The following is a 229554-nucleotide window of genomic DNA, read 5'->3' on the forward strand; positions in this document are numbered from 1 at the left end:
GAGGTTGATAGGTCTGGTGTGGAAGCGTGGCGACACGTGGAGCTGACAGATACTAATCGGTCGAGGGCTTATCCTTAAACATGAAACGTTTGGAAACGTCGTATCTAGTTTTGAGAGAACAACCTCTCAAACTTAATAAAATCATGGTTAACGTCATGGTTAGGTCTAGTGATGATGGCGAAGAGGTCACACCCGTTCCCATACCGAACACGGAAGTTAAGCTCTTCAGCGCCGATGGTAGTTGGGGGTCTCCCCCTGTTAGAGTAGGACGTCGCTAGGCAATGAGGAAGATGGATGAAGATCCATCTTCTTTTTTTGTGTTAAAAAGAAAGAATCAAAGGGATTTTGAAGCAATGAAGGGTGCTCTAGATGAAGGGTGCTCTAGCAGCATCATTTATATGAAAAATTCCATTTATGAGCCTTCCCCAGGATTTATGATCCTTCAAAATTTTTTATGGTCCTTGAGCTAAATTTATGAGCCTTCGCACATTCCTAATTACCATTCACCATTGTTCTATCCAGCCCATTTGTCGAAAAGTCTATAAAAAAATTTACAACTTGAAAAGCAAAAATTACAGCTTATAAATTTAAATTACGGCCTATAAATCAAAATTACAGCTTAGAAAATAAAATTACAGCTTAAAATACATTTTCACCCCAAAAATCCCACTAGCATCAACCCTTAACATATACCATCCAACATACTAATCACATACTCTCGATTCAATCCTTACTAAAAAAGTTATATTTCCTTGATGGTATATAAATGGTAAAATAATACAATGTAATTAAAGTTTTAAAAGAGGAGAATTAACGTGGAAATTATAATCATTATACTTTTTATTATTTTTTCTATTTTGTATTTCCTTTCAATGCGATCTATGTCGATTTTAGAAAAAGAACGAAGGGTAGATAAAGAAAAAAATCTTACTCCGTGCCTATAGAAATTGTTATCATGCTGTTTTATGGATATTTATAATAACGATTACAGCAGATGCATTTTTTCAAGTAGATCCGAATTATCATTTATTATTTTATTTAACCTTCGTATCCGTGATGTTCATTTCTAATTTCACTGTATTATTCATCACACAAAAATTTAAGTCTTCCCAAAAGACCAACCAGGCATAATCTGCACTGGCTGGTTTCTTCTTTTTATAATTAAGGTATATCCATGGTATGGAGTAATTGGCCAAAGAGATAGGGAATTTTCATAGCTGTTATGTTTAGGAATTGATTAATAAAAGGCAGCTCTTGTGAAGTATATGTGTGGAACAGTTCACTCCACCATTCTGTATCGTAACGGCTAATCATACTTAAGTTATAGAGAAGAACATAATGAACCATCAATTCATTGAGAACGGGCATCTGCAACAAATCACGATCAATAGGAAAGTAATATGTATCTTCAGCAAAGTGATAATTGAGTGGAAAACAATTGAATGGATGCAGCTGTTCTTTTATTAAAATTCGATAATTATTTGCATCAATCAATTCTATTTTCATATTTGAGGAGAACATACCATTCATGTATTCCTCAAACCGATCAGCCGACATATGCAGTAAGTCAGCAGCTTCAGCCGATAATGAAAAGATATCGTTGGATTCTTTTTTCAATTTAATCTGATAAAATCCACCTGTCATTTGTTTGTACAAAGGCACTAGTTCAGGCAGAGTTTTAAGCAGAGGATTCATCATGAACTTCTCGCCTTCGATGTGTTTCATGTGAAACATTTTTTCGCAAAAGTGATTGAACAGACCTGTTTTTTGTACTTTCACCTCATCATTAAAAAATTCATAGCTCCTTTTTTTCCTCTTTCTCGTAGATAATCCATGAGCCAATACGGAACTCGAATCCGGATATTCAGGATCCTTGCATAATATACAAGCCTTCATCAATTGAGTCATTCCGTAAAATAGAAGCACAGGCTTAAGTTCTGCAGGAGCTTGATCTGCTAGCGTGTAGTATTTTTTTCCGTGTTCAATATAGTAAATAAATCCATAAGTATTATCAAAGCTCTTTCCGTTGCTATCCTGCAAATTTAATTTTTCATATTGTTTTGCTAGAAATTGCTGCGTTTTTTGAGAGGAAAAGAACATATCAAACAAAGACCATACATCTTGCCTCATTACCACGGGTTATTTTCCTCCTGTAATTTAAATTATTTGAAAAATCGAACATATCTTGTATTCCTTGACACTAGTTTACCCAGTTGATAATCTACAAATAATATTTTTCTGGATTAAAAATTTGAAGGGGTGGGTTCGGCATGTGGCAAGATAAATTTGCTAAAGAAGGATTAACGTTTGATGATGTGTTATTAATTCCTGCAAAATCTTCAGTTCTTCCTAATGAGGTTTCCATTAAAACAAGGTTATCTGATTCTGTGCAATTAAATATTCCGATTATAAGTGCAGGAATGGATACTGTTACTGAATCAAACATGGCGATTGCAATGGCACGTCAAGGCGGCCTTGGGATTATTCATAAGAATATGTCGATTGAAGAACAGGCTGAACAAGTCGACCGTGTAAAACGTTCTGAGAGTGGTGTAATCACAAATCCATTCTATTTAACGCCAGAACACCAAGTTTTTGATGCGGAGCACTTAATGGGTAAATATCGTATTAGCGGTGTACCGATTGTAGATGCTGATAAAAAGCTGGTAGGTATACTTACAAACCGTGACTTACGTTTCGTTCAGGATTATTCCATTAAGATCTCAGATGTAATGACGAAGGAGAACTTAGTAACAGCTCCTGTAGGTACTACTTTAAAAGAAGCAGAGAAAACTCTTCAGCAATATAAAATTGAAAAACTTCCTCTAGTTGATGAAGATGGTACGCTTCAAGGTTTGATCACAATCAAGGATATTGAGAAAGTTATCGAATTCCCTAACTCTGCAAAAGATTCTCAAGGACGTCTCTTGGTAGGTGCTGCAGTCGGAGTTACAAAAGATGCACTGCTGCGTGTTGAGAAGCTGGTTGAAGCGGGTGTGGATGCGATCGTTATTGATACAGCACACGGGCATTCAGAAGGTGTTTTGCAAAAAGTAAATGAAGTAAGAGCTGCTTATCCGGATTTAACGATCATAGCAGGAAACGTAGCAACTGCAGAAGCAACACGTGACCTTATTGAAGCAGGAGCAAGCGTTGTAAAAGTAGGAATCGGTCCTGGTTCCATCTGTACGACTCGTGTTGTTGCAGGTGTAGGTGTTCCGCAAGTTACAGCTGTTTACGATTGTGCTACTGAAGCGAAAAAATACGGTGTACCGATCATAGCGGACGGGGGCATCAAATATTCAGGGGATATCGTTAAAGCTTTAGCTGCAGGCGGACATGCAGTAATGCTTGGAAGCATGCTTGCTGGAGTATCAGAGAGTCCAGGAGAGCGTGAAATCTTCCAAGGGCGCCAGTTTAAGGTTTATCGCGGAATGGGTTCTGTTGGCGCGATGGAACGCGGCAGCAGTGATCGATATTTCCAGGAAAATAATAAAAAGCTTGTTCCAGAAGGAATCGAGGGACGCGTGCCGTACAAAGGCCCTCTTGCAGATACCGTCTATCAGCTAATTGGAGGTATTCGTTCAGGAATGGGGTATTGCGGAACAGCTACGATCGATGAACTTCAAAACGACTCCCGTTTTGTTAAAATTACAGGGGCTGGACTTCGCGAGAGTCATCCGCATCAAGTACAAATTACTAAAGAAGCACCAAATTATTCGGTCTAAAGGCACATTTTTAGGACAGAGGGCTAACCTCTGTCTATTTTTTTGAAAAGGTGTATGTTACAATAATTTTTGTGTGTAAATGGGTTTGGAGGTGCAGTTTTTGAACAGCAAGATAAAGCAACTTTTAGTGTTAACATTGATTTTTTCGTTTTTTGCAACGAGTTTATTAGGATTTTCTAATTCAGCAAGTGCAGCACCGTCTTTAGATGTGAAAGCTGAGGCTGCTATATTGGTAGATGGTGATACAGGGAAAATATTATATCAGAAAAACGTTGATATGATGCTTCCTCCAGCAAGTATGACCAAAATGATGACCGAATACTTATTGTTAGAATCAATTAAGAAAAATAAAATTTCATGGGATCAAAAAACGCGTATCACTGAACACGCACATAAGATCTCACAAAATCGAGGACTGTCTAACGTACCATTAAGAGTAGACGAGCAATACACAGTTCGTGAATTATATGAAGCAATGGCTATTTACTCTGCTAACGGAGCAACGATTGCGTTAGCAGAATTAATTTCTGGTTCTGAAGCTGAATTCGTTAAAAAAATGAATGCTAAAGCAAAAGAATTAGGCTTAAAAGATTATCATTTTGTAAACTCCACTGGTTTGAACAACAAAGATTTAATGGGTCAGCACGCAGCTGGAGATGCAAATGAAGAGAATATGATGAGTGCCCGTTCAACGGCAATTCTTGCTTTCCGTCTGATCAATGATTATCCGGAAGTCCTTGAAACAGCAAGTATCCCTGTAAAAAATTTCCGTGACGGCACGGACGATGAAATTGAGATGGATAACTGGAACTGGATGCTTCCTGAACTTGTTTATGGATATGAAGGTGTAGACGGTTTGAAAACAGGATCTACGGATCTTGCTGGTTTTGCATTTACAGGTACGATTAAAAAAGGTGATACACGTCTTTTATCAGTTGTTATGAAAACCAACAGCTATAAAGCACGTTTTGATGAAACGAAAAAACTATTCGACTACGGGTTTGATAACTTCGAAAAAGCAGAGATTTTACCTGGTAATTATCAGATGAAAGATCAAAAAACTCTTCCTGTCGTAAAAGGGAAAGAGAAAGAAGTTAAAGTTTCAACGAAAGAGCCACTTTCTCTTGTTATTAAACGAGGAGAAAAAGAGAACTACAAACCTAAATTTGTAGTTGATAAGAAAAAAATCAATAAAGACGGTGAATTAACTGCCCCTGTTAAAAAGGGAGATGTTGTTGGCCACCTCAAAATCGAGTACAAAGGTAAAGGCGAAGATTACGGTTACCTGCTTGATGGAGATACAAAAGGAAAGACAGAAGTTGCAGCAGCAAAATCTGTTGAAAAAGCAAACTGGTTAGTTCTTGCGTTAAGAGGTGTAGGAAGCTTCTTTGGCGGAATCTGGTCCGGAACTGTGGACATGATTAAAGGTTTGTTTTAATTTCATAATATTTACAAGCTCTTCAGTGAATACTGAGGAGCTTTTTTTCTGAAAATAGAGAGTCTTGCGCTTTTCATGAATTACGATAAAATAGATGAGGATACTAGTTTTATTTTAAAAGAACCGAGTAGATCGGTTCTACCACATATAATCAGGGGGTAGTGTAGCATGTTGAAAACAGGTACTGAACGTGTAAAAAGAGGAATGGCAGAAATGCAAAAAGGCGGCGTCATTATGGACGTTATAAACGCTGAGCAAGCACGTATTGCTGAAGAAGCTGGTGCAGTAGCAGTAATGGCATTAGAACGTGTTCCTTCAGATATTCGTGCAGCAGGCGGGGTAGCCCGAATGGCTGATCCAACAATCGTAGAAGAAGTTTTAAATGCTGTATCTATTCCTGTGATGGCAAAGGCGCGTATCGGACATATCGTTGAAGCACGCGTGCTTGAAGCTATGGGTGTTGACTATATCGACGAGAGTGAAGTGTTAACACCTGCAGATGAAGTTTTCCACTTGTTAAAGAGTGACTACACTGTACCTTTCGTATGCGGTGCACGTGACCTTGGAGAAGCATCACGCCGTATTGGTGAAGGTGCATCAATGCTTCGTACAAAAGGTGAGCCTGGAACAGGAAACATCGTTGAAGCAGTTCGTCACATGAGAATGATTCAAGGACAAATCCGCAAAGTTGTAGCTATGAGCGAGGACGAGCTTATGACTGAAGCAAAGAACTTAGGTGCTCCATTTGAAGTTCTACTTCAGATCAAAAAAGCAGGCAAGCTTCCTGTAGTTAACTTTGCAGCGGGCGGTATCGCTACACCAGCAGATGCAGCACTTATGATGCAGCTTGGTGCAGACGGTGTATTCGTAGGATCTGGAATCTTCAAATCTGAGAATCCAGAAAAATTTGCTCGCGCGATCGTTGAAGCAACTACTCATTATCAAGATTACAAATTAATCGCTGAACTTTCTAAAGGTCTGGGCACTCCTATGAAAGGTATTGAAATTTCTACACTGGCTCAAGGTGAGCGCATGCAGGAGCGAGGCTGGTAATTACATGCTGAAAATCGGAATACTTGCTTTACAAGGAGCAGTACAGGAGCATGTTAAAGCGATAGAAGCTTCTGGAGCTCAAGCTATAGCAGTTAAACGTGTAGAAGAGCTTGAGGATCTTGATGGCTTGGTTATGCCAGGCGGCGAAAGTACAGCGATGAGACGATTGATCGATAAATATCTATTCCTTGAACCGTTAAAGGAATTTGCCAAAAATAAACCTATTTTTGGTACTTGTGCAGGATTAATTTTAATGGCAAAAAGAATTCAGGGTCAGGACACAGCTCATCTGGAGCTGATCGACATGACAGTTGAACGCAACGCGTTTGGCCGCCAAGTAGACAGCTTTGAAGCTGATCTTATGATTCACGGAGTCGGTGAAGATTTTACAGGCGTATTCATCCGAGCACCGTTCATCGTAGAAGTAGGTCCTGAAGTTGAAATTCTTTCAAAGCATAACGACCGAATCGTTGCAGCTAAACAAGGTCATTTCTTATGTGCAGCTTTCCATCCGGAATTGACGGACGACTACCGTTTACATCAGTATTTTGTAAAAATGGTGCAATCCAACAAAGAAGTAGTTGCATAAAATAGAAAAATACTGTACATTACTATAAAATCATCATAAAAAATCAATGACAGGAACTAGTAGCAAAAATGACTTTGTATAGAGAGTCGGTGGCTGGTGAAAACCGATCAAAGCGTTTTGTGAATCCATCCTCGAGTGAAGAGCCGAAGGTAAGTAAGCTTTTCCGGTGAAGAACCGTTACATTTAAACGAGCCGGCAATAGGAATAATTCTATTGCAATCAGGGTGGCAACGCGGGTTAACTCTCGTCCCTGTTTCTAATGTGATCATTAGGAGCAGGGGCGGGAGTTTTTTGATTTTTTATAACGAATAAAGGAGGAAATAAGTATGTTGGATTTAAAATTTGTCCGTGCTAATTTTGAAGAAGTGAAACAAAAACTTTCTGCTAGAGGGGAAGACCTTTCTGGTTTGGATCAGTTTGAAGCACTTGATCAGCGCCGCCGTGAGTTAATCGGTGAAACGGAGACTTTAAAGTCTAAGCGTAATGAGGTATCTAAACAGGTAGCAGAATTTAAGCGTGAGAAAAAAGAAGCTGACCATCTTATTACTGAGATGCGTGAAGTAGGAGATAAAATTAAGACGATTGATGATGAACTTCGTCAAGTAGAAGAAGATCTTCACGGAATTATGCTGACGCTGCCTAACATACCTCATGAGAGTGTCCCTGTTGGAGAAACAGAAGATGATAACGTACCCGTTCGACACTGGGGTGATGTGCCAGAGTTTTCTTTTGATGCAAAAGCACACTGGGATATCGCAACTGACTTGAACATTGTTGATTTTGAACGAGGAGCAAAGGTTACAGGAAGCCGATTTGCTTTTTATAAAGGTCTTGGGGCACGTTTAGAGCGTGCACTGATCAACTTCATGATGGACCTTCATGAAGACGAACACGGGTATACAGAGGTTCTGCCTCCATACATGGTTAATCGTCAAAGCATGACAGGAACTGGACAGCTTCCTAAGTTTGAAGAAGACGCATTTAAGATTCGTGAAGAGGATTATTTCTTAATTCCAACATCAGAAGTACCTGTAACAAATATGCACCGTGAAGAAATTCTAACGGGTGAGGAGCTTCCAATTACGTATGCAGCATACAGCGCATGCTTCCGTTCTGAAGCGGGGTCTGCTGGACGTGACACACGAGGATTGATCCGTCAGCATCAGTTTAATAAAGTAGAGCTTGTACGCTTTGTTAAGCCGGAAGATTCTTACGATGAGCTTGAAAAGCTGACAGGCCATGCAGAAAAAGTACTGCAGCTTCTAAATCTTCCATACCGTGTACTAAGCATGTGTACGGCTGACCTTGGATTTACAGCTGCTAAAAAGTACGATATCGAAGTATACCTTCCAAGCTACGGTGAATACCGCGAGATCTCTTCTTGCTCTAACTTTGAAGATTTCCAAGCGCGCCGTGCTCAAATTCGTTTCCGCAGAGAAGCGAAAGGCAAGCCTGAGTTTGTTCATACATTAAACGGATCTGGTTTAGCAATCGGACGAACAGTAGCAGCAATTTTAGAGAACTATCAGCAAGAAGATGGAACGGTTATCATTCCAGAAGTACTTCGTCCATATATGGGCAATAAAGAGGTAATCAAGTAAACCAAATAGGGCTATCCAAAGTAAGTTTAACTTACTTTGGACAGCCCTAATTTTTATTTTACGGATGACTTTAACATTGGGTGAGACGCCTCGCAAAAATCTGTTGCCTGGTGCGGAAATCCACAACTTCTAATAGCGACAAAGTTTGCGAAAAAAGATTTTATTTTTTTATAAAATTACGTTGACACTATATTTACTCACATGTTATTATAGTTCTTGTCAGTCACACGGAGGTATACCCAAGTCCGGCTGAAGGGATCGGTCTTGAAAACCGACAGGGGTTTAACGACCCGCGGGGGTTCGAATCCCTCTACCTCCTCCATATACATATTTCAACCTCATCTGAGCTTATCAGGTGAGGTTTTTTGTTGTTTTTATTCATGGCTATTTTCTAAAGGATTGTTGCTTTTGGCTTTTTCTATTTTCATCATTTGCAAGTTGATTGGAGCTCAAGGTGCGTGCCTACCACCTGAGAAGCTTCTCGCTAGGTATGCGACGAGGAAGCCACATCGGTAGCATTTACTTGTAGACGCAGGAGCAAGGATACTTCCATGAAGCGGTCAGGTGGAGACTCCTAATGGCGCAAAGCGGCAGGATGCTCACCGCACGCCCCCTGGAAAGCGAGCAGCCTGGAGCGGAAAATCAACTACTTTCAATGGCAACTTAATTAACTATAAAATAATTTTTCCTTATCCTATAAGGAATGTAAGCGCTAACAATTTAAAGTATTAAAAAATATTATTGACAGAACTTTTCGACAGGTAGTAATATGTCAATTATAACTTAATCAAATAATCAACACTTATTAAGAGAGACTGAGGGATCAGGCCCAATGACGTCCGGCAACCTCCATTATGGAACGGTGCTACTTCCTGCAGAATGATTCATTCATTCTGGAAGATAAGTCGATGTATGTCTATTCGCCCTCTTCCATTGAATGAAGAGGGCTTTTTATATTGAAGGAGGACAGAAATATGATTGAAGTGCGTGATGTAACGAAAATATATTCCGCTAAAGGAAAAGACATTGTTGGAGTCAAGAATGTTTCACTCACGATAGAAAAGGGTGAGATATTCGGAATTGTCGGCTACAGCGGTGCTGGCAAAAGCTCTCTCCTCCGCTGCTTAAATTTACTAGAGAAGCCAACATCAGGCGAAATTTTAATCGACGGTGTCTCCATTACGAAATTATCTAAAAAAGAACTACGGGAAGAGCGGCTTAAAATAGGGATGATCTTTCAGCATTTTTATCTTATTAGTGCAAAAACCGTTTATGAAAATATCGCGTTTGCGTTAAAAGCTGCTGGAAAAAAGAAAGATGAAATTAATCATAAGACTCTTGAGCTCTTACAGATGGTAGGGTTAGAAAATCAAAAGGATCAGTATCCGGCTCAACTGAGCGGCGGTCAAAAGCAGCGGGTCGGAATTGCACGGGCACTAGCCAACGATCCGAAAGTTTTGCTTTGTGATGAAGCTACTTCAGCTCTTGATCCCAACACGACAAAAGCTATTCTTTTACTTCTGCAATCCATCAATAAAAAGCTTGGCATCACAATTGTCCTAATCACACATGAGATGGAAGTCGTAAAAGAGATTTGTCACCGGATGGCAGTGATGCAGGATGGAGAAATCATCGAGACGGGTGATGTTTATAATTTATTTGCACATCCGGAGAAAGAGTTAACGAAAACGTTTATAAGCAGTGTCATACAGATGAATCTTCCGGAACCGCTATTAAAAGGGCGTAAAGGAGTGGTGATTAAAATTCATTTTAAAGGCGCGATTGCAGAAGAAGCAGTCGTCTCTGAACTCTTCCAAAACTTTAAGGTAAAAGGAAATATTCTTCACGGAAAGATTGAATACATCCAGGAAACGCCGCTCGGGATTTTTATTATGGAACTGATAGGGGAAGAGGCAGAAGTTAAGCGTGCCATAGCTTACATTAAAGACCGAATCGAAAATTTAGAGGTGGTGAAACAAGTTGCTTGATTCTTTGTACAGCATCCTGCCAGATTTGAATAAAGCATTTTTTGAGACATTGTATATGGTCGCGATCTCTTTAGGTGTTTCTCTGATCGTCGGCCTTCCATTAGGAGTAGCCCTGTTTGTTACAGACAAAGGATTATTGTTTGAAAACGTCTGGATTAAACAAATTGCAGGTATTTTAGTTAATCTGATCCGATCAGTACCTTTTATCATTCTTCTCGTAGCTCTGCTGCCTTTAACTCAGCTGATTACGGGTACGACGATCGGTCCAACTGCAGCGTCAGTATCATTGTCTGTAGCCGCTATTCCATTCTTCGCACGTCTAGTCGAAACCTCATTAAGGGAGATCGATAAAGGTGTGATTGAAGCGGCGGTTGCCGTAGGAGCAACGCCATGGATGATCATCCGAGAAGTGCTGCTTCCTGAAGCGAAACCTGGAATCGTTCAAGCGATTACGGTCACAGCAATAAGTTTATTAGGCTACTCTGCAATGGCAGGTATTGTAGGTGGCGGAGGAATCGGTGACTTTGCGATTCGATTCGGCTATTACAGATACGACAACACAATAATGTTTACAACGGTTGTTCTGCTGATTGTCATTGTGCAGCTTATGCAGGTTATTGGTGACGGAGTAGCTCGAGCGGTAAATAAAAGATAAAAAAGGGGATTCAACATGAAAAAAATAATACTTACACTATTCACTGCAATTGCTGTACTGGTTTTAGCTGCTTGCTCTTCCACATCAGGGGCATCAAAAGATAAAGAAGTTACCCTTGGAGCAACTGCTGGTCCTTACACAGATATGGTAAACAAAGCGATAAAACCCTCTTTAGAGAAAAAAGGCTATAAAGTAAAGGTTGTTGAATTCAGCGATTATATCCAGCCAAACTTAGCGCTTTCTAAAGGTGACCTCGATGCAAACCTTTTTCAGCACAAAGTGTATATGGAAAATTTCGCAAAAGAAAAGAATCTTAAGCTTTCTGAAGTTGTAATTGTTCCTACTGCCCCAATGGGACTGTATTCTAATAAGTTTAAATCGATAGAAGAGATAAAAGAAGGAAGCACGCTTGCGATTCCTAATGATCCTGTGAACTTAGCACGTACGTTAATCATGCTTGAAGATGCTGAACTTATTACGATAAAAGAAAACATCAATCAGCTGACCGCGTCCGAAAAAGATATTAAAGACAATCCGAAAAACTTAAACTTTAAACCGTTAGAGGCAGCCCAGCTTCCGCGTGCCGTACAAAGTGCGGATGTTGCTGCGGTGCCAGGAAACTTTGCACTCGCTGCAAAAATGGATCTCCTGGACGCGCTTCAGCTTGAAAATATGCCTGATACGTATCGGAATCGTGTAGTTGTGAATACAAAAGATCTTGAATCGGCATTTGCAAAAGATATAAAAGAAGTAGTGGAATCCAAAGAATTTGAAGAAGTAATCGATAAAGAGTTCAAAGGCTTCGGCAAGCCTGAATGGATGAAAAAATAATTTTTCGTAGAAGTGGTTGATTTCCACTCCAGGGTATTCGCTTTCCGCGGGGCGTGCGCTGAGCCTCCTTGGTGCTATGCACCATTAGGAGTCTCACCTGTCCCGCTGATCCCGCAGGAGTCTCGCACCTTGCGCTCCAATCAACTTGTCACTGATGAACATTCAAACATCAATCCTTTAGAATAGAGCCAAAGATAAACAAAAGCCCCAGCTCAAATCATATTGAGCAAGGGGCTTTTTACCTTATAAACGAACTTCTCTTTTCGCTTCGATTTTTTGTGCAATTTTCCCTACGATATGATCGATCGATTCAGGGTTTTCTCGAAGGTCATAGTCGTTAATGTTTACACGGAGTACCGGACATGAGTTAAAAGATGCGATCCACTTTTCATAGCGGTCGTACATTTCTTCCCAATACGATACAGGCGTCTCCTGCTCCATCTTGCGTCCTCGCTTTTGAATACGAGCTAAAATGTCATCTAAAGAACCTTCCAGATAAATCAAACAATCCGGCTGAGGGAAGTAAGGTGTCATCACCATTGCTTCAAAAAGGTGGGTATATGTATCATAGTCTACCTCGGACATATTCCCTTTATCATAATGCATGCGGGCAAAAATGCCTGTATCTTCATAGATGGAACGATCCTGAACGAATCCACCGCCATAATCAAACATTCTTTTTTGTTCTTTAAATCGTTCAGCTAAAAAGAAAATTTGCAGATGGAAGCTCCATCGTTTGAAATCATGATAGAAATTTTCTAAGTATGGATTGTTGTCGACCTTTTCCATTGATGTGCGGAAATTTAATTTATTTGCAAGAGCGTTGGTCAATGTTGATTTACCTGCACCAACCATACCTGCTACTGTAATTACAGCATCATTTGGAATGCCGTATTGGATGAGCTTGTTCATTTTGCAACTTCTCCTTTTTTCAAAGTTGCATCTATTAAGGATAAGATTTTCTCTTTATCCGTTTCATACGCAACAAAATCTAACTCGTCTCCATTGAAAGTCAGCACCGGAATTTCAGGATGCTGTCTTTTAAAGGCGGACATGAATGTATCATAGTCAGCAGCAAGCTGTTCTAAGTATGCAGGCTCCATGTTTTGTTCAATAAACCGCCCGCGCTTTCTAACGCGTTCTAACAAAGTATCGAGGCTGGCATTTAAGTATATGATCATGTTCGGTACAGGCATATCTTCTGTTAAGATATCAAAGCACTGCATGTATTTATTGTAATGACGGTCTTTTAGCGTACGACCGGCAAAGATTCTGTTCTTAAAAATATGATAATCGGAAACGACAGGTATTTGTTTCGCTAAATATTGATCTTGAATATCTTCAAGCTGTTTATACCTGTTGCATAGAAAGAACATCTCGGTTTGAAAACTCCACTCATCGATATCGTCGTAAAATTTTCCGAGAAAAGGATTCTCTTCTACAATTTCCTCTAATAATTGAAATTCAAAGTGCTCAGCAATGGCTTTTGCCAATGATGTTTTCCCTACGCCAATCGGCCCTTCAACCGCGATAAAGGGGGTTGAACTCATCTTCCTTTTCCTCCCTTTCTGTTAACAAAACGAAAAATTACAGACAAAGAATATTGTAGCACACGTTTGGAAAAGGTGGATAGATTATCGGTAAAATTAATCGATAATCACAACTTCTTAATAGATTTTTCTTTGTTTGCTTTTATTAGCTTGCTCGATTATTGCAGTTAGATCTAATTCTTCACTAAGACTTATATCGGCATCAAGTGTTTTTTTCATTAATATTAACGCTCTTTCATTGTCTTCTTCTATATTAGATGCTGTACAATCAGATGGTGCATATATATCGAATCCGCGCATATAGGCGTCATTGGCTGTAAAGAGGACACAGATATTACCTGCAACTCCGCAAATAATCAGTGTTAGGACGTTAAGATCGTTTAATAAAGTGGATAAAGGCGTTGAAAAGAATCCAGAGTGCTTTGGTTTTATTACGAAATAGTCGTCATCGTCTGGCTGCAGCTTTTTTACGAACTCCCCGCCATCTTGTTGCATGCAGTACTCGACGAGTTTTTGTTTATCGGACTGCCATTGTCCGAAATTATCATTTACATAAATAACAGGTATCCCTTCTTTTTTTGCCCGTTTTTTTAGTTTTGATATTTTTTCTGCGATAGGAGCAGATGTTTTTAATAATAGAGGAGCTTCAGGAAAATTAAAGTCATTAATTACGTCAATAATAAGCATGGCGACAGGGATCTTGTTTTCATTCTGAGTCATAGATGTCCCTCTCCTTTATTTTTTATATATGTTCTTTTATAAAAGATTGTTGCTATAAATTAATTTCTTACTTTTCTTCATTGTTAAGTTGATTGGAGCGTAAGGTGCGAGACTCCTCGAAAATGAAAAGTCACATTTTCTTCGTGCGATGTTACGCTGTCGAAGCCTTCCTTGTCCTGCGGGACAAGCGGTCAGGTGAGACCCCGCAGGCGCATGTGCCGAGGAGGCTCACCGCCCGCCCCGCGGAAAGCGAGCATCCTGAAGCGGAAATCAACAACTTACAGAAGCAACAAAGATTGCGATAACAGTTTTATAAAATGATTCCTTTCTTTATTATTTACAAAACCTCTTGTATAATCTCTTAAAACTAAAACTTTGGAGCGGAACGAAAATGGAGATATTAGAAAAAGATGAGTATTTTATGGAACTTGCATTAAAAGAAGCGGAGAAAGCGGCTGAAATCGGTGAAGTCCCGATCGGTGCTGTATTAGTAAAAGGTGAAGAGATTATTTCAAGGGCTCACAATTTGCGCGAAGTCGAACAAAGAGCCATCGCCCATGCGGAATTATTAGCGATCGATAAAGCTTGTAAAGAAATTGGCGCCTGGAGACTCGAAGGGATGACGCTATATGTTACGCTGGAACCTTGTGCGATGTGTTCAGGTGCTATCGTTCTCTCGAGAGTGAACAGAGTCGTATACGGAGCAAAAGATCCAAAAGGGGGCTGTGCGGGTACATTGATGAACCTTTTACAAGAAGACCGCTTTAACCATCAATGTGAAGTAGTATCGGGTGTAAAAGAAGAAGCATGCCGAGAAATCCTTTCAACCTTTTTTAAAAACCTCCGAGATCGCAAAAGGAAAGAAAAGGAAGAGCGGAAGAGAGAGCTTTAAGGCTTGTACGGTTGATTTTTAATGACAGGCATAGTATACTAAATCTTGCACATTTGATTGTGCATCTAACAATGTTATACACTTTGTCGCGCTAGATGGGGAGGTAGCGGTGCCCTGTACTCGCAATCCGCTGTAGCGAGGTTGAATTCCTCTCCTCGGTTAGTTCAACGTATGGCCGACGGACGTAAGTGGTGTTGATGTCCGGGTCCTGCGCAACGGAGACCCATGAACCCTGTCAGGTCCGGAAGGAAGCAGCAGTAAGTGGATCACTTCGTGTGCCGTGGGGCAACCTGGACTGAGCTAACTGCGTCTGTACGCATAGGTTGACTATTCCAAAGAGAGGTGCGCGGCATTCTAATATATAAACAATAACTCATCCTTGTCTCAGGGGTGAGTTTTTTGTAATGTTTCAGTATAATAAAGAGAGAATGAAGTGATTTTAGGGAGGCAAAGGGATGAGTTATCAGGCACTCTACCGTGTATGGAGACCGCAAAGCTTTGAAGATGTGGTCGGGCAGGAACACATTACGAAAACGATTCAAAACGCCTTGATGCAGGACAAGCTTTCCCATGCCTACCTGTTTTCAGGACCACGAGGAACGGGAAAAACAAGCGCAGCCAAGATTATTGCTAAAGCCGTTAACTGCGAGCGTGCTCCAGTGTCCGAGCCTTGCAATGAATGTGATGCATGCAGAGGCATAACGAACGGAACCATTTCTGATGTACTTGAAATCGATGCAGCTTCAAACACAGGCGTTGATGATATTCGTGACATACGGGATAAGGTTAAGTTTGCTCCTTCATCGGTAACGTACAAAGTCTATATTATTGATGAAGTACATATGTTATCCACTGGGGCGTTTAATGCTTTATTAAAAACGCTGGAAGAACCGCCAAGTCATGTTATTTTTATTTTAGCAACGACAGAGCCGCATAAAATCCCAGCTACGATTGTTTCAAGGTGCCAGCGCTTTGATTTTAAGCGGATTTCATCTCAGTCTATTATCGGACGGATGAAAAAGGTCGTCGACGCAAACGGGACAGAAGTCGAAGAAGAAGCATTGCAATTACTGGCTCGTGCTGCTGAAGGCGGTATGCGTGACGCATTAAGTCTGTTAGACCAGGCAATCTCCTACAGCGATGAGAAGGTACGGGTAGAGGACGTTCTATCTGTAACAGGATCAGCTTCCCAAAAGCATCTTTCAGATATGGCAGAAGCATTTTTAGAAAAAGATGTCTCCAAAGCTCTCACGATTTCATCAGATCTTTTACAAGAAGGAAAGGATCCTGTCCGTTTCTTAGGAGATCTGATCTATTACTATAGAGACATGCTTCTGTATAAAGCGGCGCCTCAGCTTGAAGAGCTATTGGAGCGTGTTTCGACAGATGAGTCGTTTGAACATCTAGCCTCATCGACTGAAACAGAAAGTATCTATTCGATCATCAGTCAATTGAACCAGGCTCAGCAAGAGATGAAATGGACCAATCATCCTAAAATCTTTTTAGAAACTACGTTCATTAAAATATGTTATCAAAAACAAGCAGGTGGTTTGGCACAGGCGGAGTATCCTTCTGTTGAACCTCTTTTGCAAAGAATTGAACAGCTTGAGCAGGAACTATCTAAGATGAAGCAAGGCGGATGGGCTCAAAGCGGCTCTAGTTCTTCCGAGCAGGAAACACCTAAAGAAAAAAGGGTTATTCGAACACAAGGCGGAGCATCCCATGGTCAAGTAAAAGAGATGCTGAAAAAAGCAAAAAAACCAAACCTCGTGCAATTAAAAGGCATGTGGGACGAAATTTTAGATAAGATCCGCTCGGAAAAAGTAAGCGCCTATGCACTGCTGTCTGGAGCAGAACCAGTAGCATGTTCAGATCAATTATTCCTGCTATCATTTCAGCACGAAATTCACAGGCAGATGGCTTCACAAGATAACAACAGAAGCTATGTTGAAGGGGCAGTTTATAGTACAATAGGAAAGAACCTGTCCATGCTGTCCATTTTGGATCCGGAATGGCAGAAACTAAAAGCTGAATTCATTAAAGAGCAACAGCAAGGCCAGCCGTCTGCTGAAGAGCAGAAAACAAAAGATGATCCACTTATTACAGAAGCGATCAAATTGGTTGGCGATGATTTAATTGAGATAAAAGAAGAAGAGAACGAATAAGGAGGAGTTTTAAGATGAAAGGCAACATGAACAATATGATGAAACAAATGCAAAAAATGCAGCGTGATATGGCAAAGGCTCAAGAGGAGTTAAAAGATAAAGTAATCGAAGGTACTGCTGGCGGCGGAATGGTTACTGTTAAAGCTAACGGCCATAAAGAGATCGTTGATATTGTGATTAAAGAGGAAGTTGTAGACCCGGATGATATTGAAATGCTTCAAGACCTTGTGTTAGCGGCTACGAACGATGCACTTAAGAAAGTAGACGAAATGGTTTCACAAGACATGGGCAAATTCACTAAAGGGCTAAACATTCCTGGTTTATTCTAGGAGTTATTCATGTATTATCCTGAACCGATATCAAAACTGATTGAAAGCTTTATGAAATTGCCGGGCATCGGACCGAAAACGGCGGTTCGCCTGGCATTTTTCGTATTGGATATGAAAGAAGATGACGTTCTCGACTTTGGCCGTGCGCTGGTCAATGCAAAACGGCAGCTAATCTATTGTTCCAATTGTTTTCATATTACTGACCGTGATCCTTGTATGATCTGCGATGATTCTAGCAGAGACCGTTCGACTATTTGTGTCGTACATGATTCAAAAGACGTTATCGCAATGGAAAAAATGAAAGAATTCCGAGGTCTTTATCACGTTCTTCACGGAGCGATCTCTCCTATGGATGGTATTGGTCCTGAAGACATAAAAATCGCTGAGCTCTTAAAACGTTTGACTGACGAAGGAGTTCAGGAGATTATTATGGCGACGGATCCAAATATTGAAGGAGAAGCAACGGCTATGTATATGGCACGGCTTCTAAAACCCACAGGTATTAAAATTACCCGTATCGCTCATGGACTCCCAGTTGGCGGGGACTTAGAATACGCGGACGAAGTTACACTATCCAAAGCGCTTGAAGGCAGAAGAGAAATCTAACTAAAGGGGTTTGCTACATGTTTTTTTCCCGTAAAGGGCGCTTGAAGCGGTCCGGAGATCAACAGTTGCTCCAAAGTCTTGATGAATTAAAAATAGAATGGATGCATCAGAAAGAAATGGTGGAACGCAGTGTCGAACCATCAGAAGAAGTGATTTTTAAACTTCAATTAGCAGAATCTAAATATTTCTTCTTATTAAAAGAAGCTAAAAAAAGAAATGTAACGACCAGCAGATTAAAATAACTGCTGGTCTTTTTTATGGACAACTCCCATACAATGACTAGTAAATAAAACTGGATGTATGTATAGGAGGTTTAAACAGTGGAGCCTATTACTGTAATCGCAATACTTGGAACTATCATATTCGTTCTCTTGCTCGCCGGTGCTCCAATGCGCCCTTTAAGGTGGCTTGGATTTGGAATCACACGTTTTTGTATTGGGGCTTTGCTTCTTTTCCTATTAAATGCGATCGGCAATTCCTACGATATACACATTCCCATCAATATGTTCACAGCACTAATATCAGGAATAGCAGGCCTGCCAGGATTAGCATCACTAGTCGCGATCGAGTTTTTCATTTTAGGATAGAATTCGTCATAAAAGGTAATGCCGTTGATCGGTCCAGAGGCTGGGACACAAGCCTTCTGGGCTTTTTTTATTAAAAACAAAAATAATTTCAAAATAGCTATTGACCCTGCTTGTGAAGCGTGATATATTATTAAAGTCGCCAAAACGAGCGGCGCACTAAACGAGTTTTACAACAAGTTCTTTGAAAACTGAACAAAAGCAAAGGTAAGGAATTAAGAATTAATTCCGTCAGTTTTAAAACTAGAGCAAGTCAAACACTTTTATGGAGAGTTTGATCCTGGCTCAGGATGAACGCTGGCGGCGTGCCTAATACATGCAAGTCGAGCGAATGAAGAGGAGCTTGCTCCTCTGATTTAGCGGCGGACGGGTGAGTAACACGTGGGTAATCTGCCTGTAAGACGGGGATAACTCCGGGAAACCGGGGCTAATACCGGATAATAAGAAGAAACGCATGTTTCTTTTTTGAAAGTCGGTTTCGGCTGACACTTACAGATGAGCCCGCGGCGCATTAGCTAGTTGGTGAGGTAACGGCTCACCAAGGCGACGATGCGTAGCCGACCTGAGAGGGTGATCGGCCACACTGGGACTGAGACACGGCCCAGACTCCTACGGGAGGCAGCAGTAGGGAATCTTCGGCAATGGGCGAAAGCCTGACCGAGCAACGCCGCGTGAGCGATGAAGGCCTTCGGGTCGTAAAGCTCTGTTGTTAGAGAAGAACAAGTACGAGAGTAACTGCTCGTACCTTGACGGTACCTAACCAGAAAGCCACGGCTAACTACGTGCCAGCAGCCGCGGTAATACGTAGGTGGCAAGCGTTATCCGGAATTATTGGGCGTAAAGCGCGCGCAGGCGGTCTCTTAAGTCTGATGTGAAAGCCCACGGCTCAACCGTGGAGGGTCATTGGAAACTGGGAGACTTGAGTGCAGGAGAGAAAAGTGGAATTCCACGTGTAGCGGTGAAATGCGTAGAGATGTGGAGGAACACCAGTGGCGAAGGCGGCTTTTTGGCCTGTAACTGACGCTGAGGCGCGAAAGCGTGGGGAGCAAACAGGATTAGATACCCTGGTAGTCCACGCCGTAAACGATGAGTGCTAGGTGTTGGGGGGTTCCACCCTCAGTGCTGAAGTTAACACATTAAGCACTCCGCCTGGGGAGTACGACCGCAAGGTTGAAACTCAAAGGAATTGACGGGGGCCCGCACAAGCAGTGGAGCATGTGGTTTAATTCGAAGCAACGCGAAGAACCTTACCAGGTCTTGACATCCTCTGATCACTCTAGAGATAGAGCTTTCCCCTTCGGGGGACAGAGTGACAGGTGGTGCATGGTTGTCGTCAGCTCGTGTCGTGAGATGTTGGGTTAAGTCCCGCAACGAGCGCAACCCTTGACCTTAGTTGCCAGCATTCAGTTGGGCACTCTAAGGTGACTGCCGGTGACAAACCGGAGGAAGGTGGGGATGACGTCAAATCATCATGCCCCTTATGACCTGGGCTACACACGTGCTACAATGGATGGTACAAAGGGTTGCGAAGCCGCGAGGCCAAGCCAATCCCAAAAAGCCATTCTCAGTTCGGATTGTAGGCTGCAACTCGCCTACATGAAGCCGGAATTGCTAGTAATCGCGGATCAGCATGCCGCGGTGAATACGTTCCCGGGCCTTGTACACACCGCCCGTCACACCACGAGAGTTTGTAACACCCGAAGTCGGTGGGGTAACCCTTTTGGGAGCCAGCCGCCGAAGGTGGGACAGATGATTGGGGTGAAGTCGTAACAAGGTAGCCGTATCGGAAGGTGCGGCTGGATCACCTCCTTTCTATGGAGATTATGAAACAGCTTCGACTGTTTCGTAAGTACACCTTTTGCCTTTTGTTCAGTTTTGAGAGAACTCTCTCTCAACTAAATAACACTTTTCTAAGATTTTTTATGAAAGGGTTATTTTATATGTTCTTTGAAAACTAGATATCGACATCCAAACAAAGTAATGCAAGGCAGATAGATTATTTATCTGCGCCAAAGCAAGAATCTTTGATGTGTAAACATCATATAAGGTTAAGCTAGAAAGGGCGCACGGTGGATGCCTTGGCACTAGGAGCCGAAGAAGGACGGGACGAACACCGATATGCCTCGGGGAGCTGTAAGTAAGCACTGATCCGGGGATTTCCGAATGGGGGAACCCACCATCCGTAATGGGATGGTATCCATATCTGAATACATAGGGTATGAGAAGGCAGACCCGGGGAACTGAAACATCTAAGTACCCGGAGGAAGAGAAAGCAAATGCGATTTCCTGAGTAGCGGCGAGCGAAACGGAAACAGCCCAAACCAGAGGGCTTGCCCTCTGGGGTTGTAGGACACTCTACATGGAGTTACAAAGGAACGAAGTAGGTGAAGCGGTCTGGAAAGGCCCGCCAAAGAAGGTAACAGCCCTGTAGCTGAAACTTCGTTCCCTCCTGAGTGGATCCTGAGTACGGCGGGACACGTGAAAACCCGTCGGAATCCGGGAGGACCATCTCCCAAGGCTAAATACTCCCTAGTGACCGATAGTGAACCAGTACCGTGAGGGAAAGGTGAAAAGCACCCCGGAAGGGGAGTGAAAGAGATCCTGAAACCGTGTGCCTACAAGTAGTCGGAGCCCATTAACGGGTGACGGCGTGCCTTTTGTAGAATGAACCGGCGAGTTACGATCCCGTGCAAGGTTAAGTTGAATAGACGGAGCCGCAGCGAAAGCGAGTCTGAATAGGGCGACATAGTACGTGGTCGTAGACCCGAAACCGTGTGATCTACCCATGTCCAGGGTGAAGTTCAGGTAACACTGAATGGAGGCCCGAACCCACGCACGTTGAAAAGTGCGGGGATGAGGTGTGGGTAGGGGTGAAATGCCAATCGAACACGGAGATAGCTGGTTCTCCCCGAAATAGCTTTAGGGCTAGCCTCGCGGCAAGATTCCTGGAGGTAGAGCACTGATTGGACTAGGGGCCCCCACAGGGTTACCGAATTCAGTCAAACTCCGAATGCCAGAGAATTATCCGCGGGAGTCAGACTGCGAGTGATAAGATCCGTAGTCAAAAGGGAAACAGCCCAGACCATCAGCTAAGGTCCCAAAGTATACGTTAAGTGGCAAAGGATGTGGAGTTGCCCAGACAACCAGGATGTTGGCTTAGAAGCAGCCACCATTTAAAGAGTGCGTAATAGCTCACTGGTCGAGTGACTCTGCGCCGAAAATGTAACGGGGCTAAACGTATCACCGAAGCTATGGCTTGTACCTTTAGGTACAGGGGTAGGGGAGCGTTCGAAGTGCAGTGAAGTCAGACCGGAAGGACTGGTGGAGCGCTTTGAAGTGAGAATGCCGGTATGAGTAGCGAAAGACAAGTGAGAATCTTGTCCATCGAAAGCCTAAGGTTTCCTGAGGAAGGCTCGTCCGCTCAGGGTTAGTCGGGGCCTAAGCCGAGGCTGAAAAGCGTAGGCGATGGATAACAGGTTGATATTCCTGTACCACCTCCTTTCCGTTTGAACAATGGGGGGACGCAGTAAGGTAGGGTGAGCGCACTGATGGAATAGTGCGTCTAAGCAGTTAGGCTGTTGGATAGGCAAATCCGTCCAACGTGAAGGCTGAGCTGTGATGGCGAGGGAAATTTTAGTACCGAAGTCCCTGATCCTACACTGCCAAGAAAAGCCTCTAGTGAGGAAAGAGGTGCCCGTACCGCAAACCGACACAGGTAGGCGAGGAGAGAATCCTAAGATGATCGGGAGAACTCTCGTTAAGGAACTCGGCAAAATGACCCCGTAACTTCGGGAGAAGGGGTGCTCTGATAGGGTTTATCGCCCGAGAGAGCCGCAGTGAATAGATCCAAGCGACTGTTTAGCAAAAACACAGGTCTCTGCGAAACCGCAAGGTGAAGTATAGGGGCTGACACCTGCCCGGTGCTGGAAGGTTAAGAGGAGGGGTTATCCCTTACGGGAGAAGCTCTGAATTGAAGCCCCAGTAAACGGCGGCCGTAACTATAACGGTCCTAAGGTAGCGAAATTCCTTGTCGGGTAAGTTCCGACCCGCACGAAAGGTGTAACGACTTGGATACTGTCTCAACGAGAGACCCGGTGAAATTATAGTACCTGTGAAGATGCAGGTTACCCGCGACAGGACGGAAAGACCCCATGGAGCTTTACTGCAGCTTGATATTGGATTTTGGTACAGCTTGTACAGGATAGGTAGGAGCCTGAGAAGCCGGAGCGCCAGCTTCGGTGGAGGCGTCGGTGGGATACTACCCTGGCTGTATTGAAATTCTAACCTTGAACCGTGATCCGGTTCGGAGACAGTGTCAGGCGGGCAGTTTGACTGGGGCGGTCGCCTCCTAAACAGTAACGGAGGCGCCCAAAGGTTCCCTCAGAATGGTTGGAAATCATTCGCAGAGTGTAAAGGCACAAGGGAGCTTGACTGCGAGACCTACAAGTCGAGCAGGGACGAAAGTCGGGCTTAGTGATCCGGTGGTTCCGCATGGAAGGGCCATCGCTCAACGGATAAAAGCTACCCTGGGGATAACAGGCTTATCTCCCCCAAGAGTCCACATCGACGGGGAGGTTTGGCACCTCGATGTCGGCTCATCGCATCCTGGGGCTGAAGTAGGTCCCAAGGGTTGGGCTGTTCGCCCATTAAAGCGGTACGCGAGCTGGGTTCAGAACGTCGTGAGACAGTTCGGTCCCTATCCGTCGCGGGCGCAGGAAATTTGAGAGGAGCTGTCCTTAGTACGAGAGGACCGGGATGGACACACCGCTGGTGTACCAGTTGTTCCGCCAGGGGCATAGCTGGGTAGCTACGTGTGGACGGGATAAGTGCTGAAAGCATCTAAGCATGAAGCCCCCCTCAAGATGAGATTTCCCATCACGTTAAGTGAGTAAGACCCCTTAGAGATGATGAGGTTGATAGGTCTGGTGTGGAAGCGTGGCGACACGTGGAGCTGACAGATACTAATCGGTCGAGGGCTTATCCTTAATATTGTATGAAACGTTTGGAAACGTCGTATCTAGTTTTGAGAGAACAACCTCTCAAACTTAATAAAATCATGGTTAACGTCATGGTTAGGTCTAGTGATGATGGCGAAGAGGTCACACCCGTTCCCATACCGAACACGGAAGTTAAGCTCTTCAGCGCCGATGGTAGTTGGGGGTCTCCCCCTGTTAGAGTAGGACGTCGCTAGGCAATGAGGAAGATGGATGAAGATCCATCTTCTTTTTTTGTGTTAAAAAGAAAGAAAACAACAGCTTTTTTATAGAAAATCCATGCTGGTTACATAAAAGAAGTAAAGTTGAGGCGGGAAACGACTAGTAGATGAGGTTCAAAAACAGTAATCGAACCGTTACAAGTCTTCAACAACCACTTATAAGTCTTCAAATAAATTTATAGGTCTTCAAATTTTTTTATAAAAAATTTTTAAGTCTCTATCTTAAATCGGAGAATATCAGCGGTGAAGAAAATAGCTGATCGACCTCACTGTTGTCGAAAAGTCTATAAATGAAAAATTACAACTTAAAAAGTAATAATTACAGCTTATAAATTTAAATTACAGTCTATAAATCCAAATTACAGCTTAGAAAATAAAATTAAAGCTTAAAACAACAACCCCATAAAACCACCTATTCTGTACACCGATCAAAAATTCAAATCAACTAAAATCTAACCACTGTCCCCAATCTCCATTTAAAATGCTTTAACTCTTAAAAGCAGCACATCGAACTGTTTTAAATCCTGATGCAGCGGGGATTTAAGGAAACATGAGGACGCATACTCGGTTTATTTTACCGAATTGAATAAAGACAGACACAACGAGAGCCAGAGTCTCATACATTTTAAAAGAACATTTAAATAATCTGAAAAAACGTATATGAATAAACAATTCTGGCAACAATGGCATTATGGAGGTGGAAGAATGAAAAACACACGACAGTACGGGGAAACGTGTATGGTTTGTGAGGAGCAAAAGGATCGGGGATTACACATTCTTCATCAATTTATTTGCCGGGAATGTGAGCAGAAAATCCTTACTGCTAAAACAAATGATGACTATTATAAACATTACTTGTCACAATTGAGAAAATTAAAATTAGTAAATGCGTCTTCATAAAAACAGGCTGATTAAACAGTCTGTTTTTTTATGGGATAAATTCTTTGCGCATGAAACATGTGATAGAATGGAGATATACCAAAAGACGAGAAACGTTTAAAAATTAAAGGGTTTTTAACTATGAAACATGCACCGCTATATGAGGCGTTAATTAAACATACAAAGAATAATAAGTGGTCTTTTCATGTTCCTGGACACAAAAATGGTCATATCTTTGAAAAGACTGCAAAACCTTTTTTTCAGCCTGTCTTGTCCTTAGATGCCACAGAATTGACAGGGCTTGATGATCTGCATCATCCAGAAGGAGCAATCCTCGAAGCGCAAGAGTTGCTCTCCTCATTTTATAACGTAAAGAGAAGTTATTTTCTTATTGGGGGAAGTACTTCTGGGAATCTCGCTATGATTCTTTCTTCATTTATTCAGGGTGATATCGTTCTTGTTCAGAGGAACTGCCATAAATCAGTTCTGAATGGACTTGAACTAGCAGGTGCGGAACCCGTATTTTTATCACCAGAAATGGATGAAGACGGAGGATTTCCCTTAGGTGTCAGCCTCGATACTGTAAAGGCAGCTATAAGAAGCTATCCTGAGTTTAAAGGAATTATTTTAACAAATCCTACTTACTACGGCATGCAGCAGGGTATAGAAGATATAGCAGAAGTAATCCACGCTCATAACGGCATCGTTTTGGTCGATGAAGCACATGGAGCACATTTTGGACTTAAAAATATGCCATATAGTGCGATACATAGAGGAGCAGACATTGTTGTGCAATCCGCACATAAAACACTACCTGCTTTAACGATGGGTGCTTTTTTACATGTGAACAGTGATCAAGTTGATGAGTATCGTTTATCGCAAGCTCTTCAGATGGTTCAATCTTCTTCCCCTTCTTATCTGATTATGGCTTCACTGGATTTAAGCCGTCTGTATATGGAGAACTTGTCAGAGGCGGATTTAGATAATATTATTCTTCAAGCTGATGAGTTTAGAGTGTTTATCAATTCGCTGCATCATCTTCATACTGTTAAAACTCCTTCAGGTTATGTTTCAGATCCTCTCAAGATAACTGTTCAGTCAGATAAAGATATATCAGGGTTTGAACTGCAGCATCTTTTTGAAGAAGAAGGTTTGTTTACAGAGCTTGCCGATGACCGGAATGTATTGCTTATTTTGCCCCTCGGAACAATCAATGGGCTTACTGAGCTTAAGGAAGTTTTTTATAAAATTTCGGAAAAACTTTCTTTATATAAAAATAGAACAGAAACGATTCAAACGGTATCGCTATTTCCTACGGTCAGTACGTTAGGACTTTCCTATAGTGACATGAAGCGATTGTCCGTCAAACATGTTCAAATTGAGGATGCTGAAGGATATGCGGCAGCTGAAGCAGTAATTCCGTATCCTCCAGGTATTCCTTTGATTGCAAAGGGAGAAAAAATTACATCAGAATCCATCCGTCATTATTTATTCCTTAAGGAGAAGGGTGCTCGATTTCAAGGAATCAGTGAGCAGAATAAGATGCATGTATTTGATATAAGTAAGGAGCAGTAATTGTGAAAGGCTTATTTATTACGCTAGAGGGTCCAGACGGATCAGGCAAAACAACTCAGGTTGCAAAAATTGCTGAATACTTAACACAAAATAAAATTGACTTCATTCAAACACGCGAACCAGGCGGTACTAGAATCAGTGATAAGATCCGCTCGCTTATTTTAAATCCAGAACATAAAGAAATGCACGACCTAACAGAAGTTCTTCTTTATGCTGCATCAAGGGCACAGCATGTTCATGAGAAAATTCTGCCTGCCCTTGAAGAAGGCAAGGTTGTATTATGTGACCGTTTTGTTGATGCCTCACTCGCATATCAAGGATTTGGGCTCGGTGTCGGAGAAGAGCCGGTACTGCAGGTAAACAGCATTGCAACGAGCGGACTCGTTCCTGACCGCAGTTATTTTATCGATGTCTCTCCAGAAGTTGGACGAGAGCGAATGAAAGCGAGATACGGAACGGCCAGCCTCGACCGGATCGAGCAAAAAGATCTTTCTTATCATGAAAGGGTAAGAGAAGGATTTCAGCATATTTTTGCTAATCAGGAGAAACGAATTCATCGGGTTAACGGTGAACAGGATCCTAAGACGGTGTTTGCAGAGATCGTAAAGGATTTGGATAAGCTTTTAGCGAATCATAAGGAAAAGTAAAAGGAGGCATTTACCATGAAAATGATTATAGCCGTTGTTCAAGATAAAGACAGCAACCGACTGCAGGATGCGCTTGTTGAAAAGAATTACCGTGCCACAAAACTCGCAACAACGGGCGGATTTCTTAAAGCCGGAAATACAACGTTTATGATTGGTGTGGAAGATGCTCAGATAGATGAAGTAATGGATATTATCCGAGAGAACTGCAAAAGTCGTAATCAGATGGTTGCACCAGTTTCTCCGATGGGCGGAAACGCGGATGCTTATGTACCATATCCTGTTGAAGTAGAAGTTGGCGGTGCAACGGTATTCGTACTGCCAGTTGAAAGCTTCCAGCAATTTTAATAAATTTAAGCTTCAAAATTGAGGGGTTATTATGAAAATCGGACAGGACATAAGACCAGTTCTTGATACAAAGCAGAATGAGGGGAAAATGGGAAAGAAAACATCCCTTTCATTTGGAGAGACGGTATCCAAGCAGAGTGAGAAACTTCACTCTGAACAGCTGACAAGGCTGTTAGGTGATATCGAGACACAAGGAAAAAGACTGCTGCAGTCCCAAACTGTACGAGATCTGCAGCTTTATAAAAATTTGGTTCAGCGCTTCGTAAAAGAAGCCGTTAATTTCGGTATGCAGTTAAAACAGAACAAAAGCTGGAATGAGCAAGGGCGATCACGGACACTCAAACTTGTTAAAGAAATTGATGAACAGCTGATCCAAATTACAGAAGCAGTATTAAGCCAGGAAAAAGACTCTATATCCTTATTAGATAAGATAGGTGAAATAAAAGGATTATTAGTTAATTTATATACGTAGCAGGTGAAATGTATGATGAGCTGGGAAATAAGCAGCAAGACGCAGCCCCGTGTTGTGAAACTTTTAAAAAACAGTATAAAAAAGCAGCGCCTTGCTCATGCATATATTTTTGAAGGAGCACACGGAACAGGCAAAATGGCAGTTGCAACGGCGTTAGCTAAAACCTTTCTATGCAGAAATACTGAAGATGGGAATCCGTGCGAGAACTGCACCAACTGCAAAAGAATCACATCAGGCAATCATCCGGATGTACATATCATCTCACCCGACGGACAGTCGATAAAGATTGACCAGATCAGGGGACTGCAGAAGGAATTTGCATACAGCGGAATGGAGTCTTCTAAAAAGGTTTATATTTTGGAGCACGCTGATAAGATGACCGTTCAGGCAGCAAATAGTCTGCTGAAGTTTTTAGAAGAGCCGGGTTCAGATACGATTGCTATTTTATTAACAGAACAGGTACATAGCTTACTTGATACCATCCGTTCGCGTGCACAGACTCTTTCTTTCTCGCCCCTTGCTCCTGAAGGGATTTTACAGAAGCTGTTAGAGGAGGAAATACCGAAGCCGATTGCAGCTTTGGCCTCTTCACTTACATCAGATTATGCAGAAGCACTCGAAATTTGTAGGGAAGAGTGGTTTGCACAAGCAAGAGCCAAAGTGATACAATTGACGGAGGAACTGCGGCTGCGGCCTGATTATTGTCTTGTTGTTCTGCAAGACCAATATTTAAGCTTTTTTAAAGAGAAAGAACAGCTGCGTTTAGCTTTAAACTTACTTTTGATCTGGTATCGGGATCTTTTATCTATACATTTATCACAGTCGGAAAAAGTCGTGTTTTTCGACCAGCTTCAAGCATTAGAGCAGCAGGCGCTTCAAACGTCTCAAAAGAAAACAGGAGAAGCTCTGCAAGCTATACTGACTGCTCAAGCTAGACTAAGGAGCAACGTCAGCCCCCTTATGGTGATGGAGCAGTTGGTTTTACGATTACGGGAGGGATAAAACCTTGTATGAGGTAGTGGGCATCCGCTTTAAGAAAGCGGGTAAAGTATATTATTTCGACCCCGGCGACCTTGAAGTGAAGAAAGACGCGTTCGTTATTGTGGAAACAGCGCGTGGAATAGAATATGGCAAGGTAGTTATCGATAAGAAACTAGTCGGGGAGAACGATGTAGTTCTTCCTTTAAAAAAAGTCGTTCGGCTCGCGACACAGAAAGATATTTTATCTGTGGATGAAAATAAAGCAGCCGCTAAGGAAGCGTTTCAAAGCTGTGAGGAAAAAATCATTGAACACCAGCTGGACATGAAGCTGGTCGATGTTGAATATACGTTTGACAGAAATAAAATCATTTTTTATTTTACAGCAGACGGAAGGATAGATTTCCGTGAACTTGTTAAAGATCTTGCTTCTATTTTTAGGACAAGAATAGAACTAAGACAGATCGGTGTCAGAGATGAAGCGAAAATGCTCGGGGGAATTGGACCATGCGGCCGTATGCTTTGCTGTTCAACTTTCTTAGGAGATTTTGAACCCGTTTCAATCAAAATGGCAAAAGATCAGAACCTTTCATTAAACCCAGCTAAGATTTCAGGATTATGCGGACGTTTAATGTGCTGTCTGAAGTACGAAAATGACTATTACGAAGAAGCTAAAGAAGAAATGCCTGATGTTGGTGAAGAAATTATGACCCCTCATGGTGTTGGTCGCGTTGTCGGCTTGAACTTGCTTGAAAAGCTCATTCAAGTAAACATTCCTTCAATGGAAAGAACGACAGAGTTTACATTGGACGAGTTGGCAGAAGGCAAGAAAGAGGAATTATTCAGTCAGGCCACAGAGTAAAAGAGGTGGAATTCGTGGAAAAGAAGACTATATTTTCCCGCGTGGTGCAAATGGAAGAACAAATCACGGAGTTGTCACAGCAACTAGAAGATTTCAAGACCCATTTGGCTGCATTAATTGAAGAAAACCACCATCTCGTGATGGAAAATGAAAATCTTCGAAACAAGCTGAACTCTGAGGGGACACGAGTTTCTGCTAAAAAATCTCCATCTTCTAAAGCGAAAAAAGAGCCTACCGCCGATATCGGTGAGGGCTATGATAATCTGGCACGTCTCTACCAAGAAGGATTCCACATTTGCAACCTTCATTATGGCAGCGTACGTTCAGAGGGAGATTGTTTGTTTTGTCTTTCATTTTTAAATAAGAAATAAACGCCTTTCCTGAGGGGAAGGCTTCTTTTTATATGGGTGATTTTGTGGCTAAACAGCTAGTAGAAGAGGTTGATTTCCGCTCCAGGTGCTCGCTTTCCGCGGGGCGTGCGGTGAGCCTCCCTATCGCTTCGCGCTGGCGGGGTCTCACCTGTCCCGCTGATCCCGCAGGAGTCTCGCACCTTCCGCTCCAATCAACTTGTCAACGAAGGTTATTCACTAAAACTTCAAAAACAACAAACTTACAGTAAAAAAGCCTTTTTTAAAAGAAAGAGAGGGAATATCCTATGACTGAGCTTCTGCCTGATGAAAGAATTGATTACTTAGTCCATGAAGACTTAAAAATAATCCAAAGTCCCTCTGTATTCTCGTTTTCACTGGATGCGGTTCTGTTAAGCCGATTTGCTTGGGTTCCGATCCAAAAAGGGAAAATTATAGATTTGTGCAGCGGCAACGGTGCAGTAGCTCTTTTACTGAGCAAAAGGTCCAAAGCCCGCATTACAGGTGTTGAAATCCAGGAAAGACTATACAGTATGGCAAATAGAAGTGTTCTTCTCAACAATCTAGATGATCAGGTAAATATGGATCTCGCGGATATAAAGGAGGCACCTGCTAAATACGGTCATGGCACATTTGATGCGTTAACGTGCAATCCCCCGTATTTTGCTTCAGTCCATGAAGAAGATTTCAATCAGAATGAACATCTCGCAATTGCACGCCATGAAATTCATTGTTCCTTAGAAGATGTGATTCGTGTTAGCAGCCAGCTTGTAAAGCAAGGCGGAAAGGTGGCGATGGTACATCGTCCGAACCGTCTCATGGAGATCTTAGCATTTATGCGCCAGTATAAGCTTGAACCTAAAAAACTGCAGCTGATTTATCCAAAAGCCGGAAGTGAAGCTAACATGCTTTTAATAGAAGGAATGAAAAACGGAAAGCCTGACCTGCATATACTTCCGCCACTTACGGTATATGGAGAGAATGGTGAATATACGGCTGAGCTTAAAAGGATGTTCTACGGTGAACATGAGCAATAATCATTTTGTGTATATTTTGGAGTGTGGTGACGGAACTTACTATACAGGCTATACAAATGAGATCAGTCAGCGGCTGCGTAAACATGAAGAAGGAAAAGGTGCTAAGTATACAAGAGGAAGAGGACCTCTTAAGCTTGTATTCCAGCAGTCTTTTTCTACGAAACAAGAAGCAATGCGCTTGGAATTTGCCATAAAGAAACTGAACAGAGCCGCAAAAGAGAGAATAATAAAAGAGGGAAGTGTTTCATATGTGGCAGCAAAAGAGCTACCATGACGAGCGCGGGACTGGTGCATTATATCTGGTACCCACGCCGATTGGAAACTTAGAAGATATGACGTTCCGTGCTGTTCGCACATTAAAAGAGGCTGATATGATAGCAGCAGAAGATACGCGGCAAACAAAGAAGTTATGCAACTATTTTGAAATTAGTGCACCATTGACGAGTTATCATGATCATAATAAAATGCAGAGCGGACAAAAGCTTATAGAAGCATTAAAAGAAGGAAAGCAAATCGCATTAGTTACTGATGCTGGGATGCCAGGGATTTCAGATCCTGGGTATGAGCTAGTCGTCCAATGTGTAGAAGAAAAAATACCTGTCATACCCCTGCCTGGAGCCAATGCTGCTTTGCCTGCACTAGTTGCTTCCGGATTAAATACGGAACTTTTCACATTTTATGGTTTTCTTCCTCGGGGGAAAAAAGAAAAGAAAGCTGAATTAGAAAGATTAAAGCCCTTTCCATCGACGCTATTATTTTATGAAGCACCTCATCGTCTAAAAGAAACGCTTCAGGCTATGAATGGAATATTTGAAAACCGGAAAATTGCGGTGGTCCGGGAGTTAACAAAGAAATATGAAGAAATTATCCGCGGTACACTTACTGAAGTTACTGATTACATAAGTCAGGGAGATGCTGAGATCAGGGGAGAATTTTGCTTAGTCGTCGAGGGAAGCGGGAATGCAGAATTCGAGAGTGAAACAGCTGAGCAATGGTGGGAGTCTCTTTCGGTGACTGAACATGTGGATCATTATGTAGATCAAGGTGAGAAGCCAAAAGAAGCGATTAAGTTAGCAGCTGTTGACCGGAATGTTCCGAAGCGTTCCGTTTATCAGGAATATCATGGCCTATAATTTCAATACAAAGGGAAAGAGCCTTCTAAATGAAGGCTCTTATTGTTTATGTTCTTATTTTGATGTTTGAAGCTGCTTTTGAAGCTCATCCATAACTTCTTTAGCACCTTCACGGCTAAGAATGATTTTTCCGCCTGCTACAGTGTAGTTATCATCTGAAACTTCCCCAGTTACTGCACAAGTCATGTTTGGCTTGTATTTCTTAAGGATGATGCGGTCGTCATCAACGTAGATTTCTAAAGCATCTTTCTCTGCAATTCCTAAAGTACGGCGCAGTTCGATCGGAATAACCACACGTCCTAGTTCATCAACCTTACGTACAATTCCTGTAGATTTCATAATAAAATCTCTCCTCCCGAATATATAAAAAAATTTCCCTATCTATTTTAATCGTCAGAATTCGACAAAATCCTACGAGAACATCTTACCAAGATTTCCAATTGTCGTCAATAGTTTTGACTTAAACATTTTTATTTCTCTTACCAATTGAATTCTCTAGTATATACCCGTTTTATAATACTTTTGAAACCGGTAAATGGAAGATATATTCATATATTGTCATAAAAAATTCAAATAAGTGTAAAAGATGAAAAAAATTAACTGGAAATAAGGCTTAGATTAATCGTCAAATTTCGACAAAACTAACAATGAAAAAATACTATCCATGTTCTCCTTTTAAACCTTTAGCTCCTATACCTTGACACACTTTCAATGCATTAGGTATATTTTGAAGGAAGAAAAGAGAATAATGAAAGTATTTACATAGAAATCTTTCGCTTGCTTTTTTACTTTTATGTCCTAGAGTAAACAGTTTTTTATAGTTTTTGTAAAAAAGATACATTTTCCGGAACAGTTAAATGTTCCCTATAACTTAAAAAGACGAACAGTCCCTAAATGGAGGGGCTTTTTTCCTTATTACAGAATACTTTGAGGAGGCGGTATTAGTGGCAAAACCAACATTTTATATTACAACACCAATTTATTATCCAAGTGGAAAGCTTCACATCGGCCATGCGTATACAACGACAGCAGGGGATGCGATGGCAAGGTACAAGCGTTTAAAAGGATTCGATGTTATGTACCTTACTGGATCTGATGAGCATGGGGAGAAGATTCAAAAGAAAGCAAACGAACAAGGTCTTCATCCGCAAAAGTATGTAGACGGAATTGTTGCTGATATTAAAGCCCTTTGGAAAAAGATGGACATTTCTTATGATGACTACATCCGTACAACTGATGACCGTCATAAAAAATCTGTCGAAAAAATCTTTCAGCAGCTTCTCGATCAGGATGATATTTACTTAAGTGAATATGAAGGCTGGTATTGTACGGATTGTGAATCTTTTTTTACAGAACGCCAGCTTGAAGACGGCAAGTGTCCTGATTGCGGACGTGAAGTGAAAAAGGTAAAAGAAGAAAGTTACTTCTTCCGCATGAGCAAATATGCAGACCGTTTGCTTGCTTATTATGAAGAGAACCCATCTTTTATCTATCCTGAGTCGCGAAAGCGTGAAATGATTAATAACTTTATTAAGCCAGGCTTAGAGGATCTTGCGGTTTCCCGTACATCCTTTGACTGGGGCGTAAAAGTTCCAGGAAATCCAAAGCATGTTATCTACGTATGGATCGATGCACTTTCTAACTATATAACGGCACTTGGGTATGGCAGTGATAACGATGAGAAGTATCAAAAATACTGGCCGGCAGATGTTCATTTAATGAGTAAAGAAATTGTACGGTTCCATACGATTTATTGGCCGATCATGCTTATGGCTTTAGGGCTTCCTTTACCGAAGCAAGTTATTGCCCATGGCTGGCTTTTGATGAAGGACGGAAAGATGTCCAAATCTAAAGGAAATGTAGTGGATCCAAATGTACTGATCGACCGCTATGGTCTAGATCCACTGCGTTATTACTTGCTTCGTGAAGTGCCGTTTGGCTCTGATGGCGTGTTTACACCTGAAAGCTTTGTAGACAGAGTAAATGCAGATCTCGCAAATGACTTAGGAAATCTTTTAAACCGTACGATTGCCATGATCGGTAAATACTTTGACGGCAAGATTCCAGCTTATGAAGGCCGTATTACAGAGTTTGATGGAACCCTTGAAGATTTTGCGATGGAAACAGTTAGAAAAACAGAAGAAGCGATGGAGAACCTTGAGTTTTCAATCGCGCTTTCAACCATTTGGCAGCTTGTCAGCCGTACAAATAAATACATTGACGAAACGCAGCCATGGGTGCTAGCGAAAGATGAAGCAAAACAAGGTGAACTTGCAAGTGTTATGTATCACCTGGCAGAGTCAATCCGCATCGTATCTGTTCTGATTCAGCCGTTCATGACAGAAACTCCAGCGAAAATCTGGAGCCAGCTTGGTTTGAATGACTCTAAACTGACAGACTGGGATTCTTTAAAGGAGTTTGGCACCATTCCGGCAGATACTTCAGTTGTAAAAGGGGATCCAATCTTCCCTCGACTTGAAACAGAAGTTGAAGTACAGTTCATTAAAGATTCTATGGGAAGCACTTCTGCACCGGCAGAAGTGCCAAAAGAAGAAGTAAAGCAAGAAGCCCCATCTGCAGCCGATCAAAAACTTGAGATCTCCATCGATGACTTCATGAAGGTAGATTTAAGGGTTGCAACGGTAATAGCAGCTGAACCAGTAAAAAAAGCTGATAAACTGTTAAAGCTTCAATTGGATCTGGGATACGAAAAACGCCAAGTCGTTTCTGGCATTGCCCAGTATTATAAGCCGGACGATCTTGTTGGACAAAAAGTGATTTGCGTAACAAACCTTAAACCTGTGAAATTGCGCGGAGAACTTTCAGAGGGAATGATTTTAGCAGGTTCTTCTGATGGTCAATTAACATTGGCGACAGTTGATCAATCACTTCCAAATGGTTCAAAAGTTAAATAATGAGAAAAAGCGGGGAGGATATCCCTGCTTTTTTAGTGCTTAAGATAGAGGAAACACTTGTAAATCTTTAATATAAATAGGTCTTAATACCCACAATGTAATTATATTGTAATGCTACTGTTACCCGAATGAATGGAAAATGTGATAAGATTTGTAAAGTTGAAAGGATTGTACACTATGTTTGATACACACGCACATCTGAATGCAGCACAATTTGAAGAAGACCGTCAGGAGGTTATCCAGCGGGCTTTAGATGAAGGAGTTCAGCACATCGTGGTTGTGGGCTTTGACCGGGAAACGATCAAAGGCGCTATGGATCTCGCTGAAGAATATGACTTCATTTATGCTTGCGTAGGCTGGCATCCAGTCGATGCAATCGACATGACGGAAGAAGATTTGGCCTGGATTGAAGAACTTGCAGCGCATCCAAAAGTTGTCGCTCTTGGCGAAATGGGATTGGATTATCATTGGGATAAGTCGCCTGCAGATGTTCAGAAAGAAGTATTCAGACGCCAAATACGCCTTGCGAAAAAAGTGAAGCTCCCCATCGTTATTCATAACCGGGAAGCGACACAAGACGTTGTTGACATCCTTAGGGAAGAAGAAGCCCATGAAGTTGGCGGCATTATGCATTGCTACAGCGGAAGTATAGAGGTTGCCCGTCAATGTATGGAAATGAATTTCTACATAAGTTTTGGTGGACCAGTAACATTTAAGAATGCAAAAAAGGTTAAGGAAGTTGCGAAAGATATTCCGATGGACCGGCTATTAATTGAAACTGATTGTCCTTATCTTAGTCCTCATCCATTAAGAGGCAAAAGAAACGAACCATCTTATGTAAAGTATGTAGCAGAATCTTTATCAGATATAAAAGATCTTCCACTTGAAGACATCATTAAGAAAACTTCCGACAATGCATTTCGAATTTTTAACATATCCCGCTAGGATATGCTGTCGGAAACAAACGAAGCATGAAGAATATCGCGTTAATCTTTCAAGAAATGACAAAAGGGACAGGAAAATTGTCAAACGTTTTTTCTTCCCTTTTTCCTTCTTATCCGTTTTAATTAGCCTTGGGTCAATTAATGACGAAAAAGGAGGGATTTGACAGAGAGAAAAAAGATATTTATAATGCAGTCCTTGTAGGGGAGGAAATTGGATGTATAAGAATATTACAGCTTTGTTCTCAAGTTTTACGAGAAAGAAACTTTATCTTTCTTTAGCCGCTCTTCTCGTTTTAGCGGTAACTACTGGATTCGTAGGTTATGAAACTACGAAAGCAGAAGTAACACTAATGCTTGACGGAAAGAAAAGCCAAGTTAAAACACATGCTAGCACAGTAAGAGAACTTCTAAGCGAACAAAATATAAAACCTAACCAGCATGATGTTGTAAAGCCTGGGCTATCAGCAAAGGTCGAAGACAACATGAAGGTTGACTATTTGAAGGCTAAGGAAATTGTCCTTACCGTAAATGGCAAAGACAAAAAGGTATGGACGACAGCAAAGACTGTTGAACAATTCGTAAAAGAACAGCAGTTATCGCTGAAAGAGCATGATGTCATTAAGCCAAATCTATCTGCTGGTATTCAAGATCAAGGCAAGATTAAGATCGAATCAGCATTTCCGGTAAAGCTTGTTGTAGGCGGAAAAGCACAGCAAGTCTGGACCACTTCGACTACCGTCGCTGACCTTTTGAAGCAACAAAAGGTATCATTAGGTGAAATAGACCGAGTATCACCTGCCAAAACAGAAAAAATCACTGGCAAAACGCAGGTTGAAGTCATCAGAGTAGAAAAGGTCACCGATGTAGTGGAAGAAGAAACACCATTTGCTACTGTTAACCGTAAAGACAGCGGATTAACACAAGGCAAAGAGCGTGTCGTGCAAGATGGCAAGAAAGGCAAGCTAGAAAAACGCTACGAAGTTGTTATGGAAAATGGTAAAGAGGTTTCCAGAAAACTTGTTGGCGAAAAAACGTTAAGCGACAGCAAAGATAAGATTGTTGCTATCGGTACAAAAGCAAAACCGCAGCCTGTAGTATCCCGTAGCAAAGCTTCGAGTAATTCTGGCGGCAGAGAGCTTATTGTTACAAGTACAGCTTATACTGCTAACTGTTCAGGATGTTCTGGGATCACAGCTTCAGGTTACAATTTAAAAGCTAATCCGAATGCGAAAGTAATCGCAGTCGACCCGAATGTTATACCTCTTGGCACAAAAGTATATGTTGAAGGGTATGGATATGCCATTGCATCAGATACTGGAGGAGCTATAAAGGGTAACAAGATTGATGTGTTCTTTTCTTCTCAATCACGGGCAGAGGCTTGGGGAAGAAAAACAGTTAAGATTCGCATCATAAACTAATTTGATTTAACAAAGCATGGGGATGATTCCCTGTGCTTTTTTTGCGCATAGAACCGAAGCGCTCAGAAGTAAGGCTAGTCAATCCTAGACTTTCTTGACGCCTGGGGTATACTAGTAAAAGATGTTTTTTCGTTCAAATTATTAGACGCTGCAATGCCTAAAAAGGTTTCACCGTTTTGGAGGAAATCATGAAAAAAATAAAAGAAATTATTATTGTTGAAGGAAAGAGCGATACACTCGCTATAAAACGTTCAGTTGAAGCGGATACGATTGAGACAAATGGTTCAGAAATAAGTATAGATACTTTAAATCGGATCAAGAGGGCGCATGACATCAGGGGGATTATCGTATTTACAGATCCTGATTTTCCTGGAAAGAGAATTCGGCAGATCATATCTGAGTTTGTTCCGGGTTGTAAGCACGCGTACTTAGCAAAACAAGATGCCATTGCCAAAGGTGATAAAGGTGTAGGTGTAGAGCATGCATCTACAGAAGCTATTATTGAAGCTCTTTCACATGTGAGAGAAGAAATGATGGAATCAGAAGAAAGAGAATTAATAGCATGGGAAGATTTAATAGCGGCTGGTTTAACAGGAAGAGCAGATTCGAAAAAAAGGCGTGAAATAATTGGTGCAGAGCTCCGTTTAGGATATATGAATGCGAAACAATTATATAAACGTTTAAATATGTTTCGCATCACTCAAGAAGAATTTCAGAAAGCTTTACAGGTGCTTTACAGAAATGAGGAGGATTAGAAAGTAATGAGAAAAGATATCTCAACCCCGCAATCTACAAAAGCCATACTTGAAAAACATGGTTTTACATTTAAGAAAAGTTTGGGGCAAAATTTTTTAATTGATCGAAACATACTTAATAATATTGTTAATGCTGCTGATTTAACGGAGGATTCAGGAGTTATTGAGATTGGCCCTGGAATCGGTGCTTTGACAGAGTTTATCGCAAGAGCTTCAAAGAAAGCCGTTGCTTTTGAGATCGATCAGAGGCTGCTGCCGATTTTAAAAGAAACGCTGGCTCCATACCCGCATGTAGAAGTTATTCATTCTGATGTGTTAAAAGCCGATATTCACCAAGTGATCAGAGAGCATTTTGAAGAAGGACAAGACTTAATGGTAGTTGCAAACCTGCCCTATTATGTGACAACACCAATCATTATGAAGCTTCTTCAAGATAAACTTCCTATTCGCGGTATCGTTTGTATGATCCAGAAAGAGGTAGCCGACCGCCTGGCTGCATCTCCGGGTACAAAAGATTATAATTCCCTTTCTATAGCCATTCAATATTATGCGACAGCTGAGACGATGATTAAAGTGCCTAAGACAGTTTTTGTTCCAGCGCCTAATGTGGATTCGTCTGTTATTAAACTTACGATTCGCAAAGAACCTGCAGTAAACGTAAAAGATGAAGAGTTCTTTTTTGAGGTAGTCAGATCTTCTTTTGCTCAAAGAAGGAAGACGCTATGGAACAACCTGACAAGCCAGCTTGTTTCAAAAGAAAAGAAAGATGAACTCCTATCTATATTAGAGAAGTTAGATATCGATCCTAAACGCCGAGGAGAAACACTGACAATCGAAGAATTCGGCAAATTGGCAGATTCTCTTTTACCGCTTGTAAAATAAACCTCATTTTTCCCCCTATCCTCTCATACTCTTATAAAAGGAACATTGGGAGCAGTGGAGCTTGTTACTCCAAATAGGGGGAGTAAAATGAAACTAGAGATTGGATCAATTGTAACCAGGAACTCTTACAAACGGGATTTACTTTTTCGTATTGTAGGATTTAGTGAAGATCGTACCATTGCGGAACTCGCAGGAGAGGAGCTCAGACTCTGGGCTGATGCTCCAGTGGACGATTTATTTGTCGTGGACGACAAGCAAATGTCTGAACACCGGCAAGTAGTTAAGGAAAAGGAAGAATCCTCTTTTAAACTATTCAGACAGGATTACTATCTGCTAAGACAAAAAAGGGAATACCTTTCAACAAACGGCTATCAATATGATCAATCCTATTTTGAACTGCCCGGAAGAGTGCTCCATATTGACGGCGATCCCTTATATTTAAATAAATGTTTGGAGCTTTATAAAAAGCTCGGTGTACCTGTTTATGGCATTCATATGAAAGAAACCGAGATGCCTGAAAAAGTTCCAGCACTTGTGGATGAAGTAAGACCAGACATTCTTGTTATCACAGGTCATGATGCTTACATGAAATCAAAAGGCGATGTAACAGATGTCAATGCTTATCGACATACGAAATATTTCATCAGAACGGTCCGTGAAGTAAGAAGGAAGTATACGAACTTAGATCATCTGATGATCTTTGCCGGTGCTTGCCAGTCTCACTTTGAATCGCTGATTAAAGTTGGCTCTAACTTTGCAAGTTCTCCTGCCCGGATAAACATTCATGCACTCGATCCTGTCTATATCGTTTCAAAGATTAGTTTAACGTCATTTATGGACCGTGTGAATGTAATGGATGTTTTGAGGAACACGTTAACTGGAAAAGAAGGATTAGGCGGTGTAGAGACGAGAGGGTTTCTCCGGACAGGGATGCCCATCAAAACAAAGCCGTAAAATAGAACTCCGGACTGCCGGAGTTTTTTTATTTTCAGCTGATTTAAGGCGATATTCTAAAAAAAAGGGGTCTTTTCTATAAGATTGTTGTTTTTGGGTTATTTTTGTGAAGATCCTTCATTGTCCAGTTGATTGGAGCGTAAGGTGCGAGACTCCTGCGTGCCAACCACCTGAATATACTTCTTGCAAGGCATGCGACGAGGAACACGCCGCGTCAAGATTTGCTTGTAGACGCAGGAGCACACAAACTTCTTTGAAGGTGAGACCCCGCAGGCGCATTTCTCGCCGAGAAGGCTCAGCGCACACCCCGCGGAAAGCGAGCATTCTGGAGCGGAAACCAACCACTTTCAAGAGCAACAAAGTTTGCAAAAACAGCCAAAATAAAAGATTATTTGTATCATTTACTCATTTTATACATATCTTCCCGAAAAAAAGACATACTAAAAAAAGCAAAAAAAGGATATTTGGTCATTGACATGAAAATGCTTTGCTTGCTATAATGAAAATTTTAATTTGACAAAAAAGCACGATTTGTGTTATAATTTGTCTAAGTGAGGTGGAGCCTAAAATGGGTAAAACAATAGTGGACATTAGACGCTCTTTAGAGTCCAACGTGGGTAGAAGACTTTCTTTACGTGCAAATGGCGGTCGACGTAAAACGATCGAACGTTTAGGAACACTAGAAGAAACATACCCAGCAGTTTTTATTATCAAATTAGATCAGGACACCAACGCTTTTGAACGTGTTTCTTATAGTTACGCGGATGTACTCACAGAAACAGTAGAACTTACATTCTTAGAAGATACACAAGCAGCAATCGGGCAGTAAGAACTCTTTACTGCTATTTTTTTTACCCTATGGGGCTGGATTTAAACATACATAAATGAAATACAGGAAGAATTAACCCCTTTTGGAGATACTATAACGTATCGCATATGAAAGGGGTTTTCATCATTATGGGAAGAAGTAAGCATGGAATGATGTCTGAAGGATTAAAGACTGAAATTGCAAAGGAGCTTGGTTTTTACGATAAAGTTCAGCGCGATGGATGGGGCGGTATTTCTTCAAAAGATGCAGGAAATATGGTGAAGCGCGCACTTGAATTAGCAGAGCAAAGAAAAAACTAAGAAAATATGCGATATAACGAAGCCGGAGGTGTTAAGTCTCCGGTTTTCCGCTATCCTGAGAGAAACGATTTTAACTATATTTAAGTGTTCATACTGTGTTACTATTAAAAATATCAAAATTGTGTAAGATTTTTAGGCAGGGATAAAGATGATTAATAATAAAGTATCCATTAAAGCACCGGCAAAAATCAATCTGTCTCTTGATGCATTGCGAAAAAGAGAAGATGGCTTTCATGAAGTAGCCATGGTCATGACCACGGTTGATTTAGCTGACCGGATCGAACTGACTTTATTAGAAAAAGACGAAATTAGAATAGAAAGCTCAGGCGGCTTCGTGCCTTTGGATGAACGGAACTTGGCATATCAGGCCGCTTTGCTTCTTAAGAAGACGTACGGAATTAAACAAGGTGTTTTTATACATATTTCAAAACATATTCCTGTCGCTGCTGGTCTTGCCGGAGGAAGCAGTGACGCTGCAGCAGCATTAAAAGGGCTGAATCAGCTTTGGAACTTAGGATTGTCACTGGACGAACTCGCAGAACTCGGAGCAAAGATCGGGTCAGATGTTTCGTTTTGTGTGTACGGAGGAACCGCACTGGCAACAGGGCGCGGTGAAAAAATTCACCACATTTCCTCCCCGCCTCCTTGCTGGGTACTTCTAGCTAAACCTCCAATCGGTGTTTCGACAGGTGAAGTATATCGGAACTTGAATCTTTCAGGGATCAAACATCCTGATGTAGAAGGTATGGTTAAGGCAATCGAAGATAAAGACTATGACCAGATCTGCAGCCTCCTTGGCAACGTGTTAGAGACTGTGACCCTTAAAATGTACCCTGAAGTAAAACATATTAAGGAACAGATGATGAAACTTGGAGCAGATGCCGTTTTAATGAGTGGAAGCGGGCCGACAGTGTTTGGGCTATTTCAGCATGAATCAAGGCTTCAGCGGGTTTATAACGGTTTAAGAGGTTTTTGCAATGAAGTTTACGCAGTAAGACTATTAGGGGAATGATTGATAAAATCCGTATAAAAATGTTATATTAACTTCAAACATTCGGTTTTGGAGGAAAATATGAAATTAAAAAGAAGCGGAAGAATGGTGGATTTGACAGCCTACCTACTTCATCATCCCCATCAGCTTATTCCTTTATCTTATTTTGTAGAACGCTATGAATCGGCTAAATCATCTATTAGTGAAGACCTTGCTATCATTAAGGAACATTTTGAACAGCACGGATTAGGACAAGTTCAGACCGTTCCAGGGGCAGCAGGCGGTGTGAAATACATCCCAGGCATCGATCAGGCAGAAGCGGAAGCAACAGTTGAAGAACTTGTTCAGCTTCTGGAAGATCCAAGCCGTATATTGCCCGGAGGCTATCTGTACGTTACTGATGTGATCGGTAATCCAAGGCTGGTTAATCAGATCGGACGTTTGTTTGCTTCTATCTTCTCTAAACGAAAAATAGATGTTGTTATGACGATCGCAACGAAAGGTATACCGCTTGCTTATGCGGTGGCTACACATTTGAACGTTCCTGTAGTGGTTGTTAGGAGCAACAGCAGAGTTACTGAAGGGTCCACCGTCAGTATCAATTATGTTTCCGGCTCAACAAAACGCATTCAAACGATGGCCCTTGCAAGACGAAGCATCAAACAAGGATCCCGTGTATTGATCATCGATGATTTTATGAAGGCTGGCGGAACGATTAAAGGCATGATCAGTTTAATAGAAGAGTTTCAGGCACATATCGAAGGAATTGGCGTACTTGTGGAAGCGCAGGAAGTATCCGAGCGCCTTGTAGATGATTATGTTTCGATCGCACGTCTTTCTCAAGTAAACGAAAAAGAAAACCGTATTGAAGTAGAAAAAGGCAATTATTCTCTAAACGGAGGTCATTCATAATGAAAAAGGTTCATACTACAGAGGCTCCAGCAGCAATCGGGCCGTACTCCCAAGGAATCGTCTACAACAATTTGTTTTTCAGTTCAGGCCAGATTCCATTGACAAAAGAAGGCGAAATGGTCGATGGAGATGTTAAAGAACAGACACATCAAGTATTTCACAACTTAAAAGCGGTTTTAAATGAAGCAGGCTCATCTCTTGAGCAGGTAATCAAAGCTACTGTTTTTATTAAAGATATGAATGAATTTGCGGACATTAATGAAGTTTATGGCCAATATTTTTCGGAACATAAGCCAGCACGCTCTTGTGTGGAAGTAGCACGTCTTCCTAAAGATGCTAAAGTTGAAATAGAAGTTATCGCACTTACGAAATAAGCTCCAGAAGGGGCTTATTTTTTTTTGAAGGAGCGGCAAGAAAGAAATAATCGGTTTTTAGGCTGTAATTCTTCGTTTATGGACTTTTCGACAAAACGAGCCGGATAAAGAAACCGACAGCCATCTCCTTATTTTCACTTATGCACACTTATACCGTACAAACACCTGAAATCACTGCTATAATGGCATTTTTATAAATTTTTTAAAAATTTTTATTTTTCAAAGAAGGATTTTGTAAAATGTTGAAGAATTGTAGTATTACGTTCTTATTATTGGAAAAAGGTGGTGTTTGTGAATGGAAGTGACTGACGTAAGATTACGCCGTGTAAATACAGAAGGCCGTATGAAAGCGATTGCCTCCATTACAATCGATCATGAATTTGTTATTCATGATATCAGAGTAATTGATGGCAATAATGGAATGTTCGTAGCTATGCCAAGCAAACGAACACCAGATGGGGAATTCCGTGATATCGCACATCCGATTACTTCAAGTACTCGGGAAAAAATTCAAAATGCGGTATTAACAGAATATCACCGTATGGGAGAAATGGAGTCTGCTTTGGAAGAAGCAGGAGCTTCTTAATATCCTAATAAGAATCGAGAGCCTGGTCGCAAATGATTAGGTTCTTTTTATTTGCCTATTTTTATAATAATCTGAACCTTTCACAAAAAATAAGCGTATTTCCTCCATTTTTTTCTCTATTTATATCAAACCATTGACAATCCCTTGTCACTTCTTGAAATGCCCCCGCGTTTAAGATATATTCGTAATGGTATATTAAGAATTAGGAAAATGGATGGAGGTTCACTATGACAAATCGCTATGCGGTCATTCTTGCTGCGGGTCAAGGAACAAGGATGAAATCCAAATTATATAAAGTATTACATCCTGTATGTGGTAAGCCAATGGTTCAACATGTTGTTGACCAGATCAGCTCACTTCAAATGAAGCAAATGGTGGCTGTAGTTGGCCATGGCGCAGAAAAGGTTCAGGAACAACTGGGCGATCACATTCAGTATGTCCTTCAAGAAGAGCAGCTTGGAACTGCGCATGCTGTTATGCAGGCAGAAGAGGTTCTAGCTAACGAAGAAGGCGTTACGCTTGTGGTGTGTGGTGACACTCCGCTTATTACATCTGAAACAATGGAAAGGCTTATTGCTGAACATGAAACACTTGGGGCAAAAGCTACTATCCTAACAGCGCAGGCAGATGATCCAACAGGCTATGGCCGTATCATTCGCAACAGTGAAGGTACGGTTGAAAGAAATGTTGAGCATAAGGATGCATCTGAGGAAGAGCGCAAAGTTACGGAGATTAATACAGGAACATACTGTTTTGATAATAAAGCGTTGTTTGAAGCTTTAAAGAAAGTAAGCAATGACAATGTACAGGGCGAATATTATTTGCCTGACGTAATTGAGATCTTGAAAAAAGCCGGTGAGGTTGTAGCGGCTTATCAAACTCCTGATTTTAATGAAACTCTGGGTGTAAATGATCGAGTTGCCCTTTCCAAAGCGGAGAGCTTTATGAAAAAGAGAATTAATGAGCGTCATATGAGAAATGGGGTTACATTAATCGATCCAGAACAAACGTATATTTCTGATGATGCAGAAATCGGGAGTGATACAGTTATCTACCCTGGAACTGTTATTTTAGGAAACACCAAGATTGGTGAAGAGAATATCATTGGTCCTCAATCTGAAATAAAAGACAGTGTAGTAGGAAGCGGAAACACAATCCGCCAGTCTGTCATCCACGACAGTGTAGTGGGTAATGAAACAGCAATTGGACCTTTTGCTCACATTCGTCCTAAGTCTGTTCTTGAGAATAATGTGAAGATCGGAAACTTTGTCGAAATTAAGAAATCTGTTATGAGCACGGGAAGCAAAGCTTCACATTTAAGTTACATTGGAGATGCCGAAATTGGCAAAGATGTTAACTTGGGCTGTGGATCTATTACTGTGAATTATGATGGTAAGAATAAGTTCCTGACAAAAGTTGAAGATGGTGCATTCATCGGCTGTAATTCCAACTTAGTAGCGCCTGTTACAGTTGGGAAAAACGCTTATGTTGCAGCAGGTTCTACCATTACTAATGATGTCCCGGCTGAGTCGCTGTCCATCGCAAGATCGCGCCAGACCGTTAAAGAAAACTACGTTCGAAAGCTTAACGAAAAACAAAACCAATAATTATTAAGAGTGGGGAAGGATGAAGCCATCAATGAGTACGTATGTAGATCCTACATTAAAAGTTTTCACTTTAAATTCCAATAAGGAACTTTCAAAAGAGATTGCAGAGCATATTGGAATTGAACTTGGAGAAAGTTCAGTAACAAAATTCAGTGACGGGGAAATTCAAATCAACATTGAAGAAAGCATCCGCGGGTGTGAAGTATATGTTATTCAATCCACTAGCGACCCTGTTAACCAGCATTTAATGGAACTTTTAATTATGATTGATGCTTTAAAACGTGCATCTGCTAAAACGATTAATGTCGTTATTCCTTACTATGGCTATGCACGCCAAGACCGAAAAGCACGTGCACGTGAGCCTATTACTGCAAAGCTTGTTGCAAACTTGCTTGAAACAGCAGGAGCTACTCGTGTAATTGCAATCGATCTTCATGCAACTCAAATTCAAGGCTTTTTCGACATTCCTGTAGACCAGCTGCTTGGTGTGCCGATTCTTGCTAACTATTTCTCAAATAAAAACTTAGATGACATCGTTATCGTATCACCAGATCATGGCGGTGTTACAAGAGCTCGTAAAATGGCTGACCGTCTTAAAGCTCCAATCGCCATCATTGATAAGCGACGCCCTCGTCCGAATGTTTCAGAAGTAATGAACATCGTAGGTAACATTGAAGGCAAAACAGCTATCTTAATCGATGACATTATTGATACAGCGGGTACGATTACTTTGGCTGCTAATGCACTTATGGAAAACGGAGCGAAAGAAGTGTATGCATGCTGTACGCATCCAGTACTTTCAGGGCCAGCTATGGACCGAATCCAAAACTCTTCAATTAAAGAACTAGTTGTGACAAACACAATCGTTCTTCCTGAAGAGAAGAAAATCGACAAAATTACACAGCTTTCAGTAGCACCGCTATTAGGTGAAGCGATCATCCGTGTTCACGAACAGCTTTCAGTTTCTAAATTGTTTGACTAAGTTCTTTTCTGGATTTTTGAATGACTTTCTGAAGTCTTCGTTGACTAGTTGATTGAAGCGTAAGATGCGAGACTCCTCGAAAATGAAAATCACATTTTCTTCGTGCGATGGAACGCTGTCGAAGTCTTCCTTGTCCTGCGGGATCAGCGTGCCATCTACCTGGGTATCCTTCTCGCAAGGCATGCGACGAGGAACATCCTTCGTCAGAATTTACTTGTAGACGCAGGAGCAAACCAACTCCTTTGAATGTGAGACTCCTAAAGGTGCAAGGCGACGAGTGGGCTCACCGCACGCCCCGCGGAAAGCGAGCATCTGAAGCGGAAATCGACCCTTTCTAATTGAGAGAATAAACTTCACGTTTTAAAATCTTTCACTTCGGGTAATCCTTTTAAGAGACTCGAAATAGGAAAGGTGGATCTCAATATGGCAACGAATCTAACAGTCGAAAAACGAAATACTGAAAAACGTTCATTTTTGACGGAGTTACGAAATAAAGGACATGTTCCCGCAAACCTTTATGGTTACGGAACGGAGTCTGTTGCACTGTCCGTTGATGAACCTGAATTTGTTAAAGCTTATAGAGAAGTAGGTAAAAACGGCGTACTCAAACTTAAAGTGGATGGAAAAGATTATTCTGTCATGGTACAGGAAATGCAAATACACCCTTTAAAGAATGCAGTTACTCACATTGATTTTATTGCGATTGATCTAAATAAAGAAACTGAAGCTGAGGTGCCAGTTGTACTGACAGGCGATTCTGCTGGTGTTAAGGAAGGCGGAATTCTGCAGCGTGTACATGCAACTGTAAACGTAAAAGCACTTCCTTCTGACTTTCCAGAGCAATTGGAAGCTTCTGTTGAACACTTAAACATTGGTGATTCCTTATACGTTAAGGACTTGCCGACTGGCAGCAAATACGAAATTCTTCATGAAGAAGATGAAGTGATAGCAAGTGTAACACCGCCTAAGCTTCAGGATGAAGAAACTGACCCAGAAACAGAAGAAGCGGATGAAGCTGGAGATGCTCCAGAGTCTTCTGAATCTGTAGCTGACGATAGCCAGGAAGGTCAGGGAGAGGAAAAGTAAGACGAATAGATGTATATAAAACGCAGCAGCCGCTGCGTTTTTATTCTGTTTATAAGAATTGATGTATAATGGTCGTATGACATTTTAAAGGTTAGGTGAACCAAAAGTGAAATTGTTTATAGGACTCGGGAATCCTGGATCAAGATTTGATGGAACCCGACATAACATTGGGTTTGAAGTAATCGACAGACTTTCCGATTCTCTGAACATTCAAATGCAGCAAACAAAATTTAAGGGAATATACGGAACTGCAAACATTGGCGGGGAAAAAATCTTTTTACTTAAACCGCTGACGTATATGAATTTGTCTGGTGAATGTATTGGCCCTTTTATGGATTATTTTCAGATACCTGTTGAGGACATTCTTGTGATTTATGACGACCTCGATACTCAGCCAGGTAAACTAAGACTTAGAACAAAAGGCAGTGCCGGCGGTCATAATGGAATTAAGTCTATGATAGCTCATCTTGGAACACAGGAATTTAAGCGGATCCGTTTCGGTATAGGACGTCCACCAAATCAGCAGCCTGTTCCTGATTTTGTACTTAACCGTTTTTCAAAAGAAGAACAGCCTGATGTGGAGAATGGGATTGAACGTGCACTTAAAGCAAGCGAAGCTTTTATTGATACATCATTTGATAAGGTGATGAATAAGTTTAACGGGTAAAGAATAGATTACTCATGTTCCGCTCATAATGGTTAGTAGAATGCTAACCGAAAGGGGAACTTATATGGCTATTCATTACCGGTGCAGGCATTGTAAAACACATGTTGGCACCATTGATCACCATACTGTGAACGCAGCGAATCTTGGATTTGAAACACTTACTGCAGAAGAACGGCAGGAATTGCTCTCCTATAAAGAGAATGGAGATATAGAAGTAACGACTACTTGTGAAGATTGTCAGGATACATTAGAACGCTATCCTGAATTTCATACACTGAAATCTTTTATTCAATAAGGTATTGCTTTGGCCGCAGGCTATGATGCGGACCAAAGCCTTTTTCTGTTTACATATCATAGTGTACAGCTATGAACGGCGTTTGAGAGGGGGAGAAAGATTGCTCGGATTAAAGAGATATTTTAGTCAGGGAGAAGATTTTGATTCTATTTTAAATGGTATAAATGCTGGACTGAAAGAACAATTAGTTGCGGGCCTTTCAGGTTCTGCACGGACAATGCTGATCAGCAGCCTGCATGAAAAAACGGGTAAACCTCAATTGGTTATCACACATAATTTGTTTCAGGCCCAAAAGTTATATGAAGATTTAACTTCTCTTTTACCTGAAGATGAAGTTTATTTATATCCGGTTAATGACTTAATCTCTTCAGAAATGGCGATTTCCAGTCCAGAATTAAAAAGTCAGCGTATCGAAGCTTTAAATTATTTAAGTAAGTCCGCTTCAGGTGTCATCATTACACCGATTGCAGGATTAAGAAGATATTTGCCGCCCATTGAAATTTGGAAGCAGGCAGGTCTGTCTTTTCGAATGGGAGAGGAGATCGATCCTGATCAAATTTTGAATAAGCTTGTTGCTATGGGGTATGAAAGAACTTCTATGGTTCAAACCCCTGGTGAATTTAGTGTGCGCGGGGGAATTATTGATATTTTCCCTTTAACCGTTAAGAACCCTGTTCGTATTGAACTGTTTGATACAGAGATCGATTCTATAAGGTTCTTTGAAGCAGAAACACAGCGTTCAAAAGATAAAGTACAAGAGATTTCAATTGCTCCTGCAGAAGAACTCATTTTGTTTGATGAGCATTATGAACAAGCAGCTGAACGGATTGATGCGAGGCTGGCAGATACACTAAAAAATATTAAAGATGATTCACTAAAAGAGATGCTTGTTGAAAATATAAGCTATGAAACAGGACGTTTAAGAGAACATCAACAGTTTCAAAGCATGTATAAATACGCTTCTTTGTTTTATGATAATCCGGCAAGTCTTTTGGATTATGTTTCTCCTGACTGCTTAATCATTATGGATGAGATCGGACGAATCCAGGAAACGAGCCAGCAGCTTGATAAGGAAGAAGCAGAGTGGCAGACAGCTCTATTGGAACATGGTGAGCTTGTACGAGGTCTCACGATATCACCAGACACAAATGCACTCCTCGGAGACAAAAAGAGTTTCCCGATTATTTATCTATCTCTTTTCTTAAGGCATGTTCCTCATACTCAGCCGCAGAACATACTAAATGTAGAATGCAAAAGTATGCAGAACTTCCATGGACAGATGAATGTGTTAAAAGGAGAAATGGATCGCTGGAAGAAGCTTGGTTTTGCGATTGTTTTTGTGGCGCTTAACAAAGAACGTGCAAACCGCCTGGAAAGAGTTCTGGCTGACTATGAGATGGATGCTGGAATAATAGATGACGATAAAGATATTCGCCCGAAAACAAGCCAGATATTGCTTGGAGACCTTGCGAGTGGCTTTGAATCAACAAAGCAAAAGCTTGTTGTCATAACAGAAGAGGAAGTTTTCACGAAAAAAGCGAAGCGTCCTGCCCGGAAGCAGCGGATGACAAATGCTGAACGTATAAAAAGCTACTCGGAGTTAAAAGTTGGGGACTATGTTGTTCACGTTAACCACGGGATCGGAAAATATTTAGGTATCGAAACGCTCGAGATCAAAGGTGTGCATAAGGATTATCTGCACATTAAGTACTCTGGCAATGACACGCTTTACGTACCTGTTGATCAGATCGATCAAGTACAAAAGTATGTAGGCTCTGAAGGTAAAGAGCCGAAAATCTACTCATTAGGCGGTAGCGACTGGAAAAAAGTAAAAAGCAAAGTAAAGTCTTCTGTACAGGATATAGCAGATGATTTAATAAAGCTTTATGCTGAACGTGAAGCAAGCAAAGGATACGCTTTTTCACAAGATGGCGCTGAACAGAGTGAGTTCGAAGGGAGCTTTCCTTATCAGGAGACAGAAGATCAGCTTCGTACTATCGAAGAGATTAAAAAGGACATGGAAAGCATTCGTCCTATGGACCGGCTGCTCTGCGGAGATGTAGGCTATGGCAAAACAGAAGTCGCTATCCGTGCAGCTTTTAAAGCAATTATGGATGGCAAGCAAGTAGCTTTCCTCGTGCCGACAACCATTCTTGCTCAGCAGCACTTCGAAACGTTCCGTGAGCGGTTTTCAGAGTTTCCGATAACGATTGGCAGCTTAAGCCGGTTTCGGTCAAAAAAAGAACAGAACGAAGTAATAAAAGGCTTAAAAGCAGGTACTGTAGATATTGCGATTGGTACACACCGTCTTCTTTCAAAGGACGTGCAATATAAAGACCTGGGATTACTAATTATCGATGAGGAACAGCGTTTTGGTGTAACGCATAAAGAAAAGATTAAAACGCTGAAATCGAATATAGATGTACTTACATTAACAGCAACGCCAATTCCGCGTACACTCCATATGTCAATGCTTGGAGTACGTGATCTGTCGGTCATAGAAACACCTCCAGAAAACCGCTTCCCCATTCAGACCTATGTAATGGAGTACAATGGCTCACTGGTCCGTGAAGCGATTGAAAGAGAGATGGGACGTGGCGGCCAAGTATATTTCCTATATAACCGGGTTGATTCCATAGAGCGAATGGCTGAACAGATTTCCATGCTTGTTCCTGATTGCCGGGTGGCATATGCACACGGTCAAATGTCAGAGAACGAGCTTGAAACGGTCATGCTTGAGTTTTTAGAAGGAAACTATGATGTATTAGTATCAACAACGATTATTGAAACGGGTGTCGATATTCCGAATGTGAATACGCTGATCGTCTATGATGCGGATAAGATGGGCTTATCCCAGCTTTATCAGCTCCGCGGCCGAGTAGGACGATCGAATCGTGTTGCTTACGCGTATTTTACGTATCAGCGTGACAAAGTGTTAACAGAAGTCGCTGAGAAACGTCTGCAGGCAATTAAAGAATTCACAGAATTAGGTTCAGGATTTAAGATTGCGATGCGCGACCTGTCTATCCGAGGTGCTGGAAACCTTCTTGGTGCTCAGCAGCATGGGTTTATTGATTCTGTAGGTTTTGACCTTTACTCGCAAATGCTTGAAGAAGCTATCGAGGAACGCAAAGGAACAAAACCAAAAGAAGTGGAAGAAGAAGTGGACCTCAATATAGAAGTGGATGCTTATATTCCTTCAAGTTACATTGGAGATGAGAAGCAAAAGATCGAAATGTATAAGCATGTACGGGCTGCTAAGTCGCTTAAAGATATTTCTGATTTGCAGGAAGAATTCATCGATCGGTTTGGCGATTATCCTGTGGAAGTCGAATGCTTGCTGTTGGCAGCAGGAATAAAGCTGCGTGCTAAACTTGAAGGCATTAAATCGATTGAACAGAAGCAAGACACGGTTAATATGCTCCTCACCGAAAGTTCTACAGCTTCAGTCGATGGAGGAAAAATGTTTGAGATCGCAAACAAGATCGGAAGACATGTGAACCTCGGGATGCAAAATAACTTTATGAAAGTGGTCATTAACAGAAAACGCATAAAAGACTTAGAACTCTTAAAACAAATTGACCTTTTCCTAAAAGAAATAAAGCATGCGAGGAAACAAAAGACAACAAATACACGCTAAAATTTAATAAGCCCTCTCATTCGTGAATAGAACAAGAGATGTAACAAATAATAAACCTAGAAAATGGAACATTCTTTCAGAGAAGGAACCATTTTGTTGTTACATCAGTGCACCATCATCATCCGAAAGAGAGGGCATTATTTATATGAAAGCGACTGGTATCGTTCGACGTATTGATGACCTTGGGCGCGTTGTTATCCCTAAAGAAATCCGCAGAACGCTGAGGATTCGCGAGGGAGACCCGCTTGAGATTTTTGTAGACAGAGATGGAGAAGTCATCTTGAAAAAATATTCTCCTATCAATGAGCTTGGCGATTTTGCGAAAGAATATGCGGAAAGCCTTGCAGACAGTACAGGTCATGTTGTTTTAATTGCTGACCGCGATACATATATTGCGGTAGCTGGCGGATCCAAAAAAGACTATCATAATAAAGCCATAGGCAAAGTAGTGGAATCTTCTATGAGTGACCGGAAGACACTGGTTGAATCAAACGGAGCAGAAGCCGAGCTTATTGATGGTATTAAAGAAAATACATCTCATGTGATCGCTCCAATCATAGCGGGTGGCGATCCAATCGGAGCGGTCGTTATGATCGGAAAAGAAGGAAAGAAGCTTACTGAACTGGAGCAGAAACTTTCTGAAACAGCTGCAGGATTTTTAGCCAGACAGATGGAGCAATAAGGAAGGGCTATTTTCGCCCTTTCTTTTTTTATTTTTCCATACGTGTGTATCGCTGGGCGATACGTCACAACAAAGGTACGAGCGTTTCTTTCAATTGTGGTATAATACGTTGAATTAAAAAGAATTGTAATGAGTTATGTCGACATGTGTCGTCCCGGGAAATATATATCTGAATAGGTTCTTTTAAAGAGGCTCTTCTCTAAAGAATGTTGTCTTTGGTCTCTTTTCATTCTCTTCATTGCAAGTTGATTGGAGAGCAAGGTGCGAGACTCCTATGGGACGAGTGGGACAGGTGAGACTCCTAAAGGCGCAAAGCGTGAGGAGGCTCACCGCCCGCCCCATGGAAAGCGAGCAACTGGAGCGGAAATCAACCACTTCAAGGGCAACAAGGTTTACGAAAACAACATTTGAAATACGAAGTAAAACGTTAACGATTTTTGAGGTACTAAAATGAACACAAAAAAGTCTTCTGTTTGGGAAGGTGCTTTGCTGCTTACTGCAGCAGCCCTTGTTGTTAAATTATTAAGTGCCGTCTACCGGATTCCCTATCAAAACATGACAGGTGATTTCGGTTTTTATGTATTTCAGCAAGCGTATCCCTTTTATGCGATAGCCGCTGCTGTTGCTTTTACAGGATTTCCAATGGCACTATCTAAAATGATCGCATCAGAAAAAAGCAATAATGATCATCTTATAAAAACGTCAATTTGGACATCCTTTTTGTTAGGGATTATTTCTTTTATATCTTTGTTCTTATCTGCACCTTACATAGCAAATATAATGGGTGACAGCCATCTTACATTGCCTATTCGTGTTATATCCATCCTTTTCTTATTTATACCGCTGTCTGCTTTTCTCAGAGGTACATATCAAGGGTATGGTGATATGCAGCTTACTGCTGTTTCGCAGTTGCTCGAACAAACCGTTCGGGTTTCAGGTATATTATTAATTTCATTTTATTTGGTTAGAGAAGGCTATTCCAGCTATGAAACAGGAGCAGGTGCTTTATCGGGATCTGTTTTAGGTGCTGCAGCTTCAGGAGTATTCCTTTTGTTTTTCTGGAGAAAAGGAATTACTCCCGCTTATCATCCTCAAGCAAAAATAAGGATTACATATGGAGCTGAACTGCTGAAATCGAGTATTTATCTATCTTTAAGCGCACTTGTTTTAGCGTTGATGCAGCTGGTTGATGCATTCCTTTTTGTAAATGTGTGGGTCGAAAGCGGTATGCAGTCATATGACGCCAAACTGTTAAAAGGGGTATTTGACCGGGGGCAACCTCTTCTTCAGCTCGGAACTGTAGCCGCAGCATCATTAGCACTTGCTGTCGTCCCGGAAATGGCTCATTTAGTACAGCAAAAAAGAAATGCTGATATTCAGTTACTCACGAAGCTGTCAGTGAAAATTTCTGTTGTTTTTGGCGGAGCTGCATCAGTTGGGCTCATCTGTATCATGGAACCTCTAAATACTATGCTTTTTAAGAATGCACAGGGATCATCTGCACTTGCTGTATTGTGTCTGTCCATTGTTTCAGTATCTATTATTTATACTTCTACAGGTCTTTTGCAGGGGATCGGACATGGAAGGTATGCAGCGCTATCCATCCTGGCTGCAATTTTCGTAAAAGTTGCGGGGAACCTGATACTGATACGGCACTTCGGAATGGAGGGAGCAGCACTTTCAACTGTCATGGCTACAAGTATTGCTGCAGTGCTCCAATTAATAAAGCTCCAAACGGCAACAAAGTTTTTGAGCAATGTACGAGCGGTTAACCTATTCTCTTATCTATTTTCATTAGGTGTTATGGCTGCCGGTGTTTTATTGTGGATAGTTATTGCTGAAAATATTTTTGAAGGTGTATCTAGGATTAATGCTATGTTTATCAGTATAACTTCTTCGGTGCTTGGTGGAGTGATCTATCTTACCGTCATTATAAAGTTTAAAATATTTTCCCAGGCGGAGTGGGAATCAGTATTCCATTCGGCCGGAACGGTTAAGAAGGTAGTAGAACGGCTGAAAAAAAGGAGGCCAAAATGAATAAGAAAATTACGATAGTAGGCTTAGGAGCAGGGAACCTGGATCAAATGACGCTCGGTATATACCGGTTGCTTGAATCGGCAGAAACAGTATATGCGAGAACGATTCATCACCCTGCTGTAGAAGAGCTTATCGAACAAGGCACAACATTTATAACATTTGATGATATCTATGAAAAGCATGATCAATTTGAGCCTGTATATGAGGAAATTGCAGAACTTTTATTTAAGGCTGCTGAAGAAAACGGACATGTCATTTATGCCGTACCAGGTCATCCATTAGTTGCTGAGCAGGCGGTTCAGCTTTTGCTGCATAACGCTGATCAAAATAATACAGAAGTAACAGTGGCTGGCGGTAAAAGTTTTCTCGATGAAATGTACACGGCCTTAAAGATTGACCCGATTGAAGGGTGCCAAATTCTTGATGGGACATCACTAAAAAAAGAAGAAATCCAAATTCGGCATCATCTTGTTATTGTTCAAGTGTACGATGCTTTTATCGCATCAGAAGTAAAATTGACACTGATGGAAAAGTATCCAGACGATTATGAAGTGGCTGTTGTAACAGCAGCCGGAAGCTCAAGTGAGACGATAAAAAGAGTTCCGCTATTCGAGTTAGATCAGTCTGTAACTTTAAACAATCTAACCGCTGTATACGTACCTCCTGTCAAAGAAGAAACGTTGATGTACAGAGATTTTTCATTTTTGAAAAGTGTTATTGAAAGATTGAGAGGTCCCGGAGGCTGTCCGTGGGATCAGAAGCAAACACATGTCAGTCTGAAGAAATATTTAATTGAAGAAGCATACGAAGTGCTGGAAGCGATCGATGAGGAAGATGATGAGACTTTGGCTGAAGAGCTCGGTGACGTTTTGCTGCAAGTACTTCTGCACGCTCAGATTGGCGAGGAAGAGGGATTTTTTGCGATGGATGATGTGATTTCTGTCTTAACCGAGAAGATGATCCGCCGTCATCCTCACGTGTTTAGTGACGTAAGTGCAGAAGATGCCGATGAAGTCGTAGCTAACTGGGAAGCTATAAAAGCACAAGAAGCGGGCAAGGAAAAAAGAGAGTCTCTTTTAGATGGTGTGCCTAAAGGTATGCCGGCTATTCAAAAAGCCTTTCAATTTCAGAAAAAGGCTGCTAAGGTTGGATTCGACTGGAAAGAAACAGGACCTGTTTATGATAAGATATTAGAGGAATTAAAAGAATTTCAGGAAGCTGAAGGTGAAGAACAGCTGAAAGAGCTTGGTGATCTGCTGTTTTCAGTTGTGAATTTAGCCCGCTTCTATAAAATAGATCCTGAAGAAGCTCTTAATGCAACGAACAGAAAGTTCTATAAGCGTTTTCGTTATATTGAGACTGCACTAAAAGAGAAGAATCTATCTTTTGAAGATGTAACATTGGAAGAAATTGACCGACTTTGGGTCGAAGCAAAATAATTTTTTTTTCAACAAAGAAGGATTATAGTGAGAAATAGAGAATATTTTCTCGAGAAATATCATGAACCCTTAATTATAAAGGGTTTCTAGCGAATTCTTTGAAAGAAACTTTAGGAGGTAATAAAAATGAACAAAAATGAATTGGTAACAAATATCTCAGAAAAGTCAGGTCTTACTAAGAAAGATGTAGAAACAGTCGTTAATGGCGTAATCGATGAAATCACTTCTGCTCTTAAAGGCGGAGAAAAAGTACAGTTTGTTGGATTTGGAACTTTTGAAACTCGCGAGCGTTCTAGCCGTACTGGCCGCAACCCTCAAACGGGTAAAGAAATTCAAATCCCGGCTGCTACTGTTCCAGCATTTAAAGCAGGCAACAAGCTGAAAGAAGCTGTTAAGTAAGCATGCGCTTAGACAAATTTCTGAAAGTCTCCCGCCTTATTAAACGGAGAACCGTGGCGAAGGAGATTTCAGATCAAGGCCGTATCACGATAAACGGATTGCAGGCGAAAGCTTCTTCTGATGTAAAAGTTGGGGACGAGCTTACGATTCGTTTTGGCCAAAAGCTTGTAAAGGTGAAAATCGACGAGCTTAAGGATACGACCAAAAAAGAGGACGCTGACAACATGTATACCGTCCTCGAAGAAAACCGCATCGAAACGACTGAGTAAAGAACCTGAATTCTTCAGGTTCTTTTTCCTTTTTGATTTTTTCTAAAGATTATTTCGCCTAGAGAATTTAGTGAATTGCCTACATTGATAGGTTGATTGGAGTGTAAGGTGCGAGACTCCTGCGGGATTAGTGGGACAGGTGAGACACCTGATGGCGCAAAGCGCTGAGGTGGCTCACCGCACACCCCGCGGAAAGCGAGCATCCTGTAACGGAGAGCAACTACTTTCAAAAACATCACTGATCTCGTTAACAGGTTTATCATAGCTTGTTCTATTCCCCCAGCTTATTTCATACATTTGTATGGAATAGAGGAGGGGAATGTATGGACCAACGATATGATTTTAATAACAACTATAATCAAAAAGTAAGCACTCCAAATCATGATGTAAGAATGATAGGCCGTAAGAATCTGGAGATCACAGGTGTTAAGCAGGTTGAAAGCTTTGATAATGAGGAATTTTTGCTTGAAACAACCATGGGTTTTCTGGCGATACGCGGGACAAACTTGAAGATGAAAAACCTTGATGTCGAATCTGGTGTAGTGAATATCGAAGGAAAAGTATTCGATCTTGTCTACCTTGACCAGCAAACCGGTGAAAAGAACAAAGGTTTCTTCGGCAAATTGTTCAAATGACATTAACCGTACAGTTTCAAACCATGCTGGCTATGGTCTTCATGGGGATATGGATCGGTATGGCTGTTGATACCTACAGCCGGTTCATCCATGAAAAGCGAAAGTGGCATTGGCTTCATTTCTTAAATGATTTGTTCTTTTGGCTGGTACAGGCTTTGCTGGTTTTTTATGTTCTTCTTCATGTTAATCACGCGGAAATTCGTTTTTATATTTTTATAGCTTTAATTTGCGGTTATGCTGCTTATCGTGCTCTTTTAGAAAACATATATAAAAAGCTGCTGGAATGGTTTGTGTTAGCTGCTGCAGCAATTTTCCGCTTCTTATACAATCTGTTCAACAGTTTACTTGTGATGCCGATAAAATGGTTGATTATGATTATTTCGGGTATTCTTTTATATGTATTAAAGCTTTTACAAAGAATAGTCGTTGTTTTATTAAAAATTCTTTTTTCTCCTTTTAAGTGGATCGGAACGCTTGTATGGCGTTTCATTCCAAAACAAAAATGGTATAATTTAAAAGAGAAATATTTAAAAGTTGCAGGGTTTTTTAATTCAGTGAAGAATAAAGTCAGCAATTGGAAGGGAAAAAAGAAGTAAAGGAGGGGAAGAGCGAACAAATGCGCCAAAAGAAGATAACAGAGATTCACTCACAATACATCCAGAATAAAGAACGCCATGAGAAGGTGATCGCTAAGCGTAAACGCGGGCTATACCGACGTTTAACGGGGGCTTTTATCGTATTTTCCTTTTTTGCTTTTTTAATTATTACGGGTATTGCGGAGCAACTCTCCCTTTTAAATGAAAAACAGACGGAACAGAAAGAGCTGACCGAAGAATATAAAGCTCTTTTAGAAGAAAAGGCACAACTTAAAGATGAAGTGAATAAACTAAAAGACGAAGAATACATTGGAGAAATCGCCAGACGCGACTTTTTTATGTCAAAGCCTGGTGAAACAATCTTTAAACTTCCAGAATAAAGCAAGAAGCGTTCATTGACACGCAGATTTTTTCGAATGTATAATAAGTAATGATATCTTTTGAGATTTTTTAAGGAGGAGCATTTTTTGCATGTCAATTGAAGTAGGCAGCAAGTTGCAAGGGAAAGTTACTGGGATTACTCATTTTGGAGCGTTTGTTGAGCTGCCAGGGGGTACTACAGGACTCGTGCATATTAGCGAAGTTGCGGATAATTACGTAAAGGACATCAACGAATTTCTTAAAGTTGGTGATCAAGTCGAAGTAAAGGTTATGAGCATCGAAAAGGACGGAAAGATCGGTCTGTCTATTAAGAAAGCAAAGGAAAACGTTGCTTCCACTAGACCTGCACCATCAAGAGGCGGATTTAACAAATCCCGCAAAGGTCCAAATCGCGGTGGAAATAATCATCCTACTGCATTATCTTTTGAGGATAAGATGAGTAAGTTCCTTAAAGATAGTGAAGATCGACTCACAACTTTAAAGCGTAGTACTGAATCAAAAAGAGGTGGCCGCGGCGGCCGAAGAGGATAATTGATGCATTTTTAATGCTCATTCATCTATATATGGCTAGCATCCTATTCATTAGGATGCTTTTTGTTTTTATATTTTTTCTAAAGGTTGTTGCATTTGAATCATTTTTTTCTTCATTGACAAGTTGATTGGAGTGCAAGGTGCGAGACTCCTGCGGGAACAGTGGGACAGGTGAGTCTCCTAATGGTGCAAAGCGCCAAGGAGGCTCACCGCACACCCCGCGTAAAGCGAGCACCTGGAACGGAAATCAACACTTTTAAGAGCAACAAAGGTTATCCAAACAGCCCGAAAAAAACTTTTTCGACAAAAATTCAAAAGAACCGTTGACAGTTATATAGGATTCTTGTAATATACTACTTGTGTCTTTTACAAATGGCGGTGTAGCTCAGCTGGCTAGAGCGTACGGTTCATACCCGTGAGGTCGTGGGTTCGACTCCCTCCGCCGCTACCATTTTTTTCTGATACTTACATATAAAATGTTCAAGAGCGCCTGCAAATGGCGCTCTTTTTTTTATGCCTAAAAATATATTTAAATAAAATCCCCGTTTTAATTAATAATTAACCATTTATTTTTCATCATAATTCTTCTTAATCTCTTTTATTTCAAGATTTAAGTTTTTATTTTTATACGAATGCTGTCCTCTTTTGCTTTTCTTTCGTGAAATGGTGGGGAAGACCGTCGAGAAGTTTTTTTAGTAAACATTGCTCTTTTGACAAAATCTTTGTTCTAAACCTGTTTATAATGGTTACACAAATTGGAAACGGGTGGTGTATGGGATGTGGCAGAAGGTAGAACAAGAAGTACTCGAACCGATTAGAGGCATGGTGTGGGTAGAAAAAGGACAGCAGGCAGTTTACAAGACGAGTAAGAGATGGCTTCAGCTTTTGAACCAGAGCATTTTTAATTGGAGAATGCTGTTGTTTGGAATTGGCTTTTTGTTAGGACGAGCTATGATTTTAGCTGAAATGTCTCCATTTGCATTACCTTTTGCAGCGAGTGTATTTATCTTAAGAAAAGAACGGACAGGCATTGCCGTATTTGCAGTAGTAGCCGGCGCAATGACACATCAGCCGATCAATGCCTTGTTCTTCATAAGTGCCTTGCTTGTATATGCTTGTCTGCAAAAAGGAACAGATCTTTTTATAAAAAATAGGATTCAAAGCTTGCCACTATTAATATTTGGATCAAGCTTAATAACCCGAACGTTATTTTCTTTATTTGGAGAAGGCGGACTAGAGCGGGTCGATACGATGCTTGCCCTTGTAGAAGGAGGACTAAGCCTAGTACTCACATTAATCTTCCTTCAATCCATTCCATTGTTAACGTATAAGAAGATTCCTCAGTCACTGAAGAATGAAGAGATTGTTTGTTTGATGATCCTTCTCGCCTCCGTAATGACAGGAACAATCGGCTGGCAGGTCAATGATGTCTCCGTTGAACATGTCGTATCCCGTTATCTAGTGCTTTTGTTTGCTTTTGTTGGTGGAGCTGCTATCGGTTCTACGGTTGGTGTAGTTACTGGATTAATTCTCAGTCTGGCTCAAGTAGCAAGTCTCTCTCAAATGAGTTTGCTCGCGTTTTCTGGATTACTTGGCGGACTATTAAAAGAAGGAAAGAGATTCGGGGTAAGCTTAGGTCTTATCATCGGAACCGTATTGATCGGCTTGTATGGTGAGGGCAGGGCAGAAATTTCGTCTACCTTGATGGAATCAGGCTTTGCGATCCTTCTGTTTCTGTTAACACCGAAAACTGCAATCAGTAATATATCAAAATATGTTCCGGGAACAAGAGAGCATTCGATGCAGCAGCAGCAATACTTAAAAAAGATCCGTGATGTTACAGCGAGCCGTGTTGAAAGATTTTCTTCTCTTTTCCAGGCGCTGTCCCATTCGTTCGGTTCAGTTGGCTTGTCTTTGAATGAAGAAGAAAGCTCACGAGAAGTTGATTTGTTTTTAAGCAATATTACGGAAAAAACATGTCAAACATGCTTTAAGAAGGAACAATGCTGGGCTCAAAATTTCACTTCCACCTATGATTTAATGACAAAAATCATGGTTGAACAAGAAGATTACGGAGATATAAGAGACCGGAAACTAAAACGTGATTGGGAAAAGCATTGTATTAAACCGCAAAAAGTAACAGATTTAATGAAACAAGAACTATCTCAATATAAAGCAAGCCAAAAATTAAAAATTCAAGTTCAGGAAAGCCGCAGGTTAGTAGCAGATCAACTGATGGGTGTTTCTCAAGTCATGGGTAACTTCGCAAAGGAAATTCAGCGGGAACAAGAGAACCACCAGATGCAGGAAGAGCAGATCAAGGATTCATTGTTCCAGGCAGGGATTGATGTTGGACATGTTGATATTTACAGCTTGGAGGCTTCAAACGTTGATATCGAGATGACGATCCCTTATTGCAACAATTCCGGAATTGCAGAGAAACTTATTGCGCCTATATTATCGGATATTTTAGAAGAGACGATTCTTGTTACGCATGAGGAATGTGCAAATTATGCAACAGGCTTCTGTCATCTATCGTTCCATTCAGCAAGAGAATATGTGGTTGAAACAGGGATTGCTTCAGCGGCAAAAGGGGGAGCTTGGCTTTCTGGAGACAGCCACTCAACGATTGAAATTGGTGCCGGCAAATTTGCCGTAGCTATAGCTGACGGAATGGGCAACGGCGAGCGAGCCTTCATTGAAAGCAACGAAACCCTTCAGCTGCTGCAGAAAATTCTCCAGTCAGGCATTGAAGAAGAGGTAGCGATAAAATCGGTAAATTCCGTTTTATCACTAAGAACAACAGACGAGATCTTCTCAACGCTTGACCTGGCGATGATCGATCTTCAGGACGCATCTGCTAAGTTTTTGAAAATCGGTTCGACTCCAAGTTTTATTAAACGAGGTGATCATGTAAAAACAGTGGAAGCAAGCAACCTGCCGATGGGCATCATTCAGGATTTTGACGTGGATGTCGTGGACGAGCAATTAAAAGCAGGAGATATTCTGATAATGATGAGTGACGGGATTTATGAAGCACCTCGCCACATTGAAAATATAGATGCATGGTTAAAACGCAAAATAAGAGAAATCGATACAGATGATCCTCAGGAAATTGCAGACCTTATAATGGAGGAAGTTATCCGGTCAGGAAATAACGGGATCGAGGACGATATGACTGTAGCGGTAACGAAGATCGAAAAAAATATTCCGAAATGGGCAACTGTCCCTCATTACCCGAAAGTAAACTTAAACAGAAAGAAAGCCCAATAGTTTATTAGAATAAGAGGCTGCCTCGAAAATAAGTATACTTACTTTCTGAAGAACCGGCAGATTTTCCATAATTACCCTCCGCGCGGGTTGATTGGAGTACAAGGTACGAGACTCCTGCGGGACGAGTGGGACAGGTGAGACTCCTAATGGTGCAGAGCGGCAGGATGCTCGCCGCCCGCCCCGCGGAAAGCGAGCATCCTGGAACGGAAATCAACATCTTCTTAAGCAACAATGTTTACTTAATAGCTAATCAAAAGAGGCTTGGCTTTAAACGTTTATCGTTTTGAGTCATTCCTCTTTTTTATGTGCATAAAGTCCTTCTAAACGTATATTCCAAGACCTTTTTGACGATGATGGTAATACGTTAAAAATCGTACTTGAGAGGTGTTAGAGATATGCGTAAAAAAGGAACGTTAAAGCAGATTCTGCTGATTACAGACGGGTGTTCAAATCAAGGTGAAGATCCAGTAGCGATGGCGGCACTTGCTCATGAGCAAGGCATTGCAGTAAATGTAATCGGCGTATTGAATGAGGATGCTCCTGAGTATCACAGACAGGGATTAAAAGAGATAGAAGACATAGCGATGGCTGGAGGCGGAATCAGTCAGGTCGTTTATACGAAGCAGCTTGCACAAACGGTAAAGATGGTAACGCAAAAAGCAATGGCCCAGACGATTAAAGGTGTCGTAAACGCAGAGCTGCAGCAAATCCTCGGAAGCAAATCTACGATGGATGATCTTCCTCCGGATAAACGCGGAGAGGTGATGGAAGTTGTTGACGAAATGGGAGAAACTATGAACCTAGAAGTATTGGTATTAATAGATGCATCAGGCTCCATGGAAGATAAGATGCTGACAGTTCAGGAATCATTACTCGATCTATCTATCTCGCTGAATTCGAGAATCGGTGAAAATGAATTTTCTATTTTTGCTTTCCCTGGCAAAAAGAAAGAAGTGGAAGAATTATTAAGCTGGTCTTCGAAATTAGATTCGATCGGAAAAATATTTTCAAAGCTTACATTAGGCGGAATTACACCAACAGGTCCGGCAATAAAAGAAGGGATTGCTGCGTTCACTCGTAAACGATCCTCGAAAAGGAGCTTCTTGTCCGATGATGCCCCAGGATATATCGAAGAGTCCGGTATGTAACTTAGCTGCAGGAGAAGAAATTCGTGGGAAATGGAATCATTTAATTTATCGTATACACCGCCGTTTAGGTTATGGTGCAACAGGCGCAGTGTATTTGGCAGATTCTATTAAAGGCACGGTTGCTTTAAAGATCGGACATGACCAGATGTCGATTACATCAGAAGTTAATGTGCTGAAGCGTTTTTCTAAGGTCCAGGGGAAAGTCCTTGGACCTTCTTTAATCAATGTGGATGATTGGCAGACTAGAAGCGGAACATACCCGTTTTATGCGATGGAATATTTAAAAGGTGAGACGCTTTTTGATTTTATGAGACCGAAATCTTCCGAATGGGCGGGAATTCTGCTCGTTCAGCTCTTAACGGATTTGCACACACTTCATCAGGCGGGCTGGGCTTTTGGTGATTTAAAGCCTGACAACCTGCTTGTAACAGGTCCGCCGTATCGGATCAGATGGATTGATGTGGGCGGCACAACTGTCATGGACCGGTCAATAAAAGAGTACACAGAGTTCTTTGATCGGGGGTATTGGGGAAAGGGTTCCCGAAAAGCGGAGCCATCTTATGATTTATTTTCAGCTGGAATGGTTATGGTCAACCTGGCTTATCCATCACGCTTTACGAAAAAGAGTGATCCTGACAGACAGATGCAGGATGTAAGAAAAAACAGTCCTATGCTTAGACCATATGCAGATATTCTTGAGAAAGCATGGAACGGAAAATATAGATATGCTGAAGAAATGAGAAATGAGCTTGTGCTTTTATTAAATGAAAAAGATAAACGCTCGGTTCAGCAAAATAAAAAGCCTGCTGTACAAAAGTCAGCTGTACAAAAGCAGACAAGGCAGTCACAAAAGAAGAAACAAAAAAGTTTTTTTGTCGAAACTTTTTTAGTGTTTACTTTTGTATTTGTCGTTTATTTATTTTATATGCTCGGCCAGACGATGTAAGAGTGTAAGTCGGCATCATTCTTTGATATGATTTTATGGAGAAATCGGTATGAAGGAGCGAATTAGGTTGCAGCATGTTGAAAATTTCATTAAAAAGCACCAGCTTCTTTCATCTGCGAAAACAGTTGTTGTTGGCGTTTCCGGTGGACCTGATTCATTAGCATTGCTTCATTTTTTATGGAAGCGGTCAGCCATGTACAGCATTGAAGTAGTTGCAGCATCCTTTAATCATAAGCTTAGGGGAGAAGAGTCTGCTCATGAACTGGCGATTACCGAAAAATTTTGTGCAGAAAGAAACATCCCGTTTGATGGAGGAGAAGCAGATGTGGCAGCCTACCAAAAAGAGAACAATCTCTCATTGCAGACAGCAGCCAGAACATGCAGGTACGATTTTTTTGAGCGGGTGATGAAGAAGCACAAATCAAATGTTCTTGCGCTCGCTCATCATGGTGATGATCAAGTAGAGACGATGCTGATGAGGATGACAAGAGGAAGCGAGGGATACAGTATTGCAGGAATACCTGTCAAACGCCCTTTTGCAGAAGGTGAAATTATTCGGCCTTTTTTAGGAATAACGAAAGCCGAAATCGAGCATTATTGTAAAGTAGAAGATCTTTATCCTGTTTATGATCCGTCGAACGAAAGCGAAAAATATGTGCGAAATAGATTCAGAAAAAAAGTACTGCCTTTTTTAAAACAGGAAAATCCAAATGTTCATGAAAGGTTTCAGTATTTAAGTGAAACCATTACAGAAGATGAAGCGTATATATTACATCAGGCTGAAATAGAGTTAGAAAAGGTTTTAATAGTCAAAACAGAGGGGAAAATAGAGTTATCTGTATCCGCATTTAACAATATGCCTATTCCTTTACAAAAAAGAGGGATTACACTAATATTGAACTATCTGTATAAATTAAATCCTTCATCTCTTTCCTCTGTACATAAGGAAAACTTTCTTAGTTTGCTCGGAAGTGAGCATCCATCCGGATTTTTGCATTTTCCGTCAGGCCTTTTTGTCAGCCGAACTTATGACAGATGTACGTTAAGTTTTGAGCCGGTAAATAGTGAAGAACCATCATATGAGTTTTCTATGGATCTGCCTGGCATAGCGGAAGTACCGATTGGAATATTAACTGCTGAAATAACGGATTGTGAACCAGCTTCAATTAGAGGAAAAGATGTTTTTGTGTTTTCACCGAATGATGTAAGTCTCCCTTTACGAGTTCGAAACCGCAGACCAGGCGACCGGATGGCGATTGCTGGCGTCGGTACGCGGAAATTAAAAGATATATTTATTGATGCTAAAGTGGCACAGGAAGAACGGAAAGTTTGGCCTGTCGTTGTTAATGCAAACGGCGATATAATTTGGCTTCCCGGACTGAAACACACTGGACGCAAATCTTTTAATCATTCTGAACAGTGGGTTATCTTACACTTTCAAAAAAATCGCCATGACGTCTAGGAGGCTTGTTGAACTATGCATGATGAAATTTTAGAAACACTTATATCCGAAGAAGCCATTCAAGGGAAAATAAAAGAACTTGGAAAAGAGCTTTCAGAGGAATATAAGGACAGTTTTCCATTAGTAATTGGAGTTTTAAAGGGTGCATTACCTTTTATGGCAGACCTGATTAAACGAATGGATATCCACCTTGAGATCGATTTAATGGCTGTTTCCAGCTATGGAGCTTCTACCGTTTCTTCCGGTCAAGTGAAAATCGTTAAAGATTTAGATACTTCCTTAGAAGGTCGAGACGTAATCATTGTAGAAGATATTATTGACAGCGGATTGACTCTTAGCTATTTGGTTAACTTGTTCAAAGCACGCAAGGCCAAAACGGTTAAGATTGTAACATTGTTAGATAAGCCAACAGGTCGAAAAGTAGACATTACACCAGATTTAGCAGGCTTTATCGTTCCTGATGCTTTTGTTGTCGGATACGGCTTGGATTATATCGAGAAGTACCGCAACTTGCCTTACATTGGCGTATTAAAGCCAGAGATCTACGAAAAGTAAGAATAACAGAACCGCATAAGATTTGATTGTTCGCCTAAGGAGGTAAGGAATGAATCGCATCTTCCGTAATACTATATTTTATTTATTAATCTTTTTAGTTGTAGTTGGAGTTGTCAGCTTTTTCAACGGCAACAACAATGAAGTAAAAGAAATCCGTTATGACCAGCTGACAAAGTACATTGAAGACGGTAAAGTAGAAAGCATTGTTTACCAGCCAGAGGGTGGCGTTTATGTTGTCCGAGGAAAGCTGGAGGGAGCGAAAGAAGGAGAAGTATTCCAGACGAATGCTCCGTTAACCGGCAATACACTTGCTGAGATTGAACAGCTTGCAGACAGTGCAAATGTTGAATTCAAACAGCAGGAACAGACGAGCGGCTGGGTTACGTTCTTTACATCAATTATCCCGTTTGTCATTATCTTTATTTTATTCTTCTTCTTGCTTAATCAAGCCCAGGGTGGCGGAAGCCGAGTAATGAACTTTGGGAAGAGCAAGGCAAAACTTTATAACGAAGAAAAGAAAAAAGTTACTTTTAAAGATGTAGCTGGAGCGGATGAAGAGAAGCAAGAACTTGTAGAAGTTGTTGAATTCTTGAAAGATCCTCGCAAATACTCTGCACTCGGTGCACGTATTCCTAAGGGTGTTCTTTTAGTCGGACCACCGGGTACTGGTAAAACACTTCTTGCACGTGCTGTAGCAGGTGAAGCTGGCGTTCCGTTCTTCTCGATTTCAGGTTCTGATTTCGTTGAAATGTTCGTCGGTGTCGGTGCTTCCCGTGTCCGTGATTTGTTTGAGAACGCAAAGAAAAACGCTCCTTGTATCATTTTCATTGATGAGATTGATGCTGTAGGACGCCAGCGTGGTGCTGGTCTTGGCGGCGGCCACGATGAACGTGAGCAGACTCTGAACCAATTGCTTGTTGAGATGGATGGTTTCGGTGCGAATGAAGGAATTATTATCATCGCAGCTACAAACCGTGCTGATATTCTTGACCCGGCACTTCTTCGTCCGGGACGTTTTGACCGCCAGATTCCGGTTAACCGCCCAGATGTAAAAGGCCGTGAAGAAGTTCTTCAAGTGCATGCGCGCAATAAGCCGCTTGCAGAAGACGTTAACTTAAAAACGATCGCGATGCGTACTCCAGGATTCTCTGGTGCGGATCTTGAGAACTTGCTGAACGAAGCGGCTCTTGTTGCTGCTCGTACGAATAAGAAAAAGATTGATATGGACGACGTTGATGAAGCGATCGACAGAGTTATCGCAGGACCTGCTAAGAAAAGCCGTGTTATTTCTGAAAAAGAAAAGAACATCGTGGCTTACCATGAAGCTGGTCACACAGTAATTGGTCTTGTTCTTGAAGGTGCCGATACCGTTCATAAAGTAACAGTTGTTCCTCGTGGCCAAGCCGGAGGATATACGGTAATGCTTCCTAAGGAAGATCGTTATTTCATGACTAAACCTGAATTAGAAGATAAGATCGTTGGATTGCTTGGAGGCCGTGTTGCCGAAGAGATTACATTCAAAGAAGTAAGTACAGGTGCTCATAATGACTTCCAGCGTGCAACGGGTATCGCTCGCCGCATGGTAACGGAGTTTGGTATGAGTGACCGTCTCGGACCAATGCAGTTTGGTTCTTCTCAAGGAGGCCAAGTGTTCTTAGGAAGAGACTTCAATAATGAGCAAAACTACAGTGATGCCATTGCGCATGAGATTGATTTAGAAGTACAGCGCATCATTAAAGAATCTTATGAGCGCTGCCGTCAGATTCTTACAGAGCACAATTCTAAATTAGAAATCATCGCACAGACATTGCTTACTGTTGAAACGCTTGATGAAGAACAAATCAAAGAACTTGTTAAAACAGGTCAGCTTCCTGAAAAGAAGACGATTTCTAAACCATCTGATGATGTTAAGGTTACACTTAACAAGAAGGATGAAGATGAACCAAAACAAGATTAATTTTTACAAAAGGATGCCTCAGATCTTGAGGTGTCCTTTTTTTGTAATGTCTTTTTCGTATGCTTTGTGTTTGTTATGATAGAAGCTAATCTCCGCTGCAGGACTCGCTTTCCGCAGGGTGTGCGGTGAGCCCATTCGCCGCTTTGCGTCATTGAATGGTCTCACCTGTCCCACTCATCCTGCAGGAGTCTCGCCCTTCCGCTCCAATTAGCTATTCAATGAAGAATTTTTACAAAACTCTCTTGTAGCAACATCTTTTAGAAAATCTTTTAGTAAAGTTGTTCTTTCTCTTCATTACCAGTTGATTGGAGTGAAAGGTGCGAGACTCCTGCGGGACAAGCGGTCAGGTGAGACCCTTTAAGGCGCGTAGCGGCAAGGGGCTCACCGCCTGCCCCGCGGAAAGCGAGTACCTGTAACGGAAATCAACCACTTCCAAGAGCACCAAAGATTACTCAACGAGTGAGTATTCCAATAAGCCGCGTTACTTTACTCCTATACGTTTTGTGTTATAACTATTATAGAAACTTAAGATAAGAAGCGGGGACAAATTCATGATTTTTGTGTTTGATGTCGGAAATACGAATATTGTTTTAGGGCTATATGAGAACGATGAACTGAAGCACCATTGGAGAATTCATACATCTCGTGAAAAAACAGAAGACGAATATGGCATGCTGATACTCGATCTGTTCCGGCATGTGAATATTAATAAAGAACAAATCGAAGGAATCATCATATCATCTGTTGTTCCTCCAATCATGTTCGCATTAGAGCGTATGTGCTTAAAATATTTTAATCAGCGTCCGCTGATTGTTGGTCCTGGTATTAAAACCGGGCTGAATATAAAGTATGAAAACCCAAGAGAAGTTGGGGCTGACCGAATCGTGAATGCAGTTGCTGCGATCCATGAATACAATTCACCATTGATCATTGTCGACTTTGGAACGGCTACAACATACTGCTACATTAATGAAAATAAACAATACATGGGTGGTGCAATTGCCCCAGGTATCAATATCTCAACAGAAGCACTTTACACAAAAGCAGCTAAGCTTCCGCGTATCGAAATCGCAAAGCCTGAAGGTGTGATCGGGAAAAATACAGTTAATGCTATGCAAGCCGGGATACTTTATGGATATGTAGGACAAGTAGAGGGTATTGTAAAAAGAATGAAGGAACAATCACCGATTGAGCCAACTGTAATCGCAACAGGCGGTCTTGCGAATCTGATCGCAGCCGAAAGCAGTGTTATTGACCATGTAGATCCTTTCTTAACATTAAAAGGTCTATTGCTTATTTACGATAAAAACAAGAATGGCTAAAAGGATGAGTAATAATGAATGACTATTTAATTAAAGCCCTTGCATTCGACGGGCAAGTTCGTGCATATGCTATTTCAACAACAGAGATGGTAAGCGAAGCGCAGCAAAGACATAATACGTGGCCGACTGCATCAGCTGCACTTGGGAGAGCGATGACTGCTTCTACCATGATGGGGATGATGCTAAAAGGCGAAGACAATAAAATTACGGTTAAAATAGAAGGCGGAGGTCCGATCGGCGTAATCATCGTTGACAGCAACACGAAGGGTGAAACGCGCGGTTATGTTACGAACCCTCAAACTCATTTTGATCTAAACAGCAAAGGGAAACTGGATGTAGCACGTGCTGTTGGAAAGAACGGATACCTTTCCGTATTAAAAGATATCGGAATGCGTGAAAAATTCACAGGACAAGTTCCAATGGTTTCAGGTGAACTTGGTGAAGACTTTACGTATTATTTTGCTTCCTCTGAACAAGTGCCTTCTGCAGTAGGGGTAGGTGTACTTGTAAATCCGGATAATTCAATTAAAGCTGCGGGCGGATTCATTATTCAGGTGATGCCAAATGCTTCAGACACTATAGTTGATTTGCTCGAAGAACGTATTAAAGTTATTCCGCCTATCTCGCGCCTAATTGAAAAGGGATTGGCTCCTGAAGAGATTTTATTTGAGCTTTTAGGTGAAGATCAGGTTCAAATCTTAGAAAAGTCACCGGTTCGTTTCCAATGTACTTGTTCACACGAACGTTTCGGACAAGCAATAGTAAGTCTTGGAGAACAAGAAATTAAAGATATTATTGAAGAAGACGGACAAGCTGAGACTAATTGCCAATTCTGCAATGCTACCTATATTTTCTCAAAAGAAGAACTTCAAACTTTGCTCGAACAAGCAAAATCCTAGACCCGGAATCTTTCCGGGTTTTGATTTACACATGAAAATTATTTTTTTGCGTACGATTGTAATAGGACGGATATCACAGGCTTTTAAATTGACACTTGATTTCTATAGTTGATACAATTAATCCAATAAAAATACTCGGTTTTAGGAGTGGTGGCAAATGGCACGTGTGGCACAGTCGATTACAGATCTAATCGGTCAAACCCCTGTTGTGAAATTGAATCGGTTAACAACAGAAGATATGGCAGATGTGTATTTGAAATTAGAATTTATGAACCCTGGAAGCAGTGTAAAAGATCGTATTGCATTAGCGATGATCGAAGATGCTGAAGAGAGCGGCAAGTTAAAAGCAGGCGACACGATCGTTGAGCCAACAAGCGGAAACACCGGGATTGGATTAGCGATGGTTGCAGCTGCAAAAGGATACAAAACAGTTCTTGTTATGCCTGAAACAATGAGTATGGAAAGACGGAATCTGTTAAGAGCATACGGAGCAGAACTGATATTGACTCCTGGACCTGAAGGAATGGGCGGAGCGATCAGGAAGGCTGAAGAACTTTCAAAAGAAAAAGGCTATTTCATGCCGCAGCAGTTTAAAAATGAAGCAAACCCAAAAGTTCACAGAAATACGACCGGAAAAGAAATTATTGCACAATTTCCTGATGGTTTAGACGCTTTCGTGTCGGGCATTGGTACGGGCGGGACAATTACGGGTGCAGGCGAGGTTATAAAAGAAAAATATCCTGAAGTTAAAATCTATGCTGTAGAGCCGACTGACTCTCCAGTTCTTTCAGGCGGTAAACCAGGACCCCATAAGATACAGGGAATAGGAGCAGGTTTTGTTCCCGATATTTTAAAAACAGATATTTATGATGAAGTTTTGACGATCTCAAATGATGAAGCATTTGAATGGGCAAGAAGAGCAGCACGTGAAGAAGGGCTATTAGGAGGCATCTCTTCAGGTGCAGCAATCGCAGCTGCATTAAAAGTTGCCAAAAAGCTCGGAAAAGGAAAAAAGGTACTCGCTGTTATACCAAGTAACGGTGAAAGATATTTAAGTACACCGCTTTACCAATTCGAAGACTAACATTACCGCTCCCTTATGGGGGCTTTTTTTTATATAAAAGATAAGGTTAGTAGGAACAGTGGAACAGACGGAAAGCGAAAGCGTCGTTTTAGCCCCTTTCTCCGGTCCATGTTGATGTAATTTACGGTACGTGTTCTTATAATTATTACACGTTCGCTCAAAATTCCTGAGTTTCGCTCAAGAAAGCCGAGTTACGCTCAAGGTCTTCAAGCTACGCTCAAACAGCCTGAAGTTACGCTCAAGAACTTCTTTTTTCGCTCAAAGTAACGAAAAATGAGTGCAGAACTCAAGAGGCTCACCGCACGCCCCGCGGAAAGCGAGCAACCTAGAGGAAATCAACCACTTCTAATCATTCAAACACTCATTTGAAAATGCAGGAAATTGACAGAAAGGTGTGCCAAAGTGAAACGCCTCATGTACAATGTAAGCAGAAGATTTTTGGGAGAGTGACCTTATGGGGAAGAACAAGAAATGGCATGTGCTGCATACTAATATTCCGCTTTCTAAAGAAGAGTGGTTTTATAAATATAAAACTTTGTCTGTAACCGAACCACGTCATGTTTTATTGGAGAGTGGAAGAACAGGAAGGTACAGCATTATTGGACTTTCTCCATTCGCTGAGGTTTCGGGAAAAGAAGATGTTTTAACGGTAAAAACAGATGACGGGATCACTCTGAAAAAAGGTCCTGTTTACAAAGAGTTTCAGCGATGGTTTAAGCATTTTGAAATCGAACCCGTTGAAGGTCTGCCGGACTTTACAGGAGGGGCAATCGGATATTTAAGTTATGACCTGACTCGCGAATTCGAGAAACTTCCAGCACGTTCAGATGATGACCTAGAGCTGCCTGATTTATATTTTTTATTATTTAAAGATGTTTTTGTCTATGATCATGAGACGAATAAGCTTTGGATTCTCGTGTTAAGTGAAGAAAAAGACGATTCATATAGCTTGGACAAGCTCCGTGCGTTTAAGGAAATGTGGCATACACCTAGTTCCCCGCAGCCTTCAAAAGCTTATGATCAGAGCTTTTCAAACGATGAGGACTTTAAGCACGTATCTATGACCGAAGATGTTTTTGTTCAAGCGGTCAAAAAGGTTCAGTCCTATATCTCTGACGGAGATGTATTTCAAGTGAATCTGTCTGTCCGCCAATCAAAAGTACTGCAGACAGAGCCTTTTCATATATACGAAGAATTAAGAAGGATCAATCCTTCACCTTATATGGGATATTTAGAAACTCCTGACTTCCAGCTTGTCAGTGCTTCCCCTGAGTTATTAGTAAAGAAAAAAGGCGACTGTGTAAGCACAAGGCCTATCGCGGGTACACGCCCGCGGGGGAGAACGGAAGAGGAAGATCTGGAGCTAGCAAATACGCTCATTGAAAATGAAAAAGAACGTGCAGAACATGTGATGCTCGTTGATCTTGAAAGAAACGATCTTGGGAAGGTTTCAGCATACGGAACAGTTAAAGTGGACGAGTTTATGGTTATTGAAAGGTACTCGCATGTCATGCATATCGTTTCAAATGTAGTTGGTAAATTAAGACCAGAATGTGATGCTTTTGATTGCATAAAAGCTACGTTTCCAGGCGGAACGATAACAGGTGCTCCAAAGGTAAGGACGATGGAGATCATCGAGGAGCTTGAACCAGTCCGAAGAAGCGTTTATACAGGAAGCATCGGATGGATCGGGTTTAACGGCGATACAGAAATGAATATCGCAATACGCACAATGGTATGTCAAAATGGAACTGCGCATGTTCAAGCAGGCGCGGGTATTGTAATTGACTCGGTACCAGAAAGTGAATATAAAGAGAGTTTGAAAAAAGCAGAGGCGCTGTGGCGTGCCAAAGAGCAAAGTGAGCTCGGATCAATATTGGTATAAAACAGCACATGAGAGGAGAAGAGACGAGATGATTTTAATGATTGATAACTATGATTCTTTTACGTATAACCTCGTTCAATACTTAGGTGAGATGGGTGAGGAGCTAGTCGTAAAAAGAAATGATGAAATCACAATTAAAGAGATCGAACACTTAAATCCAGAATTTCTGATGATATCACCTGGACCATGCTCTCCAAATGAGGCGGGTATCAGTCTGGAAGCGATACGACATTTTGCTGGGAAGATTCCTATATTCGGCGTGTGTCTTGGACACCAGGCGATTGCGCAGGTTTTTGGCGGGGATGTAGTTCGTGCCGACAGATTGATGCATGGCAAAGTTTCACCGGTTCTTCATGACGGAAAAACAGTATATGAAGGCTTAGAGCAGGAGTTTCCTGCAACGCGCTACCACTCACTAATTGTAAAAAGAGAAACGCTGCCCGATTGCTTTGAGATTTCTTCTTGGACAGAAGAAGGCGAGATTATGGGAATCCGCCATAAAGAACTCCCAATTGAAGGGGTGCAATATCATCCTGAATCCATTTTAACGGAGGACGGAAAGAAACTTTTAAGAAACTTTATTGATTTCTATAAAGGAAAAAATGTATGTACATCTATATAAATGGAAAAGTTCTAACAAAGGAAGAAGCCGTAATTTCGCCTTATGACCACGGGTTTATGTATGGTCTTGGAGCGTTTGAAACGTTCAGAACGTATAATGGCTTTCCTTATTTGGTCGATGAGCATATAGATCGGCTTCAAGAAGCACTAAAAGAGTTAAATATTAGTGCAGTAATAAATAAAGAACATGTTATTGAAATGGTTCAAACCCTTCTGCAAAAAAATAAATTAGAGAATGCATATTTTCGTTTAAACGTCTCAGCGGGTAACGGTGATATAGGATTGCAAACCGATCCTTATGAAAATCCCGTGGTTATTCTTTATACGAAGCCGCTTCCGCAATCTATCGCTTCTGCGAAAGAACTGATCATACTCAAGACCGTACGCAACACTCCAGAAGGCAAACAAAGGTTAAAATCACATCACTACTTAAACAGCATACTTGGCAAAAGAGAGCTTAAAGATCCAGCAGGGCAAGAAGGTATGTTTCTAACAGAAGATGGGTTTATCAGCGAAGGCACAGTCTCCAACCTTTTTTGGTTTAAAAATGGAACATTGTTCACTCCGGGATTGTCAACGGGTATTCTAAACGGCATTACAAGAAAATGGGTTTTAAATGCTTCAGAGAAAATGAACATTCCTTTTGAAACGGGGAATTATAAAATAAATGAACTTCATAATGCGGATGAAGTCTTTCTAACAAATTCAATTCAGGAACTTGTCCCGGTTAACCGGTTCGAACAAAAACACTTTCCTGGTGCGGAAGGGCAACTTTTTCAAAAACTAAAAGCAAAGTACACAGAAGATACGAATAATAGACGCCGAACGATTTAAGGTTTTAAGAAAGGGTAGATAGTCTATGCATGAAATGATCATGAACCAGCCTAAGCTGATGTGCGGAGAATACGTACTCGATTTTTCGAAGAAAACATATGTGATGGGGATATTGAACGTAACTCCTGATTCTTTCTCAGATGGCGGACATCATAACCGGATTGAACAAGCCATCGTCCACGCAAAAGAGATGGTGAGGGACGGAGCTGACATTATCGATGTTGGCGGTGAATCCACTAGACCTGGTGCTGCAAAAGTAACGCTCGAAGAAGAACTAGAACGGGTGATCCCTGTCATTGAAGCATTGAAACAGGAAGTTAATGTGCCGATTTCAATCGATACGTATAAAGCTGAAACGGCAAGACAAGCTGTTCAAGCTGGTGCTCATATCATCAACGACGTATGGGGTGCTAAACTGGATCCTGAGATGCCTCGTGTTATGGCCGAAACAAATGTACCTGTGATCTTAATGCATAACCGATTTGACACCAATTATCAGGAGTTCATGGCTGATGTGATTGCTGACTTGGAACACAGTATAGCAATAGCTGTTAAGGCAGGAGTTAAACCTGAAAAGATAATACTTGATCCAGGGATCGGGTTCGTTAAATCCTTTCAGCAAAATCTTGAAACAATGAGAAGGCTGAATGAAATAACAAACATGGGCTATCCAGTCTTACTGGGTACATCCAGAAAATCGATGATCGGAAAAGCGCTTGATCTTCCAATTGATGAACGTATGGAAGGGACAGGGGCTACAGTCTGCCTTGGAATTGAACGAGGCTGTTCAATCGTTCGTGTGCATGATGTTAAAGAAATAAGCAGAATGGCTAAAATGATGGATATTATGCTTGGGAAAGGTGCTGAGAGCCATGGATAAAATGTATGTGACTGGCATGAAATTTTATGGCTATCACGGCGTTTTTGCTGAGGAACAAAAGCTCGGCCAACGGTTCAGCGTAGATGTAACACTGTCACTTGATCTTTCAAAAGCGGGACTTACTGATGAACTAGATCAAACAGTCAACTATAAAGAAGTTTACGATGCAGTAAAAGAAATTGTTGAGGGAGATCCAGTAAAACTTTTAGAGTCGTTAGCTGAAAGCATTGCTGCCTCTTTGCTCGGAAAGTTCACTTCAGTAGATGAAACAACAATAAAAGTTATAAAACCAGATCCTCCTATTCCGGGACATTATGACTCTGTTGCGGTCGAGATCACAAGAGGCCGCAGTTAAATGGAGCAATTGAATACCGCTTACTTGTCAGTCGGATCAAACATGGGTGACAGAGAAGGGCTGCTTACAAAATCGATAGAGCTGCTTAATGGATATCCAGAAATATTAATAGAGAGTGTATCTTCTATTTATGAAACAGATCCTGTAGGTTTTACTGATCAGCCTCTATTTTTGAATTTAGCCATAAAACTCAAAACCGGCCTTTCTCCACAGGTATTATTGAGTAAACTGCAAGAGGTGGAGAACAATCTGGATCGAAAAAGAGTTCAAAAATGGGGACCTCGAACAATAGACCTTGACATTTTATTGTATAATAGTGTAAGTATACAGACGGAAGACTTAGAAATTCCGCATCCACGTATGCTTGAAAGGGCATTTGTTCTGCTACCTCTTAGTGAAATTGCTCCTGATAACGTTTATCCGGATAAAACAATTTCTTTACATCAAGTCCTTTGCGAACAAAGAGATAAAGAAGGTGTACGCATATGGAAGAAGATCGACTGGGAAGACGCATCCGTGCGTTCAGAAAGTTAAAAGGTTATACGCAAGAGCAGCTTGCTAAAGATATCGGTATATCAGTATCGGTTCTTGGCGAGGTGGAAAGGGGCAGCCGAAAGCCCAAAGTAGATTTGCTCCATAAAATAGCGAATCAATTCAGCATTAACGTTGAAGAGTTACAGTAAGCAGATAGATTTTATTAATTGATTGAAACGAGGTGATATGTACGTTGAAAATCGGTGATATTATGTTGAAAAACCCTGTTGTCCTTGCCCCTATGGCAGGTGTGTGCAACCCTGCATTCCGTTTGATCGCAAAAGAGTTCGGAGCAGGACTTGTATGTGCAGAGATGGTAAGTGACAAAGGAATTCTTTATGAAAATGAAAAATCGCTGAAGATGCTATATGTAGATGAACGCGAAAAACCGCTAAGCCTTCAAATTTTTGGGGGAGAACGCGAATCATTGGTAGCTGCAGCTAAATATGTTGATAAACATACCAATGCAGATATTATAGATATAAATATGGGATGCCCGGTTCCAAAAATCACAAAATGTGATGCAGGAGCAAAGTGGCTGCTTGATCCAGATAAGATCTATGAGATGGTGGCAGCAACAGTTGATGCTGTTCAAAAGCCGGTAACAGTAAAAATGCGTGTCGGATGGGATGAAGATCACATTTATGCTGTTAAAAACGCACAGGCAGTTGAACGTGCTGGCGGCGCAGCAGTTGCAGTGCACGGCCGTACACGTGTTCAAATGTATGAAGGAACTGCAAACTGGGACATCATCAAAGAAGTAAAACAAAATGTTTCGATTCCTGTAATCGGAAATGGTGATATCTCAACTCCTCAAGAAGCGAAAGAGCGTCTTGAAAAATATGGCGTTGACGGTGTAATGATCGGGAGAGCAGCTCTCGGAAATCCATGGATGCTGTATCGTACCGTTCAATACCTAGAAACAGGAGAGATTCTTCCTGAACCGGATGCTCGTGAAAAAATGAATATCTGCATGCTTCACATGGATCGTTTGATCGAGCTTAAAGGCGAAGATGTTGCAGTTCGAGAAATGAGAAAACATGCAGCTTGGTATCTTAAAGGATTACCGAAGACAGGATCTGTCCGAAATGAAATTAACCAGATGACAACACGTGACGGCATGAGCAAGGTATTGTTCGGTTACGTAGATCAGCTGGAAGAAAAACAGCAAAAAATCAGCTAATTATAGTGACATACAGCCAGATCATCAGATGACTGGCTGTTGTTTGCTTAAATGGTCAAAACAACAGCCGGTGTTTTCTTTTATTAAAAACTGAGGGGGAATAGCATATGAATATGCTAAAACTCACACAAGAAGGCACCAGGAAGCTTGAAAATGAACTGCAGTACCTGAAAAAACGCAAAAAGGAATTCCGGAATTCGCCGGAAAAAGATTTCATAATGAGCCGGATGGAAGAGATAGAGAGAGTATTATCATCTTCTATTACATGGCCAGTTGTAAGAGAAGCGGCAGATTTTGTAGAAGCCGGTTCAACCATTACAATAGAGGAAACCGTCTATAAAGAGAGATACACATATACAATTGTTCATCCTTATGAAGCGGATCCCCGTGATAATATGATTTCTGTTCATTCTCCGATTGCAAAAGCCGCCATTGGTAAAACGGTAAATACATTAATTTGTGTTCAAGTACCGGCGGGTGAAAATTTAACTTATAACATAATAGATATCCAAAACTGCTAAAGGTAGGAGTGTTCCCATGAGTCAAGAAGTAGAATTAAATGATTTGCTGCGTGTGCGGCGCGAAAAGTTAGCTTCTTTAACAGAAAAAGGATTAGATCCGTTTGGTACAAAGTTTAGCCGTACCCATACAGCTGCTGATCTTGTAACTGAGTATGGAGAAGTTGAAAAAGAAGAACTGGACAGCCAGGAGATCGAAGTTACTCTTGCTGGACGTATCATGACTAAGCGCGGAAAAGGTAAAGCTGGTTTTGCTCATATTCAGGACTTAACAGGTAAAATTCAGATTTACGTAAGACAGGATGCAGTCGGCGAAGATCAATATGATTTGTTCAATACTATTGATATCGGTGACTGGGTAGGAGTTACGGGATTAGTATTTAAAACAAAAGTCGGGGAACTTTCTATTAAAGCAAAAGACTTTCAGCTTTTAACTAAATCCTTGCGTCCTCTTCCAGACAAGTTCCATGGATTAAAAGATGTTGAACAGCGCTACCGTCAGCGTTATGTCGATTTAATCATGAACCCAGAAGTAAAAGATACTTTTATATCTCGTTCAAAGATTATTCGTTCTATGCGCCGTTACTTAGATGATCATGGCTACTTGGAAGTTGAAACACCAACGATGCATTCTATTCCTGGAGGAGCATCTGCCCGCCCGTTTATTACACATCACAATGCGTTGGACATGGAGCTTTACATGCGTATCGCGATCGAACTTCACTTAAAGCGTCTGATCGTAGGCGGTCTTGAAAAGGTTTATGAAATCGGCCGTGTATTCCGTAATGAAGGTGTATCTACTCGCCACAACCCGGAATTCACGATGATTGAATTGTATGAAGCTTATGCTGATTACCTTGATATTATGGAACTTACTGAAAATCTCATCGCTCATATTGCGGAAGATGTGCTCGGATCAACCACAGTAAAGTATGGTGATTATGAAGTAGATCTTAAACCTCGCTGGAAGAGAGTTCATATGGTCGATGCTATTAAAGAAGCAGCAGGTGTGGATTTCTGGCCGGAAATGTCAGATGAAGAAGCGCGCGAACTAGCTAAAAAGCATAACGTGCCAGTAAAAGATAATATGTCTTATGGACATGTTGTAAATGAATTCTTTGAGCATTTTGTTGAAGAAAAGCTTATTCAGCCTACATTTGTATACGGACATCCGGTTGCGATTTCTCCTCTTGCTAAAAAGAATCCAGAGGACCCGCGTTTTACTGACCGTTTCGAACTATTTATCGTAGGCCGCGAACATGCGAATGCGTTCTCGGAGCTTAACGATCCGATCGATCAGCGCGAACGTTTTGAAGAACAATTAAAAGAACGTGCTGAAGGCAACGATGAAGCACACATGATGGATGAAGATTTTGTAGAGGCGCTTGAATATGGTATGCCTCCAACTGGCGGACTGGGAATCGGTATTGACCGCCTGGTTATGTTATTAACGAACTCACCATCTATCCGTGACGTATTGTTATTCCCGCAAATGCGCCATTCAGAGAAATAAGTTATTTAAAACCAGCCTTGTGCTGGTTTTTTTATTTATACAGGAATGATTTGTTTTTGTTTTGAGAAAGATAATTGAGGTGCTGGCAGAATAATTGCCATTTCACAATATCTTGTGTTTAAAGGTTAATCGTTTAGCCCATATTGTAATTAGCCTTATGGCGGTATTGTTTGAAGAAAAAATGTTTAGCTATTTTAAGAAAAACTATTGTACAAGAGCGAAAATGGTGGTATATTATTCTTCGTCGCAAGGAATACTAACGTGTTGATTGCTTATCAAAAACCATTTGAAGTTTTTTCGAAAAAGCTGTTGACAACAAGGGTTGCGGCATGATAACCTAATAAAGTCGCCAAAACGAGCGGCGTTAAAAAAGGTTTAAACAAGTTCTTTGAAAACTGAACAAAAGCAAAGGTAAGGAATTAAGAATTAATTCCGTCAGTAACAAATTAGAGCAAGTCAAACACTTTTATGGAGAGTTTGATCCTGGCTCAGGATGAACGCTGGCGGCGTGCCTAATACATGCAAGTCGAGCGAATGAAGAGGGGTTTGCTCCTCTGATTTAGCGGCGGACGGGTGAGTAACACGTGGGTAATCTGCCTGTAAGACGGGGATAACTCCGGGAAACCGGGGCTAATACCGGATAATAAGAAGAAACGCATGTTTCTTTTTTGAAAGTCGGTTTCGGCTGACACTTACAGATGAGCCCGCGGCGCATTAGCTAGTTGGTGAGGTAACGGCTCACCAAGGCGACGATGCGTAGCCGACCTGAGAGGGTGATCGGCCACACTGGGACTGAGACACGGCCCAGACTCCTACGGGAGGCAGCAGTAGGGAATCTTCGGCAATGGGCGAAAGCCTGACCGAGCAACGCCGCGTGAGCGATGAAGGCCTTCGGGTCGTAAAGCTCTGTTGTTAGAGAAGAACAAGTACGAGAGTAACTGCTCGTACCTTGACGGTACCTAACCAGAAAGCCACGGCTAACTACGTGCCAGCAGCCGCGGTAATACGTAGGTGGCAAGCGTTATCCGGAATTATTGGGCGTAAAGCGCGCGCAGGCGGTCTCTTAAGTCTGATGTGAAAGCCCACGGCTCAACCGTGGAGGGTCATTGGAAACTGGGAGACTTGAGTGCAGGAGAGAAAAGTGGAATTCCACGTGTAGCGGTGAAATGCGTAGAGATGTGGAGGAACACCAGTGGCGAAGGCGGCTTTTTGGCCTGTAACTGACGCTGAGGCGCGAAAGCGTGGGGAGCAAACAGGATTAGATACCCTGGTAGTCCACGCCGTAAACGATGAGTGCTAGGTGTTGGGGGGTTCCACCCTCAGTGCTGAAGTTAACACATTAAGCACTCCGCCTGGGGAGTACGACCGCAAGGTTGAAACTCAAAGGAATTGACGGGGGCCCGCACAAGCAGTGGAGCATGTGGTTTAATTCGAAGCAACGCGAAGAACCTTACCAGGTCTTGACATCCTCTGATCACTCTAGAGATAGAGCTTTCCCCTTCGGGGGACAGAGTGACAGGTGGTGCATGGTTGTCGTCAGCTCGTGTCGTGAGATGTTGGGTTAAGTCCCGCAACGAGCGCAACCCTTGACCTTAGTTGCCAGCATTCAGTTGGGCACTCTAAGGTGACTGCCGGTGACAAACCGGAGGAAGGTGGGGATGACGTCAAATCATCATGCCCCTTATGACCTGGGCTACACACGTGCTACAATGGATGGTACAAAGGGTTGCGAAGCCGCGAGGCCAAGCCAATCCCAAAAAGCCATTCTCAGTTCGGATTGTAGGCTGCAACTCGCCTACATGAAGCCGGAATTGCTAGTAATCGCGGATCAGCATGCCGCGGTGAATACGTTCCCGGGCCTTGTACACACCGCCCGTCACACCACGAGAGTTTGTAACACCCGAAGTCGGTGGGGTAACCCTTTTGGGAGCCAGCCGCCGAAGGTGGGACAGATGATTGGGGTGAAGTCGTAACAAGGTAGCCGTATCGGAAGGTGCGGCTGGATCACCTCCTTTCTATGGAGATTATGAAAACAGCTTCGACTGTTTCGTAAGTACACCTTTTGCCTTTTGTTCAGTTTTGAAGGAACTTTATACTTCCTTTAGGGGCCTATAGCTCAGCTGGTTAGAGCGCACGCCTGATAAGCGTGAGGTCGATGGTTCGAGTCCATTTAGGCCCACCATTTAAATTTTATATTCCTAGAATATGGGGCTTTAGCTCAGCTGGGAGAGCGCCTGCCTTGCACGCAGGAGGTCAGCGGTTCGATCCCGCTAAGCTCCACCATTGCACATCTTATGGATGATGCATTTTTAAATTGTGTTCTTTGAAAACTAGATATCGACATCCAAACAAAGTAATGCAAGGCAGATAGATTATTTATCTGCGCCAAAGCAAGAATCTTTGATGTGTAAACATCATATAAGGTTAAGCTAGAAAGGGCGCACGGTGGATGCCTTGGCACTAGGAGCCGAAGAAGGACGGGACGAACACCGATATGCCTCGGGGAGCTGTAAGTAAGCACTGATCCGGGGATTTCCGAATGGGGGAACCCACCATCCGTAATGGGATGGTATCCATATCTGAATACATAGGGTATGAGAAGGCAGACCCGGGGAACTGAAACATCTAAGTACCCGGAGGAAGAGAAAGCAAATGCGATTTCCTGAGTAGCGGCGAGCGAAACGGAAACAGCCCAAACCAGAGGGCTTGCCCTCTGGGGTTGTAGGACACTCTACATGGAGTTACAAAGGAACGAAGTAGGTGAAGCGGTCTGGAAAGGCCTGCCAAAGAAGGTAACAGCCCTGTAGCTGAAACTTCGTTCCCTCCTGAGTGGATCCTGAGTACGGCGGGACACGTGAAACCCCGTCGGAATCCGGGAGGACCATCTCCCAAGGCTAAATACTCCCTAGTGACCGATAGTGAACCAGTACCGTGAGGGAAAGGTGAAAAGCACCCCGGAAGGGGAGTGAAAGAGATCCTGAAACCGTGTGCCTACAAGTAGTCGGAGCCCATTAACGGGTGACGGCGTGCCTTTTGTAGAATGAACCGGCGAGTTACGATCCCGTGCAAGGTTAAGTTGAATAGACGGAGCCGCAGCGAAAGCGAGTCTGAATAGGGCGACATAGTACGTGGTCGTAGACCCGAAACCGTGTGATCTACCCATGTCCAGGGTGAAGTTCAGGTAACACTGAATGGAGGCCCGAACCCACGCACGTTGAAAAGTGCGGGGATGAGGTGTGGGTAGGGGTGAAATGCCAATCGAACACGGAGATAGCTGGTTCTCCCCGAAATAGCTTTAGGGCTAGCCTCGCGGCAAGATTCCTGGAGGTAGAGCACTGATTGGACTAGGGGCCCCCACAGGGTTACCGAATTCAGTCAAACTCCGAATGCCAGAGAATTATCCGCGGGAGTCAGACTGCGAGTGATAAGATCCGTAGTCAAAAGGGAAACAGCCCAGACCATCAGCTAAGGTCCCAAAGTATACGTTAAGTGGCAAAGGATGTGGAGTTGCCCAGACAACCAGGATGTTGGCTTAGAAGCAGCCACCATTTAAAGAGTGCGTAATAGCTCACTGGTCGAGTGACTCTGCGCCGAAAATGTAACGGGGCTAAACGTATCACCGAAGCTATGGCTTGTACCTTTAGGTACAGGGGTAGGGGAGCGTTCGAAGTGCAGTGAAGTCAGACCGGAAGGACTGGTGGAGCGCTTTGAAGTGAGAATGCCGGTATGAGTAGCGAAAGACAAGTGAGAATCTTGTCCATCGAAAGCCTAAGGTTTCCTGAGGAAGGCTCGTCCGCTCAGGGTTAGTCGGGGCCTAAGCCGAGGCTGAAAAGCGTAGGCGATGGATAACAGGTTGATATTCCTGTACCACCTCCTTTCCGTTTGAACAATGGGGGGACGCAGTAAGGTAGGGTGAGCGCACTGATGGAATAGTGCGTCTAAGCAGTTAGGCTGTTGGATAGGCAAATCCGTCCAACGTGAAGGCTGAGCTGTGATGGCGAGGGAAATTTTAGTACCGAAGTCCCTGATCCTACACTGCCAAGAAAAGCCTCTAGTGAGGAAAGAGGTGCCCGTACCGCAAACCGACACAGGTAGGCGAGGAGAGAATCCTAAGATGATCGGGAGAACTCTCGTTAAGGAACTCGGCAAAATGACCCCGTAACTTCGGGAGAAGGGGTGCTCTGATAGGGTTTATCGCCCGAGAGAGCCGCAGTGAATAGATCCAAGCGACTGTTTAGCAAAAACACAGGTCTCTGCGAAACCGCAAGGTGAAGTATAGGGGCTGACACCTGCCCGGTGCTGGAAGGTTAAGAGGAGGGGTTATCCCTTACGGGAGAAGCTCTGAATTGAAGCCCCAGTAAACGGCGGCCGTAACTATAACGGTCCTAAGGTAGCGAAATTCCTTGTCGGGTAAGTTCCGACCCGCACGAAAGGTGTAACGACTTGGATACTGTCTCAACGAGAGACCCGGTGAAATTATAGTACCTGTGAAGATGCAGGTTACCCCGCGACAGGACGGAAAGACCCCATGGAGCTTTACTGCAGCTTGATATTGGATTTTGGTACAGCTTGTACAGGATAGGTAGGAGCCTGAGAAGCCGGAGCGCCAGCTTCGGTGGAGGCGTCGGTGGGATACTACCCTGGCTGTATTGAAATTCTAACCTTGAACCGTGATCCGGTTCGGAGACAGTGTCAGGCGGGCAGTTTGACTGGGGCGGTCGCCTCCTAAACAGTAACGGAGGCGCCCAAAGGTTCCCTCAGAATGGTTGGAAATCATTCGCAGAGTGTAAAGGCACAAGGGAGCTTGACTGCGAGACCTACAAGTCGAGCAGGGACGAAAGTCGGGCTTAGTGATCCGGTGGTTCCGCATGGAAGGGCCATCGCTCAACGGATAAAAGCTACCCTGGGGATAACAGGCTTATCTCCCCCAAGAGTCCACATCGACGGGGAGGTTTGGCACCTCGATGTCGGCTCATCGCATCCTGGGGCTGAAGTAGGTCCCAAGGGTTGGGCTGTTCGCCCATTAAAGCGGTACGCGAGCTGGGTTCAGAACGTCGTGAGACAGTTCGGTCCCTATCCGTCGCGGGCGCAGGAAATTTGAGAGGAGCTGTCCTTAGTACGAGAGGACCGGGATGGACACACCGCTGGTGTACCAGTTGTTCCGCCAGGGGCATAGCTGGGTAGCTACGTGTGGACGGGATAAGTGCTGAAAGCATCTAAGCATGAAGCCCCCCTCAAGATGAGATTTCCCATCACGTTAAGTGAGTAAGACCCCTTAGAGATGATGAGGTTGATAGGTCTGGTGTGGAAGCGTGGTGACACGTGGAGCTGACAGATACTAATCGGTCGAGGGCTTATCCTTAATATTGTATGAAACGTTTGGAAACGTCGTATCTAGTTTTGAGAGAACAACCTCTCAAACTTAATAAAATCATGGTTAACGTCATGGTTAGGTCTAGTGATGATGGCGAAGAGGTCACACCCGTTCCCATACCGAACACGGAAGTTAAGCTCTTCAGCGCCGATGGTAGTTGGGGGTCTCCCCCTGTTAGAGTAGGACGTCGCTAGGCAATGAGGAAGATGGATGAAGATCCATCTTCTTTTTTTGTGTTAAAAAGAAAGAAAACAACAGCTTTTTTATAGAAAATCCATGCTGGTTACCTAAAAGAAGTAAAATTGGGACGAGAAACGACTAGTAGTTGAGGTTCAAAAAACAGTAGCCGAACCGTTATAAGTTCTCAAAAAAATTTATAAGTCTCCATCTAAATCGGAGAATATCAGCGGTGAAGAAGATAGCTGATCGACCTCACTTTTGTCGAAAAGTCTATAAATGAAAATTTACAGCTTGAAAAGCAAAAAATTACAGCTTACAAATATAAATTTCAGCCTATAAATCCAAATTACAGCCTAGAAAATAAAATTACAGCCTGAAAACACTTTACCCCTAATGAATCCCTCGGCAGAAAACAAAACAATATCTACAATTGCTATATCAATCAGAGATTCACAATCTCCGAATGAAGTCTAAACGAAGCAAAATCAAGTCTCTTTAGTTATATAACCTCCATCCACTTCCACAATATCAAAAGGCTCACCTAACAACCATCCCATCAAAAAAACCACATCAGCAAATCCCATCATGCCTCCAAAACCACCATCTTTTCGACAGAATCATACAGGTTAAAGCACGACTCATGAGGCAATAATGGAGGCATAGAGATTTGCATTTTCAGAAAAAACCTGGCTATAATAAGAGTATAGTCAAAGTTAGTCAAAGTCAGAAGGGGGAGGGGAAATGAGGAATATTTCAGATGTGATTGAAAATTATTTGAAGCAAATTCTCTCAAGCACAAACGATTTGGCCATCGAGATTAAACGGACAGATATTGCTGAAAGGTTTCAATGCGTACCTTCTCAAATAAATTATGTAATCAACACGAGATTTACGGTTGAAAAAGGTTTTGTGGTGGAAAGTAAAAGAGGTGGAGGCGGTTATATCCGGATCATGAAAGTTCGAACCGAGAGCTCCGCACATCTTATCGATCACTTAACAACCTTGATTGGTGAAAGGATATCACAAGGCAACGCAGAAAATGTAATTAAGAGACTACTGGAGGAAAACATTGTCCGTGAACGTGAAGCGAGGCTGATGTTGAGCGTTATGGACCGTTCCATCTTAAAGCTGAATCTTCCAGATAGAGATGAATTGCGTGCAGAACTTTTAAAAGCTATGATAAAAACTTTAAAATATAGAACCACATAGCCCTTTTTTTCATTCTATATAAAGGGAGGGAGCAGAATGAATTGTGAAGAATGCCATGAACGTGAAGCCTCATTGCATTTTACTAAGATCATAAATGGTGAGAAAACAGAATTTCACATTTGTGAACATTGTGCTAAAGAAAAAGGAGAATTCCTGCCGGGGTCGAATTCCTTTTCCATTCACCAATTGCTTTCTGGTCTTCTGCATGGTGATGGACATGTTCCGAATACACCATCATCTAACTTTATTCCGCCATCGTTAGCCTGTGAAAAATGCGGAATGAGTTATTATCAGTTTGCTAAAATTGGCCGTTTTGGATGTGATAATTGCTATAAAGCTTTTGAATCCAAATTAAATCCTATCTTCAAACGGGTTCATGGCGGCAATACATTGCATGCGGGGAAAATCCCATTACGGGCAGGAAGCAGTATTCAAGAAAAAAAGCAGCTTCAGCAATTAAAGCAAGCCATGCAGCAGTATATATTGAATGAGGAATTCGAAAAAGCTGCTGAAACAAGAGATGAAATAAGAGAAATTGAGCACCGCTTGCAGCAGGGGAGGGATACGTAAACTTATGTCTCTAGAGCGATTTATCAGTGATGCGATCAGTCCCTGGATGAAAAGGGAAGGACCCGAATCAGATATTGTTCTCTCAAGCCGTGTCCGACTTGCAAGAAATCTTCAGCAGTTTGTTTTTCCTATCGCAGCAGACAAAGAATCTGCTCATGAAGTGATTTCATCCATTTCATCTTTCATAAATCAAGAAAAGGATGTACCAGAAGCAGAAAATTTGGAAATGCTGGTAATGGAAAAGTTAAAACCGATTGAAAAACGGGTACTTGTTGAGAAACACCTTATAAGCCCAAATCTTGCTGAACAGGCAAAGTACGGGGCTGTGCTTATGAATGAGGATGAGTCAGTCAGCATCATGCTGAATGAGGAAGACCATATCCGCATTCAATGCTTAGCACCAGGTTTTCAACTCGAAGAAGTGCTTCATAAAGCAAATGTAATCGATGATTTTATTGAAAGAAATGCAGATTACGCATTCGATGAAAAGCGAGGATATTTAACGAGCTGTCCGACTAACGTGGGAACAGGACTCAGAGCCTCGGTCATGATGCATCTCCCCGCTTTGGTTCTGACAAAGAAGATGAGCCGCATTATTCCGGCGATTAATCAGCTTGGATTAGCCGTTAGAGGAATATATGGTGAAGGAACAGAAGCGCAGGGGAATATTTTTCAGATTTCAAATCAGATGACACTAGGCAAGTCAGAAGAGGATATAATGGAAGATCTAGCTGGTGTCGTCATGCAGGTTATACAGCAAGAACGTGCTGCAAGAAAACAGCTGCAGGATGGTTTGAAACTACAGCTTGAAGATAAGTTATATCGTTCATTGGGGACGTTGGAAAACAGCAGGATTATCCAATCGAAAGAAGCTGCCAAATGCTTATCAGATGTAAGGCTTGGCATCGACTTAGAAATCTTGCCTGGAATTTCGAAAACAATCTTAAATGAACTTATGATACTTACACAACCAGGTTTTCTTCAACAATATGCAGGTGAAGTTCTAACTCCAGACGAACGTGACATAAGAAGAGCCACTTTAATCAGAGAAAGAATAAAATTGGAAAACCGATAAGGAGCGTGAAGGGTATGATGTTTGGCCGTTTTACAGAGCGAGCTCAAAAAGTATTAGCGTTAGCACAAGAAGAAGCAATTCGATTAGGTCATAACAACGTGGGAACTGAGCATATTTTGTTAGGATTGATCAGGGAAGGCGAGGGTATTGCTGCAAAGGCTCTCCAAGTACTTGGTTTAGGACCTGAAAAGATTCAAAAAGAAGTGGAAACGTTAATCGGCCGTGGACAGGAAGCTGTTCAAACGATTCATTATACACCGCGTGCTAAAAAGGTGATTGAGCTTTCAATGGATGAAGCTCGTAAATTAGGACACTCATATGTTGGAACAGAACATATTTTATTAGGATTGATCCGTGAAGGTGAAGGCGTAGCAGCAAGAGTATTGAACAATCTTGGTGTAAGCCTGAACAAAGCGCGTCAGCAAGTGCTTCAATTGCTAGGGAGCAATGAATCTTCTTCCAGCCATAGAGGTTCATCTGCCAGCGCAAATACACCGACACTAGACAGCTTAGCTCGTGATCTGACATCAATTGCACGTGATGGTTCCCTTGATCCTGTTATAGGGCGTGCGAAAGAAATACAGCGTGTTATCGAAGTATTAAGCCGCCGTACGAAAAACAACCCTGTGCTGATTGGGGAGCCTGGTGTAGGTAAAACGGCGATTGCTGAAGGCTTAGCTCAGCAGATCATTAATAATGAGGTGCCAGAAACACTTCGCGATAAGCGAGTTATGACGCTTGATATGGGTACTGTTGTTGCAGGTACAAAATACAGAGGTGAATTCGAGGACCGTCTGAAAAAGGTAATGGATGAAATTCGCCAGGCTGGCAATATCATTCTATTCATTGACGAACTTCACACTTTGATTGGTGCAGGTGGTGCAGAAGGGGCGATCGATGCATCTAACATTTTAAAACCTGCCCTTGCCCGTGGTGAGCTTCAATGTATTGGTGCTACAACACTTGATGAATATAGAAAATATATTGAAAAAGACGCTGCGCTTGAACGCCGCTTCCAGCCGATCACGGTTAATGAGCCAACGAAGGATGAGAGCATCCAGATCCTTCAAGGTCTTCGTGACCGTTATGAAGCGCATCACCGTGTAACGATTACGGACGAAGCAATTGAAGCATCTGTTCAATTATCAGACCGCTATATTTCAGACCGATTCTTGCCGGATAAAGCGATCGACTTAATTGACGAAGCTGCATCAAAAGTACGTCTTCGTTCTTACACAGCTCCGCCAAACTTAAAAGAACTCGAGCAAAAGCTTGAAGAAGTACGCAAAGAAAAGGACGCAGCTGTTCAAAGCCAGGAGTTTGAAAAAGCAGCGTCTCTGCGTGATTCAGAACAGCGTCTTCGTGAAGAGCTTGAGAAGACGAAAGACGTTTGGAAAGAGAAACAAGGAAAAGAAAATACAGAAGTTACGCCTGAAGATATTGCGCAAGTTGTATCTTCGTGGACTGGAGTGCCAGTTTCTAAACTTGCACAAGAAGAAACAGAACGTCTGCTGAAGATGGAAGAAATTCTTCATGACCGCGTAATCGGCCAGTCCGAAGCGGTAACGGCTATTTCAAAAGCAATCCGAAGAGCTCGTGCAGGATTGAAGGACCCTAAGCGTCCGATTGGTTCGTTCATTTTCTTAGGACCGACTGGTGTTGGTAAAACGGAGCTTGCCAGGGCTGTTGCTGAAACACTTTTCGGAGATGAAGATGCTATCATCCGCATCGACATGTCGGAGTACATGGAGAAGCATACAACGTCAAGACTTGTTGGATCTCCTCCAGGTTACGTGGGGCATGAAGAAGGCGGACAGTTAACAGAGAAAGTAAGAAGAAAGCCTTATTCTGTTATCTTGCTTGACGAGATTGAAAAAGCACATCCAGAAGTATTCAACATTCTGCTTCAAGTTCTCGAAGATGGGCGTCTGACTGATTCTAAAGGACGTACTGTCGACTTCCGGAATACGGTTGTTATCATGACATCAAACGTTGGTGCGAGCACGTTAAAGCGCAACCGTTCACTAGGTTTTGCTGTTCATAATGAAGGACAGAAATACAACGATATGAAGACTAAAGTAATGGATGAATTAAAGCGCGCGTTCCGTCCAGAGTTCTTAAACCGTATCGATGAAATCATCGTCTTCCATTCTCTTGAGAAAGAGCACCTATTAAGAATTGTGGGTCTCATGGCAGATTCCTTGAAGAAGCGTCTAAGTGATCAAGGCATTGAGATTGAGCTTAGTCAGGCTGCACTAGAGAAGATTACAGAAGAAGGATATGACCCAGATTATGGAGCTCGTCCGCTTAGAAGAGCGCTTCAGCGTAAGATCGAGGATAGATTGTCTGAAGAGCTGCTAAAAGGAAATATCAACAAAGGGCAAACGGTTAAAATTGACGTTGAAGAGAACGACTTTGTTGTTGAAACGGTGTAACTTAATGAATGAACAGACTGGTTTTGGCCTGTGAAACAGAGCAAATGAGAATATCTTGCAAAAAAACCCGGAAGGCAGTCATGTCCTCCGGGTTTTTGTCGAAATAATTCTTACGTTTCGCCCTTTTTTGCAGAGCGTAAATGGAAAGAGTTGTTAGGTTTTATGTTATGATATTATTGAGTAAATTTTTTTATTTATAGCATTTAACTGTAATATATATAAAAGCTTCGGATTGAATAAATAGCATGTTTTTAAGGTGTGAAGTTTGGAAGAGGAGTTTTTTTAGATGGCGAAAGTAAAATCAATCTTTCTGTGCCAAGATTGCGGTTATGAGTCTCCAAAATGGATGGGGAAATGTCCAGGATGCCAGGCGTGGAATACGATGGTGGAAGAAACCATCCGTCCTGAAAAAAACGTAAGGGGACTTAGTTCTGGAGATTCAAATCTTAAGCAGAAACCACAGTCGATTGTGGAAGTTAAAAGTGAGCAGGAACCTCGTATTCCTACAAATTATCAGGAGTTTAACCGTGTTTTAGGCGGAGGGATTGTTCCAGGCTCTTTAGTTTTAGTTGGCGGAGATCCGGGAATCGGAAAATCAACGCTTCTCCTTCAGACATCAGCACAGCTTGCTCAAAAAGGAGAACGTGTTCTCTACATATCTGGTGAAGAATCTGTTAAACAAACAAAGTTAAGAGCGGACAGACTAGAAATTGCGGCAAAGGATTTGTTTGTATTAGCTGAAACGGATTTGGAACTGATAGAGCAGGCAATGGCTGACGTTATGCCATCTGTAATGATCATCGATTCCATTCAAACCGTCTATCGGTCTGAAGTAACTTCAGCACCAGGAAGTGTTTCGCAAGTAAGAGAATGTACATCGCATTTAATGAGAATGGCGAAAACAAAAGGAATTGCAATATTTATCGTTGGACATGTTACAAAAGAAGGTGCAATTGCCGGACCTCGCCTTTTGGAGCACATGGTAGACGCTGTGCTTTATTTTGAAGGTGAAAGACACCATACTTTCCGCATCTTAAGAGCAGTTAAGAACCGTTTTGGATCAACGAACGAGATTGGTGTTTTTGAGATGAAGGAAGAAGGATTGGAAGAAGTATTGAATCCTTCTGAAATTTTCTTGGAAGAACGTTCAAAAGGCGCAGCTGGTTCTACAGTAGTAGCTTCACTGGAAGGAACGCGGCCGATGCTTGTTGAGCTTCAGGCGCTTATTTCGCCGACCAGTTTTGGAAACCCTAGAAGAATGGCTACTGGCATCGATCATAACCGTGTATCGCTGCTGATGGCTGTTTTAGAGAAAAGAGTCGGATTGCTGCTTCAGAATCAAGATGCTTATTTAAATGTCGCAGGCGGAGTTAGACTCGATGAACCTGCGATAGATCTTGCTGTTGCGATCAGCATCGCATCAAGCTTCAGAGATGCACCGACAAAACCTACGGATGTAATGATCGGAGAAATTGGCTTAACGGGAGAAGTTCGAAGGGTTTCCCGTATTGAACAACGAGTACATGAAGCAGCAAAGCTAGGATTTACGCGTGCTATTATACCTGATAAAAATATCGGCGGCTGGACTGTTCCAAATGGAATAAAAGTCGTTGGTGTATCTACCGTTTATGAGGCATTACAAGCAGCGTTAGGAGGGTAAAGCATATTATGGATCATGCGATTAAAGAAGCGATCATTAGTCAGATGCTGCAGCTTGTTGCCCCCGGAACACCGCTTCGGGAAGGCATCGATAACGTATTGCGCGCAAATACAGGCGGACTGATTGTTGTTGGCTATAATGATAAAATAAAAGAGATCGTCGACGGTGGTTTTTCGATAAACTGCAAGTATTCACCTGCTTCTCTATACGAGCTTGCAAAGATGGACGGAGCCATCATTTTAAATGAAGATGCAGCGAAGATATTATTCGCGAACACGCAGCTTATTCCTGATACTGTTATTCCTTCAACGGAAACAGGAATCCGGCATAGAACGGCAGAGCGTGTTGCGCGGCAGACAGGAAACCTTGTAATCTCTATTTCACAGCGCCGTAACGTAATCACGCTTTATCAAGGAATGATTCGTTATTCCTTAAAAGAGATCGGCGTTATATTAACGAAAGCGAATCAGGCTATACAGACGCTTGAAAAATATAAAGTAGTCTTTGATCAAAGTGTGACCAATCTGGGTGCACTTGAATTTGAAGAACTTGTGACATTCCAGGAAGTTACACAAGTTATTCACAGAATTGAAATGGTTTTACGCATAAAAAATGAGATAATTAAATATGTTAATGAACTTGGAGTTGAAGGCAGACTGATCAGAATCCAGATGGAAGAGCTTGTCTCAAACATCGAAGAAGAAGCCTTGCTTTTGATTAAAGATTATATGAAGGACGATGAAAGCGATCCGTTTGCGATACTTCGCCAGCTCAATAAGCTTTCAAGCGAAGAATTATTTGATGAGTCCGTTATTATGAAACTTTTAGGCTTCTCAGCCGGTATGAATATGCAGGATGAAACCATTCATCCCCGCGGATACCGTATTCTTGCGAAGATACCAAGACTGCCATCTGTTATTATTGAAAACTTAACAGATGCATTTGAAAATCTCCCGCAAATTTTGCGTGCTTCAATTGATGAGTTGGACGAGGTTGAAGGAATTGGTGAAATTCGTGCAAGAAAAGTAAAAGAAGGATTAAAACGAATTCAGGAACAGCTTTTCGTAGATCGTCATATTTAGGTTTTTAAAAAAATGAATTTATACGTTTCAAATCTATTATTTTGTAAATAATGATTAGGGGAGGTGAATCAGGCATGCTAAAAAGAATTGTCCAATTGTTTTTTATAGTGATAGGGGGCATGCTGGGCTATCTGTATATTCCAGATTTAATTCGTGTTCTTAACTTCGGTGATCTGCCGACTCAAGTAACATCCCCATATGTCGGGGCAGTAATTGGTGCACTTATACTATTTTTATCTACATTTTGGCTGTCAGATTACGTAGTAGGATTGATTCGCTGGGCAGAGGAAACGGTTGTTAAAGCCCCTGCAACTGATCTGTTATCGGGTACGATGGGACTTATCATTGGATTGATTGTTGCATTCTTAATCCAGTCGCCGCTCAGCAGCATGGATATCGTTGTTGTAAGTTCAATTCTGCCGATCGCTATTACTTTTTTACTTGGGTACCTTGGGTTCCAGGTAGGATTCAAAAAGAGAGATGAATTGATTCAGCTCTTCTCACTGAACCGTCAGGGCAAAGAGAAGAAGAAAGAAGCAGAACCTGAAATGGCTAGAGGGAAATATAAGATTCTCGATACGAGTGTTATTATTGATGGCCGTGTTGCAGATATCTGTCAAACTGGCTTTCTAGAAGGTCCGCTGATCATTCCTCGATTCGTTTTGGAAGAATTGCAGTATATTGCAGATTCATTAGATGTTTTGAAACGTAACAGGGGCCGCCGCGGATTGGATATCTTAAACCGTATCCAAAAAGAGCTGTCTATGAAAGTGGAGATCTATGAAGGTGACTTTGAAGAAGTTACCGAAGTAGACAGCAAACTTGTAAAGCTTGCACAGCTTTTAACAGGTGTTGTCGTTACGAATGATTTTAATCTTAATAAAGTATGTGAGCTGCAGAATGTTGCGGTTCTTAACATTAACGATCTTGCTAACGCGGTAAAACCTGTCGTTCTTCCTGGTGAAGAACTGGTTGTTCAAGTGATTAAAGACGGGAAAGAACAAAATCAAGGTGTCGGCTATCTCGATGACGGAACGATGATCGTTGTTGAGGATGGACGAGACTATATCGGAAAAACGATCGATGTAGTTGTTACGTCTGTACTTCAAACGTCAGCGGGTCGAATGATTTTTGCTAAAAAAAAGCTGCTAGAAAAAGCATTGTAATGAACGGTGGGGAAAGCACGTGAATTATTGGACAGTAATTCCTGCAGCCGGACAAGGCAAAAGAATGAATGCTGGTATTTCAAAACAATGGATCGAGCTCTTAGGGAGCCCGGTTCTGAAGCTTACACTGGATGTTTTTGAGAAAGACCAGGCTTGTTCAGGTATCGTTCTTGTCGGCAGCGAGCGGGAATTAAAACAGATGCAAGATTTTGTACAAACATTCCAATATACAAAAGTGCGCCAAATCGTTCCAGGCGGAAGTGAACGGCAGCAAAGTGTATTTGAGGGTCTGAAAGTAGTTCCAGAAGATGCTGAGCTTGTCCTCATACATGATGCTGCACGACCTTTTATTACGCATCACCATATTAGCCAGCTTGTTGAAAATACCATTGAAACAGGTTCTGCTGTTTTGGCTGTACCCGTAAAGGATACGGTGAAGCGGGCTATACAAAATCAGGTGGAAGAAACGATCGACCGTTCCAGCTTGTGGGCTGTTCAAACCCCGCAAGCTTTTCGTCTTTCTATTGTAAAAGAGGCGCATGAAAAAGCGGCCGCCGATCATTATCTTGGAACGGATGATGCAAGCCTAGTGGAACGAATTGGACATACAGTCACTATTGTAATGGGAGACTATCATAATATAAAATTAACTACGTCTGATGACTTGTTGTTTGGACAAGCCATTTTGTTGGATAGACAGGGGGAAAAAGCATGATGCGCATCGGCCAGGGTTTTGATGTTCACGCATTTTGTGAAGGAAGGCCTTTAATTATTGGCGGAGTTACGATACCTTATGAAAAAGGACTTTTAGGACATTCTGATGCAGACGTTCTTTTGCATGCGGTAACAGACGCATTGCTTGGAGCTGCAGGTGAAGGGGATATTGGCAAACATTTTCCTGATACAGATCCTGCCTACAAGGGTGCAGATTCGAAACGTTTATTATTAGATTCTTGGAAGCTTGTAGAGAAAAAAGGGTACCGTTTAGGAAATATAGATTGCACGATTATCGCTCAAAAACCTAAAATGCTTCCTTACATTGAAGAGATGAGAACCGTTATTGCGGGTATTTTTGAAGTGGATGCCGATCAAATCAATGTGAAGGCGACCACGACAGAAAAGCTAGGTTTTCCGGGAAGAGAAGAAGGAATTGCCGCACAAGCGGTTGTTTTAATCGAGAAATAAAGATTCACAAATAACTACTTTTTAGAGGTGAAACCAAGATGGCAAACGAAGTTCGAGTACGTTATGCACCAAGTCCTACAGGACATTTACATATAGGTAATGCTCGTGCGGCTCTTTTTAATTATTTATATGCACGCCACATTGGCGGGAAATTTATTATCAGAATCGAAGACACTGACCAAAAGCGAAATATTCAGGGCGGTGAAGAAAGTCAGCTGAACCATCTGCAATGGCTTGGTATGGATTGGGACGAAAGTGTTGATATCGGCGGAGATTATGGTCCTTACCGTCAGATGGAGCGCTTAGATCTTTATCAAAAATATACGGATGAGCTTCTTTCAAAAGAACTTGCTTATAAGTGCTATTGTACGGAAGAAGAACTGGAAGCTTCACGTGAAGAACAGATGGCAAAGGGTGATACACCTGTATATGACGGGCGCTGCCGCAATCTTTCAAATGAAGAGCGTGCTGCATTAGAAGCGGAAGGACGCAAGCCTAGTATTCGATTCTTAGTTCCTCAAGACCGTACGATTACGTTTGATGATATGGTAAAAGGCGAAGTTTCCTTTGAATCAAGCGGGTTTGGCGATTTTGTTATCGTAAAAAAGGACGGCATACCAACGTATAACTACGCGGTAGTTATCGATGATCACGAAATGGCGATTTCTCATGTATTAAGAGGAGATGACCATATTTCAAATACACCAAAGCAGCTTTTGATCTACGATGCTTTAGGCTTTGAACACCCTAAGTTTGGCCACACGACGCTTATCGTAAACGAAAACCGCAAAAAGTTAAGCAAACGTGACGAGTCTATCGTTCAATTCATTGAGCAGTATAAGGATCTAGGTTATCTTCCTGAAGCGCTGTTTAACTTCATCGCATTATTAGGATGGTCACCGGGCGGAGAAGAGGAAATCTTCAGCCGTGAAGAGTTTATTGAGATTTTTGATCCGAACCGCTTATCAAAGGCACCTGCCGTTTTCGATACGCAAAAGCTTGAATGGCTGAACAACCAGTATATGAAAAAGCAGGACGTTGAACGAATCGTTGAACTTTGCATGCCTCATCTTATAAAAGCAGGAAGAATTTCTGAAAATCCAAGTACCCAAGAGCAAGAGTGGGTAACACGCCTTGTAGCTCTTCATCAGGAAAAAATGAGCTATGGTGCTGAAATTGTAGATCTTACCGAGCTTTTCTTCAAAGAAGAGATTGAATACGAAGGGGAAGCACTAGAAGTTCTTCAAGGTGAAGGTGTTCCATCAGTTATGGAAGCTTTCTTAAGCCAGGTTGAAAACAGTGAATCGTTTGAAGCAGAAGATATAAAAGCGATGATGAAGGCAGTACAAAAAGAAACAGGACAAAAAGGGAAGAACTTATTCATGCCGATCCGTGTAGCCACAACTGGACAGACGCATGGTCCAGACCTGCCTGCAGCGGTTTCTCTTTTAGGGAAAGGCGTTATCGTGAAACGCCTGAATGCTGTGATCGCGAAAATTAATAAGTAATAAAAGTACACATTTTGCAAAGATTATAATATAGTAAAAGAAACTTATTTTTAAAGATTAAAACGCAGATGAGGAAAGTAGGCTGGCGCCTTTTCATATTAGAGAGAACCATCACCGGCTGAAAGTGGTTTATGAGAAATGCCTGCTGAAGTGCCCCTCGGAGTCTCGTGCTGAAACAGAAGTAGGCATGGGCGGGAACTCCCCGTTACGGAGATTAAGGGAACAGGTAGTAAAGTAAGTATATTAAATTTACCTGTTAAACAGAGTGGAACCGCGTCTAATTCAGCGTCTCTGTGTCATTCGGCACAGGGGCGTTTTTTATTTTATTTTTTTCTAAAAGGTTGCTGCTTGATAGATGTTTTTAAAACTTCAAAGCAGTTGATTGGAGCGCAAGGTGCGAGACTCCTGCGGGACGAGTGGGACAGGTGAGCCTCCTGAAGGCGCAAAGCGTCAGGAGGCTCACCGCCCGCCCCGCGGAAAGCGAGTACCTGGAGCGGAGGTCAACCTCACACATTTTGGGTTAGCTATTTTAATTTTTTTGCAAGGAGGTTGAGAAGCTTGTTTTCAGCCATGAAAGAAGATATTAAGGTTGTATTTGAAAAAGATCCAGCCGCAAGAAGTTCATTGGAAGTAATCTTAACGTATTCAGGATTGCATGCCGTATGGGCACACAGACTGGCACATAAGTTTTTTAAGCGCAATTTGCTGTTTTTAGCCCGTGTGATCTCTCAGATCAGCCGATTTTTCACCGGTATTGAAATCCATCCTGGAGCTCAAATCGGAAGAAGATTCTTTATCGATCACGGTATGGGAGTCGTAATCGGGGAGACATGTATCATAGGCAATGATGTGACAATCTATCAAGGTGTTACACTTGGCGGAACCGGAAAAGAAAAAGGAAAACGGCATCCGACACTAGAGGATCATGTTCTCGTTGCTACAGGTGCGAAAGTCTTAGGGAATATTACGATCGGGAAAAACTCAAAAGTCGGAGCGGGTTCAGTTGTTTTGCAAAACGTACCGCCTAACGCAACAGTAGTCGGTATACCAGGGAAAGTGGTAATTAAAGACGGGATCAAAGTAGGTTGTGAACTAGACCACCGCGATCTGCCAGACCCGGTAGCCGATAAATTTAGAGAAATGCAGCTGGAAATAAAAAAGTTATGTGAAGAATTGGAAAGAATGAAAAGAGGGAGTGAATCTAAATGAGCATTAAAATTTTTAACACGATGACACGCCAAAAGGAACCGTTTGTACCTTTAGAAGAGGGCAAAGTGAAAATGTATGTATGCGGACCGACTGTATACAATTACATTCACATAGGCAATGCCCGTCCTGCCATCGTATTTGATACAGTCAGAAGATATCTGGAATACAGGGGATATGATGTTCAGTTCATCTTGAACTTTACAGATGTTGATGACAAGCTGATTAAAGCAGCTAACGAAATGGGCAGCGATGTTCCGACGATTGCAGAAAAGTTTATCAATGCATATCACGAGGATACGTGCGCACTCGGAGTTCAGAAAGCAGATGCACATCCGCGTGTAACAGAAACGATGCCAGAGATTATTGAGTTCATCGAAAACCTGATTAAAAAAGGATTTGCATATGAGGCAGCCGGGGATGTTTATTTCAAAACACGTTCGTTTGACGGCTACGGCAAGCTTTCTCACCAATCGATCGACGACCTGAAGTCTGGCGCAAGAATTGAAATCGGAGAAAAAAAAGAAGATCCGCTTGATTTCGCACTATGGAAAGCTGCGAAAGAAGGGGAGATCTATTGGGAAAGTCCTTGGGGCAAAGGGCGCCCTGGCTGGCATATTGAGTGCTCGGCTATGGCAAAAAAATATCTTGGTGATTCCATCGATATTCATGGCGGCGGCCAAGACCTTGCATTCCCGCATCACGAAAATGAGATTGCGCAATCCGAGGCATTAAATGAATCTCCGATGGCTAAGTATTGGATGCATAATGGGTATATTAATATAAACAATGAAAAAATGTCTAAATCACTCGGCAATTTCGTGCTAGTTCATGACCTTGTAAGAGAAAAGGATCCGCAAGTTATCCGTTTCTTCATGCTTGCTGTTCACTACCGCAATCCAATTAACTTCAGCCAGGAGCTGCTGGAAGTTGCAGAAACGAGCTTGAACAGAATCAGAACAGCTTATGAGAACTTGAAGCACCGTCTAACAGTTACAGCTGATTTAGCAGAAGACATTGAGAAATGGACAAAAGTAATCGAGGTCACGAGAGCGAAGTTTATCACAGATATGGACGACGATTTTAATACAGCTAACGCGATCTCTATCCTGTTCGATTTTTCGAAAGAAGCTAACGTTTATTTGCAGGAAAAGAACACTTCAAAAGCTGTCATTACTGATTTCATTCATTTATTTGAGGAGCTTGCAGGAGTATTAGGATTGACGCTTCAAAAAGAAGAAGAGCTATTAGACGAACAGATCGAAGCTCTTATCGAAGAAAGAAACAAGGCGCGCAAAGAAAAGAACTTTTCCCGTGCCGATGAAATTCGTGATCTGCTAAAAGAGCAGAACATCATCCTTGAAGATACCGCACAAGGTGTACGGTGGAAAAGAGAGAAGTAAATGAGACTATCTGATGCAGACATCAAACAACTGAACGGAACCACGCTTGCTTATATGGGAGATGCGGTCATGGAGCAATTCGTGCGTGAGCATCTCATACGCAACGGACAGGTCAAACCGAATAAGCTTCATGTATCGGCAACAAAGTTTGTATCTGCGAAAGCCCAGGCAGGCATGGTCGTTCAATTGCTGGAAGAAAACTTTTTTACGGAAGAGGAAGTTGCAGTCATTAAACGCGGACGCAACGCCAATCAAGGAACGGTTCCGAAAAATACGGATGTACAGACATACAGGCATGCAACGAGCTTTGAAGCGATTATCGGATATTTATATCTTCTGAACGAGCATGAACGGCTCAAAGCATTAATGGAAACAGTTTTACCAGACAAACAAGATTGAGAGGGGGAAGGCTGAAGATGAGTGAAGAAAAAGAGCAAGAACTGATAATAGGCAGAAATCCAGTAATGGAGGTACTGCGCTCCGGCCGTGATATTAATAAAATTTTTGTAGGTGAAGGTTCGCAAAAAGGACCGGTTAGCACCATTGTTTCAATGGCTAAAAAACAAAATGTACTCGTTCAATATGTCCCAAAACAAAAACTTGACTCTCTAAGCGGGGGCGGAAATCATCAAGGCGTTATTGCTGGTGTTGCTGCTTACACATACGCTGATATTGATGATTTATTTAAACTAGCTGAGGAACGCGGTGAAGAGCCTTTCTTTATTATATTAGACGAGCTTGAGGATCCGCATAATTTAGGATCGATCATGCGTACTGCTGATGCTGTTGGAGCACATGGGATCATTATTCCTAAAAGAAGATCTGTAGGATTAACGGCAACAGTTGCAAAGGCATCTACAGGTGCGATTGAATACATCCCTGTTGTACGTGTAACAAACCTTGTGCAGACGATGAAAGACCTGAAGGAAAGAGGTATGTGGTTTGCCGGAGCAGATATGAAAGGCAAAGATGATTACCGCCAGGCAAAATGGGACATGCCTTTAGGCCTCGTAATTGGAAGTGAAGGAAAAGGAATGGGAAGACTCGTTTCAGAAACGTGCGATTTTCTAGTCCAGCTGCCAATGAAGGGTAAGGTTACATCTCTTAATGCATCTGTTGCTGCCAGTCTGTTAATGTATGAGGTCTACCGCAACCGCTATCCGCTAGAATTGAAAAAATGAGAACCCGCCAATATTTGATTGTTGATGGATACAACATCATTGGCGCATGGCCCGAACTTCGGGGCTTAAAAACATCTGATTTTGCAAAAGCTAGAGATCTGCTGATTGAATATATGGCAGAATACCAGGGTTCGACAGGGCATCAAGTAATCGTAGTATTCGATGCCCATCTCTCGCCTGGCACAGAAAAAAAGACAAAAAATTATCGGGTAGAAGTTATTTTTACACGGGAAAATGAAACAGCGGATGAGCGGATTGAACGGCTGGTCGGGGAATTGAAATCGATAGACACCCGTATTTATGTTGCGACTTCTGATTCCACCGAACAATGGCAGATATTTGGAAAAGGTGCTCTCAGAAAATCTGCTAGAGAGTTAAAGAACGAAATGGATGAGATCCAGAAAGAGATTCATGTCTCCGTAGGCGAGAGAAAACGACGACAAAACACTTCCTCTATACATCTTTCGGATGAAATTGCCGAAATATTTGAAAGATGGAGAAGAGGGCAAAAATAAGGAATGTTGACGCTTTTGTGAACTATGAAGTATAATATTGCTATATTTTGCCGGTAAAAACCTGGTCGGGGGGATTGTCGTGAACATAGATCTCAAGGAACTGTCAGTAAGCGATTACGAGCTAATGGAAGATGAAAGCCTTGTGGAACTGGTTCATGAGGGAGACAGCGCAGCGTTAGAATATTTAATCAATAAATATAAAAACTTTGTTCGTGCCAAAGCGAGATCATACTTTTTAATCGGAGCAGACCGCGAAGATATTATCCAAGAAGGTATGATTGGACTTTATAAAGCAATTCGTGATTTTAAAGAGGACAAGCTGTCATCCTTTAAAGCTTTTGCCGAACTCTGTATAACGAGGCAAATGATCACTGCTATCAAAACAGCAACAAGACAAAAGCATATTCCGTTGAATTCATATGTATCATTGGACAAGCCCATCTACGATGAAGAGTCCGATCGTACACTTATGGATGTTATTTGCGGTACAAAAGTCACTGACCCAGAAGAACTCATTATCAATCAGGAAGAGTTTGATGATATTGAGGTGAAGATGGGTGAGATCTTAAGTGACCTGGAACGTAAAGTTCTCATGCTGTACCTTGACGGAAGATCATACCAGGAAATCTCAGTAGATCTCGACAGACATGTGAAATCAATTGATAACGCACTTCAGAGAGTGAAGCGTAAACTAGAGCGATATTTAGAACTAAGAGAAATTACATCGTAAGAGCAGGGAAGTGGTCCTGCTCTTTTTTTAGATTTTTGTCTTAAAGGTCGGGCTAATGTCTGTATGTTTAATTGCTCCCCTTGCAAGTTGATTGGAGTGGAAGATGCGAGACTCCTGCGGGACAAGCGGTCAGGTGAGACCTTTAAAGACGCAAAGCGGCAAGGGGCTCACCGCCTGCCCCGCGGAAAGCGAAGCATCTGTAACGGAAATCAACTACTTTTTCAAGACCAACAGAGTTAACCTAAACCTTCATTTTCCCTTTATTGACAAGCTTATACCCCTATGTTAATGTTTTAAAAGTAACATTGTAACGTGGATGAGTGGGTTTGTCGCACGAAAGGTGTTTATTTAGCATGAGAAAAAAAGTATTTTTAGCCTGTAAACAATGCTCAAAACGGAATTATACAACGATGAAGAACCAGCAAAACAATCCTGAACGAGTCGAGGTTAAGAAGTTTTGCAGCTACTGCAACGCTCATACCATTCACCAGGAAACGAAGTAAGCGAGCAAGCTTTTTTATAAATGTTTGAATGATTAAAGGCATGGGGGTTTATGAAGATGGCGGATGTTGCAGAAAAGACAAAGAAATCACCAGCAAAGTTTCTTTCTGATGTTAATAAGGAAATGAAGCGCGTCAGCTGGCCTAAGCGAAAAGAACTGTTTCGCTATACGGGGATTGTACTGTCAACTGTTGTAATTATGGCTTTGTTCTTCTGGGTTGTGGATCTAGGGATTTCACAAATCGTAGAGCTTATTTTAGGGTAGATTAGATACATCTTCTTTTGGATAGAATGCTAGAGTATTATCCATTTTAGGAGGGAAAGGACACGGGTCCCATCGTATGGAAAAAAATTGGTACGTAGTTCATACCTATTCAGGTTATGAAAACAAGGTAAAAGCAAACTTGGAAAAACGTTTAGAATCTATGGGGATGACAGATAAAATTTTCCGTGTACTTGTACCTGTAGAAGAAGAGACCGAAACAAAGAACGGCAAGACAAAAACAAGCATGAAGAAAGTTTTCCCTGGTTATGTACTGACAGAAATGATCATGACTGATGATTCATGGTACGTTGTACGTAATACACCAGGTGTAACTGGATTTGTCGGTTCTGCTGGTGCGGGTTCAAAACCAACGGCGCTATTGCCTGAGGAAGTAGAACATATTCTTAAAGGTATGGGTATGGAAGCGCCGCGCGTTGAAGTGGATTTCGAAATTAAGGAATCTGTAAAAGTGAAAGAAGGTCCTTTTGCTGATTTTGTTGGAACGATTGAAGAGATCGATGCAACAAAGCGCAAGCTGAAGGTTCACGTAAACATGTTCGGTCGTGAAACACCTGTTGAACTCGAGTTTAACCAAGTCAGCAAGTTAAGTTAACAGTAATAATGGAAAAAGACTTGTAATCACCACCAAAAGGTGATAGAATTTTTTATGTTTGATATTTCTAATCAACTGCTTCTTCTCTTTTAGGAGGGGAAGCGTATTTTTGAGTGGGAGGGTTTCGGCCCATAATACCACATCACGGACTTAAGGAGGTGTGTCGCGTGGCTAAAAAGGTTATTAAGATGGTAAAGCTTCAAATCCCTGCTGGTAAAGCAAACCCGGCACCGCCAGTTGGACCTGCACTAGGACAAGCTGGGGTAAACATCATGGGATTCTGTAAAGAATTCAACGCTCGTACTGCTGATCAAGCTGGTTTAATCATTCCGGTTGAAATCACGGTTTTCGAAGACCGTTCATTTACATTTATCACTAAAACTCCTCCAGCTGCTGTTCTTTTAAAGAAAGCTGCGGGAATCGAGTCAGGTTCAGGTGAGCCAAACAAGAAAAAAGTTGCGACTGTAAAGCGTGATAAAGTTCGCGAAATCGCAGAATCAAAAATGCCCGACCTAAATGCTGCTAGTGTTGAAGCTGCAATGCGTATGGTTGAAGGTACAGCGCGTAGCATGGGAATCGTTATCGAAGACTAATTCCATGCCTGATGTTTATTAGGTTGCGAGTAAATGGATGAGATCCTGCCGTTAACGGTTCGCAACCTTTATTCATGCAAAGCGTTTGAGTTGTGCTTTGAAAAGAGTGCAATAAGTGGGAGGAATATCCGCTAAACCACATAAGGAGGACATAACAATGGCAAACAAAGGTAAGAAGTACCAAGAAGCGGCTAAATTAGTAGACCGCACAAAAGCATATGAGCTAGCAGAGGCGATCGAGCTTGTTAAAAAAGCTGCACCTGCTAAGTTCGACGAGTCAGTAGAAGTTGCAGTTCGTCTTGGAGTTGACACTAAGAAAGCTGACCAGCAAGTTCGTGGAGCTGTAGTGCTTCCAAACGGAACTGGTAAAACTCAACGTGTATTAGTTTTCGCTAAAGGCGAAAAAGCAAAGGAAGCGGAAGCTGCTGGAGCAGATCACGTTGGAGATTCTGACTACATCAACAAAATCCAACAAGGCTGGTTCGAGTTTGACGTAATCGTTGCAACTCCAGACATGATGGCTGAGGTTGGTAAACTAGGACGTGTTTTAGGACCTAAAGGCTTAATGCCAAACCCTAAGACAGGAACAGTTACATTTGAAGTTGAAAAAGCGATTAATGAAATCAAAGCTGGTAAAGTAGAATACCGTGTTGATAAAACTGGTAACGTACACGTTCCAATCGGTAAAGTATCTTTCGAAGCTGACAAGCTTGCAGAAAACCTTTCAACAATCATCGAAACATTGCTAAAAGTGAAGCCTGCAGCTGCTAAGGGAACATACATGAAGAATGTTGCTATCTCTTCTACTATGGGACCTGGGATTAAAGTTAATCCATCTTCATTTACTGTAAAACGATAGTTGACAAACGGGGTTACACCCGTTATATTATATACTGTTAAACACAAATGCATCAGATGAATGCCGTAGACAGCAGGAGCCTTAGGGCTTAAATCTTTCCTGCCGAGGTGAAGCGTCGATAAGCTCATTAGTAAGTTACTTATGACTTTTAGATACTCACGCCTCCATGTCTCGACATGGAGGCTTTGTTTTTGGACAAAACCTGCGGTGATGCAATCATTTTACAGGAGGTGTAATAATGAGCAGCATTTTAGAAACAAAAAAGCAATTAGTATCCACTATTTCTGAAAAGATTAAAAATAGCCAATCAACAATCCTTGTTGACTATCGTGGACTAACTGTTTCTGAGGTTACTGAACTTCGTAAGTCATTGCGTGATGCGGGAATTGAGTTTAAGGTATACAAAAACTCTATGGTCGTTCGCGCTGCTGAAGAAAATGACCTTAACCTATCAGAACACTTAACTGGTCCTACAGCGATCGCATTCTCTAATGAAGATGTTGTAGCTCCTGCTAAGATCCTTAACGACTTCGCTAAGAAACATGAAGCGCTTGAGATCAAAGCTGGTGTAATCGAAGGACGTATCGCGTCACTAGAAGAAGTGAAAGCTCTTGCTGAACTTCCATCAAGAGAAGGACTTCTATCTATGGTACTCAGCGTGCTTCAAGCACCTATCCGCAACTTTGCGTTGGCTACTAAAGCCGTTGCAGAACAAAAAGAAGAACAAGGCGCATAAGCTTTATCTTCAACCAATAACTTACATTCCATAAGGAGGAAATTATAATGTCTAAAGAGCAAATCATTGAAAGCTTAAAAACAATGACTGTTTTAGAGCTTAACGACCTAGTAAAAGCAATCGAAGAAGAGTTTGGTGTAACTGCTGCTGCTCCTGTAGCTGTAGCTGGTGGAGCTGCTGGTGGAGACGCTGCTGCTGAACAAACTGAATTCGACGTAATTCTTGCAAGCGGTGGAGCTTCAAAAATTAAAGTTATCAAAGTTGTTCGTGAACTTACAGGTCTTGGACTTAAAGAAGCGAAAGAACTTGTTGACAGTGCTCCAAAGCCAGTTAAAGAAGGCGTATCTAAAGAAGAAGCTGAAGAAATCAAAGCTAAGCTTGAAGAAGTTGGAGCTTCTGTTGAAGTTAAGTAATTCAAAAGAAAAGGTTCGCCCGATGGCGGACCTTTTTGCTTGTTTTAGTGTCTCAAAAGTACAAAATCTGTGCTGATCGGGAATACTGTCTTTATCAAATGGTAAGGAGAGTTGGTTAAAATGAAAAACCATTACTATTCAGAAACACCTGGGACAGAGAGCAAAAGAGAAACATGGGAATTTGAACTAAAGGGCGGAAAATTCAAATTTACGACTGATTCTGGAGTTTTTTCAAAAAAAGAAGTAGATTTCGGAAGCCGTGTTTTAATAGATTCTTTTATTGCTCCAGAAGTACCGGGTGATTATATAGATGTAGGCTGCGGATATGGTCCGATCGGACTTTCGCTTGCAAAAGCAGAACCTGGCCGAACTGTGCAAATGATTGATATCAACGAACGTGCTGTAGAACTTGCGAAACTAAATGCACAGCAAAACAAAATAGAAAATGTAAAGATTAAAAAGAGCTATTTGTTTGCTGAAGTTGCAGATGCCGACTTTGCTGCCGTCATCACAAACCCGCCGATCAGGGCAGGGAAGGCAGTTGTTCATCAAATTTTTGAAGATGCTCATAAAAAACTCCGCACAGGAGGCGAGTTATGGGTAGTTATTCAAAAAAAGCAAGGTGCACCTTCTGCAATGGATAAAATAGAAGAATTATTCGGGCAAGTTGAAACGGCCGCAAAGAAAAAAGGTTATTATATTTTGCGTGCAATAAAAGTTTGACTTGATAAAACCCGTATGATAGTATTATAAAATGCCAATGGATTCGCATTTTCTTGCTTATTTTTCGTGGTAAGCGAAAAAACGTTGATATATCAACGTTTTTTACTCATGTTTAGACGTATAGAATGTGAAAAAGTTGGACAAAATTATATAATCAGCTTTTGTCAAAATAGGAAAACTGCGGTTTTAAATTATGAAACCCTTTTTCTTTTTGTTTTCTAATGTTCTTAATAGAATGTTAGATAGAAATAAAAAAACACGAAAAAAACGCTGGATTTGAGGGGTGAAGCAGTTGACAGGTCAACTAGTTCAGTTTGGACGCCACCGCCAACGAAGAAGTTATGCAAGAATTAGCGAAGTGCTTGAATTACCAAACTTAATTGAAATTCAAACCGCTTCCTATCAATGGTTTCTTGATGAGGGGTTACGTGAAATGTTCCGAGACATTTCGCCGATTGAAGATTTTACAGGGAACCTCGTTTTAGAGTTTATTGATTATAACTTAGGTGAGCCGAAGTATCCTGTAGATGAATCAAAAGAGCGCGATGTTACTTACGCTGCTCCGCTTCGTGTGAAAGTGCGTCTGATCAATAAAGAGACGGGCGAAGTAAAAGAGCAGGAAGTATTTATGGGAGATTTCCCGTTAATGACAGATACGGGAACCTTTGTGATCAACGGGGCAGAGCGTGTAATTGTATCACAGCTCGTTCGTTCACCAAGTGTTTACTATAGCGAGAAAATAGACAAAAACGGTAAAAAAGGTTTTACCGCTACTGTCATTCCAAACCGCGGTGCTTGGCTGGAGTTTGAAACCGATGCTAAGGACGTAGTTTATGTGCGTATTGACCGCACAAGAAAAATCCCGATTACCGTATTGCTTCGTGCTTTAGGGTTTGGGTCTGATCAAGAAATCATTGATTTGCTTGGAGAAGACGAGTATCTGCGCAATACGCTGGATAAGGATAATACAGAAGGAACTGAAAAGGCCCTTCTCGAAATCTATGAACGTCTTCGTCCGGGAGAGCCTCCAACAGTAGATAATGCCAAAAGTTTATTAGATTCACGTTTCTTTGATCCGAAACGCTATGACTTGGCTAATGTTGGACGTTACAAGATCAATAAGAAGCTTCATATAAAGAATCGTTTGTTCAACCAAAAATTAGCTGAAACTCTTGTTGACGCTGAAACTGGTGAAGTAATTGCTGAAGCTGGTACAGTTCTTGACCGCAGAACGCTGGATAAAATCATTCCTGCTCTTGAAAGTGGTGTAGGTTTCAAAACCGTTACACCTGCAGGAGGAGTTGCAGAAGATCAAGATATCGCTCTGCAATCTATTAAAATTTATGCACCTGATGATCAAGAGGGTGAAAGAATCATTAATGTAATTGGTAACGGACTTGTTGATAAAGAAATTAAAAACATTACCGTTTCAGACATTATTGCTTCTATAAACTACTTCTTCAATCTATTACATCAAGTTGGTAATACAGATGATATCGACCATCTTGGAAACCGTCGACTGCGTTCTGTTGGTGAGCTTCTGCAAAACCAATTCAGAATCGGACTTTCCAGAATGGAGCGTGTTGTTCGAGAGCGTATGTCTATTCAGGATACGAACGCGATCACACCACAGGCATTGATTAATATTCGTCCTGTAATTGCTTCTATTAAAGAGTTCTTTGGTAGCTCGCAGCTTTCGCAGTTCATGGACCAAACGAACCCGCTTGCTGAATTGACGCACAAACGCCGTCTATCTGCATTAGGGCCAGGTGGTCTTACACGTGAACGTGCAGGCTTTGAAGTTCGTGACGTTCACTACTCTCACTATGGCCGTATGTGTCCGATTGAGACGCCGGAAGGTCCGAACATCGGGTTGATCAACTCACTTTCCTCTTATGCGAAAGTAAATCAGTACGGATTCATTGAAACGCCGTACCGTCGTGTTGATCCAGAGTCTGGTCATGTAACAAGCCGTATCGATTACCTGACAGCTGACGAAGAAGATCTTTACGTTGTAGCACAGGCGAACTCATTGCTTGGCGAAAACGGAGAATTCTTAAACGAAGACGTAATTGCACGTTTCCGCGGCGATAACACAGTTGTTAAACGCGAACGCATCGACTACATGGATGTATCGCCGAAACAGGTTGTATCAGCTGCGACAGCATGTATTCCGTTCTTGGAAAACGATGACTCCAACCGTGCCCTAATGGGAGCGAACATGCAGCGTCAGGCTGTACCATTGCTTGTTCCTGAATCACCGATCGTCGGTACAGGAATGGAGCACGTATCAGCGAAAGACTCCGGAGCTGCAGTTATATGTAAGCACGAAGGAATTGTTGAGCGTGTTACAGCTAAACAAGTACAAGTACGCCGCATTAAAGAAGTAGACGGCAAGGAAGTTTCTGGCGACCTTGACACTTACAATATGCTTAAATTTATCCGTTCCAACCAAGGAACTTGTTATAACCAGCGTCCGATCGTGAGCACTGGCGACCGAGTAACTAAAGGGGAGATCCTAGCAGATGGACCTTCAATGGAGAAAGGTGAACTTGCTTTAGGACGCAACGTACTTGTTGCCTTCATGACTTGGGAAGGTTACAACTACGAGGATGCTGTTATCATGAGCGAACGTCTTGTAAAAGACGATGTTTACACTTCTATTCATATTGAAGAATATGAATCAGAAGCACGTGATACAAAGCTTGGACCGGAAGAAATCACTCGTGATATTCCGAACGTCGGAGAAGATGCGCTGCGCAACTTGGATGAGCGCGGAATTATCCGTGTTGGTGCAGAAGTAAAGGACGGAGATATCTTAGTTGGTAAAGTAACACCTAAAGGGGTTACTGAACTGACTGCAGAAGAACGTCTGTTGCATGCGATCTTCGGTGAAAAAGCTCGTGAAGTTCGTGATACTTCATTGCGTGTGCCTCACGGCGGCGATGGAATTATCCTGGATGTTAAAGTGTTTAACCGTGAAGACGGCGATGAACTTCCTCCTGGTGTGAATCAGCTCGTTCGTGCATACATCGTGCAAAAACGTAAGATTCACGAAGGGGATAAAATGGCCGGTCGACATGGTAACAAAGGTGTAATTTCTAAAATTATGCCTGAAGAAGATATGCCATATCTTCCTGATGGAACCCCAGTTGACATCATGTTAAACCCATTAGGGGTACCTTCCCGTATGAACATCGGTCAGGTATTGGAACTTCATCTTGGAATGGCTGCACGCCAGCTAGGAATTCATGTTGCAACACCGGTATTCGATGGTGCGCGTGAGGAAGATGTTTGGTCTACGATCGAAGAAGCCGGCATGGCTCGCGATGGTAAAACAGTACTTTATGATGGACGTACAGGTGCTGCATTTGATAACCGTGTATCAGTTGGTGTCATGTATATGATCAAACTGGCTCACATGGTTGACGATAAGCTGCATGCCCGTTCAACTGGACCTTACTCACTTGTTACACAGCAACCTCTAGGCGGTAAAGCGCAATTCGGAGGCCAGCGTTTCGGGGAGATGGAAGTATGGGCGCTTGAAGCATATGGCGCTGCTTACACTCTGCAGGAAATTCTTACGGTTAAGTCCGATGATGTTGTCGGCCGTGTGAAAACGTATGAAGCCATCGTTAAAGGTGAAAACGTTCCTGAACCAGGTGTTCCAGAATCATTTAAAGTATTGATCAAAGAACTTCAATCTCTAGGAATGGATGTTAAGATCTGTTCTGGAGATGACAAGGAAATTGAAATGAGAGAGCTTGATGATGAAGACGATCAGGCAAGCGAAAAATTAAATCTAAATCTTGAGTCTTACACTGCGAATGACTAAACCAGGATATCAAAAGGGAGGTACGCTCCTTGATAGACGTAAATAATTTTGAGTATATGAAAATTGGTCTTGCTTCGCCGGACAAAATCCGGTCGTGGTCAAGAGGGGAAGTAAAGAAACCTGAAACAATCAACTACCGTACACTTAAGCCTGAGAAAGACGGCTTGTTCTGCGAAAGAATTTTTGGTCCTACTAAAGACTGGGAATGTCATTGTGGAAAATACAAGCGCGTCCGTTATAAAGGTGTCGTTTGTGACCGTTGTGGTGTTGAAGTAACAAGAGCTAAAGTTCGACGTGACCGCATGGGTCACATCGAGCTTGCTGCTCCTGTTTCCCACATCTGGTATTTCAAAGGAATTCCAAGCCGTATGGGTCTTGTTTTGGATATGTCTCCAAGAGCATTAGAGGAAGTTATCTATTTTGCATCTTACGTTGTTACAGAAACAGGGGATACTCCGCTTGAGAAGAAACAATTGCTCTCTGAAAAGGAATACCGCACATACCGTGAAAAGTATGGAAAAGGATTTACTGCCCAAATGGGTGCAGAGGCAATTAAACGTCTTTTAGAAGATATCGACGCTGAAAAAGAAGTTGATATGCTGAAAGAAGAGCTTAAAACTGCACAAGGACAACGCCGTACACGTGCAATTAAGCGTTTGGAAGTATTAGAAGCATTCCGTCACTCGGGTAACCATGCTGACTGGATGATTCTTGAAGTACTTCCGGTTATCCCGCCGGAATTGCGTCCGATGGTTCAGCTTGATGGCGGACGTTTCGCTACTTCTGACCTTAACGACCTTTACCGTCGTGTTATCAACCGTAACAACCGTTTGAAGCGTCTATTAGATCTAGGTGCTCCTAACATTATCGTTCAAAATGAAAAACGTATGCTTCAAGAAGCAGTTGATGCTTTAATCGATAATGGCCGTCGCGGCCGTCCGGTTACAGGACCAGGAAACCGTCCGCTTAAATCACTTTCACACATGCTGAAAGGGAAACAAGGGCGTTTCCGTCAAAACTTACTTGGTAAGCGTGTTGACTACTCTGGTCGTTCGGTTATCGTTGTAGGACCGAACTTAAAGATGTATCAATGTGGTCTGCCGAAAGAAATGGCACTTGAATTGTTTAAGCCGTTTGTTATGAAAGAACTCGTATCAAAAGGTCTTGCTCATAACATCAAGAGTGCTAAACGCAAGGTAGAACGTGTTCAGCCTGAAGTCTGGGATGTTTTAGAAGAAGTTATTCGCGAACACCCTGTACTGCTAAACCGTGCACCTACACTTCACAGACTTGGTATTCAAGCATTTGAACCAACTCTGGTTGAAGGACGCGCGATCCGTCTTCACCCGCTTGTTTGTACAGCTTACAACGCTGACTTCGATGGTGACCAAATGGCGGTTCACGTACCTTTATCTGCTGAAGCACAAGCTGAAGCTCGTATCTTAATGCTTGCTGCACAAAACATCTTGAACCCGAAAGATGGTAAGCCAGTAGTTACACCTTCACAGGATATGGTACTAGGTAACTATTACCTGACTCTAGAGCGTGCAGGAGCTATTGGTGAAGGTTCAGTATTTAAAGACATTAACGAAGCGATCATCGCTTATGAAAATGGTTACGTACACTTGCACACAAGAATTGCAGTACCTGTTTCCAGCCTGAACAAAGAGTCCTTTACAGAGGAACAACAATCTAAACTTCTTATGACTACAGTAGGTAAATTGTTATTTAACGAGATCCTGCCGCCGTCATTCCCATACATTAACGAACCGACAACGACGAACCTTCAAGTTGAAACACCTGAAAAGTACTTCTTAGATCCGGCAGCTAATGTAAAAGAAGAAATTGAGAAGTGCGAAGAAATTGTTCCATTCAAAAAAGGCATTCTAGGTAAGGTCATCGCTGAAGTCTTTAAGCGATTCAAGATTACGGAAACGTCTAAAATGCTTGACCGCATGAAGGACTTAGGATTCAAATATTCTACACGTGCAGGTATTACAATCGGTGTTTCCGATATCGTAGTATTACCTGAGAAGCAAGATATCCTTAAGATTGCTGAAGAAAAAGTAGTGAACGTTACGAAGCAATTCAGACGTGGTTTAATCACAGAAGAAGAGCGTTACGAACGTGTCATTAACATTTGGAGTTTGGCGAAAGACGAAATCCAAAATAAATTGATGGGTACACTTGATAAGCGTAACCCGATCTTTATGATGAGTGACTCCGGTGCCCGTGGTAACGCATCTAACTTCACGCAGCTTGCGGGTATGCGTGGATTGATGGCCAACCCGGCTGGTAAAATCATCGAGCTTCCAATCAAATCAAGTTTCCGTGAAGGACTAACAGTACTCGAGTACTTTATCTCCACTCACGGAGCGCGTAAAGGTCTTGCCGATACAGCCCTTAAAACAGCTGACTCTGGTTACCTTACTCGTCGTTTGGTTGACGTTGCTCAGGATGTAATTGTACGTGAAGATGATTGCGGAACTGACCGCGGATTAGAAGTTGCTGCTATTAAAGAAGGCAACGAAGTTATCGAACCGTTGCATGAACGCCTGATCGGACGTACAGCTTATAAAAAGGTATTCCATCCAGAAACAAAAGAAGTGCTTGCAGATGTTAACGAATTGATTACAGAAGATATGGCTGCTCACATTGAAGAAGTAGGAGTAAAAGCTGTTACAATCCGATCTGTGTTTACATGTGACACGCGTCACGGAGTATGTAAAAAATGTTACGGACGCAACCTTGCAACAGGCTCTGACGTTGAAGTCGGGGAAGCTGTTGGAATCATCGCTGCTCAATCCATCGGGGAACCAGGTACACAGCTTACAATGCGTACCTTCCATACAGGTGGGGTAGCAGGAGACGATATTACACAAGGTCTTCCGCGTATCCAGGAATTGTTTGAAGCACGTAACCCGAAAGGTCAAGCTGTTATTTCAGAGCTTGAAGGTACGGTTGTCGGCGTAAACGACAATAAGGATAAGCGTGAAGTTGTTGTCCAAGGTGAAATCGAATCTAGATCGTACACAATTCCATTTGGTGCCCGTATTAAGGCAGTTGAAGGCGATAAAGTAAGTGCTGGTCAAGTATTAACTGAAGGTTCGATCGATCCGAAAGAATTAATTAAAGTTCGCGGCGCAGAAGGCGTACAAGAATACCTGTTGCGTGAGGTTCAGAAAGTTTACCGTATGCAAGGGGTAGAAATTGGAGATAAGCACGTTGAGGTAATGGTTCGCCAGATGCTTCGTAAAGTGCGTATCATCGATTCTGGTGATTCTCAAGTACTTCCAGGAGCTCTTATGGACATCCATGCATTCACGGATGTTAACCGTAACGTTCTTCTTGAAGGCGGGACTCCTGCTACAGGTCGTCCGGTACTTCTTGGTATTACTAAAGCATCACTTGAAACAGAATCGTTCCTATCTGCTGCATCGTTCCAAGAAACAACTCGAGTTCTTACGGATGCTGCCATCAAAGGTAAGCGTGACGAATTACTCGGACTTAAAGAAAATGTTATCATCGGTAAGCTGATTCCGGCTGGAACGGGAATGAACCGTTACAGAAATATCAGCATCAATTCTCCAGTGGTTGAAGAAGAAAACAGTGAAGAGGCAGAAAAGCCGACAGAACTTGTTTCTCAAGATTAATAAATGAAATGTTGACATTGGGAGCGCATCGGTGATATTATAACGGATGTGCTCCTAAGAATTGTTACTTTGGAGGATATTCGTATGTCTTATGAAAAAGTGACACAGGCTTCTGAAATTATCGTAGGTACTAAGCAAACAATCAAAGCTTTACAAAACGGCGAAGTCAAAGAGCTGGTCGTTGCGGAGGACGCAGATTTTCGGGTAACGAGCAAAGTATTGCAAATTGCTGAACAAAGCGGCGTTCCGATTGTAAAGGTTGATTCTATGAAAAAGCTTGGAAAAGCATGCGGTATAGATGTCGGGGCCGCAACTGTTGCGATAAAAGGATAAAATTACTGTTTTTGCGATGAGCATTGCTTAACGCTCCGCTCGCAAAAACTTTCTTTTGTCCCAAAATGAACCACCTGGGTCGGTGGTATTACAAAACAAGAGAGGAGGAAATTCAAATGCCTACTATTAACCAACTAGTGCGCAATGGTCGTATTTCTAAATCTAAGAAATCTGACTCTCCTGCGTTAAATAAAGGTTACAACAGCTTCAAAAAGTCCCAAACTAACGTTTCATCTCCGCAAAAGCGTGGAGTTTGTACGCGTGTTGGTACTATGACTCCTAAGAAGCCGAACTCAGCACTTCGTAAGTATGCGCGTGTTCGTCTAACAAACGGAATCGAAGTTACAGCTTACATTCCTGGTATCGGGCACAACCTTCAAGAGCACAGTGTTGTTCTTATCCGAGGAGGACGTGTAAAAGATTTACCGGGGGTACGTTACCACATCGTTCGTGGTGCTCTTGATACGGCTGGGGTTACTAACCGTATGCAAGGTCGTTCTAAGTACGGAACGAAGCGTCCAAAGGAAGCTAAGAAATAATATGGTTTTAAAATAAATTAAACAACTATCAGAAAGGAGGGGACCACATGCCACGTAAAGGACCTGTCGCTCGTCGTGATGTGTTACCTGATCCAATTTACAAGTCTAAGCTTGTAACTCGTCTAATCAATAAAATTATGATTGACGGTAAGAGAGGGGTAGCTCAAACAATCTTGTACAATGCGTTCGATCTTATTAAAGAGCGTACTAACCAAGATCCTATGGAAGTGTTTGAACAAGCTCTTAAAAATATCATGCCAGTTCTTGAAGTTCGTGCTCGCCGTGTTGGTGGAGCTAACTACCAAGTACCAGTTGAAGTTCGCCCGGAGCGTCGTACAACATTAGGACTTCGTTATTTAACGAACTACTCTCGTCTACGCGGAGAAAAGACAATGGAAGAACGTCTTGCGTATGAGATCATGGATGCTGCAAACAACACTGGTGCTTCTGTTAAGAAGCGCGAAGATATGCACAAAATGGCAGAAGCAAACAAAGCGTTTGCTCACTACCGCTGGTAAAATCATAGAGACAGTTTTCGAACTGTCTCTAAAACACTATAAAAATTCCTTTGCATAAGGAAGGAGAGAAATTCATGGCTAGAGAATTCTCCTTAAAAAATACTCGTAATATCGGTATCATGGCTCACATCGATGCTGGTAAAACAACGACTACTGAACGTGTACTTTATTATACTGGCCGTATCCACAAAATTGGTGAAACTCATGAAGGAGCTTCACAAATGGACTGGATGGAGCAGGAACAAGAGCGTGGGATCACGATTACTTCCGCTGCTACAACTGCTCAATGGAAAGGTCACCGTGTCAACATCATTGATACACCAGGCCACGTAGACTTTACAGTTGAAGTAGAACGTTCATTACGTGTATTAGACGGAGCGGTTGCTTTACTTGATGCTCAATCAGGTGTAGAACCACAAACAGAAACTGTATGGCGTCAGGCTACTACTTACGGAGTACCTCGTGTAGTATTCGTAAACAAAATGGACAAGATTGGTGCGGATTTCTTATACTCCGTAAAAACCATTCATGACCGCCTTGGTGCTAACGCTCATCCGATCCAATTACCGATCGGTGCGGAAGACCAATTCGAAGCAATCATCGACTTAGTTGAAATGAACGCTGTATTCTACGGAAACGACCTTGGTACTGATATCGAAGTTCGTGAAATTCCTGAAGAACACATGCCTTTAGCTGAAGAATACCGCAACAAGTTAATTGAAGCGGTAGCTGAGCTTGACGAAGAAATGATGATGAAGTACTTAGAAGGCGAAGAGATTACGAAAGAAGAACTTAAAGCAGGTATCCGTCAAGGGACTTGTAACGTTGAGTTCTACCCAGTAATGTGTGGATCAGCATTTAAGAACAAAGGTGTTCAGCTTATGCTTGACGCTGTTCTTGATTACCTTCCATCGCCGGTTGATGTACCAGCTATTAAAGGTGTTCTTCCAGACTCAGAAGAAGAAGTAACTCGTGAATCAAGTGACGAAGCACCATTCTCAGCACTTGCATTTAAAGTTATGACTGACCCTTATGTTGGTAAGTTAACATTCTTCCGTGTGTACTCAGGTACATTAAACTCTGGATCATACGTACAGAACTCTACAAAAGGAAAGCGCGAGCGTGTTGGACGTATCCTTCAAATGCACGCAAACTCCCGTGAAGAGATCTCTATCGTATACGCTGGAGATATCGCAGCTGCTGTAGGTCTTAAAGATACTACAACTGGTGATACACTATGTGATGAAAAGAACCTTGTTATCTTAGAATCCATGGTATTCCCAGAGCCAGTTATCTCACTATCTATCGAGCCGAAGTCTAAAGCAGACCAAGACAAGATGGGTATGGCGCTTGCTAAGCTTGCTGAAGAAGATCCGACATTCCGTACTGAAACAAACGAAGAAACTGGACAAACGATCATCGCAGGTATGGGTGAGCTTCACCTTGATATCCTAGTTGACCGTATGCGCCGCGAATTCAAGGTAGAAGCTAACGTGGGTGCTCCTCAAGTTGCTTACCGTGAAACAATTCGCCAAGCTGCTAAAGTTGAAGGTAAATTCGTTCGTCAGTCTGGTGGTCGTGGACAATACGGTCACGTTTGGATTGAATTCGAGCCAGGTGAAGAAGGATCTGGATTCGTATTTGAAAACAAAATCGTTGGTGGGGCAGTTCCTCGTGAATACATCCCTGCTGTTCAAGCTGGTATTGAAGAGTCAATGAAAAACGGTATGCTTGCTGGTTTCCCATTACTTGACCTTAAAGCTCGTATCGTTGACGGTTCTTACCATGATGTTGACTCCAACGAAATGGCGTTTAAGATTGCCGGTTCAATGGCACTTAAGAACGCAAAATCAAAATGTGATCCTGCTATTCTTGAGCCGATCATGAAAGTTGAAGTAACGGTTCCTGAAGAGTATATGGGTGACATCATGGGTGACGTAACTTCCCGTCGTGGACGTGTTGAAGGTATGGAAGCTCGTGGTAATGCACAAATCGTTAAAGCGATGGTTCCACTTGCTGAAATGTTCGGTTATGCAACTAGCTTGCGTTCTCGTACACAAGGCCGCGGTACTTACTCAATGCACTTCGATCACTACGAAGAAGTACCTAAGTCAATTTCTGAAGAAATCATCAAAAAAGCAACTGGAGCTTAATCTCCCCGGTTGTAAGAATCAACATTTTCATGTAATCTAAAATGGGCAGTATAACCTGTCTGTTTTAAATAAAAATCTACTATATGTAACCATATTTAAGGAGGAATCTTTCTCATGGGTAAAGAGAAATTTGATCGTTCCAAAACGCATGCTAACATTGGTACTATCGGTCACGTTGACCATGGTAAAACAACTTTAACAGCTGCTATTACTACTGTTCTTGCAAAGAAAAACGGTAAAGGTGTAGCAATGGCTTATGACCAAATCGACGGTGCTCCAGAAGAGCGCGAGCGTGGTATCACAATCTCAACTGCACACGTTGAGTATGAAACTGATTCTCGTCACTATGCACACGTTGACTGCCCAGGACATGCTGACTATGTTAAGAACATGATCACTGGTGCTGCACAAATGGATGGTGGGATCCTAGTAGTATCTGCTGCTGACGGCCCAATGCCACAAACTCGTGAGCACATCCTTCTTTCTCGTCAAGTAGGTGTACCTTACCTTGTTGTATTTATGAACAAGTGTGACATGGTAGACGACGAAGAACTTCTTGAGCTAGTTGAAATGGAAGTTCGTGACCTTCTTTCAGAATACGACTTCCCTGGAGACGATATTCCTGTAATCAAAGGTTCTGCTCTTAAAGCTCTTGAAGGAGACGCTGATTGGGAAGCTAAAATCTACGAGCTAATGGATGCTGTAGATTCTTATATCCCAACTCCTCCTCGTGACACTGAAAAGCCATTCATGATGCCAGTTGAGGATGTATTCTCAATCACTGGCCGTGGCACAGTTGCTACTGGACGTGTTGAGCGTGGAGTAGTAAAAGTTGGTGACGTAGTTGAGATCCTAGGTCTTACTGAAGAGCCAAAATCAACAACTGTAACAGGTGTTGAAATGTTCCGTAAGCTTCTTGACTATGCTGAAGCTGGTGACAACATTGGTGCACTTCTTCGTGGGGTTTCCCGTGACGATGTTGAGCGTGGACAAGTTCTTGCTAAGCCAGGTACTGTTAAAGCTCACACTAAGTTCAAATCAGAAGTATACGTTCTTTCAAAAGAAGAGGGTGGACGTCACACTCCATTCTTCTCTAACTACCGTCCTCAGTTCTACTTCCGTACAACTGACGTAACTGGTATCATCCAACTTCCTGAAGGCGTTGAAATGGTAATGCCTGGAGATAACGTTGAGATGACTGTAGAACTAATCGCTCCAATCGCTATCGAAGAAGGAACTAAGTTCTCTATTCGTGAAGGTGGACGTACAGTTGGTGCAGGTGTAGTTGCAACAATCACTGAGTAATCTTTAGATTACTTCTATATAAAAAGCACTCTCCATTTGGAGGGTGCTTTTTTGTATGTTCTGATTCATTTTATAGAAAAAATGATATACTTGCCGACTAAAAAGAGAGATAAAATGATTTTTGGGGGAGTGTAAAAGACAATAAAATGTAGTGAACGGCTAATTTAATTTATAATTCCTGAAATTCTGTTCATATTACCGCGAGATTTAAACATAATTCCGCGAGTTTTGTAATTAATCCCGCAAGTTTACGCCATATTCCCGCGAGTCAGTAAAATCGAAATCACCACTTCCCGTAAAACCAAATCAACTGGATCATCAATCAGCACAACATATGGATCACCATTGATCAGCACAAAACTTCTATATATATAGAAGAAACACATTCAAGTGTGTAAAAGAAGAAAAAGGAAGTTGAAATCACTGCACAAAGTCTCTATAATAGAAAAAGTGCGATTAACAATAAATAAATTGCAAATAAAACTTGCATTAGGCATTGATTTTCTCTATAATGAGTAATGTTGGTCATTCACTGCGATGATTCGGAAGGTTGCTGACACGCCAGGCCCCTTTGCCATGGCTGGCGCATATCAGGTTGAATTTCCGTGGAGCAATGTCTGTTTATCAAAATAGGCGAATAAAGGAGGGAAAATAATGGCAAAGCAAAAGATTCGTATCCGTTTAAAGGCGTATGATCACAGAATTCTTGATCAATCAGCTGAAAAAATCGTTGAAACCGCTAAGCGTTCAGGAGCAAAGGTATCAGGTCCAATCCCGCTACCTACTGAGAAAGCGATCTACACGATCCTTCGTGCGGTTCATAAGTACAAGGACTCTCGTGAGCAGTTCGAAATGCGTACTCATAAGCGCTTGATTGACATTATCGAGCCAACGCCACAAACTGTTGATTCATTAATGCGTTTGGATCTGCCGTCTGGTGTAGACATCGAAATTAAACTATAATTTCACGTTTGCTTTATATAATTATTTTACTTACTAATAGGAGGTGTGACGAATGACCAAAGGAATCTTAGGTAAAAAAATTGGTATGACTCAAGTTTTCGCTGAAAACGGAGATCTTATCCCAGTTACTGTAGTAGAAGTAACTCCTAACGTTGTTCTTCAAAAGAAATCCGTAGAGAACGATGGCTACGAAGCTATCCAGCTTGGATTTGACGATAGAAAAGAATCTCGTACTATTAAGCCGCAAGCAGGTCATGCTGCTAAAGCTAGCACGAGCCCTAAGCGCTACGTTAAGGAATTCCGCAATGTTGATGCTGCGGGATACGAAGTTGGTCAGGAAGTCAAGGTTGATATTTTTACAGAAGGTGACGCTGTAGACGTTACTGGTACATCTAAAGGAAAAGGATTCCAAGGTGTTATCAAACGTCACGGGCAATCACGCGGGCCAATGAGCCACGGTTCCCGTTACCACCGTCGTCCTGGTTCAATGGGTGCAGTTGACCCTAACCGTGTTTTCAAAGGGAAAGCATTGCCTGGACGTACTGGCGGAGATACAGTAACTGTACAAAACTTAGAAGTTGTAAGAGTTGATACAGAACGTAATCTTCTATTGATTAAAGGTAACGTGCCTGGAGCGAAAAAGAGCTACGTTACAATTAACTCTGCTGTTAAAGCAAAGGATGCTAAATAAGGAAGGAGGACAATCTGATGCCAAAAGTAGCATTATTTAAACAAGATGGTACTCAAGCTGGCGATATCGAATTAAACGATTCCGTTTTCGGTATTGAACCAAATAAAAGCGTGCTTTTCGACGCTGTTATTATGCAGCAAGCATCACAGCGCCAAGGAACACATGATGTAAAGAACCGTTCCGAAGTTGCTGGTGGTGGACGCAAGCCATGGAAACAGAAAGGTACTGGACGTGCTCGTCAAGGATCTATCCGTTCTCCGCAATGGGTTGGCGGTGGAGTGGTTTTCGGACCAACACCAAGAAGCTATTCTTACAAATTACCTAAGAAGGTTCGTCGCTTAGCTATTAAATCAGCGCTATCTTCTAAGGTTCTAGATAACGACTTGATCGTTTTAGAAGGACTTGCATTCGATGCTCCTAAAACAAAGGAAATGAAGCAAGTGCTTGCAAATCTATCCGCAGATCGTAAAGCATTAGTTGTAACAGCTGATTACAATGACGCTGTTGCATTATCTGCACGTAACATCCCTGGCGTAACAGTTGTTACTGCTAACGGCGTTAGTGTTCTTGACGTGTTAAACCACGACAAGCTTCTTATGACTAAAGACGCTGTGGAAAAAGTAGGGGAGGTGCTCGCATAATGGAAGCTCGTGATGTGATTAAGCGCCCCGTTATTACAGAGCGTTCTACTGAAATAATGGCTGACAAAAAATACACGTTCGAAGTAAATCCTCGTGCTACTAAGACTCAAATCAAAGGCGCACTAGAAGAAATCTTTGGCGTAAAAGTACAAACAGTAAACACTGCTAACTACAAAGGTAAGTTCAAGCGTGTAGGCCGTCATACTGGTTATACATCTAAACGTAAAAAAGCAGTTGTTACACTAACTCCAGAAAGCAAAGAACTCGACTTTTTTGAAGGAGTTTAAAAAGAACTCGTAAAGGAGGGAAATTACAATGGGTATCAAAAAGTTTAAACCGACAACTAACGGTCGTCGTAACATGTCTCAGCTTGACTTTGCTGAAATCACGACTGACCAGCCAGAAAAATCCTTGCTTGCACCTCTTAGCAAAAAAGCTGGGCGTAACAACCAAGGTAAACTAACTGTTCGTCACCAAGGTGGAGGACACAAGCGTAAGTATCGTATCATCGATTTCAAACGTAACAAAGATGGAATACCAGGTCGCGTTGCTACAATCGAGTACGATCCAAACCGTACAGCAAACATCGCTCTTATCCATTACGCAGATGGTGAGAAGCGTTATATCCTAGCTCCTAAAGGAATTCAGGTTGGACAAGAAATCATGTCTGGTACTGAAGCTGACATCAAAGTAGGTAATGCTTTACCGTTAGCTAACATTCCTGTAGGTTCTACAATTCACAACATCGAACTTAAGCCTGGTAAAGGTGGACAATTAGCTCGTTCAGCTGGTGCTGAAGCACAACTTCTTGGTAAAGAAGAAAGATATGCGCTAGTTCGTCTAGGTTCTGGTGAAGTTCGTATGATCTTGCTTACTTGCCGTGCAACAATCGGTCAAGTTGGTAACTTAGAACATGAACTTGTAAACGTTGGTAAAGCAGGTCGTTCTCGTTGGAAGGGTATCCGCCCAACAGTTCGTGGTTCTGTAATGAACCCTAACGATCACCCGCACGGTGGTGGTGAAGGACGCGCTCCAATCGGACGTAAATCACCAATGTCTCCATGGGGCAAACCAACTCTTGGATATAAAACTCGTAAGAAAAACAGCCAAACTGACAAGTACATTGTACGTCGTCGCAAAAAATAATGTGATTGTCCTACGGTTCAATCGAGCCGTAGCGCAAACACAAAGGGAGGTTCTCAAATGGGTCGCAGTTTGAAAAAAGGGCCTTTTGTAGATGACCACTTGATGAAAAAGGTCGAGGCACTTAATGAATCTAACGACAAGAAAGTAGTTAAAACTTGGTCTCGTCGTTCTACGATTTTCCCTGACTTCATCGGTCACACAATCGCTGTTTATGATGGTCGTAAGCACGTGCCGGTATACGTAACTGAAGATATGGTCGGACACAAGCTAGGTGAATTTGCACCTACTCGTACTTACAAAGGCCATGCAGCTGATGATAAGAAAACTAGACGTTAATTGAGGGGAGGTACACAAAATGGAAGCAAAAGCAATTGCTAAACAAGTGCGTATTGCTCCTCGTAAAGCTCGTATCGTTATCGACTTGATTCGAGGCAAGCAAGTAGGTGAAGCACTTGCGATTCTACGTTTGACGCCTAAAGCAGCTTCTCCTGTAATTGAAAAGGTGCTTAAGTCTGCTATCGCAAACGCAGAACACAACTATGAAATGGAACCGAACAACCTAGTGATTAAGCAAGCGTTCGTTGATGAAGGAATTACTCTTAAGAGATTCCGTCCACGTGCCATGGGTCGTGCGAGCCGTATCAACAAACGTACTAGCCACATCACAATCGTTGTTTCTGAAAAGAAGGAGGGTTAAGACGTGGGTCAAAAAGTAAATCCAACAGGTCTACGTATTGGCGTCATCCGTGACTGGGATTCTAAATGGTACGCAGAAAAGGATTACGCTAATCTTTTACATGAAGACATTAAGATCCGTTCTTATATTGAAAAGCGTCTAAAAGATGCTGCTGTATCAGGTATCGAGATCGAACGTGCAGCTAATCGTGTAAATATCACAATCAAAACTGCTAAGCCAGGAATGGTAATCGGTAAAGGTGGATCTGAAGTAGAATCACTTCGTAAAGCTCTTAACGATATGACTGGCAAGCGAGTTCATGTTAACATCTTTGAAATCAAGCAAGCAGACGTTGATGCTAAGCTAGTTGCTGAAAACATCGCTCGTCAACTTGAAAATCGTGTATCTTTCCGTCGTGCAATGAAGCAGGCGATCCAACGTGCAATGCGTATGGGTGCGAAAGGTATCAAAACTCAAGTATCAGGCCGTCTTGGCGGAGCTGATATCGCTCGTTCTGAACATTATAGTGAAGGTACTGTTCCTCTTCACACACTTCGTGCAGATATCGACTATGGTACTGCTGAAGCAGACACAACTTACGGTAAGCTTGGAATTAAAATCTGGATTTATCGTGGTGAGGTCCTTCCAACAAGAGGAACGAAAAAAGAGGAAGGAGGCAAATAATTATGTTATTGCCAAAACGTGTTAAATATCGTCGTGAACACCGCGGTAAAATGCGTGGGAACGCTAAAGGCGGTACAGAAGTTCATTTCGGAGAATTCGGTTTGCAAGCTCTAGAAGCTAGCTGGATTACTAACCGTCAGATCGAAGCTGCTCGTATTGCGATGACTCGTTATATGAAGCGTGGCGGTAAAGTATGGATCAAAATTTTCCCTTCTAAGCCTTACACTGCAAAGCCTCTTGAAGTCCGAATGGGTTCCGGTAAAGGTGCTCCTGAAGGATGGGTAGCAGTAGTTAAGCCAGGAAAAGTTATGTTTGAAATCGCTGGTGTCTCTGAAGAAGTGGCACGCGAAGCGTTGCGTCTTGCAGCACACAAACTTCCTGTAAAATGTAAGTTTGTTAAACGCGAAGAAGTGGGTGGTGACACAAATGAAGGCTAATGATATTCGTAACCTGACCACTGCAGAAGTTGAACAAAAAGCAAAAGCACTTAAAGAAGAGCTTTTTAACCTTCGTTTCCAACTAGCGACAGGTCAATTAGAAAACCCGGCCCGCATTCGTGAAGTTCGTAAAGCAATTGCCCGTGCAAAAACGGTTTTACGTGAAAGAGAGCTTGGGATTACTAACGGTTAATTCTTGAGAGGAGGTTCGCACAATGAGTGAACGTAACCAGCGCAAGGTGTACACTGGTCGTGTTGTTTCTGACAAGATGGACAAAACGATTTCAGTACTTGTTGAAACATACAAGACACACTCTTTATATAACAAGCGCGTTAAATACTCTAAAAAGTTAAAAGCGCATGATGAAAACAACACTGCTAAGATCGGTGATATCGTTAAGGTTATGGAAACGCGTCCGCTTTCCAAAGACAAGCGATTCCGTTTGGTAGAAGTTGTTCAAGAAGCAGTAATTATTTAATAAATTGTTCGGATTATACTCATATCCGAAAGGAGGTCCATTCGCATGATTCAACAAGAATCCCGTTTAAGAGTAGCTGATAACTCTGGTGCGAAAGAGCTACTTTGCATTAAAGTTCTTGGTGGTTCTGGTCGTAAGTACGCTAACATTGGTGACATTATCGTTTGTTCGGTTAAGTCCGCAACACCAGGTGGCGTTGTTAAGAAAGGTGACGTTGTTAAAGCGGTAGTGGTACGTTCTAAGCGTGGTATGCGCCGTAACGACGGATCTTACATCCGCTTTGATGAAAACGCGGCTGTAATCGTAAAGGATGACAAAGGTCCTCGAGGAACTCGTATCTTCGGACCTGTAGCACGTGAACTTCGTGACAAGCAATTTATGAAAATCGTATCTCTTGCTCCAGAAGTTCTTTAATATATTTACTAGCAAGGCTCTTATTGTCTTGTAAGGAGGTGCAGCTCACAATGCCATTGCATGTGAAAAAAGGCGATAAAGTTCAAGTAATTTCAGGCAAGGATAAAGGCAAACAAGGCGTGATCCTTGAAGCTTATCCGAAGCTTAATAGAGTGCTTGTTGAAGGCGTAAACGTTGTTAAAAAACACGCAAAACCTTCTCAGGCAAATCCGCAAGGCGGAATTCTTAGCCAAGAAGCACCAATTCATGCTTCTAACGTAATGCCTCTTGACCCTAAAACTGGTGCTCCTACTCGTGTAGGCTACAATGTAGTTGATGGGAAAAAAGTTCGTGTGGCCAAAAAATCTGGTGAAACCCTAGATAAATAAGTCTCAGAGTGAAAGGAGGACACATAATGAATCGTCTACAAGAGCGATATAAATCAGAGATCTTACCATCTCTTATGGAAAAGTTTAATTACACTTCAGTAATGCAAGCGCCAAAGATTGAAAAAATCGTTATCAACATGGGTGTTGGTGAAGCAGTTACCAACTCTAAAGTGTTAGATACAGCAGTAGAGGAACTTACAGCAATCGCTGGTCAAAAGCCTGTGATTACTCGTGCTAAAAAGTCCATCGCTGGATTTAAGCTTCGTGAAGGTATGCCGATCGGATCAAAAGTTACACTTCGCGGAGAGCGTATGTATGACTTCCTTGATAAGCTGATCAGCGTTTCACTTCCACGTGTTCGTGACTTCCGCGGGGTTTCTAAGAAATCTTTCGACGGTCGCGGTAACTACACACTAGGTGTTAAAGAACAATTGATCTTCCCTGAGATCGATTATGATAAAGTAAACAAAGTTCGCGGAATGGACATCGTTATTGTAACGACTGCGAACACTGACGAAGAAGCTCGTGAGCTTCTAACACAAGTCGGAATGCCATTCCAAAAATAACCTTTAGCCAAAGGAGGTTTACCCGTGGCAAAGAAGTCAATGATTGCTAAGCAACAACGCAAGCAAAAGTTCCAAGTGCAAGAGTACACGCGCTGTGAACGTTGCGGGCGTCCTCATTCAGTAATCCGCAAGTTCAAATTATGTCGTATTTGTTTCAGAGAACTTGCTCACAAAGGTCAAATTCCTGGCGTTAGAAAAGCCAGCTGGTAATACCCTGAAAAAAGGGAAGGAGGTAACTAGTAATGGTTATGACAGATCCAATTGCAGATATGCTTACTCGTATCCGCAACGCAAACACTGTTCGTCACGATAAGTTGGAGCTTCCTGCTTCTAATATGAAAAAAGAAATAGCTGAAATTCTAAAGCGTGAAGGTTTTGTTCGCGATGTGGAGTATGTAGAGGACAGCAAACAAGGAATGATTCGCATCTTCCTTAAGTACGGTTCTAACAATGAGCGTGTAATCTCAGGTCTTAAGCGTATCTCAAAGCCTGGTTTACGTGTTTATGCAAAATCAAGTGAACTTCCACGTGTTCTTGGAGGACTTGGAATTGCGATCGTATCTACTTCTAAAGGCATTATGACTGATAAAGAAGCTCGCCAATCACAAATGGGCGGCGAAGTACTAGCGTACGTTTGGTAATAAAAAGCGAATGGAGGTGTCATCATGTCTCGCGTAGGTAACAAACCGATAGAAGTTCCAGGCGGCGTTACGATCACTGTTGCATCTGACAACACTGTATCTGTAAAAGGCCCTAAAGGTGAACTTTCTCGCAAATTTAATGCTGACATTAAAATTAATCAACAAGATAACTTAATTACAGTGGAACGCCCGAGCGACCACAAAGAGCACCGTGCATTGCATGGTACTACTCGCAGCGTATTGAACAACATGGTAATCGGTGTAACAAACGGCTATGAAAGAGCTCTTGAAATTATCGGGGTTGGATATCGTGCTTCCAAAGCTGGTAACAAGCTTGTACTTAACGTTGGTTACTCGCACCCAGTTGAAATCGTACCTGAACAAGGAATCGACATCGAAGTACCTTCAAACACAAAGGTAATCGTTAAGGGTATTGACAAGCAACGTGTTGGTGAAGTTGCTGCAAACATCCGTTCAGTTCGTTCACCTGAGCCTTACAAAGGTAAAGGTATTCGTTACGAAGGTGAATTCGTACGCCGTAAAGAAGGTAAAACAGGTAAATAAAGCCGTTAGGTAGCGGAAAGGAGTGCAAAGGATGATCACGAAAGCAGATAAGAATGTCGCTCGTAAGAAAAGACATGCTCGTGTTCGCCGCGTTGTAAGCGGAACAGCACAACGTCCTCGTTTGAACGTATTCCGTTCTACAAAGCACATCTATGCTCAATTGATCGATGATCAAGCAGGTGTAACAATTGTATCTGCATCTTCCCTTGATAAAGGTGTAAGTGTAGAAAACGGTGGAAACGTAGATGCTGCTAAAGCGATTGGTGAAGAAATCGCAAAGCGCGCAGTCGAAAAAGGAATCAAATCGGTTGTATTTGACCGAGGCGGATATTTATATCACGGACGTATTAAAGCATTAGCAGACGCAGCTCGTGAAGCTGGGTTAGAATTTTAATCGAAGGAGGGAACCTGATGCGTATCGACCCTAACAAACTTGAACTTGAAGAACGCGTCGTTACGGTTAACCGTGTAGCTAAGGTAGTAAAAGGTGGACGTCGTTTCCGCTTTGCTGCAGTGGTTGTCGTAGGTGACAAAAATGGTCACGTTGGATTCGGTACTGGTAAAGCCCAAGAGGTACCAGAAGCGATCCGTAAGGCGATTGAAGATGCTAAGAAAAACTTAGTAACTGTACCGATTGTAAAAACAACAATTCCTCACCAAGTAGTTGGACGTTTTGGAGCAGGTAACGTATTCTTAAAGCCTGCATCTGAAGGTACTGGGGTAATTGCTGGTGGACCTGTACGTGCGGTATTGGAGCTTGCTGGTGTAGGTGACATCCTTTCTAAGTCACTTGGATCTAACAACCCAATCAACATGGTTCGTGCAACAATTGAAGGATTGAAAAATTTAAAGCGTGCTGAAGACGTTGCGAAGCTTCGTGGCAAATCAGTACAAGAGCTTTTAGGTTAAGGAGGGAACTTTAGATGGCTAAGAAATTAGAAATCACCCTCACTCGCAGTGTTATCGGCCGTCCGGAAAACCAGCGTGTTGTTGTTAAGACACTAGGTTTGCGCAAAATGCACCAGACAGTTGTACACGAAGATAACGCGGCTATCCGCGGTATGGTTAACAAGGTATCTCACCTTTTAACAGTGAAAGAATTAGAAGCTTAATAAGATAAATAAATCATGAGGAGGTGCTCAGATGAAACTTCATGAGTTGAAGCCATCAGAAGGATCCCGTAAAGTTCGCAACCGTGTAGGTCGCGGTATCGGATCAGGAAATGGTAAAACAAGTGGTCGAGGACATAAAGGTCAAAACTCACGTTCAGGCGGTGGAGTAAGACCAGGATTCGAGGGTGGACAAAATCCACTAGCACGTCGTTTACCGAAGCGCGGATTCACAAACCCTACTCGTAAAGAGTATGCAGTTGTAAATCTTGAGAAGCTTGTACGTTTTGAAGAGGGCACAGAGGTAACTCCTGAACTTCTTCTTGAAACAGGAGTAGTAAGCAATCTTAAGAACGGTATCAAAGTTTTAGGTAATGGCAAGTTGGAAGTTAAGCTTACAGTTAAGGCGCACAAATTCTCTGTTTCTGCTAAAGAAGCAATTGAAGCAGCGGGCGGAAAAACTGAGGTGATCTAATGTTCCAGACAATCTCCAACATTATGCGTGTGGGTGATCTGAGAAACAAAATATTGTTTACACTTGCGATGCTGGTGGTGTTCCGTCTTGGAACATTCATTCCCGTTCCTGGTGTGAATCGCGATGTACTGAAATTCAGTACAGGCGACAGTGCTAACATTTTTGGTTTTTTAAATACGTTTGGCGGTGGAGCGTTACAAAACTTCTCCATTTTCGCTATGGGTATCATGCCGTACATTACAGCATCGATCATCGTGCAGCTTCTGCAGATGGACGTTGTGCCTAAGTTTACGGAATGGAGTAAGCAAGGTGAAGTCGGGCGAAAGAAATTAGCTCAGTTCACACGTTATGGAACGATCGTTCTTGGTTTTATCCAAGCAATCGGTATGTCTATCGGTTTTAACAATCTTTTTCCAGGACTTATTCAAAACCCTAGCCCGACTACGTATCTATTTATCGCGTTAGTTTTAACTGCAGGTACTGCATTCTTAATGTGGTTAGGTGAGCAGATTACCCTTAAGGGGATTGGAAACGGAATTTCAGTTCTAATTTTTGCGGGGATTGCCGCAGCTATTCCTACAGCAGTTAATCAGCTTTTCACAACTCAATTCGAAGGCGGCAACGACCAGATGTTCATGAACATTGTTACGGTTGTACTGCTGGCGATTGCAGTTGTACTCATCATTATGGGTGTTATCTTTATTCAACAAGGTGTTCGGAAAATCCCGATTCAGTATGCAAAACGGGTCGTTGGAACAAAGCCTGTTGGCGGCCAGTCTACTCATCTTCCGATAAAAGTTAACGCAGCAGGTGTTATCCCGGTTATCTTTGCGATTTCCTTGATTATCACACCAAGAACTGTTGCAGGCTTCTTCGGACAGAATGATGTTACGGCTTGGATTATCAACACGTTTGACTACACGAAGCCAGTCGGAATGATTATATATGCGCTCCTAATTATCGGATTCTCGTATTTCTATACGTTCATCCAGGTAAATCCGGAGCAAATGGCGGAAAACTTAAAAAAGCAGGGTGGATACATTCCTGGCATTCGTCCAGGGGCTAACACTCAAACTTATATAACAAGAATTCTGTATCGATTAACGTTTGTTGGATCTCTTTTCCTGGCTGCTATTGCAGTCCTGCCAGTTGTCTTTACAGCGATTCCAGGTTTGAACCTTCCGCCAGCCATTCAAATTGGTGGAACAAGCTTGCTGATTGTTGTAGGTGTGGCACTAGACACCATGAAGCAAATTGAGAGCCAGCTGATCAAGCGGCACTACAAAGGCTTCATTAAATAAGGGCGTGGGAAGATTATTCTTCCCGGCATGCTCTGTTTAAAAAAAGACGATTGTGATTTATGGAGGGATTAGATGTATCTAGTCTTAATGGGATTACCCGGAGCAGGTAAGGGTACTCAAGCAGAAAGAATTGTTGAGAAGTACGGAATTCCACATATCTCTACTGGAGATATGTTCCGAGCAGCAATTAAAGAGGAGACTCCTCTTGGACTTGAGGCAAAATCGTACATGGATGCGGGTAACCTCGTTCCTGACGAAGTTACAATCGGCATCGTACGTGACCGACTTTCTAAAAAGGACTGCGAAAAAGGATTTTTACTAGATGGATTCCCTCGGACAGTTGCCCAAGCGGAAGCCCTGGAAGAGATCACACAAGAGCTCTCCCGAAAGATTGATTATGTTCTAAACATTTCAGTTGATTCGGATAAGCTTATGCAGCGATTAACGGGTCGTCGGATTTGCCAAACATGCGGAAGCACGTATCATGTAATATTCAACCCGCCAAAGGTTGAAGGAGTATGTGATAAAGACGGCGGTACGCTTATCCAACGTCAAGATGATAATGAAGAGACCGTTCGAAACCGTTTAGATGTAAACATGAAGCAGGCTAAACCACTGCTTGATTTTTATGGTGATAAAGGTTACCTGAAAAACATTAATGGTGATCAGGATATCGACAAAGTCTTTCAAGACATTGACCAACTTATTGGGGGATTGGCGAAATGATTATCTGCAAAACACCGCGAGAGATTGAAATCATGCGGGAGGCAGGTCGCATCGTTGCCTTAACTCATCAAGAGTTAAAAAAACACATTAAGCCTGGCATAACTACTAAGGAACTGGACAAAATTGCTGATAAGTTTATCCGCAGCCAAGGTGCAATCCCTTCATTTAAAAACTATAATGGTTTTAGCGGAAGCATCTGTGCTTCTGTTAATGAAGAACTTGTACATGGGATTCCAGGTAAACGCGTACTGAACCATGGCGACATTATCTCTATAGATATTGGGGCGAAGTACAACGGATATCATGGTGATTCCGCTTGGACGTATGGAGTTGGAGAGATTTCTGAGGAAGCTCAAAAACTACTGGATGTAACCGAAGAGTCTTTATATAGAGGACTTGAAAAAGCAAAAGCCGGTGCCCGGTTAACTGATATTTCTCATGAGATACAAAAGTATGCTGAGGAAGAAGGTTTTTCTGTTGTCCGCGAATATGTCGGACACGGGATAGGCCAGGACTTGCATGAGGACCCGCAAATTCCTCATTACGGACCGCCTGGTAAAGGGCCGGTACTGAAAAAGGGCATGGTTCTAGCAATTGAACCGATGATTAATGCGGGAACTCGCTATGTTCGAACATTATCCGATAACTGGACGGTTGTCACAACGGATGGCAAATGGTGTGCTCACTTTGAACACACAGTTGTCATTACGGAGGAAGGCTTTGAAATCTTAACAAAGATCTAGGTGAAGGTGATGAGATGGTAAGCGAATCTGATTCGGTACCGAATTTAGGACAGCTGGTTCGGATACTAAAAGGAAGAGACGCAGATCGGTTGGGTGTTATAGTCGGCATTCTCGATGGACGTTTTGTTCTCGTAGCCGATGGCGACAAGCGCAAGTTCGATCGCGCCAAACGAAAAAACCTGAACCATTTAGAGCTGCTGGATTTTATTTCTCCGGAAGTTGTTAAAAGCATTCTTGAAACAGGTCGTGTAACCAATGGCAAATTGCGTTATGCAGTAGCGAAGTTTTCCGACGAGAAAGTCATTGCTCTGAAGAAGGGAGATCAAGTCGATGGCTAAAGATGATGTTATCGAGGTAGAAGGTACAGTTATTGAACCTTTGCCGAACGCCATGTTTCGTGTTGAACTAGAAAACGGACACAAAGTTCTAGCGCACGTTTCTGGAAAGATTCGCATGCACTACATTCGAATTCTTCCAGGAGATAAAGTAACCGTAGAATTGTCTCCGTATGACTTATCACGTGGTCGTATAACGTATCGTTTTAAATAATCAATGTACTCCGTGACATAAGGAGGTTATAAAAATGAAGGTAAGACCATCAGTCAAGCCAATATGTGAAAAGTGTAAAGTGATTCGCCGCAGAGGCACTGTAATGGTGATCTGTGAAAATCCGAAACATAAACAAAAACAAGGTTAATATACAGGAGGTGCAAAAATTATGGCACGTGTTGCAGGTGTAGATATTCCTCGTGATAAGCGAGTAGTAATCTCATTAACATACATCTTTGGTATCGGTAAAACAAAAGCACAGCAAATTCTTGCTCAAGCTGGCGTTTCTGAAGATACACGAGTTCGTGATCTTACTGAAGATGAATTAAATAAAATCCGCGAAGTCATCGATGGACACAAAGTGGAGGGTGACCTTCGCCGTGAAGTTTCATTAAACATCAAGCGTCTAATCGAGATCGGAGCATATCGTGGTGTTCGTCATCGTCGTGGATTACCAGTACGTGGTCAAAACACGAAGAACAACTCCCGTACTCGTAAAGGACCTCGTCGTACTGTAGCGAATAAGAAAAAGTAAGTAAAGGAGGTAAACTCTAAATGGCAAAAGCACGTAAGACTAATACACGTAAGCGTCGTGTCAAAAAGAATGTTGAAGTCGGCGTAGCACATATCCGTTCTACATTCAACAACACGATCATTACGATTACTGACACGCACGGGAACGCAATCTCTTGGGCGACTGCTGGTCACCTAGGATTTAAAGGTTCTCGTAAGTCTACTCCGTTCGCAGCACAAATGGCAGCTGAAACAGCTGGTAAAACTGCAATGGAACATGGTATGAAGACGTTGGAAGTATCCGTTAAAGGACCAGGAGCTGGACGTGAAGCAGCAATCCGTGCCCTTCAATCGGTAGGCTTAGAAGTAACAGCTATTCGTGATGTTACTCCTGTACCTCACAACGGTTGCCGTCCGCCAAAACGCCGTCGTGTGTAACAATATACACGGTATATAATTCCTTAACTTGTCTATAATGGTTATAGTAAAAGTTTTGGCAAAAGATAAGTCGGAATGCCTATGGGGAATTTCGGCTGGAACAATCCAGCCGAGATTCGACGTTTGAAGGAGGGTTCAGTTGAATGATCGAAATCGAAAAGCCAAGAATTGAGACGGTTGAAATCAGCGACGATGCCACATACGGAAAGTTTGTTGTTGAACCACTTGAACGTGGATACGGGACTACACTAGGCAACTCCTTGCGTCGTATCTTGTTGTCCTCACTACCTGGTGCAGCAGTTACATCTATTCAGATTAATGGCGTATTGCATGAGTTCTCAACAGTTGAAGGTGTGGTTGAAGATGTTACTACAATCATCTTGAACTTGAAGAAGCTTGCAATGAAGATTTACTCTGATGAAGAAAAGACACTTGAAATCGACATCCAAGGTGAAGGCGTCGTAACAGCTGGTGACATTACTCATGACAGCGATGTAGAAATCCTTAATCCGGATCTTCATATCGCAACACTTGCAAAGGGAGCTCATTTCCAAATGAAGCTTCATGCTAAGCGTGGTCGTGGATATGTACAGGCAGAAGGCAATAAACGCGAAGACCTGCCTATCGGTGTTATTCCTGTTGATTCAATTTACACACCTATTTCTCGTGTGAATTATCAAGTAGAAAACACTCGTGTAGGACAAGTAACAAACTATGATAAGCTAACGCTTGATGTATGGACTGATGGGAGCATTCGTCCAGAGGAAGCAGTTTCTCTTGGTGCGAAGATCATTAGCGAACATTTAAACATTTTTGTTGGCTTAACAGATCAGGCTCAGAACGCTGAGATTATGGTAGAAAAAGAAGAAGACCAAAAGGAAAAAGTTCTTGAAATGACTATTGAAGAACTTGATCTTTCTGTTCGTTCTTACAACTGCCTAAAGCGTGCTGGCATTAATACAGTACAAGAACTTGCGAATAAGTCTGAAGAAGACATGATGAAAGTACGCAACCTTGGCAAGAAGTCTCTTGAAGAAGTTCAAGAGAAGCTTGATGAGCTGGGTCTTTCATTACGCGCTGACGATTAATTCGTAATACGCGCTTTTTCAAGACGAGAGAGAAACGCGCAGAGGAGGGAATACAAGCATGGGATACCAAAAGTTAGGTCGTGTATCTGCGGTTCGTAAAGCAATGCTTCGTGATTTAGCTACTGATTTAATCATCAACGAGCGTATTGAAACTACAGAAGCACGTGCAAAAGAAGTTCGTAAATTTGCTGAAAAAATGATTACGCTTGGTAAGCGTGGAGACCTTCATGCTCGCCGTCAAGCTGCATCGTTCCTTCGTAACGAAGTAGCAGACAGTGAGTCTGGCCAAAGATCTCTTCAAAAACTTTTCAGTGATCTTGCACCTCGCTATGCTGAGCGTAACGGTGGTTACACTCGCATCGCAAAAATCGGCCCTCGCCGTGGTGATGGTGCACCAATGGTTATCATTGAATTAGTATAATAAACGTTACTTAAAGGGCGGGATCAAGTCTTCGATGACAATCTTGCCCTTTTTTATTTGATTAAAAACTGATAACGTAGAGCTTTGTCGCTCCTTTGGAAGAGTTGATTTGCGCTCCAGGTCCTCGCTATCCGCGGGGCGGGCGGTGAGCCTCCTGGCGCTTTGCGCCTTTAGGAGTCTCACCTGTCCCACTCGTCCCGCAGGAGTCTCGCACCTTGCGCTCCAATCAACTAGTCAGGGAAGCAAGAAACAAAAGCTTTAAAAGCTCTAATTAACTCATTATTTAATGTAAAGGAAATCCAGCCTTAGCATTAACACTAATAGAAACAGAGCTTTTTAAACTAATGAGAGCAGAGAGCAGCTTAGAATAGCAGCAGCTAAGAGGAGGATGTCACATGGAAAACATCATCTCGGTTAAAGATGTGACCTTTTTTTATCCAGGAGAAGAAACAGCTACATTAAAGAATGTCAGCTTAGACGTATATAAGGGCGAATGGCTGTCCATTGTCGGCCATAACGGTTCTGGCAAGTCTACTTTAGCAAAGTTGCTGAATGGACTGCTGCTGCCTAATGAGGGTACTGTAAATGTATCTGAGTACGAAACAGCACGCCAGGATGATATATGGGAAATTCGCAGGCAAGTAGGTATGGTTTTTCAGAATCCTGATAACCAATTTGTCGGGACGAGCGTTCAAGACGATATTGCATTTGGCCTTGAAAACTTCGGTGTTCCCCGTGACGAGATGATTAAGCGGATAAATGAAAGTGTACAGCGGGTCGGCATGGAAGCTTTCTTAAATCAAGAACCTCATCAATTATCAGGCGGTCAAAAACAGAGAGTAGCGATTGCGGGTATTTTAGCACAAAAGCCTTCTGTCATTGTATTAGATGAAGCGACTTCAATGCTCGATCCGATCGGCAGGATTGAAGTGATGGAAACAGTTCGTGAACTTAATCAAAATGAAGGCATAACTGTTATTTCAATCACTCATGATTTAGAGGAAGCGCTAAGTGCAGACAGAGTCGTCGTCATGAAAATGGGGGAAAAAGCAGCAGAAGGGAAACCTGATTCAATCTTTCAGCAGCGTGAATTGCTGAAGTCTGCTGGTCTGGATTTACCGTTTTCACTAAAATTAAGCGAAGCTCTTCGCCGGCAGGGAGTCGAGCTTGATAGAGGCTATTTAACGCAGGAAGAGCTGGTGAATGCATTATGGAAATTAGCATAAAGCAACTCGAACATCGTTATATGCAAGGAACACCATTTGAAAGAAGGGCTCTTCATGATGTGAATCTGGACATCTCTGATGAAACGTTCTTTGCGCTCATCGGACATACGGGGTCTGGAAAATCTACACTTATTCAGCATTTGAATGGCCTGTTGAAACCATCGGCGGGTTCTATAAAAATGGGTGACATCCTTTTAGAGGCTGGCGGAAAAAAGCAAGATTTAAAGCCGCTTCGCAAAAAGGCAGGAATCGTATTTCAATATCCGGAACATCAGCTGTTTGAAGAAACAGTAGAAAAGGATATCATGTTTGGCCCCCGCAACTTTGGGATGCCGGAAGAAGAAGCGAAGAATACAGCATCAAGAGTGATTGAGATGGTAGGACTGCCGCAAACGGTTTTAAGTAAGTCTCCGTTCGACTTAAGCGGCGGCCAGATGAGAAGAGTAGCAATCGCCGGTGTGCTTGCTATGAATCCAGAAGTTCTTATTCTTGATGAACCGACTGCAGGGCTGGATCCATCCGGCCGTGTAGAAATCATGGATTTATTTTACGATCTTCATCAAAAAAATAAGTTAACAACTGTGCTGGTTACTCACAGCATGGAGGATGCCTCAAAGTATGCTGATGAGATTGCTGTGATGCATAAGGGTGAACTTTATTTGCACGGAAAGCCAAGCGAGATTTTCAATGAGAGAAAAGCCCTTCAAGCGGCAGGATTGGATGTACCTGAAACGGTTCAATTTCTTTTGAAATGGAACGAGAAGTCAGGACAGAATCTGTCACTTTCGGATTTTACGATAGAAGATCTGGCTAAATGTCTGGGACAAGCTCTCAAGAAGAGGGGGAGCTAGCATGCTGCAAAACGTAATTATTGGTCAGTATTACCCGGCATCGTCTCCTCTGCACCGTATGGATTCACGCTCAAAGCTGATCGCTGCATTCTTTTATTTATTCATTGTTTTTTTAGCTAATAACTGGATCACATACGGCCTGCTGATTGCTTTTACGGCTGTCACCATCTCAGCATCCAAAGTTCCGCTGCGGTTTTTATATAAAGGACTTAAGCCCATCCTTATTCTAGTTGTATTTACGATGCTCCTGCACATCTTTTTAACAAAAGAAGGAGACGTGCTTTATAAAGCGGGCTGGTTTGAAATATATGAAGGCGGAGTGATCCAAGGTATTTTTATCGCGATGAGACTTCTATTGCTTGTGTTAATGACCTCATTGCTGACGCTGACTACAACACCGATTGATATTACAGACGGGCTTGAACATCTGCTTGGACCGTTGAAAAAATGGAAGCTGCCTGTCCATGAGTTTGCTTTGATGATGTCGATATCACTCCGTTTTATACCGACACTTTTACAAGAAACAGAGAAGATCATGAAAGCACAGATGGCACGAGGTGCAGATTTCACAAGCGGTCCGATAAAAGAACGGGCAAAAGCCTTTGTTCCGCTTCTTGTTCCTTTGTTTGTATCTTCGTTTAAACGTGCAGAAGAGCTTGCACTTGCTATGGAAGCAAGAGGCTACCGCGGCGGTGAAGGCAGAACAAGATTGAGGGCGCTGGAGTGGCATAACCGGGATACATTTGCTTTAGTGCTGCTGATCTTGCTCACATTATCGCTATTTCTATTACGCAGTTAAAAGGGAGAAGGAACAATGGCTCGTCTGAAAGTAACCGTAGCTTATGACGGAACAGATTTTGCCGGATACCAAATACAGCCTAGCGGAAGAACGGTGCAAGGCACGATTCAGTCTGTTCTTCAAAAGATGCATAAAGGAGAGGCTGTACAGATTTCAGCCTCTGGCCGCACTGATGCCGGTGTGCATGCGGTCGGCCAAGTGTTTCATTTTGATACAGAAATGAACATACCAAGTGATGCCTGGGGTAAAGCTTTAAACGCGATGCTGCCGGGTGACATATTGATAAAAGACGTGGCAGAGGTACCTGACTCGTTTCATTCACGTTTTTCGGCATCAAGCAAGGAGTATCATTACAAACTGCTCGTAAGTAAAGAGCCTGATGTTTTTAGAAGGAACCACATGTTTCATTATCCATACCCATTGAACATTAGAGATATCCAAAAAGCGTGCGGCTATTTTTTAGGAACTCATGATTTCACCTCTTTTTCATCTGCACGTTCAGAAGTAGCGGATAAGGTAAGAATGATCTTCGCATTGGAATTGCTTGAAGAAGGTGAGACCCTGACCTTTAAAATCAAAGGCAGCGGCTTTTTGTATAACATGGTGAGGATTATCACGGGGACTCTTTTAGAGGTTGGACAAGGCAAAAGAAAGCCTGAAGAGATTAAGGCCATCATCGCAGGAGAAGACCGTGCGCTAGCTGGAAAAACAGCACCTGCTCATGGACTTTATTTATATCAAGTAAATTACTAAGAGAATCCTGAATAATATTTAGGATACGCTTGACATCGTTGTTTATATATTATAAGATATTATTTGGTATTTCTAAAGATATCGTCCACATGCCCCGGAGATATTTTGGGAAATGTTCACATTGAATATAATTGAATTTGATTGAAGATACAGGAGGGAAAACACATGCGTACGACTTTCATGGCGAAAGCTTCTGAAGTAGAACGTAAATGGTTTGTGATCGACGCTGAAGGCAAGACTCTTGGACGTCTATCCAGTGAAGTTGCTTCTATCCTTCGCGGTAAGCATAAGCCTATTTATACACCACACGTTGACACTGGTGATCACGTGATCATCATCAACGCAGAAAAGATCGAATTAACAGGTAAGAAATTGACTGACAAAATTTATTACCGCCACACTGGACACCCAGGTGGACTTCGTACGAGAACTGCATTAGAAATGCGTACAACTCGTCCGGTTCAAATGCTTGAGCTAGCAATCAAAGGTATGCTTCCAAAGAACAGCCTTGGTCGCCAAATGTTCAAAAAGCTTCACGTATATGCTGGAGCTGAGCACAACCATCAAGCACAAAAACCTGAAAACTACGAGTTACGCGGATAAAAAAGGAGGGTATTTACGTGGCACAAGTACAATATTATGGCACTGGACGTCGTAAGCACTCCGTAGCACGTGTACGATTAGTTCCTGGTGAAGGCCGTATCGTTATCAACGGACGTGATATAGACGAATTTTTCGGATTAGAAACATTAAAGCTTATCGTTAAGCAACCACTTAACACAACTGAAACAACTGATAAGTATGACGTATTAGTAACTGTTCATGGCGGTGGATACACTGGACAAGCAGGAGCTATCCGTCACGGTATCTCTCGTGCGCTTCTAGAAGCAGACCCTGAGTACCGCGGATCTCTTAAAGCAGCTGGATTCCTTACTCGTGACGCTCGTATGAAAGAGCGTAAGAAGTACGGACTTAAAGGCGCTCGTCGTGCACCTCAGTTCTCAAAACGTTAATCTTTATACGTTTTATCAAAACCCCGTTCTCTTTGGAGAGCGGGTTTTTTTGTTTTATTCTTGCTTTATGCTTGCACATTTTGTCGAGGATTGTAAACTCGTGGATAAATCATCATTTTTTGTGGATTGGGTGCTGAAACTCGTGGATTCAAGGGCCGAATTTCTGGATTCAAGGACAAAACTTTTGGATTCATGATAAAAACGCTGTGAAATGAACGAATCTTCTTTTTCAGCCGGTATTCTTTTTTAACGCAATGCCAGCTTTTCCCTTACCATCTTTTATGCAGTGTCGATAATCCTTCCTTTGAGAAAAATAAAGGTAAGGAAAAACAATGCGTAAAGTAAAAACGCAGGAAGGGGAGAAAGAATGGCTATCGTTTTAAACAACTTCAGAGAAAAACAGCGCTATAAAAAAGAAAATTTCGAGCGGAAAGTACTTCGCGACTTATCACTTGCTAACATAAAAAAGGAATTTCAGCGGTTGTTCCAGCCGTTTTTCCAATACTCGCTTCTGTATCAAAATGATATTGAGGACGCATGCATTGATATGGCTATCGACTCATATCTGCTAGGCGCGGGTTACAGCCGTTTCGCTTACCACGGTGAAACACTGGAAAAAATTAAAGATCGTTCATATGAAAAACAAAAAGCAATCGCAGACGGCCTTTTTGAATATTGGCAGTTCTGGTGCTGGGGTACAGAGATGATGATGGAATCACTGCATCTCTGCTGTGAAGCTTTTGTCCATGTATGGTGGATGGAAGGGTATAGAAACGGTGAAAAACGCTACAGGATGAAACTGCAATAAGCTTCATTAAGTTATAAATTCTTTCTTGTCCCATATACATAGTGATATATGGCTTGTATAGGGGGACAAAACATGAAGAAGTGGGTGAAGGGAGCCACATTTGCATTAGGGTGCGCAGTCCTTATCTTTATTTTCACCTATCGTATATTAGATAATGATTCATGGCGTGCATGGAACTTGCCGCTATCCGGGAAAGTTATCGTTATCGATCCCGGTCATGGCGGTGCAGATGGCGGTGCCATTGGTGATGGTGAAGTGCTGGAAAAAGAAATCGCCTTAAACATCTCAGTTATGCTGCGAGATTATTTGCAGGAAGCGGGAGCGCTTGTTATCATGACCCGTGAAACAGACAAAGACTTGGCTGAAAAAGGAACAAGAAAACTTAGGCATCGGAAATGGGAAGATTTAAAAGAACGTAAAAGAATCATTAACGAAAATCATGCGGACTTATTTATCAGTATTCATTTAAATTCATTGCCTTCCTCCAGATGGAGAGGCGCTCAAGTTTTTTACCATCCTGGAAGAGAAGAGGGTGAAGCGGTATCGCTATTTATTCAAGATGAAATAAAGCGGAATCTTGAAAATACTAACCGATTCGCAAAATCAATTGAAGGGCTATACCTGCTCCGGTCAGCTGAAGTTCCAGGGGCACTAGTTGAAGTAGGATTCTTATCTAATCCAACAGAACGCGAATTGCTAAAGACGAAGTCGTACCAGCAAAAAGTGGCTGCTTCTATTTATCAAGGAATGCTCAGGTACTATACCAATGAAACACCTCCTAAAACTCCTTATGATTAAGGAGTTTTTTCTTTTTTAAGCTTCTGAAGCGGTTGATTTCCGCTCCAGGTGCTCGCTTTCCGCGGGGCGTGCGGTGAGCCCCCTAGGCTAATGGAGCCTGCCGAGGTATCACCTGTCCCGCTGATCCCGCCGTAGTCTCGCACCTTCCGCTTCAATCCAATGAGGTGTATTTATAAAACAACCTAGAAAACAGTAAAAGAGAGTAAAGAAAACCGCTTTCATGCTAGTAATGTAAGGTTGTGATATACTGAAAAAGAATTTTAGAGGTAAAGGATGTGTCTATGTGCTTACAGAAGAAAAAGTAATCGAGCTGTTAAGTTCTATTCAAGACCCTTATTTACATAAAAGCATGGTGGACTCCGGGAGTATTCGTGAGCTTAAAATAAAAGAAGGCTATGTTGGTTTAAAGATCGGCCTTGCGCATACAGGAACACCAGAACAAATGCAGCTGCAGCAGCAGATCGTACAAGTTCTTAAGAACGCTGGCGTCGAGTCAGTCGGTTTGCGCTTTGAAAAAAGAGATGATGTTCAGACAGATAGCCAGCCACAACAACAGCAGCAGACTGGAGCTACAACACTTCTGTCCGAAAACAGCAAGACTGAATTTATTGCGATCGCAAGCGGTAAAGGCGGAGTAGGGAAGTCAACGGTTTCCGTCAACTTAGCGGTAGCTCTTGCGAGATTAGGAAAAAAAGTCGGATTGATCGACGCAGACATTTATGGTTTCAGTGTACCGGATATGATGGGAATCACTGAGCGTCCTAAAGTAAAAGGTGATCGAATTTTCCCTGTTGAGCGTTTTGGAGTAAAAGTCATTTCCATGGCATTCTTTGTAGAAGATAACGCACCCGTTATCTGGCGCGGACCGATGCTTGGTAAAATGCTTATGAATTTCTTTAGCGAAGTAGAATGGGGAGATCTCGATTATGTTCTTCTCGACCTTCCTCCTGGAACAGGGGATGTTGCATTAGACGTTCATAAGATGCTTCCAAAATGTAAAGAAGTAATCGTAACAACACCTCATGCGACTGCAGCGTTTGTTGCAGCAAGAGCTGGAACGATGGCGATTAAGACGAATCATGAAGTTCTTGGGATTGTAGAAAACATGGCTTATTTCCAAAGCGAGTCCACTGGCGAAAAAGAGTATGTTTTTGGCAAAGATGGAGGAAAGCGATTAGCGGAAGAATTAAACGTTCCTTTGCTTGGGCAGATTCCATTAGGTCAGCCTGAAATAAAAGAAGATGATTTTGCGCCAAGTGTGTATGAGCAGACTCATCCAATCGGTGAGCATTATATCAATATGGCAAAGACCATAATTGAAAAAACAAAATAAAAAAAGCCTCTCTTGATTGAGAGGCTTTTATTGTGCTGATTGTTGTTCCTGCTCTTGCTGACCGCCGCCAGATGCTTCTTTTTCTTTTTTCGAAATGGACTGATCGATTTCATCATGTGCAACTTTTTTCAGCATTTCTTGAATCTGGGCCTGAACAATTGGGCTTTCAAATGTTTCAAGCATAACCTTTTTCATTTCTTTCCTTACTGGCTGTGTATCAACAAGTCCTAAAAGCTTTTGAGCCATTTGCGGATTCTGCATGATTTTCATCACTTCTGCCTGATATTGCGGATCTTTAATAAGATCCTTCATCAGCTTTTCGTGTTCTTTTCGCATACTTTTTGCAAAAGCTACAGAGAACTTAGGGTCTTTAAAAAGTGTCTGCCAGAACTTCTGTCCTTTTTCAGAAAGAAGCTGCTGTTCAATCGTCTGTTTTACTACTTCTTGATCAATCAGGATTTCCTGCTGAATTTCTTTATCGGATAATACTTCTTTTATTGCTTTTTTTCCTTCATCTGTTTTTAATAAGTCGACAAACATCTTCTTTGTCGTTTCATAATCAATCTGGGAACTTCCCTGGGCTTCATTTTGAGCACAGCCCGTAAGAGAGGCCATAATGATACAAAAGAGGAAAATGTATATTTTTTTCAACTGGTTTCCTCCTCCTTTCAAGTGGGCTATATATCATTAGGATTGATTTTTAAGACTTATTTATACTGGTTATTTAAAGGAAAACTGGCAATTTAAAAAAGACATTGGTACAATCGTAACGGAGCAAGTTAGAGGGGGAAAACAAGCGTGAAAATCAAAAGTTGGCTCTTTTTATTTATAACCACACTTTTAATCGGAATTGTGAGTGCCATCACTGTAGGACTCATATTAAAATTTCCTGAGAACAGCACCATGTTTGAGCTGTTATTATACATTTTTGGACTGATCGGCTTTGGAGCCCTTTTCAGTGTTTTTAGCCAGATGGGCTTCTTTGCTTATTTGACTGTTCACCGTTTTGGCTTAGGTATCTTTAAGAGTCACCGCTTATGGAATGGTGTGCAGCTTGTTCTTATCGCTGTAGTACTTTTTGATTTATTTTATTTAAGATATACGTCCTTTCATAAAGAAGGCGACAGTATTGTGAACTATATTGTTATACCACTGGCGATTTTAGTATATGGTTTGATTATTGCATACTTAAAAGTTAAGCAAACATCTAACGTAGCATTTATCCCAACGCTTTTCTTTATTACGGTTGTAACCATTCTAGAATGGGTGCCTGTGCTTAAAGAAAACAATGCTCTATCCCTTTGGATGGGATTTGTTCCATTAATGCTATGTAATACGTATCAAATTTTAATGCTGCACAGATTACTGCAGAAGAACAATCAAAAAAAGCCCATTGCATCTTAAATGCATGGGCTTTTTGCTTTTTATCAGTTAACTTCTTTGCTGCTTGCTTCTGTATTGGCGATCATCTCACTGACGCTTACCAGTTTAAAACCGTCGCCTTTTAATTTATCAATAATTTGAGGAAGTGCTTTATGTGTCTGCTTAACGGAATCAGATGCATGAAGCAAAATGATATCTCCTGCTTTAGTGCCGTCAGTTGCTGAAGTAACAATCTTGTTTACACCTGGGTTTTTCCAGTCCTTCGTATCAATGCTCCAATGAACAACGGTATGATTCAAGTCCTCAGAAATATTAAGAACACGCTCATCGAAATTCCCATTCGGCGGACGAAGAAGAGAAGTCATTTTGCCGGAAACCTTTTTGATCTTTTCTTGAGCTAAAAGAATATCTCTTTTGATCTGTTTATCTTCCCACTCGGTATAGCTTTTATATTGATAACCGAGACTCGCGACCTCATGACCATCTTTCACGATTCGTTCAACAATATCAGGATGTCGTTCAGCCCAAGCAGCTGATAAGAAGAAGGTGCAATTCTTTACGCCTTTTTCTTTTAAAATATCCAGGATCGGTGTGACCCGTTTGTCACCCCAGCTGATGTCAAAGGTCAAGGAAACTTTATTACCCTGATCTTCCCCTTTGTATATTGCCCGAGGACCGTCTTTTGATGAGAAGACGGATAGCTGCTGCTGTCCCACGAAAGCGAGGGAGGCAGCAAAAAATGCTGCAAACACAACAACCATGTATTGTTTTACTTTTTTACCGTTTATGACAAAGAAAAATTTCATTTACACTTTACCCCCTTGTCCATACTTCCTTACAGAATATTTATGACTCTCTGGACAAGATATGACGGATATTTAAGAAAAACCCAAAAATAATAACAGAGCTTTTTCGTGGCAATAATGATAAAAGAAAATGCTAAGCGGGGTGTTTTGTTTTGATAGGAATGCTGTTGAATCATCAGGAACTTAATGAATTCGAATATGTGCTAAAAAAAGAAATGGAAGAACTGATGTATGATCTAGAAGATCAAAAAATTGATGGAATCGTAAAATCAGTTCTTGAAGAAAGGTATCAAATCATTTATCGTTTATTTTGCCGGTTTGCAAAACCAGCCGATTGCAGAAGGTACTTAAGATCAAAACAAAGAAATTGATTTTTTTCCTGAAAAACTGTTGACCATTACATAAACATGGTGGTATATTATTTCTTGTCGCTTTTACAGCGGCGTTATAAACAAATTAAGATTCACTAAAAAAAGCGGTTGACATCAGCTGTTAAACGGTGGTATCTTATAAAAGTCGCCAAAACGAGCGGCAAGCTTTAAATAAACAAGTTCTTTGAAAACTGAACAAAAGCAAAGGTAAGGAATTAAGAATTAATTCCGTCAGTAACAAATTAGAGCAAGTCAAACACTTTTATGGAGAGTTTGATCCTGGCTCAGGATGAACGCTGGCGGCGTGCCTAATACATGCAAGTCGAGCGAATGAAGAGGAGCTTGCTCCTCTGATTTAGCGGCGGACGGGTGAGTAACACGTGGGTAATCTGCCTGTAAGACGGGGATAACTCCGGGAAACCGGGGCTAATACCGGATAATAAGAAGAAACGCATGTTTCTTTTTTGAAAGTCGGTTTCGGCTGACACTTACAGATGAGCCCGCGGCGCATTAGCTAGTTGGTGAGGTAACGGCTCACCAAGGCGACGATGCGTAGCCGACCTGAGAGGGTGATCGGCCACACTGGGACTGAGACACGGCCCAGACTCCTACGGGAGGCAGCAGTAGGGAATCTTCGGCAATGGGCGAAAGCCTGACCGAGCAACGCCGCGTGAGCGATGAAGGCCTTCGGGTCGTAAAGCTCTGTTGTTAGAGAAGAACAAGTACGAGAGTAACTGCTCGTACCTTGACGGTACCTAACCAGAAAGCCACGGCTAACTACGTGCCAGCAGCCGCGGTAATACGTAGGTGGCAAGCGTTATCCGGAATTATTGGGCGTAAAGCGCGCGCAGGCGGTCTCTTAAGTCTGATGTGAAAGCCCACGGCTCAACCGTGGAGGGTCATTGGAAACTGGGAGACTTGAGTGCAGGAGAGAAAAGTGGAATTCCACGTGTAGCGGTGAAATGCGTAGAGATGTGGAGGAACACCAGTGGCGAAGGCGGCTTTTTGGCCTGTAACTGACGCTGAGGCGCGAAAGCGTGGGGAGCAAACAGGATTAGATACCCTGGTAGTCCACGCCGTAAACGATGAGTGCTAGGTGTTGGGGGGTTCCACCCTCAGTGCTGAAGTTAACACATTAAGCACTCCGCCTGGGGAGTACGACCGCAAGGTTGAAACTCAAAGGAATTGACGGGGGCCCGCACAAGCAGTGGAGCATGTGGTTTAATTCGAAGCAACGCGAAGAACCTTACCAGGTCTTGACATCCTCTGATCACTCTAGAGATAGAGCTTTCCCCTTCGGGGGACAGAGTGACAGGTGGTGCATGGTTGTCGTCAGCTCGTGTCGTGAGATGTTGGGTTAAGTCCCGCAACGAGCGCAACCCTTGACCTTAGTTGCCAGCATTCAGTTGGGCACTCTAAGGTGACTGCCGGTGACAAACCGGAGGAAGGTGGGGATGACGTCAAATCATCATGCCCCTTATGACCTGGGCTACACACGTGCTACAATGGATGGTACAAAGGGTTGCGAAGCCGCGAGGCCAAGCCAATCCCAAAAAGCCATTCTCAGTTCGGATTGTAGGCTGCAACTCGCCTACATGAAGCCGGAATTGCTAGTAATCGCGGATCAGCATGCCGCGGTGAATACGTTCCCGGGCCTTGTACACACCGCCCGTCACACCACGAGAGTTTGTAACACCCGAAGTCGGTGGGGTAACCCTTTTGGGAGCCAGCCGCCGAAGGTGGGACAGATGATTGGGGTGAAGTCGTAACAAGGTAGCCGTATCGGAAGGTGCGGCTGGATCACCTCCTTTCTATGGAGATTATGAAACAGCTTCGACTGTTTCGTAAGTACACCTTTTGCCTTTTGTTCAGTTTTGAGAGAACTCTCTCTCAACTAAATAACACTTTTCTAAGATTTTTTATGAAAGGGTTATTTTATATGTTCTTTGAAAACTAGATATCGACATCCAAACAAAGTAATGCAAGGCAGATAGATTATTTATCTGCGCCAAAGCAAGAATCTTTGATGTGTAAACATCATATAAGGTTAAGCTAGAAAGGGCGCACGGTGGATGCCTTGGCACTAGGAGCCGAAGAAGGACGGGACGAACACCGATATGCCTCGGGGAGCTGTAAGTAAGCACTGATCCGGGGATTTCCGAATGGGGGAACCCACCATCCGTAATGGGATGGTATCCATATCTGAATACATAGGGTATGAGAAGGCAGACCCGGGGAACTGAAACATCTAAGTACCCGGAGGAAGAGAAAGCAAATGCGATTTCCTGAGTAGCGGCGAGCGAAACGGAAACAGCCCAAACCAGAGGGCTTGCCCTCTGGGGTTGTAGGACACTCTACATGGAGTTACAAAGGAACGAAGTAGGTGAAGCGGTCTGGAAAGGCCTGCCAAAGAAGGTAACAGCCCTGTAGCTGAAACTTCGTTCCCTCCTGAGTGGATCCTGAGTACGGCGGGACACGTGAAACCCCGTCGGAATCCGGGAGGACCATCTCCCAAGGCTAAATACTCCCTAGTGACCGATAGTGAACCAGTACCGTGAGGGAAAGGGGAAAAGCACCCCGGAAGGGGAGTGAAAGAGATCCTGAAACCGTGTGCCTACAAGTAGTCGGAGCCCATTAACGGGTGACGGCGTGCCTTTTGTAGAATGAACCGGCGAGTTACGATCCCGTGCAAGGTTAAGTTGAATAGACGGAGCCGCAGCGAAAGCGAGTCTGAATAGGGCGACATAGTACGTGGTCGTAGACCCGAAACCGTGTGATCTACCCATGTCCAGGGTGAAGTTCAGGTAACACTGAATGGAGGCCCGAACCCACGCACGTTGAAAAGTGCGGGGATGAGGTGTGGGTAGGGGTGAAATGCCAATCGAACACGGAGATAGCTGGTTCTCCCCGAAATAGCTTTAGGGCTAGCCTCGCGGCAAGATTCCTGGAGGTGGAGATAGCTGGTTCTCCCCGAAATAGCTTTAGGGCTAGCCTCGCGGCAAGATTCCTGGAGGTAGAGCACTGATTGGACTAGGGGCCCCCACAGGGTTACCGAATTCAGTCAAACTCCGAATGCCAGAGAATTATCCGCGGGAGTCAGACTGCGAGTGATAAGATCCGTAGTCAAAAGGGAAACAGCCCAGACCATCAGCTAAGGTCCCAAAGTATACGTTAAGTGGCAAAGGATGTGGAGTTGCCCAGACAACCAGGATGTTGGCTTAGAAGCAGCCACCATTTAAAGAGTGCGTAATAGCTCACTGGTCGAGTGACTCTGCGCCGAAAATGTAACGGGGCTAAACGTATCACCGAAGCTATGGCTTGTACCTTTAGGTACAGGGGTAGGGGAGCGTTCGAAGTGCAGTGAAGTCAGACCGGAAGGACTGGTGGAGCGCTTTGAAGTGAGAATGCCGGTATGAGTAGCGAAAGACAAGTGAGAATCTTGTCCATCGAAAGCCTAAGGTTTCCTGAGGAAGGCTCGTCCGCTCAGGGTTAGTCGGGGCCTAAGCCGAGGCTGAAAAGCGTAGGCGATGGATAACAGGTTGATATTCCTGTACCACCTCCTTTCCGTTTGAACAATGGGGGGACGCAGTAAGGTAGGGTGAGCGCACTGATGGAATAGTGCGTCTAAGCAGTTAGGCTGTTGGATAGGCAAATCCGTCCAACGTGAAGGCTGAGCTGTGATGGCGAGGGAAATTTTAGTACCGAAGTCCCTGATCCTACACTGCCAAGAAAAGCCTCTAGTGAGGAAAGAGGTGCCCGTACCGCAAACCGACACAGGTAGGCGAGGAGAGAATCCTAAGATGATCGGGAGAACTCTCGTTAAGGAACTCGGCAAAATGACCCCGTAACTTCGGGAGAAGGGGTGCTCTGATAGGGTTTATCGCCCGAGAGAGCCGCAGTGAATAGATCCAAGCGACTGTTTAGCAAAAACACAGGTCTCTGCGAAACCGCAAGGTGAAGTATAGGGGCTGACACCTGCCCGGTGCTGGAAGGTTAAGAGGAGGGGTTATCCCTTACGGGAGAAGCTCTGAATTGAAGCCCCAGTAAACGGCGGCCGTAACTATAACGGTCCTAAGGTAGCGAAATTCCTTGTCGGGTAAGTTCCGACCCGCACGAAAGGTGTAACGACTTGGATACTGTCTCAACGAGAGACCCGGTGAAATTATAGTACCTGTGAAGATGCAGGTTACCCGCGACAGGACGGAAAGACCCCATGGAGCTTTACTGCAGCTTGATATTGGATTTTGGTACAGCTTGTACAGGATAGGTAGGAGCCTGAGAAGCCGGAGCGCCAGCTTCGGTGGAGGCGTCGGTGGGATACTACCCTGGCTGTATTGAAATTCTAACCTTGAACCGTGATCCGGTTCGGAGACAGTGTCAGGCGGGCAGTTTGACTGGGGCGGTCGCCTCCTAAACAGTAACGGAGGCGCCCAAAGGTTCCCTCAGAATGGTTGGAAATCATTCGCAGAGTGTAAAGGCACAAGGGAGCTTGACTGCGAGACCTACAAGTCGAGCAGGGACGAAAGTCGGGCTTAGTGATCCGGTGGTTCCGCATGGAAGGGCCATCGCTCAACGGATAAAAGCTACCCTGGGGATAACAGGCTTATCTCCCCCAAGAGTCCACATCGACGGGGAGGTTTGGCACCTCGATGTCGGCTCATCGCATCCTGGGGCTGAAGTAGGTCCCAAGGGTTGGGCTGTTCGCCCATTAAAGCGGTACGCGAGCTGGGTTCAGAACGTCGTGAGACAGTTCGGTCCCTATCCGTCGCGGGCGCAGGAAATTTGAGAGGAGCTGTCCTTAGTACGAGAGGACCGGGATGGACACACCGCTGGTGTACCAGTTGTTCCGCCAGGGGCATAGCTGGGTAGCTACGTGTGGACGGGATAAGTGCTGAAAGCATCTAAGCATGAAGCCCCCCTCAAGATGAGATTTCCCATCACGTTAAGTGAGTAAGACCCCTTAGAGATGATGAGGTTGATAGGTCTGGTGTGGAAGCGTGGTGACACGTGGAGCTGACAGATACTAATCGGTCGAGGGCTTATCCTTAATATTGCATGAATCGTTTGGAAACGTCGTATCTAGTTTTGAGAGAACATAATATGATGAAAATCATTAAAAAATCTCTTGCAAAATGTATGGAAATATAATAAAATTTATCTTGTCCCAACAGGATATATGATTTTGAGAGTACTAGGTCCAGTGATGATGGCGAAGAGGTCACACCCGTTCCCATACCGAACACGGAAGTTAAGCTCTTCAGCGCCGATGGTAGTTGGGGGTCTCCCCCTGTTAGAGTAGGACGTCGCTGGGCTTTATCTCAAAATACGTAAATTATATTATTCCACAGTAGCTCAGTGGTAGAGCTATCGGCTGTTAACCGATCGGTCGCAGGTTCGAGTCCTGCCTGTGGAGCCATTACTTTTTGCTTCCATAGCTCAGCAGGTAGAGTGCTTCCATGGTAAGGAAGAGGTCACCGGTTCGAGCCCGGTTGGAAGCTCCATATCATAAAAATAATATGGCCCGTTGGTCAAGCGGTTAAGACACCGCCCTTTCACGGCGGTAACACGGGTTCGAATCCCGTACGGGTCACCAACTTTTCTTTAACTGAACATAACTTTTGGAGGATTAGCTCAGCTGGGAGAGCACCTGCCTTACAAGCAGGGGGTCGGCGGTTCGAACCCGTCATCCTCCACCATTTATGCCGGTTTAGCTCAATTGGTAGAGCAACTGACTTGTAATCAGTAGGTTGGGGGTTCAAGTCCTCTAGCCGGCACCACAATTTTATTTTTATCGAACTAAAAATAAAATTGCTGTTACGAGGAATAGTCTTCATGCAACTGCTTTTAGACGCAGTAACATGTCTAGATCGATTCTTTTTTTATGTGGAGGGGTAGCGAAGTGGCTAAACGCGGCGGACTGTAAATCCGCTCCCTCCGGGTTCGGCGGTTCGAATCCGTCCCCCTCCACCATCTTTGTATAAGATTTAGAAAGACAGACAATACTGCTTTTAGATAATGCGGGTGTAGTTTAATGGTAAAACAAGAGCCTTCCAAGCTCTGGTCGTGAGTTCGATTCTCATCACCCGCTCCATTTATTCCGGGGCTTTAGCTCAGCTGGGAGAGCGCCTGCCTTGCACGCAGGAGGTCAGCGGTTCGATCCCGCTAAGCTCCACCATATACATAACAATTGATATCAGGCGATGGCCTGATTTTTTTTTATTTTTAAAGGCTGTTTTCGTAAACATTATTGCTTTTGAAAGTTGTAATATCCGCTGCAGCGGCTCGCTTTCCGCAGGGCGTGCGGTGAGCACCCTCTGTACTGCGTACAATGAGTGGGCTCATCTGCCCCGCTCATCCTGCAGGACAAGGAAGGCTCCGGCAGCGATATATCGCACGAAGAAAAAGTGATTTTCATTTTCGATGAGTCTCGCCCTTCCGCTCCAATTTAACTATTCAATGAAGAACTTTTGAAAATCGCTCAGTAGCAGCAATCTTTTAGAAATGCGCCTATTTAAAAAAGGTTAGAAGAAGGCTAGAAGATGGACTTATCCATCTTCTATTTCATTTTAATTGAAAAGCCTATAAGCGAAATTACGGCTTGGAAAAGTTAAATTATAGTCTATAAAATGTAATTACAGCTTAGAAAATAAAATTACAGTCTATAAACCATAATTACGGGTTAGAAAATAAAATGAAGACATTCCGCTGCAAGCATTTCCTTCTCCAATAAAAAAAGAACCCCATCTATTTTCCATTCTATTTCTTATAAATATGTATCCAAGCATCGAAAGCGCTTTCTTTTTGGTATATCTATGCAAAATTTTGTCCAGTTGAACCATGAAATCCCTTACAGATACAATAGTATTAGGAATTCGTTAGTTTTTATGTTTTTCATAAGGGAGGAAGAAGAAATGTTAAAAGATATATCAGTGATCGGAGTACCGATGGATTTAGGACAAATGCGACGCGGTGTAGATATGGGGCCTAGTGCTATTCGATATGCAGGAATTATTGAGCGTTTAGAAAACCTTAACTATCAGGTTGAGGATTTAGGTGATATTGAAATTGCTCGTCCAGAAAAACAAAGCATTGAAAACGAAGGTAATCTTAAAAACTTAAACGGTGTTTTGGAAGCAAGTGAAAAGCTTTCTGAATCTGTTTCCAGTGTAATTACGAACAAAAAGTTCCCGCTAGTATTAGGCGGAGATCACAGTATTGCGATTGGAACTTTAGCAGGGGTTTCAAAACATTACGAAAACCTTGGTGTTATCTGGTACGATGCTCATGGCGATCTGAATACCGCAGATACTTCTCCAAGCGGCAATATACACGGAATGCCTTTAGCTGCCAGTATCGGAATTGGTCATGAGATGCTAACGAACATCAGCGGCTATACACCTAAAGTGAAGCCGGAAAACATTGTTATCATTGGAGCGCGTTCACTAGATGAAGGTGAGAGAGAACTCATAAAAGAAAAGGGAATTAAAGTTTACACGATGCATGAAGTGGATCGTCTTGGTATGACAAAAGTTATGGAAGAGACGATCGAATATTTAGCACATACTGACGGGGTTCACCTTAGTCTTGATCTTGATGGATTAGATCCCCACGACGCCCCTGGAGTAGGTACTCCTGTACTTGGGGGAATCAGCTACAGAGAGAGTCATCTGGCGATGGAGATGCTAGCAGAAGCAGAAATTATTACTTCTGCAGAGTTTGTGGAAGTTAATCCGATTCTTGATGAGAAGAACAAAACAGCAACCGTTGCTGTCGCATTAATGGGATCTTTATTTGGAGAAAAGCTTTTATAAATCTGCTCAATCAAAAACAGTTGCCTCTTTACGGAAGCAACTGTTCTTTTTCATTTATGCGTTGATATTGATTTAGCAGCTGGTCTATTTCTTGAGAAAGTTCTACAACTTCTTCTGCAATTAAGGGTAGATGTTTCGAAAGTTCATTCATTTGCTGTCTGGAGTGTTCGATTTGTTCAATCAATAAATCCCTATACATACAAACAACCCCTCTCTTCAATCGTTTAAGTATTTTATATGATTAATATTCCCAGGCCTTATTAGTTTGAAACACCGAAACTAGAAAAAAATACCTTTTTATTTCGTCAAATTCTGCAACATGATAAAATAAAAAAATAAAGAGAATCATTGAAACTTATGGCAAGCTGGTACGTAAATAAAATCCGAGTGGTGATAATAGATGGACGCCTTAGTAGCGAATATGGTTGCCCAAGTCAAAAAAGGGGACCAGGAAGCGTTTGAAGGCATTGTAGACCTTTTTAAAGATAAAATATACCGGCATTGTTACCGGATGGTCGGCAATGGACACGAAGCAGAAGATTTAGCACAAGAAACTTTTTTAAGAGCTTACCGTAATATAAGTAAATACAACAATGAATTTAAATTTTCAACTTGGATTTTCAGAATTGCCACAAACCTATGCATCGACAGGCTCAGAAAGAAGAAACCTGATTACTACTTAGATGCTGAAGTGCCTGGCACTGACGGAGCTACGATGTATAGTCAGCTCTCATCTGAAGAACCGCTGCCTGAACAAGTCGTAACAGAAAACGAACGATGGAATGAACTGCAAGAAGAAATTATGAAGCTCCCCGAAAAGTATAGGACAGCGATTGTTCTAAAATATGTAGAAGATTTATCACTGGAAGAAATCAGCCACATCATGGACATACCCGTCCCAACTGTAAAAACTCGTATACATCGAGGCAGAGAAGCGCTGAAGAAAGTATTTCAAATGGTTGTAAAAACGAGGTGAAGAAAAAATGCAGTGTGAAGATTCTGTATTTGATGAATTGATGAACAAAGTACTCGATGGTGAAGCGACTACGGAAGAAGAGCGTGTCTTTCATGCTCATCTGGAAGAATGTGAATCATGTAAAGAAGAATACGAGTTGCTTTTAGATACTCTAAAAGAATTACAGTTACAGAACCATTCTATAAAGGCGCCTGAAGGATTTACTCAGGCTGTTATGGCAAAGCTGCCTAAAGAGAAGCAGCAGATCAAATGGAAACGATGGATGCAGCGTCATCCTGCTTTAACGGCAGCGGCGATCTTTATGTTCTTTATGGCAGCATCCGTTTTCACCAGCTATAATCAGCAAGACCTGGCTGTTGTAAAAGGAGAAGGAAACCTTCAGATTAAAAAGGCTGAAAGGGTAGTCGTTGTCCCAGCTGGAGAAACGATAAAAGGCGACCTTGTCGTTGAGAATGCAGACGTCCGAATTGAAGGAAGAGTAGAGGGCGACGTCACAGTAATAAAAGGTAATCAGTATCTTGCATCAGCAGGAGAGGTGACGGGCCACAGTCAGGAAATCGGCCAAGTTGTCGAATGGGTATGGTACAAGTTGAAATCGTTGGTTAGTACAAAAGAAGAAACAATGCAAAATAACGATAAGAGCCGTTTAGAGACGGCTTTTTTTGTTGGGTAAGGAAAATGATGCCCGGGTATCCGCGCCGCGAATTTTGTCCGGGATTGTCGTCTCGTGGTTATTTTTTAATTAACGTGCGATTATTTCATTTAACGTGAGAAAAAACGCAGCTAACGTGGGATTAATCCGGTTTAACGTGGGAATGCCGTACGTAATACCTAGTGTGGTATTAAGCAAAGGGCAGTTTCGTTGCCGCCACCAAAAGGATGAGCCCTGAATTTTCATAAACTTGAGCCTCTCATGCTCAGTTTTCTTTGTAATGAGGTATGCTATAATATATAAGTAAAATCCATTATGAAACTTCAACTTGGAACACATACCCGAGTTGGGAGGGAAGTTATGTTACCAATCGCAGATTTTAATATTTTTAATTACCTTACACAAATAATTGATATTTTATTGGTGACGTATGTCATCTATAAATTGATCATGATTATCCGGGGAACGAAAGCTGTTCAGTTGTTAAAAGGGATAAGCGTGATCATCGTAGTATGGTTCCTGAGCAGCTCGTTCGATCTTCGGACGATGTCTTGGCTGATGGATAAAGTCATTACATATGGTTTGCTTGCCATTATTATTATCTTCCAGCCAGAGCTGAGAAGAGCGCTGGAACAGCTTGGACGAGGCAGATTCTTTTCAAGGACGGGAATTCCTGAAGAAGAGGAAACTGAGAAAACGATCGCGGCCATTGTAAAGTCTACAAACTATATGTCTAAACGCCGTATCGGAGCAATCATCTCAATAGAAAGAGAAACAGGATTGAGTGAGTACGTAGAGACTGGGATTCCGATTCAAGCGCATTTAACTTCCGAGCTGTTAACAAATATTTTTGTACCGAATACACCGCTTCACGATGGAGCTGTCATTATAAAACAAAGCCAGGTTTTTGCAGCCGGCTGTTATTTGCCGCTTACAGAAAGTCCGTTTGTATCAAAAGAGCTTGGAACAAGACACAGAGCAGCATTAGGGATCAGTGAAGTGACAGATGCTATAACGGTTATAGTTTCTGAGGAAACAGGTACGATCTCCCTTACAAAAAACGGGGAAATCTATCGGAATCTGGACGAAGAGTCTTTAAGAAATTTGTTGAATGCAGAATTGATTATTGCGAACAAGTCCACTTCCTCAACTCGCTGGAATTGGAGGGGAAAGAAAAATGGACAAACTCCTTAATAGTTCATGGTTTGTTAAAATCATTGCTTTCCTCCTTGCTTTAATGATGTATACCATCGTTACAATGGAAACGCAGGAAGAAGCAGCTAACCGTTCTATTTTTTCAAAAATGTATACGGAAAGCGAAACCATTCAGGACGTTGAAATCACACCTTATTTTGATGAAAAACAATATGTCTTAACCGATTTGCCCTCTTCGGTAGATATTACCTTAACAGGCTCGAGCCGGTTAATTACAAAAGCCACAAAAGTAGATAAAGAAGTCGAAGCATATATTGATCTGACAAATGAGGATCCGGGCAATAAACGGGTTAAAGTAAATGTCCGCGGTTTGCCTGAAGGCGTTAAAGCGAAGGTGAAGCCTGAATACGTTGACGTAATCCTTCATAAGAAAGTTACGAAAGAGATGCCGGTTAACGTTGATCTAAAAAATACAAGAAAGCTTCCAGAGGGTTATACAGCTGGGGATGTTGAATTCTCTCCAAAATCCGTCAAAGTAACGGGCCCAGAAGGAATGATCAACCAGATCTCATTTATTACTGGATTTGTAGACGTAGGGGATGCGGACGAGCCTATAAGGACAAAAGTGCCTTTACGGGCATACAATCAACAAGGAGACCTTATTGATGTACAGGTGTCTCCTGAAACGGCAGAGGTATCAGTGCCGATAAAGAAACCTAAAAAAACAGTGCCTATTTCCATCCGTACAAGTGGAGAGCTGGAAGAAGGTCTCTCAATTGCGTCAATAACATCTGACCCGAATGAGATTACGCTGACAGGTACAACAACTTCTTTAGATAAATATGATTCATTTAAAGAGATTTCTATAGATCTTAGCAAGATTAAAAAAGATACAACATTAACTGTGGATGTTCCTGTTCCAGATGGAATCGAATCTGTTTCGGTAAAAGAGGTATCCGTTTCGATTGACGTTGAAGATGAAGAGGTTACACGAACGTTTGAAGATGTTCCATTAACATTGCTTGGAACGACCGATGAGAAAAAAGCTACTATTCTAGACCCTGAAGACGGCGCCGTCGATGTGACGGTTAAAGGCAAGAAGAGTACGCTTGATTTGCTCCAAAAATCAGATCTCGAAGGTATTTTGGATGTAAGCCAGCTTGAAGAAGGAACACACGAAGTAAAGATAGATTGGAAAAATCCTGCTGATATTGATCTGACAGATACAGTTCAAGAAGCCAGTGTGGAAATTCAAACAGAAACTAGCAGTCAATAGATGAAGGAGAGAGCAATAATGGGAAAATATTTTGGTACCGACGGAGTAAGAGGAGTTGCAAATACAGAGCTAACGCCTGAACTTGCGTTTAAATTAGGACGTTTCGGAGGATATATTCTAACAAAAGATACAGATAAGCCAAAGATCTTGATCGGCCGTGATACACGAATTTCAGGACAAATGCTAGAAGGCGCTCTTATAGCTGGACTTTTATCCATCGGTGCAGAAGTAATGCGCTTAGGTGTTATTTCAACACCTGGAGTTGCTTTTATTACAAAAGCGCTGGGAGCACAAGCGGGAATCATGATCTCAGCTTCGCATAATCCAGTTGCAGATAACGGGATTAAATTCTTTGGAGCTGATGGTTTTAAGCTTTTAGATGAGCAAGAAGCGGAGATTGAAGCACTTTTAGATAAGGATACAGACGAACTGCCTCGTCCTGTAGGAGGCGACCTGGGATCTGTCAGCGATTATTTCGAAGGCGGACAGAAGTACATGCAATATTTAAAACAAACGATACCTGGAGACTTCTCAGGATTGCATATCGCACTTGACTGTGCACACGGTGCTACATCATCACATGCACCGCACTTATTTGCTGATCTAGAAGCAGATATTTCAACGATGGGCACTAGTCCGAACGGCTTAAACATCAATGAAGGTGTTGGAAGCACACATCCGGAGAAGCTTGCTGCGCTTGTAAAAGAAAAAGGCTGTGACATGGGATTGGCTTTTGATGGTGATGGAGACCGCTTGATCGCGATCGATGAAAAAGGAAACATTGTCGATGGTGACCAAATTATGTTCATCTGTGCGAAGCATCTTAAAGACCAGGGCCGTCTGAAGCAGGATACGGTTGTATCAACCGTTATGAGTAACCTTGGATTTTATAAGGCAGTCGAAGCAAGCGGAATGAAATCTGCTCAAACGGCTGTTGGTGACCGTTACGTAATGGAAGAGATGCGCAAGAACGATTTCAACCTTGGCGGAGAGCAGTCCGGCCACATTATCTTCTTGGATTACACAACAACAGGTGATGGACTTCTTTCTGGAATCCAGCTTGCATCTATTTTAAAAGCAACTGGCAAACCACTATCAGAACTTGCAGGAGAGATGAAAAAATTCCCTCAGCTATTAATCAATGTTAAAGTAGCAGATAAATCTAAGCTGAACGGAAATGAAGCGATTAAAACGGCTATCGATCAAGTAGAAACAGAACTTGAAGGGAACGGCCGAGTGCTTGTGCGTCCTTCTGGAACGGAACCGCTTGTGCGCGTAATGGTAGAAGCACCTACAGAAGAACTTTGCCAAAAGCATGCAGAAACAATCGTAGAAGTCGTTAAAAAAGAGTTAGTATAAGGCTTTTTCTAAAAGATTAGTGCTTGAGGTCATTTTTTCATTCTCTTCATTGACAAGTTGATTGGAGTGAAAGGTGTGAGACTCCTCGAAAATGAAAAATCACATTTTCTTCGTGCGATATAACGCTGACGAAGCCTTCCTTGTCCTGCGGGATCAGTGGGACAGGTGAGACTCCTAAAGGTGCAAAGCGCCAGGAGGCTCACCGCCAGCCCCGCGGAAAGCGAGCACCTGGAGTGGAAATCAACCACTCTCAAAAGCAACAAGGATTACGAAAACAGCCTAGAATAAAAAGGAAGCCTTTCATCCGACATAAAATGAAAAAGGGCACGAAACATATGCATATGCGGCTCACACAAAGGGCTGCTTATGCATATTTTTTTATTATGGAACTTTATGTTTCAACTTTTTCTGAAATAGGGAAAGAATAATAATTGACGGTTTTGAAAAACCCGTGTATGATTATTTTTGTTTACTTCAAATAAAAGGAAGGAGTTTACAGTTAATCATTCATCCAAAAAGCGCCTGAACTGCTGACCGGAAAAAAGCAGTTGACGAGGAAGAGGTTCATCGATATTTCGGCGGATGCCTCTCGGAACATTCACTTCCGTAAGCTTTTGTTCAAATCAGGCAAGGTGACTTCCTGTACAAAGACGAAAGCAAGTGAAACCAAAATAAAAATAGAAAACATAGGTGGGGTTGTGAGCCCCGCTCACGGCCCTCTTATGTAAGCCGTCAGCAGAGTGTGATGGCTTAAGGAGGACGTTTATTTATGTGTGGAATCGTAGGTTATATTGGAAATAATGATGCAAAAGAAATCTTATTGCGTGGTCTTGAGAAATTAGAGTACCGCGGATATGACTCAGCAGGAATTGCCGTACTTAACGAAGACGGAGTTCACGTATTTAAAGAAAAAGGCCGTATTGCAAACTTGCGTGAGAGTGTTGATCTAGGTGTTGAAGCATCTGTAGGGATCGGACATACACGCTGGGCAACTCACGGTGTTCCAAGTAAAGTGAATTCACATCCACACCAAAGTTCAACAGAGCGTTTTACACTTGTGCACAACGGTGTAATCGAGAACTATGAACAGGTGAAGAAGCAATACATTTCAGGTGTTGAGTTATTGTCTGAAACAGATACAGAAGTAATCGTTCAGCTAGTAGAGCACTTTGTAAAAGAAGGCATGGAAGTGGAAGAAGCATTCCGCCGTACATTGTCTGAACTTAAAGGTTCTTATGCGATCGGTTTAATCGACAACGAAAACCCTGAAACCATCTATGTTGGTAAAAACAAAAGCCCATTATTAGTGGGTAAAGGTGAAGGCTTCAACGTTATTGCAAGTGATGCAATGGCTATGCTTTCTCAAACAGATCAATACGTTGAATTAATGGATAAAGAAATCGTAATCGTGACTCGTGACAGCTACACAATCAAGACTCTTGATGGTGAAGTTGTGGAACGTGCACCTTACACAGCTGAACTTGATGCGAGCGACATTGAAAAAGGCACGTATCCTCATTTCATGTTAAAAGAAATTGATGAGCAGCCTTTCGTAATGCGTAACATCATTAATCAGTATCAAAATGAAAATGGCGACCTTAAGCTCGATGACGATATCCGTGCTGCAATGAAAGGCGCAGACCGTGTGTACATTATTGCATGCGGAACGAGCTACCATGCAGGTCTTGTTGGTAAGCAGCTTATCGAAAGCATTGCAAACATCCCTGTTGAATCACACATCGCAAGTGAGTTTGTTTACAACATGCCGCTTTTATCTGAAAAGCCATTGTTCATCTTTATCTCACAATCCGGTGAGACTGCAGACAGCCGTGCCGTATTAGTTGAGATCAAAAGACTAGGTCACAAAGCATTAACGATCACAAACGTTCCGGGATCTACACTTTCTCGTGAAGCAGACTATACGCTTAACTTATATGCTGGTCCTGAGATCGCAGTTGCTTCAACAAAAGCATACACTGCACAAATCGCAGTTCTTGCTATCTTAGCTGTTGATTCTGCTCGTGCAAAAGGCATCGAGTTAGACTTCAATCCGCTTCAGGAGCTTGCGATTGTAGCAAACGCGATGGAAGTTTTTTGTGATCAAAAAGAAGAGATGGAACAGATTGCCCGTGAGTTCTTAGCTGTAACTCGTAACGCATTCTTCATCGGCCGTGCTGCTGACTTCTACGTATGTTTAGAAGCTGCACTTAAGCTTAAAGAAATTTCTTATATCCAAGCAGAAGGATTTGCTGGAGGAGAACTTAAGCACGGTACGATCGCGTTAATCGAAGATGGTACGCCAGTTATCGCTCTAGCAACTCAAGAGCATGTTAACTTAAGTATCCGAGGTAACGTAAAAGAAGTAGCGGCACGCGGTGCGTACACTTGCGTGATCTCGATGGATGGACTGCAAGAAGAAGGCGATCGCATCGTTCTTCCGAAGATCCACCCATACTTGACTCCGCTTGTATCTGTACTTCCAATGCAGCTGATCTCTTACTACGCAGCGCTTCACCGCGACTGTGACGTAGATAAGCCGCGTAATCTTGCGAAGTCAGTAACAGTAGAATAAATGATAGTAAAGACCCCATTTCTATTTTGAAATGGGGTTTTCTTTTACATACTTTTCTCTTTCGGAAGTTTACTCAATTCATTCCCTAGCTGCCCAAACAAAATCATCCGGTACATACGAAAATCTGCTCTTAAAGACCAGAATGGATGTCCAAAAGTAGCTGGTTTATTTCCCTCAACGAAAAAGTGGCTGAACCAAGCAATGCCGTAAGCTACGATAGGAGCTAATAAAAGAAACCAAAGGCTTTTCCAAATCGCAAGAATAATAAAGATAAAGACAAATGAAGTACCAACGAAATGCCACGCTCTAGTAGATGGTTTGCTATGCTGCGAAAGATAGAACGGCCAAAATTCTTCGTAATCCTTAAACTCCATGCTAACACCTCCCTATAGTGGTTTAATATTCTCTTATCCAATACTGATTCCTTTTTCTTAAAGGGAAAATCAGCTTCTTGAGGAAGACTATAAAATGATATGAAAAAAGTTTTGACTCTGTGGTGCACAACACGGTTTATGATGGAGATGCAGGTGGTGAATGATAAAGTGTACAGAGTTAGTGAGTTTTCAAAAATGACAGGATTAAGCAAGGAGACATTGAGGTATTATGCAGAGGTGAAACTGCTTGAACCAGCTTACATTGATCCAAAGAATAATTATCGGTATTACGATAATGGATCTTATTTAATTGCAATGATCCTGGTGAGTTTGCGAAAATTCAACTTTACGATTCAAGAGATGATCACGGTTATTGAAGATGAATCTTTCGAGAATCTGGAGAACATTCTTAATCAAAAAAAGCGGGGCATTCAGAAAAAGATAGAGGAATTGCACGGCACAATAGATGAAATCGATCAGTTCTTAAAATGGGGAAATGAGGAGGATGAAAGATGTTAACATGGAATGAAGAGAAGGTAATCTCGGTAAATATTGAAAAGGTGTGGGAACTCTTTTCTGAAGAAAATCTGCAGCGCATCATGCCAAACGTTGTAGAACATACACCAATTGAAAAGAAAGAAGGCATAGTGGGCTCCAAGCATCGTCAATCTTACAAAGAAGGACGAAGAGTAGAAACATACATTGTTGAGACTCTCGGGTATGAGAATACTGAATCAAAAAAACACTTGCGAATAGGTTTTACATTAGGAAAAGCCTTCGAAATTGAAGCAGCCTTTAATTTAATAAAATTAGATGAAACAAGCACACGCTTTATTTATACGGGACATAATAAAGGCATCAACTTTTTAGGCAAAGTCATGCTTAAGATTTCTGGTGATAAAAATAACAACATAGTCGTTCAAGATTTTATGGATAAGGTAGAAGAGGAAGCGATGAAAGAATCCACTTCCGTCTAACTTGAAATGAGTCTGCTCCGTTCATGCATAACATGATGTTTTATTTTCCATCCTAGAAGGTAGAGTTAGAAGAGCCAGAAAATTAAAGGAGTGGATGAAATGGATAAAGAGCAGCTAAAACAAGAAATATTGAACGTATTAGAAAAAAGACAAACAGGAGTGCTAGCAAGTGTGAAACAAAACAAGCCGCATTCCAGGTATATGACCTTTTATCATGATGAACTTACCTTCTATACACCAACTAGTATCGAAACTCATAAAGCTGAAGAGATACAGGAAAATCCTAATGTGCATCTTTTAGTTGGTTATGACGGCGACGGATATGGCGACCCTTATTTAGAAGTAGAAGGTACGGCAACAATTCAAGATGATCAGGGACTGAAGGAGAAGTTTTGGTCTGAACAGATGTCACATTATTTTGATGGACCAAATGACCCTAATTATATACTGCTGAAAATAAAGCCAAGTTTAATCAGATTAATGAACAGTGAAGAAAATTCACCGCTAACATTAGAGTTATAAATTAATAATAATGGCCTCTCTTTTGAATAAAAGAGGGGCTTTTGTTCGTCTAATATTATAATTAGATTTAATTTTCCTATAATTGTAAAAAATAATAGAATAAATAGACCGAACATTCTTTAAATTAAGGGGGATTTAAAATGAAGAGGATATGGACGGTGATAGGTCTATTGATAGTTTTAATTGGATGCTCTGAGAAAGAAGCAGATAAAGAGCCGAAGTTTACAGTAAAGGATGCAATTGAGAAGAATCATGTGGTCATTCAGAATCTGTCTGATAAAGAACGAGAATTGATGACTGGGAGTACGAAAACGGAGCATTTGATTCCAATGTTTGCATTCCTTAAAGACGTAGAGACCAACAAAGAAAGTACACTTGAAGTGACAGTCTTTCAAAAAAGCGGTGAGCCAGTTACAAGTACCCTGCATTTTGTGGAGAAAGAAAAAACGATTTTTAAAAATAATTATAGCGGCTATGGTATGCCGAAGGGCGAGTTTGAATGTATGAATGTTTTCGAATCAAGAAATAGTCTTTCGTTAAATGGATGTAAAGGTGAACTCTCGAATATTTTTGTTATCCCATTTGAAGGTAGAGATTACATGACAGCAAGAAATGAATACAGAAAGATGAATAAAAAATAGGAGGATCTTATGCCATACATTATAAAAGACAGTTTGCTCTCTTTCGTATTATCTGTCATCGGCATTATTCTCTTAGGCTCAGTACCGTTTATGTTTATAGGGATGTCGTTTGATACAGGCAGCTATTTAGATGGAATAGGGGAACTATTTAAAACGATGATGAAGCCTTCTGAAATCATGTATTTTACCGGAAGCGGTATGTACCCGCTTTTTCCAGAAATATGGGGTATTATCGGATATTCTTTAACAATTTTATTTTCATCGTTTTTTATCGCCATTATCTTAGCACTTATGTTTGCTCTTGGGATTTTTACGCTCCCAACACGATTAAAAGATAAGATCCGTGTATTTTCGTTTATGTTCGAATCCATTCCTGATGTTCTCATTGCGATTGGAATGCAGTTCTTTATTATCTGGTTTTTTAAGAAGACGAATATTCTCTTGTTTCAGATTGTATCTTTGTATGACCAAAAAACTTATTTTGTACCGATCTTTTGTTTAACTGTATTGCCAACTCTGCTTATTTTGAGGATACTGCTCCTTAATATGGAAGAGGAGTTCAAAAAACAATACATTGATACTGCTAAGAGTAAAGGGATTGGCAGATTTCGCATTCTCTGGAGGCATGTACTTCCGAACACGCTGTTAAGTGTCTTTCATCAATCTCGCAATATCCTCTGGTTTATGCTTTCTAATCTATTAATGGTTGAATACTTGTTTAATATCTATGGAGTTACAACATTGGTAAGAGAGATGGGGAACCCAGCTATTTTTACGATTTCTATGCTTCTATTATTTTTACCCATGTTTCTATTTTTTACGGCTCTTAGAATTTTTACGTATAAGTGGGTGGGTGAAAAATGATAAAAGCGATTTGGAAAGACCCTTTTTTTCTAGCTGGTATTTTATTTATTTTTGCTTTGATTAGCTTTAGTTTTTACCATCATTTTGTCATGAATAATGAAATCTATGAAAATCAGATTATCTATGAAGGAATTACACCTGTTGATAAAGCACCTTTTGAGCCGTCAAGTGATTATTGGTTCGGCAGCGACCGTATGGGAGCGGATTTATTTTATCAAATTATCTCAGGTGCAAAGTACACATTGGGAATTGCGTTTGTTGCCAGTTTGCTAAGAATATTATTATCTTTTTTTGGCGGCGTTATATTATTAAGCGCAGGAAGAATCTTGCCCATTTTTAAAGGATTAGGTCAATCCTTCTATTATATCCCGTCTGCTCTATTAATCTTCTTTATTATGGCACCTATTATTGCTATTGAACAAATAACCTTCTGGGAAAAAGCCTTTTTTCAGATCTTACTGATCGTATTAATTGCCATTCCAAATACGGCGATTCTAATAAAAGAAGAAATTAACTTAATCCAGCAAAACGAATTTATCACGAGTGCCAAGTTAATGGGAGGAAGCAGGTTTCGTATTCTGTTTAAACATGTCATGCCTCATCTATGGCCAAGACTCGTGCTTATGTATGTTCAGCAGGTTATAGCTGTTTTATTGTTACTTGCACATCTAGGTATATTAGGTGTTTTCTTTGGAGGAACAATCTATCGTGAATATGGAATGGAATTTACGATACCCGTATCTGTATCAAACGAATGGTCAGGGTTGTTAGGGGGTTATTATTATCAATTAAGACTTGCCCCATGGCTTGTATTCTTTCCGGTTTTAAGCTTTGCCGCGGTCATCATGGCGTTTAACTTTATGGCTGAGGGAATAAAACGAGCAGGTGATCAATTGCCAGGCAGGAAAATAGTGAAGAAGAGAGAAAAAGGTATAGAGAATTCTGTATCAAAAGAAGAATCCTTTGTTTTTTTAACAGAGCGGAAAATAGGATAAACAAAAAAGGCAAGAGCTGAAACTCTCGCCTTTGGGTTGTTCTTATCTCAACGTCGCACCAATGATGATGAGAAGGATAAAAAGCACTACAATTAAAGCGAACACTCCGCCGCCGCTTCCGTATCCGTAGCCGCCGCCATAGCCATAACCGCCACAAGGGTTGCAGCACCCGTAACCATATCCGGGATAACCCCAGTTACGTTGTTGTTGTCTCTTTCCAAACATGCTGTAATTCCTCCTTCTTTCTTGTGCCTTATGCTTTCATCTATAGTGTATGTCCCAAGAGGAGGAGTGACAGGGACAATACCCTAATTAAAATCAAAAAGTTTTGAAAATTAAAGGAGGACAACCATGAGTGAAGTGCTGACAAAGTACAAGGATTTTACGAATTGGCTTCAGCATCTTAAACAAATACCAGAGGAATATTGGCTGGTACCTATTAAAGATGGGAAATGGTCAGTTGGAGAAATTGTTGCTCATATTAAGGCATGGGATGTTTTTGTATGGGATGAGAGAGTTGCCTATTTTGTAAGTGGATCTGAAATTCCGGCAAAAAAAGTAGACGTTGAAGAAATCAATAGCCATGCAGCAAATGAAGCAAAATCAGGTATCTCTAAAAACCAGCTCCTAGATGAAGTGATTGAATGCCGCCAAGTAGTCGCAAAAAAGTTAGGAGAAGTCCCAAGTTCTGTTTGGCAGGAAAAAATTGAAATGGGTTCAAAAATGATTACATTATGTGAATATATTAGCGGGCTAGTAGAACACGACGAACATCATAGAACTCAAATTGAAGAATTTCTTGCCGCAAAAGGGGGTTGGAATATTAAAGCAGGAAGTGTAGACCGATAGGAAAAAACGTCGAATTTCCCCGGAAATTATTTCAGGAAATAATTGAAAGTATGGAAAGAGCTTCTATCAAGACAGAAGTTCTTTTTTTCGTTACCATATAAGTAAAACGAAACAAAGAGGGCACATGGATACAATTACACATACTTTATTTGGATTAACCCTTTATGGAGCTGCAAATAGATCTAATATGGATAAGTTACATAAAAGAGCACTCCTGCTTACAACCGTAGTAGGCAGTCAAATACCTGATATTGACGTGGTCGTTAACCTGACTGAAACAGGGCGAATCATGCAGCAAATGTGGCATAGAGGCTTAACGCACTCGTTTTTTCTGATACCGATCTGGGGAATCGTGATTTACTATTTGAGCCGTCTATTATTTAAAGTGAAAGACAGGCGGATTTTTTATTGGGCACTTCTAGCTGTTTTCATACACGATACGAGCGATCTTTTCAATACATGGGGAACCGGATATATTGAACCCTTCTCCAGCTATCGCGTAACATTCGGCACAATTCCAATTGTTGATTTTGTATTTTGGTTTCTGATGCTAGCTGGATTCATTGTTTCTCGAAAAAAAGAAGCCAATGAAAGGTATAAAGTATTCAGAGTGGTATGGCTGTTAATGATTGCTCATGTTGCCATCCAGTCTGCTCAGGGATATATCATCTATAATGAAGCAAAGGAAAAGTATGAAGATGTAGCACTTGCTGCAGGTTTTGTACCTACTCAATTTCAGGTGATCGGAAAAGACGGAAACGAAGTAGAGATTGTAAAAGACAGCATTTTTATAAAACCTCAAGTAGAGCACCGTTTGATCTCAAAGGATGAAGCAGATCTTGCTCGGCTATTTGAAGAGAATCCGAGAGCAAAAACACTTCATGAATGGTCTCCTTTCGTAGTTGTAGTTGAAGAGAATGACAAGCTGGGAATCTATGACCCGAGGTTTTATCGTAATGGAGAATCTTTCTTATATGAGTTCATAAAAAAGTAACCCTGAAATATTTAGGGTTACTTTTTAATAATGTCTATTTTCGTATACATTGTTACAATGAGAAGGTGTTGATTTCCGCTACAGGATACTCGCTTTCCGTGGGGCGGGCGGTGAGCCTCCTTGGCGCTTTGCACCATTAGGAGTCTCATCTGTCCCACTAATCCCACTGGAGTCTCGCACCTTACGCTCCAATCAACTAGTCAAAGAAGCTACTCAACCAAAAATGTGCACAAACACTAATCTATTAGAATAATACTCTGGAGTTAATTCGTTTCTGTTTGAGTGTCTGTTGTTGTCGCGTTAGTTTCTGCAGTGCCATCATCTTCTGCTGGCGGATCAGTTGGAGGTGTGTCTGGTTCCGGCTCAGGTTCTTCTGGATCTTCAGGTTCTGTTGGCGGATCCTCTGGTTCAGGGTCTGTTCCGGGATCGTCCGGTTCGTCATCCTGTGGTGGTGGAGGATCAGCATCGTCATCTCCTTTTGGTTCAGTTGGAGGAGGAGGATCTGTATTCTCGTCATCGTCTTCTTTTCTTTTTTCTTCTTCTTTTTCTTTAGATTTTTCTTCCTTTTTCTTTTCTTTATCTTTCTCTTTGTCTTCATTCTTTTTCGATTCTTTCTTCTTTGGAGCTTTCTTTTCTTTTATTGGTGCTAAAAGCTCTTTTGTAGAAGTTCCTTTTACAATGAGCTCTCTAACTGTGTTGGAACCATCTTATCTTTTGTGATATAGCCAGTATCTTTATTAATATAGATTTCTTCTACGGATTTTGGCTTTTCAAAACCGGCTGTTTTCTTATCTTTCGAAACCTCAGAAACAATTGATTTAAAGATATATTTAGCAATTTTTTGGTCCTCAGGGGTTAAATATTGTTCGGCGTTCGTCTTGTCATACCCCGTCCATACAGCTGCTGTGTAATTGGTTGTATATCCTGCAAACCATGAATCGCTGGACCCTTTTTCAATATCCAATCCTTCAGGCATGTTCGTTGTACCAGTTTTGCCGGCCACTTCTAATCCAGGAATAGCAGCTAATGTTCCAGTTCCTCGTTTCACAACATCTTTCAGCATATCTGTCACCATATATGCGGTGTAGTCATGCATCGCTGCTACCGGTTTTGATTCAAACTTCTTCTCATAGCCATCAGAAAACTTAACTTTACGCAAAGTTGTAGGTTTATGATACACACCTTTATTTCCAAAGGCTGTGTATGCTCCGGCAAGTTCTAGTGGTGAAGAACCATGCTTAAATCCGCCGATTGCATAAGCGGGATGAGCAGTCTTAATCGGGATGCCGAGGTTATTGGCAAACTTAACGGCATCTTCTGATCCAACTTCCATAAATGTTTTTATCGCAGGAATATTGTAAGACATAACGAGTGCTTCCCGCATAGAAACGTCTCCATGGAATTCATCATCCCAGTTGCCTGCTTCCCAATCACCGATTTTTAATTCTTCATCTTTTATTTGTTTATATGTTGACCACTTTAACTTTTCAATGGCAGGACCGTAATCAAGAATGGGTTTGATCGTTGAACCTGGCTGTCTTTGTGTGTCAGTGGCATAGTTAAATCCTTTTGCGATATCTTCATCACCGCTCGTTCTGTTTCCGCCTAAAGCACGAATGACTCCTGTCTTCGTATCGAGCAGCGCTACACCCGCTTTAAACTTTTCACTAGGATACTTTACATACTCATCTGTAGACAGAACTTTTTCAGTATGTGCCTGTGCTTTAGGATCAAGAGTTGTGTAGATTTTTAAACCGCCTTCATAAATAGCACGTTCTGAGATGCCTTTCTCTTTTAATTTTTTGATTACTTGCTGAATAAAAGATTCATATTTTAATCGTTTGGCTTTTTCTTTAACCAGTGTATCAGTAACGGAAGTTTTTACTGCTTTTTCCTTCTGTTCTTTTGTAATGGCACCATTTTTGTACATTAACTCTAAAACTGTATTGCGTCTCTCCTCAGCCGCTTTTGGATGAAGAAAAGGGTCATATCCGCTCGGTCTTTGCGGAAGGCCAGCTAATAAAGCAGCTTCAGCTGGTGTTAAATCTTTTAGCGGTTTGTTGAAGTACGTCTTGGATGCAGTTGCAACCCCGTAAGCGCCGCTGCCAAAATAGATTTTATTCAAGTACATCTCTAAAATTTCATCTTTGGAGTATTTTTGTTCTAACTGAATAGCAAGATAGGCTTCCTGTACTTTCCGCTTAATCGTTTTATCAGGTGACAGTACACTGTTTTTCACAACTTGCTGAGTAATGGTACTCGCACCTTCAGCACCAAAACCATCTTGTACGTTTGCTAATGCCGCTCCAAATATACGTTTAACATCAACACCCATGTGTTCTTTGAAGCGGGTATCTTCTGTTGAAATAAACGCTTGCTGCACAAGTTCAGGAATGTCGCCAATTTTAGCGTATTCTCTGCGTTCATTGCTTGTAACATAAGTGACAAACTCATCGTTCATATCATAGATCATAGAAGATTGCGGATCATTCAAGGCTTCTTCCGTTAATTTCGGAGTTCCATTTACATAGGCAAATATCATTGCGCCTCCGAATGTCACACTGGATAAGAAAAATATGAGAGTAATAATAGCAGTTCGCCGGATCCAGCGTGACCGTTTCTTTTGCTGACGGAGCTCTGTTCTTTTAGCCACAGCACTCTTCCTTTCTTTGGATACTATCCTTGATTTACCCATTCTCTTCCTAAATAAAACAGTTTATGAAATGAATGAAGGGGAAAAATGAGAAAAAGAGGGAGTGATCTCATGAAACCACAGACAAAAGAACGAGCTGAGCTTATCTATTCTATGCTTGGACAAATCATTCAAAAAAAGAGCGCGAGTGAAGAAGAAATAAACCGTTTAACTGAAATATGCCAGCTGTTGAAGGAAGATGTAGAAGTTGGAGAAAAAACATCTGGTGTACTGGATGATCTTTGTGAATTCGGAGGGAAAGCATTGGAACTTACCTCGGATAAACAAAGAGAGGAATTTATTCAGCAGGAGGATCGAAAGCTGGACGAATATTATGAGCACTTTAAAATCTTAATAGAAGGAAAATGACCTAAGCTTACTGCTTAGGTTTTTTTGTGGATCGATAATGAGGACAGATGTGTCTAAAAAAGTCTCAAAGTGTCGACCCGTGGTTATTTATTAATGAACGTGGGATTATTCTAATTAAGCCAGGAAAAAATCTAATTAAGAAAAGAATTAATCTATTAACGTGGGATTATTGAAATAGAGTCTAGGCACCGGTCATTAAGTTTTTGTCGAACGATTTTAATGGTCATCCATCGGTACTTTTAATAAAATAAAATTAAATAAAACGACCAGTCGTTTTAAAAAATATGTTCAGGGAGTGAAGCTTGTGCTAGTCATTAAACGTTTTAGTGAGTTATCTTTTAATGAAGCTATATCTTTATGGAATGAATGTTGGAAACACTACTTCTCTGATATGACGATGGATCTTAACCGTTTCTTGCAAAAAATTACAGGAGAGGGAATCTCTTTAGAAAATTCGGTTGCAGCTGTTTACGAAGGGAAACTCGCGGGATTTGTACTGAACAGTTTTAGAACGATTAACGGCAAACAATATGTATGGAACGGCGGTACTGCGATCGCACCTGATTTTAGAGGAATGGGAATCGGGAAAAAATTAATCTCCGTCTGCCTGGAGATCTACGAAGAGCAGAATGTAGATATTGCACGTCTAGAAGCAATTAAAGAGAATGAAACAGCAATAAAGTTATATGAAAAGATGGGCTATCAAACATTTGAAGAACTTTCTTTTATGCAGCATGAAGGAGAGATTTCTGTATTTAAAGGACTAGGTTCAAATGTCACTGTGAAAAATGCGGATATGCAGGAGATCAAATCATTGTCATTTTTTGAGCCTCTTACTGCATGGCAAACACAATTCCCAAGTTTAAAAGATTTTTCATGTGCAATCGCTATGGATGGTGAAAACACTATCGGATATGCAGTATATAAAAAGGGCTTTAAAGAAACAGGAGAGCTGGCAGGCATTGTACTGTATCAGTGCGGGGTTAACCCTGAATATCATCTAGAGGAAGAAGCAACAGCGAATTTGATCAATTTTGCCTTTGCTCAAGAAGAAGGGGCTGTAAGAAGATTAACGATGAATGTCCCTAAAAAGGATGATGCTTTAAACCGGTTATTGAATGAGGCTGGTTTTACTAAGTTCGTGGAACAAGTCCATATGGAGCGTCCGATTAAAAAAGAGATGGAATCCCAAGCAGCTAAAACTTTTTCCGAAATAGACTGAAAACTCTGTTATACTTGAAATGAAAGACGTGTCATAAATGGAGGAAGCATCATGCCTAAAGTTTCAGCTCAGTATAAAGAAGAGAAACGAAACCACATACTTGAGAGCGCCTTAAAGTGCTTCGGTGAAAAAGGATATCAAGCGACTATTATTGATGATATCGTGAAAGATTCAAACATTAGTAAAGGTGCTATCTATAATTATTTCGAAAGCAAAGAAGAGATATATTTACAGCTTCTAAAAAAACGCACCAATACGTTTTTTGAAGAAATGGATGAAGTGAATGCACACCTAACCAGTGCGAAACAAAAACTTGCGAATCTCTTTAAGCGATTTAAAAAGCAAGAATTAAAAGAAGATGATCAGCAGACAATGCGTGTTTATATTGAGTTTTGGCTTTTTGGCTCGAGGCAAGAAGATTTAAGAAAAATTCTTGCAGAGAGATACAACCGCTTTATCGACTATATTGTAAATATTATAGTAGAAGGCCAGCAGTCCGGTGAAATTAAGAAGGAAATTGACCCGCAGAACATTTCAAGGATCTTTTGGGCAATTCGTGACGGCAATGTATTGCATTATTCTTTTTTAGGGGAAGAAGAGCAATACCGAATTGCCTGGGATACAATTGAAGAAATGTTCTTAAACTATGTGCAGCAATAAGACGCCAAGACCGGCGTCTTTTTCTATGGCTCTTTTCTAAAAGATTGTTGCAACTAAGAGATTTTGTCGAAATTCTTCATTGAATAGTTAATTGGAGCGAAAGGACGAGACTCCTGCAGGATGAGTGGGACAGGTGAGACCACTCAATGTCGCGAGGCGACGAGGGGGCTCACCGCACACCCTGCGGAAAGCGAGTCCTATAGCGGAAATTAAACTCTTACAAAAGCAACCATGTTTACGAAAACACCTTTTTCTATTTAACGACTTTATTTGTCTAAGGAGTAATGCTTTTGTTGGTAATTATCGACAAATTGGTCCTTTCAGGATGCTTGAATTAGGAGTAGACTAATAGAGTACCATGTTTGTAATGTAACTTTTTGTGAGTAAATACGACTACATAAATAGATAGACAGGGGGCCATTCGAGGTGAAGGAAACGTTCGACCGGTTATACGATGAATATCACCACGCGTTGTTTCAATTTCTATTTTACATGGTCCGAAACCGGGAATCGGCGGAGGATCTCGTTCAGGAAGTTTATATCCGGGTATTAAACGCGTATGAAAGTTTTGAGGGCAAAAGTTCAGAAAAAACATGGTTGTATTCGATCGCCAGGCATGTGGCCATTGACTGGCTAAGAAAACAATCACGGCGCAACAAACGATTTTTGATCTTTGACATTAATGAAAGTGAAAGTGTGCTAAGAGATCAGGACCCCCTTCCAGAAGAGTTAATATCAAAGAAAGAGTCTTTTAAAGATTTATATAAAATGTTAAAACGCTGCTCTTTGGATCAGCAGCAGGTACTCGTGCTTCGGTACATTCAGTCATTATCTATCTCAGAAACTGCGCAAATTTTAAGTTGGACAGAAAGCAAAGTGAAAACCACCCAGCACCGGGCCATAAAAGAATTGCGCAAATGGCTGGATCAGCAACCGGGCCTGGAGGAGGAATTGAAAGATGGAACCAATTAAGTGGAACGATGAAAAAATTGAACAGCATCTTAAAAGTCTGCCCCCTATAAAAGACCGCCGATCCAAACAAGAGCTTTATTTAAAGGTACAGGCGAAGGTTCATTATAAAGACAATAAAGGAAAGCGGCTTCCGACGTGGAGTCTTCCAGCCATTGCGACAGCTTGTGCACTTGTTATTTTTGGTGTTTTTGTTCCTGATCTTATAAAAAACGGCGGAAAGATGGAGCAGAACAAAGTAGCGCTTGAATCTGATAAAGGGTCAAAAGGAATGGATGCAGCTTCAACTGCAACAGACGGAGATGTAAGTTTAAAAGCAGATAAAAAAGCAGTACCTGCTGCTTATCATGGTCCGATACAAGAAAGCAGCCTTAATGGCGGCGGGGTTGATCAAGATTGGGTAACGGTAGGGTATTTGGATGAACAGGCACAGCTTGTCGTGCCCGTTAGTTTTGTAACCAAGACTGATCATTATTTAAATAAAGTAAACGATCAAATAAAAAAGTTTGATCCAAAAGCAGCGGGCCTTTCTGGAAGTCCGCTTCAGCGTGCAACGATTACTGAGGAAGAAGAAACCGTCTTTATTGACTGGCCGGCAGGTTCCATTCATGAAGCAGAGGAATCTTTATTGAAGCCTTTGATGGCACTGACTTTTGCGAACGAGAACCAAAAGTATAAAGTGGTGTTCCGGACAGACGGTAAAGAGGGATATGAGTTTCCTAGAATGGGTCCGTTAGATTCTTTAGATCTTGAAGTTCCGGGGGCACCTCATTTCCGTTATGATGCACCAACTACAGACGCTTTTATCGTCAGTCTATTTTCAGCAGGATTGGAAGGCGATGAACTGCCTGGAGAATTAAAAGGTGCACTTGATGTTATGGATGAAGAACAAGGGTACGGATTAAAACCGCTGCTTCCAAAAGATCTAGAATTTGGAGTTAAGGAAATTACAGATGATTCAGTTGAGATCACATTCCCTGATGCTTTCAAACTATCTCATGAGGATACAGAAGACCTAATGATGATTGATGCTATACTTCTTACGGCTGAAAGCTATGGATATGAATCTATAATGTTTAAGAATACCAACCTGGATTCTATTGGACCTTATCAGCTAAAAGAACCGATTGAAGGTATTACAGGACAAAATGTATACCACTATCAATAGATGTCGAAAAAGGCTGCAATTTGTAGTCTTTTTCTTATGGAGAAAAAGTAACTTTGAGGTACGGCCCATCGACTAATAGATTGAAAGAGCTAATTTAAGAGAGGATGTTTTATATGAAACGTATACTGCTGGCATTTGTTTCATTAGGGCTCGCTGCACTATTAATTCTAGGTGGTGTAACCGCAGCAAAAGCTTCTCCATCCTATGACCAGGAAGTAACTGAAACAGCTAAACTCTACAAGGGAACTCCATTTAAGTGGGGAGGCACAACGCCAAAAGGGTTTGATGCATCAGGTTTTACTAAATATATTTTTAAAACAACTGTAGTGAATAAAGACATTCCAAGAACTTCAGCAACTCAATATAAAGGAGGAGCGGCTGTTGTGAAAGGCAAAGAAAAAATGGGTGATCTCGTTTTCTTTAAAACAAACGGTAAAAGCATTTCTTTTGTCGGGATCTATCTAGGAAACAAGGAATTTATTGCAGCCACTTCTAAGGGGGTTCGCATCCAGTCTTTAAACACAAAGTACTGGAAAGACAGTTATGCAGGAGCCCGTCGATATTTACCATAATTTCATAGATTTACACAGCTGTTCTCATGTAAAAGAGAGCAGCTTTTTGCTGAAAAAATTCTATTTATGTAATTTTGGCAAATTTTTATAAATGTTACTTGTTTTTCCTTATTAATCGTACTACAATATCCAAGTATTGTGATATTTTTGAGCCTTTTGTACTAGTTAAGGCGACAGGGGATGGAGGAAGGGAAATATGTTGAAACTGACTTGGTTTTCATTGAAAAACCGCTCAGCCATCGTAATTATGTGTTTGCTGATTTCTGCATTAGGGGTTTATGCAGGCCAGCGCTTGCCGATGGAATTTTTACCGAGTATCGATAATCCGATGGTTACTGTAACGACACTTGCAGATGGCATGGATTCAGAAACAATGACAGATTACATTACGGAGCCGATGGAACAAGAGCTTCGCAATGTAAAAGGTGTGGAGTCCGTAACATCTGTTTCTGGTCAGGGGATTTCCCGAATTGATTTAACATTTGATATGAAATCAGACATGAAGGAAGTAACAGCAGAGGTGGAAAGAAAGACGAACAACTTCCCGCTGCCTGAAGGAATCAACAAACCGTACGTCGTTCAATTAAACACTTCCATGATTCCGATTATGGATCTGACGATTAACAAAGACGGTGCATTTACTACAGAAGATTATCAACTTATTGAAGAAGAAGTGATTCCACAGTTAGAGGGTGTAGAAGGAATAGCCGATGTTGCTTTATTTGGGAAAGCGACACGAGAGGTTACGTTAACCCTGGATCAAGATAAGCTTCTGGAAAAGAAGGTAGCAGCTCCCCAAATCATGGCTGCTCTGCAGGGGAAGGATGTTTCACTTCCTGCAGGAAACGTAACACTTGATGAAAAAACAAACACGCTTCGGGTATTAGGTGAAATGAAGGACCTGGATGCGTGGAAAAACATTGCGGTTGCACCAGGTGTTCTATTAAAAGATGTAGCTGATTTAAAAGATGAACAGCGTCTTGAATCGTTTACACATGTTGATGGAAAAGACGCGATGTATTTATCTGTCACGAAAGAAGCTAGTGCAAACGCCGTCCAAATTGGTGACGATGTACGCGAGAAAATGAAAGCAATCAATAAGCAGTATGGGGACACATTTAAACTTTCGGTGTTTTATGCAACATCTGATTCCGTTTATGATTCTGTAATGAGCATGGCAAAAGAAGTAGCGCTGGGAGCGTTGTTTGCATCTGTCGTTATCCTCCTATTCTTGCGCCATTTTAAGTCAACGGTAATAGCGGTAATCAGTATCCCGTTATCCATTTTCTTAACACTGTTCTTATTGCATCAATCAGGGATAACGCTCAATGTTTTAACACTGGGCGGTCTGGCTGTAGCAGTAGGGCGTTTAGTAGATGATAGTATCGTAGTTATCGAGAATATTTTCCGCCGCTTGCAAACGGGAGAACGCTCTAAGGAATTGATCGTTGATTCTGTAGGAGAAGTAGCAAAAGCTATCACGTCTTCTACAATTACAACTATCGCAGTATTCCTGCCGGTTGGTTTAGTCGAAGGTGCACTAGGTGTCTTCTTTATGCCTTTTGCATTAACAATGGTTTATTCTCTATTGGCATCATTGCTTGTAGCACTTACAGTAGTTCCTTTAATGAGCTACAAAATGCTGAAGAATGTAAAAGAACATACACCAAAACCGCCTAGACGATATTTAAACATTTTAAACTGGTCGTTGAACCATAAATGGATCGTTAGCGGACTTTGCTTCTTGTTATTTGCCGGTTCAATTGCTCTTTATGTTGTAATGCCAGCGGGCTCTATGGCATCAGCAGATGAAAGCATGGTGAACGTTAGTATCGAATATCCGAAAGATACATCTCTTGATGCTGTAAAAGAAGGAACATACAAGCTTGAAGAAGTGATCAATAATTACGACGGTGTGGTTTCAAGCTACTCTCAAGTCGGAGTATCAAGTGAAATGGCTCAATGGGGAATGGCTCAAGGAAACAACACAGCAAGATTAGTAGCAAAGATGGAAAAAGGTGCAGATACAGAAAAGTTTGTTGAAGAAATGAAAGCTCTTGAAAAAGAATATGCACCTGCAACAATTTCTGCTTCAATGGCAAGTATGATGGGTGGAAGCTCTGATGCCATCAGTTTAAATATAACAGCTGAAAAGCAAGCAGATCTGGCGCCAATGGCTGAAAAGCTGACAGCAGAACTGCAAGATGTTAAAGGGCTTGAAAATGTTCAATCCAACAATGAAGATTTAAAAAATGAATGGGTACTGAATGTTGATCAATCTAAAGCGCAAGAAGCTGGATTAACCCCAGCAGATATTGCCCAGCAAGTAAGAGGATTAACAGCGAGCAACCCAGTCGGTCAAATTACGCTGGAAGGCATTAAACTGCCAGTCATGATGAACTATGATTTAAGTGATGTGAAGGATCGTGACGATTTATTAAATACGACGATTCTTTCCCCTGTAAAAGGTCCAGTTGCTTTGAAGGAAGTAGCTGAACTATCGCTTCAGCCTGCAAAAGCTCAAATATTCCGTAAAGACGGGAAAGAGTATCTGCAGGTTACGGGTATCATTACAGATAAAAACATCAAAAAGGTAAACGCTGATATTGCGAATATCCTTAAAAACATTGAGAAACCAGCTGGCGTATCCGTCGCATTAGGCGGAGTTGGAGAAGAAATGAACGAACAGTTCATGGATCTCTTCATGACGATGGGAGCGGCTATTCTGATCGTATACTTAATCATGGTGATAACATTCGGTCAGGCGCGCGCACCATTCGCGATTCTGTTCTCACTTCCGCTCGCAGCGATAGGAGCAATCCTTGCGCTTGTTATTACACGAATTCCAGTTGATATCTCATCATTAATCGGTGCACTCATGCTGATCGGTATTGTTGTAACGAATGCGATTGTATTCATCGACCGGGTTCAGCAGCAGCGTGAAAAAGGTTTAAGTGTAAGAGAATCGATCCTGGAAGCGGGTTCTACCCGTCTTCGTCCGATTTTGATGACAGCTGTAGCGACGATCTGTGCTATGATTCCGCTAATGTTTGGCGGAGCAAGCGGCAGCCTTGTTTCGAAGAGTCTGGCGATCGTAGTTATCGGCGGTCTATCCGTATCAACATTGCTTACACTAGTTGTCGTACCGGTGATCTATGAAATGCTGGCGAACATCGGCAACCTGTTTAAACGCAAAAAGAAAAAGCAGGCAAAAGCAGTAGCTTAAAAGACATATTAAAGCCACCTTGGTATGTAAGGCTCCAAGGTGGCTTTTTGCATGTCGGAAATTGTCTATAAATGTAAACTCGTGGATTAAAAACGAATTGATAAAATATACTTGGTGAGAAGCTGGATTGGAGGCGCGTGAGATGAAGAGAAAGTGGATGTTCATAGGTTTATTCTTCCTCGCAGTAATTACGCTAACCACAACGAACCCCTCAAAAGAAGATTATGAAGCTATTTTTGTGCATCCACATGTTAAACCAGCTGAAATTTTTAATAAACACTACCAATTAAAGCGTATAAACTTCCTTCTATTCTCGACGTATACTCCCATAGTTGCAGAAGAACATGGAAAAACGCATTTAGGGATCCTCGGAAACTTTTTCCCTATATCAGACGGCCAGTTTGACTATCCAAAGTGGCTGGAAATCTTTAATTAGTTACTTGAAGCTTAGCCTTGCACGAAGGTTAAGCTTTTTTATATGGCATTTGGGTTAAACGATAACTTCATATGGTCATACTGTTAAAGATGAAATGAGGTGTGACCAATGACCATTATTCGGCTTGGATTTGTTGCGATGAGCATGGAACTGCAGAATGCTTCTCCTTCAAAGACAATGACATATAAACAGTTCAGCCAGCTTCAAAACAGAGAAGCAGGGTTAAGAAAACTAGAACGGATTTCGCTAGCAAATGTCACAAATACATTGCGGATCTTAAAACACGCAGCGGCTCACGATATTGCTTTTTATCGGATGACTTCAAGAATTATCCCCCTTGCCAATCATGGTGATTTACTAGACTGGGATTATATCAGTCCTTTAGCTGATGCACTTCATGAGATCGGACAGTTCGCCCTGAAAAATAAGATGAGACTGGATTTTCATCCAGATCATTTTGTTCTCATCAACTCTCCTAAAAAAGAAGTCCTGAAGAACTCTTTAAAAACGCTTCAGCTTCACTATAAACTTTTAAAAAATATGGGGATTGATACAACACACCGATGTGTGATGCATGTTGGAGGCAATTACAAAGAGACAGATGTAGCACTCGAGAGGTTTGTGCAAAATTGGGCTTACGTTCCCGTCCAGATCCAAAAGATGATCATGCTGGAAAATGATGATACGTCTTTTACGATGGCAGATACCCTTTACTTATGCGAAAAACTTCAGATTCCGCTTGTTTTTGATTATCACCATCATCTTGCCTATCATCATGATGAAAATTGGACGCAGCATTGGCCTAGAGTAGTAGAATCGTGGAAACAATCAAAGCTTCCGTTAAAAATGCACATTTCCAGCCCAAAGAATGAAAAACAGTTTAGAAATCACGCAGATTACGTGGATGTTAATATGTTTTTTGATTTCTTAAAAGAAGTAAAAGGCAGTGTGGAACAGATCGACTGTATGATAGAGTCTAAGAAAAAAGATTTAGCGCTTTTTCAGCTTATGAGGGAAATTAAAGAAAGAAAAGATGTGGAGATAATTGATGGAGCCTCATTTCGGCTTAAATAAAACCTTGCTGCGGCAAGGTTTTTTCTTTGTTTAAAGAATTTGTCGAACGATTTATGATACAAAGTCATTGACGAATGAAATTATTGGGAATTATAATTTAAATACTTAGTAAACATAAATGTATAAAAAGTATATAATAAATCAAAAAACAAATATTGGAGGCTATGAACATGAAAAAAGTTGCAATGATTACGGGGGCATCAAAAGGATTAGGGAAAGCGCTTACGCTATTTTTTGCTAAAGAAGGGTATAACTTAGCAATTTGTGCACGTAATGAACAGGGAATTCAAGAGGTGAAAGAGGAAGCAGAACAATTTGGAGCTGACGTACTGGCGGTAAGTGCAGATATGTCAAAATCAAAAGATGTGGAGCGTTTTGTAGCGTTGTCTGAAGAGTACTTTGGGAAAATCGATGTTCTTATAAACAATGCTTCGATTTTAGGACCAAGTCCGATGCCGTATCTACTGGATTATCCAGAACAGGATTTTGAAGAAGTATTGCGAGTCAATACGATCGGACCATTCCTCGTGACTAGAAGAGTTCTTCCAATCATGCTGCAAAAACAACAAGGCAGTATTATTAACATCACATCAGAAGCAGGTGCAACTGGTTATGCAGGATGGGGAGCGTACGGTATTTCAAAATTTGCACTCGAAGGCCTTACAGAAACGTGGGCTGATGAAGTAAGCGAATCTGGCGTTCGCGTAAACATGGTGGACCCCGGAGAAATGGATACGGAAATGCACGAGCTGGCAGTTCCAGATTGTGATTATGAACTGGCAAAACCTGAAGATATTACCGCTGTATTTGGTTACTTAGCATCAGACGCTTCAAAACATATCACTGGAAAACGATTTGAAGCACAAGAGTTTCAGCTTGAGGGGAGTGAAAACTGATGGAATCCGCAATGAAGTTTGAGCTTCCACAAGAATTAAATGCTAAAGAACCGCCTGAGCGAAGAGGGATTCGCAGAGACTACGTGAAGATGATGGTATTGAACAAAACTACTGGCCATACAGAACATACAAAATTTTTTCAGCTTGACCGTTATTTAAAAAAAGGTGATCTTCTCGTACTGAATGCGAGCCGCACAGTTCCCGCAGTATTAAAAAGTATAAGAGAGATAGACGGAACGGAAGTAGAAGTGAGACTCGCTCACAGAAAAAATGAATCCATATGGGAAGCCCTGCCGGTTAGCGGAACCCTTATAAAAGGGGAAATCATTCGATTTTCACCATCACTCACAGCAACAGTAGTCGAACAATCATCAGATTCACCTTTTGTTTCATTAGCTTTTAACTTGTGCTGTTCTTCTCTTTATAACCAGATTTATAGTCTTGGAGAGCCTGTGAGGTACGAGTACATTCAAGAGCCTTGGAATCTTGATTATTATCAAACTGTGTTTGCAACCATTCCAGGGTCGGTTGAGATGCCGTCAGCAGGCCGTGCGTTCAGCTGGGAACTCCTTTTCCGTCTGCAAAAGAAAGGTGTGAAAATCGCCTACATTACTCTTCATACGGGACTTAGCTACCTTCTTGATGATAAGTGGCATAAGGGACCAGACAAAAACTTTGAAAACTACGAGGTTTCTGAAGAAACAGCAAACATGATCCGTGAAACGAAAGCAGCTGGCGGGCGAGTAATAGCTGTAGGCACAACGGTAGTCAGAGCATTAGAAACCGTAGCGCTTGAGAAAAATGAACTCCAGGCTCATACCGGCTGGACGAACTTGTACATTACGGAAAATACGAAACTGCAAATCTGTGATGGATTGATAACAGGCATGCATGAACCAGAAGCCAGCCATCTGCAGCTGCTTTCCGCATTTGTTGATAAAGATAAGTTATATGAAGCTTATAAAGGTGCCATCGAACAGCGTTATTTATGGCACGAATTTGGAGACATGAATCTGATTTTATAGGAGAATAAAAGCATGCTTCATCATATTGGTATTTACATTACTGATTTAGAAAAATCGCTTCAATTCTATGAAACAATCTTGCCTGTTGAGAGAAAAGAAACAATGAATTGGAATAAGGCAGAGCTCGTCTTTTTAAGAGGCGAAGGATTTGCGCTGGAATTAATCCCTGCCACATTGGCTGATTCCCATACCACTCATATCGCTTTTACTGTGGAAAGTGTGATAGCTAAAATAAATGAGCTTCAACAATTAGGAATAACACCATCTGAAGGACCTTATAAGCTAGAAAACGGGTGGCAAACCGTTTTTTATGAAGGACCAGATCGTGAGGAAATTGAATTTATGCAATCAAACGACTAACCTCTATTATGAAAGGCCATCATTAAGAAAGCTGATTCTGGCATATCTAATTCTTTGTAAGCTTTAAGTAGTTGGGTTTTGGTTAAAAAGGAGCACTACGCTGTTAAGAGTAGGTTCGCTGATTATAGGCATAAAGGGATCTTCTGAAATAGGAGATACCTTTTTTCCTTGTTTAAAAGGATAATAAAGGAAGGGTTAATATACTAAGGGGGACAACATATGCTCTACCACTTTTCAGAAGAAGATAATATCGAGATTTTTCAACCAAGAAAACATCCGAGTTTTCCAGACCGTCCGCCTATGGTTTGGGCGATTGATGAAGAACGTTCTCCTCTATATCTTTTACCGCGTGATTGTCCAAGGATTGGGTTTTGGGCTACACCTGAAACAAGTGATGATGACCGTGAAAAGTACTTACATACAACCTCAGCAGATAAGATTATTGCGATAGAAAACGGCTGGCTGGACCGCCTGCAAAACACAAAGCTTTACCGATATTCATTTACTCCGGATCACTTTACAATGATGGATGAAGGGGCAGGCTACTTCATATCATATGAAACAGAGCAGCCTCTTGAAATGAAACCTGTAGGATCATTGTTAGAAGCATTGGTTAATAGGGGTGTGGAGCTTAGAATTATGCCTTCACTTACGCCGCTTGCCGAGGAGCTCCCCAAAACCACTCTGCACTATTCAATGATTAGGATGAGAAACGCGATAAAATAGCATTCGACCTGAGTAAGTGCAATAGTGGAGGAGAGGTATTCAAGGGTATATAAGCGGCGGAAATTGTCGAGGATTGTAGATTCGTGGATAAACAGCTAAAATTTATTGATTGAGACTGCTTTTGTATGGAATCGACCTCTTTAGATGGGTTTAATACCCAGTTAGGTATAAGCTGAAAACAGTTTCGGCGCCCTAAACTGCACCTGATTTGAGCGTTTCATTATAGATACAACTAGCTACCTTAGTTTCTTTTGCATTTTTCTCCCTAAAAAAGAAATATCCCTCCTGAAAATAATCAGAAGGGACATTCACATCACAGTATCTAACTCAGCTTTTTCTAGCCCGCCGCCTTCGAACGCCGCCAGGGCTATTTTTGTTTTAAAAACCTCAAGAGATCACCATAAATAATCTGATCGGACTGATCGAGTTCTTCTTTTGCTTTTTCCATATAAGGTTCACATTTTTTCGGGTCAACCGGTGCCCCAAATGGCTTAATGTAGCATGTTTCACTCGTGTAAATAAAATCTTTCGTAATAAAAGAACCATTGCGGAGGACGGTTAGCTCATTATGATCTTTTGAAAAAAGGTCAGTACCAAAATGAACATCATCTTTTGCTTCAATACCAAGCAAGTGGAGCAGAGTAGGTTTTAGGTCGATTTGTCCGCCAACCGTCTCGACTACTTTTCCTTTTTTACCTGGGATATGGATGAACAGTGGAACCTGCTGAAGCTCTACCTGATTATAGGCTGTAATGGATGCTTTTCCTAGAACATCAGCCATCGCTTCCTGATGTCGTTCCGAGATCCCATAATGGTCTCCATACACCACTACTATTGAATTCTCGTAAAGTCCAGATGTCTTAAGATCATTAAAAAACTGCCTTAATGCCTCATCTGCATAACGGACGGTGGTAAAATACCGGCTGACTGTTCCGTCGTCCACCGGATATGGTTCGATCCACTGCTCTTCCTCATTGATTAAATAAGGATGATGGTTCGTTAACGTGATCATTCTCGCGTAAAAAGGCTGCGGGAGATCTTTTAAGTAGGGTATGGATTGATGGAAGAATGGTATATCCTTCAATCCGTAGTTAATCGTATTTTCGTCTGTGATCTTATAATATTCTTCACTGAAAAATTGATCATAACCCATCGTTTTATACATAACATCGCGATTCCAGAAACTTTTATTGTTCCCATGAAACACAGCTGAATAATAGCCATTTGTTTTTAAAATCTCAGGCATGGCGTTATATTCATTCAATGGATGAGTCTGAAAAACTGCACCCCTCGGCAGCGGATATAGTGAGTTGTCGAGCAGAAATTCCGAATCAGACGTTTTGCCTTGTCCGGTTTGATGATAAAAATCAGAAAAATAATAGCTGGATCTTGCAAGTTCGTTTAAGAATGGTGTTACTTCCTCACCGTTAATTTCATAGTTCAAGACAAAGTTTTGAGTAGATTCAAGGGATATCACAATTAGATTCTTGCCTTTTGCTATCCCGTATAATTCAGGATTGTTTGCATTTTTTTTATTAAGCTTATGTAGAATTTCCTCTGCATCCAAATTGCTTGCCAGCGCTTTTTGCATGGATGATTTGGATTGAAGCATGATGTCATATAGATACTAGAATCTCCCTGTCAAATGTACGAGTTAACAGCTGCGGACGATTAACCTCAGCTAAAATCAGATGTACCGCTAAAATCGCCAGCCCGTATGCAAAGACTTTTCTTCTTTCTTTCGTTTTTATCGAATGATCTGCCTGCCACAGAGGCTTTTTTAATAGATACGCTAAAACAAAAAGATCGGCAAAAAAGAATAGATCAGTGACGTAAACGAGCTCGTAAACACTATTGCCTATATCCCCAACGTTCTTCGTCTGAAAGAGTACTGGAATCGTAAGGAAATCTGTAAAAAACCGATAATATACAACATTGGCGTACAATATAAAACTATAAATAAACGACATCCATAGGATGATCCGTCTTCTTTTAGAAGGTGAACTAAAGTATGCAAAACAAAAATAGAGTACGAGAAAGCTAAGCGGATTGAAAAATAATAAAATTTCTTGCAGGAAATGATCTGCAGGCAGCGTAAAAGAAACTTTAGAAACAATATAAGTTTTTATCCAAAGCAATGAAATAGCCAGGAAGATTGCTGCGTGTTTTGTTTTAGCGGTCATGAAAACCCTCCTGTATTAAAAACGGAAATCTTTACCATTGTAGGCTATTTTTTATAAGATTAAAAGTGTAATAACTACCTTTTTGCTATTTTAAACGATTGTACAGGGAGATATTGATAGAATGAGCACACCTCAAGGGTTTCACCACGTAGAAATTAATGTTCATGATCTTACACGGACAAAGTCATTTTATGGCTGGCTGATGGCTGAGCTGGGCTTCGATCTATTTCAAGAATGGGATAAAGGTATAAGTTATAAGTGTGGTTCAGCATATCTGGTTTTTACACAAACAGAAGCTAAGTACAGAGAATTTTCGTTCCATCGCAAACACACAGGTCTGAATCATTTAGCTTTCTGGGCTAAATCACGTGCGCATGTGGAGCACCTTCGTGTACAATTGAATGAAAATAAAGTACCTTTTTTATATGATAATGATTATCCCTTTGCTGGGGGCGAAGGGCATTACGCTTTGTTTTTTGAAGATCCAGACCGCATAAAAATTGAAATTGTGGCGCCGAGGTGATGAAGACATGATAGAACAGGAAAAAGAGACCCAGCAGCAGAAGAGTGAATGGGTAAGCTGGCTTAAAGCGATCGGTTTTGCACTCGTATTTGTTTTCATAACGAAGGCCTATTTCTTCGCACCATATATGGTTGAAGGTGCTTCTATGTCACCTACCCTTCATGATCAGGAAAAGTTATACGTAAACAAAATCGTTTATGCTTTTTCTGAACCGAAAAAAGGGGATATTGTCATCATTAAAGGTGATGATAAACGGTACGTAAAACGAATAATAGGGGTTGAAGGAGACGTGATTCAAATGAAGAGTGACGTTCTCTATGTTAATAATAAAAAAGTTAAAGAATCGTATTTGCACGAAAATAAATCAGAAGCAAAAAGCCTAGGAGTGCATTTAACGGAAGATTTCGGACCCTTAAAAGTACCAAAGGGCAAAGTCTTCGTAATGGGAGACAACAGACTGAACAGCATGGATTCACGAAATGGATTAGGTTTGATTGAAACAAAATCAATTGAAGGCCGTTCAGAAGTCGTGATCTATCCATTTTCTGAAATGAGAGCAACTCAATAAAAAGTACAGCGGTGCTGTGCTTTTTTCTTATATACAAAAAGGAGAATAAGAGATGAACCGATGCAAATGGAGTGAAGAAAGTGAAATGCTACAACTCTATCATGACGAAGAATGGGGCAAAAAGGCAGAAGGGAATAACAAACTGTTTGAAGGCTTAACACTTGAGCTGTTTCAATCAGGATTAAGCTGGAGAACCATTCTTCATAAAAGAGAAAACTTCAGAAAAGCCTTCGCTGATTTTAACATAGAAAAGGTAAGACAGTTTGGCGAAGAAGATGTTGAAAGATTAGTAGCAGACGCTGGAATAGTAAGACACCGGAAAAAGATTGAAGCAACGATCGAGAATGCCAAACGTGTGGAAGAGCTTGTAAGAGATTATGGGAGCTTTGATGCCTTTTTGGATCAGCTGCCAGAAGATAAACTTGAAAAACAAAAAGTATTAAAGAAAACATTCAGGCATTTCGGCTTAACGACAGCAGAAAGCTTTTTAGAAGCAACAGGCAGAATACCCGCTTCACATAGTGAACACTGTTTCATGTTCAACAGCTAGACAATAAATGAGGGGCATAACTGTTATTTCCTGCATAAGCTAAAGCGGGAGGTATCACGCTATGCCCTATGTGATCTATGTATCAACAACTAGGAAAAGACTCGCCCTAGCGAAGGATGGCAAAGTAATCAAACGCTATCCGATTGGAGTCGGGAAAATGCTTACCCCAACACCCACAGGAACATATACCATTATCAATAAAGCACCGAACCCAGGCGGACCTTTTGGTGTCATGTGGCTGGGACTTTCCCGGCCGCATTATGGAATTCATGGTACAGACAACCCTGCATCAATTGGAAAAAATGTATCAAAAGGCTGCATACGAATGCACAATAACCACGTGCTAGAGCTTTCCAAGCTAGTGCCAATTGGGACGAAGGTGGTTATAAGTGCATAAGGAAACCCCAATCTGGTAGATTGGGGTTTTATAAATCCTTATGAATAGATTGTTAGAGACTTAATCCCAGGGCTGTTATCAGAAGCAATATTTAAGCTTTTGATACCCGGGCTATTGTCAGAAGCAAGTCTTAAACTCTTAATACCGGGACTGTTATCAGAAGCAAGCTTTAAACTTTTGATACCCGGGCTATTGTCAGAAGCAAGTCTTAAACTTTTGATACCTGGGCTATTGTCAGAAGCAAGTCTTAAACTCTTAATACCCGGACTGTTATCAGAAGCAAGTCTTAGACTCTTAATACCAGGACTATTGTCAGAAGCGAGTCTTAAACTTTTAATACCTGGACTGTTGTCAGAAGCAATTTTTAAACTCTTAATCCCTGGGCTGTTATCAGAACTATAAAGAGAAGAAAAGTTTAAGAGAGAAAAAACACCTATACCTACTACCAATAAATAAATTAATTTTTTCATTATATTCTATCCTCCTGGTTAATATATATTTTTCCTAGCATTATTTGCTACACGGTAGTACTCACTAGCTTTCTTATAATGACTTTGATCAAAATATATATCAGCTAATAATTCCGAGTGAGTAGCAACAAGTTCCCAAATTCCTTTTTGTTTAAAGAAAGGAATAGCAGTTTTCCTTAAATATTGTAAAAATTCATCTGAATGCATGTCGTTAATTTTATAACGTAAGATAATTAAATTATAGTAAGGTTCTTGTTCTTCATTTACTAGTTTTAGACCTTTAGGAATTAAATTAAGTGCTGAATCAAAATCACCCAATTCGTAATGTTCAGTGGCTAATAGATAGATTGTATTCGCTATATTTGCTGGCGGTTGGCTTTTTTTCAATTCAAGACTCTTTTCATAACGTTCGATAGCTTTCAGATGATACTTTTGACAGGAAGCTATATATCCTAAGTTATGGTATATAATTCCACTCAACGTATCATCTTTAAACGTAGTTGAATACTTTAACGCTTGTTTCAAATGAGATTCAGCTAATTCATAATGTTGAGCACGGCGGTAACTAATGCCCAATAATATTTGACAATCTGCACTTCTGCTATAATTGTACTCTCTGTCAAAAATTGTGAGAGCTTTATAGGAATAAGTTGTAACAGAAGTAATTCTCATTAAGAAATTATATGTTAAAGCAAGCAAGTAATATATTACTGCAGCCTCAGAATCTTGTATATTGGAAGTCTGATTAAATTGCTTTTCGGCTTTATGAAGATATTCAAGAGCTTCATTATACTTTTTGTTGAAATTATAATACATCCCCCAAAACATAAAGTAATAGAATTTCAAATCATTAGAAAGATGTTCATAAAGTTCTTCAATACCTTCTAATTTTAATTTTGTTTCATCCAAAAGAGGAGGTTCCAGCACCATGAAATATCTGCAATGAAACAATTCAAACCTCAGGCGTAAACTCGGATCACTTATGCCCTTCATTTTTTCTTGAATAAGTGGAAAATTTTCCTCTGCCTCATCAAATCGGCGATCTGTCATCATCATATTCCACTCATTCAACATCTCAAGTACTTTACTTTCATCAACATCCTCCGGCGAAATACCTAGACGGTCACAAAGCATGTTAATGACTTCTTCGCTTGATTTGGCGTCCCCTTTCTCGATCTTACTCAAGTAAGAAACAGAGCAAATTCCCTGTGCCAGCTCTTCCTGGGTTAGGCCTTTTGTTTTCCTATAATATCTTATTCGTTGACCGACCATAAAATCCCCCTTTCAGAACTTGGGAAAATTGTCATGTGAGACCCCCACTTAACAAGCATCTTTCCTACCATTTTTCCCAATACAGAATCAGCTGTTTGTTTGATAAGATAAATATAACAGAAAATACAAAGTTTTTGCTAGAAATTGATAATTTCGATAATTGACTTTTACATAAATCGAAGTCATGCAGGGAACCGGCGTCAAATTTGAAGGGAGAGAGTACTATGGCCAAAATGTATAAATTATCATCACGAACTGCAGAGAACACGAGCTCGCTGTATGTCTCACGTGATCCTGAACAGGCCGGAAGTGTAGTAAGAAATGAGGAGAGCGAATTTGCCTACTCCGAAGTATTCATGGACAACCAGAAGAATTACTGGTTCTCCAAAAAGGTTGAAAACAGCTCGAAGGATTATAAGTTATTTATCTTTGATCATAAAAACGGCTGCTTAAAGTCACAGATCATTAAGGGACAGCCAAACTTTTATGAATTCGATTCTTGTGTAGCAGTTGCTTGTGAGGGTGATGGTTCAAAAGGCTCAGTGCTCATCTTCTCAAAAAATGAACCCGAATTAGTTAAAGAGTGGAAAGTGAACGGCTATCTCTGGGAAGTTGAAATGAATAATGATGTTCTCTATATTTCTTCCTACATTGTTGAAGAAGATCAGGCAGTGCTTTACATCATCCGAAACGGAAAGAAAAAGCGCGTGAACCTGGGAAGCAATATGGCTCCGACAGATATCCTCTGTTATGAAAATCACGTTTACGTATCAGGAGCTCCCGTATTAAACGGAGATCCTAAGAAAGTCATGGTACTGAATGAAAAAGATAAAGTAGTCACTGAATATAAATTATCCATCTCACCTCGTGCCCTATATCAGGTAGATAATCACCTACTTGTATACGAATTGGATCTTTCAACGGGAAAAAGCGAAAGAATCGTTTATATCGATCTCCAAACTGGTGAACAAAAAGAACATGAGATTCCGCATTCGAAAATTGTGGAATGCACGAATGACTCCCTTTCTCTACTCGAACAAAACAGCAAGACAATCTACACTTGGGATCATGGCAACCGAAAAATCGTCAATACTCAAAAGGTAAATGAAAAAGCTAAAGTCATCTAATTGTCGAAAAGTCCTGTGTGAATGCGCAGGACTTTTTTGGTGCGCTCAAGAAAATTTTCCTGTAAAGGGGGAGTTTATATGTTTTGGGAAGGTGCGAGCTGCATTTGTTTACATAAAGGGAAACTTTTAATGGTGCTGCAAGGAACATCAGAAGAAGAAAAACGATGGAGTGTTCCTTCAGGGGGCTTAGAACTAGGTGAAACTCTTGAAGGATGCTGTATACGCGAAGTGTGGGAAGAAACAGGCTATATAGTAAAGATCAAAGAAAAGCTTCATATAAAAGAAGGCGTATCTTTTGGCATAAACTTTAAAGTTCAATATTTCTTAGGGGAAATAGTGAGTGGTTTTCCAAAAATTCAGGATCCTGACGGTTTAATCTACGATATAAGATGGGTATCCTTTGAGGAACTGAAACATTTAACTTTGTCCTTTCCAGAGGACCGGGAATTGCTGATGAACTATCTTGCTCCATTTGCGGACATTATTTAGGTTTGCCCTTTGAAAATACAGGGGAATCTATTGAGGAGGAATATTGGTGGATGTTAAGTTTGCGGACAAAGCTGATCTGAACCGTTTGTTAGACTGGTGCAATGAAGCTCCGGAATTTCATGATAATTTGCCTCAATACTTGGACCGTGATGATACAGCTGTATTAATAATGGAAAAAAATGAAGAAGTTATTGGCATCGCTTTATTAAAGGTAAAAGCGACCAAAAAAACGGGGACCATCTGGCTTCATTTAAATAAGGAAGGAACAGAGAACCATCCACAAATTATGCAGAAGTCGCTGAACTGGTTGAGACAAAACGGTGCAAAAGATTATACCATCATATAAAGCTCAAAAAGGATGGGGTTATTAATGGAACATACAAGTGTATATGGCTGGACTTGGCACCAGCATGAATGCCATAAAGAGGAACTAAGCGAACTAATAGCGGATAATAAAGGCTGTAAGAAGTGGCTTACTCATATTAAAGAGAATAAAACGAACTATTTGAGAATTGAAAGAGACAAAGATGGAGATCCGATTATACGCGGATCAATAACGTACAAACAAAACCCCGAGAATCAGGAAGAGTTTGAAGTCTTTCATTTCTATATCCGGCCGAAATCATTTATCACAGTTGGTCTTGACCTATCAAAAATCACCGGTGACTATAGAGAATCTTGTGATCATCTTATTATAGAAGAAAAAACTCCAGTTGAAGGCTTTTTAATTCTTATGGGTGAATTGATTAATCATTTTTTAGATGGAATCGATCAGTTTGAGAGTAAGCTTAAGAAACTGCAGCGGGATGTACAGCGAAATAATCATACAACCCTTTTGAACAGTATATATGATAGTCGAATTGAACTCATCAACTGGAGTGATTTGACGCTGCCCGTTCATGAGACTGCAATGGCGATTAAAGAAGCGTTCTTAGATGACATTACTGAAACAAACGCTTATAAAAAGATTACAACGCGTATAGAGCGTACATTAACTCTGATCTCGCATTACCGTCAGGATATCGATACACTGCTTAACCTGGAAGAGGTTCTTTCCTCGCACCGAGGCAATGAAATCATGAAAACGTTAACGGTATTTACGGTTATCGTTACCCCAGCCATGGCCCTTGGTGCGATATGGGGAATGAATTTTAAACATATGCCGGAACTCGATTGGAAGTATGGCTATTTGTACGCCATGATTTTAATGGCTGTTTCTACAGCTGGTATTTATTTATGGTTGAGAATGAAAGGCTGGACAGGCGACTTGCTTCGAGGAAAGAAAAACAGGAAGCATTTTGACTAAAGAATAGGCTGAAATGTACGATATATAAAAGGAAACAGGCGAATTTTGTCGAAGGGTATCAATTGATAAAATTGCCTGTTTTTTTATGGCGATTATTTCTAAATTTCATTTTGATTTCAACCATAATAGAAGAGAAACGTCTGGCGAAGAGTTATGAAGATTAAATGACTAACGGGAGCGGAATAGTATGAAAAAACTTAGCCTTTTTCTTGTTTTTTCACTTGTGATATTGGCGCAATCACATTTTGTGCAGGCAGCAGGAGAAAACAAACCGGATATTAAAAGCGAAAGCGCCGTAATGATTGATGCGAAAACTGGAGATATTTTATATCAAAAAAATAGTGCGGACCAAATGTATCCAGCGAGCATCACGAAGATTGTTACTGGTATTCTGGCTGTGGAATCAGGCAAGTTAGAAGAGTCGGTTATTGTAAGCAGTGAAGCGGCTAAGGCTGACGGAACACGTGTTTACCTTTTAGAAGGTGAGCAAGTGCCTCTGAAAAAGTTGGTACAAGGTCTTTTGATTAACTCGGGTAATGACGCTGCGATCGCGATTGCAGAGTATATGGCGGGTGATGTAGCATCCTTCGCAGATCAAATGAATGAATTTGCTAAAAAGGTTGGAGCAGACAACACACATTTTGTAAATCCTAATGGGCTTTTTGATGTAGAGCATTACACAACAGCAGAAGACATGGCGAAGATTACACAATACGCGATGGAGAATGAAGTGTTTCGTGAGATTGTGTCTACAAAAGAGCTCCCTTGGGTTGGTGAGGGATGGGAAACCACATTGCGAAATCACCACCAGCTATTGTGGGATTATCCTGGCACCACGGGTGTCAAAAACGGTTACGTGAATGAATCCAAACATACTCTTGTTACCTCTGTTTCACGAGATAACCTCGATGTGATCATTGTTACTTTAAAAGCGCCATCAAGCCGTGCAGCTTATTGGGATACGATGACGATCGGAGATTATGGTTTTTCAAATTTTGAAAGACAAACCCTCTCGGCGGGAACAGAGATTCAGGCTGAAACCGAAGAGACTTATCCTTTAAAAGAAGATATTTCAGTAACAATGCCTATTGGAGAAAAACCGATTCAAGATGTAACATCAGATGGTGAACTTCTATTAAAGAATGCTGAAGGTGAAGTATTGCTTTCTCATACTCTATTTAAAGAAACGAAAAAAGAAGCAGCAACTGCATCTAAAGAGGAACCAGTGAAAGAAGAAGAGGGTTCAACATTTATGCAAACAGCTGTAAAGGCTAGTGTTTTTCTCTATGGAGGCTTACTTCTATTATTAGCTTTCCTTGTAATTTTAAGAATGCGAAGCCAAAGACAAAAGCATAGAAAAATGAGACATGTAGCCAGAAGCTATGTGAAATAAGCCGTCCTTTGGGCGGTTTTTTCTTTTCCGGTCCAATCTGTAATAAAAAATGGTTAGGATTAAAACTGCGGTTGGTATATAATTGCATTAAATTACAAAATTCGACAAATGGAGATATTAAATGATTCGCAATATAAAACTCGGTCAGTTATTTATAATTGGAAGTGCTTTACTTCAGGCACTGCACCATTATTTTATACAGCCAATGGAGCTTTTTTACACGTTTATTTTATTGTTTTTAATAGGCTTCTTGCCTGCTTTACTTATGAATTACATAAATAAAGATTGGACAAAAGCTGTCTTTGTTTTATGCGGCATATATGTTGTTTCTGTTTCTTACACATATGTGGATTATGCAATCGTTCAGTCTGCGTATTTCTTTTTGCCGGTTACTGCTCTTCTTTTAAATGACAGACGGCTTTATTCTCTGTCAAGTGCAGGAGGATTCTTTTCTTATCTCATCTTATCAAAAGATGCTGCGGCTGATTATTTTGCATTTATCTCGATCTATATGATTTTTTGTTTGCTGCTTTTTATGGTTCAAACCATTGTCTATAAAACAGTCAGGGAAAAGGAGTCCGTACAGCAAGGCGTCAAAGCCTTTTCTCTGGCAGTTGAAGCCAAAGACGTATATACACAAGGTCACTCAAAAAGAGTAGCACATTATTCGATGATTTTGGCAAGGCACGGGGCTTTTAAGAACATTAACCCTGAAGAGCTGGAGTTAACAGCATTGATTCATGATATAGGAAAAATTTCTACACCTGATGCAGTTCTTATGAAGAACGGCAAACTTAGCCAGGAAGAGTATGAAATTATGAAAAAGCATCCAGTTGATGGCATGGAACTGGCTAAGTCTTTCGGTTATTCAGAGCGGGTGCTTAAAGCAATTCTCCATCATCATGAAAGGTATGACGGCCTAGGTTACCCATACCAGCTCACGGGTAAAGACATTCCTTTTTATTCTAGAATATTAGCAATCGCAGATTCTTTCGACGCTATGACAAGCAACCGTGCATATCGAAAAGCGATGACTCCTTGGGATGCAAAAAAAGAGATCGAAAATCAATCGGGAAAAATGTATGATCCGGCAATTGTAGAAGTATTTAATCGAGCTTATTATGACATGCTTTTAATCTGTGAGGAGAATGAGGACATCTATAATAACGTGAATCTTATCGCACATAAAGAGGTATCCTCTGGATTATTCGAAGGAAAATTGAGTTAGACAAAGAATTAATAAGAGTGAAAATATTTTATAAAGTAAGGGGCTAATAAAGATGAATGCAACTGTTTCATTGACCGAGACATTATTGGAAGAGTTCTACACTGTCGTTCGAACGACAAGTAATTTATTGAAAAAAGCGGATCAATCAGTATATGACTTCCGCCCAGCAGATAATATGAGGACATTCTTAGAACTGGCTAACCATCTTGTTCAGATCTCACATGTTGATTTAGCCATTCTTCAGGAAAAGTCTGAAAAAGAAATTCGTGAACTTGAAAAGAAGTTATCTGCTCAAAACGCAGCTGAACTTACACATGTATTAGATGAAGGCTATCATTTATTAAAGTCCTACTTTTTATCTCTTTCAGAAGAAGACTTTTTGAATAAAGAAACAAAAGCATTTTACGCTGAGAAAGGCATGACACAGGCAAAGTGGCTCGTTGAAATCGTGACCCACGCTTTTCATCATCGAGCACAATTATTTACATATTTAAAGCAAACGAAACATGAAGTGAATATGTTTGATTTGTACTAAAAGCACCAGGGAGATCTCCCTAGTGCTTTTCCTTTTTAGTGACATTTATGATTCTTTCCTGTAGTATGGGGAGTCAAATAAAGGAGAAGGTTCTTTAAGGCTTTTTTCTAAAGTCTCTTTTCTAAAAGCTATTTTCTAAAAGATTGTTGCTACAGAGAGATTTTAAGAAATTCTTCATTGAATAGTTAATTGGAGCGGAAGGGCGAGACCCCTGCAGGATGAGTGGGACAGGTGAGACCACTCAATGTCGCGAGGCGACGAGGGGGCTCACCGCACACCCTGCGGAAAGCGAGTCCTGTAGCGGAAATTAACCTCTTACAAAAGCACCAAAGTTTATAAAAACAGCCTTAAATGAAGAAGGAAAAATATTATTCTATATTGAATTTTTTATGAAATGAATAATTATCCTGATTTAAATACATCCACGAGGTGATATTTGCATGTATACGGTTTTTTCTACATTTGATGTACCCAATGAAAAAGCAGAAGAAGTAATCAATATCTATAAAAATCGCTCGCGCTCTGTAGATCATGCACCAGGGTTCGTGGATTTTTTACTATTACAAAATGATAAGAGAGAGGGCGAGTTAACCGTTCAGCTCATTTTTTCTACAAAGGAAGATTATTTAAAATGGGTCAGAAGTGAAGACTTCAAAAAAATTCATGATCTGGAGAAAAAGTATCCTGATAAGGAACTAGCTGCTGTTATTCCGACAGTTAAACAATATAAGGTGGTTGCAAAATGACGGAGTTTAACATAAATGCTATGGTAGAAAGAGTTACTGAGAAAATTTATGAAAATGACCCGTTACTTATGGACCGTTATGGTGATAAAGGAAGAGCTAAATGCATCGAAGACAATCACCACCACTTTAAGCATTTAGAGACAGCTTACGAGTTGGACAACGAGGAATTTTTTACGGATTATGCTTTATGGCTGGATGGAATCCTAACGAAGTTCGGTATGAGCACCGAACTCCTGATGGATAACTTTTCATTGATCATAGATGTGTTAAATGAACAAGATGTAAAAGATACCCCGAGGATTGAAACATATATTGATTATTTAAACAAAGCCAACAACATTCTAGGTGAGAAAACAGCAGCACACTAATAAAAGGGAGGGGTCGGCCAATGGCTATATCAGATGTTGAGAAACTGGCGCGGTTGTTTTTAGATGGCAATCATGCTGAAGCGATGCGTTTTATTAAACAGCAGCCCAATCAAAGCCGGATGGTTTTATTTAGAGACCTGTTTACTCCTGCTATGTACTTTATAGGCGAACTATGGGAAAACAATGAGATTTCAGTAGCTGATGAACATTTGGCTACAGGAGTTTGTGATTTTGTTCTTTCTAGATTGTTTCGAGTGTCAGAGGAAAAGATGAGCGGAAACAACAAAGCCATGTTTATGTGTCTGCAAGGTGAGCAGCATTATTTAGGCATTAAAATGATTAAAAGTCTTTTTGAAGAACGAGACTGGGAAACGAAATATTACGGAGCAAGCCTTCCGTTAGAATATGCGCTAAAGTCAGCTCTTCAATGGAAACCTGAAGTGATCGGTCTTTCGGTGTCCATCGTTTATAACTTGCCAGTTCTAAAAAACTATGTCCGTACATTAGCCACTCTGCCTCACAAGCCAGTTATTTTAATAGGCGGTAGACTCGCAAAAAAGTATGACTTAGAACCATATTCCAACAATCAAGGAATAATCATTAATAATCTCGAACAGGCAGAAAAATGGCTGGACGAGTATGTGGAAAAGAGGATTAATGCCTGAACATGAACTGTGCATTACCGGTACCATACGTAAAAATAAATAAAGATGGGCTGATTCAGGGCATGTCTCAAAAGGCAATTGACCTTTTAACTGGGCAGGCGGAAACGATCCATGATTGTTTTGATGAGGAGAGTCATAATAAGCTAACCAAGTATTTGCTGCCTTTTGAAGGTGAAAAAAGCTTTGAAGCAAACATAAAAGGGAAGGATAATCCTTTTGTTCTCTGCGACATTCATATCTCTTGGGAACAGGACTATGCTCATGTAGTTTTTACCCCAACAGGCACGCATGTAAAGGGACTCGAAGAAAAGCTTTCAGAACTTAGAATGAGGCTGGCTTCTACGGATTTTGAGCTTTTTGAGAAAAAAGAAGCGTTAGAAGATGCTATGACGCGCCTGGATGAACTGTCAGGTCCTTTTATTCCGATTTCAGAAAAGATGGCTTTTGTCCCTTTATTCGGAGATATTACGGAAAGCAAGATGATGACTGTCACGGGAAATGCTTTGAAAGCCGCATATGAAGGGCAGTTTGAAGACATTTTCTTTGATTTGTCTGCTACCGGTGAAATTGATGAACCAGGAGTTCAAAAGTTAAGCGAATTATTTCGGATGCTGCACTACATGAACGGAAAGCCGGTCAATATAATAGGTGTAAAACCAAAGCACGCAAGACAGCTTAATAAACTCGATGTGGACTGGCCTGTCTATTATGAAACGTCATTAAAAGAAGTGCTGCAGCAGCACTCATAAATACAGAAAGCACCTCTTAGACTGAGGTGCTTTTTTTCATGGAGATTAATATCTATTTTTCTTCCGGTGCAATGAAGCCAGGATGATAGGGGCTAATGCCGCACCGCCGATCAGTCCGAACAAGTGACCGAGAACATTAATTCTTTCATTTAAAAAAGTAGAAACTAAACTGATCCCCAATACGACGAGAAGGATCTGTGTATTGGCTCTGTCGATATATTGACGATGATTATAAAGCATATAAACATAAATTCCGAACAGCCCAAAGATTGAACCAGAAGCACCTATGTGTGCATATGACAATGGAAGCATTAAAAGGGTTGCGATGTTCGCTATCAAACCTGCACCGACATAACCGATGATAAACCTGGCTTTTCCGAGTATCTGCTCTAGAGCAGGACCAAATAAAATAAGTGAGAACGAATTAAAAATGAGATGTCCCGCAGCCTCATGCGTAATAATAGGAGTTAAAAGCCGCCAATACTCACCCGCAGCAATATAATAGTTAGAACCAACCATTAAATGATACAAAGAAGTGCGAAAAGGGGTAAAATTAATAAGAAGAAATACAACGATATGAACAGCTGTCAAAAAAGTTACAATCGGATAGCGCCTAATAAAGGTTTGGAAGCTTTCATCCCTTATAAACATTAAAATAGATCACCCTTTTTTATGCGAAGTTTATACGTACTTAAATTCTTCCTTAAGTTTACCATGTGAGAGGGAAGAGAGCGAAAGATATAGCTGTAAAGGAGAAAACGAATGATTGTTGGAACGGGCATCGATATTATAGAACTGAAAAGAATTAAAAAAGCAGCGCTTCATCAAGAGCGTTTTTCGAGCAGGATCTTAACGTCCTTTGAGCAAAAAAGATTTGAATCTCTGAACGGGAACAGAAAATATGAATACCTTGCCGGAAGATTTGCTGCTAAAGAAGCAATGGCAAAAGCGCTGGGAGTTGGGATTGGAGCAGAGCTTTCATGGCACGACATGGAAATAAAAGCTGATGAAAAAGGTAAGCCTTTTATAACATCTCCTTATCCTTATTTATGCCACTTATCGATCTCTCATACGAAGGAATACGCGGTGGCTCAAGTTATTTTAGAAAGCTCGTCAAGCTAGTCTGCATATTGTCCAGGGTTGTCTCATATATTGTAATGCGGTAGAAGGGGCAGTCCTTTGCATGAAGCGAAGTTAGCACCCCCTTCAATGTCGAAATTACTTTGGGACAAAGGGGATGGCAAAAAATGAAGAAAACACTGTCAATTATTTTGACGGCGTTCATGGCTTTAATGGTCCTGTCTGCATGCGGTGAGCAAAGTCAGAGTGATGTTCTGGATTCATTGGAAGAAAGAATGGAAAAAATGACAGGCTATAAAGCAGAAGCCAAAATGACTTTAAACACAGGGGAAAAGCCACTAACGTATGATTTGGAAATATGGCATAAGAAACCGGATTTTTACCGAGTAAGCTTAAAGAATGCTGAAAAAGATCAAAGTCAGATGATCTTGCGTAATAAGGACGGGGTCTTCGTACTGACGCCAGCTCTTAACAAAAGCTTCCGTTTCCAAAGTGACTGGCCGGAAAACAATAGTCAGGTCTATTTGTTCCAATCACTTATCGCAGATATCTTAAACGATACTGACCGCGGCTTTAAATCAAAAGAGAAAAGCTATGTTTTCCATACAAAAACGAATTACCAGAACAAAAATTTATATCAGCAGGAAATCACATTAAATAAAGATTTGGATCCAACTCAAGTCCGTATTATGGATCAGGATCAAAAAGAGCTTGTGAGACTGGATTTCTCAAAAGTTCAATTTAATGCAAAGTTTGATAAGAACTCTTTCGATATGGAGTCCAACATGTCGAGTGCTCAATTCGAAATTCCCACTTTCTCTGGATCAGACGAAGAGTTTGAAGTGCTGTACCCGACATATACTTCTAACTTGAATCTTGTAAATGAAAGAGAAGTAGCACTTGGAGACAATGAATCGAAAGTAGTTCTAAATTATGCAGATGCAGAAGAAAATAAATCATTTACACTCATGCAGCAAAAAAATACAGCTGTAGAAACAGCGTCCAGGTTAACTTTGGCTAACGGAGAACCTGTTGATCTAGGATTTACGGTAGGTGCCATGACAGAACAATCTGTAACATGGAATTATAACGGTGTAGATTACTTCCTTGCTTCAAATAATTTAGATCAAGAAGAGCTTATGGCTATTGCAAGATCCGTAAATGGGGAAGCAATCAAATAATTTCTTCTATAATATTGAGGACGGCTGAAATTTTTAGCCGTCTTTTCTTTTGGCGTTTTACGGGTTTTACGGTATGTGTTTTTTTATTCATTACACGTACGCTCAAAATTTCCGATTTCCGCTCAAAATGTCTGAGTTTCGCTCCAACCAGTGCTAGCTTCGCTCAAAATAGCTCTGTACCGCTCAAACTTTGCCTTCTGCGCTCAAAACAAGGTTTTACTTCTTCAATTAAATCTATCTTTCCAAAGAACCAACCCGTATTTACTTACATAATTCTAATGAAACGGTTAAAATAAGAGGCAATCATTCAGTTTTTTCTTTGCAGGAGGCTTAATTGTGGACAGAAATCACTTTTATAGAGATACATGGGCAGAAATTAACCTAGATAAAATCAGCAGCAACATAAAATCATTTAAAAAACATCTTCCCGATCAAAAAATTATGGCAGTCGTGAAAGCGAATGGCTATGGTCATGGAGCGTACCAGACTGCAGTTGAGGCGCTTGAATCAGGAGCTGAACTGCTTGCTGTAGCCATGCTGGATGAAGCATTGGCTTTAAGAAAACAAGGGATTTCAGCACCGATTCTGGTTATGAACCGTATACGTCCTGAATATGTTAGTCTTGCGGCGGAAAATGAGATAAGCATAACCATATTCCAAAAAGATTGGCTTATAGAAGCTTCGAAGTTTCTTAAAGAAACCGATAAAGTATTAAACATTCACTTAAAACTTGATACAGGTATGGGCCGAGTGGGTATTACAGAAGAAGAGGAGCTTCATGATGTTTCTCTTTTGATACAGAATTCTTCTGCCTGTGAAATAGAAGGTGTTTTTACTCATTTCGCAACAGCAGATGAATGGGAATCTGAACTGTTTGAAACCCAAAGAAAAAGATTTATTAATCAATTAGACTTACTGAAGAAGTGGGGAATTACGCCGAAATACGTTCACAGCGCCAACAGTGCCGCAGCATTGCGTAAATTTGAAGGACCTTTTAATCTCGTGAGATTGGGAATCAGCATGTATGGTTTATCTCCATCATCAGAAATGAAAGAAAAGCTCCCTTTTACTTTAGAAGAAGCTTTCAGCCTGCATTCTCAGCTGATACATGTTAAAAAACTGATGCCTGGGGATACTGTAAGTTACGGAGCAACTTATAGAGCGAAAGAGGAAGAGTGGATAGGCACCCTTCCGATCGGGTATGCAGATGGCTGGCAAAGAAGATTATCGCCAGGTGCTGATGTGCTGATCCGGGGTGAGCGTGCACCTATTATCGGCCGAATCTGTATGGATCAATGCATGGTAAAGCTTCCTTATAAAATGGATGTTGGTGAAAAAGCTACCTTAATAGGCAAGCAGAATGATGAAACAATTGAAATGGATGAAATCGCTTCTCTAGCAAAAACCATAAATTATGAGATACCGTGTTTAATTTCTTCACGAGTGCCGAGAGTTTTTGTGAAAAAGGGTCGAATTTCAGAAAATATGAATGTAATTCTAAATTTTTAGCAGAATATTAGAAGGACTATTAAAAATTTTGTAGAATAAATACTTTGAAATCGCTTTGCAAATGGAATATTGAAGTGATAAGATTATATGTGGTTAAAAGGAACTCGATCGTAGTATAGCTTTGCGCTGGAGGTGTATGTTGTGTCCGAATTGAACACAAAAAGAATCGTGATTAGTCTTCCTCAAAAGTTGCTGACTGAGGTAGATCGTGTCATTAAAAAAGAGAATTTGGACCGCAGCGAATTTATCCATCAAGCTACTGAAATGTTTCTTCGTGAGCGGAAGAACAAACGTCAGTTTCGTGATGAGATGAAACAGGGTTACATGGAAATGGCTAAGATCAATCTAACGATTGCCTCAGAAGCATTTATGTTAGAGGAGGAAGCCGATCATACCTTGGACCGCTTAGTTAGCGGGGTGTAGTCCTTGATAGTCAAACGCGGAGACGTTTACTTTGCAGATCTTTCACCGGTAGTAGGTTCAGAACAAGGCGGAATACGTCCTGTACTGATAATCCAGAATGATATCGGAAACCGTTTTAGCCCAACAGTAATAGTAGCTGCAATCACAGCCCAAATTCAAAAAGCAAAACTTCCAACACATGTTGAAATAGATTCTAAAAAATATGGCTTTGAACGGGATTCAGTTATTTTGCTTGAGCAGATCCGAACAATTGACAAGCAAAGATTAACAGATAAGATTACACAGCTGGATGAAGACATGATGCGCAGGGTAGACGACGCATTACAGATCAGTACTGGTCTGGTAGATTTTTAAATTTCCATAATACACATTGAGAAACTGTCTGACAGAGGTCTGGCGGTTTTTTATTTTACCTGGAAAAAAATACATGTTTAGACTTGGACTGGATGGGTTATATATCCAAAGTTAGAAACAGTGTAAACATTGCAGAAAATTATCAGAAATGAAATAATAGAGTCGATACTATATGTAGCGGGGGTGCTATAAGAATTGGACAACTTGATTGTACAAATGATTAACGAAAATCAAGAAACCCTTAAAAATAATTGGCTTAAAGAGGTCAATCTTTTTAAAGATAAAGAAATTGCTGGATATACAACTACACTAAAACTTAGTGAAGAGACAGACCAGCAGTTTTTTGAGCTATTAATTAAGCATATTAATTATCACGATATTTCCAAAGATGGGACACTGGATCAATTTTTTGACCAGGTGCTTCATACTGGATTACCGCTAAAATATTTAACGCAAGGGCTTCAAATTGCTCGCCGCGTTATTCTAAATATGCTTGTCGAAGCGGAAATGGATCAGGAGAAACTTGCTGCTCTTTACCGTGAAATCGACAGCTGGCTTGATCCGATTTTAAACAGAGTGGTAGAAAACTCATCTCAAATTTGGGAGAGAACAGTATCCATTCAAAAAACAGCACTATTGGAACTCTCTGCTCCACTTATTCCGGTATTCAAAAATATCAGTGTAATGCCTTTGATCGGTTCTATCGATACAGAGCGCGCAAAACTGATAATGGAGAACTTATTGAACGGTGTAATCAAGTACCGCTCAGAAGTCGTTCTTATTGATATTACAGGAGTGCCAGTCGTTGATACGATGGTTGCCCATCATATTATTCAGGCTGCCGATGCTGTTAGATTACTTGGATCTACTTGTATCCTTGTAGGAATACGTCCTGAAATTGCACAGACAATTGTAAGTCTGGGCATCGATTTAAGTTTGTTCCCTACAAAGAGCACCCTTCAAAAGGGTATGGAAAATGCTTTGGAAATCACGAATCAGCAGTTAATAAGCAATGAATAGGGAGTGTTGGAAAAAATGAGAATTCCTATTTTAAAATTGCATGAATATTTATTGATCACTATCCAAGTTGAAATGGACGATCAAACAGCACTTCAATTTCAAGAGGATCTGTTGAATAAAATTCATGATACCGGTGCAAAGGGAGTAGTAATTGACTTAACTTCTGTTGACATGATCGACTCTTTTATTGCAAAAGTACTTGGAGATGTAGTGAGAATGTCAAAATTAATGGGAGCACAAGTTGTATTAACAGGAATACAACCCGCAGTTGCTATTACACTAATTGACCTTGGAATATCCATGAGGGAAGTTTCGACAGCACTTGACTTAGAGCAAGGGCTTGATAAATTGCGTCTGGAACTGGAGGGATGATAATGGACATCCAATCCTGTGTGGAAGTACGCAACGAGTGGGACATTGTAAGTGCCCGTCAGCTTGGCAGAAACATGGCCAAGGAGCTTGGCTTCGGAAATGTTGACCAAGCCAGAATTACAACAGCTATTTCTGAACTTGCCCGGAATATTTATTTGTATGCGGGCAGAGGAAAGATCTGTATCGAGCCTATCGATCAATTAGGAAGAAAGGGTCTGCGAATTGTAGCCCTAGACAATGGACCAGGAATCCGCGAAATCCGAAAAGTAATGGAAGATGGGTATACTACTTCCGGTGGTTTAGGAGCGGGATTGCCAGGCGTGAAGCGATTAATGGATGAATTTTCCATAGAATCCACAGTAGATGTGGGGACGGAGATTTCTGCTACTAAATGGCTTCGTTAGGAGGAGAGCTCTTGACTGCAAAAGGCGCACTAACTGAACGTTACCAAGATCTATTATCGGTCTATCTAAAAGCTAAAACTGAGACGACACTCTATAAAGGCCAGCAATTCAGCAGAAAATTGCTGGAACAGCAAATCTCACCTGAAGATCTTGTCAGTCTGCATATTCAGGTAATGGACGAATTGTTCCCTGAAATGTCAGAAGAAATGAGGGATTCTTTTGATTTTCTTCTCGAGGCAATGATTGGATATGGGTTTGCATATCGTGAACATCAGAGTTTACGTGATAAACAGCAGCAGCTAGAATCAGAGATCGAAGTGGCTGCAAGCATGCAGCAGACTTTGCTGTTAAGTGATGTGCCTGAATTTGATGAACTGGATATTGGAGTTGTCAGTGTTCCAGCTAAGAAAATGAACGGTGACTATTATAATTTTGTAAAAAGTGGAAGTAGCCTTAGTGTCGCCGTAGCTGATATAATCGGCAAAGGCATACCTGCTGCACTTTGTATGTCTATGATTAAGTACGCGATGGACAGTCTTCCTGAAGAACAGATGAAGCCTCATCTTCTTTTAGAAAACCTGAACCGCGTTGTTGAACAGAACGTTCATAGCAATATGTTTATTACGATGTTTCATGGTGTATATGAGCCTGAAAGTCATAAATTCTTCTATGCAGGTGCAGGTCACGAACCTGGATTTATCTATAATGCAAAAGAAGATCAATTCCACGATTTAATTGCTAAGGGGCTTGTCTTAGGTGTCTCCCGAACAACCACTTACCATCCTTATGAGAGAGTAATCGAAATTGGAGATATGGTGATACTGCTCTCAGATGGAGTAACGGAGTGCCGGACAAGCAAAGGTTTTATTGAAAGAGAAGAAATCGTGTCTCTTATCCGAAATTATATGGATCTGCCAGCTCAGCAAATCGTTCAGAATGTTTTTCAGGAACTGGATCGGTTACAAGGGTTTGAGCTTAGAGATGATTTCACCTTAATTATTTTAAAACGAATGGTTTAGCATACTTTGGTTTAGGGTAAAGGTAATTTATCGGGTTTTAATCAAAGCGTGGGGGGAAAACAATGAATTTACAAATTAATCAACAACAAATAAATGAAACACACGAGTTGCATCTTACTGGAGAAGTCGATGCATATACAGCTCCAAAGCTAAAAGAAGTAATGCTTCCATTGACAGAAAAAGAAGGCAGCGTTGTTGTTGTCGATCTTTCTGGAATCGATTATATGGACAGCACAGGATTGGGAATTTTTGTTGGAGCGCTAAAATCTTCAAAAGCTAACAATAGTTCATTGAAGCTTCGTGGTATGACAGATCGTGTTAAACGTATCTTTGAGATTACTGGATTAACTGAAGTGATGGACATTGAAAGCGGAGTAAAGGGGGAGGCGCTATGAGAACAGCGTCCGACTATATTGAAATGAATGTCCCTGCAAAACCAGATTATGTGGGTGTGGTCAGATTAACGATCTCTGACCTTGCTAACAGAATGGGTTTTGCGTTTGATGAAATAGAAGATATTAAAATCGCTGTTTCTGAAGCAGTGACGAATGTTGTTAATCACGCTTATGCGGATGGAGAGAAAGGCCAAGTCCGTATTGGCTGTAATATTTTCGACGACCGTATTGAAATAACTGTTGTCGATCAAGGTAAGAGCTTTGATGTTGAATCTATCTCAAAAAATCTTGGCCCAGTAGATGGAAAATCTGTTGATCAGTTAAATGAGGGAGGTTTAGGCCTCTTCCTAATAGATACACTTATGGACAAGGTAGAAATAAGCAGTGAAGCCGGTGTCGTTGTAATGATGACTAAGTATCTTCACAGAGATGAGGTGGAGGAACATGTCGACAGAATCTCGCCAGCGCCTTCACAGTAAAGAGCAAGTTTATGCATGGATCGACGAGTTACAGCAAGATCCACAGAATGAAGAAATTCAGACGAATCTTGTTCTGCAATATCAAGATCTTGTTCACTCCTTGGCAAGAAAGTTTTCTAAAGGCAAAAGCATTCATGACGATTTAGTACAAGTCGGCATGATTGGTTTATTAGCTGCGTTTAGAAGATATGACAAAACGTTTGGCAGATCGTTCGAATCCTTTGCGGTTCCGACAATTGTTGGTGAAATTAAACGCTTTATCCGTGATAAGACTTGGAGTGTACATGTACCTCGCCGAATCAAGGAATTAGGACCAAGAATAAAAAAAGCGGTTGAAGAATTAACAACAAGCTTGCAGAGATCACCTAAGATTGCCGAAATTGCGGATTATCTGGAAGTTTCAGAAGAAGAAGTGCTAGAGACAATGGAAATGGGCAAAAGCTATCAAGCTCTTTCTGTAGACAGCTCTATCGAGGCTGACCAAGAGGGAAGTACAGTAACACTTCTAGATCTTGTTGGTTCAAATGATGAAGGATTTGATCAGATTGACAAAAGACTTCTTTTACAGAAAGCTTTTGCGGTTCTCTCTGAACGTGAACGCGAAATTCTTCAGTGCACTTATTTTGAAAACTTAAGCCAGAAGGAAACAGGAGAAAGATTAGACATTTCTCAAATGCACGTTTCTAGATTGCAAAGAAGAGCTTTAGAAAAGCTGAAAGAAGCTTTGCGAGTGACTCCTTCGGAGGCGCTTAGATGATGGAACACTATCAATACAGCAGAGCATCTGTTTCCTCGTATCAAAAACCGAAAAAGGGGAATGATCTTTGCGGAGATAGTTTTTATGTTAAAGAAACGGACGATTATTTGATTTGTGCTGTTGCGGATGGCTTAGGAAGCGGGAAGATGGCAAAAGAAGCTTCGGGAGCAGCAACTGACATCATCGATCAAAATCATTATGAGACAGTTGAGCAGCTTATGCATCTTTGCAACGATGGACTAAGACATACGCGCGGTGCTGTTATTGCAATCGTTAAAGTCGATTATAATAATCAAACTGCCACTTATTCTGGAGTAGGTAATATCCGTTTTATGATCTCTGCGGAAAGACAACGTGCTGTACACCCTTTGCCGAAAGTCGGTTTCCTAGTAGGAAAACCAGAGCGATTTAAAGTACAGGATTTTAATTTCGAGAAAGAGTTAACATTTATGCTCTATTCTGATGGCATGGATATTCATACGCAAAGCCGTTCGCTTTTAACAAAAATGATTTCACCGAAGGAATCTGTAAAGTATATAAGCGGATTGCCGCAGGATATCAATGATGATGCTACAGTCCTGGTAGGTCAAGTGAATATGAGTTAGAGAAACATCATCCTTACCGCATTTGAGGATGGTGTTTTTTGTTTGCTAAAAATTGTTGCTTTGTTGCTTTGCAAAGATAAGAAGGGGTTGCTTTCCGCTTCAGGATGCTCGCTTTCCGCAGGGCGTGCGGTGAGCCCCCTAGGCTATTCAAGCCTGCCGGGGTCTCACCTGTCCCGCTAATCCTGCAGGAGTCTCGCACCTTCCACTCCAATCAACTACCAAGAAGTCTTTTTTAAAAAATACCTAACAGTCTAAAGCTTTTTTACGAAGGGATATACTTCGTTTATAATAGAAGTAATTGATTGAAAAAGGAGTGTTCTTATTGGGACAACCTGTTAATGAACAAGCGTTGCGTATGATGGAACAGGAACTGAATGTTAAAGGGAAACAAATTAATCAAGTTATTGAATTATTAGAAGAAGGAAATACGGTGCCTTTTATTGCCCGTTACCGAAAGGAATTAACAGGAGGGCTTGATGAAGTTCAGATCAAAGACATTATGGACCGCTGGACTTATTTACAAAACCTGGCCTCACGCAAAGAAGAGGTTATTCGTCTAATCGACGAGCAAGGAAAATTAACAGAAGAACTTACTGCTGCCATTAATAAAGCCCAAAAGCTGCAGGATATAGAAGATTTATACCGCCCTTACAAACAGAAAAGAAGAACAAAAGCGACTGTAGCAAAAGAAAAAGGATTAGAGCCTCTTGCGTTATGGCTTCTCGAAGAACACAATGAAAATCCTTTAGCAGCGGCGAAAGAATACATAAACGAAGAAAAAGAAGTATTGTCAGTAGAAGATGCACTTCAAGGAGCAAAGGACATTATAGCTGAAATGCTGTCTGATGATGCTGATATGCGAAAATGGATAAGGGAAAATACTTTTTCAAAAGGCGAGATAAAGACAGAAGGAAAAAATACAGAAGCTGATGAGAAAAAAGTATTCGAGATGTATTACGAATACCAGGAGCCAATCCGTAAGATTGTTCCTCACAGAGTGCTCGCGGTGAACCGGGGAGAAAAAGAAGGGATTTTAAAAGTTGGCATCAGTACTCCTGCTGACTTGATCCATTCAAAAATGGAAAGAAAAACGATTAAGCGATCAGATTCTCCAGCTGCACCATTTTTGCGTGAAGCGATAGAGGATGCTTATAAAAGACTGATTGCGCCTTCGATCGACAGGGAAATACGTGCAGCTTTAACAGAGCAGGCAGAAGAGCGTGCCATTCATATTTTTTCTGAAAATGTAAGGAGCCTTTTGCTTCTAGCCCCATTAAAAGGGAAAGTGGTATTAGGAGTTGACCCGGCATACCGTACCGGATGCAAGCTTGGTGTTGTTGATGAAACAGGGAAGGTTCTTCATATTCAGACCATTTATCCAACACCACCAAGATCAGAAGTTGAAAAATCTGCTGCGGTAGTAAAAAAACTGATTGATCAATATGATATTGAAATTGCAGCAATCGGAAACGGTACGGCGTCTCGCGAAACGGAACAGTTTATTGCAGAGACATTAAAGGATCTCGATAAATCTGTAGCATATGTGATTGTAAACGAAGCGGGTGCGAGTGTTTATTCAGCATCTAGTGTTGCCCGTGAAGAGTTTCCAGACCTGCAGGTTGAAGAGAGAAGTGCCATTTCGATCGCGAGAAGACTTCAAGATCCGTTGGCTGAACTTGTAAAAATAGATCCGAAATCGATAGGCGTCGGTCAATACCAGCATGATGTATCACAAAAACGTTTGGGTGAGGAGATCGGTTTTGTGGTCGAAACTGCGGTTAACCAAGTAGGTGTTAACGTAAATACAGCATCAGCTTCATTGCTTCAGTATGTTTCAGGCCTGTCCAAAACGGTTGCTCAAAACATTATTTTAAAAAGAAATGATGTTGGGAAGTTTAAAAATAGAACAGAGTTGAAGAAGATTCCTCGATTAGGCGCGAAAACGTACGAGCAATGTATTGGATTTTTGCGTGTAATGGATGGCGATCAGCCTCTGGACCAAACGGGAATCCACCCTGAAAGTTATCAGGGGACCAAAGCCTTATTAAAAGAGTTAGGATTTAAACCCGCCGACATTGGTACAGAAGCTCTGGCTGAAAAATTAAAGTCCCTTTCACTTGAGGAGACTTCGAGTAAACTGGATATTGGTGTTCCGACATTAAAAGATATTATCGAAGGACTGACAAAACCTGGCCGTGATCCTCGAGATGAATTTTCAGGTCCGGTTCTTAAAACGGATGTTCTTAAGATGGAAGACTTAGCACAAGGTATGGAGCTGCAAGGAACAGTCCGCAACGTAGTAGACTTTGGTGCTTTTGTAGACATTGGTGTAAAACAAGACGGTCTTGTTCATATTTCAAAATTAACTGACCGTTTCGTAAAGAATCCGATGGATGTTGTAAGTGTGGGACAAGTTGTAACCGTTTGGGTCGATTCTATAGATGTAGGAAAACAGCGCATCGCCTTAACGATGATTGGTCCTAAAAAAGGATAGCCAAAAGAAAAAGCGCTTCTCCAGCGGGATCATTCTTCACTGGAGGAGTGCTTTCTGTTATAAAAGAACCAGCATTGATTCAGTAAGCGGATTTGGTAACGATCTTTTTGATAGTAAGCGCGGCGGAGCTGTCTTTTAAACCATGTTGGCATATAGAGAACCTCCTTGAACTTCCCAATCCGTTGTTTGTGTATTAGTCTATGTTTAGATGCTTGTTAATGTGAACTTGAAATAGTAAGGGGCATGACCATGACAGATGAAGAACTGCAAAAACTAACAGAAGAAATCTCCATACAATTTTTCAATAAAAAGTTTCGTCATAACGCCAGATTCAACAAAAGATTACGGACAACCGGCGGACGGTACTTATTAAGGTCCCATGACATCGAAATGAATCCTCATCTTTATGATGCATTTGGAATGGATGAGCTGATTGGAGTTATAAAGCATGAGCTGGTGCATTATCACATGCATATTGAAGGGAAAGGCTATAAACATGGTGATTACGATTTTAAGTTTTGGCTGAATAAAGTTGGAGGATCCCGTTATTGTCAATCTATCCCTGAAAAAAGGAGAACAGAGAGTTATAAATATCACTATCTTTGCACAGACTGTATGCAGTCTTATAAAAGAAAAAGGAAAATTGATACGAAGAGATATGTGTGCGGAAAGTGCAGGGGGAAATTAAAACAGATTTCTTTAAAATAGGGTGTTGACTTCGATTATAGGAATGTGGTAATTTAATTAAGTCGCTGTTAGACAAGCCCTTTACAAAGCCTTTTATAATGGGTGTCTGCAGTAACGAAAGCTTAGAAAAAACCTTCTAAAACGGGTTGACATTTTAAGCTGTAACAATTATGATATTAATTGTCCTTAAAAGACATTCCACAGTAGCTCAGTGGTAGAGCTATCGGCTGTTAACCGATCGGTCGTAGGTTCGAGTCCTACCTGTGGAGCCATACAGAGAAGTACCCAAGTGGCTCAAGGGGCTCCCCTGCTAAGGGAGTAGATCGCTAACGCGGTGCGAGGGTTCGAATCCCTTCTTCTCTGCCATGTGGCCCGTTGGTCAAGCGGTTAAGACACCGCCCTTTCACGGCGGTAACACGGGTTCGAATCCCGTACGGGTCACCATATATTTTCTGAAAAAATACGAAATACCTAGATGAATGGACTCGTGGTGTAGTGGTTAACATGCCTGCCTGTCACGCAGGAGATCGCCGGTTCGACCCCGGTCGGGTCCGCCATTTTTATTCTAAGGTGTTGGGCTATAGCCAAGCGGTAAGGCAACGGACTTTGACTCCGTCATGCGCTGGTTCGAATCCAGCTAGCCCAGCCATTTTTTGTTTTTAAGATAAGTGTTTAAGTATTTAATGCTTAAAACATCTTGAGCCATTAGCTCAGTCACAAGCGATACATCGTGATTGACTACGGTTGTCTCGACGGATAAACTTAGTTACTTCGCTTTTAGAGGAAGAGACAGGATCTGACGGACACATTAAGCATGAGCCATTAGCTCAGTCGGTAGAGCATCTGACTTTTAATCAGAGGGTCGAAGGTTCGAGTCCTTCATGGCTCACCATTTTCAAATTAATATGCGGGTGTGGCGGAATTGGCAGACGCGCTAGACTTAGGATCTAGTGTCTTTGACGTGGGGGTTCGAGTCCCTTCACCCGCACCATATTAATTCTTTTGAACTTATAAGTTGCAGTGTTCATGCGCTGGCATCTTGCCGCGCGGTCGTGGCGGAATGGCAGACGCGCTAGCTTGAGGGGCTAGTGGGGGCAACCCCGTGGAGGTTCGAGTCCTCTCGACCGCACCAACTTTTCACAATAACATATAATGCATTTGAATATGCAATGGATATGCGCCCTTAGCTCAGCTGGATAGAGTGTTTGACTACGAATCAAAAGGTCGGGAGTTCGAATCTCTCAGGGCGCGCCATATTTTTTGCGGGAAGTGGCTCAGCTTGGTAGAGCACCTGGTTTGGGACCAGGGGGTCGCAGGTTCAAATCCTGTCTTCCCGACCATTCTTTTGCGGGTGTAGTTTAATGGTAAAACAAGAGCCTTCCAAGCTCTGGTCGTGAGTTCGATTCTCATCACCCGCTCCATTAATTTTCACGGGCCTATAGCTCAGCTGGTTAGAGCGCACGCCTGATAAGCGTGAGGTCGATGGTTCGAGTCCATTTAGGCCCACCATATTATCTTAAAAAAGATTTTAAAAAGCGCTTGACTTTATAACTTCGATTCGGTAAGATAATAAAGCTGTCTCGAAAGAAGACAAGCCAAAACAAGTTCTTTGAAAACTGAACAAAAGCAAAGGTAAGGAATTAAGAATTAATTCCGTCAGTAACAAATTAGAGCAAGTCAAACACTTTTATGGAGAGTTTGATCCTGGCTCAGGATGAACGCTGGCGGCGTGCCTAATACATGCAAGTCGAGCGAATGAAGAGGAGCTTGCTCCTCTGATTTAGCGGCGGACGGGTGAGTAACACGTGGGTAATCTGCCTGTAAGACGGGGATAACTCCGGGAAACCGGGGCTAATACCGGATAATAAGAAGAAACGCATGTTTCTTTTTTGAAAGTCGGTTTCGGCTGACACTTACAGATGAGCCCGCGGCGCATTAGCTAGTTGGTGAGGTAACGGCTCACCAAGGCGACGATGCGTAGCCGACCTGAGAGGGTGATCGGCCACACTGGGACTGAGACACGGCCCAGACTCCTACGGGAGGCAGCAGTAGGGAATCTTCGGCAATGGGCGAAAGCCTGACCGAGCAACGCCGCGTGAGCGATGAAGGCCTTCGGGTCGTAAAGCTCTGTTGTTAGAGAAGAACAAGTACGAGAGTAACTGCTCGTACCTTGACGGTACCTAACCAGAAAGCCACGGCTAACTACGTGCCAGCAGCCGCGGTAATACGTAGGTGGCAAGCGTTATCCGGAATTATTGGGCGTAAAGCGCGCGCAGGCGGTCTCTTAAGTCTGATGTGAAAGCCCACGGCTCAACCGTGGAGGGTCATTGGAAACTGGGAGACTTGAGTGCAGGAGAGAAAAGTGGAATTCCACGTGTAGCGGTGAAATGCGTAGAGATGTGGAGGAACACCAGTGGCGAAGGCGGCTTTTTGGCCTGTAACTGACGCTGAGGCGCGAAAGCGTGGGGAGCAAACAGGATTAGATACCCTGGTAGTCCACGCCGTAAACGATGAGTGCTAGGTGTTGGGGGGTTCCACCCTCAGTGCTGAAGTTAACACATTAAGCACTCCGCCTGGGGAGTACGACCGCAAGGTTGAAACTCAAAGGAATTGACGGGGGCCCGCACAAGCAGTGGAGCATGTGGTTTAATTCGAAGCAACGCGAAGAACCTTACCAGGTCTTGACATCCTCTGATCACTCTAGAGATAGAGCTTTCCCCTTCGGGGGACAGAGTGACAGGTGGTGCATGGTTGTCGTCAGCTCGTGTCGTGAGATGTTGGGTTAAGTCCCGCAACGAGCGCAACCCTTGACCTTAGTTGCCAGCATTCAGTTGGGCACTCTAAGGTGACTGCCGGTGACAAACCGGAGGAAGGTGGGGATGACGTCAAATCATCATGCCCCTTATGACCTGGGCTACACACGTGCTACAATGGATGGTACAAAGGGTTGCGAAGCCGCGAGGCCAAGCCAATCCCAAAAAGCCATTCTCAGTTCGGATTGTAGGCTGCAACTCGCCTACATGAAGCCGGAATTGCTAGTAATCGCGGATCAGCATGCCGCGGTGAATACGTTCCCGGGCCTTGTACACACCGCCCGTCACACCACGAGAGTTTGTAACACCCGAAGTCGGTGGGGTAACCCTTTTGGGAGCCAGCCGCCGAAGGTGGGACAGATGATTGGGGTGAAGTCGTAACAAGGTAGCCGTATCGGAAGGTGCGGCTGGATCACCTCCTTTCTATGGAGATTATGAAACAGCTTCGACTGTTTCGTAAGTACACCTTTTGCCTTTTGTTCAGTTTTGAAGGAACTTTATACTTCCTTTAGGGGCCTATAGCTCAGCTGGTTAGAGCGCACGCCTGATAAGCGTGAGGTCGATGGTTCGAGTCCATTTAGGCCCACCATTTAAATTTTATATTCCTAGAATATGGGGCTTTAGCTCAGCTGGGAGAGCGCCTGCCTTGCACGCAGGAGGTCAGCGGTTCGATCCCGCTAAGCTCCACCATTGCACATCTTATGGATGATGCATTTTTAAATTGTGTTCTTTGAAAACTAGATATCGACATCCAAACAAAGTAATGCAAGGCAGATAGATTATTTATCTGCGCCAAAGCAAGAATCTTTGATGTGTAAACATCATATAAGGTTAAGCTAGAAAGGGCGCACGGTGGATGCCTTGGCACTAGGAGCCGAAGAAGGACGGGACGAACACCGATATGCCTCGGGGAGCTGTAAGTAAGCACTGATCCGGGGATTTCCGAATGGGGGAACCCACCATCCGTAATGGGATGGTATCCATATCTGAATACATAGGGTATGAGAAGGCAGACCCGGGGAACTGAAACATCTAAGTACCCGGAGGAAGAGAAAGCAAATGCGATTTCCTGAGTAGCGGCGAGCGAAACGGAAACAGCCCAAACCAGAGGGCTTGCCCTCTGGGGTTGTAGGACACTCTACATGGAGTTACAAAGGAACGAAGTAGGTGAAGCGGTCTGGAAAGGCCCGCCAAAGAAGGTAACAGCCCTGTAGCTGAAACTTCGTTCCCTCCTGAGTGGATCCTGAGTACGGCGGGACACGTGAAACCCCGTCGGAATCCGGGGGGACCATCTCCCAAGGCTAAATACTCCCTAGTGACCGATAGTGAACCAGTACCGTGAGGGAAAGGGGAAAAGCACCCCGGAAGGGGAGTGAAAGAGATCCTGAAACCGTGTGCCTACAAGTAGTCGGAGCCCATTAACGGGTGACGGCGTGCCTTTTGTAGAATGAACCGGCGAGTTACGATCCCGTGCAAGGTTAAGTTGAATAGACGGAGCCGCAGCGAAAGCGAGTCTGAATAGGGCGACATAGTACGTGGTCGTAGACCCGAAACCGTGTGATCTACCCATGTCCAGGGTGAAGTTCAGGTAACACTGAATGGAGGCCCGAACCCACGCACGTTGAAAAGTGCGGGGATGAGGTGTGGGTAGGGGTGAAATGCCAATCGAACACGGAGATAGCTGGTTCTCCCCGAAATAGCTTTAGGGCTAGCCTCGCGGCAAGATTCCTGGAGGTAGAGCACTGATTGGACTAGGGGCCCCCACAGGGTTACCGAATTCAGTCAAACTCCGAATGCCAGAGAATTATCCGCGGGAGTCAGACTGCGAGTGATAAGATCCGTAGTCAAAAGGGAAACAGCCCAGACCATCAGCTAAGGTCCCAAAGTATACGTTAAGTGGCAAAGGATGTGGAGTTGCCCAGACAACCAGGATGTTGGCTTAGAAGCAGCCACCATTTAAAGAGTGCGTAATAGCTCACTGGTCGAGTGACTCTGCGCCGAAAATGTAACGGGGCTAAACGTATCACCGAAGCTATGGCTTGTACCTTTATGGTACAGGGGTAGGGGAGCGTTCGAAGTGCAGTGAAGTCAGACCGGAAGGACTGGTGGAGCGCTTTGAAGTGAGAATGCCGGTATGAGTAGCGAAAGACAAGTGAGAATCTTGTCCATCGAAAGCCTAAGGTTTCCTGAGGAAGGCTCGTCCGCTCAGGGTTAGTCGGGGCCTAAGCCGAGGCTGAAAAGCGTAGGCGATGGATAACAGGTTGATATTCCTGTACCACCTCCTTTCCGTTTGAACAATGGGGGGACGCAGTAAGGTAGGGTGAGCGCACTGATGGAATAGTGCGTCTAAGCAGTTAGGCTGTTGGATAGGCAAATCCGTCCAACGTGAAGGCTGAGCTGTGATGGCGAGGGAAATTTTAGTACCGAAGTCCCTGATCCTACACTGCCAAGAAAAGCCTCTAGTGAGGAAAGAGGTGCCCGTACCGCAAACCGACACAGGTAGGCGAGGAGAGAATCCTAAGATGATCGGGAGAACTCTCGTTAAGGAACTCGGCAAAATGACCCCGTAACTTCGGGAGAAGGGGTGCTCTGATAGGGTTTATCGCCCGAGAGAGCCGCAGTGAATAGATCCAAGCGACTGTTTAGCAAAAACACAGGTCTCTGCGAAACCGCAAGGTGAAGTATAGGGGCTGACACCTGCCCGGTGCTGGAAGGTTAAGAGGAGGGGTTATCCCTTACGGGAGAAGCTCTGAATTGAAGCCCCAGTAAACGGCGGCCGTAACTATAACGGTCCTAAGGTAGCGAAATTCCTTGTCGGGTAAGTTCCGACCCGCACGAAAGGTGTAACGACTTGGATACTGTCTCAACGAGAGACCCGGTGAAATTATAGTACCTGTGAAGATGCAGGTTACCCGCGACAGGACGGAAAGACCCCATGGAGCTTTACTGCAGCTTGATATTGGATTTTGGTACAGCTTGTACAGGATAGGTAGGAGCCTGAGAAGCCGGAGCGCCAGCTTCGGTGGAGGCGTCGGTGGGATACTACCCTGGCTGTATTGAAATTCTAACCTTGAACCGTGATCCGGTTCGGAGACAGTGTCAGGCGGGCAGTTTGACTGGGGCGGTCGCCTCCTAAACAGTAACGGAGGCGCCCAAAGGTTCCCTCAGAATGGTTGGAAATCATTCGCAGAGTGTAAAGGCACAAGGGAGCTTGACTGCGAGACCTACAAGTCGAGCAGGGACGAAAGTCGGGCTTAGTGATCCGGTGGTTCCGCATGGAAGGGCCATCGCTCAACGGATAAAAGCTACCCTGGGGATAACAGGCTTATCTCCCCCAAGAGTCCACATCGACGGGGAGGTTTGGCACCTCGATGTCGGCTCATCGCATCCTGGGGCTGAAGTAGGTCCCAAGGGTTGGGCTGTTCGCCCATTAAAGCGGTACGCGAGCTGGGTTCAGAACGTCGTGAGACAGTTCGGTCCCTATCCGTCGCGGGCGCAGGAAATTTGAGAGGAGCTGTCCTTAGTACGAGAGGACCGGGATGGACACACCGCTGGTGTACCAGTTGTTCCGCCAGGGGCATAGCTGGGTAGCTACGTGTGGACGGGATAAGTGCTGAAAGCATCTAAGCATGAAGCCCCCCTCAAGATGAGATTTCCCATCACGTTAAGTGAGTAAGACCCCTTAGAGATGATGAGGTTGATAGGTCTGGTGTGGAAGCGTGGCGACACGTGGAGCTGACAGATACTAATCGGTCGAGGGCTTATCCTTAAACATGAAACGTTTGGAAACGTCGTATCTAGTTTTGAGAGAACATAAATGATGAAAATCATTAAAAAATCTCTTGAAATTCCTAATTACATAGCGTATAATTTTATCTTGTCGAGATAAATAACTCGCTTTCTGGTCTAGTGATGATGGCGAAGAGGTCACACCCGTTCCCATACCGAACACGGAAGTTAAGCTCTTCAGCGCCGATGGTAGTTGGGGGTCTCCCCCTGTTAGAGTAGGACGTCGCTAGGCAAAGAAGGTGGGACGAACTTTATGTTCGTTCCATCTTTTTTTGTATATTAATAAGGCTGCTTGTCACCTGCAAAACATAAATGAACTTATAATCTTAAAAATTGATCTGAAATTTTCCTTTTTATTAAGAAGAGCTTGAAAAACAAACTTTAGATGCAATTGAAAGTGAAAAACAGTACATTCAGGACATAAATACTGGGTTTTTATGAAAGCAGGAAAAGCCAAATTTACCTGCCTCAACATTTATAAGTCCTCAAAAAAATTTATAAGTCTTCGCCAAAACCCCGCACTAATCCCTAGGCTTTAACCCTCTTAAAAGGAAACTTGGCATCTGCCAAGCTCTCAACTCAAACAATAAGGTTGTTTGGCCGCCGCCAAACCCTCTATTAAACACTAAACCTTTTTTGCATCAATTCTCCAGTTTCCAACTTGTCCAAAAAGTGTTATTCTTAACAAAGTATTTTTTCACCTTAGGAGGTTGCCGCCTTGTTAGATAATGCGTTTGTTATGGTGTGTATTATTTTATTGATTAATATAGTGTACGTTTCGTTCTTTACGATCCGGATGATATTAACGCTCAAAGGCCAGCGGTATCTGGCTGCGTTTATAAGTATTTTTGAAGTTATTATTTATATTGTTGGGCTTGGTCTAGTACTTGATAACTTAAATGAGATTCAGAACTTGATTGCTTATGCGGTAGGTTACGGAGCCGGTGTGCTTGTTGGGATGAAAATCGAAGAAAAGCTGGCACTTGGATATACTACTGTTAACGTTATTACAACTGATCTTGCTGGAGGCTTGCCGAATGAGCTTCGCAACAAGGGCTATGGTGTTACGAACTGGCTTGCAGAAGGCCGTGAAGGACAGCGTTTAATGATGGAGATATTAACATCGCGTAAATCGGAAATGAACCTATATAATACAGTAAAAGATTTAGATCCAAAGGCTTTTATTATTTCGCATGAACCGAAAGCATTTCATGGCGGGTTTTGGGTCAAGGGTATCAGGAGGTAACAGATGGAGAAGAAACCATCTAAAAAGAAGTTTGCTGTTGAGGCAGGAGAGTCTATTTCTGATTGCCTGGATCGTATGGAAAAGGAAGGCTATACACCAGTTAGAAGAATGGAAGAGCCTGTGTTTCATGAAGTGAAGCGAAATGGCAGATTGGAACCAGAAGTGAAGGAACAACGAATCGTTTTTGAAGGAAAAATTATAAAATAACACTAAAACACGAACATTAGGTATTTAATATCACTTAATGTTCGATTTTTGTTGACAAACGAAAACGACCATTGTTACAATGAAACCAGAAGAATAAAGCCCTCATATAATTTCGGGGATATGGCCCGTAAGTCTCTACCTGATGACCGTATATTTCATCAGACTATGAGGGAAAGCATCTTTCTGTTATTTTTATCGGATACGTATGTCCAGTTGGCTGCTTTCTCTCATATTTAGGGAGAAGCATACAAACTGGACTTTTTTATTTTTTCTGACAATAAGGAGGCTGCCATGGCTAAAGTAGGCGTTATCATGGGAAGTGTTTCAGATTGGGAGACAATGAAAGAAGCGTGCGATATTTTAGAAGAGCTAGAGGTAGCATTTGAAAAGAAAGTAGTTTCAGCACACCGTACACCAGATCTAATGTTTCAATATGCAGAAGAAGCTGAACAAAGAGGACTAGAAGTGATCATTGCAGGAGCTGGAGGTGCTGCACACTTGCCAGGCATGGTTGCAGCAAAGACAATCCTTCCCGTTATCGGGGTGCCGGTTCAGTCAAAAGCGCTTAGTGGCCTTGATTCACTTTTATCCATTGTTCAGATGCCTAAAGGCGTTCCGGTAGCAACAGTTGCGATCGGAAAAGCAGGTGCAGCAAACGCAGGACTTCTAGCTGCACAAATGGTAGCTGTACATGATGAAGGAGTAAGACAGCGACTTAAAAAACGCCGGGCAAATGCAGAAGCGATGGCGATTGAAAGTAGTGAGCAGCTTGTATAAAACAATTAAACCACAGCAAACAATCGGAATATTGGGCGGCGGACAGCTTGGGCGTATGATGGCACTGAGCGCAAGAGAAATGGGACTTCGTGTCGTAGTTTTAGAGCCAGGTGAAGATTCACCTTGCGGGCAAGTTGCGGATCAGCAGATTTTAGCCGGTTACGAAGATCGTGAAGGAATTCAGAAGCTCGCAGCTCTAAGCGATGTTGTCACATATGAGTTTGAAAACATAGATGCAGAAAGTGCGAGCTGGCTTGAGGAGAATGCACACCTGCCGCAAGGAAGCCGTCTTCTTGCCGTCACTCAGCACCGTTTAAGAGAAAAAGAAACTTTAGTAAAAGCTGGAGTGCCGGTAGCACCTTTCAGACCGGTTTCAGATATAGATTCTTTAAATGATGCGATCACAGAGCTTGGGCTTCCTTCAGTTCTAAAGACGTGCCGAGGCGGTTATGACGGTAAAGGTCAGTTCGTTATTAGACAGGAAAGTGATATAAAAATAGCCGCTGGAATCTTAAATAAAGAAGCAGACTGTGTCCTAGAGTCATGGCTGGAGTTCGATAAAGAGATCTCGGTTATTTTAACAAGAAGTTTAAGCGGTGAGGTTAAATCGTTTCCAATAGCAGAAAATATTCATAGAGACAACATTCTGCACCAAACGATAGCGCCTGCACGAATCACAAATAAAACCGCGGAACAAGCGAAGCTCTTAGCGGGGTCAATCGCAACGGAACTGGAGCTTGTTGGTACGCTTGCCGTAGAGATGTTCGTTGCAAAAGACGGCAGCCTTTATGTGAATGAACTGGCGCCGCGCCCGCATAACTCGGGGCATTACACGATCGAGGCGTGTGAGACGTCTCAATTTGATCAGCATGTGCGTGCTGTGTGTAACTGGCCGCTCGGCAATACGGACTTAATAAAACCGGCCGTGATGATCAACATCTTAGGTGAACATCATGAGACCGTGTTAAGTGAGATAGGAAAATTAGGAGAAGCGAAACTGCACCTTTACGGAAAGAAAGAAGCAAAAGCGAAACGTAAAATGGGGCACATAACGGTTTTAGGCGAAACGGTAGAAGAAGCACTAGAAAAAGCTGAAATCGTGTCTAACGTATTTTTAGAGAGAAAGAAGACGGAGGTACAACAATGATTGAACGTTATACTCGCCCAGAGATGGGAGCTATTTGGACGGATGAAAATAAATATCAAGCATGGCTGGAAGTTGAGATCCTAGCATGTGAAGCATGGGCGGAACTTGGTGAGATCCCTAAGGAAGACGTGAAGAAGCTTCGTGAAAATGCGTCGTTTGATATCAACCGCATTTTAGAGATCGAAGAAGAAACACGCCATGATGTAGTTGCTTTTACAAGAGCCGTTTCTGAGACGCTTGGAGATGAGCGCAAGTGGGTGCACTACGGCCTTACTTCAACAGACGTGGTTGATACAGCATTATCTTACCTTCTAAAACAAGCGAACGACATCTTAGCAAAAGACCTTGATCGCTTTGTTGAAATTCTAGGTGAGAAAGCGAAAGAACATAAGTACACAGTTATGATGGGACGTACGCATGGTGTACACGCTGAGCCGACAACATTCGGATTGAAGCTTGCTCTATGGTATGAAGAAATGAAGCGAAACGTTGAACGCTTTAAGCAAGCGTCTGATACGGTACGTTTCGGAAAGATCTCTGGAGCTGTTGGAACATATGCCAACATCGATCCATTCGTTGAAAAATATGTGTGTGAAAAGCTTGGGTTAGAAGCTTCACCAATCTCTACACAGACACTGCAGCGCGACCGTCACGCACACTATATGTCAACACTTGCTTTGATTGCAACAAGTATCGAGAAGTTTGCAACAGAAGTTCGCGGACTTCAAAAGAGTGAAACGCGTGAAGTAGAAGAGTTCTTTGCAAAAGGCCAAAAAGGTTCTTCTGCAATGCCGCATAAACGAAATCCGATCGGTTCTGAAAACATGACAGGGCTTGCTCGTGTGATCCGCGGTTACATGATGACAGCTTACGAAAACGTGTCTCTATGGCATGAACGAGACATCTCGCATTCATCTGCTGAACGTGTGATTCTGCCGGATGCAACGATCGCACTTAATTACATGCTGGACCGTTTTGGCAACATCATCAAAAAATTAACGGTGTTCCCAGAGAACATGAAGCGCAACATGGATCGCACGTATGGATTGATCTACTCACAGCGCGTTCTTTTAAAACTGATCGACAAAGGCATGGCCCGTGAAGAAGCGTATGACACGGTGCAGCCAAAAGCGATGCAAGCTTGGGAAGAAGGCGTGCAGTTTAGAACATTAGTAGAAGCTGAACCAAAAATCACAGACAAATTAACACCTGAAGAAATCTCTGAATGCTTTGATTACAGTTACCACTTGTCACATGTCGATACGATTTTCGACAGATTAGGGCTTTAAAAGGTTTTATAAGAAAGATCTTTAAAGATTGTTGTTTTTAAAAGACTTCATTGAAAGTTGATTGGAGTGTAAGATGCGAGACTCCTGGGGGATTAGCGTGACAGGTGAGACACTGTAGGTGCAAGGCACGAGGTGGCTCACCGCACGCCCCCCGGAAAGCGAGCATCTGAAACGGAAATCAACCACTTCCAAAAACAACAGTAATTGCGAAAAAGCTTATTAGAAGTACTTCAACTAAAAAGAGAGTGATATTGTGAGCTCTCTTTCTCTTTACCTTTTTTAAAAGATTGAATATTGGGAATGTTCCTAAAATGGAGGGGTCAGAATGGAGAAGTTAGAGCAGCTGTATGAAGGAAAAGCGAAACGAATTTACCGTACTACAGAAGAAGATGTTGTATGGGTAAGCTACAAAGATTCCGCTACCGCTTTTAATGGGGAGAAAAAAGCAGAGATCGAAGGAAAAGGCAGACTCAACAATGAAATATCAACCATTCTGTTCGAGTTGCTGAAAGAAAAAGGCATTGAATCTCACTTTGTAAAACGAGTTTCAGAAACTGAACAGCTCGTGAAGAAGGTGACCATCATTCCCTTAGAAGTGGTCGTACGCAACATCGCAGCCGGTTCACTTTCAAAACGGACTGGTTTGCCAGAAGGACAGATCCTGCCAAAAACCATTCTAGAATACTACTTCAAAAACGATGACCTTGGTGATCCGCTTATTAACGAAGATCACATCGATATTTTGAACATAGCAACAAAAGAACAGCTCGAAATCATTTCAGAGCAAGCGTTTCAGATCAATGAAGTCCTGACATCCTATTTTGCTCAGAAGAATGTAAAGCTTGTAGATTTTAAGCTTGAGTTCGGAGTTGATCGCGACGGACAGCTGCTGCTTGCTGATGAAATTTCTCCGGATACTTGCAGACTATGGGATGCTGAAACGAACGAGAAGCTTGATAAAGATGTGTTCCGCCGTGAACTTGGAAGTTTAACAGATGCTTATGAAACTATTTTAAAACGTCTAGGAGGCCTATCATGTACAAAGTAAAAGTTTATGTAACGCTAAGAGAGAGTGTATTGGACCCGCAAGGAAAGGCAGTTATGCATTCGCTTCATAAGATGGGACAGTCAGAGGTTGAAGACGTACGTATCGGCAAGTATCTGGAGCTGACACTTCAAAAAGGCGACTATGATCTGGACGAGAAGATTGTTGCTATGTGCTCTAAACTTTTATCCAATCCGGTGATTGAGGACTACCGGTATGAGGTGGAGGAGGTTGTTGCACAGTGAAGTTTGCAGTAATCGTTTTCCCAGGATCAAACTGTGACACAGATATGTATCATGCGGTAAAAGATGAGCTTGGCATGGATGTTGAGTACGTTTGGCATGATGCATCAGACTTAAGTGGATTTGACGGTATTTTATTGCCAGGCGGCTTTTCATATGGAGATTATTTACGTACTGGTTCGATCGCACAATTTTCAAATGTGATGAGTGAAGTTGTAAAAGCAGCCAAAGAAGGAAAACCCGTTCTAGGTGTATGCAACGGTTTTCAGATTTTGCTTGAAACTGGTCTCTTGCCTGGGGCGATGCGCCGAAACGAATCTCTGAAATTTATCTGCCAGCCGGAAGAGCTTAAAGTTCAGAATGCGTGCACAATTTTTACATCTCAATACGAAAAAGGTGAAGTGATCTCTGTTCCAGTTGCACATGGTGAAGGCAACTATTACTGCGATGAAGAGACGCTAAAAGTGCTGAAAGAAAACGATCAGATCGTATTCACATATGCAAAAAATCCGAACGGATCTGTTGAGGATATTGCCGGAATTACGAACAAAGAGGGCAATGTACTTGGGATGATGCCGCACCCAGAACGCGCTGTTGATGAGCTGTTAGGAAGCAAGGATGGACTGAAGTTATTTCAATCAATCGTGAAGAGCTGGAGGGAACGCTATGTCGCTGCAACATGAACCAACAAGTTCTCAAATTAAAGAACAGAAATTGTACCGTGAAATGGGCTTAAGTGATTCAGAGTTTGAATTGGTAGAAAAGATTATTGGAAGACTTCCGAACTGGACGGAAACTGGATTGTTCTCTGTTATGTGGAGTGAACACTGTTCTTATAAAAATTCAAAACCTGTGTTGAGCAAGTTCCCGACAAAGGGAGAGCGTGTGCTGCAAGGACCAGGTGAAGGTGCTGGTATCGTGGATATCGGTGACGGCCAGGCGGTTGTATTTAAGATTGAATCTCACAACCATCCATCAGCCATTGAACCATATCAAGGAGCTGCTACTGGTGTTGGCGGAATCATCCGTGACGTTTTCTCAATGGGAGCGCGTCCGATCGCAATGCTGAACTCGCTTCGTTTTGGTGAATTAGAATCACCTCGTGTTAAGTATTTGTTTGAGCAGGTTGTAGCTGGGATTGCAGGCTACGGGAACTGTATCGGTATTCCGACAGTTGGCGGAGAAGTTCAGTTTGATCCGTCATACGAAGGCAACCCGCTCGTTAACGCTATGTGTGTTGGTTTGATCGATCATAAAGATATAAAGAAGGGCCAGGCAAAGGGTGCAGGGAACTCCGTAATGTACGTTGGAGCGAAAACAGGCCGAGACGGAATCCACGGTGCAACGTTTGCATCAGAAGAGCTTTCTGAAGCATCTGAAGAAAAACGTCCAGCAGTTCAAGTGGGCGATCCGTTCATGGAAAAGCTTGTAATGGAAGCGTGCCTGGAGCTGATTCATAACTGTGATGCTCTTGTTGGAATTCAGGATATGGGTGCAGCAGGTTTGACAAGCTCGTCTGCTGAGATGGCAAGTAAAGCTGGCATGGGAATCGAGATGAACCTTGACCTTATTCCGCAGCGTGAAACAGGTATGACGGCATATGAGATGATGCTTTCTGAATCTCAAGAACGCATGCTGTTAGTTGTTGAAAATGGCCGTGAGCATGAAGTAGAAAAGATTTTTGCGAAGTGGGATCTAGATTGTGTAACGGTTGGAACGGTTATCGAAGAACAAGTACTGCGCCTCACTCATCAAGGTGAGATTGTAGCAGATGTACCGGTCGATGCACTTGCAGAAGATGCACCTGTTTATCATAAGCCATCAAAAGAGCCGGCATATTATGCTGAGTTCCAAGCGCAAGAAGAATATATCCCTGAGGTTACTAGCTTCAAATCTACGCTGTTATCACTTTTAGAGCAGCCGACGATCGCGAGCAAAGAGTGGGTTTATAACCAATATGACTACATGGTTCGCACGAATACAGTTGTTGCGCCGGGTTCTGACGCAGCGGTTGTAAGAATAAGAGGGACGAAAAAGGCTCTTGCGATGACAACGGATTGTAATTCTCGCTATTTATATCTTGATCCGGAAGTTGGCGGAAAGATTGCTGTTGCTGAAGCGGCTCGTAACCTTGTATGTTCTGGTGCGAAGCCATTAGCTGTAACTGACTGCTTAAACTTCGGAAACCCTGAGAAGCCTGAGATCTTCTGGCAGCTTGAAAAATCTGCTGACGGCATGAGCGCGGCATGTACCAAGCTTGAGACTCCTGTAATCGGCGGAAACGTATCCCTTTATAACGAAACAAATGGTGTAGCGGTTTACCCAACACCTGTTATTGGTATGGTCGGGCTGATCGAGGATACAAAGCACATTGTAACGCAAAGCTTTAAAGAAGCGGGAGACATCATTTATCTGATCGGTGACAGCAAGCCTGAGTTTGGTGGAAGCGAGCTTCAGAAGATGAAAGAAGGACGCATTTTCGGCAAAGCGCCTCACATCGATCTTGAAGTGGAAGAAAACAGACAGCGTGATCTTTTAGAGGCGATTCAAAAAGGACTTATCGCATCTGCACATGATGTGGCAGAAGGCGGACTTTCAGTAGCACTTGCTGAATCTGTGATGGACGGAAAAGTCGGGGCGAGCGTTACACTGACAGATGAGCCGATCGGCAGCCTTTTCGGAGAATCACAATCCCGTTTCTTAGTAACGGTAAAACCTGAAAATCAAGACGAGTTCCAACAGCTTGTAAAAGATGCAAAAATCATAGGGTTTGTACGTTCTGAGAGCGGTCTTGCGATCGATAATGAGCAGGGTGAAGAGTTATTATCCTGTACGCTCCAGGAACTGCAAGATGCCTGGAAAGGAGCAATTCCATGCTTGCTGACATCAAAGGTTTAAACGAAGAATGCGGCGTATTTGGTATTTGGGGTCACCCAGATGCTGCGCAGTTAACATATTATGGCCTGCACAGTCTGCAGCATCGCGGGCAAGAGGGTGCTGGAATTGTTGTAACGGATGGAGAACGCCTCCGCATTCATAAAGGGAGCGGTCTTGTGAATGATGTTTTTAGTAAAGGCGAGTTAGAGGGTTTGATTGGGCATGGTGCGATTGGCCATGTCCGGTATTCAACAGCTGGCGGAAACGAGCTTGCAAACGTTCAGCCCTTGTTGTTCCGCTCTCAAACTAATTCACTTGCACTAGCGCATAACGGAAACCTAGTGAATGCCAATGCATTGAAACATCAGTTGGAGTCACAAGGAAGTATTTTTCAGACGACATCTGATACGGAAGTACTGGCGCATCTTATAAAGCGCAGCGGATATTTTACATTAAAGGAAAAAGTCCAAAACGCACTTACGATGTTAAAAGGTGCATATGCATTTTTAGTCATGACGGAAAACGAGATGATGGTGGCGTTAGATCCAAACGGCTTGCGTCCATTGTCTCTAGGTATGCTAGGTGACGCTTATGTAGTAGCTTCTGAAACATGTGCATTTGATGTAATCGGTGCAACATACGTACGTGACGTGCAGCCGGGAGAACTTTTAATCATTAACGAAGATGGCTTAACGGTAGACCGTTTTTCAACTTCTGTACAGCGGTCGATGTGTTCGATGGAATATATTTATTTTTCAAGACCAGACAGCAATATTGAAGGAATTAACGTACATGCAGCACGAAAAAGTCTTGGTAAGAAGATGTATGAAGAAGCGCCAGTTGAAGCGGATGTTGTAACAGGTGTTCCTGATTCAAGTATCTCAGCAGCGATCGGTTATGCGGAAGCATCCGGGATTCCTTATGAGATCGGCTTGATTAAAAACCGTTATGTAGGAAGAACATTCATCCAGCCTTCACAAGAACTGCGTGAACTCGGCGTAAAGATGAAGCTTTCACCGGTTCGGGGAATTGTGGAAGGCAAGCGTGTTGTTATGGTGGATGATTCAATCGTTCGCGGAACTACAAGCCGCCGTATCGTAAAAATGCTGCGTGCCGCGGGCGCGAAAGAGGTGCATGTAAGAATTACAGCACCGCCGATCGCCCATCCGTGCTACTACGGAATTGATACGTCAGAGCGTGCAGAACTTATCGCATCAAAGCATTCGGTTGATGAGATCCGTGAAATTATCGGCGCTGATTCTTTATCTTTTATTTCCGTTGAAGGATTGATGGAGGGGATTGGCCGCTCGAACTCAGAACCGAACTGCGGTCAGTGTTTAGCTTGTTTTACAGGACGTTATCCGACAGAAATTTATCCAGATACAGTTTTACCATATGAAAAAGAGCTTGTTTAAAGGGGGAGAAGTCGATGGCAGAAGCATATAAGCAAGCGGGAGTGAATATCGAAGCAGGTTATGAAGCGGTTGACCGGATCAAGAAACATGCACTGAGAACAAAACGTCCAGAAGTGCTTGCTGGACTTGGAGGATTTGGTGCGATGTTTGATCTATCAGGTTTCTCACACAAAGAACCGGTGCTTGTTTCAGGAACAGACGGAGTAGGAACGAAATTGATGCTCGCTTTTATGATGGATAAGCATGACACGATTGGTGTTGATGCCGTTGCCATGTGTGTGAACGATATTGTAGCGCAAGGAGCAGAGCCGCTTTATTTCCTGGACTATATTGCTTGCGGCACACTTCACCCTGAAAAAGTAGAACAGATCGTAAAAGGCATCGCGGACGGCTGCGAGCAGGCAGGCTGCGCACTTATCGGGGGAGAAACAGCTGAGATGCCAGGCATGTACAGCAGTGAAGAGTATGACCTAGCGGGTTTTACCGTGGGCATTGCTGAGAAATCTAAATTGATTAACGGCTCTCGAATTGGAGAGAACGATGTGTTGATCGGACTTGCTTCTAACGGACTGCACTCAAACGGTTTTTCTCTTGTTCGAAAGGTCTTATTAGACAGTGCAGGGCTGGACTTGAACGAACAATATGACGGGTTGTCTAAACCGCTTGGTGAAGAGCTTCTGACCCCAACAAGAATCTATGTAAAACCGTTATTGGAAGTCTTTAATAAATTCGATGTAAATGGTGTGGCTCACATTACAGGCGGCGGTTTTATCGAAAACATCCCGCGCATGCTGCCAGAAGGACTTGCTGCAGAAATTGATTATGGCTCATGGCCAGTTCCTCCAGTTTTTGATCTGATCGAAGAAAAAGGCAGCCTCACACGAAAAGAGATGTTCACGACATTTAATATGGGAATCGGCATGGTTCTTGCTGTCTCAGAAGAGAACATGCTGCCGATCATCCGTCTTTTAGAAGAAACAGGCGAGAAGCCGTACATTATCGGACGTGTTAAAAAAGGTGAAGGCGTTATTTTTGGCGGAGGATCGATCGAATGAAAAGAATAGCTGTGTTTGCTTCAGGAAGCGGAAGCAACTTTCAAGCGATTGCAGATGCTGTGGAAAATGAAACGCTTATGGCTGAAATACAGCTCTTGGTATGCGATAAGCCCGGAGCAAAAGTCATAGAAAGAGCCCGCAAGCTTAACATTCCGATTTTTACTTTTGTACCGAACACGTTTGCCTCTAAAGCTGAATTTGAAAAAGAGATTGTGAATGAACTTGAAGGACATAGCGTTGAGTTTATTGTACTTGCAGGCTATATGCGGCTCATTGGTAACGTACTGCTGGATGCTTTTGAAGGAAGAATCGTTAACGTTCATCCTTCTTTCCTGCCGGCCTTTCCAGGCAAGGATGCAGTCGGTCAGGCATTAGAAGCGAATGTTGCAGAAACAGGCGTTACCGTTCATTATGTAGACAGCGGAATGGACACAGGGCCGATCATTGAACAAGTGAAAATTCCGGTATTTCCTGGAGATACAAGAGAAACGCTGCAGGAACGTATACAGAAAGCTGAACATCAATTGTACCCAGCCATCATAAACAAACTATTACAAAAAGACACCGTAGGAGGCATTGTACAATGACCATTAAACGAGCATTAGTGTCCGTATCGAATAAAGAAGGCTTGCTTCCTTTTGCAGAAAAATTAGCGAGTCATGGTGTAGAGATCATCTCGACTGGCGGAACGAAAAAAGCATTAGAGGAAGCAGGGATTCCGGTCATCGGGATTTCGGAAGTGACAGGTTTTCCAGAGATTATGGACGGCCGTGTAAAAACATTGCATCCAAAAATTCATGGCGGACTTCTTGCTGTCCGTGACAATGAAACACACAAACAAGCCATGCAAGAAAATGAGATTGCACCTATCGACCTTGTTGTCGTTAACTTATATCCGTTTAAAGAAACGATTGCAAAAGAGAATGTAGCATTTTCTGATGCGATTGAGAATATTGATATCGGCGGACCGAGCATGCTTCGTTCTGCAGCAAAAAATCATGCTTATGTAACGGTTGTAGTAGATCCAAGGGATTATGAGACAGTTGCTGGTGAATTAGAGAACGCAGGTTCAGTAAGTGAAGAGACGCGCCGCAGACTTGCAGCAAAGACTTTCCGCCATACAGCAGCGTATGACGCGCTAATCGCGGAATACTTAACAGCAGCGGTAGAAGAAGAACACCCAGAATCATTTACTGTCACGTATGAGAAGAAGCAAGATCTTCGCTACGGGGAAAACCCTCATCAAAAAGCGGCGTTCTATGCAAAACCGCTCGCTGGCTCGCTTT

The 229554-nt window shown here is 41.9% G+C and carries 233 protein-coding genes, 26 tRNA genes, 13 rRNA genes, 1 other RNA gene, 2 riboswitches and 3 other annotated features (1 of these 278 only partly in view); of the genes, 255 read left to right on the forward strand and 18 right to left on the reverse strand.

The annotated features are described in order from the left end of the window. The first annotated feature begins 164 nt into the window (after nucleotides 1–164). Nucleotides 165–280: ribosomal RNA gene (gene rrf, locus ABE41_RS00010) — 5S ribosomal RNA — on the forward strand. A gap of 881 nt (nucleotides 281–1161) precedes the next feature. Here the strand turns inward: rrf (ABE41_RS00010) and ABE41_RS00020 are convergent. Further along, entirely contained in the window at nucleotides 1162–2130 is a 969-nt protein-coding gene (locus ABE41_RS00020; protein WP_066294456.1) for a YaaC family protein, read from the reverse strand. Nucleotides 2131–2270: 140 nt separating this feature from the next. Between ABE41_RS00020 and guaB the strand changes: the two genes are divergently transcribed. From guaB to ABE41_RS00065, 9 genes are all read left to right on the forward strand, one after another. Then, complete coding sequence (guaB, locus tag ABE41_RS00025) at nucleotides 2271–3728, forward strand: IMP dehydrogenase (RefSeq protein WP_066285333.1); 1458 nt, start codon at nucleotides 2271–2273, stop codon at nucleotides 3726–3728. 79 nt (nucleotides 3729–3807) lie between these two features. After that, nucleotides 3808–5166 carry a D-alanyl-D-alanine carboxypeptidase family protein gene (locus tag ABE41_RS00030; RefSeq protein WP_066285336.1) on the forward strand — a complete coding sequence of 453 codons (1359 nt, stop codon included), beginning with the start codon at nucleotides 3808–3810 and terminating at the stop codon, nucleotides 5164–5166. A gap of 168 nt (nucleotides 5167–5334) precedes the next feature. Then, a complete protein-coding gene (gene pdxS, locus ABE41_RS00035; protein WP_066285337.1) occupies nucleotides 5335–6219 on the forward strand; it encodes a pyridoxal 5'-phosphate synthase lyase subunit PdxS in 885 nt (294 codons plus the stop codon). Between the two features lie 4 nt (nucleotides 6220–6223). Further along, entirely contained in the window at nucleotides 6224–6808 is a 585-nt protein-coding gene (gene pdxT / locus ABE41_RS00040; protein ID WP_066285339.1) for a pyridoxal 5'-phosphate synthase glutaminase subunit PdxT, read from the forward strand. Between the two features lie 37 nt (nucleotides 6809–6845). Next, nucleotides 6846–7063, forward strand: a binding site (T-box leader). A gap of 71 nt (nucleotides 7064–7134) precedes the next feature. Then, nucleotides 7135–8409: a serine--tRNA ligase gene (gene serS, locus ABE41_RS00045; RefSeq protein ID WP_066285341.1), complete on the forward strand. Its 1275-nt coding sequence runs from the start codon at nucleotides 7135–7137 to the stop codon at nucleotides 8407–8409. A 229-nt stretch (nucleotides 8410–8638) separates the two neighbouring features. Further along, nucleotides 8639–8731 (forward strand) — tRNA-Ser (locus tag ABE41_RS00050). Nucleotides 8732–9208: 477 nt separating this feature from the next. Beyond that, nucleotides 9209–9316, forward strand: a riboswitch (SAM riboswitch). Nucleotides 9317–9383: 67 nt separating this feature from the next. Next, nucleotides 9384–10397, forward strand: a complete 1014-nt coding sequence (locus ABE41_RS00055) for a methionine ABC transporter ATP-binding protein (protein ID WP_066285342.1) — start codon at nucleotides 9384–9386, stop codon at nucleotides 10395–10397. Then, a complete protein-coding gene (locus ABE41_RS00060) occupies nucleotides 10390–11052 on the forward strand; it encodes a methionine ABC transporter permease (RefSeq protein ID WP_066285344.1) in 663 nt (220 codons plus the stop codon). The genes ABE41_RS00055 and ABE41_RS00060 overlap by 8 nt, the downstream gene beginning before the upstream one ends. A gap of 15 nt (nucleotides 11053–11067) precedes the next feature. Next, nucleotides 11068–11883, forward strand: coding sequence for a MetQ/NlpA family ABC transporter substrate-binding protein (locus ABE41_RS00065; protein ID WP_066285346.1), 816 nt, complete (start codon nucleotides 11068–11070; stop codon nucleotides 11881–11883). A 243-nt stretch (nucleotides 11884–12126) separates the two neighbouring features. Here ABE41_RS00065 and ABE41_RS00070 read toward each other — a convergent pair whose 3' ends face one another. The 3 genes from ABE41_RS00070 to ABE41_RS00080 form a co-directional block, all read right to left on the reverse strand. Continuing rightward, nucleotides 12127–12795, reverse strand: coding sequence for a deoxynucleoside kinase (locus ABE41_RS00070; protein ID WP_066285348.1), 669 nt, complete (start codon nucleotides 12793–12795; stop codon nucleotides 12127–12129). Continuing rightward, a complete protein-coding gene (locus ABE41_RS00075; RefSeq protein ID WP_066285349.1) occupies nucleotides 12792–13433 on the reverse strand; it encodes a deoxynucleoside kinase in 642 nt (213 codons plus the stop codon). Before ABE41_RS00075 ends, ABE41_RS00070 begins: the two co-directional genes overlap by 4 nt. A gap of 117 nt (nucleotides 13434–13550) precedes the next feature. Then, the gene (locus tag ABE41_RS00080) at nucleotides 13551–14153 is read right to left on the reverse strand and encodes a cysteine hydrolase family protein (protein WP_066285351.1); all 603 of its coding nucleotides are present in this window, start codon (nucleotides 14151–14153) and stop codon (nucleotides 13551–13553) included. Nucleotides 14154–14544: 391 nt separating this feature from the next. On the opposite strand from ABE41_RS00080, the gene tadA reads away from it, so the two are divergent. The 21 genes from tadA (at nucleotide 14545) to rsmI (ending at nucleotide 32240) form a co-directional block, all read left to right on the forward strand. Beyond that, nucleotides 14545–15045, forward strand: coding sequence for a tRNA adenosine(34) deaminase TadA (tadA, locus tag ABE41_RS00085; RefSeq protein ID WP_066285353.1), 501 nt, complete (start codon nucleotides 14545–14547; stop codon nucleotides 15043–15045). 86 nt (nucleotides 15046–15131) lie between these two features. Continuing rightward, nucleotides 15132–15395, forward strand: an RNA gene (gene ffs, locus ABE41_RS00090) — signal recognition particle sRNA large type. Between the two features lie 105 nt (nucleotides 15396–15500). Next, the gene (dnaX, locus tag ABE41_RS00095) at nucleotides 15501–17210 is read left to right on the forward strand and encodes a DNA polymerase III subunit gamma/tau (protein WP_066285354.1); all 1710 of its coding nucleotides are present in this window, start codon (nucleotides 15501–15503) and stop codon (nucleotides 17208–17210) included. Between the two features lie 14 nt (nucleotides 17211–17224). After that, complete coding sequence (locus ABE41_RS00100; RefSeq protein WP_066285355.1) at nucleotides 17225–17539, forward strand: YbaB/EbfC family nucleoid-associated protein; 315 nt, start codon at nucleotides 17225–17227, stop codon at nucleotides 17537–17539. Nucleotides 17540–17548: 9 nt separating this feature from the next. After that, nucleotides 17549–18145, forward strand: coding sequence for a recombination mediator RecR (gene recR / locus ABE41_RS00105; RefSeq protein WP_066285357.1), 597 nt, complete (start codon nucleotides 17549–17551; stop codon nucleotides 18143–18145). 17 nt (nucleotides 18146–18162) lie between these two features. Next, nucleotides 18163–18387 (forward strand): YaaL family protein, encoded by a 225-nt coding sequence (locus ABE41_RS00110; RefSeq protein WP_066285359.1) that lies wholly within the window; start codon nucleotides 18163–18165, stop codon nucleotides 18385–18387. Nucleotides 18388–18465: 78 nt separating this feature from the next. After that, a complete protein-coding gene (locus ABE41_RS00115) occupies nucleotides 18466–18732 on the forward strand; it encodes a pro-sigmaK processing inhibitor BofA family protein (RefSeq protein ID WP_066285361.1) in 267 nt (88 codons plus the stop codon). Between the two features lie 259 nt (nucleotides 18733–18991). Continuing rightward, nucleotides 18992–20541 (forward strand): 16S ribosomal RNA (locus ABE41_RS00120). A 234-nt stretch (nucleotides 20542–20775) separates the two neighbouring features. Further along, nucleotides 20776–23714, forward strand: a 23S ribosomal RNA gene (locus tag ABE41_RS00125). 92 nt (nucleotides 23715–23806) lie between these two features. Further along, nucleotides 23807–23922, forward strand: a 5S ribosomal RNA gene (rrf, locus tag ABE41_RS00130). The 16S, 23S and 5S rRNA genes sit together here, the layout of an rRNA operon. 727 nt (nucleotides 23923–24649) lie before the next feature. Next, nucleotides 24650–24844 carry a sigma factor G inhibitor Gin gene (locus ABE41_RS00135; protein WP_066285362.1) on the forward strand — a complete coding sequence of 65 codons (195 nt, stop codon included), beginning with the start codon at nucleotides 24650–24652 and terminating at the stop codon, nucleotides 24842–24844. Nucleotides 24845–24964: 120 nt separating this feature from the next. Further along, nucleotides 24965–26398 carry an aminotransferase class I/II-fold pyridoxal phosphate-dependent enzyme gene (locus tag ABE41_RS00140; RefSeq protein WP_066285364.1) on the forward strand — a complete coding sequence of 478 codons (1434 nt, stop codon included), beginning with the start codon at nucleotides 24965–24967 and terminating at the stop codon, nucleotides 26396–26398. A gap of 2 nt (nucleotides 26399–26400) precedes the next feature. Then, nucleotides 26401–27045 carry a dTMP kinase gene (tmk, locus tag ABE41_RS00145; RefSeq protein WP_066285367.1) on the forward strand — a complete coding sequence of 215 codons (645 nt, stop codon included), beginning with the start codon at nucleotides 26401–26403 and terminating at the stop codon, nucleotides 27043–27045. A 15-nt stretch (nucleotides 27046–27060) separates the two neighbouring features. Further along, on the forward strand, nucleotides 27061–27390 hold the full coding sequence (locus tag ABE41_RS00150) for a cyclic-di-AMP receptor (protein WP_066285369.1): 330 nt from the start codon (nucleotides 27061–27063) through the stop codon (nucleotides 27388–27390). A 31-nt stretch (nucleotides 27391–27421) separates the two neighbouring features. Beyond that, nucleotides 27422–27862: a YaaR family protein gene (locus ABE41_RS00155; RefSeq protein ID WP_066285370.1), complete on the forward strand. Its 441-nt coding sequence runs from the start codon at nucleotides 27422–27424 to the stop codon at nucleotides 27860–27862. Nucleotides 27863–27877: 15 nt separating this feature from the next. Further along, a complete protein-coding gene (holB, locus tag ABE41_RS00160) occupies nucleotides 27878–28864 on the forward strand; it encodes a DNA polymerase III subunit delta' (RefSeq protein WP_066285371.1) in 987 nt (328 codons plus the stop codon). Between the two features lie 4 nt (nucleotides 28865–28868). Further along, nucleotides 28869–29702 carry a PSP1 domain-containing protein gene (locus ABE41_RS00165; protein WP_066285372.1) on the forward strand — a complete coding sequence of 278 codons (834 nt, stop codon included), beginning with the start codon at nucleotides 28869–28871 and terminating at the stop codon, nucleotides 29700–29702. Between the two features lie 14 nt (nucleotides 29703–29716). Continuing rightward, on the forward strand, nucleotides 29717–30073 hold the full coding sequence (gene yabA / locus ABE41_RS00170; RefSeq protein ID WP_066285374.1) for a DNA replication initiation control protein YabA: 357 nt from the start codon (nucleotides 29717–29719) through the stop codon (nucleotides 30071–30073). Between the two features lie 284 nt (nucleotides 30074–30357). Further along, the gene (locus ABE41_RS00175) at nucleotides 30358–31107 is read left to right on the forward strand and encodes a tRNA1(Val) (adenine(37)-N6)-methyltransferase (RefSeq protein WP_066285376.1); all 750 of its coding nucleotides are present in this window, start codon (nucleotides 30358–30360) and stop codon (nucleotides 31105–31107) included. Beyond that, nucleotides 31097–31381, forward strand: a complete 285-nt coding sequence (locus tag ABE41_RS00180; protein WP_066294462.1) for a GIY-YIG nuclease family protein — start codon at nucleotides 31097–31099, stop codon at nucleotides 31379–31381. The genes ABE41_RS00175 and ABE41_RS00180 overlap by 11 nt, the downstream gene beginning before the upstream one ends. Further along, nucleotides 31356–32240: a 16S rRNA (cytidine(1402)-2'-O)-methyltransferase gene (gene rsmI, locus ABE41_RS00185; protein ID WP_066285378.1), complete on the forward strand. Its 885-nt coding sequence runs from the start codon at nucleotides 31356–31358 to the stop codon at nucleotides 32238–32240. The genes ABE41_RS00180 and rsmI overlap by 26 nt, the downstream gene beginning before the upstream one ends. 54 nt (nucleotides 32241–32294) lie before the next feature. On the opposite strand, the gene ABE41_RS00190 is transcribed toward rsmI, so the two are convergent. Next, a complete protein-coding gene (locus ABE41_RS00190; RefSeq protein WP_066285380.1) occupies nucleotides 32295–32579 on the reverse strand; it encodes a transition state genes transcriptional regulator AbrB in 285 nt (94 codons plus the stop codon). A 605-nt stretch (nucleotides 32580–33184) separates the two neighbouring features. On the opposite strand from ABE41_RS00190, the gene metG reads away from it, so the two are divergent. The 123 genes from metG to ABE41_RS00810 all read left to right on the forward strand — a co-directional run bounded on the left by metG (nucleotide 33185) and on the right by ABE41_RS00810 (nucleotide 143046). Continuing rightward, nucleotides 33185–35155: a methionine--tRNA ligase gene (gene metG / locus ABE41_RS00195; protein ID WP_066285382.1), complete on the forward strand. Its 1971-nt coding sequence runs from the start codon at nucleotides 33185–33187 to the stop codon at nucleotides 35153–35155. Between the two features lie 177 nt (nucleotides 35156–35332). Beyond that, the gene (locus ABE41_RS00200; RefSeq protein ID WP_066285383.1) at nucleotides 35333–36100 is read left to right on the forward strand and encodes a TatD family hydrolase; all 768 of its coding nucleotides are present in this window, start codon (nucleotides 35333–35335) and stop codon (nucleotides 36098–36100) included. Between the two features lie 214 nt (nucleotides 36101–36314). Beyond that, complete coding sequence (locus ABE41_RS00205) at nucleotides 36315–37517, forward strand: resuscitation-promoting factor (RefSeq protein ID WP_066285384.1); 1203 nt, start codon at nucleotides 36315–36317, stop codon at nucleotides 37515–37517. A gap of 188 nt (nucleotides 37518–37705) precedes the next feature. Next, nucleotides 37706–38272: a ribonuclease M5 gene (gene rnmV, locus ABE41_RS00210; protein WP_066285386.1), complete on the forward strand. Its 567-nt coding sequence runs from the start codon at nucleotides 37706–37708 to the stop codon at nucleotides 38270–38272. A gap of 6 nt (nucleotides 38273–38278) precedes the next feature. After that, nucleotides 38279–39154, forward strand: a complete 876-nt coding sequence (gene rsmA / locus ABE41_RS00215; protein ID WP_066285387.1) for a 16S rRNA (adenine(1518)-N(6)/adenine(1519)-N(6))-dimethyltransferase RsmA — start codon at nucleotides 38279–38281, stop codon at nucleotides 39152–39154. Nucleotides 39155–39241: 87 nt separating this feature from the next. Beyond that, a complete protein-coding gene (gene yabG / locus ABE41_RS00220; RefSeq protein ID WP_066285388.1) occupies nucleotides 39242–40108 on the forward strand; it encodes a sporulation peptidase YabG in 867 nt (288 codons plus the stop codon). Between the two features lie 568 nt (nucleotides 40109–40676). After that, nucleotides 40677–40937 carry a biofilm formation stimulator Veg gene (gene veg, locus ABE41_RS00225; RefSeq protein ID WP_066238125.1) on the forward strand — a complete coding sequence of 87 codons (261 nt, stop codon included), beginning with the start codon at nucleotides 40677–40679 and terminating at the stop codon, nucleotides 40935–40937. Between the two features lie 128 nt (nucleotides 40938–41065). Beyond that, nucleotides 41066–41236, forward strand: a complete 171-nt coding sequence (locus ABE41_RS00230) for a small, acid-soluble spore protein, alpha/beta type (protein WP_066285391.1) — start codon at nucleotides 41066–41068, stop codon at nucleotides 41234–41236. Between the two features lie 148 nt (nucleotides 41237–41384). Then, complete coding sequence (ispE, locus tag ABE41_RS00235) at nucleotides 41385–42248, forward strand: 4-(cytidine 5'-diphospho)-2-C-methyl-D-erythritol kinase (protein WP_066285395.1); 864 nt, start codon at nucleotides 41385–41387, stop codon at nucleotides 42246–42248. Nucleotides 42249–42308: 60 nt separating this feature from the next. Then, complete coding sequence (gene purR / locus ABE41_RS00240; protein ID WP_066285396.1) at nucleotides 42309–43139, forward strand: pur operon repressor; 831 nt, start codon at nucleotides 42309–42311, stop codon at nucleotides 43137–43139. After that, the gene (locus ABE41_RS00245; protein ID WP_156774192.1) at nucleotides 43136–43513 is read left to right on the forward strand and encodes a RidA family protein; all 378 of its coding nucleotides are present in this window, start codon (nucleotides 43136–43138) and stop codon (nucleotides 43511–43513) included. The genes purR and ABE41_RS00245 overlap by 4 nt, the downstream gene beginning before the upstream one ends. Before the next feature lie 295 nt (nucleotides 43514–43808). Next, nucleotides 43809–44099, forward strand: a complete 291-nt coding sequence (gene spoVG / locus ABE41_RS00250; protein ID WP_066238133.1) for a septation regulator SpoVG — start codon at nucleotides 43809–43811, stop codon at nucleotides 44097–44099. Nucleotides 44100–44326: 227 nt separating this feature from the next. Next, entirely contained in the window at nucleotides 44327–45706 is a 1380-nt protein-coding gene (gene glmU / locus ABE41_RS00255) for a bifunctional UDP-N-acetylglucosamine diphosphorylase/glucosamine-1-phosphate N-acetyltransferase GlmU (protein ID WP_066285400.1), read from the forward strand. A 31-nt stretch (nucleotides 45707–45737) separates the two neighbouring features. Continuing rightward, nucleotides 45738–46688, forward strand: coding sequence for a ribose-phosphate diphosphokinase (locus tag ABE41_RS00260; protein ID WP_066294464.1), 951 nt, complete (start codon nucleotides 45738–45740; stop codon nucleotides 46686–46688). A 423-nt stretch (nucleotides 46689–47111) separates the two neighbouring features. Further along, entirely contained in the window at nucleotides 47112–47774 is a 663-nt protein-coding gene (locus ABE41_RS00270) for a 50S ribosomal protein L25/general stress protein Ctc (RefSeq protein WP_066285406.1), read from the forward strand. Between the two features lie 106 nt (nucleotides 47775–47880). Next, entirely contained in the window at nucleotides 47881–48441 is a 561-nt protein-coding gene (pth, locus tag ABE41_RS00275; protein ID WP_066285408.1) for an aminoacyl-tRNA hydrolase, read from the forward strand. A 64-nt stretch (nucleotides 48442–48505) separates the two neighbouring features. Next, nucleotides 48506–48736, forward strand: a complete 231-nt coding sequence (locus ABE41_RS00280) for an anti-sigma-F factor Fin (RefSeq protein ID WP_066285412.1) — start codon at nucleotides 48506–48508, stop codon at nucleotides 48734–48736. Nucleotides 48737–48836: 100 nt separating this feature from the next. After that, nucleotides 48837–52376, forward strand: coding sequence for a transcription-repair coupling factor (gene mfd / locus ABE41_RS00285; RefSeq protein WP_066285413.1), 3540 nt, complete (start codon nucleotides 48837–48839; stop codon nucleotides 52374–52376). 145 nt (nucleotides 52377–52521) lie between these two features. Then, entirely contained in the window at nucleotides 52522–53058 is a 537-nt protein-coding gene (spoVT, locus tag ABE41_RS00290) for a stage V sporulation protein T (protein WP_066285414.1), read from the forward strand. 450 nt (nucleotides 53059–53508) lie between these two features. After that, a complete protein-coding gene (locus ABE41_RS00300; protein ID WP_066285417.1) occupies nucleotides 53509–55095 on the forward strand; it encodes a putative polysaccharide biosynthesis protein in 1587 nt (528 codons plus the stop codon). Then, the gene (gene mazG, locus ABE41_RS00305; RefSeq protein WP_066285419.1) at nucleotides 55092–56534 is read left to right on the forward strand and encodes a bifunctional methyltransferase/pyrophosphohydrolase YabN; all 1443 of its coding nucleotides are present in this window, start codon (nucleotides 55092–55094) and stop codon (nucleotides 56532–56534) included. Before ABE41_RS00300 ends, mazG begins: the two co-directional genes overlap by 4 nt. A 126-nt stretch (nucleotides 56535–56660) precedes the next feature. After that, nucleotides 56661–56933 carry an HU family DNA-binding protein gene (locus tag ABE41_RS00310; protein ID WP_066285421.1) on the forward strand — a complete coding sequence of 91 codons (273 nt, stop codon included), beginning with the start codon at nucleotides 56661–56663 and terminating at the stop codon, nucleotides 56931–56933. Nucleotides 56934–56935: 2 nt separating this feature from the next. Then, nucleotides 56936–57202: an RNA-binding S4 domain-containing protein gene (locus ABE41_RS00315; protein WP_066285423.1), complete on the forward strand. Its 267-nt coding sequence runs from the start codon at nucleotides 56936–56938 to the stop codon at nucleotides 57200–57202. A gap of 323 nt (nucleotides 57203–57525) precedes the next feature. Further along, nucleotides 57526–57837 carry a sporulation protein YabP gene (yabP, locus tag ABE41_RS00320; protein WP_066285426.1) on the forward strand — a complete coding sequence of 104 codons (312 nt, stop codon included), beginning with the start codon at nucleotides 57526–57528 and terminating at the stop codon, nucleotides 57835–57837. Further along, nucleotides 57834–58433 (forward strand): spore cortex biosynthesis protein YabQ, encoded by a 600-nt coding sequence (gene yabQ / locus ABE41_RS00325; RefSeq protein ID WP_066285428.1) that lies wholly within the window; start codon nucleotides 57834–57836, stop codon nucleotides 58431–58433. The genes yabP and yabQ overlap by 4 nt, the downstream gene beginning before the upstream one ends. Before the next feature lie 20 nt (nucleotides 58434–58453). Next, nucleotides 58454–58813, forward strand: a complete 360-nt coding sequence (locus tag ABE41_RS00330) for an FtsB family cell division protein (protein WP_066285430.1) — start codon at nucleotides 58454–58456, stop codon at nucleotides 58811–58813. 91 nt (nucleotides 58814–58904) lie between these two features. Continuing rightward, nucleotides 58905–59345 carry a S1 domain-containing RNA-binding protein gene (locus ABE41_RS00335; RefSeq protein WP_066285431.1) on the forward strand — a complete coding sequence of 147 codons (441 nt, stop codon included), beginning with the start codon at nucleotides 58905–58907 and terminating at the stop codon, nucleotides 59343–59345. 374 nt (nucleotides 59346–59719) lie between these two features. Then, nucleotides 59720–59796 (forward strand) — tRNA-Met (locus ABE41_RS00340). Nucleotides 59797–60122: 326 nt separating this feature from the next. After that, entirely contained in the window at nucleotides 60123–62618 is a 2496-nt protein-coding gene (spoIIE, locus tag ABE41_RS00345) for a stage II sporulation protein E (RefSeq protein WP_066285433.1), read from the forward strand. A 377-nt stretch (nucleotides 62619–62995) separates the two neighbouring features. Further along, nucleotides 62996–63766, forward strand: coding sequence for a vWA domain-containing protein (locus tag ABE41_RS00350; RefSeq protein ID WP_367642135.1), 771 nt, complete (start codon nucleotides 62996–62998; stop codon nucleotides 63764–63766). Then, complete coding sequence (locus ABE41_RS00355) at nucleotides 63729–64712, forward strand: serine/threonine protein kinase (protein WP_066285437.1); 984 nt, start codon at nucleotides 63729–63731, stop codon at nucleotides 64710–64712. The genes ABE41_RS00350 and ABE41_RS00355 overlap by 38 nt, the downstream gene beginning before the upstream one ends. Nucleotides 64713–64761: 49 nt before the next feature. Continuing rightward, nucleotides 64762–66174 (forward strand): tRNA lysidine(34) synthetase TilS, encoded by a 1413-nt coding sequence (gene tilS / locus ABE41_RS00360; RefSeq protein ID WP_066285439.1) that lies wholly within the window; start codon nucleotides 64762–64764, stop codon nucleotides 66172–66174. 15 nt (nucleotides 66175–66189) lie between these two features. Beyond that, nucleotides 66190–66729 (forward strand): hypoxanthine phosphoribosyltransferase, encoded by a 540-nt coding sequence (hpt, locus tag ABE41_RS00365; protein WP_066285441.1) that lies wholly within the window; start codon nucleotides 66190–66192, stop codon nucleotides 66727–66729. Between the two features lie 49 nt (nucleotides 66730–66778). Further along, nucleotides 66779–68686, forward strand: a complete 1908-nt coding sequence (gene ftsH / locus ABE41_RS00370) for an ATP-dependent zinc metalloprotease FtsH (RefSeq protein ID WP_066285443.1) — start codon at nucleotides 66779–66781, stop codon at nucleotides 68684–68686. Between the two features lie 551 nt (nucleotides 68687–69237). Then, complete coding sequence (locus ABE41_RS00375; RefSeq protein WP_066285445.1) at nucleotides 69238–70008, forward strand: type III pantothenate kinase; 771 nt, start codon at nucleotides 69238–69240, stop codon at nucleotides 70006–70008. A 14-nt stretch (nucleotides 70009–70022) separates the two neighbouring features. Further along, nucleotides 70023–70907, forward strand: a complete 885-nt coding sequence (gene hslO, locus ABE41_RS00380; RefSeq protein ID WP_066285447.1) for an Hsp33 family molecular chaperone HslO — start codon at nucleotides 70023–70025, stop codon at nucleotides 70905–70907. A 157-nt stretch (nucleotides 70908–71064) separates the two neighbouring features. Beyond that, on the forward strand, nucleotides 71065–71991 hold the full coding sequence (gene cysK, locus ABE41_RS00385) for a cysteine synthase A (RefSeq protein WP_066285449.1): 927 nt from the start codon (nucleotides 71065–71067) through the stop codon (nucleotides 71989–71991). Between the two features lie 454 nt (nucleotides 71992–72445). Continuing rightward, nucleotides 72446–73876 carry an anthranilate synthase component I family protein gene (locus tag ABE41_RS00390; protein WP_066285452.1) on the forward strand — a complete coding sequence of 477 codons (1431 nt, stop codon included), beginning with the start codon at nucleotides 72446–72448 and terminating at the stop codon, nucleotides 73874–73876. Nucleotides 73877–73904: 28 nt separating this feature from the next. After that, nucleotides 73905–74498, forward strand: a complete 594-nt coding sequence (pabA, locus tag ABE41_RS00395) for an aminodeoxychorismate/anthranilate synthase component II (protein WP_066285454.1) — start codon at nucleotides 73905–73907, stop codon at nucleotides 74496–74498. Beyond that, nucleotides 74483–75331 (forward strand): aminodeoxychorismate lyase, encoded by an 849-nt coding sequence (gene pabC, locus ABE41_RS00400; RefSeq protein ID WP_066285456.1) that lies wholly within the window; start codon nucleotides 74483–74485, stop codon nucleotides 75329–75331. The genes pabA and pabC overlap by 16 nt, the downstream gene beginning before the upstream one ends. A gap of 25 nt (nucleotides 75332–75356) precedes the next feature. Continuing rightward, on the forward strand, nucleotides 75357–76211 hold the full coding sequence (folP, locus tag ABE41_RS00405; protein ID WP_437435457.1) for a dihydropteroate synthase: 855 nt from the start codon (nucleotides 75357–75359) through the stop codon (nucleotides 76209–76211). Beyond that, nucleotides 76204–76566, forward strand: a complete 363-nt coding sequence (gene folB, locus ABE41_RS00410; RefSeq protein ID WP_066285458.1) for a dihydroneopterin aldolase — start codon at nucleotides 76204–76206, stop codon at nucleotides 76564–76566. Before folP ends, folB begins: the two co-directional genes overlap by 8 nt. Continuing rightward, complete coding sequence (gene folK / locus ABE41_RS00415; protein ID WP_066285459.1) at nucleotides 76567–77100, forward strand: 2-amino-4-hydroxy-6-hydroxymethyldihydropteridine diphosphokinase; 534 nt, start codon at nucleotides 76567–76569, stop codon at nucleotides 77098–77100. Further along, nucleotides 77052–77249, forward strand: a complete 198-nt coding sequence (locus ABE41_RS00420; RefSeq protein ID WP_066238222.1) for a helix-turn-helix domain-containing protein — start codon at nucleotides 77052–77054, stop codon at nucleotides 77247–77249. The genes folK and ABE41_RS00420 overlap by 49 nt, the downstream gene beginning before the upstream one ends. Before the next feature lie 62 nt (nucleotides 77250–77311). Next, nucleotides 77312–78283 (forward strand): tRNA dihydrouridine synthase DusB, encoded by a 972-nt coding sequence (dusB, locus tag ABE41_RS00425; protein WP_066294468.1) that lies wholly within the window; start codon nucleotides 77312–77314, stop codon nucleotides 78281–78283. Between the two features lie 107 nt (nucleotides 78284–78390). Continuing rightward, nucleotides 78391–78804 (forward strand): GreA/GreB family elongation factor, encoded by a 414-nt coding sequence (locus ABE41_RS00430; RefSeq protein ID WP_066285460.1) that lies wholly within the window; start codon nucleotides 78391–78393, stop codon nucleotides 78802–78804. Between the two features lie 16 nt (nucleotides 78805–78820). Further along, the gene (gene lysS, locus ABE41_RS00435; protein ID WP_066285462.1) at nucleotides 78821–80314 is read left to right on the forward strand and encodes a lysine--tRNA ligase; all 1494 of its coding nucleotides are present in this window, start codon (nucleotides 78821–78823) and stop codon (nucleotides 80312–80314) included. Between the two features lie 465 nt (nucleotides 80315–80779). Then, nucleotides 80780–82329: ribosomal RNA gene (locus tag ABE41_RS00440) — 16S ribosomal RNA — on the forward strand. A gap of 90 nt (nucleotides 82330–82419) precedes the next feature. After that, nucleotides 82420–82496 (forward strand) — tRNA-Ile (locus tag ABE41_RS00445). Nucleotides 82497–82521: 25 nt separating this feature from the next. Next, nucleotides 82522–82597: transfer RNA gene (locus ABE41_RS00450), tRNA-Ala, on the forward strand. Between the two features lie 139 nt (nucleotides 82598–82736). Next, nucleotides 82737–85676 (forward strand): 23S ribosomal RNA (locus ABE41_RS00455). Between the two features lie 92 nt (nucleotides 85677–85768). Further along, a 5S ribosomal RNA gene (gene rrf / locus ABE41_RS00460) occupies nucleotides 85769–85884 on the forward strand. Nucleotides 85885–86609: 725 nt separating this feature from the next. Beyond that, nucleotides 86610–87077 carry a CtsR family transcriptional regulator gene (locus ABE41_RS00465; RefSeq protein ID WP_066285464.1) on the forward strand — a complete coding sequence of 156 codons (468 nt, stop codon included), beginning with the start codon at nucleotides 86610–86612 and terminating at the stop codon, nucleotides 87075–87077. A gap of 36 nt (nucleotides 87078–87113) precedes the next feature. Beyond that, nucleotides 87114–87647, forward strand: a complete 534-nt coding sequence (locus ABE41_RS00470; protein ID WP_066285466.1) for a protein-arginine kinase activator protein McsA — start codon at nucleotides 87114–87116, stop codon at nucleotides 87645–87647. 4 nt (nucleotides 87648–87651) lie between these two features. Further along, nucleotides 87652–88722, forward strand: a complete 1071-nt coding sequence (locus ABE41_RS00475) for a protein-arginine kinase McsB (protein WP_066285468.1) — start codon at nucleotides 87652–87654, stop codon at nucleotides 88720–88722. Nucleotides 88723–88736: 14 nt separating this feature from the next. Then, the gene (clpC, locus tag ABE41_RS00480; protein ID WP_066285471.1) at nucleotides 88737–91157 is read left to right on the forward strand and encodes an ATP-dependent protease ATP-binding subunit ClpC; all 2421 of its coding nucleotides are present in this window, start codon (nucleotides 88737–88739) and stop codon (nucleotides 91155–91157) included. A gap of 286 nt (nucleotides 91158–91443) precedes the next feature. Beyond that, complete coding sequence (gene radA, locus ABE41_RS00485; RefSeq protein WP_066285473.1) at nucleotides 91444–92817, forward strand: DNA repair protein RadA; 1374 nt, start codon at nucleotides 91444–91446, stop codon at nucleotides 92815–92817. A gap of 8 nt (nucleotides 92818–92825) precedes the next feature. Next, entirely contained in the window at nucleotides 92826–93899 is a 1074-nt protein-coding gene (gene disA, locus ABE41_RS00490; RefSeq protein WP_066285475.1) for a DNA integrity scanning diadenylate cyclase DisA, read from the forward strand. 74 nt (nucleotides 93900–93973) lie between these two features. Beyond that, complete coding sequence (locus ABE41_RS00495; RefSeq protein ID WP_066285477.1) at nucleotides 93974–95065, forward strand: PIN/TRAM domain-containing protein; 1092 nt, start codon at nucleotides 93974–93976, stop codon at nucleotides 95063–95065. A gap of 19 nt (nucleotides 95066–95084) precedes the next feature. Beyond that, the gene (gene ispD / locus ABE41_RS00500; protein WP_066285480.1) at nucleotides 95085–95780 is read left to right on the forward strand and encodes a 2-C-methyl-D-erythritol 4-phosphate cytidylyltransferase; all 696 of its coding nucleotides are present in this window, start codon (nucleotides 95085–95087) and stop codon (nucleotides 95778–95780) included. Then, a complete protein-coding gene (ispF, locus tag ABE41_RS00505; protein WP_066285482.1) occupies nucleotides 95777–96250 on the forward strand; it encodes a 2-C-methyl-D-erythritol 2,4-cyclodiphosphate synthase in 474 nt (157 codons plus the stop codon). The genes ispD and ispF overlap by 4 nt, the downstream gene beginning before the upstream one ends. 38 nt (nucleotides 96251–96288) lie before the next feature. Further along, nucleotides 96289–97758, forward strand: coding sequence for a glutamate--tRNA ligase (gltX, locus tag ABE41_RS00510; protein ID WP_066285483.1), 1470 nt, complete (start codon nucleotides 96289–96291; stop codon nucleotides 97756–97758). A 56-nt stretch (nucleotides 97759–97814) separates the two neighbouring features. Beyond that, nucleotides 97815–98054: a binding site (T-box leader), on the forward strand. A 262-nt stretch (nucleotides 98055–98316) separates the two neighbouring features. After that, complete coding sequence (cysE, locus tag ABE41_RS00515) at nucleotides 98317–98967, forward strand: serine O-acetyltransferase (protein ID WP_066285485.1); 651 nt, start codon at nucleotides 98317–98319, stop codon at nucleotides 98965–98967. Beyond that, nucleotides 98964–100367, forward strand: a complete 1404-nt coding sequence (gene cysS / locus ABE41_RS00520) for a cysteine--tRNA ligase (protein WP_066285487.1) — start codon at nucleotides 98964–98966, stop codon at nucleotides 100365–100367. The genes cysE and cysS overlap by 4 nt, the downstream gene beginning before the upstream one ends. Then, nucleotides 100368–100766, forward strand: a complete 399-nt coding sequence (locus ABE41_RS00525) for a Mini-ribonuclease 3 (protein WP_066285489.1) — start codon at nucleotides 100368–100370, stop codon at nucleotides 100764–100766. Between the two features lie 17 nt (nucleotides 100767–100783). After that, nucleotides 100784–101548, forward strand: coding sequence for a 23S rRNA (guanosine(2251)-2'-O)-methyltransferase RlmB (gene rlmB, locus ABE41_RS00530; RefSeq protein WP_066285491.1), 765 nt, complete (start codon nucleotides 100784–100786; stop codon nucleotides 101546–101548). Next, nucleotides 101545–102063 (forward strand): NYN domain-containing protein, encoded by a 519-nt coding sequence (locus tag ABE41_RS00535; protein ID WP_066285493.1) that lies wholly within the window; start codon nucleotides 101545–101547, stop codon nucleotides 102061–102063. The genes rlmB and ABE41_RS00535 overlap by 4 nt, the downstream gene beginning before the upstream one ends. A 79-nt stretch (nucleotides 102064–102142) precedes the next feature. Beyond that, the gene (sigH, locus tag ABE41_RS00540; protein ID WP_066285495.1) at nucleotides 102143–102793 is read left to right on the forward strand and encodes an RNA polymerase sporulation sigma factor SigH; all 651 of its coding nucleotides are present in this window, start codon (nucleotides 102143–102145) and stop codon (nucleotides 102791–102793) included. A gap of 353 nt (nucleotides 102794–103146) precedes the next feature. Next, nucleotides 103147–103296 carry a 50S ribosomal protein L33 gene (rpmG, locus tag ABE41_RS20425; RefSeq protein WP_077365486.1) on the forward strand — a complete coding sequence of 50 codons (150 nt, stop codon included), beginning with the start codon at nucleotides 103147–103149 and terminating at the stop codon, nucleotides 103294–103296. Between the two features lie 56 nt (nucleotides 103297–103352). Then, a complete protein-coding gene (gene secE / locus ABE41_RS00545; protein WP_066285497.1) occupies nucleotides 103353–103559 on the forward strand; it encodes a preprotein translocase subunit SecE in 207 nt (68 codons plus the stop codon). 76 nt (nucleotides 103560–103635) lie between these two features. Further along, nucleotides 103636–104172 (forward strand): transcription termination/antitermination protein NusG, encoded by a 537-nt coding sequence (nusG, locus tag ABE41_RS00550; RefSeq protein WP_066285499.1) that lies wholly within the window; start codon nucleotides 103636–103638, stop codon nucleotides 104170–104172. A 167-nt stretch (nucleotides 104173–104339) separates the two neighbouring features. Next, a complete protein-coding gene (gene rplK, locus ABE41_RS00555; RefSeq protein WP_066285502.1) occupies nucleotides 104340–104765 on the forward strand; it encodes a 50S ribosomal protein L11 in 426 nt (141 codons plus the stop codon). Nucleotides 104766–104922: 157 nt separating this feature from the next. Then, nucleotides 104923–105624, forward strand: a complete 702-nt coding sequence (gene rplA, locus ABE41_RS00560) for a 50S ribosomal protein L1 (protein ID WP_066285504.1) — start codon at nucleotides 104923–104925, stop codon at nucleotides 105622–105624. A gap of 45 nt (nucleotides 105625–105669) precedes the next feature. Further along, nucleotides 105670–105823 (forward strand) — a sequence feature (ribosomal protein L10 leader region). Nucleotides 105824–105862: 39 nt separating this feature from the next. After that, nucleotides 105863–106360, forward strand: a complete 498-nt coding sequence (gene rplJ / locus ABE41_RS00565) for a 50S ribosomal protein L10 (protein ID WP_066285506.1) — start codon at nucleotides 105863–105865, stop codon at nucleotides 106358–106360. Between the two features lie 47 nt (nucleotides 106361–106407). Continuing rightward, nucleotides 106408–106773, forward strand: a complete 366-nt coding sequence (rplL, locus tag ABE41_RS00570; RefSeq protein WP_066285507.1) for a 50S ribosomal protein L7/L12 — start codon at nucleotides 106408–106410, stop codon at nucleotides 106771–106773. A gap of 120 nt (nucleotides 106774–106893) precedes the next feature. Then, the gene (locus tag ABE41_RS00575) at nucleotides 106894–107496 is read left to right on the forward strand and encodes a class I SAM-dependent methyltransferase (protein ID WP_066285509.1); all 603 of its coding nucleotides are present in this window, start codon (nucleotides 106894–106896) and stop codon (nucleotides 107494–107496) included. A gap of 292 nt (nucleotides 107497–107788) precedes the next feature. Next, nucleotides 107789–111331, forward strand: coding sequence for a DNA-directed RNA polymerase subunit beta (gene rpoB, locus ABE41_RS00580; RefSeq protein ID WP_066285512.1), 3543 nt, complete (start codon nucleotides 107789–107791; stop codon nucleotides 111329–111331). A 29-nt stretch (nucleotides 111332–111360) separates the two neighbouring features. Next, the gene (gene rpoC, locus ABE41_RS00585) at nucleotides 111361–114984 is read left to right on the forward strand and encodes a DNA-directed RNA polymerase subunit beta' (protein WP_066285514.1); all 3624 of its coding nucleotides are present in this window, start codon (nucleotides 111361–111363) and stop codon (nucleotides 114982–114984) included. 84 nt (nucleotides 114985–115068) lie between these two features. After that, on the forward strand, nucleotides 115069–115317 hold the full coding sequence (locus ABE41_RS00590) for a 50S ribosomal protein L7ae-like protein (RefSeq protein WP_066285519.1): 249 nt from the start codon (nucleotides 115069–115071) through the stop codon (nucleotides 115315–115317). Between the two features lie 116 nt (nucleotides 115318–115433). Continuing rightward, entirely contained in the window at nucleotides 115434–115856 is a 423-nt protein-coding gene (gene rpsL / locus ABE41_RS00595) for a 30S ribosomal protein S12 (protein ID WP_066285522.1), read from the forward strand. 47 nt (nucleotides 115857–115903) lie between these two features. Continuing rightward, a complete protein-coding gene (gene rpsG / locus ABE41_RS00600) occupies nucleotides 115904–116374 on the forward strand; it encodes a 30S ribosomal protein S7 (RefSeq protein ID WP_066237973.1) in 471 nt (156 codons plus the stop codon). Nucleotides 116375–116448: 74 nt separating this feature from the next. Further along, nucleotides 116449–118527 carry an elongation factor G gene (fusA, locus tag ABE41_RS00605; RefSeq protein ID WP_066285526.1) on the forward strand — a complete coding sequence of 693 codons (2079 nt, stop codon included), beginning with the start codon at nucleotides 116449–116451 and terminating at the stop codon, nucleotides 118525–118527. Nucleotides 118528–118641: 114 nt separating this feature from the next. After that, nucleotides 118642–119832 carry an elongation factor Tu gene (gene tuf / locus ABE41_RS00610; RefSeq protein WP_066285528.1) on the forward strand — a complete coding sequence of 397 codons (1191 nt, stop codon included), beginning with the start codon at nucleotides 118642–118644 and terminating at the stop codon, nucleotides 119830–119832. Nucleotides 119833–120486: 654 nt separating this feature from the next. Continuing rightward, nucleotides 120487–120795 carry a 30S ribosomal protein S10 gene (gene rpsJ / locus ABE41_RS00615; protein ID WP_053356198.1) on the forward strand — a complete coding sequence of 103 codons (309 nt, stop codon included), beginning with the start codon at nucleotides 120487–120489 and terminating at the stop codon, nucleotides 120793–120795. Nucleotides 120796–120847: 52 nt separating this feature from the next. Beyond that, complete coding sequence (gene rplC, locus ABE41_RS00620) at nucleotides 120848–121486, forward strand: 50S ribosomal protein L3 (RefSeq protein WP_066285530.1); 639 nt, start codon at nucleotides 120848–120850, stop codon at nucleotides 121484–121486. A gap of 17 nt (nucleotides 121487–121503) precedes the next feature. Further along, the gene (rplD, locus tag ABE41_RS00625; RefSeq protein WP_066285532.1) at nucleotides 121504–122127 is read left to right on the forward strand and encodes a 50S ribosomal protein L4; all 624 of its coding nucleotides are present in this window, start codon (nucleotides 121504–121506) and stop codon (nucleotides 122125–122127) included. After that, entirely contained in the window at nucleotides 122127–122414 is a 288-nt protein-coding gene (gene rplW / locus ABE41_RS00630) for a 50S ribosomal protein L23 (RefSeq protein ID WP_066237959.1), read from the forward strand. Before rplD ends, rplW begins: the two co-directional genes overlap by 1 nt. Nucleotides 122415–122442: 28 nt before the next feature. Then, nucleotides 122443–123273: a 50S ribosomal protein L2 gene (rplB, locus tag ABE41_RS00635; protein ID WP_066285534.1), complete on the forward strand. Its 831-nt coding sequence runs from the start codon at nucleotides 122443–122445 to the stop codon at nucleotides 123271–123273. A 57-nt stretch (nucleotides 123274–123330) separates the two neighbouring features. Beyond that, nucleotides 123331–123609, forward strand: a complete 279-nt coding sequence (gene rpsS / locus ABE41_RS00640) for a 30S ribosomal protein S19 (RefSeq protein ID WP_066285535.1) — start codon at nucleotides 123331–123333, stop codon at nucleotides 123607–123609. Between the two features lie 19 nt (nucleotides 123610–123628). Further along, complete coding sequence (gene rplV / locus ABE41_RS00645; protein WP_066237948.1) at nucleotides 123629–123970, forward strand: 50S ribosomal protein L22; 342 nt, start codon at nucleotides 123629–123631, stop codon at nucleotides 123968–123970. A 3-nt stretch (nucleotides 123971–123973) separates the two neighbouring features. Further along, the gene (gene rpsC, locus ABE41_RS00650; RefSeq protein WP_066285537.1) at nucleotides 123974–124633 is read left to right on the forward strand and encodes a 30S ribosomal protein S3; all 660 of its coding nucleotides are present in this window, start codon (nucleotides 123974–123976) and stop codon (nucleotides 124631–124633) included. A gap of 2 nt (nucleotides 124634–124635) precedes the next feature. Further along, nucleotides 124636–125070: a 50S ribosomal protein L16 gene (rplP, locus tag ABE41_RS00655; RefSeq protein ID WP_066237943.1), complete on the forward strand. Its 435-nt coding sequence runs from the start codon at nucleotides 124636–124638 to the stop codon at nucleotides 125068–125070. Continuing rightward, complete coding sequence (gene rpmC / locus ABE41_RS00660) at nucleotides 125060–125263, forward strand: 50S ribosomal protein L29 (protein WP_066237940.1); 204 nt, start codon at nucleotides 125060–125062, stop codon at nucleotides 125261–125263. The genes rplP and rpmC overlap by 11 nt, the downstream gene beginning before the upstream one ends. A 22-nt stretch (nucleotides 125264–125285) precedes the next feature. Further along, nucleotides 125286–125549: a 30S ribosomal protein S17 gene (rpsQ, locus tag ABE41_RS00665; RefSeq protein WP_066285539.1), complete on the forward strand. Its 264-nt coding sequence runs from the start codon at nucleotides 125286–125288 to the stop codon at nucleotides 125547–125549. A gap of 45 nt (nucleotides 125550–125594) precedes the next feature. Then, entirely contained in the window at nucleotides 125595–125963 is a 369-nt protein-coding gene (rplN, locus tag ABE41_RS00670) for a 50S ribosomal protein L14 (protein ID WP_066285543.1), read from the forward strand. A gap of 56 nt (nucleotides 125964–126019) precedes the next feature. Continuing rightward, complete coding sequence (gene rplX, locus ABE41_RS00675; RefSeq protein ID WP_066294477.1) at nucleotides 126020–126331, forward strand: 50S ribosomal protein L24; 312 nt, start codon at nucleotides 126020–126022, stop codon at nucleotides 126329–126331. Between the two features lie 26 nt (nucleotides 126332–126357). Then, nucleotides 126358–126897, forward strand: coding sequence for a 50S ribosomal protein L5 (gene rplE, locus ABE41_RS00680; protein WP_066285545.1), 540 nt, complete (start codon nucleotides 126358–126360; stop codon nucleotides 126895–126897). Between the two features lie 24 nt (nucleotides 126898–126921). After that, the gene (locus ABE41_RS00685; protein ID WP_066285547.1) at nucleotides 126922–127107 is read left to right on the forward strand and encodes a type Z 30S ribosomal protein S14; all 186 of its coding nucleotides are present in this window, start codon (nucleotides 126922–126924) and stop codon (nucleotides 127105–127107) included. 32 nt (nucleotides 127108–127139) lie between these two features. Then, nucleotides 127140–127538, forward strand: a complete 399-nt coding sequence (gene rpsH, locus ABE41_RS00690; RefSeq protein ID WP_066285549.1) for a 30S ribosomal protein S8 — start codon at nucleotides 127140–127142, stop codon at nucleotides 127536–127538. A gap of 24 nt (nucleotides 127539–127562) precedes the next feature. After that, nucleotides 127563–128102, forward strand: a complete 540-nt coding sequence (rplF, locus tag ABE41_RS00695) for a 50S ribosomal protein L6 (RefSeq protein WP_066285552.1) — start codon at nucleotides 127563–127565, stop codon at nucleotides 128100–128102. A 31-nt stretch (nucleotides 128103–128133) separates the two neighbouring features. Continuing rightward, nucleotides 128134–128496, forward strand: coding sequence for a 50S ribosomal protein L18 (gene rplR, locus ABE41_RS00700; protein ID WP_066285554.1), 363 nt, complete (start codon nucleotides 128134–128136; stop codon nucleotides 128494–128496). Between the two features lie 14 nt (nucleotides 128497–128510). After that, on the forward strand, nucleotides 128511–129011 hold the full coding sequence (gene rpsE, locus ABE41_RS00705; RefSeq protein WP_066285555.1) for a 30S ribosomal protein S5: 501 nt from the start codon (nucleotides 128511–128513) through the stop codon (nucleotides 129009–129011). 14 nt (nucleotides 129012–129025) lie between these two features. Beyond that, entirely contained in the window at nucleotides 129026–129214 is a 189-nt protein-coding gene (rpmD, locus tag ABE41_RS00710; RefSeq protein ID WP_066285557.1) for a 50S ribosomal protein L30, read from the forward strand. Between the two features lie 31 nt (nucleotides 129215–129245). After that, entirely contained in the window at nucleotides 129246–129686 is a 441-nt protein-coding gene (rplO, locus tag ABE41_RS00715; RefSeq protein WP_066285559.1) for a 50S ribosomal protein L15, read from the forward strand. Further along, nucleotides 129686–130987, forward strand: coding sequence for a preprotein translocase subunit SecY (gene secY / locus ABE41_RS00720; protein WP_066285560.1), 1302 nt, complete (start codon nucleotides 129686–129688; stop codon nucleotides 130985–130987). The genes rplO and secY overlap by 1 nt, the downstream gene beginning before the upstream one ends. A gap of 72 nt (nucleotides 130988–131059) precedes the next feature. After that, nucleotides 131060–131713 carry an adenylate kinase gene (locus ABE41_RS00725; RefSeq protein ID WP_066285562.1) on the forward strand — a complete coding sequence of 218 codons (654 nt, stop codon included), beginning with the start codon at nucleotides 131060–131062 and terminating at the stop codon, nucleotides 131711–131713. After that, nucleotides 131710–132456: a type I methionyl aminopeptidase gene (map, locus tag ABE41_RS00730; protein WP_066285564.1), complete on the forward strand. Its 747-nt coding sequence runs from the start codon at nucleotides 131710–131712 to the stop codon at nucleotides 132454–132456. The genes ABE41_RS00725 and map overlap by 4 nt, the downstream gene beginning before the upstream one ends. A 14-nt stretch (nucleotides 132457–132470) precedes the next feature. Then, the gene (locus ABE41_RS00735) at nucleotides 132471–132794 is read left to right on the forward strand and encodes a KOW domain-containing RNA-binding protein (RefSeq protein ID WP_066285567.1); all 324 of its coding nucleotides are present in this window, start codon (nucleotides 132471–132473) and stop codon (nucleotides 132792–132794) included. Then, a complete protein-coding gene (gene infA / locus ABE41_RS00740) occupies nucleotides 132787–133005 on the forward strand; it encodes a translation initiation factor IF-1 (RefSeq protein ID WP_066237890.1) in 219 nt (72 codons plus the stop codon). Before ABE41_RS00735 ends, infA begins: the two co-directional genes overlap by 8 nt. A gap of 34 nt (nucleotides 133006–133039) precedes the next feature. After that, nucleotides 133040–133153, forward strand: coding sequence for a 50S ribosomal protein L36 (gene rpmJ / locus ABE41_RS00745; protein WP_007203526.1), 114 nt, complete (start codon nucleotides 133040–133042; stop codon nucleotides 133151–133153). Between the two features lie 21 nt (nucleotides 133154–133174). Further along, nucleotides 133175–133540: a 30S ribosomal protein S13 gene (rpsM, locus tag ABE41_RS00750; RefSeq protein WP_066285569.1), complete on the forward strand. Its 366-nt coding sequence runs from the start codon at nucleotides 133175–133177 to the stop codon at nucleotides 133538–133540. Nucleotides 133541–133560: 20 nt separating this feature from the next. Then, nucleotides 133561–133956 (forward strand): 30S ribosomal protein S11, encoded by a 396-nt coding sequence (gene rpsK / locus ABE41_RS00755; RefSeq protein ID WP_066285572.1) that lies wholly within the window; start codon nucleotides 133561–133563, stop codon nucleotides 133954–133956. Nucleotides 133957–134099: 143 nt separating this feature from the next. Then, nucleotides 134100–135044 (forward strand): DNA-directed RNA polymerase subunit alpha, encoded by a 945-nt coding sequence (locus tag ABE41_RS00760; protein ID WP_066285575.1) that lies wholly within the window; start codon nucleotides 134100–134102, stop codon nucleotides 135042–135044. A 58-nt stretch (nucleotides 135045–135102) separates the two neighbouring features. Further along, entirely contained in the window at nucleotides 135103–135465 is a 363-nt protein-coding gene (rplQ, locus tag ABE41_RS00765; RefSeq protein WP_066285577.1) for a 50S ribosomal protein L17, read from the forward strand. Nucleotides 135466–135860: 395 nt separating this feature from the next. Further along, complete coding sequence (locus tag ABE41_RS00770; protein ID WP_066285579.1) at nucleotides 135861–136691, forward strand: energy-coupling factor ABC transporter ATP-binding protein; 831 nt, start codon at nucleotides 135861–135863, stop codon at nucleotides 136689–136691. Further along, nucleotides 136676–137542 carry an energy-coupling factor ABC transporter ATP-binding protein gene (locus ABE41_RS00775; protein ID WP_066285581.1) on the forward strand — a complete coding sequence of 289 codons (867 nt, stop codon included), beginning with the start codon at nucleotides 136676–136678 and terminating at the stop codon, nucleotides 137540–137542. Before ABE41_RS00770 ends, ABE41_RS00775 begins: the two co-directional genes overlap by 16 nt. A 1-nt stretch (nucleotide 137543) precedes the next feature. Further along, a complete protein-coding gene (locus ABE41_RS00780; protein ID WP_066285583.1) occupies nucleotides 137544–138341 on the forward strand; it encodes an energy-coupling factor transporter transmembrane component T family protein in 798 nt (265 codons plus the stop codon). A 15-nt stretch (nucleotides 138342–138356) separates the two neighbouring features. After that, on the forward strand, nucleotides 138357–139094 hold the full coding sequence (truA, locus tag ABE41_RS00785) for a tRNA pseudouridine(38-40) synthase TruA (RefSeq protein ID WP_066285585.1): 738 nt from the start codon (nucleotides 138357–138359) through the stop codon (nucleotides 139092–139094). Nucleotides 139095–139259: 165 nt separating this feature from the next. Next, nucleotides 139260–139697: a 50S ribosomal protein L13 gene (gene rplM / locus ABE41_RS00790; protein WP_066285587.1), complete on the forward strand. Its 438-nt coding sequence runs from the start codon at nucleotides 139260–139262 to the stop codon at nucleotides 139695–139697. Between the two features lie 17 nt (nucleotides 139698–139714). Then, a complete protein-coding gene (gene rpsI / locus ABE41_RS00795) occupies nucleotides 139715–140107 on the forward strand; it encodes a 30S ribosomal protein S9 (protein ID WP_066237857.1) in 393 nt (130 codons plus the stop codon). A 367-nt stretch (nucleotides 140108–140474) separates the two neighbouring features. After that, nucleotides 140475–140915, forward strand: coding sequence for a DUF2521 family protein (locus tag ABE41_RS00800; protein ID WP_066285589.1), 441 nt, complete (start codon nucleotides 140475–140477; stop codon nucleotides 140913–140915). Between the two features lie 72 nt (nucleotides 140916–140987). Further along, nucleotides 140988–141713 (forward strand): N-acetylmuramoyl-L-alanine amidase CwlD, encoded by a 726-nt coding sequence (gene cwlD, locus ABE41_RS00805; protein ID WP_066285590.1) that lies wholly within the window; start codon nucleotides 140988–140990, stop codon nucleotides 141711–141713. A gap of 283 nt (nucleotides 141714–141996) precedes the next feature. Beyond that, nucleotides 141997–143046 carry an Mrp/NBP35 family ATP-binding protein gene (locus ABE41_RS00810; protein ID WP_066285592.1) on the forward strand — a complete coding sequence of 350 codons (1050 nt, stop codon included), beginning with the start codon at nucleotides 141997–141999 and terminating at the stop codon, nucleotides 143044–143046. 27 nt (nucleotides 143047–143073) lie between these two features. Here ABE41_RS00810 and gerD read toward each other — a convergent pair whose 3' ends face one another. Then, on the reverse strand, nucleotides 143074–143697 hold the full coding sequence (gene gerD / locus ABE41_RS00815; RefSeq protein ID WP_253805412.1) for a spore germination lipoprotein GerD: 624 nt from the start codon (nucleotides 143695–143697) through the stop codon (nucleotides 143074–143076). Between the two features lie 147 nt (nucleotides 143698–143844). On the opposite strand from gerD, the gene ABE41_RS00820 reads away from it, so the two are divergent. Further along, nucleotides 143845–144450 (forward strand): KinB-signaling pathway activation protein, encoded by a 606-nt coding sequence (locus ABE41_RS00820; protein ID WP_066285594.1) that lies wholly within the window; start codon nucleotides 143845–143847, stop codon nucleotides 144448–144450. Nucleotides 144451–144473: 23 nt separating this feature from the next. On the opposite strand, the gene pdaB is transcribed toward ABE41_RS00820, so the two are convergent. Then, nucleotides 144474–145235: a polysaccharide deacetylase family sporulation protein PdaB gene (gene pdaB, locus ABE41_RS00825; protein ID WP_066285596.1), complete on the reverse strand. Its 762-nt coding sequence runs from the start codon at nucleotides 145233–145235 to the stop codon at nucleotides 144474–144476. Between the two features lie 161 nt (nucleotides 145236–145396). Here pdaB and ABE41_RS00830 point away from each other — a divergent pair, with 161 nt between their 5' ends. The 13 genes from ABE41_RS00830 to rocF all read left to right on the forward strand — a co-directional run bounded on the left by ABE41_RS00830 (nucleotide 145397) and on the right by rocF (nucleotide 153417). Then, a complete protein-coding gene (locus ABE41_RS00830; protein WP_253805472.1) occupies nucleotides 145397–145606 on the forward strand; it encodes a hypothetical protein in 210 nt (69 codons plus the stop codon). Between the two features lie 261 nt (nucleotides 145607–145867). Continuing rightward, nucleotides 145868–147417: ribosomal RNA gene (locus ABE41_RS00835) — 16S ribosomal RNA — on the forward strand. A 234-nt stretch (nucleotides 147418–147651) separates the two neighbouring features. After that, nucleotides 147652–150653 (forward strand): 23S ribosomal RNA (locus ABE41_RS00840). A gap of 149 nt (nucleotides 150654–150802) precedes the next feature. Further along, a 5S ribosomal RNA gene (gene rrf, locus ABE41_RS00845) occupies nucleotides 150803–150918 on the forward strand. A gap of 29 nt (nucleotides 150919–150947) precedes the next feature. Next, nucleotides 150948–151022: transfer RNA gene (locus ABE41_RS00850), tRNA-Asn, on the forward strand. Between the two features lie 9 nt (nucleotides 151023–151031). Beyond that, nucleotides 151032–151107, forward strand: a tRNA-Thr gene (locus ABE41_RS00855). A 17-nt stretch (nucleotides 151108–151124) separates the two neighbouring features. Beyond that, a tRNA-Glu gene (locus ABE41_RS00860) sits at nucleotides 151125–151199 on the forward strand. A 27-nt stretch (nucleotides 151200–151226) separates the two neighbouring features. After that, nucleotides 151227–151302: transfer RNA gene (locus ABE41_RS00865), tRNA-Val, on the forward strand. A 5-nt stretch (nucleotides 151303–151307) separates the two neighbouring features. Beyond that, a tRNA-Thr gene (locus tag ABE41_RS00870) sits at nucleotides 151308–151383 on the forward strand. Between the two features lie 108 nt (nucleotides 151384–151491). Further along, a tRNA-Tyr gene (locus ABE41_RS00875) sits at nucleotides 151492–151576 on the forward strand. Nucleotides 151577–151623: 47 nt separating this feature from the next. Continuing rightward, nucleotides 151624–151697 (forward strand) — tRNA-Gly (locus ABE41_RS00880). Between the two features lie 8 nt (nucleotides 151698–151705). After that, nucleotides 151706–151781, forward strand: a tRNA-Ala gene (locus ABE41_RS00885). A gap of 736 nt (nucleotides 151782–152517) precedes the next feature. Next, the gene (rocF, locus tag ABE41_RS00895) at nucleotides 152518–153417 is read left to right on the forward strand and encodes an arginase (protein ID WP_066285602.1); all 900 of its coding nucleotides are present in this window, start codon (nucleotides 152518–152520) and stop codon (nucleotides 153415–153417) included. 28 nt (nucleotides 153418–153445) lie between these two features. Here rocF and ABE41_RS20435 read toward each other — a convergent pair whose 3' ends face one another. Further along, nucleotides 153446–153616, reverse strand: coding sequence for an aspartyl-phosphate phosphatase Spo0E family protein (locus ABE41_RS20435; protein WP_083207600.1), 171 nt, complete (start codon nucleotides 153614–153616; stop codon nucleotides 153446–153448). 201 nt (nucleotides 153617–153817) lie between these two features. Here ABE41_RS20435 and sigW point away from each other — a divergent pair, with 201 nt between their 5' ends. From sigW to glmS, 6 genes are all read left to right on the forward strand, one after another. Further along, nucleotides 153818–154393, forward strand: a complete 576-nt coding sequence (gene sigW, locus ABE41_RS00900) for an RNA polymerase sigma factor SigW (RefSeq protein ID WP_066285604.1) — start codon at nucleotides 153818–153820, stop codon at nucleotides 154391–154393. A gap of 7 nt (nucleotides 154394–154400) precedes the next feature. Beyond that, nucleotides 154401–155066: a zf-HC2 domain-containing protein gene (locus ABE41_RS00905; protein ID WP_066285607.1), complete on the forward strand. Its 666-nt coding sequence runs from the start codon at nucleotides 154401–154403 to the stop codon at nucleotides 155064–155066. Between the two features lie 339 nt (nucleotides 155067–155405). Continuing rightward, on the forward strand, nucleotides 155406–156239 hold the full coding sequence (gene cdaA / locus ABE41_RS00910) for a diadenylate cyclase CdaA (RefSeq protein ID WP_066285608.1): 834 nt from the start codon (nucleotides 155406–155408) through the stop codon (nucleotides 156237–156239). Next, nucleotides 156223–157476: a CdaR family protein gene (locus ABE41_RS00915; protein ID WP_066285609.1), complete on the forward strand. Its 1254-nt coding sequence runs from the start codon at nucleotides 156223–156225 to the stop codon at nucleotides 157474–157476. Before cdaA ends, ABE41_RS00915 begins: the two co-directional genes overlap by 17 nt. Before the next feature lie 18 nt (nucleotides 157477–157494). Then, nucleotides 157495–158835: a phosphoglucosamine mutase gene (glmM, locus tag ABE41_RS00920; protein WP_066285610.1), complete on the forward strand. Its 1341-nt coding sequence runs from the start codon at nucleotides 157495–157497 to the stop codon at nucleotides 158833–158835. Between the two features lie 769 nt (nucleotides 158836–159604). Continuing rightward, a complete protein-coding gene (gene glmS / locus ABE41_RS00930) occupies nucleotides 159605–161407 on the forward strand; it encodes a glutamine--fructose-6-phosphate transaminase (isomerizing) (RefSeq protein ID WP_066285616.1) in 1803 nt (600 codons plus the stop codon). A 44-nt stretch (nucleotides 161408–161451) separates the two neighbouring features. Here glmS and ABE41_RS00935 read toward each other — a convergent pair whose 3' ends face one another. Continuing rightward, entirely contained in the window at nucleotides 161452–161781 is a 330-nt protein-coding gene (locus ABE41_RS00935; RefSeq protein ID WP_066285618.1) for an Mpo1-like protein, read from the reverse strand. Between the two features lie 156 nt (nucleotides 161782–161937). Between ABE41_RS00935 and ABE41_RS00940 the strand changes: the two genes are divergently transcribed. The 6 genes from ABE41_RS00940 to ABE41_RS00965 all read left to right on the forward strand — a co-directional run bounded on the left by ABE41_RS00940 (nucleotide 161938) and on the right by ABE41_RS00965 (nucleotide 165780). Then, entirely contained in the window at nucleotides 161938–162300 is a 363-nt protein-coding gene (locus ABE41_RS00940) for a MerR family transcriptional regulator (protein ID WP_253805413.1), read from the forward strand. Next, nucleotides 162294–162758 (forward strand): SRPBCC family protein, encoded by a 465-nt coding sequence (locus ABE41_RS00945; RefSeq protein ID WP_066285621.1) that lies wholly within the window; start codon nucleotides 162294–162296, stop codon nucleotides 162756–162758. The genes ABE41_RS00940 and ABE41_RS00945 overlap by 7 nt, the downstream gene beginning before the upstream one ends. A gap of 99 nt (nucleotides 162759–162857) precedes the next feature. Beyond that, nucleotides 162858–163280, forward strand: a complete 423-nt coding sequence (locus ABE41_RS00950) for a pyridoxamine 5'-phosphate oxidase family protein (protein ID WP_066285623.1) — start codon at nucleotides 162858–162860, stop codon at nucleotides 163278–163280. Between the two features lie 140 nt (nucleotides 163281–163420). Continuing rightward, complete coding sequence (locus ABE41_RS00955; protein ID WP_066285625.1) at nucleotides 163421–163921, forward strand: ubiquitin family protein; 501 nt, start codon at nucleotides 163421–163423, stop codon at nucleotides 163919–163921. A 9-nt stretch (nucleotides 163922–163930) separates the two neighbouring features. After that, nucleotides 163931–164785: an ABC transporter permease subunit gene (locus ABE41_RS00960; RefSeq protein ID WP_066285627.1), complete on the forward strand. Its 855-nt coding sequence runs from the start codon at nucleotides 163931–163933 to the stop codon at nucleotides 164783–164785. Further along, nucleotides 164782–165780, forward strand: a complete 999-nt coding sequence (locus ABE41_RS00965; protein WP_066285629.1) for an ABC transporter permease — start codon at nucleotides 164782–164784, stop codon at nucleotides 165778–165780. The genes ABE41_RS00960 and ABE41_RS00965 overlap by 4 nt, the downstream gene beginning before the upstream one ends. A 42-nt stretch (nucleotides 165781–165822) precedes the next feature. Here ABE41_RS00965 and yjcZ read toward each other — a convergent pair whose 3' ends face one another. Continuing rightward, nucleotides 165823–166005 carry a sporulation protein YjcZ gene (gene yjcZ / locus ABE41_RS00970; RefSeq protein ID WP_066285630.1) on the reverse strand — a complete coding sequence of 61 codons (183 nt, stop codon included), beginning with the start codon at nucleotides 166003–166005 and terminating at the stop codon, nucleotides 165823–165825. A 126-nt stretch (nucleotides 166006–166131) separates the two neighbouring features. Here yjcZ and ABE41_RS00975 point away from each other — a divergent pair, with 126 nt between their 5' ends. Next, nucleotides 166132–166629 (forward strand): DinB family protein, encoded by a 498-nt coding sequence (locus tag ABE41_RS00975; RefSeq protein ID WP_066285634.1) that lies wholly within the window; start codon nucleotides 166132–166134, stop codon nucleotides 166627–166629. Nucleotides 166630–166753: 124 nt separating this feature from the next. Continuing rightward, nucleotides 166754–167623: a metal-dependent hydrolase gene (locus ABE41_RS00980; RefSeq protein WP_066285635.1), complete on the forward strand. Its 870-nt coding sequence runs from the start codon at nucleotides 166754–166756 to the stop codon at nucleotides 167621–167623. A 244-nt stretch (nucleotides 167624–167867) separates the two neighbouring features. Here ABE41_RS00980 and ABE41_RS20845 read toward each other — a convergent pair whose 3' ends face one another. Both ABE41_RS20845 and ABE41_RS00990 read right to left on the reverse strand, forming a co-directional pair. Continuing rightward, nucleotides 167868–168221: a hypothetical protein gene (locus tag ABE41_RS20845; RefSeq protein ID WP_156774194.1), complete on the reverse strand. Its 354-nt coding sequence runs from the start codon at nucleotides 168219–168221 to the stop codon at nucleotides 167868–167870. A gap of 75 nt (nucleotides 168222–168296) precedes the next feature. Further along, entirely contained in the window at nucleotides 168297–170276 is a 1980-nt protein-coding gene (locus ABE41_RS00990) for a transglycosylase domain-containing protein (protein ID WP_066285638.1), read from the reverse strand. A 111-nt stretch (nucleotides 170277–170387) separates the two neighbouring features. Between ABE41_RS00990 and ABE41_RS00995 the strand changes: the two genes are divergently transcribed. The 13 genes from ABE41_RS00995 (at nucleotide 170388) to ABE41_RS01055 (ending at nucleotide 183018) form a co-directional block, all read left to right on the forward strand. After that, entirely contained in the window at nucleotides 170388–170684 is a 297-nt protein-coding gene (locus ABE41_RS00995) for a hypothetical protein (protein WP_066285641.1), read from the forward strand. A gap of 304 nt (nucleotides 170685–170988) precedes the next feature. Then, nucleotides 170989–171906, forward strand: a complete 918-nt coding sequence (locus tag ABE41_RS01000) for a GNAT family N-acetyltransferase (protein ID WP_066285642.1) — start codon at nucleotides 170989–170991, stop codon at nucleotides 171904–171906. 51 nt (nucleotides 171907–171957) lie between these two features. Then, nucleotides 171958–172566 carry a TetR/AcrR family transcriptional regulator gene (locus tag ABE41_RS01005; protein ID WP_083207603.1) on the forward strand — a complete coding sequence of 203 codons (609 nt, stop codon included), beginning with the start codon at nucleotides 171958–171960 and terminating at the stop codon, nucleotides 172564–172566. A gap of 426 nt (nucleotides 172567–172992) precedes the next feature. Then, nucleotides 172993–173538, forward strand: a complete 546-nt coding sequence (gene sigX / locus ABE41_RS01010) for an RNA polymerase sigma factor SigX (protein ID WP_066285646.1) — start codon at nucleotides 172993–172995, stop codon at nucleotides 173536–173538. Further along, nucleotides 173525–174703: a hypothetical protein gene (locus ABE41_RS01015; protein WP_066285648.1), complete on the forward strand. Its 1179-nt coding sequence runs from the start codon at nucleotides 173525–173527 to the stop codon at nucleotides 174701–174703. Before sigX ends, ABE41_RS01015 begins: the two co-directional genes overlap by 14 nt. 113 nt (nucleotides 174704–174816) lie before the next feature. After that, on the forward strand, nucleotides 174817–175275 hold the full coding sequence (locus ABE41_RS01020) for a C40 family peptidase (RefSeq protein ID WP_066285650.1): 459 nt from the start codon (nucleotides 174817–174819) through the stop codon (nucleotides 175273–175275). Nucleotides 175276–175471: 196 nt separating this feature from the next. Beyond that, a complete protein-coding gene (locus tag ABE41_RS01025; RefSeq protein ID WP_066285651.1) occupies nucleotides 175472–178501 on the forward strand; it encodes an efflux RND transporter permease subunit in 3030 nt (1009 codons plus the stop codon). 142 nt (nucleotides 178502–178643) lie between these two features. Continuing rightward, entirely contained in the window at nucleotides 178644–178937 is a 294-nt protein-coding gene (locus tag ABE41_RS01030) for a hypothetical protein (RefSeq protein WP_066285652.1), read from the forward strand. Nucleotides 178938–179045: 108 nt separating this feature from the next. After that, the gene (uvsE, locus tag ABE41_RS01035; RefSeq protein ID WP_066285653.1) at nucleotides 179046–180011 is read left to right on the forward strand and encodes a UV DNA damage repair endonuclease UvsE; all 966 of its coding nucleotides are present in this window, start codon (nucleotides 179046–179048) and stop codon (nucleotides 180009–180011) included. Between the two features lie 164 nt (nucleotides 180012–180175). Beyond that, nucleotides 180176–180907: an SDR family NAD(P)-dependent oxidoreductase gene (locus ABE41_RS01040; RefSeq protein ID WP_066285656.1), complete on the forward strand. Its 732-nt coding sequence runs from the start codon at nucleotides 180176–180178 to the stop codon at nucleotides 180905–180907. After that, the gene (locus ABE41_RS01045; RefSeq protein ID WP_066285658.1) at nucleotides 180907–181932 is read left to right on the forward strand and encodes an S-adenosylmethionine:tRNA ribosyltransferase-isomerase; all 1026 of its coding nucleotides are present in this window, start codon (nucleotides 180907–180909) and stop codon (nucleotides 181930–181932) included. Before ABE41_RS01040 ends, ABE41_RS01045 begins: the two co-directional genes overlap by 1 nt. A 12-nt stretch (nucleotides 181933–181944) precedes the next feature. Further along, nucleotides 181945–182292 (forward strand): VOC family protein, encoded by a 348-nt coding sequence (locus tag ABE41_RS01050; RefSeq protein WP_066285661.1) that lies wholly within the window; start codon nucleotides 181945–181947, stop codon nucleotides 182290–182292. Nucleotides 182293–182511: 219 nt separating this feature from the next. Next, the gene (locus tag ABE41_RS01055) at nucleotides 182512–183018 is read left to right on the forward strand and encodes a DUF6886 family protein (RefSeq protein ID WP_066285663.1); all 507 of its coding nucleotides are present in this window, start codon (nucleotides 182512–182514) and stop codon (nucleotides 183016–183018) included. A 367-nt stretch (nucleotides 183019–183385) separates the two neighbouring features. Here ABE41_RS01055 and ABE41_RS01060 read toward each other — a convergent pair whose 3' ends face one another. Both ABE41_RS01060 and ABE41_RS21485 read right to left on the reverse strand, forming a co-directional pair. Continuing rightward, entirely contained in the window at nucleotides 183386–184630 is a 1245-nt protein-coding gene (locus ABE41_RS01060; RefSeq protein WP_367642136.1) for an LTA synthase family protein, read from the reverse strand. A gap of 4 nt (nucleotides 184631–184634) precedes the next feature. Continuing rightward, nucleotides 184635–185201, reverse strand: a complete 567-nt coding sequence (locus tag ABE41_RS21485) for an LTA synthase family protein (protein ID WP_367642137.1) — start codon at nucleotides 185199–185201, stop codon at nucleotides 184635–184637. Nucleotides 185202–185322: 121 nt separating this feature from the next. On the opposite strand from ABE41_RS21485, the gene ABE41_RS01065 reads away from it, so the two are divergent. From ABE41_RS01065 to ABE41_RS01080, 4 genes are all read left to right on the forward strand, one after another. Next, nucleotides 185323–185724, forward strand: coding sequence for a VOC family protein (locus ABE41_RS01065; protein ID WP_066285664.1), 402 nt, complete (start codon nucleotides 185323–185325; stop codon nucleotides 185722–185724). Between the two features lie 10 nt (nucleotides 185725–185734). Continuing rightward, entirely contained in the window at nucleotides 185735–186292 is a 558-nt protein-coding gene (gene lepB, locus ABE41_RS01070) for a signal peptidase I (RefSeq protein ID WP_253805473.1), read from the forward strand. 52 nt (nucleotides 186293–186344) lie between these two features. Beyond that, entirely contained in the window at nucleotides 186345–186842 is a 498-nt protein-coding gene (locus ABE41_RS01075) for a DNA-3-methyladenine glycosylase I (protein WP_066285666.1), read from the forward strand. Between the two features lie 61 nt (nucleotides 186843–186903). Next, entirely contained in the window at nucleotides 186904–187239 is a 336-nt protein-coding gene (locus ABE41_RS01080; RefSeq protein ID WP_066285669.1) for a L,D-transpeptidase, read from the forward strand. A 38-nt stretch (nucleotides 187240–187277) separates the two neighbouring features. Here the strand turns inward: ABE41_RS01080 and ABE41_RS01085 are convergent, their stop codons facing one another. Continuing rightward, the gene (locus ABE41_RS01085; RefSeq protein ID WP_066285671.1) at nucleotides 187278–187709 is read right to left on the reverse strand and encodes a hypothetical protein; all 432 of its coding nucleotides are present in this window, start codon (nucleotides 187707–187709) and stop codon (nucleotides 187278–187280) included. Nucleotides 187710–187727: 18 nt separating this feature from the next. Continuing rightward, a complete protein-coding gene (locus ABE41_RS01090; RefSeq protein WP_066285672.1) occupies nucleotides 187728–188981 on the reverse strand; it encodes a helix-turn-helix domain-containing protein in 1254 nt (417 codons plus the stop codon). A 224-nt stretch (nucleotides 188982–189205) separates the two neighbouring features. Between ABE41_RS01090 and ABE41_RS01095 the strand changes: the two genes are divergently transcribed. The 11 genes from ABE41_RS01095 (at nucleotide 189206) to ABE41_RS01145 (ending at nucleotide 197587) form a co-directional block, all read left to right on the forward strand. Continuing rightward, nucleotides 189206–190108 carry a hypothetical protein gene (locus tag ABE41_RS01095; protein ID WP_066285673.1) on the forward strand — a complete coding sequence of 301 codons (903 nt, stop codon included), beginning with the start codon at nucleotides 189206–189208 and terminating at the stop codon, nucleotides 190106–190108. Nucleotides 190109–190186: 78 nt separating this feature from the next. Then, entirely contained in the window at nucleotides 190187–190597 is a 411-nt protein-coding gene (locus tag ABE41_RS01100) for an NUDIX hydrolase (protein ID WP_066285675.1), read from the forward strand. A gap of 46 nt (nucleotides 190598–190643) precedes the next feature. Further along, nucleotides 190644–190943 carry a hypothetical protein gene (locus tag ABE41_RS01105; protein ID WP_066285678.1) on the forward strand — a complete coding sequence of 100 codons (300 nt, stop codon included), beginning with the start codon at nucleotides 190644–190646 and terminating at the stop codon, nucleotides 190941–190943. A 24-nt stretch (nucleotides 190944–190967) separates the two neighbouring features. Next, the gene (locus tag ABE41_RS01110; protein ID WP_066285682.1) at nucleotides 190968–191903 is read left to right on the forward strand and encodes a magnesium transporter CorA family protein; all 936 of its coding nucleotides are present in this window, start codon (nucleotides 190968–190970) and stop codon (nucleotides 191901–191903) included. A gap of 187 nt (nucleotides 191904–192090) precedes the next feature. Beyond that, nucleotides 192091–193296: a D-alanyl-D-alanine carboxypeptidase family protein gene (locus ABE41_RS01115; RefSeq protein WP_066285685.1), complete on the forward strand. Its 1206-nt coding sequence runs from the start codon at nucleotides 192091–192093 to the stop codon at nucleotides 193294–193296. A 121-nt stretch (nucleotides 193297–193417) separates the two neighbouring features. Continuing rightward, nucleotides 193418–194524: an HD-GYP domain-containing protein gene (locus tag ABE41_RS01120; protein ID WP_066285687.1), complete on the forward strand. Its 1107-nt coding sequence runs from the start codon at nucleotides 193418–193420 to the stop codon at nucleotides 194522–194524. A gap of 52 nt (nucleotides 194525–194576) precedes the next feature. Beyond that, nucleotides 194577–195059: a DinB family protein gene (locus tag ABE41_RS01125; RefSeq protein WP_066285690.1), complete on the forward strand. Its 483-nt coding sequence runs from the start codon at nucleotides 194577–194579 to the stop codon at nucleotides 195057–195059. A gap of 440 nt (nucleotides 195060–195499) precedes the next feature. Further along, nucleotides 195500–195805, forward strand: a complete 306-nt coding sequence (locus tag ABE41_RS01130) for an antibiotic biosynthesis monooxygenase family protein (RefSeq protein WP_066285692.1) — start codon at nucleotides 195500–195502, stop codon at nucleotides 195803–195805. Beyond that, a complete protein-coding gene (locus ABE41_RS01135; RefSeq protein ID WP_066285694.1) occupies nucleotides 195802–196173 on the forward strand; it encodes a hypothetical protein in 372 nt (123 codons plus the stop codon). Before ABE41_RS01130 ends, ABE41_RS01135 begins: the two co-directional genes overlap by 4 nt. Before the next feature lie 20 nt (nucleotides 196174–196193). Further along, nucleotides 196194–196838, forward strand: a complete 645-nt coding sequence (locus ABE41_RS01140) for a cobalamin B12-binding domain-containing protein (RefSeq protein WP_066285699.1) — start codon at nucleotides 196194–196196, stop codon at nucleotides 196836–196838. A gap of 2 nt (nucleotides 196839–196840) precedes the next feature. After that, on the forward strand, nucleotides 196841–197587 hold the full coding sequence (locus tag ABE41_RS01145) for a hypothetical protein (RefSeq protein WP_066285701.1): 747 nt from the start codon (nucleotides 196841–196843) through the stop codon (nucleotides 197585–197587). Between the two features lie 45 nt (nucleotides 197588–197632). Here the strand turns inward: ABE41_RS01145 and ABE41_RS01150 are convergent, their stop codons facing one another. Continuing rightward, on the reverse strand, nucleotides 197633–198238 hold the full coding sequence (locus tag ABE41_RS01150) for a rhomboid family intramembrane serine protease (RefSeq protein WP_066285702.1): 606 nt from the start codon (nucleotides 198236–198238) through the stop codon (nucleotides 197633–197635). Between the two features lie 111 nt (nucleotides 198239–198349). Here ABE41_RS01150 and acpS point away from each other — a divergent pair, with 111 nt between their 5' ends. From acpS to ABE41_RS01220, 14 genes are all read left to right on the forward strand, one after another. Next, nucleotides 198350–198709, forward strand: a complete 360-nt coding sequence (acpS, locus tag ABE41_RS01155; RefSeq protein WP_066285705.1) for a holo-ACP synthase — start codon at nucleotides 198350–198352, stop codon at nucleotides 198707–198709. A gap of 125 nt (nucleotides 198710–198834) precedes the next feature. Next, on the forward strand, nucleotides 198835–199848 hold the full coding sequence (locus ABE41_RS01160; RefSeq protein WP_066285709.1) for a LolA family protein: 1014 nt from the start codon (nucleotides 198835–198837) through the stop codon (nucleotides 199846–199848). Between the two features lie 333 nt (nucleotides 199849–200181). After that, nucleotides 200182–201357, forward strand: coding sequence for an alanine racemase (gene alr, locus ABE41_RS01165; RefSeq protein WP_156774196.1), 1176 nt, complete (start codon nucleotides 200182–200184; stop codon nucleotides 201355–201357). A gap of 141 nt (nucleotides 201358–201498) precedes the next feature. Continuing rightward, nucleotides 201499–201780, forward strand: a complete 282-nt coding sequence (locus ABE41_RS01170; RefSeq protein WP_066285713.1) for a CopG family ribbon-helix-helix protein — start codon at nucleotides 201499–201501, stop codon at nucleotides 201778–201780. Between the two features lie 3 nt (nucleotides 201781–201783). Continuing rightward, nucleotides 201784–202134 carry a type II toxin-antitoxin system PemK/MazF family toxin gene (locus ABE41_RS01175; protein WP_066239453.1) on the forward strand — a complete coding sequence of 117 codons (351 nt, stop codon included), beginning with the start codon at nucleotides 201784–201786 and terminating at the stop codon, nucleotides 202132–202134. Nucleotides 202135–202329: 195 nt separating this feature from the next. Then, nucleotides 202330–203154, forward strand: a complete 825-nt coding sequence (locus tag ABE41_RS01180; protein WP_066285715.1) for an STAS domain-containing protein — start codon at nucleotides 202330–202332, stop codon at nucleotides 203152–203154. Between the two features lie 15 nt (nucleotides 203155–203169). Continuing rightward, nucleotides 203170–203526, forward strand: coding sequence for an STAS domain-containing protein (locus tag ABE41_RS01185; protein WP_066239455.1), 357 nt, complete (start codon nucleotides 203170–203172; stop codon nucleotides 203524–203526). Nucleotides 203527–203528: 2 nt separating this feature from the next. Next, on the forward strand, nucleotides 203529–203930 hold the full coding sequence (locus ABE41_RS01190; RefSeq protein WP_066285716.1) for an anti-sigma regulatory factor: 402 nt from the start codon (nucleotides 203529–203531) through the stop codon (nucleotides 203928–203930). A gap of 11 nt (nucleotides 203931–203941) precedes the next feature. Next, complete coding sequence (locus ABE41_RS01195) at nucleotides 203942–204949, forward strand: PP2C family protein-serine/threonine phosphatase (RefSeq protein ID WP_437435458.1); 1008 nt, start codon at nucleotides 203942–203944, stop codon at nucleotides 204947–204949. 62 nt (nucleotides 204950–205011) lie between these two features. Beyond that, nucleotides 205012–205344 (forward strand): STAS domain-containing protein, encoded by a 333-nt coding sequence (locus ABE41_RS01200; protein WP_066285720.1) that lies wholly within the window; start codon nucleotides 205012–205014, stop codon nucleotides 205342–205344. After that, nucleotides 205341–205823: an anti-sigma B factor RsbW gene (rsbW, locus tag ABE41_RS01205; RefSeq protein WP_066285725.1), complete on the forward strand. Its 483-nt coding sequence runs from the start codon at nucleotides 205341–205343 to the stop codon at nucleotides 205821–205823. Before ABE41_RS01200 ends, rsbW begins: the two co-directional genes overlap by 4 nt. Beyond that, a complete protein-coding gene (gene sigB / locus ABE41_RS01210; RefSeq protein ID WP_066285727.1) occupies nucleotides 205789–206580 on the forward strand; it encodes an RNA polymerase sigma factor SigB in 792 nt (263 codons plus the stop codon). The genes rsbW and sigB overlap by 35 nt, the downstream gene beginning before the upstream one ends. Beyond that, nucleotides 206577–207185, forward strand: a complete 609-nt coding sequence (locus ABE41_RS01215; protein ID WP_083207605.1) for a SpoIIE family protein phosphatase — start codon at nucleotides 206577–206579, stop codon at nucleotides 207183–207185. Before sigB ends, ABE41_RS01215 begins: the two co-directional genes overlap by 4 nt. 355 nt (nucleotides 207186–207540) lie before the next feature. Further along, on the forward strand, nucleotides 207541–209679 hold the full coding sequence (locus tag ABE41_RS01220) for a Tex family protein (RefSeq protein WP_066294486.1): 2139 nt from the start codon (nucleotides 207541–207543) through the stop codon (nucleotides 209677–209679). A 29-nt stretch (nucleotides 209680–209708) separates the two neighbouring features. Here the strand turns inward: ABE41_RS01220 and cmpA are convergent, their stop codons facing one another. Beyond that, complete coding sequence (gene cmpA / locus ABE41_RS20850) at nucleotides 209709–209831, reverse strand: cortex morphogenetic protein CmpA (RefSeq protein ID WP_130297391.1); 123 nt, start codon at nucleotides 209829–209831, stop codon at nucleotides 209709–209711. A 97-nt stretch (nucleotides 209832–209928) separates the two neighbouring features. On the opposite strand from cmpA, the gene ABE41_RS01225 reads away from it, so the two are divergent. The 31 genes from ABE41_RS01225 to purH all read left to right on the forward strand — a co-directional run. After that, complete coding sequence (locus tag ABE41_RS01225; protein WP_066285730.1) at nucleotides 209929–210387, forward strand: SprT family protein; 459 nt, start codon at nucleotides 209929–209931, stop codon at nucleotides 210385–210387. Between the two features lie 176 nt (nucleotides 210388–210563). Then, nucleotides 210564–210638, forward strand: a tRNA-Asn gene (locus tag ABE41_RS01230). Between the two features lie 3 nt (nucleotides 210639–210641). Then, a tRNA-Ser gene (locus tag ABE41_RS01235) sits at nucleotides 210642–210732 on the forward strand. Between the two features lie 3 nt (nucleotides 210733–210735). Beyond that, nucleotides 210736–210810: transfer RNA gene (locus tag ABE41_RS01240), tRNA-Glu, on the forward strand. 37 nt (nucleotides 210811–210847) lie between these two features. Further along, a tRNA-Asp gene (locus tag ABE41_RS01245) sits at nucleotides 210848–210923 on the forward strand. Nucleotides 210924–210940: 17 nt separating this feature from the next. Beyond that, nucleotides 210941–211015, forward strand: a tRNA-Gln gene (locus ABE41_RS01250). Nucleotides 211016–211182: 167 nt separating this feature from the next. Beyond that, nucleotides 211183–211258: transfer RNA gene (locus ABE41_RS01255), tRNA-Lys, on the forward strand. Nucleotides 211259–211273: 15 nt separating this feature from the next. After that, nucleotides 211274–211357 (forward strand) — tRNA-Leu (locus ABE41_RS01260). A 55-nt stretch (nucleotides 211358–211412) separates the two neighbouring features. After that, a tRNA-Leu gene (locus ABE41_RS01265) sits at nucleotides 211413–211498 on the forward strand. A gap of 45 nt (nucleotides 211499–211543) precedes the next feature. Continuing rightward, a tRNA-Arg gene (locus ABE41_RS01270) sits at nucleotides 211544–211620 on the forward strand. 9 nt (nucleotides 211621–211629) lie between these two features. Then, a tRNA-Pro gene (locus tag ABE41_RS01275) sits at nucleotides 211630–211706 on the forward strand. A gap of 7 nt (nucleotides 211707–211713) precedes the next feature. Next, nucleotides 211714–211787: transfer RNA gene (locus ABE41_RS01280), tRNA-Gly, on the forward strand. Between the two features lie 11 nt (nucleotides 211788–211798). Continuing rightward, nucleotides 211799–211875 (forward strand) — tRNA-Ile (locus tag ABE41_RS01285). Between the two features lie 177 nt (nucleotides 211876–212052). Next, a 16S ribosomal RNA gene (locus ABE41_RS01290) occupies nucleotides 212053–213602 on the forward strand. Between the two features lie 89 nt (nucleotides 213603–213691). Further along, nucleotides 213692–213768, forward strand: a tRNA-Ile gene (locus ABE41_RS01295). 25 nt (nucleotides 213769–213793) lie between these two features. After that, a tRNA-Ala gene (locus ABE41_RS01300) sits at nucleotides 213794–213869 on the forward strand. Between the two features lie 139 nt (nucleotides 213870–214008). Further along, nucleotides 214009–216948: ribosomal RNA gene (locus ABE41_RS01305) — 23S ribosomal RNA — on the forward strand. Nucleotides 216949–217084: 136 nt separating this feature from the next. Beyond that, nucleotides 217085–217200 (forward strand): 5S ribosomal RNA (gene rrf, locus ABE41_RS01310). Between the two features lie 486 nt (nucleotides 217201–217686). Continuing rightward, on the forward strand, nucleotides 217687–218214 hold the full coding sequence (locus ABE41_RS01315) for a DUF2179 domain-containing protein (protein ID WP_066285731.1): 528 nt from the start codon (nucleotides 217687–217689) through the stop codon (nucleotides 218212–218214). A gap of 3 nt (nucleotides 218215–218217) precedes the next feature. After that, complete coding sequence (locus ABE41_RS01320) at nucleotides 218218–218421, forward strand: NETI motif-containing protein (protein ID WP_066285733.1); 204 nt, start codon at nucleotides 218218–218220, stop codon at nucleotides 218419–218421. An 82-nt stretch (nucleotides 218422–218503) separates the two neighbouring features. Beyond that, a riboswitch (purine riboswitch) is annotated at nucleotides 218504–218607 on the forward strand. 105 nt (nucleotides 218608–218712) lie between these two features. Next, nucleotides 218713–219198, forward strand: a complete 486-nt coding sequence (purE, locus tag ABE41_RS01325) for a 5-(carboxyamino)imidazole ribonucleotide mutase (RefSeq protein WP_066285735.1) — start codon at nucleotides 218713–218715, stop codon at nucleotides 219196–219198. After that, the gene (gene purK, locus ABE41_RS01330; protein WP_066285737.1) at nucleotides 219155–220345 is read left to right on the forward strand and encodes a 5-(carboxyamino)imidazole ribonucleotide synthase; all 1191 of its coding nucleotides are present in this window, start codon (nucleotides 219155–219157) and stop codon (nucleotides 220343–220345) included. The genes purE and purK overlap by 44 nt, the downstream gene beginning before the upstream one ends. Further along, nucleotides 220342–221634, forward strand: a complete 1293-nt coding sequence (gene purB, locus ABE41_RS01335; RefSeq protein ID WP_066285739.1) for an adenylosuccinate lyase — start codon at nucleotides 220342–220344, stop codon at nucleotides 221632–221634. The genes purK and purB overlap by 4 nt, the downstream gene beginning before the upstream one ends. 325 nt (nucleotides 221635–221959) lie before the next feature. Continuing rightward, nucleotides 221960–222682, forward strand: a complete 723-nt coding sequence (gene purC, locus ABE41_RS01340; RefSeq protein WP_066285741.1) for a phosphoribosylaminoimidazolesuccinocarboxamide synthase — start codon at nucleotides 221960–221962, stop codon at nucleotides 222680–222682. Continuing rightward, nucleotides 222670–222924, forward strand: a complete 255-nt coding sequence (gene purS / locus ABE41_RS01345) for a phosphoribosylformylglycinamidine synthase subunit PurS (RefSeq protein ID WP_066285742.1) — start codon at nucleotides 222670–222672, stop codon at nucleotides 222922–222924. The genes purC and purS overlap by 13 nt, the downstream gene beginning before the upstream one ends. Next, nucleotides 222921–223604, forward strand: coding sequence for a phosphoribosylformylglycinamidine synthase subunit PurQ (gene purQ, locus ABE41_RS01350; protein WP_066285745.1), 684 nt, complete (start codon nucleotides 222921–222923; stop codon nucleotides 223602–223604). The genes purS and purQ overlap by 4 nt, the downstream gene beginning before the upstream one ends. Then, entirely contained in the window at nucleotides 223588–225819 is a 2232-nt protein-coding gene (gene purL, locus ABE41_RS01355) for a phosphoribosylformylglycinamidine synthase subunit PurL (protein ID WP_066285747.1), read from the forward strand. Before purQ ends, purL begins: the two co-directional genes overlap by 17 nt. Beyond that, nucleotides 225795–227213, forward strand: coding sequence for an amidophosphoribosyltransferase (purF, locus tag ABE41_RS01360; protein WP_066294490.1), 1419 nt, complete (start codon nucleotides 225795–225797; stop codon nucleotides 227211–227213). Before purL ends, purF begins: the two co-directional genes overlap by 25 nt. Before the next feature lie 14 nt (nucleotides 227214–227227). Further along, a complete protein-coding gene (gene purM, locus ABE41_RS01365; RefSeq protein ID WP_066285749.1) occupies nucleotides 227228–228268 on the forward strand; it encodes a phosphoribosylformylglycinamidine cyclo-ligase in 1041 nt (346 codons plus the stop codon). Beyond that, on the forward strand, nucleotides 228265–228855 hold the full coding sequence (gene purN / locus ABE41_RS01370) for a phosphoribosylglycinamide formyltransferase (protein WP_066285755.1): 591 nt from the start codon (nucleotides 228265–228267) through the stop codon (nucleotides 228853–228855). Before purM ends, purN begins: the two co-directional genes overlap by 4 nt. Further along, nucleotides 228852–229554 carry the beginning of a bifunctional phosphoribosylaminoimidazolecarboxamide formyltransferase/IMP cyclohydrolase gene (gene purH, locus ABE41_RS01375; RefSeq protein ID WP_066285757.1) on the forward strand. Its footprint extends 836 nt past the window's final position, so 703 of the gene's 1539 nt are visible here — the first part of the coding sequence; the start codon lies at nucleotides 228852–228854; its stop codon lies off the right edge, out of view. Before purN ends, purH begins: the two co-directional genes overlap by 4 nt.

This window comes from Fictibacillus arsenicus (genome assembly GCF_001642935.1).
Lineage (GTDB): Bacteria > Bacillota > Bacilli > Bacillales > Fictibacillaceae > Fictibacillus > Fictibacillus arsenicus_B.

What these genes read in the sequence shown, in the direction of transcription:
- ABE41_RS00020 (WP_066294456.1), bottom strand. Translation starts at nt 2,130, where the DNA reads ATGAGGCAAGATGTATGGTCTTTGTTTGATATGTTCTTTTCCTCTCAA.
- guaB (WP_066285333.1), top strand. Translation starts at nt 2,271, where the DNA reads ATGTGGCAAGATAAATTTGCTAAAGAAGGATTAACGTTTGATGATGTG.
- ABE41_RS00030 (WP_066285336.1), top strand. Translation starts at nt 3,808, where the DNA reads ATGGGTTTGGAGGTGCAGTTTTTGAACAGCAAGATAAAGCAACTTTTA.
- pdxS (WP_066285337.1), top strand. Translation starts at nt 5,335, where the DNA reads ATGTTGAAAACAGGTACTGAACGTGTAAAAAGAGGAATGGCAGAAATG.
- pdxT (WP_066285339.1), top strand. Translation starts at nt 6,224, where the DNA reads ATGCTGAAAATCGGAATACTTGCTTTACAAGGAGCAGTACAGGAGCAT.
- serS (WP_066285341.1), top strand. Translation starts at nt 7,135, where the DNA reads ATGTTGGATTTAAAATTTGTCCGTGCTAATTTTGAAGAAGTGAAACAA.
- ABE41_RS00055 (WP_066285342.1), top strand. Translation starts at nt 9,384, where the DNA reads ATGATTGAAGTGCGTGATGTAACGAAAATATATTCCGCTAAAGGAAAA.
- ABE41_RS00065 (WP_066285346.1), top strand. Translation starts at nt 11,068, where the DNA reads ATGAAAAAAATAATACTTACACTATTCACTGCAATTGCTGTACTGGTT.
- ABE41_RS00070 (WP_066285348.1), bottom strand. Translation starts at nt 12,795, where the DNA reads ATGAACAAGCTCATCCAATACGGCATTCCAAATGATGCTGTAATTACA.
- ABE41_RS00075 (WP_066285349.1), bottom strand. Translation starts at nt 13,433, where the DNA reads ATGAGTTCAACCCCCTTTATCGCGGTTGAAGGGCCGATTGGCGTAGGG.
- ABE41_RS00080 (WP_066285351.1), bottom strand. Translation starts at nt 14,153, where the DNA reads ATGACTCAGAATGAAAACAAGATCCCTGTCGCCATGCTTATTATTGAC.
- tadA (WP_066285353.1), top strand. Translation starts at nt 14,545, where the DNA reads ATGGAGATATTAGAAAAAGATGAGTATTTTATGGAACTTGCATTAAAA.
- dnaX (WP_066285354.1), top strand. Translation starts at nt 15,501, where the DNA reads ATGAGTTATCAGGCACTCTACCGTGTATGGAGACCGCAAAGCTTTGAA.
- ABE41_RS00100 (WP_066285355.1), top strand. Translation starts at nt 17,225, where the DNA reads ATGAAAGGCAACATGAACAATATGATGAAACAAATGCAAAAAATGCAG.
- recR (WP_066285357.1), top strand. Translation starts at nt 17,549, where the DNA reads ATGTATTATCCTGAACCGATATCAAAACTGATTGAAAGCTTTATGAAA.
- ABE41_RS00110 (WP_066285359.1), top strand. Translation starts at nt 18,163, where the DNA reads ATGTTTTTTTCCCGTAAAGGGCGCTTGAAGCGGTCCGGAGATCAACAG.
- ABE41_RS00135 (WP_066285362.1), top strand. Translation starts at nt 24,650, where the DNA reads ATGAAAAACACACGACAGTACGGGGAAACGTGTATGGTTTGTGAGGAG.
- ABE41_RS00140 (WP_066285364.1), top strand. Translation starts at nt 24,965, where the DNA reads ATGAAACATGCACCGCTATATGAGGCGTTAATTAAACATACAAAGAAT.
- ABE41_RS00150 (WP_066285369.1), top strand. Translation starts at nt 27,061, where the DNA reads ATGAAAATGATTATAGCCGTTGTTCAAGATAAAGACAGCAACCGACTG.
- ABE41_RS00155 (WP_066285370.1), top strand. Translation starts at nt 27,422, where the DNA reads ATGAAAATCGGACAGGACATAAGACCAGTTCTTGATACAAAGCAGAAT.
- holB (WP_066285371.1), top strand. Translation starts at nt 27,878, where the DNA reads ATGAGCTGGGAAATAAGCAGCAAGACGCAGCCCCGTGTTGTGAAACTT.
- ABE41_RS00175 (WP_066285376.1), top strand. Translation starts at nt 30,358, where the DNA reads ATGACTGAGCTTCTGCCTGATGAAAGAATTGATTACTTAGTCCATGAA.
- ABE41_RS00180 (WP_066294462.1), top strand. Translation starts at nt 31,097, where the DNA reads ATGAGCAATAATCATTTTGTGTATATTTTGGAGTGTGGTGACGGAACT.
- rsmI (WP_066285378.1), top strand. Translation starts at nt 31,356, where the DNA reads ATGTGGCAGCAAAAGAGCTACCATGACGAGCGCGGGACTGGTGCATTA.
- ABE41_RS00190 (WP_066285380.1), bottom strand. Translation starts at nt 32,579, where the DNA reads ATGAAATCTACAGGAATTGTACGTAAGGTTGATGAACTAGGACGTGTG.
- ABE41_RS00200 (WP_066285383.1), top strand. Translation starts at nt 35,333, where the DNA reads ATGTTTGATACACACGCACATCTGAATGCAGCACAATTTGAAGAAGAC.
- ABE41_RS00205 (WP_066285384.1), top strand. Translation starts at nt 36,315, where the DNA reads ATGTATAAGAATATTACAGCTTTGTTCTCAAGTTTTACGAGAAAGAAA.
- rnmV (WP_066285386.1), top strand. Translation starts at nt 37,706, where the DNA reads ATGAAAAAAATAAAAGAAATTATTATTGTTGAAGGAAAGAGCGATACA.
- rsmA (WP_066285387.1), top strand. Translation starts at nt 38,279, where the DNA reads ATGAGAAAAGATATCTCAACCCCGCAATCTACAAAAGCCATACTTGAA.
- yabG (WP_066285388.1), top strand. Translation starts at nt 39,242, where the DNA reads ATGAAACTAGAGATTGGATCAATTGTAACCAGGAACTCTTACAAACGG.
- veg (WP_066238125.1), top strand. Translation starts at nt 40,677, where the DNA reads ATGGGTAAAACAATAGTGGACATTAGACGCTCTTTAGAGTCCAACGTG.
- ABE41_RS00230 (WP_066285391.1), top strand. Translation starts at nt 41,066, where the DNA reads ATGGGAAGAAGTAAGCATGGAATGATGTCTGAAGGATTAAAGACTGAA.
- ispE (WP_066285395.1), top strand. Translation starts at nt 41,385, where the DNA reads ATGATTAATAATAAAGTATCCATTAAAGCACCGGCAAAAATCAATCTG.
- purR (WP_066285396.1), top strand. Translation starts at nt 42,309, where the DNA reads ATGAAATTAAAAAGAAGCGGAAGAATGGTGGATTTGACAGCCTACCTA.
- spoVG (WP_066238133.1), top strand. Translation starts at nt 43,809, where the DNA reads ATGGAAGTGACTGACGTAAGATTACGCCGTGTAAATACAGAAGGCCGT.
- glmU (WP_066285400.1), top strand. Translation starts at nt 44,327, where the DNA reads ATGACAAATCGCTATGCGGTCATTCTTGCTGCGGGTCAAGGAACAAGG.
- ABE41_RS00260 (WP_066294464.1), top strand. Translation starts at nt 45,738, where the DNA reads ATGAGTACGTATGTAGATCCTACATTAAAAGTTTTCACTTTAAATTCC.
- ABE41_RS00270 (WP_066285406.1), top strand. Translation starts at nt 47,112, where the DNA reads ATGGCAACGAATCTAACAGTCGAAAAACGAAATACTGAAAAACGTTCA.
- ABE41_RS00280 (WP_066285412.1), top strand. Translation starts at nt 48,506, where the DNA reads ATGGCTATTCATTACCGGTGCAGGCATTGTAAAACACATGTTGGCACC.
- spoVT (WP_066285414.1), top strand. Translation starts at nt 52,522, where the DNA reads ATGAAAGCGACTGGTATCGTTCGACGTATTGATGACCTTGGGCGCGTT.
- ABE41_RS00300 (WP_066285417.1), top strand. Translation starts at nt 53,509, where the DNA reads ATGAACACAAAAAAGTCTTCTGTTTGGGAAGGTGCTTTGCTGCTTACT.
- mazG (WP_066285419.1), top strand. Translation starts at nt 55,092, where the DNA reads ATGAATAAGAAAATTACGATAGTAGGCTTAGGAGCAGGGAACCTGGAT.
- ABE41_RS00310 (WP_066285421.1), top strand. Translation starts at nt 56,661, where the DNA reads ATGAACAAAAATGAATTGGTAACAAATATCTCAGAAAAGTCAGGTCTT.
- ABE41_RS00315 (WP_066285423.1), top strand. Translation starts at nt 56,936, where the DNA reads ATGCGCTTAGACAAATTTCTGAAAGTCTCCCGCCTTATTAAACGGAGA.
- yabP (WP_066285426.1), top strand. Translation starts at nt 57,526, where the DNA reads ATGGACCAACGATATGATTTTAATAACAACTATAATCAAAAAGTAAGC.
- yabQ (WP_066285428.1), top strand. Translation starts at nt 57,834, where the DNA reads ATGACATTAACCGTACAGTTTCAAACCATGCTGGCTATGGTCTTCATG.
- ABE41_RS00330 (WP_066285430.1), top strand. Translation starts at nt 58,454, where the DNA reads ATGCGCCAAAAGAAGATAACAGAGATTCACTCACAATACATCCAGAAT.
- ABE41_RS00335 (WP_066285431.1), top strand. Translation starts at nt 58,905, where the DNA reads ATGTCAATTGAAGTAGGCAGCAAGTTGCAAGGGAAAGTTACTGGGATT.
- spoIIE (WP_066285433.1), top strand. Translation starts at nt 60,123, where the DNA reads ATGTGGCAGAAGGTAGAACAAGAAGTACTCGAACCGATTAGAGGCATG.
- ABE41_RS00355 (WP_066285437.1), top strand. Translation starts at nt 63,729, where the DNA reads ATGATGCCCCAGGATATATCGAAGAGTCCGGTATGTAACTTAGCTGCA.
- tilS (WP_066285439.1), top strand. Translation starts at nt 64,762, where the DNA reads ATGAAGGAGCGAATTAGGTTGCAGCATGTTGAAAATTTCATTAAAAAG.
- hpt (WP_066285441.1), top strand. Translation starts at nt 66,190, where the DNA reads ATGCATGATGAAATTTTAGAAACACTTATATCCGAAGAAGCCATTCAA.
- ftsH (WP_066285443.1), top strand. Translation starts at nt 66,779, where the DNA reads ATGAATCGCATCTTCCGTAATACTATATTTTATTTATTAATCTTTTTA.
- ABE41_RS00375 (WP_066285445.1), top strand. Translation starts at nt 69,238, where the DNA reads ATGATTTTTGTGTTTGATGTCGGAAATACGAATATTGTTTTAGGGCTA.
- hslO (WP_066285447.1), top strand. Translation starts at nt 70,023, where the DNA reads ATGAATGACTATTTAATTAAAGCCCTTGCATTCGACGGGCAAGTTCGT.
- cysK (WP_066285449.1), top strand. Translation starts at nt 71,065, where the DNA reads ATGGCACGTGTGGCACAGTCGATTACAGATCTAATCGGTCAAACCCCT.
- ABE41_RS00390 (WP_066285452.1), top strand. Translation starts at nt 72,446, where the DNA reads ATGGGGAAGAACAAGAAATGGCATGTGCTGCATACTAATATTCCGCTT.
- pabA (WP_066285454.1), top strand. Translation starts at nt 73,905, where the DNA reads ATGATTTTAATGATTGATAACTATGATTCTTTTACGTATAACCTCGTT.
- pabC (WP_066285456.1), top strand. Translation starts at nt 74,483, where the DNA reads ATGTACATCTATATAAATGGAAAAGTTCTAACAAAGGAAGAAGCCGTA.
- folP (WP_437435457.1), top strand. Translation starts at nt 75,357, where the DNA reads ATGCATGAAATGATCATGAACCAGCCTAAGCTGATGTGCGGAGAATAC.
- folB (WP_066285458.1), top strand. Translation starts at nt 76,204, where the DNA reads ATGGATAAAATGTATGTGACTGGCATGAAATTTTATGGCTATCACGGC.
- folK (WP_066285459.1), top strand. Translation starts at nt 76,567, where the DNA reads ATGGAGCAATTGAATACCGCTTACTTGTCAGTCGGATCAAACATGGGT.
- ABE41_RS00420 (WP_066238222.1), top strand. Translation starts at nt 77,052, where the DNA reads ATGGAAGAAGATCGACTGGGAAGACGCATCCGTGCGTTCAGAAAGTTA.
- dusB (WP_066294468.1), top strand. Translation starts at nt 77,312, where the DNA reads ATGTTGAAAAACCCTGTTGTCCTTGCCCCTATGGCAGGTGTGTGCAAC.
- ABE41_RS00430 (WP_066285460.1), top strand. Translation starts at nt 78,391, where the DNA reads ATGAATATGCTAAAACTCACACAAGAAGGCACCAGGAAGCTTGAAAAT.
- lysS (WP_066285462.1), top strand. Translation starts at nt 78,821, where the DNA reads ATGAGTCAAGAAGTAGAATTAAATGATTTGCTGCGTGTGCGGCGCGAA.
- ABE41_RS00465 (WP_066285464.1), top strand. Translation starts at nt 86,610, where the DNA reads ATGAGGAATATTTCAGATGTGATTGAAAATTATTTGAAGCAAATTCTC.
- ABE41_RS00470 (WP_066285466.1), top strand. Translation starts at nt 87,114, where the DNA reads ATGAATTGTGAAGAATGCCATGAACGTGAAGCCTCATTGCATTTTACT.
- ABE41_RS00475 (WP_066285468.1), top strand. Translation starts at nt 87,652, where the DNA reads ATGTCTCTAGAGCGATTTATCAGTGATGCGATCAGTCCCTGGATGAAA.
- clpC (WP_066285471.1), top strand. Translation starts at nt 88,737, where the DNA reads ATGATGTTTGGCCGTTTTACAGAGCGAGCTCAAAAAGTATTAGCGTTA.
- radA (WP_066285473.1), top strand. Translation starts at nt 91,444, where the DNA reads ATGGCGAAAGTAAAATCAATCTTTCTGTGCCAAGATTGCGGTTATGAG.
- disA (WP_066285475.1), top strand. Translation starts at nt 92,826, where the DNA reads ATGGATCATGCGATTAAAGAAGCGATCATTAGTCAGATGCTGCAGCTT.
- ABE41_RS00495 (WP_066285477.1), top strand. Translation starts at nt 93,974, where the DNA reads ATGCTAAAAAGAATTGTCCAATTGTTTTTTATAGTGATAGGGGGCATG.
- ispF (WP_066285482.1), top strand. Translation starts at nt 95,777, where the DNA reads ATGATGCGCATCGGCCAGGGTTTTGATGTTCACGCATTTTGTGAAGGA.
- gltX (WP_066285483.1), top strand. Translation starts at nt 96,289, where the DNA reads ATGGCAAACGAAGTTCGAGTACGTTATGCACCAAGTCCTACAGGACAT.
- cysS (WP_066285487.1), top strand. Translation starts at nt 98,964, where the DNA reads ATGAGCATTAAAATTTTTAACACGATGACACGCCAAAAGGAACCGTTT.
- ABE41_RS00525 (WP_066285489.1), top strand. Translation starts at nt 100,368, where the DNA reads ATGAGACTATCTGATGCAGACATCAAACAACTGAACGGAACCACGCTT.
- rlmB (WP_066285491.1), top strand. Translation starts at nt 100,784, where the DNA reads ATGAGTGAAGAAAAAGAGCAAGAACTGATAATAGGCAGAAATCCAGTA.
- ABE41_RS00535 (WP_066285493.1), top strand. Translation starts at nt 101,545, where the DNA reads ATGAGAACCCGCCAATATTTGATTGTTGATGGATACAACATCATTGGC.
- rpmG (WP_077365486.1), top strand. Translation starts at nt 103,147, where the DNA reads ATGAGAAAAAAAGTATTTTTAGCCTGTAAACAATGCTCAAAACGGAAT.
- secE (WP_066285497.1), top strand. Translation starts at nt 103,353, where the DNA reads ATGGCGGATGTTGCAGAAAAGACAAAGAAATCACCAGCAAAGTTTCTT.
- nusG (WP_066285499.1), top strand. Translation starts at nt 103,636, where the DNA reads ATGGAAAAAAATTGGTACGTAGTTCATACCTATTCAGGTTATGAAAAC.
- rplA (WP_066285504.1), top strand. Translation starts at nt 104,923, where the DNA reads ATGGCAAACAAAGGTAAGAAGTACCAAGAAGCGGCTAAATTAGTAGAC.
- rplJ (WP_066285506.1), top strand. Translation starts at nt 105,863, where the DNA reads ATGAGCAGCATTTTAGAAACAAAAAAGCAATTAGTATCCACTATTTCT.
- rplL (WP_066285507.1), top strand. Translation starts at nt 106,408, where the DNA reads ATGTCTAAAGAGCAAATCATTGAAAGCTTAAAAACAATGACTGTTTTA.
- ABE41_RS00575 (WP_066285509.1), top strand. Translation starts at nt 106,894, where the DNA reads ATGAAAAACCATTACTATTCAGAAACACCTGGGACAGAGAGCAAAAGA.
- ABE41_RS00590 (WP_066285519.1), top strand. Translation starts at nt 115,069, where the DNA reads ATGTCTTATGAAAAAGTGACACAGGCTTCTGAAATTATCGTAGGTACT.
- rpsL (WP_066285522.1), top strand. Translation starts at nt 115,434, where the DNA reads ATGCCTACTATTAACCAACTAGTGCGCAATGGTCGTATTTCTAAATCT.
- rpsG (WP_066237973.1), top strand. Translation starts at nt 115,904, where the DNA reads ATGCCACGTAAAGGACCTGTCGCTCGTCGTGATGTGTTACCTGATCCA.
- fusA (WP_066285526.1), top strand. Translation starts at nt 116,449, where the DNA reads ATGGCTAGAGAATTCTCCTTAAAAAATACTCGTAATATCGGTATCATG.
- tuf (WP_066285528.1), top strand. Translation starts at nt 118,642, where the DNA reads ATGGGTAAAGAGAAATTTGATCGTTCCAAAACGCATGCTAACATTGGT.
- rpsJ (WP_053356198.1), top strand. Translation starts at nt 120,487, where the DNA reads ATGGCAAAGCAAAAGATTCGTATCCGTTTAAAGGCGTATGATCACAGA.
- rplC (WP_066285530.1), top strand. Translation starts at nt 120,848, where the DNA reads ATGACCAAAGGAATCTTAGGTAAAAAAATTGGTATGACTCAAGTTTTC.
- rplD (WP_066285532.1), top strand. Translation starts at nt 121,504, where the DNA reads ATGCCAAAAGTAGCATTATTTAAACAAGATGGTACTCAAGCTGGCGAT.
- rplW (WP_066237959.1), top strand. Translation starts at nt 122,127, where the DNA reads ATGGAAGCTCGTGATGTGATTAAGCGCCCCGTTATTACAGAGCGTTCT.
- rplB (WP_066285534.1), top strand. Translation starts at nt 122,443, where the DNA reads ATGGGTATCAAAAAGTTTAAACCGACAACTAACGGTCGTCGTAACATG.
- rpsS (WP_066285535.1), top strand. Translation starts at nt 123,331, where the DNA reads ATGGGTCGCAGTTTGAAAAAAGGGCCTTTTGTAGATGACCACTTGATG.
- rplV (WP_066237948.1), top strand. Translation starts at nt 123,629, where the DNA reads ATGGAAGCAAAAGCAATTGCTAAACAAGTGCGTATTGCTCCTCGTAAA.
- rplP (WP_066237943.1), top strand. Translation starts at nt 124,636, where the DNA reads ATGTTATTGCCAAAACGTGTTAAATATCGTCGTGAACACCGCGGTAAA.
- rpmC (WP_066237940.1), top strand. Translation starts at nt 125,060, where the DNA reads ATGAAGGCTAATGATATTCGTAACCTGACCACTGCAGAAGTTGAACAA.
- rpsQ (WP_066285539.1), top strand. Translation starts at nt 125,286, where the DNA reads ATGAGTGAACGTAACCAGCGCAAGGTGTACACTGGTCGTGTTGTTTCT.
- rplN (WP_066285543.1), top strand. Translation starts at nt 125,595, where the DNA reads ATGATTCAACAAGAATCCCGTTTAAGAGTAGCTGATAACTCTGGTGCG.
- rplE (WP_066285545.1), top strand. Translation starts at nt 126,358, where the DNA reads ATGAATCGTCTACAAGAGCGATATAAATCAGAGATCTTACCATCTCTT.
- rpsH (WP_066285549.1), top strand. Translation starts at nt 127,140, where the DNA reads ATGGTTATGACAGATCCAATTGCAGATATGCTTACTCGTATCCGCAAC.
- rplF (WP_066285552.1), top strand. Translation starts at nt 127,563, where the DNA reads ATGTCTCGCGTAGGTAACAAACCGATAGAAGTTCCAGGCGGCGTTACG.
- rplR (WP_066285554.1), top strand. Translation starts at nt 128,134, where the DNA reads ATGATCACGAAAGCAGATAAGAATGTCGCTCGTAAGAAAAGACATGCT.
- rpmD (WP_066285557.1), top strand. Translation starts at nt 129,026, where the DNA reads ATGGCTAAGAAATTAGAAATCACCCTCACTCGCAGTGTTATCGGCCGT.
- rplO (WP_066285559.1), top strand. Translation starts at nt 129,246, where the DNA reads ATGAAACTTCATGAGTTGAAGCCATCAGAAGGATCCCGTAAAGTTCGC.
- secY (WP_066285560.1), top strand. Translation starts at nt 129,686, where the DNA reads ATGTTCCAGACAATCTCCAACATTATGCGTGTGGGTGATCTGAGAAAC.
- ABE41_RS00725 (WP_066285562.1), top strand. Translation starts at nt 131,060, where the DNA reads ATGTATCTAGTCTTAATGGGATTACCCGGAGCAGGTAAGGGTACTCAA.
- map (WP_066285564.1), top strand. Translation starts at nt 131,710, where the DNA reads ATGATTATCTGCAAAACACCGCGAGAGATTGAAATCATGCGGGAGGCA.
- ABE41_RS00735 (WP_066285567.1), top strand. Translation starts at nt 132,471, where the DNA reads ATGGTAAGCGAATCTGATTCGGTACCGAATTTAGGACAGCTGGTTCGG.
- infA (WP_066237890.1), top strand. Translation starts at nt 132,787, where the DNA reads ATGGCTAAAGATGATGTTATCGAGGTAGAAGGTACAGTTATTGAACCT.
- rpmJ (WP_007203526.1), top strand. Translation starts at nt 133,040, where the DNA reads ATGAAGGTAAGACCATCAGTCAAGCCAATATGTGAAAAGTGTAAAGTG.
- rpsM (WP_066285569.1), top strand. Translation starts at nt 133,175, where the DNA reads ATGGCACGTGTTGCAGGTGTAGATATTCCTCGTGATAAGCGAGTAGTA.
- rpsK (WP_066285572.1), top strand. Translation starts at nt 133,561, where the DNA reads ATGGCAAAAGCACGTAAGACTAATACACGTAAGCGTCGTGTCAAAAAG.
- ABE41_RS00760 (WP_066285575.1), top strand. Translation starts at nt 134,100, where the DNA reads ATGATCGAAATCGAAAAGCCAAGAATTGAGACGGTTGAAATCAGCGAC.
- rplQ (WP_066285577.1), top strand. Translation starts at nt 135,103, where the DNA reads ATGGGATACCAAAAGTTAGGTCGTGTATCTGCGGTTCGTAAAGCAATG.
- ABE41_RS00770 (WP_066285579.1), top strand. Translation starts at nt 135,861, where the DNA reads ATGGAAAACATCATCTCGGTTAAAGATGTGACCTTTTTTTATCCAGGA.
- ABE41_RS00775 (WP_066285581.1), top strand. Translation starts at nt 136,676, where the DNA reads ATGGAAATTAGCATAAAGCAACTCGAACATCGTTATATGCAAGGAACA.
- ABE41_RS00780 (WP_066285583.1), top strand. Translation starts at nt 137,544, where the DNA reads ATGCTGCAAAACGTAATTATTGGTCAGTATTACCCGGCATCGTCTCCT.
- truA (WP_066285585.1), top strand. Translation starts at nt 138,357, where the DNA reads ATGGCTCGTCTGAAAGTAACCGTAGCTTATGACGGAACAGATTTTGCC.
- rplM (WP_066285587.1), top strand. Translation starts at nt 139,260, where the DNA reads ATGCGTACGACTTTCATGGCGAAAGCTTCTGAAGTAGAACGTAAATGG.
- ABE41_RS00800 (WP_066285589.1), top strand. Translation starts at nt 140,475, where the DNA reads ATGGCTATCGTTTTAAACAACTTCAGAGAAAAACAGCGCTATAAAAAA.
- cwlD (WP_066285590.1), top strand. Translation starts at nt 140,988, where the DNA reads ATGAAGAAGTGGGTGAAGGGAGCCACATTTGCATTAGGGTGCGCAGTC.
- pdaB (WP_066285596.1), bottom strand. Translation starts at nt 145,235, where the DNA reads ATGAAATTTTTCTTTGTCATAAACGGTAAAAAAGTAAAACAATACATG.
- ABE41_RS00830 (WP_253805472.1), top strand. Translation starts at nt 145,397, where the DNA reads ATGCTGTTGAATCATCAGGAACTTAATGAATTCGAATATGTGCTAAAA.
- rocF (WP_066285602.1), top strand. Translation starts at nt 152,518, where the DNA reads ATGTTAAAAGATATATCAGTGATCGGAGTACCGATGGATTTAGGACAA.
- ABE41_RS20435 (WP_083207600.1), bottom strand. Translation starts at nt 153,616, where the DNA reads ATGTATAGGGATTTATTGATTGAACAAATCGAACACTCCAGACAGCAA.
- sigW (WP_066285604.1), top strand. Translation starts at nt 153,818, where the DNA reads ATGGACGCCTTAGTAGCGAATATGGTTGCCCAAGTCAAAAAAGGGGAC.
- ABE41_RS00905 (WP_066285607.1), top strand. Translation starts at nt 154,401, where the DNA reads ATGCAGTGTGAAGATTCTGTATTTGATGAATTGATGAACAAAGTACTC.
- cdaA (WP_066285608.1), top strand. Translation starts at nt 155,406, where the DNA reads ATGTTACCAATCGCAGATTTTAATATTTTTAATTACCTTACACAAATA.
- ABE41_RS00915 (WP_066285609.1), top strand. Translation starts at nt 156,223, where the DNA reads ATGGACAAACTCCTTAATAGTTCATGGTTTGTTAAAATCATTGCTTTC.
- glmM (WP_066285610.1), top strand. Translation starts at nt 157,495, where the DNA reads ATGGGAAAATATTTTGGTACCGACGGAGTAAGAGGAGTTGCAAATACA.
- glmS (WP_066285616.1), top strand. Translation starts at nt 159,605, where the DNA reads ATGTGTGGAATCGTAGGTTATATTGGAAATAATGATGCAAAAGAAATC.
- ABE41_RS00935 (WP_066285618.1), bottom strand. Translation starts at nt 161,781, where the DNA reads ATGGAGTTTAAGGATTACGAAGAATTTTGGCCGTTCTATCTTTCGCAG.
- ABE41_RS00945 (WP_066285621.1), top strand. Translation starts at nt 162,294, where the DNA reads ATGTTAACATGGAATGAAGAGAAGGTAATCTCGGTAAATATTGAAAAG.
- ABE41_RS00950 (WP_066285623.1), top strand. Translation starts at nt 162,858, where the DNA reads ATGGATAAAGAGCAGCTAAAACAAGAAATATTGAACGTATTAGAAAAA.
- ABE41_RS00955 (WP_066285625.1), top strand. Translation starts at nt 163,421, where the DNA reads ATGAAGAGGATATGGACGGTGATAGGTCTATTGATAGTTTTAATTGGA.
- ABE41_RS00960 (WP_066285627.1), top strand. Translation starts at nt 163,931, where the DNA reads ATGCCATACATTATAAAAGACAGTTTGCTCTCTTTCGTATTATCTGTC.
- ABE41_RS00965 (WP_066285629.1), top strand. Translation starts at nt 164,782, where the DNA reads ATGATAAAAGCGATTTGGAAAGACCCTTTTTTTCTAGCTGGTATTTTA.
- yjcZ (WP_066285630.1), bottom strand. Translation starts at nt 166,005, where the DNA reads ATGTTTGGAAAGAGACAACAACAACGTAACTGGGGTTATCCCGGATAT.
- ABE41_RS00975 (WP_066285634.1), top strand. Translation starts at nt 166,132, where the DNA reads ATGAGTGAAGTGCTGACAAAGTACAAGGATTTTACGAATTGGCTTCAG.
- ABE41_RS00980 (WP_066285635.1), top strand. Translation starts at nt 166,754, where the DNA reads ATGGATACAATTACACATACTTTATTTGGATTAACCCTTTATGGAGCT.
- ABE41_RS20845 (WP_156774194.1), bottom strand. Translation starts at nt 168,221, where the DNA reads ATGAAGACAAAGAGAAAGATAAAGAAAAGAAAAAGGAAGAAAAATCTA.
- ABE41_RS00995 (WP_066285641.1), top strand. Translation starts at nt 170,388, where the DNA reads ATGAAACCACAGACAAAAGAACGAGCTGAGCTTATCTATTCTATGCTT.
- ABE41_RS01005 (WP_083207603.1), top strand. Translation starts at nt 171,958, where the DNA reads ATGCCTAAAGTTTCAGCTCAGTATAAAGAAGAGAAACGAAACCACATA.
- ABE41_RS01015 (WP_066285648.1), top strand. Translation starts at nt 173,525, where the DNA reads ATGGAACCAATTAAGTGGAACGATGAAAAAATTGAACAGCATCTTAAA.
- ABE41_RS01020 (WP_066285650.1), top strand. Translation starts at nt 174,817, where the DNA reads ATGAAACGTATACTGCTGGCATTTGTTTCATTAGGGCTCGCTGCACTA.
- ABE41_RS01025 (WP_066285651.1), top strand. Translation starts at nt 175,472, where the DNA reads ATGTTGAAACTGACTTGGTTTTCATTGAAAAACCGCTCAGCCATCGTA.
- ABE41_RS01030 (WP_066285652.1), top strand. Translation starts at nt 178,644, where the DNA reads ATGAAGAGAAAGTGGATGTTCATAGGTTTATTCTTCCTCGCAGTAATT.
- uvsE (WP_066285653.1), top strand. Translation starts at nt 179,046, where the DNA reads ATGACCATTATTCGGCTTGGATTTGTTGCGATGAGCATGGAACTGCAG.
- ABE41_RS01040 (WP_066285656.1), top strand. Translation starts at nt 180,176, where the DNA reads ATGAACATGAAAAAAGTTGCAATGATTACGGGGGCATCAAAAGGATTA.
- ABE41_RS01045 (WP_066285658.1), top strand. Translation starts at nt 180,907, where the DNA reads ATGGAATCCGCAATGAAGTTTGAGCTTCCACAAGAATTAAATGCTAAA.
- ABE41_RS01050 (WP_066285661.1), top strand. Translation starts at nt 181,945, where the DNA reads ATGCTTCATCATATTGGTATTTACATTACTGATTTAGAAAAATCGCTT.
- ABE41_RS01055 (WP_066285663.1), top strand. Translation starts at nt 182,512, where the DNA reads ATGCTCTACCACTTTTCAGAAGAAGATAATATCGAGATTTTTCAACCA.
- ABE41_RS01060 (WP_367642136.1), bottom strand. Translation starts at nt 184,630, where the DNA reads ATGCTTCAATCCAAATCATCCATGCAAAAAGCGCTGGCAAGCAATTTG.
- ABE41_RS21485 (WP_367642137.1), bottom strand. Translation starts at nt 185,201, where the DNA reads ATGACCGCTAAAACAAAACACGCAGCAATCTTCCTGGCTATTTCATTG.
- ABE41_RS01065 (WP_066285664.1), top strand. Translation starts at nt 185,323, where the DNA reads ATGAGCACACCTCAAGGGTTTCACCACGTAGAAATTAATGTTCATGAT.
- ABE41_RS01075 (WP_066285666.1), top strand. Translation starts at nt 186,345, where the DNA reads ATGAACCGATGCAAATGGAGTGAAGAAAGTGAAATGCTACAACTCTAT.
- ABE41_RS01080 (WP_066285669.1), top strand. Translation starts at nt 186,904, where the DNA reads ATGCCCTATGTGATCTATGTATCAACAACTAGGAAAAGACTCGCCCTA.
- ABE41_RS01085 (WP_066285671.1), bottom strand. Translation starts at nt 187,709, where the DNA reads ATGAAAAAATTAATTTATTTATTGGTAGTAGGTATAGGTGTTTTTTCT.
- ABE41_RS01090 (WP_066285672.1), bottom strand. Translation starts at nt 188,981, where the DNA reads ATGGTCGGTCAACGAATAAGATATTATAGGAAAACAAAAGGCCTAACC.
- ABE41_RS01095 (WP_066285673.1), top strand. Translation starts at nt 189,206, where the DNA reads ATGGCCAAAATGTATAAATTATCATCACGAACTGCAGAGAACACGAGC.
- ABE41_RS01100 (WP_066285675.1), top strand. Translation starts at nt 190,187, where the DNA reads ATGTTTTGGGAAGGTGCGAGCTGCATTTGTTTACATAAAGGGAAACTT.
- ABE41_RS01110 (WP_066285682.1), top strand. Translation starts at nt 190,968, where the DNA reads ATGGAACATACAAGTGTATATGGCTGGACTTGGCACCAGCATGAATGC.
- ABE41_RS01115 (WP_066285685.1), top strand. Translation starts at nt 192,091, where the DNA reads ATGAAAAAACTTAGCCTTTTTCTTGTTTTTTCACTTGTGATATTGGCG.
- ABE41_RS01120 (WP_066285687.1), top strand. Translation starts at nt 193,418, where the DNA reads ATGATTCGCAATATAAAACTCGGTCAGTTATTTATAATTGGAAGTGCT.
- ABE41_RS01125 (WP_066285690.1), top strand. Translation starts at nt 194,577, where the DNA reads ATGAATGCAACTGTTTCATTGACCGAGACATTATTGGAAGAGTTCTAC.
- ABE41_RS01130 (WP_066285692.1), top strand. Translation starts at nt 195,500, where the DNA reads ATGTATACGGTTTTTTCTACATTTGATGTACCCAATGAAAAAGCAGAA.
- ABE41_RS01135 (WP_066285694.1), top strand. Translation starts at nt 195,802, where the DNA reads ATGACGGAGTTTAACATAAATGCTATGGTAGAAAGAGTTACTGAGAAA.
- ABE41_RS01140 (WP_066285699.1), top strand. Translation starts at nt 196,194, where the DNA reads ATGGCTATATCAGATGTTGAGAAACTGGCGCGGTTGTTTTTAGATGGC.
- ABE41_RS01145 (WP_066285701.1), top strand. Translation starts at nt 196,841, where the DNA reads ATGAACTGTGCATTACCGGTACCATACGTAAAAATAAATAAAGATGGG.
- ABE41_RS01150 (WP_066285702.1), bottom strand. Translation starts at nt 198,238, where the DNA reads ATGTTTATAAGGGATGAAAGCTTCCAAACCTTTATTAGGCGCTATCCG.
- acpS (WP_066285705.1), top strand. Translation starts at nt 198,350, where the DNA reads ATGATTGTTGGAACGGGCATCGATATTATAGAACTGAAAAGAATTAAA.
- ABE41_RS01160 (WP_066285709.1), top strand. Translation starts at nt 198,835, where the DNA reads ATGAAGAAAACACTGTCAATTATTTTGACGGCGTTCATGGCTTTAATG.
- ABE41_RS01185 (WP_066239455.1), top strand. Translation starts at nt 203,170, where the DNA reads ATGAGAATTCCTATTTTAAAATTGCATGAATATTTATTGATCACTATC.
- ABE41_RS01190 (WP_066285716.1), top strand. Translation starts at nt 203,529, where the DNA reads ATGGACATCCAATCCTGTGTGGAAGTACGCAACGAGTGGGACATTGTA.
- ABE41_RS01200 (WP_066285720.1), top strand. Translation starts at nt 205,012, where the DNA reads ATGAATTTACAAATTAATCAACAACAAATAAATGAAACACACGAGTTG.
- rsbW (WP_066285725.1), top strand. Translation starts at nt 205,341, where the DNA reads ATGAGAACAGCGTCCGACTATATTGAAATGAATGTCCCTGCAAAACCA.
- sigB (WP_066285727.1), top strand. Translation starts at nt 205,789, where the DNA reads ATGTCGACAGAATCTCGCCAGCGCCTTCACAGTAAAGAGCAAGTTTAT.
- ABE41_RS01215 (WP_083207605.1), top strand. Translation starts at nt 206,577, where the DNA reads ATGATGGAACACTATCAATACAGCAGAGCATCTGTTTCCTCGTATCAA.
- ABE41_RS01220 (WP_066294486.1), top strand. Translation starts at nt 207,541, where the DNA reads ATGATGGAACAGGAACTGAATGTTAAAGGGAAACAAATTAATCAAGTT.
- cmpA (WP_130297391.1), bottom strand. Translation starts at nt 209,831, where the DNA reads ATGCCAACATGGTTTAAAAGACAGCTCCGCCGCGCTTACTATCAAAAA.
- ABE41_RS01225 (WP_066285730.1), top strand. Translation starts at nt 209,929, where the DNA reads ATGACAGATGAAGAACTGCAAAAACTAACAGAAGAAATCTCCATACAA.
- ABE41_RS01320 (WP_066285733.1), top strand. Translation starts at nt 218,218, where the DNA reads ATGGAGAAGAAACCATCTAAAAAGAAGTTTGCTGTTGAGGCAGGAGAG.
- purE (WP_066285735.1), top strand. Translation starts at nt 218,713, where the DNA reads ATGGCTAAAGTAGGCGTTATCATGGGAAGTGTTTCAGATTGGGAGACA.
- purK (WP_066285737.1), top strand. Translation starts at nt 219,155, where the DNA reads ATGCAGAAGCGATGGCGATTGAAAGTAGTGAGCAGCTTGTATAAAACA.
- purB (WP_066285739.1), top strand. Translation starts at nt 220,342, where the DNA reads ATGATTGAACGTTATACTCGCCCAGAGATGGGAGCTATTTGGACGGAT.
- purC (WP_066285741.1), top strand. Translation starts at nt 221,960, where the DNA reads ATGGAGAAGTTAGAGCAGCTGTATGAAGGAAAAGCGAAACGAATTTAC.
- purS (WP_066285742.1), top strand. Translation starts at nt 222,670, where the DNA reads ATGTACAAAGTAAAAGTTTATGTAACGCTAAGAGAGAGTGTATTGGAC.
- purL (WP_066285747.1), top strand. Translation starts at nt 223,588, where the DNA reads ATGTCGCTGCAACATGAACCAACAAGTTCTCAAATTAAAGAACAGAAA.
- purF (WP_066294490.1), top strand. Translation starts at nt 225,795, where the DNA reads ATGCTTGCTGACATCAAAGGTTTAAACGAAGAATGCGGCGTATTTGGT.
- purM (WP_066285749.1), top strand. Translation starts at nt 227,228, where the DNA reads ATGGCAGAAGCATATAAGCAAGCGGGAGTGAATATCGAAGCAGGTTAT.
- purN (WP_066285755.1), top strand. Translation starts at nt 228,265, where the DNA reads ATGAAAAGAATAGCTGTGTTTGCTTCAGGAAGCGGAAGCAACTTTCAA.